193 protein-coding genes, 3 tRNA genes, 1 pseudogene, 2 CRISPR repeat arrays, 1 riboswitch and 2 other annotated features (2 of these 202 only partly in view) are annotated in these 230,686 nt (G+C 42.4%); of the genes and pseudogenes, 45 read left to right on the plus strand and 152 right to left on the minus strand.

The genetic code is table 11. From position 1 onward, the window contains the following. A protein-coding gene (locus CDO33_RS18185; RefSeq protein WP_103083335.1) for a transposase crosses the window boundary here: on the plus strand, nt 1–59 show its 3' end. The gene continues 1,180 nt to the left of window position 1, outside the view; the window shows 59 of its 1,239 coding nt (coding positions 1,181–1,239); its start codon lies beyond the left edge, outside the window; the stop codon is at nt 57–59. Between the two features lie 455 nt (nt 60–514). On the opposite strand, the gene CDO33_RS18190 is transcribed toward CDO33_RS18185, so the two are convergent. Genes CDO33_RS18190 through CDO33_RS18205 form a run of 4 tightly spaced genes read right to left on the minus strand, consistent with a single transcriptional unit; the run spans nt 515 to nt 1,851 of the window. After that, complete coding sequence (locus tag CDO33_RS18190; protein WP_103081463.1) at nt 515–718, minus strand: hypothetical protein; 204 nt, start codon at nt 716–718, stop codon at nt 515–517. Nucleotides 719–744: 26 nt separating this feature from the next. Then, nucleotides 745–987 carry a hypothetical protein gene (locus CDO33_RS18195; protein WP_103081464.1) on the minus strand — a complete coding sequence of 81 codons (243 nt, stop codon included), beginning with the start codon at nt 985–987 and terminating at the stop codon, nt 745–747. Between the two features lie 16 nt (nt 988–1,003). Continuing rightward, nucleotides 1,004–1,339 (minus strand): anti-sigma factor family protein, encoded by a 336-nt coding sequence (locus CDO33_RS18200; protein WP_103081465.1) that lies wholly within the window; start codon nt 1,337–1,339, stop codon nt 1,004–1,006. Nucleotides 1,340–1,341: 2 nt separating this feature from the next. Beyond that, complete coding sequence (locus CDO33_RS18205) at nt 1,342–1,851, minus strand: RNA polymerase sigma factor (protein ID WP_103081466.1); 510 nt, start codon at nt 1,849–1,851, stop codon at nt 1,342–1,344. Nucleotides 1,852–2,556: 705 nt separating this feature from the next. Between CDO33_RS18205 and CDO33_RS21070 the strand changes: the two genes are divergently transcribed. Beyond that, nucleotides 2,557–2,703: a hypothetical protein gene (locus tag CDO33_RS21070; protein WP_170045790.1), complete on the plus strand. Its 147-nt coding sequence runs from the start codon at nt 2,557–2,559 to the stop codon at nt 2,701–2,703. Between the two features lie 283 nt (nt 2,704–2,986). Here the strand turns inward: CDO33_RS21070 and CDO33_RS18210 are convergent, their stop codons facing one another. The 9 genes from CDO33_RS18210 to CDO33_RS18250 form a co-directional block, all read right to left on the minus strand. Continuing rightward, entirely contained in the window at nt 2,987–4,048 is a 1,062-nt protein-coding gene (locus tag CDO33_RS18210; protein WP_103081467.1) for an aldose epimerase family protein, read from the minus strand. Nucleotides 4,049–4,266: 218 nt separating this feature from the next. Then, complete coding sequence (locus tag CDO33_RS18215; protein ID WP_242974823.1) at nt 4,267–5,481, minus strand: M24 family metallopeptidase; 1,215 nt, start codon at nt 5,479–5,481, stop codon at nt 4,267–4,269. A 304-nt stretch (nt 5,482–5,785) separates the two neighbouring features. Continuing rightward, a complete protein-coding gene (locus CDO33_RS18220) occupies nt 5,786–6,547 on the minus strand; it encodes an HAD family hydrolase (protein WP_161496506.1) in 762 nt (253 codons plus the stop codon). Between the two features lie 310 nt (nt 6,548–6,857). Next, nucleotides 6,858–7,337, minus strand: a complete 480-nt coding sequence (locus tag CDO33_RS18225; protein ID WP_103081469.1) for an LURP-one-related/scramblase family protein — start codon at nt 7,335–7,337, stop codon at nt 6,858–6,860. Nucleotides 7,338–7,586: 249 nt separating this feature from the next. Next, nucleotides 7,587–8,447, minus strand: coding sequence for a TPM domain-containing protein (locus tag CDO33_RS18230; RefSeq protein WP_103081470.1), 861 nt, complete (start codon nt 8,445–8,447; stop codon nt 7,587–7,589). A 106-nt stretch (nt 8,448–8,553) separates the two neighbouring features. Further along, the gene (locus tag CDO33_RS18235) at nt 8,554–9,132 is read right to left on the minus strand and encodes a LemA family protein (RefSeq protein WP_161496507.1); all 579 of its coding nucleotides are present in this window, start codon (nt 9,130–9,132) and stop codon (nt 8,554–8,556) included. 449 nt (nt 9,133–9,581) lie between these two features. Beyond that, nucleotides 9,582–10,529 (minus strand): transketolase family protein, encoded by a 948-nt coding sequence (locus tag CDO33_RS18240; RefSeq protein ID WP_103081472.1) that lies wholly within the window; start codon nt 10,527–10,529, stop codon nt 9,582–9,584. A 1-nt stretch (nt 10,530) separates the two neighbouring features. Next, nucleotides 10,531–11,376 carry a transketolase gene (locus CDO33_RS18245; RefSeq protein WP_103081517.1) on the minus strand — a complete coding sequence of 282 codons (846 nt, stop codon included), beginning with the start codon at nt 11,374–11,376 and terminating at the stop codon, nt 10,531–10,533. A 229-nt stretch (nt 11,377–11,605) separates the two neighbouring features. Beyond that, nucleotides 11,606–12,508, minus strand: a complete 903-nt coding sequence (locus CDO33_RS18250; protein ID WP_103081473.1) for a YitT family protein — start codon at nt 12,506–12,508, stop codon at nt 11,606–11,608. A 202-nt stretch (nt 12,509–12,710) separates the two neighbouring features. On the opposite strand from CDO33_RS18250, the gene csaB reads away from it, so the two are divergent. Both csaB and CDO33_RS18260 read left to right on the plus strand, forming a co-directional pair. Continuing rightward, the gene (gene csaB / locus CDO33_RS18255) at nt 12,711–14,936 is read left to right on the plus strand and encodes a polysaccharide pyruvyl transferase CsaB (protein WP_103081474.1); all 2,226 of its coding nucleotides are present in this window, start codon (nt 12,711–12,713) and stop codon (nt 14,934–14,936) included. A 143-nt stretch (nt 14,937–15,079) separates the two neighbouring features. Continuing rightward, nucleotides 15,080–15,817, plus strand: a complete 738-nt coding sequence (locus CDO33_RS18260; protein ID WP_103081475.1) for a WecB/TagA/CpsF family glycosyltransferase — start codon at nt 15,080–15,082, stop codon at nt 15,815–15,817. A 168-nt stretch (nt 15,818–15,985) separates the two neighbouring features. Here the strand turns inward: CDO33_RS18260 and CDO33_RS18265 are convergent, their stop codons facing one another. From CDO33_RS18265 to CDO33_RS18315, 11 genes are all read right to left on the minus strand, one after another. Beyond that, nucleotides 15,986–16,543 (minus strand): DUF4200 domain-containing protein, encoded by a 558-nt coding sequence (locus CDO33_RS18265; protein WP_103081476.1) that lies wholly within the window; start codon nt 16,541–16,543, stop codon nt 15,986–15,988. Between the two features lie 41 nt (nt 16,544–16,584). Next, nucleotides 16,585–16,935: a type II toxin-antitoxin system PemK/MazF family toxin gene (locus tag CDO33_RS18270; protein ID WP_103081477.1), complete on the minus strand. Its 351-nt coding sequence runs from the start codon at nt 16,933–16,935 to the stop codon at nt 16,585–16,587. Continuing rightward, nucleotides 16,935–17,213, minus strand: a complete 279-nt coding sequence (locus CDO33_RS18275) for a CopG family ribbon-helix-helix protein (protein WP_103081478.1) — start codon at nt 17,211–17,213, stop codon at nt 16,935–16,937. The genes CDO33_RS18270 and CDO33_RS18275 overlap by 1 nt, the downstream gene beginning before the upstream one ends. 478 nt (nt 17,214–17,691) lie before the next feature. Beyond that, the gene (gene alr, locus CDO33_RS18280) at nt 17,692–18,861 is read right to left on the minus strand and encodes an alanine racemase (protein WP_103081479.1); all 1,170 of its coding nucleotides are present in this window, start codon (nt 18,859–18,861) and stop codon (nt 17,692–17,694) included. Nucleotides 18,862–19,346: 485 nt separating this feature from the next. After that, nucleotides 19,347–20,909 carry an extracellular solute-binding protein gene (locus CDO33_RS18285; protein ID WP_103081480.1) on the minus strand — a complete coding sequence of 521 codons (1,563 nt, stop codon included), beginning with the start codon at nt 20,907–20,909 and terminating at the stop codon, nt 19,347–19,349. Between the two features lie 53 nt (nt 20,910–20,962). Beyond that, entirely contained in the window at nt 20,963–21,826 is an 864-nt protein-coding gene (locus CDO33_RS18290) for a carbohydrate ABC transporter permease (RefSeq protein ID WP_103081481.1), read from the minus strand. A 17-nt stretch (nt 21,827–21,843) separates the two neighbouring features. Next, on the minus strand, nt 21,844–22,794 hold the full coding sequence (locus tag CDO33_RS18295; RefSeq protein WP_103081482.1) for an ABC transporter permease: 951 nt from the start codon (nt 22,792–22,794) through the stop codon (nt 21,844–21,846). 382 nt (nt 22,795–23,176) lie between these two features. After that, nucleotides 23,177–25,540 (minus strand): AraC family transcriptional regulator, encoded by a 2,364-nt coding sequence (locus tag CDO33_RS18300; RefSeq protein ID WP_103081483.1) that lies wholly within the window; start codon nt 25,538–25,540, stop codon nt 23,177–23,179. Between the two features lie 173 nt (nt 25,541–25,713). After that, a complete protein-coding gene (locus CDO33_RS18305; protein ID WP_103081484.1) occupies nt 25,714–26,229 on the minus strand; it encodes a DUF4964 domain-containing protein in 516 nt (171 codons plus the stop codon). A 287-nt stretch (nt 26,230–26,516) separates the two neighbouring features. Further along, on the minus strand, nt 26,517–28,091 hold the full coding sequence (locus tag CDO33_RS18310; RefSeq protein WP_103081485.1) for an NAD(P)H-hydrate dehydratase: 1,575 nt from the start codon (nt 28,089–28,091) through the stop codon (nt 26,517–26,519). A 115-nt stretch (nt 28,092–28,206) separates the two neighbouring features. Next, nucleotides 28,207–28,869 (minus strand): hypothetical protein, encoded by a 663-nt coding sequence (locus CDO33_RS18315; RefSeq protein ID WP_103081486.1) that lies wholly within the window; start codon nt 28,867–28,869, stop codon nt 28,207–28,209. Between the two features lie 275 nt (nt 28,870–29,144). Between CDO33_RS18315 and CDO33_RS18320 the strand changes: the two genes are divergently transcribed. From CDO33_RS18320 to CDO33_RS18330, 3 genes are all read left to right on the plus strand, one after another. Then, on the plus strand, nt 29,145–30,635 hold the full coding sequence (locus CDO33_RS18320; RefSeq protein WP_103081487.1) for an oligosaccharide flippase family protein: 1,491 nt from the start codon (nt 29,145–29,147) through the stop codon (nt 30,633–30,635). A 255-nt stretch (nt 30,636–30,890) separates the two neighbouring features. Continuing rightward, the gene (locus CDO33_RS18325; protein ID WP_103081488.1) at nt 30,891–32,177 is read left to right on the plus strand and encodes a nucleotide sugar dehydrogenase; all 1,287 of its coding nucleotides are present in this window, start codon (nt 30,891–30,893) and stop codon (nt 32,175–32,177) included. Nucleotides 32,178–32,179: 2 nt separating this feature from the next. Then, on the plus strand, nt 32,180–33,454 hold the full coding sequence (locus CDO33_RS18330; RefSeq protein WP_103081489.1) for a glycosyltransferase: 1,275 nt from the start codon (nt 32,180–32,182) through the stop codon (nt 33,452–33,454). A gap of 112 nt (nt 33,455–33,566) precedes the next feature. Here CDO33_RS18330 and CDO33_RS18335 read toward each other — a convergent pair whose 3' ends face one another. From CDO33_RS18335 to CDO33_RS18360, 6 genes are all read right to left on the minus strand, one after another. Further along, nucleotides 33,567–35,087, minus strand: a complete 1,521-nt coding sequence (locus CDO33_RS18335) for an O-antigen ligase family protein (RefSeq protein WP_103081490.1) — start codon at nt 35,085–35,087, stop codon at nt 33,567–33,569. A gap of 9 nt (nt 35,088–35,096) precedes the next feature. Next, nucleotides 35,097–35,591 carry a DUF4330 domain-containing protein gene (locus CDO33_RS18340; RefSeq protein WP_103081491.1) on the minus strand — a complete coding sequence of 165 codons (495 nt, stop codon included), beginning with the start codon at nt 35,589–35,591 and terminating at the stop codon, nt 35,097–35,099. A gap of 14 nt (nt 35,592–35,605) precedes the next feature. Further along, nucleotides 35,606–36,712 (minus strand): glycosyltransferase family 4 protein, encoded by a 1,107-nt coding sequence (locus tag CDO33_RS18345; RefSeq protein ID WP_103081492.1) that lies wholly within the window; start codon nt 36,710–36,712, stop codon nt 35,606–35,608. Nucleotides 36,713–36,732: 20 nt separating this feature from the next. Next, nucleotides 36,733–37,266 (minus strand): acyltransferase, encoded by a 534-nt coding sequence (locus tag CDO33_RS18350; RefSeq protein WP_103081493.1) that lies wholly within the window; start codon nt 37,264–37,266, stop codon nt 36,733–36,735. Between the two features lie 439 nt (nt 37,267–37,705). Then, nucleotides 37,706–38,065, minus strand: a complete 360-nt coding sequence (locus tag CDO33_RS18355; RefSeq protein ID WP_103081494.1) for a DUF2304 domain-containing protein — start codon at nt 38,063–38,065, stop codon at nt 37,706–37,708. Nucleotides 38,066–38,068: 3 nt separating this feature from the next. Beyond that, nucleotides 38,069–38,770: a glycosyltransferase family 2 protein gene (locus tag CDO33_RS18360; RefSeq protein ID WP_103081495.1), complete on the minus strand. Its 702-nt coding sequence runs from the start codon at nt 38,768–38,770 to the stop codon at nt 38,069–38,071. 222 nt (nt 38,771–38,992) lie between these two features. On the opposite strand from CDO33_RS18360, the gene pdxR reads away from it, so the two are divergent. Continuing rightward, entirely contained in the window at nt 38,993–40,495 is a 1,503-nt protein-coding gene (gene pdxR, locus CDO33_RS18365; protein ID WP_103081496.1) for a MocR-like pyridoxine biosynthesis transcription factor PdxR, read from the plus strand. Nucleotides 40,496–40,639: 144 nt separating this feature from the next. On the opposite strand, the gene CDO33_RS18370 is transcribed toward pdxR, so the two are convergent. From CDO33_RS18370 to CDO33_RS18390, 5 genes are all read right to left on the minus strand, one after another. Continuing rightward, nucleotides 40,640–40,852 (minus strand): hypothetical protein, encoded by a 213-nt coding sequence (locus CDO33_RS18370; RefSeq protein WP_103081497.1) that lies wholly within the window; start codon nt 40,850–40,852, stop codon nt 40,640–40,642. 271 nt (nt 40,853–41,123) lie between these two features. Further along, nucleotides 41,124–42,092 (minus strand): protein NO VEIN domain-containing protein, encoded by a 969-nt coding sequence (locus CDO33_RS18375; protein ID WP_103081498.1) that lies wholly within the window; start codon nt 42,090–42,092, stop codon nt 41,124–41,126. A gap of 35 nt (nt 42,093–42,127) precedes the next feature. After that, complete coding sequence (locus tag CDO33_RS18380; RefSeq protein ID WP_103081499.1) at nt 42,128–45,088, minus strand: type III restriction-modification system endonuclease; 2,961 nt, start codon at nt 45,086–45,088, stop codon at nt 42,128–42,130. Nucleotides 45,089–45,102: 14 nt separating this feature from the next. Further along, nucleotides 45,103–47,052 (minus strand): site-specific DNA-methyltransferase, encoded by a 1,950-nt coding sequence (locus tag CDO33_RS18385; RefSeq protein WP_103081500.1) that lies wholly within the window; start codon nt 47,050–47,052, stop codon nt 45,103–45,105. After that, nucleotides 47,045–47,284 carry a helix-turn-helix domain-containing protein gene (locus CDO33_RS18390; RefSeq protein ID WP_012103576.1) on the minus strand — a complete coding sequence of 80 codons (240 nt, stop codon included), beginning with the start codon at nt 47,282–47,284 and terminating at the stop codon, nt 47,045–47,047. Before CDO33_RS18390 ends, CDO33_RS18385 begins: the two co-directional genes overlap by 8 nt. Before the next feature lie 641 nt (nt 47,285–47,925). On the opposite strand from CDO33_RS18390, the gene CDO33_RS18395 reads away from it, so the two are divergent. The 4 genes from CDO33_RS18395 to CDO33_RS18410 all read left to right on the plus strand — a co-directional run bounded on the left by CDO33_RS18395 (nt 47,926) and on the right by CDO33_RS18410 (nt 53,381). After that, the gene (locus CDO33_RS18395; RefSeq protein ID WP_192875009.1) at nt 47,926–50,220 is read left to right on the plus strand and encodes a phage/plasmid primase, P4 family; all 2,295 of its coding nucleotides are present in this window, start codon (nt 47,926–47,928) and stop codon (nt 50,218–50,220) included. A gap of 273 nt (nt 50,221–50,493) precedes the next feature. Further along, nucleotides 50,494–51,393 carry a phage major capsid protein gene (locus CDO33_RS18400; RefSeq protein ID WP_103081502.1) on the plus strand — a complete coding sequence of 300 codons (900 nt, stop codon included), beginning with the start codon at nt 50,494–50,496 and terminating at the stop codon, nt 51,391–51,393. A gap of 74 nt (nt 51,394–51,467) precedes the next feature. Then, nucleotides 51,468–51,671, plus strand: coding sequence for a transposon-encoded TnpW family protein (locus CDO33_RS18405; RefSeq protein ID WP_078025075.1), 204 nt, complete (start codon nt 51,468–51,470; stop codon nt 51,669–51,671). A gap of 57 nt (nt 51,672–51,728) precedes the next feature. Beyond that, nucleotides 51,729–53,381, plus strand: a complete 1,653-nt coding sequence (locus tag CDO33_RS18410) for a recombinase family protein (protein ID WP_103081503.1) — start codon at nt 51,729–51,731, stop codon at nt 53,379–53,381. Between the two features lie 93 nt (nt 53,382–53,474). On the opposite strand, the gene CDO33_RS18415 is transcribed toward CDO33_RS18410, so the two are convergent. The 4 genes from CDO33_RS18415 to CDO33_RS18430 form a co-directional block, all read right to left on the minus strand. Then, a complete protein-coding gene (locus CDO33_RS18415) occupies nt 53,475–53,915 on the minus strand; it encodes an Hsp20/alpha crystallin family protein (RefSeq protein ID WP_103081504.1) in 441 nt (146 codons plus the stop codon). Between the two features lie 329 nt (nt 53,916–54,244). After that, complete coding sequence (gene spoVB, locus CDO33_RS18420; protein WP_103081505.1) at nt 54,245–55,813, minus strand: stage V sporulation protein B; 1,569 nt, start codon at nt 55,811–55,813, stop codon at nt 54,245–54,247. Between the two features lie 199 nt (nt 55,814–56,012). Then, a complete protein-coding gene (locus CDO33_RS18425) occupies nt 56,013–56,534 on the minus strand; it encodes an acyl-CoA thioesterase (protein WP_103081506.1) in 522 nt (173 codons plus the stop codon). After that, nucleotides 56,527–57,759: a ribonuclease H-like domain-containing protein gene (locus tag CDO33_RS18430; RefSeq protein WP_103081507.1), complete on the minus strand. Its 1,233-nt coding sequence runs from the start codon at nt 57,757–57,759 to the stop codon at nt 56,527–56,529. The genes CDO33_RS18425 and CDO33_RS18430 overlap by 8 nt, the downstream gene beginning before the upstream one ends. A gap of 286 nt (nt 57,760–58,045) precedes the next feature. On the opposite strand from CDO33_RS18430, the gene CDO33_RS18435 reads away from it, so the two are divergent. Genes CDO33_RS18435 through CDO33_RS18450 form a run of 4 tightly spaced genes read left to right on the plus strand, consistent with a single transcriptional unit; the run spans nt 58,046 to nt 60,702 of the window. Further along, nucleotides 58,046–58,423, plus strand: coding sequence for a GntR family transcriptional regulator (locus CDO33_RS18435; protein ID WP_103081508.1), 378 nt, complete (start codon nt 58,046–58,048; stop codon nt 58,421–58,423). Continuing rightward, on the plus strand, nt 58,420–59,310 hold the full coding sequence (locus CDO33_RS18440) for an ATP-binding cassette domain-containing protein (RefSeq protein ID WP_103081509.1): 891 nt from the start codon (nt 58,420–58,422) through the stop codon (nt 59,308–59,310). The genes CDO33_RS18435 and CDO33_RS18440 overlap by 4 nt, the downstream gene beginning before the upstream one ends. Then, nucleotides 59,300–60,040, plus strand: a complete 741-nt coding sequence (locus tag CDO33_RS18445) for a hypothetical protein (RefSeq protein ID WP_103081510.1) — start codon at nt 59,300–59,302, stop codon at nt 60,038–60,040. Before CDO33_RS18440 ends, CDO33_RS18445 begins: the two co-directional genes overlap by 11 nt. Next, entirely contained in the window at nt 60,037–60,702 is a 666-nt protein-coding gene (locus CDO33_RS18450; protein ID WP_103081511.1) for a hypothetical protein, read from the plus strand. The genes CDO33_RS18445 and CDO33_RS18450 overlap by 4 nt, the downstream gene beginning before the upstream one ends. A gap of 83 nt (nt 60,703–60,785) precedes the next feature. On the opposite strand, the gene CDO33_RS18455 is transcribed toward CDO33_RS18450, so the two are convergent. Together CDO33_RS18455 and dusB are read right to left on the minus strand one after the other, a co-directional pair. Further along, a complete protein-coding gene (locus CDO33_RS18455) occupies nt 60,786–63,077 on the minus strand; it encodes a DEAD/DEAH box helicase (RefSeq protein ID WP_103081512.1) in 2,292 nt (763 codons plus the stop codon). A gap of 284 nt (nt 63,078–63,361) precedes the next feature. Then, nucleotides 63,362–64,327 (minus strand): tRNA dihydrouridine synthase DusB, encoded by a 966-nt coding sequence (dusB, locus tag CDO33_RS18460; RefSeq protein WP_103081518.1) that lies wholly within the window; start codon nt 64,325–64,327, stop codon nt 63,362–63,364. Between the two features lie 278 nt (nt 64,328–64,605). Here dusB and CDO33_RS18465 point away from each other — a divergent pair, with 278 nt between their 5' ends. Both CDO33_RS18465 and CDO33_RS18470 read left to right on the plus strand, forming a co-directional pair. After that, the gene (locus tag CDO33_RS18465) at nt 64,606–64,911 is read left to right on the plus strand and encodes an RNA polymerase sigma factor (protein WP_103081513.1); all 306 of its coding nucleotides are present in this window, start codon (nt 64,606–64,608) and stop codon (nt 64,909–64,911) included. A 244-nt stretch (nt 64,912–65,155) separates the two neighbouring features. Continuing rightward, nucleotides 65,156–65,812, plus strand: coding sequence for a Dph6-related ATP pyrophosphatase (locus CDO33_RS18470; RefSeq protein ID WP_202849501.1), 657 nt, complete (start codon nt 65,156–65,158; stop codon nt 65,810–65,812). Nucleotides 65,813–65,931: 119 nt separating this feature from the next. Here the strand turns inward: CDO33_RS18470 and CDO33_RS18475 are convergent, their stop codons facing one another. The 9 genes from CDO33_RS18475 to sigI form a co-directional block, all read right to left on the minus strand. Beyond that, a complete protein-coding gene (locus tag CDO33_RS18475) occupies nt 65,932–66,456 on the minus strand; it encodes a GNAT family N-acetyltransferase (protein WP_103081515.1) in 525 nt (174 codons plus the stop codon). 230 nt (nt 66,457–66,686) lie between these two features. Continuing rightward, nucleotides 66,687–67,142, minus strand: coding sequence for an IS200/IS605 family transposase (gene tnpA, locus CDO33_RS18485; protein WP_103102815.1), 456 nt, complete (start codon nt 67,140–67,142; stop codon nt 66,687–66,689). Between the two features lie 222 nt (nt 67,143–67,364). Next, nucleotides 67,365–67,439, minus strand: a tRNA-Arg gene (locus CDO33_RS18490). 109 nt (nt 67,440–67,548) lie between these two features. Beyond that, nucleotides 67,549–68,172 (minus strand): hypothetical protein, encoded by a 624-nt coding sequence (locus tag CDO33_RS18495; RefSeq protein WP_103081905.1) that lies wholly within the window; start codon nt 68,170–68,172, stop codon nt 67,549–67,551. 193 nt (nt 68,173–68,365) lie between these two features. After that, nucleotides 68,366–68,716 carry a hypothetical protein gene (locus tag CDO33_RS18500; RefSeq protein WP_103081906.1) on the minus strand — a complete coding sequence of 117 codons (351 nt, stop codon included), beginning with the start codon at nt 68,714–68,716 and terminating at the stop codon, nt 68,366–68,368. A 185-nt stretch (nt 68,717–68,901) separates the two neighbouring features. Beyond that, on the minus strand, nt 68,902–71,304 hold the full coding sequence (gene spoIIE, locus CDO33_RS18510) for a stage II sporulation protein E (RefSeq protein ID WP_103081908.1): 2,403 nt from the start codon (nt 71,302–71,304) through the stop codon (nt 68,902–68,904). A gap of 576 nt (nt 71,305–71,880) precedes the next feature. Further along, nucleotides 71,881–74,325 carry a discoidin domain-containing protein gene (locus CDO33_RS18515; protein WP_161496541.1) on the minus strand — a complete coding sequence of 815 codons (2,445 nt, stop codon included), beginning with the start codon at nt 74,323–74,325 and terminating at the stop codon, nt 71,881–71,883. A gap of 434 nt (nt 74,326–74,759) precedes the next feature. Then, nucleotides 74,760–75,986 (minus strand): anti-sigma factor domain-containing protein, encoded by a 1,227-nt coding sequence (locus CDO33_RS20550; RefSeq protein ID WP_117433635.1) that lies wholly within the window; start codon nt 75,984–75,986, stop codon nt 74,760–74,762. Nucleotides 75,987–75,990: 4 nt separating this feature from the next. Continuing rightward, on the minus strand, nt 75,991–76,695 hold the full coding sequence (gene sigI, locus CDO33_RS18530; protein WP_103081910.1) for an RNA polymerase sigma factor SigI: 705 nt from the start codon (nt 76,693–76,695) through the stop codon (nt 75,991–75,993). Between the two features lie 397 nt (nt 76,696–77,092). Here sigI and CDO33_RS18535 point away from each other — a divergent pair, with 397 nt between their 5' ends. After that, nucleotides 77,093–78,835, plus strand: a complete 1,743-nt coding sequence (locus CDO33_RS18535; RefSeq protein ID WP_103081911.1) for a glycoside hydrolase family 35 protein — start codon at nt 77,093–77,095, stop codon at nt 78,833–78,835. Between the two features lie 73 nt (nt 78,836–78,908). Here the strand turns inward: CDO33_RS18535 and CDO33_RS18540 are convergent, their stop codons facing one another. From CDO33_RS18540 to CDO33_RS18635, 20 genes are all read right to left on the minus strand, one after another. Continuing rightward, complete coding sequence (locus CDO33_RS18540) at nt 78,909–79,670, minus strand: AAC(3) family N-acetyltransferase (protein WP_103081912.1); 762 nt, start codon at nt 79,668–79,670, stop codon at nt 78,909–78,911. 79 nt (nt 79,671–79,749) lie between these two features. Continuing rightward, nucleotides 79,750–80,709: an MBL fold metallo-hydrolase gene (locus tag CDO33_RS18545; protein WP_103081913.1), complete on the minus strand. Its 960-nt coding sequence runs from the start codon at nt 80,707–80,709 to the stop codon at nt 79,750–79,752. Between the two features lie 40 nt (nt 80,710–80,749). After that, nucleotides 80,750–81,547: a hypothetical protein gene (locus tag CDO33_RS18550; RefSeq protein ID WP_103081914.1), complete on the minus strand. Its 798-nt coding sequence runs from the start codon at nt 81,545–81,547 to the stop codon at nt 80,750–80,752. Between the two features lie 122 nt (nt 81,548–81,669). After that, nucleotides 81,670–82,302: an HAD family hydrolase gene (locus tag CDO33_RS18555; RefSeq protein ID WP_161496542.1), complete on the minus strand. Its 633-nt coding sequence runs from the start codon at nt 82,300–82,302 to the stop codon at nt 81,670–81,672. A 186-nt stretch (nt 82,303–82,488) separates the two neighbouring features. Further along, on the minus strand, nt 82,489–83,592 hold the full coding sequence (gene kamA / locus CDO33_RS18560; protein WP_103081916.1) for a lysine 2,3-aminomutase: 1,104 nt from the start codon (nt 83,590–83,592) through the stop codon (nt 82,489–82,491). Between the two features lie 26 nt (nt 83,593–83,618). Further along, nucleotides 83,619–84,644, minus strand: coding sequence for a D-alanine--D-alanine ligase family protein (locus CDO33_RS18565; protein ID WP_103081917.1), 1,026 nt, complete (start codon nt 84,642–84,644; stop codon nt 83,619–83,621). 974 nt (nt 84,645–85,618) lie between these two features. After that, on the minus strand, nt 85,619–86,452 hold the full coding sequence (locus tag CDO33_RS18570; RefSeq protein WP_242973469.1) for a sugar phosphate isomerase/epimerase family protein: 834 nt from the start codon (nt 86,450–86,452) through the stop codon (nt 85,619–85,621). 307 nt (nt 86,453–86,759) lie between these two features. Next, nucleotides 86,760–88,805 (minus strand): glucoamylase family protein, encoded by a 2,046-nt coding sequence (locus CDO33_RS18575; RefSeq protein ID WP_202849508.1) that lies wholly within the window; start codon nt 88,803–88,805, stop codon nt 86,760–86,762. 180 nt (nt 88,806–88,985) lie between these two features. Beyond that, nucleotides 88,986–91,436, minus strand: a complete 2,451-nt coding sequence (locus tag CDO33_RS18580; protein ID WP_202849509.1) for a beta-galactosidase — start codon at nt 91,434–91,436, stop codon at nt 88,986–88,988. Nucleotides 91,437–91,559: 123 nt separating this feature from the next. Beyond that, the gene (locus CDO33_RS18585) at nt 91,560–92,816 is read right to left on the minus strand and encodes a glucoamylase family protein (protein ID WP_103081918.1); all 1,257 of its coding nucleotides are present in this window, start codon (nt 92,814–92,816) and stop codon (nt 91,560–91,562) included. A 262-nt stretch (nt 92,817–93,078) separates the two neighbouring features. Next, nucleotides 93,079–94,032, minus strand: a complete 954-nt coding sequence (locus CDO33_RS18590; protein WP_151898666.1) for a carbohydrate ABC transporter permease — start codon at nt 94,030–94,032, stop codon at nt 93,079–93,081. 119 nt (nt 94,033–94,151) lie between these two features. After that, nucleotides 94,152–95,069, minus strand: a complete 918-nt coding sequence (locus tag CDO33_RS18595; protein ID WP_103081920.1) for a carbohydrate ABC transporter permease — start codon at nt 95,067–95,069, stop codon at nt 94,152–94,154. 3 nt (nt 95,070–95,072) lie between these two features. After that, complete coding sequence (locus CDO33_RS18600) at nt 95,073–97,322, minus strand: DUF5696 domain-containing protein (protein ID WP_103081921.1); 2,250 nt, start codon at nt 97,320–97,322, stop codon at nt 95,073–95,075. Continuing rightward, on the minus strand, nt 97,306–99,339 hold the full coding sequence (locus CDO33_RS18605; RefSeq protein WP_103081922.1) for a YIP1 family protein: 2,034 nt from the start codon (nt 99,337–99,339) through the stop codon (nt 97,306–97,308). The genes CDO33_RS18600 and CDO33_RS18605 overlap by 17 nt, the downstream gene beginning before the upstream one ends. A gap of 12 nt (nt 99,340–99,351) precedes the next feature. Beyond that, nucleotides 99,352–100,224, minus strand: coding sequence for a carbohydrate ABC transporter permease (locus CDO33_RS18610; protein ID WP_103081923.1), 873 nt, complete (start codon nt 100,222–100,224; stop codon nt 99,352–99,354). Nucleotides 100,225–100,237: 13 nt separating this feature from the next. Next, on the minus strand, nt 100,238–101,128 hold the full coding sequence (locus CDO33_RS18615) for a carbohydrate ABC transporter permease (protein ID WP_103081924.1): 891 nt from the start codon (nt 101,126–101,128) through the stop codon (nt 100,238–100,240). A 5-nt stretch (nt 101,129–101,133) separates the two neighbouring features. Next, nucleotides 101,134–104,073, minus strand: coding sequence for an extracellular solute-binding protein (locus CDO33_RS18620; RefSeq protein WP_103081925.1), 2,940 nt, complete (start codon nt 104,071–104,073; stop codon nt 101,134–101,136). 81 nt (nt 104,074–104,154) lie between these two features. Beyond that, nucleotides 104,155–105,690: an ABC transporter substrate-binding protein gene (locus CDO33_RS18625; RefSeq protein WP_103081926.1), complete on the minus strand. Its 1,536-nt coding sequence runs from the start codon at nt 105,688–105,690 to the stop codon at nt 104,155–104,157. Between the two features lie 301 nt (nt 105,691–105,991). Next, on the minus strand, nt 105,992–108,370 hold the full coding sequence (locus CDO33_RS18630) for a glycoside hydrolase family 94 protein (protein WP_103081927.1): 2,379 nt from the start codon (nt 108,368–108,370) through the stop codon (nt 105,992–105,994). Between the two features lie 342 nt (nt 108,371–108,712). After that, the gene (locus CDO33_RS18635; protein ID WP_103081928.1) at nt 108,713–109,702 is read right to left on the minus strand and encodes a LacI family DNA-binding transcriptional regulator; all 990 of its coding nucleotides are present in this window, start codon (nt 109,700–109,702) and stop codon (nt 108,713–108,715) included. A gap of 454 nt (nt 109,703–110,156) precedes the next feature. Between CDO33_RS18635 and CDO33_RS18640 the strand changes: the two genes are divergently transcribed. Next, complete coding sequence (locus tag CDO33_RS18640; protein ID WP_103081929.1) at nt 110,157–111,230, plus strand: uroporphyrinogen decarboxylase/cobalamine-independent methonine synthase family protein; 1,074 nt, start codon at nt 110,157–110,159, stop codon at nt 111,228–111,230. Between the two features lie 535 nt (nt 111,231–111,765). On the opposite strand, the gene ade is transcribed toward CDO33_RS18640, so the two are convergent. The 11 genes from ade to CDO33_RS18690 form a co-directional block, all read right to left on the minus strand. Continuing rightward, complete coding sequence (gene ade, locus CDO33_RS18645; protein ID WP_103081930.1) at nt 111,766–113,505, minus strand: adenine deaminase; 1,740 nt, start codon at nt 113,503–113,505, stop codon at nt 111,766–111,768. Between the two features lie 247 nt (nt 113,506–113,752). Then, nucleotides 113,753–114,889, minus strand: a complete 1,137-nt coding sequence (locus CDO33_RS18650; protein ID WP_161496543.1) for a BMP family lipoprotein — start codon at nt 114,887–114,889, stop codon at nt 113,753–113,755. Nucleotides 114,890–115,019: 130 nt separating this feature from the next. Beyond that, nucleotides 115,020–115,949: an ABC transporter permease gene (locus CDO33_RS18655; protein ID WP_103081932.1), complete on the minus strand. Its 930-nt coding sequence runs from the start codon at nt 115,947–115,949 to the stop codon at nt 115,020–115,022. Continuing rightward, nucleotides 115,946–117,046: an ABC transporter permease gene (locus CDO33_RS18660; RefSeq protein WP_103081933.1), complete on the minus strand. Its 1,101-nt coding sequence runs from the start codon at nt 117,044–117,046 to the stop codon at nt 115,946–115,948. Before CDO33_RS18660 ends, CDO33_RS18655 begins: the two co-directional genes overlap by 4 nt. A 12-nt stretch (nt 117,047–117,058) precedes the next feature. Then, nucleotides 117,059–118,573: an ABC transporter ATP-binding protein gene (locus CDO33_RS18665; protein ID WP_103081934.1), complete on the minus strand. Its 1,515-nt coding sequence runs from the start codon at nt 118,571–118,573 to the stop codon at nt 117,059–117,061. 252 nt (nt 118,574–118,825) lie between these two features. Next, a riboswitch (purine riboswitch) is annotated at nt 118,826–118,928 on the minus strand. Nucleotides 118,929–119,048: 120 nt separating this feature from the next. After that, entirely contained in the window at nt 119,049–120,425 is a 1,377-nt protein-coding gene (locus CDO33_RS18670; RefSeq protein WP_161496544.1) for a monomethylamine:corrinoid methyltransferase, read from the minus strand. Between the two features lie 238 nt (nt 120,426–120,663). Further along, nucleotides 120,664–122,127: an ATP-binding protein gene (locus CDO33_RS18675; RefSeq protein ID WP_103081936.1), complete on the minus strand. Its 1,464-nt coding sequence runs from the start codon at nt 122,125–122,127 to the stop codon at nt 120,664–120,666. Nucleotides 122,128–122,375: 248 nt separating this feature from the next. Continuing rightward, nucleotides 122,376–122,534, minus strand: a complete 159-nt coding sequence (locus CDO33_RS18680) for a hypothetical protein (RefSeq protein WP_242974824.1) — start codon at nt 122,532–122,534, stop codon at nt 122,376–122,378. 89 nt (nt 122,535–122,623) lie between these two features. Further along, the gene (locus CDO33_RS21000; protein ID WP_133158780.1) at nt 122,624–122,809 is read right to left on the minus strand and encodes a hypothetical protein; all 186 of its coding nucleotides are present in this window, start codon (nt 122,807–122,809) and stop codon (nt 122,624–122,626) included. A 269-nt stretch (nt 122,810–123,078) separates the two neighbouring features. Then, nucleotides 123,079–124,359: an IS110 family RNA-guided transposase gene (locus CDO33_RS18685; protein ID WP_103083326.1), complete on the minus strand. Its 1,281-nt coding sequence runs from the start codon at nt 124,357–124,359 to the stop codon at nt 123,079–123,081. Between the two features lie 292 nt (nt 124,360–124,651). After that, complete coding sequence (locus CDO33_RS18690) at nt 124,652–124,813, minus strand: DUF4368 domain-containing protein (protein ID WP_133158807.1); 162 nt, start codon at nt 124,811–124,813, stop codon at nt 124,652–124,654. A 704-nt stretch (nt 124,814–125,517) separates the two neighbouring features. Between CDO33_RS18690 and CDO33_RS18695 the strand changes: the two genes are divergently transcribed. The 3 genes from CDO33_RS18695 (at nt 125,518) to thrS (ending at nt 129,480) form a co-directional block, all read left to right on the plus strand. Next, nucleotides 125,518–125,784 (plus strand): CD3324 family protein, encoded by a 267-nt coding sequence (locus CDO33_RS18695; RefSeq protein ID WP_103082948.1) that lies wholly within the window; start codon nt 125,518–125,520, stop codon nt 125,782–125,784. Between the two features lie 252 nt (nt 125,785–126,036). Beyond that, nucleotides 126,037–126,906, plus strand: a complete 870-nt coding sequence (locus tag CDO33_RS18700) for a TrmH family RNA methyltransferase (protein WP_103082947.1) — start codon at nt 126,037–126,039, stop codon at nt 126,904–126,906. A 399-nt stretch (nt 126,907–127,305) separates the two neighbouring features. Continuing rightward, nucleotides 127,306–127,534, plus strand: a binding site (T-box leader). A 179-nt stretch (nt 127,535–127,713) separates the two neighbouring features. Continuing rightward, nucleotides 127,714–129,480 carry a threonine--tRNA ligase gene (gene thrS, locus CDO33_RS18705; RefSeq protein WP_103082946.1) on the plus strand — a complete coding sequence of 589 codons (1,767 nt, stop codon included), beginning with the start codon at nt 127,714–127,716 and terminating at the stop codon, nt 129,478–129,480. Nucleotides 129,481–129,623: 143 nt separating this feature from the next. Here thrS and CDO33_RS18710 read toward each other — a convergent pair whose 3' ends face one another. The 17 genes from CDO33_RS18710 to CDO33_RS21075 all read right to left on the minus strand — a co-directional run bounded on the left by CDO33_RS18710 (nt 129,624) and on the right by CDO33_RS21075 (nt 145,481). Continuing rightward, nucleotides 129,624–130,328 carry a L,D-transpeptidase family protein gene (locus tag CDO33_RS18710; protein WP_103082945.1) on the minus strand — a complete coding sequence of 235 codons (705 nt, stop codon included), beginning with the start codon at nt 130,326–130,328 and terminating at the stop codon, nt 129,624–129,626. Between the two features lie 57 nt (nt 130,329–130,385). Continuing rightward, complete coding sequence (locus tag CDO33_RS18715) at nt 130,386–130,643, minus strand: hypothetical protein (protein WP_103082944.1); 258 nt, start codon at nt 130,641–130,643, stop codon at nt 130,386–130,388. A gap of 83 nt (nt 130,644–130,726) precedes the next feature. Then, nucleotides 130,727–132,295 carry a citramalate synthase gene (gene cimA, locus CDO33_RS18720; RefSeq protein ID WP_103082943.1) on the minus strand — a complete coding sequence of 523 codons (1,569 nt, stop codon included), beginning with the start codon at nt 132,293–132,295 and terminating at the stop codon, nt 130,727–130,729. Between the two features lie 538 nt (nt 132,296–132,833). Continuing rightward, nucleotides 132,834–134,378, minus strand: a complete 1,545-nt coding sequence (locus CDO33_RS18725; RefSeq protein WP_103082942.1) for a 2-isopropylmalate synthase — start codon at nt 134,376–134,378, stop codon at nt 132,834–132,836. A 293-nt stretch (nt 134,379–134,671) separates the two neighbouring features. Further along, entirely contained in the window at nt 134,672–135,667 is a 996-nt protein-coding gene (gene ilvC, locus CDO33_RS18730) for a ketol-acid reductoisomerase (RefSeq protein ID WP_103082952.1), read from the minus strand. A gap of 7 nt (nt 135,668–135,674) precedes the next feature. Beyond that, entirely contained in the window at nt 135,675–136,187 is a 513-nt protein-coding gene (gene ilvN, locus CDO33_RS18735) for an acetolactate synthase small subunit (RefSeq protein ID WP_103082941.1), read from the minus strand. 32 nt (nt 136,188–136,219) lie between these two features. Next, nucleotides 136,220–137,848 carry a biosynthetic-type acetolactate synthase large subunit gene (gene ilvB / locus CDO33_RS18740; RefSeq protein WP_103082940.1) on the minus strand — a complete coding sequence of 543 codons (1,629 nt, stop codon included), beginning with the start codon at nt 137,846–137,848 and terminating at the stop codon, nt 136,220–136,222. Nucleotides 137,849–137,928: 80 nt separating this feature from the next. Beyond that, nucleotides 137,929–138,221, minus strand: a binding site (T-box leader). Between the two features lie 115 nt (nt 138,222–138,336). Continuing rightward, complete coding sequence (locus CDO33_RS18745) at nt 138,337–138,627, minus strand: hypothetical protein (protein WP_103082939.1); 291 nt, start codon at nt 138,625–138,627, stop codon at nt 138,337–138,339. A 221-nt stretch (nt 138,628–138,848) separates the two neighbouring features. Then, a complete protein-coding gene (locus tag CDO33_RS18750; protein WP_103082938.1) occupies nt 138,849–140,006 on the minus strand; it encodes a S1C family serine protease in 1,158 nt (385 codons plus the stop codon). A 304-nt stretch (nt 140,007–140,310) separates the two neighbouring features. Continuing rightward, nucleotides 140,311–140,514, minus strand: coding sequence for a DUF951 domain-containing protein (locus tag CDO33_RS18755; RefSeq protein ID WP_422678837.1), 204 nt, complete (start codon nt 140,512–140,514; stop codon nt 140,311–140,313). A gap of 45 nt (nt 140,515–140,559) precedes the next feature. Then, complete coding sequence (locus CDO33_RS18760) at nt 140,560–141,378, minus strand: mechanosensitive ion channel family protein (RefSeq protein WP_242973981.1); 819 nt, start codon at nt 141,376–141,378, stop codon at nt 140,560–140,562. Nucleotides 141,379–141,553: 175 nt separating this feature from the next. Continuing rightward, complete coding sequence (locus tag CDO33_RS18765; RefSeq protein ID WP_103082936.1) at nt 141,554–142,273, minus strand: gamma-glutamyl-gamma-aminobutyrate hydrolase family protein; 720 nt, start codon at nt 142,271–142,273, stop codon at nt 141,554–141,556. A gap of 91 nt (nt 142,274–142,364) precedes the next feature. After that, nucleotides 142,365–142,523, minus strand: a complete 159-nt coding sequence (gene rd, locus CDO33_RS18770) for a rubredoxin (protein ID WP_103082950.1) — start codon at nt 142,521–142,523, stop codon at nt 142,365–142,367. 224 nt (nt 142,524–142,747) lie between these two features. Then, nucleotides 142,748–143,986 carry a transposase gene (locus tag CDO33_RS18775; protein ID WP_103083335.1) on the minus strand — a complete coding sequence of 413 codons (1,239 nt, stop codon included), beginning with the start codon at nt 143,984–143,986 and terminating at the stop codon, nt 142,748–142,750. Nucleotides 143,987–144,163: 177 nt separating this feature from the next. Further along, nucleotides 144,164–144,700 carry a hypothetical protein gene (locus CDO33_RS18780; RefSeq protein WP_103082315.1) on the minus strand — a complete coding sequence of 179 codons (537 nt, stop codon included), beginning with the start codon at nt 144,698–144,700 and terminating at the stop codon, nt 144,164–144,166. An 81-nt stretch (nt 144,701–144,781) separates the two neighbouring features. After that, the gene (yyaC, locus tag CDO33_RS18785) at nt 144,782–145,300 is read right to left on the minus strand and encodes a spore protease YyaC (protein WP_338053235.1); all 519 of its coding nucleotides are present in this window, start codon (nt 145,298–145,300) and stop codon (nt 144,782–144,784) included. 40 nt (nt 145,301–145,340) lie between these two features. Continuing rightward, the gene (locus tag CDO33_RS21075; protein WP_170045759.1) at nt 145,341–145,481 is read right to left on the minus strand and encodes a hypothetical protein; all 141 of its coding nucleotides are present in this window, start codon (nt 145,479–145,481) and stop codon (nt 145,341–145,343) included. 234 nt (nt 145,482–145,715) lie between these two features. Between CDO33_RS21075 and CDO33_RS18790 the strand changes: the two genes are divergently transcribed. Continuing rightward, on the plus strand, nt 145,716–146,846 hold the full coding sequence (locus tag CDO33_RS18790; protein ID WP_103082317.1) for a SpoIIE family protein phosphatase: 1,131 nt from the start codon (nt 145,716–145,718) through the stop codon (nt 146,844–146,846). Between the two features lie 77 nt (nt 146,847–146,923). Here the strand turns inward: CDO33_RS18790 and CDO33_RS18795 are convergent, their stop codons facing one another. The 3 genes from CDO33_RS18795 to CDO33_RS18805 are packed head-to-tail and all read right to left on the minus strand — an operon-like array spanning nt 146,924 to nt 149,324. Next, nucleotides 146,924–147,559 (minus strand): TetR/AcrR family transcriptional regulator, encoded by a 636-nt coding sequence (locus tag CDO33_RS18795; RefSeq protein WP_161496560.1) that lies wholly within the window; start codon nt 147,557–147,559, stop codon nt 146,924–146,926. A 36-nt stretch (nt 147,560–147,595) separates the two neighbouring features. Then, nucleotides 147,596–148,393, minus strand: a complete 798-nt coding sequence (locus tag CDO33_RS18800) for an ABC transporter permease subunit (RefSeq protein ID WP_103082319.1) — start codon at nt 148,391–148,393, stop codon at nt 147,596–147,598. Between the two features lie 49 nt (nt 148,394–148,442). Continuing rightward, complete coding sequence (locus CDO33_RS18805; RefSeq protein ID WP_103082320.1) at nt 148,443–149,324, minus strand: ABC transporter ATP-binding protein; 882 nt, start codon at nt 149,322–149,324, stop codon at nt 148,443–148,445. Nucleotides 149,325–149,745: 421 nt separating this feature from the next. Between CDO33_RS18805 and CDO33_RS18810 the strand changes: the two genes are divergently transcribed. From CDO33_RS18810 to CDO33_RS18830, 5 genes are all read left to right on the plus strand, one after another. Further along, nucleotides 149,746–150,339, plus strand: a complete 594-nt coding sequence (locus CDO33_RS18810) for a hypothetical protein (RefSeq protein ID WP_103082321.1) — start codon at nt 149,746–149,748, stop codon at nt 150,337–150,339. Between the two features lie 61 nt (nt 150,340–150,400). Continuing rightward, nucleotides 150,401–151,075, plus strand: a complete 675-nt coding sequence (locus tag CDO33_RS18815; protein WP_103082322.1) for a response regulator transcription factor — start codon at nt 150,401–150,403, stop codon at nt 151,073–151,075. Continuing rightward, complete coding sequence (locus CDO33_RS18820) at nt 151,060–152,004, plus strand: sensor histidine kinase (RefSeq protein WP_103082323.1); 945 nt, start codon at nt 151,060–151,062, stop codon at nt 152,002–152,004. Before CDO33_RS18815 ends, CDO33_RS18820 begins: the two co-directional genes overlap by 16 nt. Before the next feature lie 70 nt (nt 152,005–152,074). Then, nucleotides 152,075–152,758, plus strand: a complete 684-nt coding sequence (locus CDO33_RS18825; protein ID WP_103082324.1) for an ABC transporter ATP-binding protein — start codon at nt 152,075–152,077, stop codon at nt 152,756–152,758. Continuing rightward, the gene (locus tag CDO33_RS18830) at nt 152,755–155,274 is read left to right on the plus strand and encodes an ABC transporter permease (RefSeq protein ID WP_103082325.1); all 2,520 of its coding nucleotides are present in this window, start codon (nt 152,755–152,757) and stop codon (nt 155,272–155,274) included. Before CDO33_RS18825 ends, CDO33_RS18830 begins: the two co-directional genes overlap by 4 nt. 310 nt (nt 155,275–155,584) lie before the next feature. On the opposite strand, the gene CDO33_RS18835 is transcribed toward CDO33_RS18830, so the two are convergent. The 22 genes from CDO33_RS18835 to CDO33_RS18940 form a co-directional block, all read right to left on the minus strand. Next, a complete protein-coding gene (locus CDO33_RS18835; RefSeq protein ID WP_103082326.1) occupies nt 155,585–156,754 on the minus strand; it encodes a class I SAM-dependent methyltransferase in 1,170 nt (389 codons plus the stop codon). Nucleotides 156,755–157,421: 667 nt separating this feature from the next. After that, nucleotides 157,422–158,243: an RnfABCDGE type electron transport complex subunit B gene (locus CDO33_RS18840; RefSeq protein WP_103082327.1), complete on the minus strand. Its 822-nt coding sequence runs from the start codon at nt 158,241–158,243 to the stop codon at nt 157,422–157,424. Between the two features lie 28 nt (nt 158,244–158,271). Next, entirely contained in the window at nt 158,272–158,850 is a 579-nt protein-coding gene (gene rsxA, locus CDO33_RS18845; protein WP_103082328.1) for an electron transport complex subunit RsxA, read from the minus strand. Then, nucleotides 158,850–159,515: an electron transport complex subunit RsxE gene (gene rsxE / locus CDO33_RS18850; RefSeq protein ID WP_103082329.1), complete on the minus strand. Its 666-nt coding sequence runs from the start codon at nt 159,513–159,515 to the stop codon at nt 158,850–158,852. The genes rsxA and rsxE overlap by 1 nt, the downstream gene beginning before the upstream one ends. After that, on the minus strand, nt 159,512–160,120 hold the full coding sequence (locus tag CDO33_RS18855) for an RnfABCDGE type electron transport complex subunit G (protein ID WP_242974825.1): 609 nt from the start codon (nt 160,118–160,120) through the stop codon (nt 159,512–159,514). Before CDO33_RS18855 ends, rsxE begins: the two co-directional genes overlap by 4 nt. Next, a complete protein-coding gene (locus CDO33_RS18860; protein WP_103082331.1) occupies nt 160,101–161,051 on the minus strand; it encodes an RnfABCDGE type electron transport complex subunit D in 951 nt (316 codons plus the stop codon). The genes CDO33_RS18855 and CDO33_RS18860 overlap by 20 nt, the downstream gene beginning before the upstream one ends. A 1-nt stretch (nt 161,052) precedes the next feature. Continuing rightward, complete coding sequence (gene rsxC / locus CDO33_RS18865; RefSeq protein WP_103082332.1) at nt 161,053–162,372, minus strand: electron transport complex subunit RsxC; 1,320 nt, start codon at nt 162,370–162,372, stop codon at nt 161,053–161,055. Between the two features lie 667 nt (nt 162,373–163,039). Continuing rightward, the gene (hypB, locus tag CDO33_RS18870) at nt 163,040–163,693 is read right to left on the minus strand and encodes a hydrogenase nickel incorporation protein HypB (protein ID WP_103082333.1); all 654 of its coding nucleotides are present in this window, start codon (nt 163,691–163,693) and stop codon (nt 163,040–163,042) included. Further along, nucleotides 163,659–164,333, minus strand: a complete 675-nt coding sequence (locus CDO33_RS18875) for a trimeric intracellular cation channel family protein (RefSeq protein ID WP_103082334.1) — start codon at nt 164,331–164,333, stop codon at nt 163,659–163,661. The genes hypB and CDO33_RS18875 overlap by 35 nt, the downstream gene beginning before the upstream one ends. 118 nt (nt 164,334–164,451) lie before the next feature. After that, nucleotides 164,452–164,793: a hydrogenase maturation nickel metallochaperone HypA gene (gene hypA / locus CDO33_RS18880; protein ID WP_103082335.1), complete on the minus strand. Its 342-nt coding sequence runs from the start codon at nt 164,791–164,793 to the stop codon at nt 164,452–164,454. Between the two features lie 385 nt (nt 164,794–165,178). Further along, the gene (locus CDO33_RS18885) at nt 165,179–165,550 is read right to left on the minus strand and encodes a 4Fe-4S binding protein (protein ID WP_103082336.1); all 372 of its coding nucleotides are present in this window, start codon (nt 165,548–165,550) and stop codon (nt 165,179–165,181) included. Nucleotides 165,551–165,580: 30 nt separating this feature from the next. Next, the gene (locus tag CDO33_RS18890) at nt 165,581–166,657 is read right to left on the minus strand and encodes a hydrogenase large subunit (protein WP_103082337.1); all 1,077 of its coding nucleotides are present in this window, start codon (nt 166,655–166,657) and stop codon (nt 165,581–165,583) included. After that, complete coding sequence (locus CDO33_RS18895; RefSeq protein ID WP_242973934.1) at nt 166,650–167,075, minus strand: NADH-quinone oxidoreductase subunit C; 426 nt, start codon at nt 167,073–167,075, stop codon at nt 166,650–166,652. Before CDO33_RS18895 ends, CDO33_RS18890 begins: the two co-directional genes overlap by 8 nt. Before the next feature lie 4 nt (nt 167,076–167,079). Further along, the gene (locus CDO33_RS18900; RefSeq protein WP_103082338.1) at nt 167,080–167,526 is read right to left on the minus strand and encodes an NADH-quinone oxidoreductase subunit B family protein; all 447 of its coding nucleotides are present in this window, start codon (nt 167,524–167,526) and stop codon (nt 167,080–167,082) included. A gap of 16 nt (nt 167,527–167,542) precedes the next feature. Beyond that, complete coding sequence (locus CDO33_RS18905; RefSeq protein ID WP_103082339.1) at nt 167,543–168,403, minus strand: respiratory chain complex I subunit 1 family protein; 861 nt, start codon at nt 168,401–168,403, stop codon at nt 167,543–167,545. 1 nt (nt 168,404) lies between these two features. Continuing rightward, entirely contained in the window at nt 168,405–170,249 is a 1,845-nt protein-coding gene (locus tag CDO33_RS18910) for an NADH-quinone oxidoreductase subunit 5 family protein (RefSeq protein ID WP_242974826.1), read from the minus strand. Nucleotides 170,250–170,915: 666 nt separating this feature from the next. Then, nucleotides 170,916–171,785, minus strand: coding sequence for a peptide chain release factor N(5)-glutamine methyltransferase (prmC, locus tag CDO33_RS18915; RefSeq protein ID WP_103082341.1), 870 nt, complete (start codon nt 171,783–171,785; stop codon nt 170,916–170,918). A 67-nt stretch (nt 171,786–171,852) separates the two neighbouring features. Beyond that, nucleotides 171,853–172,764, minus strand: coding sequence for a DUF1385 domain-containing protein (locus CDO33_RS18920; protein ID WP_103082342.1), 912 nt, complete (start codon nt 172,762–172,764; stop codon nt 171,853–171,855). Between the two features lie 318 nt (nt 172,765–173,082). After that, nucleotides 173,083–173,292 (minus strand): 50S ribosomal protein L31, encoded by a 210-nt coding sequence (gene rpmE, locus CDO33_RS18925; protein WP_103082343.1) that lies wholly within the window; start codon nt 173,290–173,292, stop codon nt 173,083–173,085. Nucleotides 173,293–173,406: 114 nt separating this feature from the next. Next, nucleotides 173,407–175,401: a transcription termination factor Rho gene (gene rho, locus CDO33_RS18930; RefSeq protein WP_103082344.1), complete on the minus strand. Its 1,995-nt coding sequence runs from the start codon at nt 175,399–175,401 to the stop codon at nt 173,407–173,409. Nucleotides 175,402–175,709: 308 nt separating this feature from the next. After that, complete coding sequence (locus tag CDO33_RS18935; protein ID WP_103082345.1) at nt 175,710–176,333, minus strand: hypothetical protein; 624 nt, start codon at nt 176,331–176,333, stop codon at nt 175,710–175,712. A 443-nt stretch (nt 176,334–176,776) separates the two neighbouring features. After that, entirely contained in the window at nt 176,777–178,963 is a 2,187-nt protein-coding gene (locus CDO33_RS18940) for a YcdB/YcdC domain-containing protein (RefSeq protein WP_103082346.1), read from the minus strand. A gap of 250 nt (nt 178,964–179,213) precedes the next feature. On the opposite strand from CDO33_RS18940, the gene CDO33_RS18945 reads away from it, so the two are divergent. Together CDO33_RS18945 and CDO33_RS18950 are read left to right on the plus strand one after the other, a co-directional pair. Further along, on the plus strand, nt 179,214–180,245 hold the full coding sequence (locus CDO33_RS18945) for a M42 family metallopeptidase (RefSeq protein ID WP_103082347.1): 1,032 nt from the start codon (nt 179,214–179,216) through the stop codon (nt 180,243–180,245). Between the two features lie 78 nt (nt 180,246–180,323). Then, entirely contained in the window at nt 180,324–181,115 is a 792-nt protein-coding gene (locus CDO33_RS18950) for a CPBP family intramembrane glutamic endopeptidase (RefSeq protein ID WP_161496730.1), read from the plus strand. A gap of 158 nt (nt 181,116–181,273) precedes the next feature. Here CDO33_RS18950 and CDO33_RS18955 read toward each other — a convergent pair whose 3' ends face one another. From CDO33_RS18955 to CDO33_RS18965, 3 genes are all read right to left on the minus strand, one after another. Then, a complete protein-coding gene (locus CDO33_RS18955) occupies nt 181,274–182,272 on the minus strand; it encodes an ABC transporter substrate-binding protein (protein ID WP_103082349.1) in 999 nt (332 codons plus the stop codon). 162 nt (nt 182,273–182,434) lie between these two features. Continuing rightward, the gene (locus tag CDO33_RS18960; RefSeq protein ID WP_103082350.1) at nt 182,435–183,253 is read right to left on the minus strand and encodes an ABC transporter permease; all 819 of its coding nucleotides are present in this window, start codon (nt 183,251–183,253) and stop codon (nt 182,435–182,437) included. Beyond that, a complete protein-coding gene (locus tag CDO33_RS18965; RefSeq protein ID WP_422678835.1) occupies nt 183,246–184,046 on the minus strand; it encodes an ABC transporter ATP-binding protein in 801 nt (266 codons plus the stop codon). Before CDO33_RS18965 ends, CDO33_RS18960 begins: the two co-directional genes overlap by 8 nt. Before the next feature lie 178 nt (nt 184,047–184,224). Between CDO33_RS18965 and CDO33_RS18970 the strand changes: the two genes are divergently transcribed. From CDO33_RS18970 to istB, 3 genes are all read left to right on the plus strand, one after another. After that, nucleotides 184,225–184,518 carry a hypothetical protein gene (locus CDO33_RS18970; RefSeq protein WP_103082351.1) on the plus strand — a complete coding sequence of 98 codons (294 nt, stop codon included), beginning with the start codon at nt 184,225–184,227 and terminating at the stop codon, nt 184,516–184,518. A gap of 489 nt (nt 184,519–185,007) precedes the next feature. Further along, nucleotides 185,008–186,513: an IS21 family transposase gene (istA, locus tag CDO33_RS18975; protein ID WP_103083304.1), complete on the plus strand. Its 1,506-nt coding sequence runs from the start codon at nt 185,008–185,010 to the stop codon at nt 186,511–186,513. Beyond that, nucleotides 186,506–187,231, plus strand: coding sequence for an IS21-like element helper ATPase IstB (istB, locus tag CDO33_RS18980; RefSeq protein WP_103083303.1), 726 nt, complete (start codon nt 186,506–186,508; stop codon nt 187,229–187,231). Before istA ends, istB begins: the two co-directional genes overlap by 8 nt. A 227-nt stretch (nt 187,232–187,458) precedes the next feature. Next, a CRISPR array of direct repeats spans nt 187,459–187,950; the repeat unit is 30 nt; unit sequence CTTTCAATTCCAACTTGGTACGATTAAAAC. Between the two features lie 443 nt (nt 187,951–188,393). Here istB and CDO33_RS18985 read toward each other — a convergent pair. The 16 genes and pseudogenes from CDO33_RS18985 to CDO33_RS19060 form a co-directional block, all read right to left on the minus strand. Further along, entirely contained in the window at nt 188,394–189,080 is a 687-nt protein-coding gene (locus CDO33_RS18985) for a hypothetical protein (protein WP_103080508.1), read from the minus strand. A gap of 2 nt (nt 189,081–189,082) precedes the next feature. Next, nucleotides 189,083–190,102: a DevR family CRISPR-associated autoregulator gene (locus CDO33_RS18990; RefSeq protein ID WP_242973467.1), complete on the minus strand. Its 1,020-nt coding sequence runs from the start codon at nt 190,100–190,102 to the stop codon at nt 189,083–189,085. Beyond that, nucleotides 190,092–191,918 (minus strand): hypothetical protein, encoded by a 1,827-nt coding sequence (locus CDO33_RS18995; protein ID WP_103080507.1) that lies wholly within the window; start codon nt 191,916–191,918, stop codon nt 190,092–190,094. Before CDO33_RS18995 ends, CDO33_RS18990 begins: the two co-directional genes overlap by 11 nt. Before the next feature lie 12 nt (nt 191,919–191,930). Further along, nucleotides 191,931–194,267 (minus strand): CRISPR-associated helicase Cas3', encoded by a 2,337-nt coding sequence (gene cas3 / locus CDO33_RS19000; protein ID WP_103080506.1) that lies wholly within the window; start codon nt 194,265–194,267, stop codon nt 191,931–191,933. Next, on the minus strand, nt 194,257–195,015 hold the full coding sequence (gene cas6, locus CDO33_RS19005; protein WP_103080505.1) for a CRISPR-associated endoribonuclease Cas6: 759 nt from the start codon (nt 195,013–195,015) through the stop codon (nt 194,257–194,259). The genes cas3 and cas6 overlap by 11 nt, the downstream gene beginning before the upstream one ends. An 83-nt stretch (nt 195,016–195,098) precedes the next feature. Further along, nucleotides 195,099–196,128 (minus strand): annotated as a pseudogene (locus CDO33_RS19010) (transposase); the annotation flags it as partial. Between the two features lie 465 nt (nt 196,129–196,593). Beyond that, nucleotides 196,594–196,889: a CRISPR direct-repeat array (repeat unit 30 nt; unit sequence GTTTCAATTCCAACTTGGTACGATTAAAAC). A 144-nt stretch (nt 196,890–197,033) separates the two neighbouring features. Beyond that, entirely contained in the window at nt 197,034–197,297 is a 264-nt protein-coding gene (gene cas2 / locus CDO33_RS19015; RefSeq protein WP_103080504.1) for a CRISPR-associated endonuclease Cas2, read from the minus strand. A gap of 3 nt (nt 197,298–197,300) precedes the next feature. Next, complete coding sequence (gene cas1b, locus CDO33_RS19020; protein ID WP_103080503.1) at nt 197,301–198,290, minus strand: type I-B CRISPR-associated endonuclease Cas1b; 990 nt, start codon at nt 198,288–198,290, stop codon at nt 197,301–197,303. Nucleotides 198,291–198,301: 11 nt separating this feature from the next. Next, nucleotides 198,302–198,811 carry a CRISPR-associated protein Cas4 gene (gene cas4, locus CDO33_RS19025; RefSeq protein WP_103080502.1) on the minus strand — a complete coding sequence of 170 codons (510 nt, stop codon included), beginning with the start codon at nt 198,809–198,811 and terminating at the stop codon, nt 198,302–198,304. 686 nt (nt 198,812–199,497) lie between these two features. Continuing rightward, on the minus strand, nt 199,498–200,298 hold the full coding sequence (locus CDO33_RS19030; protein WP_103080501.1) for a dihydropteroate synthase: 801 nt from the start codon (nt 200,296–200,298) through the stop codon (nt 199,498–199,500). A 54-nt stretch (nt 200,299–200,352) separates the two neighbouring features. Beyond that, nucleotides 200,353–201,216: a bifunctional 5,10-methylenetetrahydrofolate dehydrogenase/5,10-methenyltetrahydrofolate cyclohydrolase gene (locus tag CDO33_RS19035; protein WP_103080500.1), complete on the minus strand. Its 864-nt coding sequence runs from the start codon at nt 201,214–201,216 to the stop codon at nt 200,353–200,355. A 335-nt stretch (nt 201,217–201,551) separates the two neighbouring features. Further along, entirely contained in the window at nt 201,552–202,184 is a 633-nt protein-coding gene (locus tag CDO33_RS19040; protein ID WP_103080499.1) for a cyclodeaminase/cyclohydrolase family protein, read from the minus strand. Between the two features lie 333 nt (nt 202,185–202,517). Next, complete coding sequence (locus CDO33_RS19045) at nt 202,518–204,197, minus strand: formate--tetrahydrofolate ligase (RefSeq protein ID WP_103080498.1); 1,680 nt, start codon at nt 204,195–204,197, stop codon at nt 202,518–202,520. Nucleotides 204,198–204,421: 224 nt separating this feature from the next. After that, entirely contained in the window at nt 204,422–205,267 is an 846-nt protein-coding gene (locus tag CDO33_RS19050) for a formate/nitrite transporter family protein (RefSeq protein ID WP_103080497.1), read from the minus strand. 337 nt (nt 205,268–205,604) lie between these two features. After that, the gene (gene xylB, locus CDO33_RS19055; protein WP_103080496.1) at nt 205,605–207,131 is read right to left on the minus strand and encodes a xylulokinase; all 1,527 of its coding nucleotides are present in this window, start codon (nt 207,129–207,131) and stop codon (nt 205,605–205,607) included. Between the two features lie 175 nt (nt 207,132–207,306). Next, nucleotides 207,307–208,341, minus strand: coding sequence for a LacI family DNA-binding transcriptional regulator (locus CDO33_RS19060; RefSeq protein WP_103080495.1), 1,035 nt, complete (start codon nt 208,339–208,341; stop codon nt 207,307–207,309). Between the two features lie 350 nt (nt 208,342–208,691). Here CDO33_RS19060 and CDO33_RS19065 point away from each other — a divergent pair, with 350 nt between their 5' ends. Continuing rightward, a complete protein-coding gene (locus CDO33_RS19065) occupies nt 208,692–210,176 on the plus strand; it encodes an L-fucose/L-arabinose isomerase family protein (RefSeq protein ID WP_202849480.1) in 1,485 nt (494 codons plus the stop codon). 842 nt (nt 210,177–211,018) lie between these two features. Here the strand turns inward: CDO33_RS19065 and CDO33_RS19070 are convergent. Further along, a tRNA-Thr gene (locus CDO33_RS19070) sits at nt 211,019–211,094 on the minus strand. Nucleotides 211,095–211,532: 438 nt separating this feature from the next. Here CDO33_RS19070 and CDO33_RS19080 point away from each other — a divergent pair. Continuing rightward, nucleotides 211,533–212,090 carry a DUF6144 family protein gene (locus CDO33_RS19080; RefSeq protein ID WP_103080492.1) on the plus strand — a complete coding sequence of 186 codons (558 nt, stop codon included), beginning with the start codon at nt 211,533–211,535 and terminating at the stop codon, nt 212,088–212,090. A gap of 136 nt (nt 212,091–212,226) precedes the next feature. Here the strand turns inward: CDO33_RS19080 and CDO33_RS19085 are convergent. Together CDO33_RS19085 and CDO33_RS19090 are read right to left on the minus strand one after the other, a co-directional pair. Next, nucleotides 212,227–212,302 (minus strand) — tRNA-Val (locus CDO33_RS19085). A 174-nt stretch (nt 212,303–212,476) separates the two neighbouring features. Next, nucleotides 212,477–213,502, minus strand: a complete 1,026-nt coding sequence (locus CDO33_RS19090; RefSeq protein ID WP_161496444.1) for an LCP family protein — start codon at nt 213,500–213,502, stop codon at nt 212,477–212,479. A gap of 343 nt (nt 213,503–213,845) precedes the next feature. Between CDO33_RS19090 and CDO33_RS19095 the strand changes: the two genes are divergently transcribed. Beyond that, nucleotides 213,846–214,031: a hypothetical protein gene (locus tag CDO33_RS19095; RefSeq protein WP_103080490.1), complete on the plus strand. Its 186-nt coding sequence runs from the start codon at nt 213,846–213,848 to the stop codon at nt 214,029–214,031. A gap of 189 nt (nt 214,032–214,220) precedes the next feature. Here the strand turns inward: CDO33_RS19095 and CDO33_RS19100 are convergent, their stop codons facing one another. From CDO33_RS19100 to pflB, 3 genes are all read right to left on the minus strand, one after another. Further along, nucleotides 214,221–215,555 carry a hypothetical protein gene (locus tag CDO33_RS19100; protein ID WP_103080489.1) on the minus strand — a complete coding sequence of 445 codons (1,335 nt, stop codon included), beginning with the start codon at nt 215,553–215,555 and terminating at the stop codon, nt 214,221–214,223. A gap of 84 nt (nt 215,556–215,639) precedes the next feature. Further along, nucleotides 215,640–216,443 (minus strand): prohibitin family protein, encoded by an 804-nt coding sequence (locus CDO33_RS19105; RefSeq protein ID WP_103080488.1) that lies wholly within the window; start codon nt 216,441–216,443, stop codon nt 215,640–215,642. 482 nt (nt 216,444–216,925) lie between these two features. After that, nucleotides 216,926–219,145 carry a formate C-acetyltransferase gene (gene pflB, locus CDO33_RS19115; protein WP_103080486.1) on the minus strand — a complete coding sequence of 740 codons (2,220 nt, stop codon included), beginning with the start codon at nt 219,143–219,145 and terminating at the stop codon, nt 216,926–216,928. Between the two features lie 341 nt (nt 219,146–219,486). On the opposite strand from pflB, the gene CDO33_RS19120 reads away from it, so the two are divergent. From CDO33_RS19120 to CDO33_RS19140, 5 genes are all read left to right on the plus strand, one after another. Beyond that, the gene (locus tag CDO33_RS19120) at nt 219,487–220,734 is read left to right on the plus strand and encodes a hypothetical protein (protein WP_103080485.1); all 1,248 of its coding nucleotides are present in this window, start codon (nt 219,487–219,489) and stop codon (nt 220,732–220,734) included. A 200-nt stretch (nt 220,735–220,934) separates the two neighbouring features. After that, on the plus strand, nt 220,935–221,660 hold the full coding sequence (locus CDO33_RS19125; protein WP_103080484.1) for an ABC transporter ATP-binding protein: 726 nt from the start codon (nt 220,935–220,937) through the stop codon (nt 221,658–221,660). After that, a complete protein-coding gene (locus tag CDO33_RS19130) occupies nt 221,647–222,399 on the plus strand; it encodes an ABC transporter permease (protein WP_103080483.1) in 753 nt (250 codons plus the stop codon). Before CDO33_RS19125 ends, CDO33_RS19130 begins: the two co-directional genes overlap by 14 nt. 9 nt (nt 222,400–222,408) lie before the next feature. After that, nucleotides 222,409–223,845: a sensor histidine kinase gene (locus tag CDO33_RS19135; protein WP_103080482.1), complete on the plus strand. Its 1,437-nt coding sequence runs from the start codon at nt 222,409–222,411 to the stop codon at nt 223,843–223,845. Nucleotides 223,846–223,970: 125 nt separating this feature from the next. Beyond that, nucleotides 223,971–224,666 (plus strand): response regulator transcription factor, encoded by a 696-nt coding sequence (locus CDO33_RS19140; RefSeq protein ID WP_103080481.1) that lies wholly within the window; start codon nt 223,971–223,973, stop codon nt 224,664–224,666. A 120-nt stretch (nt 224,667–224,786) separates the two neighbouring features. Here CDO33_RS19140 and CDO33_RS19145 read toward each other — a convergent pair whose 3' ends face one another. From CDO33_RS19145 to CDO33_RS21005, 4 genes are all read right to left on the minus strand, one after another. Next, nucleotides 224,787–226,484, minus strand: coding sequence for an extracellular solute-binding protein (locus CDO33_RS19145; protein WP_103080480.1), 1,698 nt, complete (start codon nt 226,482–226,484; stop codon nt 224,787–224,789). Between the two features lie 70 nt (nt 226,485–226,554). Then, entirely contained in the window at nt 226,555–227,463 is a 909-nt protein-coding gene (locus tag CDO33_RS19150; RefSeq protein ID WP_103080479.1) for a carbohydrate ABC transporter permease, read from the minus strand. 26 nt (nt 227,464–227,489) lie between these two features. Beyond that, nucleotides 227,490–228,455 (minus strand): ABC transporter permease, encoded by a 966-nt coding sequence (locus CDO33_RS19155; protein WP_103080478.1) that lies wholly within the window; start codon nt 228,453–228,455, stop codon nt 227,490–227,492. A 286-nt stretch (nt 228,456–228,741) separates the two neighbouring features. After that, nucleotides 228,742–228,894, minus strand: a complete 153-nt coding sequence (locus tag CDO33_RS21005) for a hypothetical protein (RefSeq protein ID WP_161496443.1) — start codon at nt 228,892–228,894, stop codon at nt 228,742–228,744. A gap of 164 nt (nt 228,895–229,058) precedes the next feature. On the opposite strand from CDO33_RS21005, the gene CDO33_RS19160 reads away from it, so the two are divergent. From CDO33_RS19160 to CDO33_RS19170, 3 genes are all read left to right on the plus strand, one after another. Continuing rightward, complete coding sequence (locus CDO33_RS19160; protein WP_202849479.1) at nt 229,059–229,403, plus strand: helix-turn-helix domain-containing protein; 345 nt, start codon at nt 229,059–229,061, stop codon at nt 229,401–229,403. A gap of 187 nt (nt 229,404–229,590) precedes the next feature. Then, a complete protein-coding gene (locus CDO33_RS19165) occupies nt 229,591–230,199 on the plus strand; it encodes an HAD family hydrolase (RefSeq protein WP_103080477.1) in 609 nt (202 codons plus the stop codon). A 187-nt stretch (nt 230,200–230,386) separates the two neighbouring features. Then, on the plus strand, nt 230,387–230,686 hold the start of the coding sequence (locus tag CDO33_RS19170) for a TAXI family TRAP transporter solute-binding subunit (protein ID WP_103080476.1). It continues 648 nt past the right edge of the window; the window shows 300 of its 948 coding nt (coding positions 1–300); its start codon is at nt 230,387–230,389; the stop codon falls past the right edge of the window.

Raw genomic sequence — 230,686 nt, forward strand, 5'->3', positions numbered from 1 at the left:
AGGTAAATACTGTCTCAAATCCTCTCGCAACAACCATTTGGGACAAATTAAGTGCGTGAAATCTTTATTTTTCAAGGATCATTTTGTTTTGCGTAAGTACTGTATGTAAGTAAAATTAATTATACATTATTTAAAATATATCTTCCACTGAAATGTAACTTTTTGAAGAAATAGATCGACATTGCCTTCCAAAAATATATTTGGAGTGAATTCAACATGGAAATACCTTCTGCTCCTCTATTACCAACAAACAAATAGCAGAATTATTATTTCGTCCCATACCTTGTGCAAATCCGTTTACAAGGCTCTTCTATCGGACTTTTTTTGTATTGCACCTCAGTTAAAGCACAAGTAATTTTCCGAAAATATAAAAACCAGCCCACGAAAGAAAAGGAGTTTTTTCCCAACTCCTTTTCCCCCACAGGCTGGAAATGGCATGACCTTAGCATTATGCCTGTCGTTTCACCATTGAAAAACACAATCTTGGAAAGCCCACAGCATTCAGGCCATAGCCTTACTTAAACATTTTGCAAAGTCCGGTTTCCCGAGCCAGTTCTTTTGCCGAATCGGCGGGAACGCCTGCTTCTATCAGGCTCTGGGTCAGGGCTGCTTTATAGCTTAAATACCTGACCAAAAACCAGATGAGGATAAAAGGTGACATAATGATAAGCATTAACAGCTTTACCGTGAATTTAATAATATAAATTACTGTTACCATTTAACACTCCTCATCACCCATTCTTGCTATTTTGAGATGTTTCCGGTTATGTCTTTTAACGATAGCATATAATCTTTCGCCATTTGCAATGCTTCCTCCTGGGGTATGCCCGAATCCACCAGTTCCTTATACAGGCTTCCCACCGCCTGACCCATTTTTTTGCCTGCCTCTGCCGAATACAAAGTATCCATAAGCTTGGTGATTAATATGGGCGCCTTTTCAGAAATGGCATCCAGCACTTCTCCTAATTCTTTTACATGGTCTGACATAAATCTCCTACCTCCTTTATATTGCCTGCTGTGCAAGCTGTATTGTCTGATTAACCGCGGTTAACGAATAACGAATTAAATTAAAAACCACATGATATGGACGGAAATCAATGATGTCATCAAGGAACTTATCATCTTTGGGAATTCGCAGGAAAGCCGTATCCACGATTTCCTGCGGCACATCTGCCATTCTCTCCTGTTCAAGCTTTTTAAACCTAATCAGATCTGCCGCTTCCTTCCTGCAGCTGTGACAAACTGCCAGGTGGCTCACAATCTCACCATTTTGCTCCTGCGTAAGCCTGCGGTTTATATAATCGATCAATGAATCGGATATTCTTTCACAGTCAGTCATACCTATCCACCACCGTTCAGTTGTTTTCTAATCTTTGCCTTGATGTTGGACATCTTGCTTTTAATTGTCCCCACCGGAATATGCATTATTTCAGAAATCTCCGAATAGCTAAGCTGTGCATTGAAAACCAGGAATACTATCTCTTTTTCAATTTTCCCCAGGGCTGTCATAGATTTTTCTATCGCTACGCTGTCAACTATGCTGTCAAATTCGTTTTCTGCAGCCCAAAAATCCTCAATCTCGGAAAGAGAAACACTGGTATTTTTGTATAATGTCCTGTAGTAGTCGGCAATTTTTCTCCTTGTAATCCCTATTACCCATGTCCTGAAAGAAGCCTTCCCATCATATTTTTTTATGCTCTTCCAAGCAGCCAGCATTGTCTCTTGCACTATATCCTTGATGTCTTCAGTGGTGCTTATATGGGAAGAAATATAGTTGTAAATGATCTTCAAATGGTCGCTCATCAGCCTTTCAAAGGCCTCATGGTTTCCATTTTTAGATTTCTCGATCAAGACATGCTCTGCACAGCCTTCAAGTGAAAAACCATCAGCACCACCTCTCCCATACAGTTGAAATTTTCATTAAAACAACGTAAGAAATTGCGTAGCAATTTCAACACACCGTTTCAACGAGACGGGAGATTTTAACTCACCGTCTAATATGAAATCAGGTACCCGCCACCTATAAGAGGTAGAGGGCATCTTTAGCCTCGTTATAACCATCGACCCGGGTTACTTTGATCCATCGGCATCATGGTTAACATAATGTTATTGCATCTTTCCAAAGGATAACCCTATCCACCGGCTTCACATATTTTTACAGCTTTCAATTATTTAGTCGCAGTCTATGGTAAAACGGTTCAATTGATTTTATCAAAATAAATATATTTTTTAATTCTCCACAGACTGATGAAAATAAATTTTTTAAATCTTCACTGAGTTGATAAAAAGTCTCAAATTGCCTGTGAAAATCGCAATTCGGTTTTATTTACCAATGGGAAGTAAAAAAAACTTTGGAAGAAATAAAACATCGCAATGCTCTATTTTCACAACTAAAGCCAAAAAGAGCCTAATCTCAAAAGCAATATATGCCCTATATAGCATTATAAAGAGTCATTACGCCATCGTTTTCCAATGCAGCAATGTAGTATTAATTTGAATTATGTTAAAAATATATAGTGAAACTCAAAAACAAGCATAGAAAAGGAGACTTCCGCAATGAAAAAGAAGATGAAGGATAAAGATATAGTTAAGGAAGCAGTGGGCGATCCGGCTTTTTATAACGACAAAATCGGAGAAAACAAAGTACCGGGAAAAACAATATCGGAAAAGAAACACGGCGGAAAATGCAGGAGTGGACTTTAATAACAAGCTATGCGTTCAAAACTCACACCATGATTCAAAAAATTCCAATTTTCACTCCTATGTTTTTGATGCTGGTAAAATTTATGAAGGACTGGTGACAGCTTCCGTGTCACCAGTCCTCGCCATTTCATCTTCTATTTTCTCCATTGCCTTGCTGCTTAGACTTTAGATGTGCACCCCTCTAAACGATCAAAACATGCATTATTAGCTGAAATCATCTAAAATTATATAATACAAGCGGCATTAGCCTGACAGATAAGCTCTACCCCTTGAAACCAGCAATTTACCTGGCGGAGAACTTATAAATTGTAGTGTGTTTATACTCCTGTCCGGCTTTCAATATCGGTGAAGGAAAATGCTTATGCTTCATAGCATTGGGGAAGTACTGGGTTTCTAAGCACAAAGCGCTTCTTTTGTTATATACTGCGCCACCCTTGCCAACCCCGGAACCTTTCAGGAAATTTCCCGAATAAAACTGTATCCCCGGCTTGGTTGTAAATACCTCCATTACCCTTCCGCTTGCCGGGTCATAGAGTTCAGCAGCCTTTTCCGGTTCTTTTCCGCTGACCTTAAGCACCCAGTTATGATCGTATCCTTTACCGTTGATGATCTGTTCATCATCACTATCAAACCCTGGTCCGATAGGTGAGAGCTTTGTAAAATCCATAGGAGTGCCTTTGACATCCCTGATCTCACCCGTAGGTATGCCTTCGTTATTTATCGGTGTAAATTGGTCGGCGTTTATCATCAGCTCATGCCCTGATATGCTTCCCGCTGCATGGCCGGAAAGATTAAAGTAAGCATGGTTGGTGAGGTTTACCACCGTATCCTTGTCCGATACCGCATAATAGTGTATCTCCAGGCCATTATCCTCTGACAGCACATATACCACTTTGACTTTCAGGTTGCCGGGGAAATTCTCCTCGCCATCCTTGCTGAAATATGTAAGCTGAAGGCCTTCCTTCCCCTCCCAATCTATAATTTCAGCATCCCAGACTTGCTTGTCAAATCCCTTGATTCCACCATGCAGATTATTTTCTCCGTCATTTTTGGCCAATTTATACACAACGCCGTTGAGCTCAAATTCTGCTTTTTCAATCCTGTTCGCATGCCTTCCGATCAATGCTCCGAAATATGTACCATCATCCTCCAGATATCCTTTGAGATTGTCATATCCCAATGTGACATCTGCAAGCTTGCCGTCCTTATCCGGTACATAGAGTGAAACAATGGTACCTCCGTAATTAATGATCTCCGCCTTCATACCCTTTGAGTTTTCCAGGGTAAAAAGCGTTACTTCCTTTCCATCCGGTGTATTTGCATAAAATCTGGCGGTTATGCTCATTAAATTCCCTCCATCCTTCAAAACTATAATTTCCCATTTAGCACGGGAATGAATCCAGCCAATAGCTGATACATAGGTTTCTAAATCCTGCCGCTTTAAATCCTATGAAACGGAATTTGTCCGCTTCCATAAGCTTGATGTCAAACCAACTTTGTATAGCAGCATTATCCTATTATGATGATATAGCATTAAACACTTCTTTGCAATATTGAAGGCCATCAATAAACACAAATGAGCCCGGGATTGGCTCCGGTGATGCACCGCCCTCCGTCCGGGGTAACCAGGAATGTGTTCTCAACACCGACCATTCCAATATTTTCTATACCCTTTTTTGGCTCAAGGGCTATAGCCATGCCCTCCTCCAGCGGTTCGTCAAAGCCTTCCGCTATGACAGGGAACTCGTCTATCTGCAGACCGATTCCATGCCCCAGAAATTTCACGCTTCTGTTTCCATAACCCATAAAGTTCCTTAAAAATCCTGCATCGAGCTTATTCATCACAGTTCTGTATATTTGTGATGGGATTTCACCGGGCTTTAGCATGGCTGCCATCTCATTCTGTATTTCAATGCATCTTTGATGTGCGTCGATGGCTTCCTGAGAAAGAGGCTTGCCAAACATGTAGATCATGGTTTTATCGGTATGATAGCCTTCCACCCCACATCCTACATCGACAAATACAAGATCACCCTTCTTAAGCTTGCGTTCCCGGCTGCCCAGGAGGGGCACCGCAGGGCTCATGCCGTAATTGCCTCCAGGCCCGTTAAAATAGGAGGGATAAATGGAGCTTTCACCAAAGCCGATTTGACCCAGCAGCATTTCTGTGTCAAACATTCTGAACCGGGAAACCCCGTGATGCCCCTCCTCTATCAAGGCAGAAAAGAGTTCTCCGGCCAGTTCGGCTTCGCTCATTCCTTCTTTAAGCATTTGGGGCACGCGCATCTCCAGCGCCTGTTGATGAATTTTGCCGGACTGCTCCATTAGAGAGATCTCATAGGAACTTTTCACCGCTCTAACCGCCGCTATCTGCATATCGGCAGACTTTACAAAGTCAAAGGGAAAATGCTTGCGAAACCTCTGATACAGTGCCAAAGGCACCACCTCTGTTTCCATATACACCGTATCAGGCAATTTCCCGACTGACGCCGCAGCATCCCGAAAGCTCTCCATAGGTTTTATATTGGAGAACGCCGATTCATCCAGCGCCCGTTCATAGCTTCGGCGCACCCACAGGGTTGCCTCCTTGTCCCTGGGTATCAGAAGCATTCCGTCCTGCATAGTTCCCGTAAAGTAATACATATTTATTTTGCTGAAAATGACAGCGATTCTCCATTCCGGATTTGATTTATCCATTTTATCTCTGAAGCGCTTCATTCTGGCTTCTAATTCGAAAAAAGGCACCTTTTTAACACTCATACTCATATTCTTACCCATCTCAATACATTGAATTTAAGCGGATTCTATCCTCAAAAATAATATAACCAATTGATTTTATAAGTAGCTTAACCTACGCAAAATCTTGCAACCGGACAGAACCCTGCACATTCTATTTAATATGGATTATATCATATATAAAAAAGGGAGTTTCGACTCCTGCAAATAAAATCAAATACAGTAAAAATTTTTATGCTATTGTAATAGTTTCGGACACCGCAAAAAAGAGGATATTTAAGCTCTCCTTCTGCCCTATTGCGTATTGGCGCAGGCCAATCCTCCTTGCCGTCAAACCTCGCATTTATTAGCTCAATCCTTTATCTTCCCATATAAATATGCCTTTTTCGTTTATTATATCCTGGACACTCTGGCACACAATATCTGCATTTTCTCTGATTTTATCCGGATGGCCGGCACCCCCAAGAATTCCGATGGCTAACCCTGCATTACCCTGCCGGGCAAACTTCATATCGGTCATGGTATCGCCGACAACAGCCACCTCCCGGGGATTTAAGCCGTATAACCTGCAAAACTCCTGAAGGATATGGGGATGGGGCTTGCTTTCGTATGTACCGTTGTCACATCCTATGAAATCAAAAAATTCTTTGACTCCCAGCTTCTCCAGGCATACCTTGGTCGAGGCTTCGGTATCCGCGGTGGCAATGCCGATATACAGCCCTCTGTTTTTAATGGCTGCAAAAATATCAGCCAGCTGCCCGGCCGGGACCGGCGTAACCATGTCTTTATCCATTATATCGCTCAGGATATCCACAACCTTGGCTCTAAACTCCTCTCTGTTTCCACAGTCCATCCCCCGGCTGTTAAAAACCTTATAAAACTCTTCGGCCACATCCCCCGTTGTGCCCGACGCATAAACACAATCAGGCATAATTCTTCCGTCAACTATGCCTATAGAGTTCATGAGAGCTTTCTCCAGGTCATCATCCTGTGCATGGGAATATTCCTCCAGAAGTTTCCGAATGATCAGCTTTGCCGCGGGAATCCATGTTGAATTGAAATCCAGAATAGTGCCGTCCTTATCAAATAAAATACCTTTTATGCTCAAATTTGCTGCCTCCGTTTCCGTAAGGCATGGGGACATATTTCTGCCATGCAGGTCAGAATCTTTTGCAGCATGCTCCCATGCCTTTTTATCGCAAGTATAGCTTAGTTAATTCTGCTTTGCAACTGTGACCTCTGAGTATAAAGTAATCGCTGGCAGGCTTGCTTCACCGAAGTTCGTCAAATTGGCTCACAAATCGGCCGACCACATTTTTGCGGCCCCAACCGTTTGAATTGCACGTCGCCGCAGAATGCCGAAGGAGCCTTAAAGCCACTGTTTCCCAATGCAACAATGCAGTATCAAGCACGATACATCAGTCATCATGGTCATGGCATACCATGTCTATAACTATAGCAAGGGCCAGAGTGGATATCTGATCCTGTCCATCGTCAATATCCACACCATAGGTGTCAGAAAAGGCAAAGAACTTCTTGGAAATGCGGGCTATCAGTTTACCATGCCTGTATATTCCGAATTCATGGGCAAAAAAATCGCCATCCACGTAGTACTGGTCGCCGGGAGTCGTAATCTCAAAATCATTCCTGAATAACGCAAACTTTTTCCTGACATTGGCTACAAGCTCACCGGCAATATATATATCATACTCCGGCATGAAGCGGAAGAGCTTTTGCTCAATATAGCACAATTCTTTACCGGAGAGGTCGAAAATCCTCAGCTTTTTACCAAAGGAAAAAATCTGGCTCCTGACAATAAATACATCGTTGCCGAACTCATCCTTTATAGTAAAGCTGTCTCCTAAGGAAAATATCTTTTGCCTGATTATATATCTCATTTACCTGCCCCTTTCTTCCATCAAAATTTTTCTGATTTGATTCAATCTGAAGCCTTTAAAATACAGGAACTTACCCAAATGGTCGGATAGCATTCAGCAAAGCTCTTATTTTCCCAAACGAACCACCGGTTAAGAAATAAAACAACATACCCTTTCCATCAACTGCAACCAGTCGAATTGCCACCGGTTTTTCATAAAGCGTAAATCACCGGTACAGCAGGGCAGTTCCTATGAAAAATCACTGGAAATCTAATAACTGCCGCTGCTTCCGCCGCCTCCGGAAGATCCTCCTCCACCGGAGGAACCGCCACCGAAACCTCCACCGCCGAAGCTTCCGCCTCCAAAGCCTCCGCGGCCTCCACGACCTCCGCGGCCTCTATGTCTGCCATGGCCACCATAGCCTCCCCCAAAAAAGCTACTCCACAAGAAAATCCTCATAAGTGTGGAGGTGATCCTGAAGCGGAAGAATATGCCGTCAAAAATCAGAAACATCACCAACAATATTGGTCCAAAATCCATGCCGCTCTTCCTGGCGCTTCCGGAAGGCTTTGATCTCTCAGGAGTCCATTGAGAATTCCGGGGCAGTTCATTACCATAGTCTATGTCAACGCCATATTCCTTTGCCACATCCTGAACCAACATGGCATATCCATTGTAAAGTCCGCCATTATAGTCACCTTTGCTTAAATAGGGATTCATGTAATCCTTGCGTATCTGGGCAGTCCTTATGTCCGGCACGGCACCTTCCAGGCCGTAACCGACTTCTATCCTCAGCATGCGGTCCTGAACCGCATTTAAAATCAGTATCCCGTTATCTTCATCCTTTTGCCCTATCCCCCATTTTCTGAACAACTCGGTGGCGTAGTCGTCAATATCTTTCTCTCCCAGAGATTCTATTGTCACCAGCACTATCTGGGCACCGGTTTTATCCTCCAGCTGCTTTCCCAGGGATATTATCCTGTTTTCAGTGCTCAAATCCAGCACATCGGCAAAGTCATTGACAAAGAATTCTCTGGTAGGTGACGGGTATTTAGTTTCCGCAAAGGCAACCGTCGAAAAAGCAAACATGAGCAGCAGTAAAATAACTATACTCTTCCGAATCCCGCTCACGGTTCACCTCCCCCTTTCAATAAAGATTAAATGTCGCTGCGATAAACGCTTTCCTGCGTGAGAAAATATTCTTATTCCCTTCGATATTTTTATGTCAAATCTACGGTTAAAATTTCACCTTGGGCGTCTCCTTGGCATCGGGGGATGCTTCAAAGTAATCCATCTCTTTAAAGCCCATCAACCGGGCAAATATGCTTCCCGGAAACCTGGTGACTTTGGTGTTGTATGCCTCAACGGCCTCATTGTAGTCCATTCTGGCTCTATATACTCTATTTTCGGCACCTTCGATGAGCACCTGAAGGTTTTCAAAAGATTCATGAGCCTTAATTTCAGGATTATCCTCCATCAGTACTACTATGCTTCTCATCTGGCTGTCTGCGCTTATTTTATCCGCTTTGCTGGCATTCTTATCCATAACCACTGATCTTGCGGCAGTTATCTTATCAATGATATCCTTTTCCAGCTGCACTTCCCCTTTTACTGTTTCCACCATGTTGATTATGGCATCCGATCTTCTCTGCATTGCGTTTTCAACCTGGCTCCATGTGCTTTTAACCCTCTGGTTTGCCTGCACAAGGCTGTTATATGTGCCTCCGAACAGGGATGCAACTATAATTATTACAAGTGCAATTACTCCCCATTTTATCCACCTACCCCACGGATATGCAATATAAGTGCTGTTCATACCGATCATCCTCCTTTAATTCTTAGTCCGGCGGTGCCCAGGTGCATCTCACGACTGCTTGACACTAACGCCCAATTAATTTCTTTGTAATAAGCATACATTATATTATATTGATAACCCATTTTAAAATCACAAAAACAATAAACTATCGATGCTGCATTTATAAAAGCATAAGTTTGTTAAATGTCATAGCTGTTATTTTAATATCAACTGCAACCGTCTTTTTAATCCTTTGTGAAAACTTCTTTTCACCGTTTTCCGGCATACAGCCTCAACCGCCTATGCCCCATCGCCTATCGCCTCCTTTCATAATGTAGAGTACTGCTCTACTATCTATGATATATTAATCAACTATATTTGTCAATAGGATAATATAAAAAAGACAGAGTTTATTTAGAAAACCCTGCCTTTTTTTATTCCAGATTTAATGCAATTTTTATCGCCTTATCTCATTTGCCCATCTTCATTTTAATGGCGGCTTTTGCTTTTTCCGCAATATTCCGAGCAGTAAGGCCGTACATTTCCAGCAGCTTGTCGGGCTTGCCGGATTTGCCGAACTTATCTTCAACTCCCACCATCTTCAAGGGTACAGGATAGTTCTCCACGAGAACTTCGGCCACGGCACCTCCCAAGCCACCGATTATGCTATGCTCTTCTGCCGTCACGATAGCACCCGTCTCTTTTGCGGCCTTTATAATCAAATCCTTGTCTATGGGCTTGATGGTATGAATATCTATCACTCTGGCGCTGATGCCCTCCTGCTTCAAGAGGTACGCGGCTTCCATAGCGTATTGCAGCATCAGTCCTGTGGCGATTATGGTAACATCGGAGCCTTCCGATACAGTAATGCCTTTCCCCAGTTCAAAGCTGTAGCTGCTTTCGTCATACAACACAGGAACGGCCAAACGTCCAAGCCTGAGATATACGGGACCGTCATGTTCTATTGCAGCCTTGACCGCATGCCTTGTTTCCACCGCATCTGCAGGACAGATAACGGTCATGTTGGGCAATGCCCTCATTATGGCTATATCCTCCACACACTGGTGGGAAGCTCCGTCTTCTCCAACGGTAAGTCCCGCATGGGATGCACCTATTTTAACATTCAGCTTCGGATAGCAGATCGAATTTCTTATCTGCTCGCAGCTTCTTTCGGAGGCAAATATTGCAAAAGTGCTGGCAAAAACAATCTTTCCGCAGGTTGAAATTCCGGCAGCCGTAGCCATCATGTTTCCTTCGGCTATGCCCATATTAAAAAACCTTTCAGGGTATTTCTTTCTAAATGTATCGGTTTTTGTGGACTTCGACAGGTCTGCATCCAGCACTACAATGCGGCTGTCCCCGCCAAACTCCGCCAAAGCATTGCCATAGGCTTCTCTGGTAGCGATTTTTTGCGCCATATTATTCCACCTCCAATCCGGATATATATGCATCCAGTTCAGCTATTGCCTGATCTCTCTGTTCCTTATTGGGAGCAGAACCATGCCATCCCGCCTGGTTCTCCATAAAGGAAACGCCTTTTCCCTTGACTGTGTCCGCAATAATCATGGTCGGTTTCCCCTTAACCTCTTTTGCTTTTTTCAAGGCATCAATTATCTGAGGTATGTCATGACCGTTTATATGTATGACATTCCAGCCAAAGGCCTTGAATTTCTCCGTTACTGGTTCCGGAGACATTACATCGGCTATATTTCCGTCAATCTGCAAACCGTTGTGGTCGAGAAATGCCGTGAGATTATCCAGCTTGTAATGGGCCGCAGCCATGCACGCTTCCCATACCTGCCCTTCCTGTATTTCACCGTCTCCCAGTACGGCATATACCCTGTAATCCTTACCGTCCAGCTTTCCTGCCAAGGCCATGCCCGTTGCCGCAGATATTCCCTGTCCAAGAGAACCGGTGGACATATCCACCCCCGGCACATACCTCATGCTGGGGTGCCCTTCCAGATAGCTGTCGGCACTCCGGAATTTCACCAGATCTTCCACGGGGAAAAATCCCCTTTCTGCGAGGGTTGCATACAAAGCCGGCGCGCAATGTCCTTTTGACAAAACAAATCTGTCCCTATCCTCCCAGCTGGGTCTTTGGGGATCAATATTCATTTCCTCAAAATACAATACGGTAAGAATGTCAGCACATGAAAGCGACCCTCCCGGGTGCCCCGAAGCGGCATTATACACTTCGTCGATTATATGTTTTCTGATGACTGCAGCTCGCTTCTTAAGATCTTTTAAGCTATGCAATATCATGGTATCATCCCTTTCACCCATATTTTGCCTAAAAAACAGCTCTTTCATTTATTTTAAGATATCGTATTGCTATGCCATATTATCATACTATGCTATCAGCTGCAACAACTTGTCCACCGGTCTTAACAATCGGAACAACTGCCAGTGGAGCTATTACAAAGTAATACAAAAATTATTGGCTTGCATTCAGCTGATTGGATTGGATGATTGTTGTTACGAAAGGATGAAATCAATCGTAGGTTTTAAAACCTTCTCCGAGAACCTCCCTGATATCCGTAAGTATCACAAATGCCCTCTCATCCATATCCTTTACAATCTCCTTCAGCATAGGCACCTGCCCTCGTTCGAGAATGCACAGAAGAACCTGCTTATCCATGCCCGTATACATACCCGTCCCTTTCAAGGCAGTCACACCACGGTCCAGATCTTTTAATATCCTTTCGGCTATGGCCTGGGACTTGTCGGAAATAATGAAAACCGCCTTGGCGTAATTGACGCCTTCAAGGATTGCATCTATCATCTTGGAAGATATGAACAATGTAGTTATGGCATAAAGTCCCAAGGTTATGCTTCCGAAGGTAGCAGCGGCAAAAATTATCACACTGGTATCGATAAAAAGCAAAATCTGCCCCATGGTAAAGTTGGGTATAAAATGATGAACTATCCTTGCCGCCAGATCCGTACCGCCGGTAGTGGCTCCCGATCTGAAGACCAGTCCAAGCCCTATCCCCATGAGGAATCCCCCGAATAAGGAGTAAAGCAGCAAGTCGGGGTTTGTTTCCAGCTTGTTTTCCGACAGGTAATTGTGCACAATATAGCTTGTCAGGGGTTCTGTGCCGTCTATGATAGCGGAAAGGAGAATTGTACCAAACAGCGTCCTCACGATAAACCTTTTTCCTATAAACCTGAAACCAGCGATAAATAGGGGCACATTTAACGCCAGCATGATAACGCCGACTGTAAACCTTCCTCCGGTAAGATAGTAAATAACCGTAGCGATACCGCTTACACCGCCGGGCGCAATCTTATAAGGCACCATGAAGATATTGATTGAGGCAGCTGTTATTATCGATCCCACCAGTATCCATAAGTATTCCCTGGCATGCCTTAAAATTTCCTTCTTTTTACCCATATCCACCAGCCTTCATATACAGTTAGTCTGCCGTGCTATTACGATACCAAAGCCTTATGCTGAAAGAAACCATAGTAACAATTATATTCTCCAATCAGCAAAAAATCATCCTTTTTACATAATAAGCTGGTATGCTATAATATACACAGACTTTCCAGAGCCATTTTATACAAATTGGCACGGAATCGCAAGGGAGATTTTTATGAGAGTTTTACACCTGATTGGTGGAGGCGATGTGGGCGGAGCAAAAACCCACGTTCTTTCACTGGTAAATAAACTTGGAGACCATATTGACGTAAAAATGATAAGCCTACGTCCCGGAGTATTTAGCGAAGATGCCCAAGCCATGGGCATTGATGTGGAAGTGGTGAAGTCGGGAAATATATTCGCGGATATACGGAGAGTCCTTAAAATAGCGAAGGATGGCAAATATGACATTTTGCACTCCCATGGAGCCAAAGCGAATATGTTTGCAGTGATAATCAAGTTCCTCACAGGCATACCCACAGTCACCACAGTACATAGTGATTACAGACTGGATTACCTTAACAATGTATATAAAAAATATTCTTTCGGAGTTATAAACACCATAGCCCTCAGATTTATCGATTACCATATAGGGGTATCCAAAAGGTTTAAGGAAATGCTTGTAAAGCGCAATTTTAATCCGGAGAATATTTTTACCGTATATAATGGCATTGATTATAATGTGCCGGTGAAAAGCTATTCCCGGGAAGAGTTTGCCATAAAATACCACTTGGATATAGGGGAAAATGACGTTCTGGTAGGCATCCTCGCACGCCTTGACCCTGTCAAGGATGTAAGCACCTTTCTGAAAGCTGCTGCAGAAGTTGTAAAAGTGAATCCTTCGGTGAAATTTATCATAGGCGGAGACGGCGATGAAAGAAAAGCTCTTGAACAACAGGCCGAAGCCCTTGGAATCACCAATAATGCCTTATTTCCCGGATGGATAAATGATTCCGATGAATTTATGAGCTGTATTGATATAAATGTTTTGACATCCCTCAGCGAGAGCTTTCCTTATACAATACTGGAAGGTGTCCGCTTGAAAAGGGCTACCGTTACTTCAGATGTGGGCGGCCTCTCCGACCTCATTGACAACGGCGAGAACGGCTACCTGTTTAACCCCGGAGACTATAAAACCCTGGCCGAATATATATTGGAGCTGGCCAAAAACAAAGACAAAAGGTTGGAAATGGGTGAAAAGATTTATAAAAAAGCATATTCCCAGTTTTCATTAGACAGCATGTGCAGGACTCAGCTGGAAATATACGAATCCATCCTGAAAAAAAGCCGGGACAGATACTTGTATGACATAGTCCTCTCCGGATATTATGGCTTCAGAAACAGCGGAGATGATGCCATACTTTCTGCTATAATTGATAATATCAGACGCTGCCGGAAAGATGTCAGGATTGTGGCGCTGTCTAAAAACCCACCGGAGACCCGGCAGATATTCAATGTAGATTCCATAAACCGCATAAATCTGTTCAAAATACTCCGGGTATTAAGAAAGTCCAAGCTGTTTATAAACGGTGGAGGCAACCTTATGCAGGACGGCACCAGCACCCGTTCTATCGTGTATTATCTCGGCACCACATGGCTGGCAAAAAAGATGGGCCTTAAAGTGATGGTATATGCCAACGGGATCGGTCCCATCAATAAGAAAATAAACAGAAAATTCACCCGAAAGGTTTTGAACCAGGTGGATGTTATCACCCTGAGAGAAAGGCTCTCTATCAGCGAGCTTAACAACCTGGATATATACAAGCCAAGGATCGTTGTGACTGCAGACCCTGCGCTGACGGTAGAACCTGTGGGAGATGGCGTGGTGGACAGGATATTCTCTCAAGAGGGCATATCATGCGAACAACCTCTGGTAGGCATTTCGGTGAGAAGATGCGAAAACCACATCAAGTTTAATGAAGATACCATAGCGGAGGCTGCCGACTACCTTATCGAAAAGTACGGCGCAAGGCCGGTTTTTATACCCATGCAGCATCCTAAGGATATGGATATAATAAAAAGCATAATGTCCAAAATGTCCGGTAAGGCTTATGTATTAAAGGGGGAATATGATGCCCCCAATATATTGGGAGTCATCGGCAGAATGGAAATGCTTATAGGGATGAGGCTGCATTCCCTGATATATGCAGCCAGTCTCGGAATACCCGTTGTGGGGCTTGTATACGATCCGAAGGTTGAAGGCTTCCTCCAGTATTTCCACCAGTCCTCTGCAGGGCATGTCAGCGATTTAAGCTTTGAGCGGCTCAAGCAGGTTATAGACGAGGTGTGGAATAACAGAGAGAAAATAAGGCAGCAGCTCATAGACGTAACTGCCGATTTGAAGAAAAAAGCTTTCGAAAATGCTGAAATCGCCATAAGCTTGATAGAAAATGCCCTATGAACCCTATGGGCTTGAGACATCTGATGGATTGATATAAGATGGGTTATTCTAGGAATGGCGTGAAGTTTTGCAGAGCATTTTCTCCTTTTATCCTTAACTCACTACAAGCTTTTGGCACGTACGAATAACGGAGGATGATAAACATGCGAAATACAGTCAACATTGCCGGTGTGGAGGTTGACAGCATAACGATGTCCCAGGCTGTGGACAAGCTGAAGCTTTTTATAAAGGAAGATAAGGCTCACGCAATATATACCCCCAATGCGGAAATAGTCATGGAAGCATATAAGGATGAAGGCCTCAGAAGCATACTGAACCAGGCCGATATGCTCATAGCCGACGGAGCGGGCGTTGTCCTCGCTTCCCGCATTTTGGGTCTTAATCTTCCGGAAAAGGTTTCGGGCATCGATCTGGTCAGAAACTCCTTTTCCATGGACATAGGCAGAAAGACAAGATATTTCTTTTTCGGAGGCAAGCCCGGCGTTGCTGAAGCTGCGGCGGAAAACATACTGGCTTCCCATCCCAACATTGAGATTGTGGGATGCCGCAACGGTTACTTTTCTAAAGAAGAGGTCCCCGGTATTATTGAGGAAATAAACAGGGCGAAGCCGGATATTCTGCTGGTGGCTTTGGGAGCGCCGAAGCAGGAAAAATGGATACATGAAAACAAGGATAAGCTGAAGGCGAAGGTATGTATTGGTGTCGGCGGAAGCCTGGACGTATTTGCCGGAAAAGTGAAGCTCGCCCCTGAGCGCATGCGCAAGGCCGGCTTTGAGTGGTTGTACAGGCTTTACCAGGAGCCCTGGAGGTATAAGCGCATGCTGAGGCTCCCCAAATTCATGCTGCTTACCGTGGGGATAAAGCTAAAATTAGTGAAATAGGTTGCTGCACATTAAAATTATATAAAATCGGTTTGAGTTCAGCTAATTGAGATGGATGATTGCTGTTCCGAAAGGATTCAAAGCACATAACAATCAATACAACAATTATTAGCTTTATTCATTCATAAATCATATAAATATGAAGAAAGGAAGGGTTTTGCCCCTTCCTTATTTTATTTCATATGTACCTTTAAAAAGTATGAAAACCTGATTGCTAACTGCCTTAATGCCTCTACCGTCGTTCCTGGAAACCAGCAAAAGGTGATTCAGAGGAATTTCATCCCCAGTGTAAAGAGATTTGCCATTATCGTCGGTTATGTCAGAAAGTCCGTCACCGTTCACTCCGGATACCGCCGTTGCTTTTCCCGCACGCACGATTATTTCCGCACTTTCTCCTGCCACCAGCTGCTGTCCGGCTTTTAGTTCTATGACTTGGAAAGTTGCGTATTTCTTTTGATCTTCAAGCTGCGCCGTAAGGCTTTTTACCTTAGATTCAAGAGCTTCTATTTCCGAATTCAGATCCTCAATCACCAAGCTCAGCTGATTGATCTTTTTCACAGCATCATCGAATTTCTGATCCACATAACTCTGCGACACGATCGGATCCATATCGGTTCCGGGCTCTGCCGATGCCGCCGTAACAGCTTGTACAATATGTAATACACCAAAACTCAGCAGTAAAGTCAAAACTGCTATAAAATATGTCTTTTTCGTTTTTCCAAGCATTTTTCTTTTGTACCCCCTGTATTTAATTACTTAGCTCCTTCCTATATATCGGACAATCCGAAACTCACCCCTATGGCTTCATTCACCTTTTCCATAAGCTCATCGTCCAGATGTCCGATTTTTTCTCTCAGCCTCTGCTTGTCAATAGTCCTGATCTGTTCCAGGAGGATGACTGAATCCCTGGCCAGTCCATACTCCTGAGCAGATATTTCTATATGTGTCGGCAGCTTTGCCTTATTTATTTGTGATGTTATCGCTGCGGCTATTACCGTAGGGCTATACTTGTTGCCCACATCGTTTTGAATAATCAGTACCGGTCTTACACCACCCTGTTCAGACCCCACCACAGGGCTCAGGTCCGCATAAAATATATCTCCTCTTTTTATTACCACTATCTCTCCAACTCCCTAAGCTGTTGCTCATATTTCTCCTGTTGTTCATTATCAATTTCCACACACATTTCCGCCAGTTTTATATTAATTTCAGCCATCTCTTGATACCCGTTCTTCATATTCTCCCTCATTTCAATCTTCCGTATCTCCCGAATATAAAGCTTCATTGCTTCCCGAACAAATTCACTTCTGTTTATCTTTTCTGTAGATACAATATAATCAACTTCCTTCAATAAGTTGTCAGGAAGACTAATCATTATTTTTTTCAGTTCCGCCAAAATGATACCCCCATTTCTTATTCGGGCAGCTTTATTAATTGTGAAGAAATTGGTTATAAATTTCTCTATTATTATACTTCTCCTGTTGAAGGGCAAAAATGTATGCAAAGAAATAATTATGAAATAAAATCAGTCCATGCTTTACTGAAAAAAGCCGCAAACATTTTACCCCATATTAATATATATTAATTATATTACCTTACATATGCATGGGTCAAATTAAAATTCTATTAAAAATGCTCTTTTAGTCATGTAATTATTGCCATACCGGCAAAAAGGCAAAAAATGCCATCAGCGTTTTGCTTTTCACTGCCAAATAGCACAATTTGATACTAATTCAACTCATTGTGCCAGCATTTACGGTAGCACAATCACGCATGCTCGCAAATCGAGAACAATAATGGAAATAGCCTTCTTAATTTTCGTATTAACAGACTAAATCCAAAATATCCAAAGGGTTATCGAACCACATATTAAACTATATGAGATAATTCAGCACATCGGAGATCTTTCCGCCTTCGATATAAAACCTTGGAACCCTCTTGCCAATCAGGCAAACCATCTCATAATTGATGGTGCCTACAGCTGAAGCTATATCTTCGGCGGTTATTTCATTTTCTCCCTGCCTGCCTAAAAGCACGACTTCATCTCCTACCCGAACATCCGACTTTAGATCGGTCACATCCACCATGCACTGATCCATGCATATCTTTCCCACCACCGGCGCAAACTCCCCATTGATCAAAACTTTTGCTCTGCCCGTCAGCAATCTTGTATATCCGTCAGCATAACCGATAGGAATTGTGGCTATCCTGCTGGTGCGCTTTGTGGTAAAAATCCTTCCATAGCTGATGCTTGTATCCGGTTCAACCTCTTTTACCAGTATTACATTGGCCTTTAGGGTCATAGCCGGCTTCAGGTTTATCTTATTCTTGTTTACTTCCTCCGAAGGATACATTCCATACAAAATTATGCCCGGCCTCACCATATCCAGGTGCATTTCGGGGAATTCCATTATAGTGGCGCTGTTGGCAACATGTTTTATCGGTATATGGACCCCGATGCGGCTTAACTCGGTACATATGCTCATGAAACGCTCAAACTGCATATAAGTGTAGCTTTTGTCCTTCTCGTCGGCCGATGCGAAATGGGTGAACAAGCCTTCGACTATAATTCCCGGAAGCTTGCTGATTTCCACCACATTTTTTACCGCGCTGTAACCCGGCATGAACCCGACTCTGCTCATTCCCGTATCGATTTTGATATGAATCTTCACCCTTTTTTTCAGCCTCACAGCAGCGTCTGACAGCGCTTTTGCAAGGTCATGGCTGAAAACGGTCTGGGTCACGTTGTTTTTTACTATTTCTTCGGCTCTTATGGGATCAGTATAGCTTAAAATCAAAATAGGCACGTCAATCCCGTAATTTCTGAGCTGAATCGCTTCATCCAGCATCGATACGGCCAGTCGGGTGACCCCGTTGTTTATGAGAGTTTTGGCAACACCCATCACACCATGGCCATAAGCGTCGGCTTTCACAACTCCCATAATCTCGGCTTTTTTATCGGTAATCCTTCTTATTTCACGAACATTGTGTGCTATATTGTCAAGATTAACCTCTGCCCATGCCCTGTTAAACTTGTAATCCATAATACCCCCGAAGTCATTTGGCCAATAAACCAAAAAGCCAAAAATTCAGACGGAGACCGGATAACTAATCGGTTGTATCAGCATCTCAAAGCCCAAGTTTCTGGCTCAAGGAGGCCTTCACAGCACTGTCTCCCATTACTAGCACAACCGCTCATGCTTGAAAACACAATCAATAATGGAGATTATCTTCTCATTCTTGTGTTAGCAAGTTGGATTTCCAATCCCCTGCTGTAAATCTAATTAATTGTCATATTTTTATAATGCATTACTAACTACTAATTGTAGTTTTCCGATTATCACTTGTCAATTGCTTGAGCCCCCACAGATCTATGAATTATATTGACAATATGCTTCACAAGAGCTTCGAAGGCCTGTCCGGAAATATATTCTTGATGCTGACCAGCCGGTTTTTGCTGTCCTCCCTATTCAACAAATGGGGTGGCTTATCCTGAAAGCCACCCCATTTATGGTTTAATCCGGGTTAATTACTGTATGTTGTTTTTTGCTACAAACTCATCGATCTGCCTCTGAGTATCATCTATTATCTTCTGAATTCCTGCTTCCTCTAGCAATTGAAGTACTCTGTTGTAGTCCTCTTCAGTCTGTTTGATGCCGAAGAAGAGAGGTATTACTTCATCAACCATGACCTTCTCTACAGCAGCTTTTTCTGCCTTTACATTTTCACTGGAATAGGAGAAGGTTGAAAGTGGTGCAGTTTCAGGCTTCAAGCTGTTCCAGAAGTTCAGAGCTTCGATGTATGCCGGTGGATCGGTTGTCCAGGTTCTTAAGTACGGGAAGTGCATGGTGAACCAGGGTGTAGGATTATATCTGTCTTTTGGATCCACTCCTTCAGGAACCTCTGCTTGTTCTCCCTTCAGGTTGTAAGTTTTTCCTTCAATACCGAGCATGTACATGTCATAATTTTTCTGATCCTTTCTCAGCCAGTTCATGAACATTACAGCTCTTTCCGGATTTCTGCTGGTTGTTGAAATCATCGCAAAGTTGTTAACCGGTCCTATATTAATCCATCTGCCCTCTTTGTTGATTATTGCCAGTTCGATTTCGCCTTCGGGCACGTTTTTCTTAAGCTGGTTCTGTCTGTCGGTTATATTGTACAGGTCGCCAGGCATTGAAGCAGCTTTACCTGCTATGAACTTTCCGTCACGGTCCTTATCGGACAGGAAGTCCTTTTCAAACCAACCGTTGTTGTATGCTTTGATGTTCTCTTTCCATACAGTCTTGAATATATCTGTCTTAATGTAGTTTTCAACTTTCAGAGGTCTCTTGTCCTGGTCAACATACAGGTAGCTCATGGTGTCTCCACCAAAGGTAAATATGGAGTGTCCAATATAGTCAGGGTCACATATAACCGGGGTTGAGAGGTCTCCTCCAAGGTATGGTATAATACCCGGTTCATTTTTTGCAATAGTATCAAGGAATGTTTCAAAGCTTTCCAGATCAGTTATTTCCGGCAGATTGTATTTCTCTCTCAAATCCTTACGAACAAGAAAGCCTCTGCCCATCTCTGTCATTGCATATACCGCAGGAATTCCATATATCTTGCCGTCTACAGTCAATGAATCCCATAAATACTGGGGTATCTGAGCTTTCAGGTCGGCACCGTACTTGTCGAGATAATCATTCAAGGGCAAGCACTGCTTTCTTGCTATGTTTCCCGACAGCTCTCCGAAGAAGCTGAGGAATATGTCAAACTCTTCTCCTGCGGATGCCTTGAGCTTAACCTGGCTGACATAGTCTCCCCATGGTATGTAGTTAACCCTCAGGTCAATATTAAGTTCATCCTTTGTTGCTTCGTTTATTGCCGCCAGCACTTCGTCCTGCTGCTTAGGCCTGTCACCGGCCACATAAATGGTTATTGGTACTTTTTCCAGCGTAGTTGAAGACTTGTCTGAAGTTGAAGCCTGATCCGACGATGATGAATCGGGCTCAGTCTGGTCTTTACCAGAAGTGCCTCCACAGCCTGCCGGCACGGTTACCAATATGGCCAGTGCCATAATCAAACATAGAAGCTTAGTAATATTTTTCATTTTTACAACACTCCTTTAGTTTTTTTACTCTAACCGGATTAACCGGGTATAGACTAGCCTTTTATTGCCCCAATGGTTATACCCCTGATAAAATATTTCTGGACAAAGGGGTATACAAGCAGTATGGGACCAATGGTTACAATTACAGTAGCCATCTTTGTAGATTCTGCAGGTATTTCGGATACATTGGCTGTCATTGCAGCCTGCCCCACATATGTAACCCTCTGCAGAACCATCCTCAGAAGGTATTGAAGCGGATAAAGTTTTGGTTCGTTAATCAGCAATAGTGCCAGGTTCCACTCATTCCAATAGTTCAGAGCATAAAACAATGTAATTGTCGCAATACCCGGCAGTGCCAAATATATCGCAATGCTGCGGTATATTTTGAATTCTCCCGCTCCGTCTATTTTTGCCGATTCAATCACCGCATCAGGAACCCCTCTGAAGGAATTCAGCATCAGGAACATAAAAAACGGATTGAAAAGAATTGGCAATATGAGCCCCAGGATATTGTCTTTCAGGTGAAGCTTCAACAGAACCATATAAAAAGGTACAAGTCCTCCTGAAAAAACCATGGGTATATAAACAATCATGTTTATCACATTGCGGTATTTTAAATTCTTTCTTGATAACGAATATGCCATCATCGAAGTGATCAGCACCGACAGGACCGTTCCTGTGACCGTAACAATAGTTGTTATTTTATATGCATCAAAAATTACAGTTCCGTCAAAGAGGAGTCTATACGCATTCAAAGACCATTTTTCCGGTATAAGTCGGAAGCCGTTCTTAGCGATGCTTCTTTCATCAGTAAAGGAAACTGCCAAAACTATCAGGAAAGGAAACATGGTCAGCAATGCCACAAACCCCAGAAATATCGTATTTACTATATTAAAAAGACTATACCGTTTTCTCATGCCCTTTCATTTCCTTTCTAAAATAACCCCATGCTATCATCATATTTTTTAGCCAGCTTGTTGAAAATCATCACTGTAATAAAGCCACATACCGACTGAAATAATCCTATAGCTGTTCCTGTACTGAAATCCCCGTCGCTTCTCATTGCCCGGTATATGTAAGTATCAATTACATCTGTGGTTTTATTCAGAACCCCGTTGTCACCTATAATGGCATATATCATTCCGAAATTTCCGTAAAAGATTCTACCCAGAGCAAGAAGCAGCATTAATACGATGGTTGGGGTTATCTGCGGAAGAGTTATTCTAAAAATCTCATCAAATTTGGATGCCCCGTCTATTTTGGCAGATTCATAGAGTTCATTATTTATGGATACAATTGCTGCCAAATAAATTACAACATTATAGCCGAAAGACTGCCATGTATTTATTACGGTGAGAATACCTCTCCACAAACCGGGTTCGTTATACCATGTGACCGGCTGGAGCCCAATACTTTTCAAAACCATGTTCAGAGCCCCGAACTTATCATTCAGGAAACTGTAAACCAAAGCAGATATGATTACCCAGGACAAAAAATATGGAAAGAACATGGCCGACTGATATATTCTTCTTAATTTACTGTTGGTTATCTCATTGAGCAGTATAGCGATACTGACAGCGACAACATGTCCCGTAATAATAAACAGCAGATTCAGGTATAACGTGGTAAAAAGCAAATCGTCCGCATACGGAGACTTGAAGAAAATTTTAAAGTACTTGAATCCCACAAAAGGGCTATGCCATATTCCATCTTGAAAATTGTAGTCCCTGAATGCAATCTGTATTCCCAGCATCGGATAATAGCTGAAAACAAGAAGAAACAATATTCCCGGTGCCGCCATAAGATATAATGCTTTATTTGTTATCAATTCGGATAAAAAACCACGCCTGCGTCTATTGAGCTGCAACACCCTATCTCCTTTCAAAGAAATATTCCCTCCTGACTACGGTGTGAAATACCGGTTTAAATTACTGATTTCATAAAGATATGCACGCCATTTGCATTTTACATTCTAAACCGGCCGGATGAATTTGTATATAAAAACAATTTCGAGTTTTGTTTATAATTTTGAGTTTGGCATATCGACTATTGATAAAAATATTGTTTCTTGATGATTTTAATTTTTTTATAAAATTTCAGATATTTTATAAAAGGCTGAAAAGTGCGCAAATACCGCTTTATAGGCAGGCGAAATACATACCGGTTCACATAAAGAAACAGGACCTCATGCTGAGATATCCTGTTTCTGATAAATCGAAAAGGCCTTTATTGTTGCATTTGTTGTTATTCTATTATTGCATTTGTTCTTATTTTTCCACCCCAAGTTTTTTGCAGCTGTTCCTGTAATGATTTGGAGTAATCCCATTCCATTTCTTAAAGGTGGCAGTAAAGTATGATTGATTTGAAAATCCCACCTGCATCGCAATATCACTTACAGAGAGATCGTTTCTCTCCAAAAGCTCTTTAGCTTTCTTCATACGCAGCTCAATTATATATTCATTTACCGATTTTCCCGTATAATCGCTGAAAAGCTTTCCGAAGTATCCGGGTGTCAGATTTACCATATCCGACAGCATTTCTGCCGAAATGTCCGGTCGTAGGTAATTTACCTGGATGTAAGCTAAAACCTTGTCAATCATTTCCTTTTGACGGTTGTCCCTCTTTTGTTCAATTCTCTGGATTATACCGCTGCAAAAGGTAATAAGCCATTCCTTGGCTGAATCCAATGTATCATTGCTGTTCAGATTTGCATATATATTGCTGAAATCCATCTCCTCACTGTCAGAATTCAGAATTGATTGGACTGCCATCATTATATCCAATACAAGCTGGTTGATCATAAGCCTGATATAGTCGTACTGCCCGTCTTTGATAAGCAGTATGATTTCATCCATATCCGATTTCATTTGTTTTTCATCGCAGATTTTTATTGCCTGTATGATTTTCTTTCTGTATTTATTTATTGCAACGCAGTTATCCTTGCTGTTGTTTTTCATCATGTTATTGTCGATTAGTGATCCGTATCCGTATACAAACCTGTATTTCATCAGATTCCGCGCGTTAGCATACGAAACATGTATATCCTCCAGAATGCCCACCAAAGCGCCTTTTGCAATGCTCACTGATATCTCAAGGTTCTCATTTATTTTCATTTGCACACTTTTTAAACTTTGAGCTATCCTTTCTTCATATTCCTCCAAAGTATTAACATTTAAAATCAAAGCGATGGAGTCTTCCTCCATGTCAACAATTTCCACTCCGTTATATTGCAAAAACGCATCCCTTATTATTTTTTCAGCTTTAGTCTTTTCCCTGGCTATTTCTATTCTGTTTTCTATCCCCGTCAGTGACATGTAACCATCTATGCTGAAAAGTATGACACAGGATTTCTCCTGTACAATGCTTAAACCAAGCTCTTTAATTTTCTTTGAAACCTCGCTGGAGGACACTTGCCCCAAAAGCAGCTCCTTTAAAAACATTTTTCTTAACATGGGAACATTTTCCCGAATTGAGTTGGCAAGCTCATTAGATTTTTTAATTATATTCGTGAATGCCTCTGAAAGATATTCAATTTCATTGTAGGTCCTCTGAGTCTCAAGGCTGTCGGCTTCCGCTTTCAATTGCCACTGCACGTTCCTTACAAGCTTGCCGTAGGGCAGGTATACATTATAGGCGGCCAGTATGGCTACAGTAATGCAAACAACACCTATAAGCCCACAGACAAAGATAATTGATGCCTTCAGGGAGTATATCTCCTGTAAAAGCAGATTATAGTCCGCTTTGCTTACAAATAAAAACGGAAACTTATCCGATGAACTGTACGTTATCAGATACTGCCTGCCCTCATCCTCCCGGATCATATATCCCGAATTTTTATTGGATTCGAGGATGTCTCTTATATACTTCTTGTCCGATATATTCTGGTCAAAGTATTTGAAATCCGAATCGCATATTACTTCTCCGGTCTTATCCAAAAGGAAAATACTGTTGCTGGTGGATGTATAACTCTGTGTAAATGCTTTTTGTATGTATTCAGCATTCAGATTTATTATCAGCGCACTCTCCAAAAGGTCGTTTCCGGTATTTTCACTTTTGATATATTCCTGGGATGAATCAACAAATATAAAGGTTATAATGTATTCCGTCTTTGTGCTTCCACTAGGTGACCTGTTTGTATATTTCAAAGGTATAAATTTTAGTTTGTTACCCTCCCTGTAATCCTCCGTAAGCTTTCTCATTTCATCATCCAAAGAACTTAAGCCGGATGAACCCAAGCTGCTGACAAACTGCTTTGTTATGCTATTATAGGCGTATATTGAATGAATCATGGAATTGCTGTTTTTTACCTGATTCAGTTTTCTTGTTGCCTTATACCTCACCATTTCATCTATTTCATTCCAGTACAAGGAATCCACGATATCGCTGTCGTTTATAAGCTGCAATCCTATTGAATAAGCTTGTCCCCGTATTAATTCCAGTTGATTCATGTTCTGTATAAGGCTTTCCTCAATATTATTCTGTATCCCTTCAATAGTTGCCTTTGAAAATCGCTGATACAAGACTATTGATATCAAAGATATTGATAAAATGATGATTATAAAATATGAAATGAGCATCTTTGTTAACGTTTTGCTTATTACCAGCTTGCTATTCTTACCAAAACCAACCATTATAGCGCCTCCAGTATGAATTCATGCTCAAAGCCCAGCACCTTAATTAAAAGCTACTGGGCTCTAGCTGAAATATTTTAAACCTCCATGCTCCTTTTACTAATGCTCATTAGCTGTCTACCCTTGAATACCATGGAAATTCCTCCCGACACCGAGCGATGCTGAAAATCCACCTATTGCGCAGTAATTGTGTCATACCGGTATCTAAACGGTACACGGCTTAATGTTTCATTTGCAAATAACCAGAGAGGTGCGGTCCTACTTTCAAATTCTTCCCTGGAGTCCGCCATTGAGGCAGTCCATATCAACCCATCCGCCTTTGCATAGGTTTTTCCGCCAGCCGGAAAATCATTGTAACCACCTGACAAGAGAGGCGTAGTAAGTTTGATCTGAAGCTCCACACCGCCATCATTATACATATATGTTGTTGTAAGTGAGGCTGTATTTACAGATTTCCGTTTTGCTCTAAGAGGTTCTTGAAAATGCTTTTCGGTATCAGGCTGGGCTTTGCATGCAAAAACAAGTCTTATTCCATCTGTCTCAATAATTCCGGCCAAGAAATTCTTCCTTCCGGTCCAATGCCTGGTAAAATGGTCATAGAGATTGTCAGTAAAAGACCAAACGCTAAAATATGGATCCTCTGTTACAAGGGGAGCCTCAGGCGGTCTTAATTTGCTTTTATACATCATTAGCCTCCCATATCGTCCTCAAGTACCAGAACATCGATTAAGTTTCATATATTTACTGTAATGTAATTTTATTGCATTTAATGAGGACAAAATTATAGTGCATATAACTTTGCAAATGGCATATGCATACTATAAAATCATCAGGATAATAAATACATTTTATAATCTAACATTTTTTGTATTAAAATTCAATGTAAAAATCTGCAATCTTGCTCTTCCCTCTCTCCGACACGCTTTACCAGGCCCTCCTGCTTATAGACACACCCATGCTTTATGCTTTATTAGCTTTATTTCCCTGCAGTTTCCTTATACGGCATCAACACTTCTTTAATGGCATAAGGCAGTTCCTTTGCAATGTCGCTGGCAATCAATCCGTGTTCTCCCCGGACTGACGCTGCATTGTCTCCTGCAAGACCATGCAGATAGGCGCCTGCCACAGCAGCCTGCCATGGAGCCATGCCCTGACCTATCAGGCTCGATATGATCCCTGTCAGCACATCGCCGGATCCGGCTGTCGCCATTCCCGGGTTGCCCGTAGGATTGATGTATACAGTTCCGTCGGGCAGCGCTGTCACCGTCCGGGAGCCTTTGAGAACTGTTATGACCTTCCATTTTTCTGCAAACTCCCGGGCCACACCGATCCTGTTGGCCTGCACCTCCCGGATGCTTAGACCGCAAAGTCTTGCCATTTCGCCCGGATGAGGAGTAATGACCATTTGCGTCTTTAAGTTTTTCAAGGCAGACACATCCCGGGAAAGGGAATTTAACGCATCGGCATCCACCACCAGAGGCATATCTGCAGTTTCTATTATTCCGGAAACAATATCATATATATCATCACCGGTACCAAGCCCCGGCCCTACAGCCAGCACATCCATCTGCTTCATTCTTTCCTCTATACGGGGCAGGCATTTTCTTGACAGGCTTCCGGTATTCTTATCTTCCAACGGTATGGTTACGCATTCCATTATTTGCGTCTCATAAATGGATGAAAGTCCCGATGGTACTCCCAGATATACAAGTCCTGCTCCGGTGCGCAGTGCGGCGGTAGCCGCCAGGCATCCCGAACCGGTCATACCCGGGGAGCCTGTTATTATAAAAACTCTGCCATAGTCACCTTTATTGCTGTTTTCAAGCCTCCTGGGCATCATTCCTGCTATAGAAGCCCTATCGGTGATATTAATCTTTATATCCATGCCTTCTATAACCTTTGATGGTATTCCTATATCAGCAACAATAAGTTCTCCGGTATATTCGCAGCCTGGATGTACCAGCGTACCCAGCTTTGGGAGGGCAAAGGTTACCGTCTTAACCGCTTTAATGCAGCACCCCAGAACCTGTCCGGTCTCGCCGGATATCCCTGAGGGTATGTCAATGGATATGACAGGCTTTTGAGCAGCATTAACAATATTTATAACCGCCTTTACATCATCCCTCACCTCGCCCTTTAATCCGGTGCCAAGAATACCGTCTATAATAAGGTCTGCCGCCGGCAGGACATTTTTCAGCTCCTCCATCCGGGAGTTCTCCGTAAGCTCCACTGGCTCTAAGCCTATTTTACGGAGAATTCCAAGGTTTATGCCGGCATCACCGGAAATATCCTCTTTGCGAGCCGTAACATACACCTTTACATTGCAGCCCATAGCGCCAAGCTGCCTGGCGACAGCAAAGGCGTCTCCACCATTGTTGCCCTTGCCCGCTATAACTATAACCTTTTTTCCTGCGGCTGAGCCAAGCATTTTGACTGCTTCCTCCGAAACCCTTCCGGCAGCATTTTCCATCAAAACGACGCCTGGTATGCCGATTTCGTTTATGGTCCTCCTGTCTATCTCATTCATCTGTGATGGTGTAGCTACTTTCATGACCAATCCTCCTTACCACAAAATGCATAAGAGGCATGACGCTCCCTTTCAGGCTGTCCCCCTGACAGTGCGAAATGCCCCTAAATTTCCCTTTGCTGTTGATTTTCCATAACAATTAAATATTTTTTCCACCTTTAATCTTTTTATCATCCTTAAAAAATTCCCTGTCCAGCTTCTCCAGCTCTTCGCCGCCCAGAAGATCGTGGAAATAGGAGTAAATTCCGGTATAGTCCTCCGATAGTGTACCCTTTTCCTCGATATACTCCTTGAGCTTGTTTTTCGTCTCCTCTATAAGAGCCTCAAGGACTTTGACCCTTTCCTGCTCAGCTCTCATTTTAAAGTATACCACATTGACAGTGTGTTCAAGAAGTTCAAGATTTGCTTCCTTTATCCTATCAGGCATATCCTCCACTGCCTCGTCTATTTCTTCCAGCCTTTTATTGATCCTCTTTATTTCTTTCTCGCAGTCCTGCATTTGCCTCCTCGCTTCTTCATTGTTATTCTCAAAGGCTTCCGTCGTAAGCTGGAGTATCCTGTCCATACATAATTTTTTCTGCCAGGCGATCTCCTTCGCCTCGGTATTGAGGGCTGCCTGCTCTTTCAGCAGGTCTCTCAATTTTTCCTCACACTTTAGGATTTCAGCAGTCTTTTCAGTGGTGGTAAAAAGGCTGTTCCATCTTTCATCCAATATGAGCAGAGAAATATCGTTTTTTCTCAGCGTGCTCCTGTCGAAATACCTCTTCCTGGGAGTTCTTTTAAACCAGCGAAACCAAAACATATATCCCAACCTCGTTATCTTTAGTATAGTAAGTTTATCGGCAAAATGAGGATTAAAATGAACGGTCGGGGAATATTCCCTCCGGAGCAGGAATTCTTGCTCCTTGCAGTATTCATCCCCTTATTTCCAAAGTTGCAATCTCGCCCTCGTATAATATAATATTATTATCGTAAGTGATATTATCGTAAATGAAAATTTAACTTGTGCCGGAATTCATGGCGCCGAGTTGACGTGCAGCCACTTTCCGGCGCATTTTAAAGCTTTTGGGAGGAACAATGGAGACAAGCAATTTCAAAGCCCGAATGGCGAAAGATACGTTATTGTATGCAGCTGCAAAGATACTGGAAGGAATCATAGGATTAGTAACCCTTTCAACGTTTACAATCCTTTTTAAATCAGAAAAATATGGCGACTATAATACCATTATAACCACGGTTAACATAGCATGCATTTTTCTTCTTGAATGGCTCGTGCAGTCAGTTTTCAGGTATATAAACAGCTACTCCGGCAAGATGAAGCTGACAGTATTTTATTCCACTGTATTTACCATATGGGGAGCGATAAATTCCATCGTCATGATTGTCAGCCTCTCTTTGGTTTTTGCCTTAAGAAATGTGTTGGGCGAATCCTTGTTTTCGCTGATACTGGCCAGCGTTTTTATGCTTCTGGGCTACAGCGCCACCAGGATACTGTTTTCACTGCTGGGGGCGGCAAGGATAATAAAGCTTAATCTAATCCTTTCGGTGCTTTCTGCCGGACTGAAGCTGGTGGCCACCATCGTACTTGTAAAAGCATTTAATATGGGAATTTTCGGAGCAGTGCTCGGCAATATATTGGTAGACGCACTTTCTGTATTCATAATTATCTGGCGCTTAAAACTGCATAATTACATACGTTTGGGATTTTTTTCAAAACGCATTCTGAATAAGTTCATAAAATATGGTTTTCCCCTTGTGGGCCTAAGCCTCACCATGAGCATGCTGAACATGTCGGACAGGTACATAGTCCGTTTCTTTAAGGGCGCTTCACAGCAGGGAATCTATGCGGGAAATTATGCCGTAGCCTCAGCAGTTTTTACAATGATACTCTTTGCCGTTATGAGGGGTGTATATCCAACTATCCTTAAATCCTGGAAGGCCAATGACAAAGCCCGCACTGAAGAAATGCTTTCCCATGCCGTCAGGTACTTCCTTCTCATAGCAGTGCCTTCCGCTGTGGGCCTAAGTGTGCTGTCACCTTATATAGCCCGGGTTATGATGGAGCCTGAATTTCATGAAGGCAGCAGCGTGATAATATGGGTATCCACAGGTATGTTTCTCTTAGGGCTTACCGAATACTGCAATAAAGCCTGGGAGCTTACCTCCAGCACCGGCAGGATATTCAAAAACAGCCTGATCAGCTGCGGGGTCAATATAGCTGCCAATCTGATCCTCGTGCCAATTTACGGCTATAAAGCGGCAGCGGTGAATACCGCCCTCGCATATCTGGTATATTTTCTTCTCGCCTATACAATGGGGCGTAAAATCCTTAAATGGACTATACCGGCGCTGGTTTTAGCGAGGATTTTCGGCTCCGCCGGAATTATGGCCCTCGTCATCTGCGCCATTACAGCTGCAGTTGATGTAAATCTGCCTATCCTGATTTTACTGGTATTGATAGGGGCTGCCACATATTTTTCCGTTTTGTTCCTCACGGGGGAAATAAAAGGCGAGGTGCGCCAGATCATAGCTTATGTAGGCAAACGCCTTTCGGGAAACCGGGCATGATTTATGCGGATGCACCTTAAAGAACAGGAATGAGCGCTAAAGATTAATGTCTCAAATTAACCGGCTGTTTAGGATAAGCTGCCAATAGGGCTTTTAACATTGTTAATTTCCATGTTTGACACGCTTTGCATTAAGTGCTACACTATACATAGCCTGCATCAAAGTACCTTTTTTTGGTGCTTTATCGGACAGGCTTTTATTGATTTCTTATGGCAATAACCATGTGAAAATAGAGGGAAACCGTCACAAAAGGATGTGATTACTATAGAAAAGAAGAAAATTTGTATTGTAGGTCTTGGGTATATCGGCCTTCCGACAGCCGCAATGTTCGCTACCCATGGCCACCAGATAGTCGGAGTGGACGTCAATGAAAACGTCGTAGAAGCTCTCAACCAGGGTAAGATAATAATTGAGGAGCCTTATCTCGATTTGATGGTGCAGGCTGCCGTTACTTCCGGCAACCTGAGAGCTCAGTCCATACCGGAGGAAGCCGACTTTTTCATAATATCGGTTCCTACCCCGATAAACAGCGATAAAACTGCGGACCTTTCCTATGTAAGATCGGCAGCAGAATCCATCGTACCTTTCCTCAGGGAAGGCAATGCCGTTGTACTTGAATCCACTTCCCCGCCGGGCACAGTAACCGATGTTTTGGTGCCCATCCTCGAAAAAAGCGGTTTGAAGATAGGTGAACAGCTGTTGGTAGCTCATTCCCCCGAAAGGGTGCTCCCCGGAAGGATATTGATTGAGCTGGTGGACAACCCTAGAATAATCGGCGGCATAAACGCCAAATCCGCCGAAGTTGTAAGGGATCTCTATCGGACCTTTGTAAAAGGGGACATATACCTTACGGATACTACCACCGCTGAAATGTGCAAGCTTATGGAAAACACCTACAGGGATGTGAACATAGCTCTGGCAAACGAGCTGGCCAAGCTGTGTGAAAAATTCGGCATCAACGCATGGGATGTTATAAAATTCTCCAACAAACATCCAAGGGTAAATCTGCATCAGCCGGGGCCGGGTGTCGGAGGCCACTGCCTTGCGGTAGACCCATGGTTCATAGTGGAAAGGCAGCCTGAGCTGGCCAATATTATCAAACTGAGCAGGATCACAAATGACAGCATGCCGCATCATGTCTATGAAAGGGCTAAAAGCATCCTGTCCGGTGTAAAGGGAGTTAAAAAAGTCACCATCTTCGGCATTACTTACAAGCCCAACATAGATGACATGAGGGAAAGCCCCATAATCGAACTAATAGATCTGTTTGAAAAGGACGGCGAATATAAAGTAACCGCATATGATCCCCATGTATCGAATTTCAAGCTATTGGAGAAGGATATTAAAAAAGCCGTTGAAGGAAGCCATCTGCTGATACTGGGCGTAAACCATGATGAGTTTGCAAAATTGGATCTTAAAGCGATTTGCAAGCAAATGGCCGCTCCAAACCTGTTTGATACCAGGAATTTCTTTGACAGGGAATCTGTCTGTGAGGCAGGCTTTAACTTCTATCTTTTAGGAGACGGAAGCAGAGGAAAATAACTATGAAAAAGGTTCTTATGATAGCATATTCGTTTCCTCCCGCCGGTGGCCCCGGCGTTCAGAGGACATCGAAGTTTGTAAAATACCTGAGGGATTTCGGCTGGGAGCCGGTAGTCTTCACCAGGGACACTGAGAACATGCCCCTCAGGGATGACTCCCTATTAAAGGACATCCCTGAAGGTATCGCCACCATAAGGGTTAAATCCTGGGATATATCGGCCCATAAAGGTATAAGGGGCCTGATGGGAAAAGTGATCAGCCGTAAAATCCTCATTCCGGACAGCGAAAGGCTGTGGCAGATATTTGAACAGAAGAAGGCCGCCGAAGCAGTGATAAATGAAAAAATAGATATGATATATACCACATCGCTTCCCTATAGCTCCCACTTGATGGGGCTGTACTTAAAGAAGCGCTTTCCTTCCATTCCATGGGTGGCTGATTTCCGGGACGAATGGACCAATAACCCATATATCCTGGACAATCCTTACAACCCCTTGCGGATGCGCATTGAAAGGAAAATGGAGAGAAATGTGCTTAAAGCTGCCGACTGCCTTATCACCAACACTCCGGTGATGCTCAGGAATTTTATTGAGAAAAACCCGGATCTGGAGCTCAAAGACAAGTTTTTTGCCATCTCCAATGGTTATGATTCCGATGATTTTAAGCATATCGCTTCGGAAAAGCAGAAAAATGATAAATTTACCATAACATATACCGGCTCCTTCTATGGAAGAAGAAAGCCCGATATTTTCTTTGAGGCGCTGCACCAGCTGCTCAGTGAAGGCAAAATCGACAGGAAAAAACTACTGGTGAAGCTTATAGGGAATTTTAAACAGGATCATATAAAACAGCTCCTTGACAGATACATGCTTCAGGAGGTGGTGGCGGTCTCTCCTTACATGAAGCATGATGAGTGCATAAGCAATATGATAGCTTCCGACTGCCTGCTGCTCATAGAAGGCGGCGGTCCCGGAGCAGAAGCCTTCTACACCGGCAAGGTGTTTGAATATATGACTACCGGCAGGCCGATAATCGCCATAATTCCGGCTAAAGGCGCTGCAGCCCAAGTCATAAGGGAAACAAAAACAGGATATATATCCGATGTCAACGATGTGCAGGGAGCTAAAGACAACATTATAAAACTATATACGGCATGGCTGGAAAATGAAAATATATTTTCCCCGGATTTTAATGCCATCAGAAGATTTGACCGGAGAGCCCTTACCGAAGAGCTTTCCAAGGTTTTTGAAAAAGCAGAGAGCAGGGTTAAAAGATAACCCTGCTCTTTAACTTTGTATATCATATATCCCATCTTATATGTACTTTTACATTACATATGCAATACCGCTAAAAGCATTGCGACAGACCGGTCATTTAATTGAAGTCCGTTCAGTCATAGGACTCCCTTTTGGCCAGCCTTATGGCAGCTATCAGCATGCCTGCCACTACCCAGAACAATACCATAACCCTGTGATAAAACCATATATACTCAGCGAGGCTTATCACCATAACGCCAATTATCGCCGATATTCCTGCGATAACAATATTCACAGCCTTCGGATCACGTTTTGACTTTATAGCTTTTATGCTGCTCTTAAAAAGCCTTATCAGATACCCGATAAATGAAAGCACACCTATCAGCCCTATCTCCAGCCATATTTGCAGGAGCAGGTTATGGCTGTGGGGCGGCACTGCTCCGGTATACAGATGGTATTTTCTCACCACATTCATAAACGCATCGGACCCCAACCCCACGCCGCTATACCAGTATTCTTTCAGCATGGGCCATACCGTCCTGTATATACGCACACGGTAATTTGCAGAGGAATCATTGGGGTTGAATATGGTCAGAATCCTTCTGTATATGGACAGTGGAAGGAAAGGAATGCAAAACACTCCTGCAATGACAATGACCGGCAGAAGCTTCTTGTTCCACAAAAAAGTAAACACCAACAGCGCTACTGCAAATCCAATCCATGAGGACCTGGACAGGGTCAGCATCAGAGATGCCAAAGGCGGAATCGCCATAGCGATGAACAGCAATTTTTTCAGGAATGTTTTTGAATTTAGAACCATAGCCGCATAAAACGGAAGAAACAGCACCAGCACTTCTGCATAGTTGTTGGGATTGCCCATGGTGGAGTATATTCTTCCGCCCATTCCCTCATTCAGTGAAATATCGATTTGGGACAGGTTTACCGGAACTCCTACTATTTTCTGCCAGATGCCATACAGTCCTGTTAGTGTTATGCCAGCAAGAAGCATCGTAACCACCTGGCTCAGTTCCTCCTGGGTTTTGATAGCGCTCACCAGCAAAAGCAGCAAGAGGAAGCAATTGATATAAAACACCAGGAACCTCAGGCTCTCTATCGGAAACAGAGAAAATATCTCTGCCAGAAAAACCGATATGATAAACAATATGAGATAAATGTCAAAGTTCTTTATTTTGAATCCATAGCCTTCATAGGTTACAGTTTTTATAAAAAACAACACCAGCAGTCCCAAAGCAAGAATTGTGGCAAAGATGTTATACCACCGGTTGTCTGGAAAAACTATTACTATTAATATGCAGAAGGCCAAAAGCAAATGGTACCTTTTCAGCAACACATCCACAGCCTTGAAAAAAAGGCTGTGTTCGAAAATTTGCTTTCTTTCGCTATATATACGCCTTAAGGCCTGGGATGGTAAATTTAACACCTTGTTTGTCAGCATGTAGAACTTGCTGCTTCTCCACATCCTGGGGAATATTCCTTCCCTGCTTACGAGGTCCACAATACTGCTTGACTTCAGCAACATATCAAGCTTTTTGCCCAAGCTGTCCACAATACGGGCAAAAGCGCTGTGCCTGTACCAGGCCTGTAAAATGCTTAACAGGCAATATACATACTTGACTATCAAACTATCCGCCATCAAAGCATTCTACTCCTCTACCTTTTTAATATCATAGACCTTCGAAAATATAGCAGTGTTGCCAAACCTTACCTCAAGAGTCTTTCCAATGTAATATTTTTCAGTGCCGAACATAACTCCGCTTTCCGAGTAAGTTCCTTTTCCTTCGACCGTTATCAATATTGAGCTGTAACCAGGCTTCGAAGTCTCCACATACTGGCCTGCATCATTAACGGTGATGGATTTGGCTTTATCTATCTTTATTTCCTTGACCTTGCCAAACTCTGTATTCTTTTGAGGATCTATTACGATAGTACCTTCCTTAACTGATTTTGCAGCGTAGTCCATAAGCTCTTCATTGTAAAAACTGATATATATTGTATCAGTGCCGCTGTTAAGTCTCAATATTCCCGAAGTGCTAAATTTATAAGCAAGACCTCCAATACCTGCAAGCACCACTATAATTATGAGAATATCGACGATGCTGATCTTTCCGAATAGCTTTCCCTTACTATCAATAATCATTGTTCAACTTCCTTTCATATTTTTTGATTGCAGCTTTTCAGATATAAATTATAAGTTCTGTCAACCATTATATCAAGATTAAACCTTTCCCGTACAGTTTTTAACGCATTTTTCTTCAAACTTTCCTGAAGCTCTCTGTCATTCATCATCTTAAGTATAGCTTCCGCCATGGAATCAGGATCATTGTACTTTACCAGCAGGCCGCAATTGGTTTCTGAATTGATGATATCTCCATTTCCGGCCATGTCTGCGGCAATAACAGGAAGTCCTGCCGCCAGAGCCTCTATGATGGCGAAGCTTAGAGCTTCATGCTCGGAAGAATTTATGTAAACATCACTGCCGAAGAAAAGGTTTTTTACATCCCTTCTAAAACCGGTAAATATGATTTTATCCTCCAGGTTCATATCCTTGACCTGCTTTTTTACCTGTTCCAACAAGGGACCGTCGTTGGCAAGGACAAGCATAAACTTCCTGTCGGTCATCTCTTTCAGCCTTGCTATCGAATTCACAAGGAAGCCATGTCCCTTGTCATGGGCAAATCTCGACACACACAGCATGACAAAAGTATCATCATCAATGCCGAATTCCTCCCGCAGGGTGGACTTGATGGGTTCTCCCCACAAATCCGGGTCGACTCCGTTAAAAATGACATGTATCTTTTTGCCATTGACCCCATTGGATATCATCATGTCCTTACCCTTGTTGCACACAGCAATAATATTGGCCTCCAGAGGCGTTATCAGCCGGTTGGTGATCCTCAAAGGGAGGTTATTTCTCATAATGAAGTGATTGGTATACATCACCTTCACCTTCGGGTTCAACAGGCGGGAAAGCATGGATATGTAATTCTCCCTGAGATACTGGGTATGGATCAAGTCGATACCCAGCTTTCTGCACAGGGAATTGACTTCCCTTACGGCTTTTAAATCGTAAGGGTTTCTCATTTCTATCCGGTAGATTTCCACCCCCAGCTCCCTGAGCCGGTCTACCAGTGGACCTTCCTCATTGTATGCAAAATATGCCTTGATTTTTTTATTATGAAGCCTCTCAATAAGCGAGTAAACGTATCTTTCCGTACCGGCTTTACCAGCATGGTTCAAAAGATACAGAACTTTTAACATTGCTTTCATCTCCATCCGTCTTATTTAGTGCTGTTCCTGTACTTTATAACCCGGGCGGGATTTCCGCCTACTATCGCATACTCCGGCACATCTTTCGTCACGATGGCCCCGGCACCTACAATAGCGCCTTTATGGATCGTAACTCCGGGTAGTATGATAGCCCTTGCTGCAATCCAGACGTCATCCTCGATCACAACAGGTTCTTTGGGAGCGGTCTGCAGATTCATCGGTATATCCAGCCTGCTGTATTCATGGTTTTGGGTGAATATCATCACATCCGGCCCCATCATCACATTGTCCCCAATCTTTAGGGGACCGTTTACCCGGCAGTTAAGCCCCAGTCCCGAATTGTCACCTATTTCTATATCCCTCCCGGAGCCAAAATAAGCTCCATGCTCTATAGTAACATTTCTTCCGGTCTTTTTGAAAATACCCCGGCAAAGGATCTCTCTTATCTTTTTTGAGCCGAGATTGTACGGCATGTCCGTTGCCGGAAGATGTCTCGCAAACAAATAATACAGTGCCATGCATAAATAATACCTCAACTTGCCCATACACAACCTCTTTTTAATTTCTTTTTAATTTCTTTTTAATTTCTTTTTAATTTTTTCTTAATCTCTTTTTAATCCTTTGATTCCTAACCCCTCAGTTTCTTATTTTAGCCATCATCCATCCTGCCACCAGGCTGTCAATACCTCCTGGCAGGAGCAGGACAGCCTTTTCGTTCTCTTGGTATTCATCCTTTGATTGCATTTTCTGAATTTCATCTTTTTTAATCTCTTAATTTTTAGTCTCTTAATTTTTCATTTCTTGACTTTCATCTCTTGTTTCATTCCTTGTTCATTGATTGCTTCACCCTTTGGTTTTCATATCTTGCTCTTACATCTTGCTTTATATCTTGTTTCATGCCTTGTTTCATTTCCTGATTTTTATCCCTTGTTTTCATTCCATATTTTCATCTCATTTCATATCCCATTTTTCATCTTCTGGTCATCATCTCTTAATGGTATTTTCCAGTTCTTCCACCTTAAGCTTTAACAGCGCTATTTCCTGGGTGAGGGTTTTTATCTTCCACACACTCGAGGAAAAAGAAATTGTAAGGGTGAATATGATGAGTATCAGAAAAAATATTCCAAATAAAAACAATGTATTTACCGGCTCTTTTATATACAGCATCTTGGAAACAATCCTGATTATATCCGGGAAAACGGAAAGCAATATAAAACTGACGCTGGCAAAGATCCATGTAAGGGCATACCTCAGTTCAAACTTCCTCGCTCTGATCATGCTTATAATAAAAACGAAAAAAGCAAGGGAAAAGGTAAAGAGTATAATTTGCAAACCTTTGTTCATATGTCAGCTTCCTCCATTTCCTGACGACATCGACGCAATGACAACAGCCAGGCCGACTTTTATCATATAATAAACAGACCTCAGCCAGTTTATTGATGATATCCCCCCTACCCGCTCATTCATTCTAACGGGCACCTCCATCACCTTAAGGCGGCTTCTCAGTGCGTAAACCACGGTTTCAGGCTCCGGATAATCCATGGGATAATTCCGGGCAAACAACTGTATTGCCGCGCGGTCACATGCTCTGAATCCCGAAGTAGGATCTGTAACAGTCTTGCCGGTTACAAACCGTATCAAACCGGAAAAATACCTTATTCCCAACCTCCGCAAATATGTGGACTGAAAACCCTTCTTTTCAATAAACCTGGATCCTATGCACAAATTTGCACCTTTTTTTATTCCGTCAACCAGCGCATCGATATACGCCGGTTCATGCTGACCGTCCCCGTCAACCTGTATGGCTATATCATAGCCGTTATCGCGGGCATACTTGTAACCGGATTGAACGGCCCCCCCAATACCCAGGTTCACCGGCAGATCTATAGTTTTAACGCCATTAGTCCTGCATACCTCCAATGTCCGGTCGGTAGAGCAATCATTAACAACCACAATGTCATAATCCTTGCCTTCTGCTTTAAGCTTCGACAGCAGTCCGGGCAGATTTTTTTCTTCGTTGTAAGCAGGAATAATCACAAGGATCTTCATTTCCATCTCCCATATACTCAAAATCAAGCTTGTCCGGTATGTGTAATATTATACCACACACCTTACAAAAAAAGAACAAATGAGAATCTTTTTGCCACCAAGTGGCAAAATTATACCAATGCTGTTATACTAGATAATGACAGAGATAGGATATCCCATACCCTATAGTATAATACCGGATGATTTTTCGCAAAATTACGCATAGAAGAACAGGGTGATAGCATGCTTGAATTGTTTAGCTCCATAACTATTGACAAAGACTCGGAAACTCCACTGTACATACAGCTATATGAAAATATAAAGAAAATGATCGAAGGTAATATACTAGCTCCCGATATGAAGCTCCCATCGGTCAGGCAGCTCGCTTCCAGCCTTCACGTAAACCAGATCACCGTGGTATCTGCTCTCAAGCTTCTGCAAAAGGACGGTTTCATATATACCCGTCCGGGAAGCGGCACCTATGTCGAAGACTTGATGTCTCTGCCGGAAGATAAAAACAGAGACGGGAGCAGCATAGTAGCAGACGAGCTGTACCTGCAGGATGATTTACCGATGATTGCCGATGGACAGATAAATGTCAGCAGCAAAACGATAAACTTCGCAAGCGCCACCCCTACACCGGACCTATTCCCGGTGGAAGATTTCAAAGCAGCGCTTAATGAGGTGTTGGACAGGGATAAAGGAACTGCTTTTGCTTATCAGGACAGCCACGGTTATTACCCGCTGAGGGAATGCGTGGCAGGCATGATGCAAAAAGCCGGCATAAATTGCACCCCCGGCAATGTTCAGATCATATCCGGAGCCCAGCAGGGAATCGATATCATATCAAAAGCTTTCCTCCGGCAAGGGGACAGTGTAGTAACTGAGAGCCCTACTTATACGGGAGCCATTGCTGTATTTAGAACAAGAGGAGCTCAGATAGTCGATGTAGAACTGGATGAAGACGGACCAAACATGGAACTCCTGGAATACAGCTTGAAAAAATTCAAACCAAAGCTTATATATGCGATCCCATCCTTTCACAATCCTACAGGATACACCTACTCCGAAAGCAAGAGGAAAGAGATGCTGAATCTGGCCGAAAAGTACGACTGTTATATCATTGAAGATGATTATGTAAGCGATTTGGATTTTGAAGGAAAGAACTTGCTGCCTTTAAAAGCCCGGGATAAAAACAACAGGGTTATATTCATAAAGAGTTTTTCCAAGATTTTCATGCCTGGACTCCGCCTGGGTTTTATGATAGTCCCTCAGGACATGCGCAGCAACATCCTGGAAGCAAAGCATACGACTGACATTTCAACATCAGGGCTCATTCAGCGCGCCTTTGATACTTATATAAGAAAAGGCTACTGGGACAAGCATTTTAAATTCATGTTCGATATATATGAGGAGAGGTATTTTAAGACAATAAAAGTGCTCGACGAATGCCTTCCTGACGGAGTGCATTACACCAAGCCCGGCGGTGGGCTTAATATATGGCTCAATATGCCATATGGCTTCTCTGTAAACAGCCTTTTCAAGCAGTCTGCCGCCAACGATATAGCTTTTGCGCCGGGTAGCATATTTTACAGCAGCAATTCTTCAAAAAGAATGAACAGTCTGAGATTGAGCTTCGCATCGGTATATACGGACCAGATTGAACCTGGAATCAACAGCCTTTGCAGAATGATCCGGACGCAGCAGGAAAAAAATATATCTCTCAGGAATATGCCGATACTATAAGCAGGTTGTCAGCTAATAGCCGCCGGCCTTTGGCTGTTTAGCACCGTACATCAGACATCGATATTAGATTACCACTATAGGGCTTCTGGCAGCCTTTTGCCATGCCCGGTTTGGACATGCAATGCGATATGCAGCGTTATGCGCCTAGCATACCAGTTTGCTGCCGCGTTTATCCGAAATCGACTTGTAGTACAGGTACAGCAAATAGTCCAGCTCTTTCTTAGCCTTTGTGACTTCATCCCTGTTTACTTTATTCTCTTTGCTGATGGAGTTTATTAATGCATTTTTTTCGTTTATAGCATTTTTAAGGTCCTTGATGTCCTTAAAGATTCCTATATTTTTCAGCCCGGCAACCATTTGTAGCCCTCCTTTCCTCTTTACACTTAATATATACCCAATTTTATGCGCATGCCATTAACATGTTCTTAAAAAATTGTTAAATTTTTGTTACAGTTTGGTAATAAAAAAAACGAGCTGTTAAAGAAGCGTTCACTTAGGGATTGAAGAAAAACTTAAATGAACAGCTTCAAGCGGGGCAAAAAAGACCAGTCACAATCAGGCATGAATGCTTGAAGCGGCTGGTCTTTTTGTATTTATTGGTAATACAAAATATGGACATTTTATGGAATTAAGTATAGCACCTTGCGGATATAATCTGGTCAATTGAAAGTATATGACCATCTTCGCTTATCCATTCATTCCTTTCAGAGGAATATGAAAAAACATAAAGTACAGGATTTTCTAGGCACTTTGTAACAACACATAATCTGTAAGAGTCCTTATTGTTGTTCATTTTTGAAAATTCATTTGGAGTTAACTCAACAGAAACCTCTTGACCTGCTAGTCCCTTTACTTCAATTTTTAATTTAATTTTCTTATAAACTGCTTCCAAATCCCATCCTAAGTTTTCGCTTTCTACAGAAGTCACGGTAAAACCCCTTTCTGAGTACTCTCTGGTAACTTCTCTAATAGCGATATTCTCTATTTTCTTTCTTAGTTCTGCATCGGTTTGGCGGAAGATAGGAAGGCGACGCCTAATACTTTTCTTTTTTTCATATCTTTCTATATGTCTTAGAACTTCTTTCTTAAAATCCACCATTTCAGGGCTATCAGCATACCAAACATTTGATTGACCCATTCCGCCTTTTACTCTTCTTGGTATTATCGGGAATGAGAACCTTTCATCTATACTCAGTAAAGTAGCATTGTCAGCATTAGCAACAGCATAATATCCGATATATTCATTTCTAAATTTTCTTTCTGAAAGATTAGTGTTTTGATAATCTTTAAAAAACCTGGCATTCTTATACCATCCAACTATATACGTTCCGCCATTCTTGTGGGTTGCAGTGAAAATGACTAAAACATCATCTATGAATTCATCATCTTCACTCGCTCCTAATCTTTGAAGGTTGTTATACCCGCTTGGCTGAGCATAACCATATACCTTACCGCTAATTTTTTTGAAATTGAATATTTCGTGTCCATAACCATATTCTTCAACATAGGAGCCACCGCCATGTATTTCTTTATCATTTCCCAATAAACCTTCATATCTTTCCATCCAAGCAGTGTTTAAGAATATCATAGCTTTCATCGATTTACCTCCTTTCAGCTAGAAATTCACACAAATCACTCTGCCAATACTTCTTTAATAATCTGAGCCATCTGCTTGTTGTTTAACTGATCACGGAAATAAACAGTGTATCCATCTTTCGAGAGCATATCAAAGAAAACACGAGCACAATCAATTTTTGCTTTTTCTGTACCACGTAAGTCGGATTTATTTTCTACGTCTTTTGTTTCGACTACAATGTTAAGCTCTTTCTCACCAGAAGCCCTCCTTACAACATACATGAAGTCTGGACTGTACATTCCACCGGTAATAGTTGGTATGGCAATGCTGCTACGTGGAATTTTTCCATATACAATGACTTCTTCGATGTCCGACATAATATTTTTTTGTTCCAACGGTGAGTCATAAGCGAAAGCATCATATAAATACTTCTCACTTGGAGTTCCCGGAACTATCTTTGTGCCAATACGTCCCTGCGCAATATCTTCACGTGGAGAACCGTCTGAATAGGTGAGTGCTGTTGCACCAACAGGCGTATTGCTTTTTGCATAATGGAATCGACCTTGCAAATTATTGCTTCTCCAGTCATGAAATTGTTGGATAAACATGCTGACAGAATTTTCATTAATACGTTCTGGATTTATAGTTCCATTCCTCTTAACATACTCACACAATGCCTCATGCAATACTTTAATTGGAATGTTTGTAGCATTTGTGATCCTCTTAAGAAATTCATTGTAGGGAATAGGTTTGGATACTATATATTGGGCGCCTGTATCTGAAACAATCATCATCTGTGAGCCATCGCTCTTAACCATATCTCTGGAGCTAGTCATGACAACGTCTGTAAAAACACCGGGTTTTTCCAGCAAAGATAAAACAACTTTAGCCATATCAGCATCCAGATCATCATCATAGAAAAGTAGGTATCGTTGATTGATTGCTTCCCATAATTCGCGTATTTCACTGTAAACAGCTTTGCGGATTTTTACAGGTCTTGGTTTTGCTACATTTCGGTCTTTTACCTTACCTGAAGACAATCCTGTAGCAAAGTCCGGGTATTCTGCAAAGAAAGCGTCCCTTGTATCGGGTTTTATATTTAATCGCCTGTCTATGTAATGTTTATCATATAGTGCATCAAAAAGCTCATCAGAAGTCATGCCAAGCTTCTTGGCCACTTGTTCCAATCTTTCTTCGCTAATAGAAGAAGCTTGTGGAATTTCTCCGTTTATTTGGTCTATTAATCGATTAGCAAAGTCTGCCTCTGTGAAGTCAACAATATAATTCAGCTGGAATTCTTCATTGGAGATTCTATTACCATTCTCATCTACAGGTAGACGTAAACCTCGTCCAACCTCTTGCAGTTTACTATTTTCACTTCCGCTAGAACGAAGTTTAGCTATCGTAAATACATTAGGGTTATCCCAGCCCTCTTTAAGTGTCCATTTTGAAAATAGAAAACGTAAAGTGTTATAGCTACCGTCTTTATTCTTGAAAGAGAGAAGATGTTTTTTTCCATGAAGGATGGTTTCTACTTCTTTTGCTATATCTTCATCCGAATCGCTATTGTCCTGTGAAAAATAGCCTGCATGGCAAGAAGAAATATCTGCAAGACTTGCTTCCAGATATGCCCGATATTCTGTATCATGCTCACTGAGGGTAGATAGCACCGATTCTATCCGTTCCTTAAGCAATCTCTCAAAAGCTTGTAATAGATAAGGGGTTTTACCTTCCTCGTTTGGTCGATATGATGATATATCATCGATAAAAAATAATGCCAATGTCTTGATCTTGAAATTGCGACCACAGAAGTTTGTTTTTTCTGTTTCAAAATGACGCTCAAGGGCAAGACGCATCATCTGCTCTTGATAAGAGGTCATATAGATATCCACATCCAATTCCTCTCCAGTTGACTTTTGAATACCATTAGAAAACTCAACTGTTGATTTGCCAATAGCATGAACCGTAATTCCCTCAAAAGCTTCATTAATGATAGATAGTGAATCTCCAGTTTTAAGAGTAAATGTTTTAGTCGATTCATCACGCTTTTTATACTGAAAGGTAACAGAATCCTTGCTTGTGATGGAAGTGATTTTCACCTTTTCTTCACGCTTGGATACCGGTTCAAAATGCTCCTTCGTTACTCCCTTTATCAAATTTTGATTAAAAGATTCACAGGCATTTAAATCATAGAGCAGGTTTTGGTAGTCTTTTACGGTTATTTTGTTTTTTCCACGTCCACTTGTAGTTTCAGGGAAGGTAGCACCAAAGCGTATAATACACTGTGGTTTTATTTCATCAACGATAACATTAAATGCCTTCTGGTCACGAGAAAATCTGTGTGGCTCATCAATAATAACAACAGGGTTTGTTGCACGAATAGCATCAAGTGGTCTATAAAAACCTTCTACTCCATAATCATAGTCGTCACGGCTAAGCATACCATTTGATCGGACAACAAGTAGTTGCATATTAACTAATAATACATAAATCTTCTTCGTGTTCTGGCAAGAACCTTTTACAAAGTCGCTCACAACACTCGGGAAATAGGAGCGTCCCTTTTTCTTGTTTTTTGGCGCTTCTAGTACTCCAACTTCAATCTCTGTACCATAGCCACAAACATCGGAAAAATGTCGCTTTACATATTCATCACGCAAAAACTGCGCAGTTCCTGCTTTAATCGCAAGTGAAGGTACAGCGATGACAAACTTATTAAGTCCGTAACGTTTATGAAGCTCATATATAGTATGAGTATAAACGTAAGTCTTTCCTGTACCAGTTTCCATTTTAATATCAATATTCAAGCAATCACCAATAGGCATACTGCTTCGATATTCTGCAGGTATATTTTTTTGAATTTCTCTAATATTTGCAGCTAGTTTAGGGTCAGAAAGAGAAATACTTGGATTTTCATAAAATTGTACAGGAGAAGCTATCTGTACCCCATTCAAAGCAGCACTTATTGCATCTACAGCTTTTTGTTGGTGTGGTAATCCTCGTTGTAGGATAAGTTCCATAACATACCCTCCAATCAATAACGGATATCGAAGTTGATACGCAAGTTTTTCTCTGTATCCTTCAACCGTTTCAAATTAATTTTTAAAGCTTCCATTTCCGTCCATGTAAAACTATAACCAAATAACACCACGTTCTCAGGATTAAAGCTACCGTCAGTTTCATATTTTACTACAATGGCTTCAATCGCCTTATTAGACAATTCCGGGTCAATTAGGTAAAGATGTTTTCCTATATAATAGCCATTGTATCCAGCAAAATTTAACTCCTCAGCATCTGCTGTAAGTCCATATCCATCTCTAACAAGCCACGTTGCAAGGACGGTAGGTTTTCCAAAATCACTAAGAATGTCTTTGTCAGCAAATAATTTATTTTCAGTAGGGTCAAACTTTTCAAGCTTGTCTAGAGTATCGCTAGCTGGCTCAACCAATGTATAGTGCTTAAAGCCGAGGTCTGATGTTGTGTCTGGGAACTCTTCCTTTATAGCTTTTGCTGCCCTGATAATGCGTTCCATGCCAATGTAATCAAGTGTAGTAGGAAGATCATTTTCGATAAGAAAATTAAAGGCTTTTATTTGTGATGAATTTTCACTATCTAATTTATCAGGAATCTGAATACAAATAAAACGAATATTTCGATTGTATTCTACGTTTAATCGAATAGCTGCATGAGCAGTTGAGGCTGATCCTGAAAAAAAGTCAAGAATAATTCCCCTTTCCCCTTCACCAAATACTAACAATGATAAATGCAACAACAAGTCAGTTGGTTTAGGATTATCGAATACATCTTTTGTTCCAAATAATTCGGTTAGTTCTTTCGCACCAGAAGTATTCTCTACTAGATCATAAAAAATAGATCTTTCTTTCAAAATAGAAATATCATCCTCAGTAGGTTCATATTCTTTTTCATATGCAACCCATTCGCCATTAATCTTTTCAAATATTATTTTATTCTCTGCAATTAATCTTTCAATAGAAGCTTTCCCATATCTCCATCTGCCAGGGCGACCATCTGGTGCAATAGGATAGTTATCGTTTCCGTCTGGATCTATTATCGGAAAGTACATTGTTGGTCTGTCTTCTTTATGTGCTGCAGAACCCCATTTAGCTAACTTAATTTGCTTAAATTTTTTCTTTGTATCTGGATCGACTTTATTGTATGAATTTGAACTTTTAGTAATAGTTTTTTCATTCAATGAAAAATAAACCTTATCTCTTGCTATACAGACGATATAGTCATGTTCAGTAACAAAGTAATCATCTTGCTGTCCTCCACCCGATTTTTTTCTCCAAATAATTTGCTCAACAAAATTTTGTTCACCAAATACTTCATCACACAGCAGTTTCAGATTACTCTGTTCATTATCATCTATTGATATAAATATAACTCCATCTGTTGTAAGTAAATCTCTGGCAAGCAAAAGACGCGAATACATAAACATCAACCATGCTGAATGAGATGCTGAACCACGTTTTGTTAAATCTAGTATTCGCTGTGCCTGTTCCTCACTAATACTAAGTTTTTCAGAAAGCTCTTCTACAGTAAATTTGAAATTGTCATTGTAGACAAATCCATCTGTTCCCGTATTATATGGTGGATCAATATATATCATTTTGACTTTGCGTGAATAGGACTTCAAAAGATGCTTCAATGCATCAAGGTTATCTCCACTTATGTAGATATTTTCACTGTTCATATTTTCTGGTTTTGAGTTATGTTCCTCGTCTGGTACAACAACTGTTGTAGTATCAATTGAAGCCAGCAATCGGGCATAATTTTTTCCTAAAAACTTGAGTTCATAACCCTCTCCTGTGACAGCAATCTTATCACTTAAAAATTCCTTAAACCGTTCAATATCAAAGGACCCATCTGCCTTAAAACATGAGGGGAAATTTTCTTTTAATACAGCCATTTCTCGACTGTTCGGTGTTGCACTATCATTGGCATTCATAATATCCTTAATCATTGTTATCATTCACCTTGCCTTTCTCAATTTTATCAGGTACAAACTCTAAAATATCACAAATGTCACATTCTAAAGCTGTGCATATTTTTTGAAGTATTTCTGTATTTACATTTTCGTTTCTGCCAAGCTTTGTGATAGTTGCCGAGCTAACACCGGAAAGGCGTTGCAAATCTTTCTTTTTCATATTCTTATCAATTAGTAACTTCCATAGCTTGTTATAATGTATTGCCATTATTTGCACCTCCCACAAATATTAATAATTATATCACAAAAACACGCTATAAGCAGTATAAATTTTTAATCTCACATTATTTTTCATCTGTTTCAATCATAATTTTCTATTTGCGAATTTAATCAAAGGAGTTCAAATCAAGGCTTTTAGACAAAAAAGTCGGAAAGTCTAATTGAAAAATCCAAAACTACAGCATTCAGCCTTCTTAAACTAAATACCGCTTCCGCTCAAATTTGAGCAAAAGCATAAGCATTACAGCCGTCTTTTTTGGAAAATAGACAGGCTGTTTTTTATTTTAAGGGTTCGAATCGATAGAATTCTTCGCTTATGGATGAGGAAGAAAAATATTTTTAAGAAAATCCTCAACTAATGTGTTCTACCAAGGCTATAAGGTGAGAGGAAAAATAATCCCCCAATGAAAGCATAGTTTTTCTCTCACTGCTCCTTGACAACTGAATACCCCGAAATGCAAGAGATACTTCAAGCAGAATATGCCATGACGATAATTCCGAGCGTAATTCTTGAAAGATAACGAGGTTGTGTCATACAAGGCAAACCCTCTGGAACCGTAGCGTTTCGGGTCATTAATAAAAGGCAAGGAGGTGAAGTAACTGAAAACAAAATATGATAACTTGCCGCAAATGCTTAAAGATATGCCACAGTTTTGCTGTTGGAAATATGAAGAGCGAAGTGGCAGAAAAACCAAAGTTCCCTATAACCCAGTAACAGGAAAAAGGGCAAAAGCAGATAAGCGGAGTACCTTTAAAGATTTTAGTTCGGCGATAGCTACTATAAGTGATTATGATGGTATCGGATTTTTGGTAGGTAATGACATTTGTGTTATCGACTTAGATGATTGCTTTGATAGCAGCGGTAACCTTAAGCCTGTTGACCAAAATGTTGTAGAGGCTTTTAGTGGTTGCTATATGGAACACAGTCCATCTGAAAAAGGGCTTCATATTTTCTTTAAGTCCACAGGCTTTAACTTTGACAAAACAAAATACTATATCAACAACAGAAAGCTGGGAGTTGAGGTCTATGTGGCTGGAGCAACAAACCGCTTTGTTACCGTAACGGGCAATGTGTATGCGAATGGTGATATTGCGGAGAAATCGAATGAACTACAGATGATACTAGACAAGTATATGCTGCGTCCTACCCCTGTGAAGCAACTACTGGATACAGAAAGTCAATCCTATCTGTCTGACAAGTCTGTTATTGAGAAGGCTTTAAAATCGGCAAACGGAGAAAGGTTCAAAGCATTATGGCAGGGAGATACATCTGGTTATGCTTCTGCCAGTGAAGCTGATTTGGCACTTTGCGGTATGCTGGCATTTTGGTGTGGCAGGGATATTGGACAGATGGACAGACTTTTCCGGCAGAGCGGCCTAATGCGAGATAAATGGAATAGACCGCAGTCCGGTAGTACTTATGGAATGATAACCATAGAAAAAGCTATCGCAAATGCTACTGAAATATACAAACCAGGTGGTAAGCGTTCATCAGCTACAGAAGATTTTGGTGAATGTTCTCTTGCTGACTTTAAGCCTGAGAGTAACGGTCGCTACCCTTGGACGGATATTGGGGCAAGCAGGCTGTTTGCTGATTATTATAAATCTTTTGCCCGCTTTGTTCCCGAAAGGAAAATGTGGTTTTGCTATGAGAATGGTATTTGGATTCCTGATGTCGGTAATCTCAAAGTGATGGAAATGTGTAAATCATTGGCCAACCAACTGCTAACCTATGCTTTGACTATTCAGGATGAACATCAAAGAAAGGCATACATTGACTATTGCCGAAAGTGGCAGTCAAGAAGATACAGGGAAACGGTACTTAAGGATGCGCAGAGCGTATATCCCATATCAATGGCTGAATTTGACCAAGACCCGCAAGTGCTCAACTGTTCCAATGGCACATTGTTTTTAACATCCATGGATTTTCAACCCCACAACAGCGAGGACAGACTCACAAAGATATCTGGTGTTAAGTTTGATCCAGAAGCCAAAAGAGAGCGATGGGATAGATTTATTCATGAGATTATGAGCGGAGATGAGGAAAAGGCAAAATTCCTCCAAAAAGCCTTTGGCTACAGCATCAGCGGAGACACTCGGTATGAATGCCTGTTTGTTCTCTATGGTGCTACAACTCGAAACGGTAAAGGTACGCTATGTGAGAGCATTCTTAAGGTATTAGGCAGTTATGGCTGTACCGCAAGGCCAGAGACTATCAGTCTGAAAAAGAACAATAACAGTTCAAGTCCAAGTGAAGATATTGCCCGGCTTGCAGGAGTACGCTTTGTGAATATCTCCGAACCTAGCAGAGGACTTGTCCTAAATGCTGCACAGGTAAAAAGCATGACGGGTGGTGACACCATCAACGCAAGGTTTCTACACGAAAACTCTTTTGACTTTTCACCTAAGTTTAAGCTTTATATCAACACCAATTATCTGCCCGTTATAACGGATATGACACTGTTTTCCAGTGGCAGAGTGGTGATTATCCCTTTTGAACGACACTTTGATGAAAGCGAGCAGGATAAAAACTTAAAACGTGAATTCGCCAAAGCGAAGAATCAGAGTGCTATCCTCAACTGGCTAATTGAAGGCTACCAGTTGTTAAAGAAGGAGGGCTTGACTTTACCTGATTCCGTTAAGACAGCAACAGAGGCTTATAAGCGTGACAGCGATAAAATAGCATTATTTTTCGAGGATGCCTTGGAGGAAAGCCCTAACAGTGAGGTGCGGACATCCGAAGTGTATGCCCGGTATCAGCGTTGGTGCAGTGCCAATGGCTGTTATTCGGAGAATGCAAGAAACTTCAAACAAGCCTTAACAGCTATCGCCCGTGTAGAACGGAAACGACCACGTTCTGGTGGTGGAATGACCACAATGCTTATCGGATATAAGCTGACAGAAGAAGAGTTTTTTCTTATTTAAACACAGTGTAGCAGCTTGTAGCAAGAAAAACAGGTTATATAAAAAATCGCTCTCGTATAGAGAGTTTAGTTTTTACCTGCTACATCTTGCTACAAAGCTTAAAACCACTAAACCACTGGATACAACTCCATGTGTTAATACCTACCCCCTAGGGGAGTTCAAATCTCCACACCTTTTCATCTGGACAACGGGCGTGGGGCAACGCGTAAAAAAACGCGGTTTCAAACGGGGTATATACCCCACAATCCATTTTAATTTAGGAGGTAAACGATTATGGCAACATCAACAACTTATAATAGAGCGTTTTGGAATGTTATGAAAGGAAAAGAAGAAAATAATCGAAATCTAAGCGAGGGCTTTGATAATGCAGGAGCCTATGTCGCACCAGACGAGTTCCGAGAAGGCTTTAACACTGCATTGGCAAAGGAGAATATATTCCGCAGATTTGCTACTGTTATCAATCTATCTTCTGCAGAAGGTAAAATTCAAGCGGTATCCTCAACGGGTACAGCAGATTGGGTTGAAGACGGAGATCCAATCCCCGAAAGTGTCGATACATTTACACAGTTTCTGGTGAAATCATACAAGCTGGCATCTCTTGTCAAGCTAAACCGCTCATTCGTCACCGATATGAACTTTAATCTTGAAAAATATCTGATGGGTGATTTTGCGAAGCGTTTTGGCAAGGCTGAGGAAAATGCATTGCTTAATGGAAATGGCACAGCTCAGCCAACAGGTATCCTTACAGCAGATGCAGATGTAACTACAGCAGACAATAGTACCATCTCTTTTGATGAGATCATCTCTCTGTATTTTTCATTAAAAGATGAATACCGAAATAACGCTGTGTTTATCATGCACGATAATACAGCCATGCTTCTTAGAACCCTTAAAGATACAAGCGGTAGTTATCTGTGGAATTCTTCAGATAACACCATCTTCGGAAAGCCTGTAGTTACCTCTCCATATATGCCTACAGTATCAGCAGGAGCAAAAAGCATAGTATTCGGAGATTTATCTTATTACTGGCTGATTGAGCGTCAGCCAATAACAATAAAAAAATTAAGTGAGTTATATGCATTGCAAGGACAAATTGGCTTTTCTGCTTACGAGAGATTGGATGGGAAGCTAATTCAACCGGATGCTCTGAAAATATTACAAATAAAAGCTTAAATAATGGATTAGGCACTGAGTCATCAATTCAGCTCAGTGCCAGTCCTTCAAAACATCGGACAGGAGGTCACGATATGGAAAACCCAATTAACAGCCGAACAACCAAATCCGATATCGGAGGTACGGTCTATGTGGTGGAATCACGAATAAGTGATTCAGCAAAGGAAAGTGCATATTCCAAGCTGAAACGACTGATTACAGTCAACGCAAAAAGCCTTTCAAAGTTATCAGATAGTTCATATAAACCCACGGAAATCAACTCGACTTCTTCAAGGTAGTACGGTAATATACATAGTGCTAAACCGCTTGAAGACTGTCGGAAATGGAGGAGAAAAATGAATAGACAGTCAACATTTGGCACTATACGTAAATCAAAATTAGCATTTGAAGAAGCGAAAATTACTGCTCTTTACTGCAGGCTTTCACGTGATGATGAGCTTGCAGGAGACAGTAACAGCATAGTAAACCAGAAGGCAATTCTAAAAAAGTATGCTGAGGACAACGGTTTTCGCAACATCGAATTTTATGTGGATGATGGGGTCAGCGGTACAACTTTTGATAGACCAGACTTTAACCGCATGATTGCTGATGTAGAGTCCGGTAGAATCGGAACGATTATCATCAAGGATATGTCCCGTTTCGGCAGGGATTACCTTAAAGTAGGATATTATACCGAGATTATGTTTCCTGAAGCAGATGTACGATTCATTGCTATTAACAACGGTATTGATAGTGCAAACCAAGCAGACAGTGACTTTACACCGTTTCTTAACATTATTAATGAATGGTACGCTAAGGATACTAGCAAGAAAATCCGTGCTGTGTTCAAATCCAAGGGACAATCTGGTAAGCCACTCTGTACCAATCCACCTTACGGTTATATTAAAGACCCTGAAGATAAGTTGCACTGGATAATAGATGAGAAAGCCGCCGAAGTGGTCAGAGATATTTTCCGACTGTGCATGGCTGGCTTTGGACCCACGCAGATAGCAAAGCAACTTGAAAAACGATGCATTGATACACCTACGGTTCATCTTCGCAAAATGGGTATTAACACTCCAGCAAGACCACCTGAAAACCCATATGCTTGGTCAGCTCGTACCGTAGCAGATATTCTGGCTAAAATGGAATATCTAGGCCACACAGTGAATTTCAAGACTTCTAAAAAGTCATATAAGAGCAAAGTCAAGATAATGAACAATCCAGAGGAATGGCTGGTTTTCAAAAATACCCATGAAGCAATTATTGATGAGGGCACTTGGGAAACAGTGCAGAAAATCAGAGATGGCAAGCGAAGACCATCGCGATTAGGTGAAATGGGAATGCTTTCTGGCATGATGTTTTGTGCCGACTGTGGGGCAAAGCTGTATCAGGTTAGAGGCAAGGGATGGACACACGATAAGGAATACTTCGTTTGTGCGACTTACCGCAAGAAAAAGGGTATGTGCAGTTCACATCAGATACGCAATGTTGTAGTGGAACAGCTTTTGATAGAAGACTTAAGGCGTGTAACCTCCTTTGCCAAAGACCATGAACAGGAATTCATCCGTATAGTTATGAATAGCTCAGAAAAGGAACTTGCCAAAGAACTCCGCCAAAGTCAAAAGGAGTACGAACAAGCACAGTCTCGTATTGCTGACATAGACAAAATCATTCGAAAGCTATATGAAGACAATGTGATGGGTAAAATTCCCGAAGAGCGTTTTTACAAGATGTCGGCTGAATATGAAGCCGAGCAGAAGGCACTGGAAGAAAGGATAACCAAATTAAAACATACCATTGATACAGCAAATGAACAGTCCCTCAATACCGACCGCTTTTTAGCACTGGTTAAAAAGTACACAGAAATTACAGAATTGGATGCAGAGATTATTCGAGAGTTCATTGACAAAATTATAGTATTCAAGGCTGAAAAGGTAGATGGCCGCAGAACCCAGCGGATTCAAATTTTCTATAACTGCATTGGTGCTATCGACTTACCAAAATAAACGAAAAAACGGCATAGCCGCAAATCAACGACTATGCCGAATTTTTTAGGAATTATAAATCCCTATCTGACAGCTCCTAAAGCTCGTTTTTTTTTATTGAATTTCGATTCTTCTCCTGTTGTCCTTTCCGCCTTCCTGCTTAGGCAGCGTTATTGTAAGAACTCCGTTGGCATACTTAGCTTTTACGTCTTCATTCTTTACGTTTTCCACATAGAAGCTCCTGCTGTAACTGCCATACCTTCTTTCACGCCGTATATAGTTTTCCCTCTCCTCGTTGATCTGTTCGTTGCGTTCTACCGATATGGTCAGGACGTCATCCCTCAGTTCCAGTTTGATATCCTCCTTGTTGACTCCAGGGATTTCCGCGTCGACAATGTATTCCTTGTCGGTTTCACGTATATCGGCTCTAATGCCGGTACTCTCCAGAAAAAAGGGTTCACTAAAAAAGCTGTCCATGAAATCCCTGATACCCCAGGGATCATTCCTCCTTACCATACCGTTCCTTCTTGAATTAAAGGGTGTTAAACCAAACATAAAATGCACCTCCTGTTAAATATTACTCAATTTTGACTTACCCGTTTCTTGTTGTCCGGAAGGGGAAGCTCGCCTCCCCTCCGAACATTCCGTTAAGTTTATGTCAGCTAGCTATCATCTGCAGAAGTAAAAGATTTTCTGTCCTATCTAAGTTGTTACCATATTAAGTTGTTGCTTGTTTTACTTTGACTTTCTTTGACCTTTCATCTTTATTATAACAATTTGGATGCAATTAGCAAAACTAGTTTTTGACCTTCTCTGACCTTTAATGTTTAATATTTGCAAGTAGACAGATATAATCATGAAAAAGCTTAATTTTTCGCCCATTATCATCTTGTTTTTAAAGTTCTCCTTTTGGACCTCCTACCCAGAAGCCTTACTAATTCGTCCTTATCCAGTGCACCAAAGGCGAACATCAATGCCAGCGCTGCGAGCACATAGCCAAATACGGTGGAAATCACGGTCAGGGGATAACCCAGATGGAACATCTCAAAAAAGTGGTATATGTATTTTCCGGACAGGAACATTAATAATCCTACAAAACCAGGTTTTATAATCCAGTTGCGGAAGTCCATCATCATGCCTGTGGTCTTTATTATAATTATCATGTTCAGGATGCATACCACCAGCGCGCTTGCTGCGGCGCCAATGATATACCCCTGTATGCCGTAGGAAGGCACCACAAAATACACAAAGCCTATCCTTATGACCGACCCTATGATGGAGTTCCTCAGGGACAAGCCCTGCTTTCCGAGACCGTTCAATATGCCCAGCATGGTCTGCTGGAGGTAAATAAAAATGCATACAAAGGCAAGGTCCCGGAGCATCGGCCCGACATTCTCCCTTCTGTACAGAAGATTGCCTATATGGTCCGGAAAGGTAAAGAAAAGCGCTGTAAAAATGAAACCTAACATAAAGGTGAGTTGTATGGACTTTGATATCCTGTAATTGACCGACCTGTAATCTTTAAGGGATATGGCTTCTGAAATGGCCGGAACCAGGGTGGTAGCGAGGGAAGTAGTGACCAGTGAGGGAAAAAGGATAAGGGGCATGGCCATTCCCGACAGCTTTCCGAATTCTTCAATGCTGCTCTGGTAATCAAGCCCTCCTGCCAAAAGCCTTCTGGGTATTAAAATCTGTTCGGTGGCGGCCATTACGGATGTCACAAACCTATTGAAAGACACAGGAACTGCTATTGCCAGCATGCTCCTTATTATCACCCGCTTCCTCATGGTTCCCGCCCCGGAAGCATACTTATCGATCTTTTTCTTTCTGAAATGGTATACCAGCCATAATACAAGCAGATTTGCTATTTCACCGGCAGCCATGCCTGCAGTAGCTAACGCACATGCATACTCCAGCCCTGCATCGACGAAATATGCTGCCAGGCCCATTACAAGAGCGATTTTTGCTGCCTGCTCCACCACCTGCGAAACCGCCGTCGGAGTTACCTCCTGCACTCCATAGAAATATCCTTTCACAGCCGAAGCTGCCGCTATAAAGGGTATGGACGGCACCAGCACCAGAAGCGAGGAATAAGTTCTGCCATCCTTCAATATTCCATTAGCGATGAAATCTGCAAAGAAATATATAAACAGTGATACCGCAATACCTGCAGCCATTACCATTATGGTGGCAGCCCATGTAATCTTCCTCAGGTTGACAGGGCGATTCTTTGCCGCCTCCTCAGCTACCATTTTTGATACCGCAACAGATATTCCGGATGTCAAAGTAAGCACAATAAGAGAATAAACCGGGAAAATCAGCTCATATACTCCCATTCCCTCGGCACCTACAAGGTTTGAAAGATATATCCGGTATATGAAGCCGATAATCCGCACTACAAATCCTGCCACCATGAGGATTAAAGCGCCGCTTATGAAGGATTTTTTAGCCATAGTCTCTCTCCTGAAATATTTGTCTCTATTATTAATATTTCAGGGGATGGACACTTATGACCGCTTATTCTGTTGCACCGGCATGGCCGATTTACCTCTGCTTCAATGAGCAGCCAGTAAGCAGCCTTATGCAGCCTAAGCTGCTATTAAAGGCGTGGACGCACCACCACCGGAAGGGAGGAATAAGCTCCACCATCCTTTAATAGCCTCTGGCTTTCCTCGCCAGCCTTTCATTCCTTCTTTTCTCCGCTTTTAAATAATCCTCCTTTTCTTCATCGGTTTCCGGAATAAGCGGAGGCACCGGAGTGGGCTTGCCCTCATCATCAAGGGCCACAAAGGTCATATAAGCCTTGTTGGTCTTTATAATGGCTCCGGTTTTCACATTTTCTGCATATACATTTACCGTAACCTCCATGGAAGTCCTGCCCACCCATGTCAGTTTTGCCTTCAGGGTAACCAGCTCTCCCATCCTCGCAGGATGCCTGAAATCCAGGCTATCCACCGCAACTGTGGCCACCACTCTGTTGGAATGGCGCGATGCGGCCATAGCTCCTGCAATATCTATCCAGTGCATCAGCTTTCCTCCCAGAAGATTGCCAAGAAGATTGGTATCATTGGGTAATACCAGTTCCGTCATCTCCACCTGGGACTCCCTGGGTGTTTTGCCCTTGAGCATGTTTTCTTTTACCAGATTTATATTATCTCCTGTAATCTCATGCATTTTTAGTCCTCCTTGCTTTGCTTTTCAGTCTTTCATATCTCTTCTTCACTTCATCATACTGATAACTGTTTATCAAACCCATGCGGGATATCTTCTCCATAGCTCTCTCCGTCATTTCCAGAGCTTTATTTATATCCTTGCTTTTATGCTCATAATACTTGGCCAGCTCGATAACCGGGTACAGGCTCAAGGTCTCCGATTCTGAAATCATACGGTTCCAATGCTCCACCGCCTTGTCATATTCCTTGTTTCTTTTGTAAATGTCCGCCAGTTTTCGCAAAGCCGACTCCTTTATATACGTATTTTCCGATTTCATGCAGTTTTCATAACAATCCATGACCTGATCATATTTCCCGGCGCTTTCGAAAATGGTACCTACTCCAAATAATTCCCTTTCACAGTCGGTTTCTAACAAAGGCTTTTCCAGCATGCCTGCTATTTTTGTGAGCAATGCAACAAGAGATAGTATGTCCAGCGCATTATGCTTAATAACCTTTTTTATGTCGGATGCATCCCTGTCCTCAAGGTATTTGAAATATACCTGCGGTATCATTGCTCCCGGGATATCGTCCTTCCTGCTCTCGCCCAGGACATTTGCCTCCAGGGTGCCCAGCTTGCAGTTTTCCAGCTTCAGCTTCCATATCCTTCTGGAAGGAAAAAGAAGATCCATATGTATGGGGTTTTTGATGGAACACCTAATCCGGTTAAACACAAACCTCGACTGCAGCAGGTTCCAGTCGAAAGCCTTGCCGTTGAAGGTCACAAAGCCTTTGTAGCCCGACATGAGGCTGTTCAAATCTCCAAGCAGGGTGCACTCCTCATCATAGTCCCTCATAAAGTACTGACGAAGTATAAAGCAATCCTCTTTAAAGAAACCAACCCCTATGAGAAAAGCAACTGTGCCCGCACCTCCCGACAGGCCTGTGGTTTCCGTATCCATAAAAAGCAAATCCTGAATCGTTAAGCTTTCATCCACATCCCCGCATATGCCGTTCAACGGCAGCAGATTCAGCTTTGCCGCATCTTCCAGCTTGTAGCTTCCATAAATATAGGACAGAGGATATTCCTCCTCGATCATGAAGTAAGAACCCAGTTCATTGGTGCAAACAGAGCCTTCCATGATATTCTGAATATCCATTTCAGAATTTTTGCTTTTTAAGTTTTCCTTTTTTTCAGCCTTGCCCATCTTGTACATTTCGAGCCTGCTTTTTAAATCCCCGTACATACTTCCTCCGGTTGATATTCACATTTAACCAGCAAAAACAATCACCCAAGCAGTTGGCATACGCCGTCTCTAAAGTAGCTGGAGATTTGTCTGCTGCATGAAAATCGAAAGGGTGCCTCCTGCAGAATGATTTTATCTGGCTGCAATTATATTCTATCAACCCTTAATAAAAGCGTCTATGCTATTTTGTCCCAATTAAAAAATAATTAATATACCCTATTGACAACAAAACACACATATTATATACTTCATTACACAAGTAATGAAGTATTGAGGTGGTGATGCGGTGAAGATTCAGCCTGATAGTTTAAAACCGATATATGTGCAAATAGCTGAAGGAATTGAAGATGATATTCTAAATGGCATCCTTAAAGAAGACGAACAGGCCTATTCCCAAAACCAGATTGCCCGGGAATTTGGTATAAACCCGGCTACAGCGGCAAAAGGCTTGAATATGCTTGTGGAAGAAGGAATTTTATATAAGAAGAGAGGGTTGGGCATGCATGTTTCTCCCGGCGCAAAAAACGCCATACAGCAAAAGCGGAAGAAAGTCATTTTTACAGAACTTTTAAATGAACTGCTGCGGGAAGCAAAAAAGTTGAATATAAGCAAGGAAGAAATAAAGCTCATGATCGATAACATGGAGGGAGGGCTTGAAGAATGAAGGCTGTAGAATGCAGCGCTCTTACAAAAAAATTCGCCAAAACAACTGCCCTGGACAGTCTTACCTTTTCCCTGGATGAAAATAAAATCATCGGTTTGATAGGCAGAAACGGAGCAGGAAAAACTACCTTTTTAAAAACCTGTGCGGGCTATATCAAACCTACATCAGGAGAAATAAAGGTTTTTGGCGAAAAAGTATTCGATAATATGAATGCAATATCCAAGCTCATATATATCTACGATGACATAAAATACAATGATTCTCTGAGGCTGGGCGACATTCTGAAGCTAGGCCCCTTGTACTACAAGGATTGGAACAGTGATTTTGCGGTAAAGCTTCTGAAGCGTTTCGGGCTGAAGGATCACATGAAATACTGCAAACTCTCCAGAGGAATGAAAACCCAGTTTAATATAATTGTCGGCTTATGCAGCCGTGCACCTTTATCCCTGCTGGATGAACCCACGCTCGGACTGGATGCGGCCGTAAGAAAAGATTTTTATAACATCCTGCTGAATGATTATATGGAGCATCCGAGGACCATAATAATATCAAGCCATCTGCTGAGCGAACTGGAAAATCTTCTGGAGGAAATCGTTCTGATAGATAATGGCAAGCTGGTGCTCCACAAGTCTGTTGAGGAATTGCAGGAATATGGAGTATATCTGAACGGAAGAAGCGACATCATCGGTCCCTTCATCAAGGATAAGCAAGTCTTGAGCCTCCGAAAGCTTGGAAACAGCATTATCGCAGGCATTAAAAATGACCTTTCCGATGCCGACCGGTCTTACCTGTCTGCCAATAATGTTGACATAAGTAAAATCAATGTGGAAGACGTCTGCATCTATTTGACCAGAAAGAGAGAGGATGGTGAACCCTATGCTTTTTAATGAGAATTATAAAAGATCCCTTACTGCCTTTACCACCGACATACTCCGAGGCTTTAGAAAAGTTTTCATGGTAGTCTTTGCGATATTGGCCGCACTGCCGGTAGTAAATGCGATAGCTATAGCATCATTGAAAAAATGGCAGCCTCAAGCCATTATATTATCATCCAACGGCATGCTGGGAATTGGTTTCTTCACAATGTTAATTACCCTATCAATATCTTTTTTCGTGAGCACATCCAATTCGGAAATTTTAACCCAGTTTGTATGGCCTATTAACAGAAAGGTTTATGCAGTAGGAAACTTTCTGGTGATGTCGGCCTGCGCATTGATATCGGTTTCGGGAGTATCAGCCCTGTTGCCGGTGGAAGTATTGTCAGCCCGGATACTTAAGGCTGCTTTTGATGATTTGATTTTGGTTAACAATATAACCTTCGAAAACTTCCTGGTCGGGTTCTGGATATCCTTCTGCTATATAATGCTGTTTTCGTCCTTTTCCTACTGCCTGGGCATGTATTTCTTCCGGCATAAAATAATTACCACGGTATTACTCATACTTCTTGCAAACCTGTCGGCTGTCCCGGCGATAGGAAGCTTTTATAATGCAATTTACGCTTTCATCTTTGAAGAAGGGACATCAATAATGCTGTTCAGCGTAAAGGTATGGTTTGCAATACTTCTGCTTCATATACTGCCCTATATACAGCTTAGAAGAATGGAGGTCAGGTTATGATTAAAAAGCTCGCCATATTTTTTGTACTGGGCATTTCAATAGGCCTTCTTGCAATCCTTGCCACAGGTCCGCAGGGTTCATTCAACTCCGAGCCCGATAAAGTCGCTGTCAGCAAGGATAGCAATATCGTTCTGGATTTTGCCGATGCCGGCGTAAAAATCGAAGGGTGGGACAAGGATTTTGTTCAAATAAGTGCCCTGGCCCCCACGGTTGACAACGGAAAGCAAAATTATCAAGGCCTTAAATACAAAATTGCCACAGATAAAAACAACATCAGCCTTACAGAATATTCTATGGCATACTCCACCATTTACAGCTTCCAATCATGGATGCCTCTTTCACAATTTGAGAAATATAAAGACCAGAGCCGGGATGTACACGGGCTTAGCATAAGTATGTCTAATGCTCCTGGTGACTACAGCTTTCTGATAAATGTTCCGAAAGACATTCCCCTGGAGATAACAGCCGGGTTTATCAAAGCCTCCGGCTGCACCCTCTTCTACACAAAAGCGGAACGCACAGTTTTAAAAGACAGCAATATAATAAAAGGCTTTATAAGTGAGGGTGACATCATTGAGGTCAAGGATTGCACCATTAACAGTGATAGTTCCTTTAATAACAAGTCCCTGGAAATGAAAGGCAATAAACTTACAAACGAATGACCTGCCTACGGTTTCGACCGGCCAGGCCAGCGGCAGATGGCATTTAAAGCTATCTGCCGCACTTACTTTTTGGCCTGTCTCGATTAAGTGGCTTTGCCTTCCGGCTTATCCCCCAGTATCAAATCTATCAGCATAAGGGTTAGTTCTTTCGGATTCTCTTCCCCCGAAAACTCATTAAGAGGCCCTACACAGGATGGGCAACCGGATTCACAGGGGCACCGGCTTATCATGTCCCTGGCGGTGGAATATAACTCATTATGCAGCTCGAACAATTTTTCACTAAATCCCACGCCTCCGGGATAATTATCGTAGATATACACGGTAGGCCTTTTGGTAAAGGTCGACCTCACCTGATAAACCACCTTGATGTCCCCCGGATCGCACATCAGATAGACCGGAGCTGCATTGGAAAGAACATTTGACAATCCCAAAAGGCCGTTCTGCAGCTGTGTCTGGGACACCACCCCCGGCACGTTCTCCGGAAGGCTCGTCCAGTAGGAGGTGGTATGCATCTCAAGATCAGGCAGGTTCACCGGCCCTGAGCCGATATTTTCGTGGGTATAGAGCTTTATTTTCTTAAACATGGTTACAAGAGCATTAACCATGACCTCTCCACAGCTTTTTAATACCTTTTCCCCTTCCTTCTCCCTAAACACATCAATCACTTTCAGATCCACCGCCAGGCTCGCATCGGTGTAATAATCCACATCAACCTTTCTAACATAGGCCTTCTTATCGTCAAAATCCAGCTTTTCCACCTGATACTGCTGGCCATCATGGATATAAATGGCTTCCTCATGAAGGAGCATCGGAGCGCTGAATCTGTCCGTTTCTCCTATAACCCTGTGGTGTGGGTCAGAAATGTCTATGATTATGAAGTTCTCATTAGATGTGCTTCTCAGGCTTATTTCATCTGCAGGGAACACCTCCGAAGACCAGTGCCAACGTTTACCCACATGGCGGACCAGCCCAGCCTCCTCCATAAAGCTCAGCAGCTCCTGGGTTGTCTGCACCCCAAATATTTCATCGTCCTCAAAAGGCAGCTCAAAGGCGGCACATTTCATGTGGCTGTATAATATAACAAGGTTGTCGGGATTTATAAGGCCATTTTCAGGGCTGCTGCCGAAAAAGTAATCGGGATTATTTACTATGTACTGGTCCAGCGGGCTGCTGTTGGCCACCATAATGGTGACAGACTCACCCTTTCTTCTTCCTGCTCTTCCCGCTTGCTGCCACGTGCTGGCTATCGTGCCGGGGTAACCGCAAATAATGCATGCTTCAAGGCTTCCTATGTCTATGCCCAGCTCCAGGGCATTGGTGCTGACAACCGCGGATATTTCGCCCTTTCGCAAGCCCTTCTCTATTTCGCGCCTTAAGTTGGGCAAATACCCTCCCCGGTAGCCTCTTACCTTTTCATCGCCTTCCAGCTTGCCATGAAAAATGTCCTTGAGATAAGTGACAAGAACCTCGACGCTGAGCCTGCTCTTGGTGAATACTATGGTTTTGATGTCATTCCGGATGAGCATCTCAGCCAGCTGCTTTGCTTCCAGCAGGCTGCTTTTGCGGATGCCCAACTCCTTGTTCACCAGCGGAGGGTTGTAAAATATGATATTTTTCTTTCCGGAAGGGGCACCGTTATTGTCTATGAGGGTCATTTCACAACCCGTTATCCTCTGCGCCAGTTCAGCAGGGTTGGCAATGGTGGCTGAACAGCATATGAACTGAGGATTTGAACCATAAAAATTGCATATGCGTTTAAGCCGCCTTATAACATTGGCCAGATGGCTTCCGAACACTCCCCTGTAATGATGCACTTCGTCAATAACGACGAACTTCAGATTTTCAAACAGCTTCGTCCATTTTGTATGGTGGGGAAGTATGCCGCTATGCAGCATGTCCGGATTTGTAACCACAATATGTCCGGCCTGCCTTATAGCCTTCCTCGCCGACTGAGGGGTATCGCCGTCATAGGTATAGGTTTTGACATCCACACCGGCATCGGTGATAAGCTCATGCAGCTCCGCCACCTGATCCTGGGAAAGGGCCTTGGTAGGAAACAGGAATATTGCCCTGGACTCCTCATCCTTTATAATGGCATCCAGCACTGGTATGTTGTAGCACATGGTCTTTCCCGAAGCGGTAGGGGTGACCACCACCACGTTTTTGCCGGCATTGACCTCACTTATGGCCGAGGCCTGATGGGAATACAGTCTATGGATTCCCCTGCGCTTCAAAGCCTCCTTTATCCTCTCGTCCAGGAAATCCGGAAATTCGGAATAAACAGCTTCCTTGGCAGGCACCTCAACCCAGTTGGTAATATTGCCCATTATCCTGTCGGAAGCTTTAAAATAATCCAGCATTTGCTCTAGATTCATACGTATCTCTCCATAATCTTGTATCCGAAAATCTAAGTTAATATAGATCTTTTGATACTGCCCTTTCTTCATTGAAAATCGAGTTATCAAAACTTAAGTCATCATAACCGGCATATCGAACATATATTCTGAGATATATTCTATAACAATGGAAGCAATTGCGCAAGCACTGCAGCGCACCACTTCAACATGGGGAATATGCTGTCTGCAATATGCCGCCGAGCTTCCTTCAGTATTGCAACTCCGCTCCGGTTTCTGCATATTTTAGTCCGCTCTGCAATACGCTATTGAGCTTCCTTCATGTATTCCTCCAAAAGCTGCATGATTTCTCCGGCATCCTTCATCCTGAAAACCTTTTCCTTCACCTGGGTAGCATTGCGCATGCCCTTGATATACCAGGCAATATGCTTTCTCATTTCACAAACCCCGATATGTTCGCCTTTAAGATCGATCAGCATCTTCATATGGCGCAGAATGGTGTTTATTTTTTCATCGGCGGAAGGCTCGGGAAGCATTTCTCCCTTTTCCAGGTAGTACAGCGTCCTTTTAAAGATCCATGGATTTCCCTGGGCTCCACGGCCTATCATGACCGCATCGCATCCGGTCTGCTCCAGCATTCGTTTTGCATCTTCCGGCTTCACGATATCCCCATTTCCTATGACCGGGATGGAAACTGCTTTCTTTACTTTCCCAATTATTTCCCAATCGGCCTGTCCGCTGTAAAACTGTTCCCGGGTGCGGCCATGGACGGCAACAGCGCTGGCACCGCAATCCTCTACGATTTTCGCTATTTCCACCGCATTGACGCTGTCATCATTCCAGCCTTTCCGGATTTTAACCGTTACAGGCTTTGCCGATGCCTTAACCACCGCCTTGACTATAGCAGCCACCAATTCCGGTTTTTGCATAAGAGCGCTGCCTTCGCCATTTTTCGTTATCTTAGGCGTAGGGCACCCCATGTTGATGTCAATTACGCTGGCATCGGAGTCATTCAACCGTTCTGCAATTTCCGCCATGATGGAAGGGTCCGAACCGAAAATCTGCACGGCGGCAGGCTTCTCTATATCGCTTATTTCGGTAAGCTTGAAGCTCTTATCATCATTATAATGGATGCCCTTGGCGCTCACCATTTCCGTATATACAAATCCGCACCCCTGCTCCTTGCACAGAATTCTGAACGGCATGTCCGTAACCCCTGCCATAGGTGCTAAAAATACGTTATTTTTTATATCTACATTACCAATTCTTATCGTCATCCGTAACTTCCTTTACTCCGTTAATATATAAAAATTGCACCTTACCGGCGCCGCTGATTTGCTCAGCTATCGATATAATACCACAGAGGGAACGAATTAATCCATATGTCGGATAATATTACATCGGACACAATGGGAACAGCATGTTGGTTATGAAAATTTTAGAAATTTTTAATATTTTGTTAATAGAAATGAAAGAATAATGCCCGAGGAATTTGATATGCTGTTATTGTATTAACAATGTTTTATTATAGGAGGATTGTTGTCAGGTAATGGAATACAATGTCAGAAGCCTGTTTTTGATGGCAAAGGGTGGTGATATAGAGGCATATGAGCGTCTCATAGAAACTTATCAGAAAAAGATATATACTCTGGCATTAAAGGTATCCGGCGACAGGTCGGATGCCAGCGAGATGGCTCAGGAGGTCTTTATAAGGGCATATAAATCCATCCATTCCCTAAAAGATGAAAAGCAGCTTCCGATACTTATATATAGAGCGGCAGCAGGTGTATGCCTTAATTCAGAAAAGCAGTACAAGGAAAAGATATCATACAGCCGCAAAAGCACACCCGGCTGATATCACCAAAGCATTAATGGAAAAATTTCAGAAGAATTCAGCCTTCCCGGTATTATCGAGGTCCATCCCGGAAGCAGACAGCTTTTCCTGGGATGGAAACAACTGCAGCATATCATAATTGATAGACTCTTCCATGGCTTTCACATATAGGTGCAAGCTTTCACAAAAAATTGCTATAGATAGGGCGGCTTTTTTGATATAATCTATTTATTCTTTATTCTATACAAGTGAGAGGTAAAGCATTATGCAAAAGATACTATTTTCATGGAGTTGCGGAAAAGACAGCGCTCTCGCTCTTCATGAGCTGAAGCTGAGCGGTGTAAGAGATATTATTCTCCTTACTACTGTCACGAAAGACTACGGAAGGACAAGCATGCACGGCGTCCGGGAGGCTCTCCTTGAACTTCAGGCCGAGTCCCTGGGATATCCATTGGAAAAAGCTTATATAGCCGCAAAATCATCAAATGAATCCTATGAAAAAACCATGAGGGACATCAACTTGAAATATAAAAATCAAGGGGTTTCTACAGTAGCTTTTGGCGATATATTCCTTGAGGATATAAGAAAGTACAGGGAAGATAAGCTTGCTTTAATGGACATGAAAGCCCTATTTCCGTTGTGGGGTCGCAGTTCTGAGGAATTGGCCCATACTTTTATAGAGAGGGGCTTTAAGGCAATAATAACCTGTGTGGATTCACAGGCACTGGACAAAGAATTTGCAGGAAGAATATATGACGAGCAACTGTTGAAGGACCTTCCGGCAGGAGTCGATCCCTGTGGGGAAAACGGGGAATTTCATACTTTTGTCTTCGATGGTCCCATATTCAGCAAGAGAATTCCGTTTGAAAAAGGTGAAATTGTGCTTCGGGAAAACCGCTTTTACTTTTGTGACCTGATTTAGGAACAGGAGCGATGCCTCCAGCAGCTGTCAAAACCGGTCATCATTACAGTGGATACACCCTGTATGCTCATCATTTTAACCGGCTGATGATAAAGAGGATGCTTTATTATCAGCCGGATTCATTCCAGAGAATTCTGAGGCCGGAATTCATCCGCCAGTTCACTCAGTTTGGATCCTGTGAGGCGGTATATAGTCCACTCGTCCATAGGCACTGCTCCCATGCGCTTATAAAAGCCGATAGAAGGTGTATTCCAATCAAGGCATACCCATTCAAACCTCGCACATTTCCTCTCCACCGCCAGCTTCGCCAGAAAGGCCAGCATGATTTTTCCCAGGCCCTTTCCCCTCATTTCAGGCCTTACATACAAATCCTCCAGATAAATCCCCGGCCGTCCTGTAAATGTGGAAAAATTATGAAAGAAAATTATGTATCCTACCGGCTTGTCTTCATATTCGGCAATAACAGCCTCCGCCACTTTCCTATGAAACAGCGAATCCTTCAGTATTTCCTCCGTAGCAGTAACTTCATCCAGCAGCTTTTCATAGACTGCCAGTTCCTTTATCATTTCCAGTAATATGCCTACATCCTTTTCCTCTGCAAACCTTAGTTTAAAACCATCTATCCTTGTATCCTCATACTTCATCCTAAGCCGTACCTCCATTTCGCTTTTTCTATTGTACTATACGAACAGGCTTCTCACAACGGGGTAAATCGGGAGCAAGTTGAATCATAACCACCCGTCCAACGGGTGGTTTGCTCTACCCCTATAAGGGGATGTTACCGGCCAGCGCCTAAAGACGCTGACTTTCACTTTGTTCAAGCCACTATGCCCTTGACTCGTCGCCGCCCCTTAAGGGACGTTTGTGCTACCAGCTACCCCTTGAAGGGGTCCTCATATTCTTTTACACTTAATTTATCTAACATAATGTCGTGTTTCTCTTGCCCTTGTATATATTTTTTAATTGTTGCTTCATTTAATCCTACTGTACTAACATAATATCCTTCTGCCCAAAAGTGACGATTTCCGAATTTATATTTAAGATTTGCGTGCTTGTCAAATATCATGAGTGCACTTTTCCCTTTCAAATATCCCATAAAACTTGATACACTTATTTTGGGAGGTATACTTACATGCATATGTATATGATCTGGCATGAGATGTCCCTCTATTATTTCTACTCCCTTATAGCTGCATAGCTGTTTTATGATATCTCTTATACTTTCCCTGTATTGATTATAAATTATTTTTCGTCTATACTTAGGTGTAAAGACGATGTGATATTTGCACATCCATTTTGTGTGTGACATATCGTTGCTTTTGTTAGCCATGAAATCACTTTTCCTCTCGTTATGATAGTAGCCTGAACAACTCTATTATAACGGAAAGGTGATTTTTTGTATAACAATCGTTTCCGCACCCGCATAGCGGGTGGTTTTTTGTTTCGCATGGCTCATTTCTCTGCAGAGAAATTCGCTTCATGCTCAACAGGCTAAAGCCCATAATAAAAAATAGCGGTTTTCAAGAAATATATTCTTGAAAGCCGCTATCTTTGGCGTCCCGGGCAGGAATCGAACCCGCATCAATGGAACCGGAATCCATTACCTTATCCATTAGGCCACCGGGACATATAAACCACTAATACATTATAGCTCAAACATGCCGCTTTTACAACTGCAAATTTCAGGTGCCTTAGCGATTTAATGCCTTGATTTGATCTCTTGAGCAGTTTTTCTTCTATTTAAAAAGCGGCATTGCCCATTTGTCTATCATGAAATTAAAAACCTGAGCCAGAATATAGCTCCATGTAAATATCGTCATAAAGACCGCATTCTTCAGCCTGGGGTCAAATTTGTATATGACATTGGCTCCTCTGGCCGCAGCACCGCTAAACCATATTGATGTCAGCAAATCGATCAACAGTATGACAAACAGTATGCTATAGTTGTTATCCAGACTTATGCCCAATTTATCCATATTGCTGTATACTGTGTATATAATCAGGTTTATCGGCAGAACCAAAAAGTTGACTAAAATATATGTCTTCATGAATCTTATCAGAGTTCTGCTGCTGGCATCGACATTTTCCCTTTTAAACATTTTGAACAAGTCAAACAAGGGCACGGAAAAAAACAAAACATCAATAAACCCGATAAAAACAGCGAGCAGAATTGCCAGAGTTATGTTGTAGAAAAGCGTGGAAGCCGGCCTGCCGTAAAATAATCGGGTAAAATCATCTATGATAAAGGTGGAAAGATCAATTATTCCCACCAGAATGAAACCTATGTACAAGGTGGATTTCCTGTCGGTTACCTTCTGATACAATTTCTTAGGCAGCAATAGCATATCAAATATATTCATCCCTGGTGCTCCTCCGTGCAAAACCTGCATTTTATATAATAATACAACTTAATCTCGACAAAATCAATAAAACTTAATACCACAAAAGGGAGCCAAATAAAAAAGCGCATTATTCTGCGCTTACAGCAACGGAAAATTTGCGGAATTTCCTCTCCAGCCCACTCCAAAACAAGGCTTATTCATTCTTTGCCCGTCAAAAAAATCTGGTTATCAGGAATACAAGCAATGCAACACTTCCCATAAAACCCAAGTTTATGAGAGCATTCAAGAGCATATTATTCTTGAAAGCCCCCGACGGTTTTTCAAGCTCTCTCTTCTTGCCCTTTACGCTTAAATTGTTTTCTTTTATATAGTTATTGATTATCATCTCTGCTTCCTTGAAAATGAAATCTTTGTCATATTTCTTAACCTGTCCGCCAGTATTCCCGGTATTTTTTTCACTCCAGGACTTGGGCTCGCATTTTAAAATAAGAATAGCTTCTTCAATCATATTTGAAGGTATATCTTTTATCACAACTATTCTTTTTGTACTCCCAATTACCATAAAATCCTCCGAACACACCTTTTATGGGTAGTTTATGATAAAATAGTACAATTTATACATTCCTACAGGATTTTTGATATGTAACATAGGCTTATCCTGCAGAACGGCATCATACATTCTTATATTGCTCATAGGGCATGATTTATAAATTTTGCTCTTTCCTTGGCCGCTCTCGGGCAGTATATTCAGCTTACGCGCTTCCATATCTTTGCCGCCAGCACCATCATGTCATCGGCAGGCTTGCCCTCATAATTCCGATACGCCTCATCAAGAATGCTGTCTGCTATCTCCTGCGGGTTTGTACTTTTTATTCCGGCAATAAAAGATTTAAGAGAGTTTTCTCCGTCACTGCCGACATTAAAGGAATCCAGGACTCCGTCAGTCATCATTATTATAAAATCCCCGTCTTGTACCCTTTTATGCGCCAGTTCCACCTCAATATCACTTAATATGCCGGCGGGCAAGGACGCTGACCTTACACACTCCACCGCCTCCTCGCTTTTTATATATGTAGGTACCGCTCCGATTTTTACAAATTCCGCCTCGCCGCTGTAAAGGTCGATAATGCTCATATCTATGGTTGAAAAGGAATCCTCGTTGGACTTCAGCACCAGCACCGAATTGATTAGCTTTACGGTGGTATCCTTATCAAAGCCCGACTGTATAAGCTGTTCCAAGAGGCTCACAGTCGCTCTGCTCTGGACAGCCGCTTTTCGTCCGGAGCCCATTCCGTCGCTTAAAGCTACTATATATTTGCCTTCTCCCGTATTCAGAAAAGTATAGTTGTCCCCTGAAACCATGCCGTCATACTTACAGACCCTCGCCACTCCTGTGGTGACCCTGAAGGTTTCCTCTTCCACAAGCTTTAACACGCAAAGACCGGTTATGTCCTTTTGATTGCACCCGGAATCCTCCTTTATCATCTTCCGGCCAACAACATTGGATACAAGCTTTTCCACCGAACTGAGGCATTTCCTCTTTCCTCCGCAGCTCTTATGATAGATGCACACCTCATATTTGCCCCATTTATTTTCAAACACTGTGACATCCTTCGCTTTAAAACCTTCCTTACTCAATTCGTGCAATATGATATCCTCAAGATCCTCTTTAAAGCTGATATCCGCATTTATCTCAGCCGACAGGCCGGATATGGCCTTGGAAAGGCCTTCCAGCTGCTGCGATACCAGTCCTCTGCTCTCCCCTATCCTACTTTTCCATACCATGTCCACCTTGAAGATTTCATAGGCATTATTTACAGCTTTCACAAAATCGTTTATGCGTTCGCATTTATCGAGGAAATAATCCGGAATATCCGCTTCCTCTATTCTTCCCTTTTCATCAAGCCTTTCGATGATTTTAAACATCACCTGGTATGTATTGTAGAAGTTCCTGTCCCAGCAGTACAGGCAAAGGCTGCAATCCTTGCAGACATTTTCGGCTACCCGGTCAAACATTGACGTTATATCCTGCTTATCCGCCACTGCTTTAGTTTCAGATATTTCACTGAAGGTCTTCGACATCTCCCTGAAAGCATTGGAGAATTTATTCAGCCTTTCCACCGTTATATCTTTAATTCTCTGGCTGTAGCTCCTTTTATCCACATTTACTCTGCCCTCCACTGCCAGCACATTGGCAACTGCATTCATCAGCTTTTCCGGGATCAGCATAAAGACAGCAATGGCCAGGATTATCTCCTTAAGGTAAATTATGACATCTGTGGAACCATTAAGATACAATGTAAGGACAGTGTTTCCCATGACAAATCCAAGGCTTGAGCCTATCTTGCCCAGAGTCCTGAATATGCCCCCCAGCAGCCCGCAAAAGGCATAGGAACCGATGACAAGCGGTGTGACCGTGCCTGACATGCTGGCAACCAGGCCAGCCATGACACCTACCGCCGCCCCTACGCCGGGGCCTGATTTGTAGCTGGAAACCAGTATTATGAAAATACAGATTATGTTTTTGGGATTGCATCCGAAAAGCTGCATATCAGCAATAGATGATAAAGCCAAAGCGGCAGTTATTGCTATGCTTATGATTTCCTCATTTGTAAACAGCCTTTTTTTCCGGGTATCATCTATCAATGCAAAAGCATTTCTGAATATGAATACCAGCGTAAACACTATGAATGCATGTAAAATCCCTTTTAACAAATCATAAAGCAAAAAGCCTTGAAAATATGTAAATACCATTTCCGGTATCAAAACACTTATAAAAGCTATCACTGCATATCTAAAGCTTATACGTGTTTCATCCGCCTTGAAAGGCATGTTAAGCACATTAAAAATCAGCATTGCTGCAATAGCCACATATATCTGGCTTCCGGCTCCACCTGCAATCATACCGAAAATTATTGGCAAAACCAGCAATAAACGATTTATGTCATATCCCAGGGATGCCGCATAAAATGCTGTGCCAAAGGGCATAATTCCTCCCATCAGAACAGCTTTGCCCAAGAGGAATGATACCGGAAATACGATGGCAGTATTTTTTGTGAGCAGGGAGCTTAAAACAGTTCTGCCTTTTGACTTCACATATTTGCCTGATGCCTTTGCAAAAGTTTTGTAAGGTACTGTTTCAGTTTTCATCCTTTGTAACCTCCTGTTTTATCCATGAGTATTTTTCTTTTGATAATGCCAATTAGCTTTTTCATAAGCTTTCTAACACTATCCTCATCATATGTGGGAAAAACAGCATAATTTACAGCCTTTTGGGATAATAGTTTCCTATGGGGTGCCGCTAAATATTAAATCTGCATGAGCCGTATTTGCTAATCCTCCGGCATAAAAATACATACCCATTTGCTGCCGGAATATCCTTGGCTGCTTTTCCTTTTGCATAACTGATTATAATGAACCCGTCTGGAAATGTTTGTCAATTTTAAGAGGCCATGTTCAAGATTCGTTTTACATTTATTGCCACAATTTAACGCCAGTTTATCTTGGAGCGATTAAGCAAAGCTGCAGAAACAGCTGAGTATAACTTTGATGTTATGGATATTTATGACAATTTTGTTGTTTTTAGTCATACGGTTTTTTAAAAAAAACGGAGCACAAAGGCTTAACTTCTGTAAGCTTTTGTGCTCCGCCAACAACTTTTATACTAAAATATGGTTCCGGAATGTATTATCATCAAATACCAGTATATATAGAGAAAATCAATTTTTATTCAGCTTTTGGCACTCCGATGGCCTTAAATTCTGTGATTCCTGCCCAGCATCCCTGCTCAAGGCCTGTCACAGTAACTTTTACATAACGCACCGAATCTGCAGTAAACGTATCCTTTTGAACCCGTGCTGAGCTAGTATTTCCGGTTTTGTTAACCACTACCATCCAGTTGGAATTATCGGAGGATACCTCAATAATATATTTATATACCTTGTCCTTCAACGGCCAGGTTATTTCGCTTCCTTTCAGATTATAAAAATCTCCGAGGTCAACCTTCCACCAGTGGAGCAGGTTTCCGTCCTCTGCATACCAGGTTGTGGACAAGTCTCCGTCGTTAGCTTTGGATGCTTCATACCCTGTGAGGGTGCTATCAGCAAAAGCTGTTTTTTTCAGCGCAATATCTGATGCCGTACGTTCCGGCGTCGTAACCATCACTGTGGCAAAGAGGGAAGTATTGCCCGCGGCATCAAAAGCTGCCACCGAATATACATATGCGGTTTCGGCGCTGAGCCCTGTATCTGTAAAAGAGGCATCATTGGACACAGTAGCCAGCTGAGTTCCGTTCCTGTAGATCTTATATCCTGCCACCCCAACATTATCTGTGGAAGGTGTCCAGCTAAGCTTGACCTTGTCGTGGGCGATTGCCGTGGCTTTCAGGTTTGTGGGCGCTGCCGGAGGCTCAGTGTCATTCACAACGGGCGATCCAAAAACTTTGAATTCAGCTATGCCAGCCCAGGTGTTCATGGAAAGCCCGGTAACAGTAATTCGTACAAACCTTGCGGAATCAGCGGTAAAGGCATCCTTCTGCGTTTTGGAGGTGCTGGTATTCCCGGTTTTATCCACTTTAAGCACCCAGTTGGAGCCATCTGCCGATACCTCTACCTTATACTTATAAACCTTGTTCTCCTGCGGCCATGTAACTTCAGTTCCGCTAAGGCTGTGATTTCCTCCCAGGTCTATCATGAGCCAGTGGTTTAGTCCCCCGTCTGCTGCAGACCAGCGGGTTGAAGATTTTCCATCGACGGCATTGGATGCGTCATAGCCTGTTAATATGCTATCTGCGCTGGCAAACTTGTTCAGGGCAACATTGGTGGTGGAAGAACCTAAAGTGGTGCAGACCACCGATGCACTGTGGGCCGATGTGTTGCCTGCTTTATCATACGCAACTACAGTGTATGAATACGGTGTCGCCGCCTTAAGGCCTGTATCGGTATACGTTGTTCCATTTGTAACTGTCGCAATCTGTTTTCCGTTTCTGAATACCTTATAACCGGCAATGCCGATATTGTCGGATGAAGCTGACCAGTCAAGCTTGATACGGCTTTCCGAAACTGCTACCGCCTTTAATCCCTGTGGGACCGTAGGTGCCTGGGTATCTTTGGTTGGTGTGGTTACTCCCAGCACTTCAACTTTGTCTGCTATAACATAGTAATTGGTGGATTTTTTATTTTTCTTTCCTGTAACCCTTACTTTCAAAGTATGCTGTCCATTGGGCAGAGTGGTACTGCTATATAACAGGACATTGTCCTTTCTGGAAGAAGCGTAGAGATCTACCTTCTTCTCCGGGCCTCCATCAATGGATATGGCAGCTATGCCGCCGAAGGGGACCTTTGATCCATACAGTTTAATTTGAGTTCCGCTAAATCTAACTTGAAAATAAGCGTCGGTAGTGGCAGACCAATGATTATCCCCGTTATAGGCACCGGATTCCTTTGCATAAGTCCAGTTTCCCACATACTCAAACTGGTTCTGGCCTGTACCTGTAACATTATCGTTTATGCTTATCACATCGCCGTCATCGATTATTATCGCATCATCGTCCATATCCACCTTATACCCTAATATTTCAGCTATGAGCTTTATCAGTACAACAGCATTATTCTTTTGCTTATTCAACTCTGTCTCAATCTTTTTTCCGTTGACAGCTACTGTTTTCTTTTCAAAATCGATCACTATCTTGGTATTGCCTTTTGTTATCGTTGCCACATGGGTTTTCCCATTCCATTCGAGATTGGCTCCCAATCCTTTTGTTATAACCTTGACCGGCAGGATTATCTTATTGTATTTTATAACCGACGATTTCCATAATCCAATCTCTTCCCCTTTGACAAAGACAAAAAGGAAATCGTCACCAAATACATCGTCCCAGTCATAGTAATAATCACCATCGCGCTCATCCCTGTCGTCATTCTGATCATTCCAATAATCTTTCCAGTACTTTTGCCAGTTCTTGCCGTAGCTTTTATAGTGCGAAATTATCAGGTTTATCAGTTCATTCCTTTTCCCTTTGTCCTTATAGTATTTCTTCAGCTCATTCCTTAACTCCTTGATGTCGTAATTTTTCCACTTGTTGTTCCCGTTTTTCTTGACCGGGCTTGCAAAAGCAAGGCTCGATGTCATCAGAATACATAGAGCAACAAGTATGCTTATAATTTTTTTCATGGCCATAACCTCCCATAATATTATTACAGTATATATATTCGTGGGAATTACGGCGGTTTTGTGGTTTTTCCAAACTGTAACAATTGTGTAATCAAAGTAAAATTAATGTAATTTTAATGAAATAATAAAAGAACTCCGGATTTATCCAGAGTTCTTTTGAGTATGCTCACTGGTAAGCAGTATTCTGCGAATGCATTTAGTTTCCATTCCTGTCTGAAGCCTTTTGTTTTATCTAAGTTGGAATCATTACCATCTTTATTTCCGTTGCCGAACTTTATTTTGTATTACAGGCTTCATCTACCTGTCGAACTCGCGCTTTTGACTGATGAAAACATCTTATTACTATTATTTTTACCACCATTACCTTTAAAAAAAAAACATAACTGCTGTTTCTACTGCTATTTATGCTGTCATTATTTCTTCTGCTAGAACTGCTATTTCCATTTATAACTGGCATTTCCATTGCTGCTTTTACTGTTATTGCTTTTTATATTTTTGTTGCTGTTTCCACTGCTGCTTTTACTGCTATTGCTTTTTGTATTTTTACCGCTGTTTTTACTTCTACTATTTCCACTGCTGTTTCTGCCATCATCACTGCTGGTATTGCTATTATTACTACTATTTTTGCTGCTGATATTACTTCTGTTGCTTCTGCTGTCATTGTTTTTACTGTTATTATTGCTGATATTATCTTTTCCTTTTACACTGCCCTTCTTATCGCCGCCATCTTTATTTTTATACTTCCATATACCTGTTTCTTTATCTTTCGATCTTTTAAGTTTCAATCCTTCCACAGCATCCTCATCCGCTTTTGACTTATTTTTGCGGAGAATACTGGTTTCTTTGCTCTTATCATCCCTGTCTTTGCTGTTTAGACTATTACTATTCCTGCCGAAACCTTTACCCGGCTTTTCGGATGCTTCCGCCTTTTCATCTTCCGATCTTTTACTTCCCGACATACCTTTTGCTATTGCGCTTGCCGCAGCACCCTTATGACCCTCTGCTTTCATATCCGCATTTGACTCCTTAGGCTTCCCAGGTAGCGTTTCCTTTCCGGAGGATGTTTTTGAATTTTCCGCCTCGGAATGCTTTTCGACAGGTATCTTCTCAACTATAACCTCCGTTTCCACATTGGAAGTGACAAGCTGTTCCTTTGTTGCAATCTCTATCTTTTCTTCTATAACATCCACCTTGTGTTCATTTTTCCCTGCAATTGTAAACTTGACTGCTTTCCCTGAATCCTCCCCAAGATAACCGCTGTTTATAGCACTTTGCAGTATGCTCCCAACGGCTTCTTCCACCGCCTTATTCTTAACGCTGACCGTGGACAGAACTTTCTTTCCTTCGTCATTCAAGCCTTTTGCACTGATTATCCTATCATAGATGTTGGTCGTAATCTCTATGCTTGGATTTATATCAATACTAATATAACTGTATGGCATGGCATAGCTGTAAACTCCGCAGCCAATTCCCATGACAAGCAGGATGGATGCTGCAGCAGCAGTTATCTTCACAAACATGCCCTTATACGAAAAGACGGATGCAATATCGATTTCATGTCCAATCCTGTAGCTTTCCTTATCTTTCAGTTTTATGAATTCCCCTTTTTTAGTCAGAGCAATTGCATGCTTGCCTTCCTTGTCTACTATAACCGCTTTCATCCTGTCACCTCCAGTCCACAAAATCCCTTATGTATTGATAGTCGCCCGTAATTATAATGAGTACAGCTATAATATACTTTCGTGCCCGCTCTATCTTTTTTCGGGGTAGCCCTAAGGCTCTTTCTATTTCAGCTACCGGAAGATATTTCTTGCTCATTATCTGTTTTACGAGGTCCGGCTGGGACTGCAGATACCTGATTATTTCCGCATAGATTTTGCGCGTCCTTCCATGCTTCGGCGAAGCATCCGCCAGCTGAGAAAATGTTATATCCCAACGCAAAAGCTCCTTCTTAAGCTCTTCCAGTTCCAGCCTTCGGTATTCATTTATTTCATTGATAGTGTAATTCTCCAGGGCTTCTCCTATGCCCAGATCTCTTTCCCCATCTTCACCTTCATCATAATATCCGTTCAGAGACAGCATATTGCTGTGCTTTTTCTCTTTTCTGTAATAGTCTATAAGACGCCTTCTGATGACATTTTGTGCAAAGGATAAAAAATTGCCCTTTTTGCTGTCATGAGACTTTATTGCTTCTACAAAAGCCATTAATCCTATACTCAGCTCATCATCCTCACCATATCTCATATAACGGCCTGTGGCCTTTTCAACACACGACGCGATGAAAGGCTTGTATTCCTCGACAAGTCTGTTTATCTCTTCTTCATTGTCTTTTATCCTTTCAACTCTGTCATTTATGGATACAGAATTCATCGTGTCCTCCTGAGTTTAGTCTATACTCCGATTTTAACATCATAAAAGACAGAAAACAAATTCCTACCTATATTTTATATTCTTCGTACAAGCTTAGGGGAAAAATAGGGTTATTTTACTTTGGTAATATATTCCTGAGTATACTGGGATCCAGTGTGATGGGTTCAGCCTCCAATCCAGGCTTGCTTTCGTGCCGCTTTAAATGTCAAACTGGCTATATGATTATTAATAAATCGCCTTGGTTCCTCCATGTTGTGATATTGTACCTTAGATCAACATGTCAATATAGTCATAATGATGTTAATATTCTGCAATTGATAATGCCCAGGCTTTATAATAAAATCATAAATATGCAATAATATGTCATATCCGATGAAGCGCGGGAAAGGAGATAACTATGTCCAAATTCGAGATTTCAGGTACGGACTTTCTGTACGACGGAAAACCTGTAAAAATTTTGTCCGGGGCAATTCACTACTTCAGGATAGTGCCCGAATACTGGAAGGACAGGCTATTGAAATTGAAAGCCTGTGGCTTTAACACCGTAGAGACGTACATAGCATGGAATATGCATGAACCCAGGGAAGGCGAATTTTGTTTTGAAGGTATTTGCGATATTGAAAGGTTTGTACGCACCGCAGGAGAATTGGGTCTTTTTGTTATTGTGAGGCCAAGTCCATATATATGCGCCGAGTGGGAATTCGGAGGGCTTCCGGCGTGGCTCCTTTCTTATCCGGACATGAAGCTTCGCTGCAATTACAAGCCTTACCTGGATAAGGTGGACGCTTATTACGATGTTCTCATACCTAAGCTTCTTCCATACCTGTGCACCAACGGCGGACCGATCATAGCCATGCAGATCGAGAATGAGTATGGAAGCTACGGAGCAGACAAAGAATATCTGCAGCATATAAAAGAAGCGCTGAAAAAGAGAGGCGTGGACGTCCTTCTTTTTACGTCGGACGGTCCTACCGATATGATGCTGCAGGGCGGGACGCTTCCTGATGTATTCAAGACGGTTAATTTCGGTTCAAGACATGAAGAAGCCTTTGCTAAGCTTAAGGAGTACCAAAACGACAAACCGCTGATGTGTACCGAGTTCTGGAACGGCTGGTTTGACCATTGGGGGGAGGAGCATCATACCAGGGGCCATGAGGACACTGTCCGGGAATTTGACGGCATGCTCAAATACGGAGCATCGGTTAACTTCTACATGTTCCATGGAGGCACCAATTTCGGTTTTATGAATGGCGCCAACCACAGCGACTCATATGAACCTACGGTCACCAGCTATGACTATGACGCTCCTTTAAATGAGTCAGGAGATCCCACTCCCAAGTATTATGCCGTTCGGGACGTGCTTTCGAAGTACGTTGAGATAGACCACAGCATAAAAGTGGAGCCTTCCCTCAAAAAATCCTACGGCGAAGCCCGTATGACCCAGCAGGCAGACCTCTTTGACTCTCTGGATAAGCTGTCGGAGCCGATGGAAAGAGTATGCCCCGAGCCTATGGAAAAGCTGGGACAGAATTATGGTTTCATTCTTTACAGAACGCAGCTCAAAGGATACAAGGGCCATCTCCCCCTTGAGATTAAGGATGTTCATGACAGAGCCCTTATCTTCCTGAATGGCAAGTATGTAGATGTGATCTACAGGAATGACAAGGACAAAAGAGTATTTCTCGATCTTTCCGGAGGAAGCTCGACCCTCGATATACTGGTGGAAAACATGGGAAGGGTTAATTACGGACCATTCCTGAAAGACCATAAGGGCATAACGGAGCATGTGCGCCTTGATTATCATTTCCTGTTCGGATGGACCATTTATCCCCTGCCTATGGATGATTTATCAAAGCTATGCTTTGATGACGCAAAAGTTCCGAGGACAACTTCATTTTACAGGGGAACTTTCAACGTGGATGAGATGGCAGACACCTTTCTCTCCCTCGATGGTTGGGTAAAGGGAGCAGTATGGATAAACGGGTTTAATATAGGAAGGTACTGGAATGTAGGCCCTCAAAAGACATTATATGTGCCTGCTCCGCTCCTTAAAAAAAGTGAAAATGAAATAATCATATTTGAGGTACATGAACCTCAAAATCTCACTGTCAAATTCACTGACAAACCGGATTTGGGTTAAGTTAGAGGGACGCCTGCAAGCGTCCCTTTATATGTACAATTAATATTATGTTTAGTGTTTTCGGATGAACCCTTCAGCCTTTTTCTATCAACAGGTAATATGGATTTTTTGTAAGCATATCCACAGCTAATTCCACCATTGCTTTCGCATCGATAAGACGAATAGTCGAATTCCCTATTTTGCCGGTCTTCATTATCCCGTGCTTCTCAAACACCCCATCAAACTTGTTAAAATCTGTAGGTGGCTTATTCCAGTCATGAAGTCGGTTTCTTACAAGTATCTCCTCACCATTGTAACCCTTAATAGAAGTTTCCGTAACTTCTTTCTGCAAATGATACGGAACTCCTGCAACCTCTTCACAGCAGTGAATGGTGGTATTGCTCTCCTGATCCACACCAATTAACATAACGTATCCGCCGGATAATGCATTTTTATAATATGGACTGAATCGGTCACAGGGGGATGCTCCGTTTTCATGACCTTTGAGCAGCTCATCCCTTCCGGCTCCGATGGCAGATACAGAGTGGGTAGGATGTAGGGATCTCCTGGCCTCTGGTCTTTGACGAAAAGTCTCCGGTATTTTTCCTGTCCAGCAAGGAGTAGTCCTTACATCAAATTCCGGGGGATTTTCCTTTCCATCAGTGGATTTCCCTGTAAGGGTCGGTACCATCACTGTTCCGGACTCACCCACCGCTTCAAGAAGGGAATCTATTACAGTCTCCGCTCCCCCATCGACATACCCAAAACTCCTCAAAGAGCTATGCACCAGGACTATGTCTCCTTCTCTGAGACCCAGGTTTTTAAAACCTTGCACAATATCTTTCCTATAAAGCATTGTGTTGCATCCCTTCCCTCATTTCCGTTAATATTTGTAATAGGCAATGACAGTCCTGTCCTCGCCGGTATCTTCATCTTTATACCTCTATCTCAATACCATCATAGGACATTATGATTCCTTGCCCGGCAAACTCTTCACAGTGCCTGTCATAGACGACCTTGCCGTTATGGGAAAAATGGGTTGATACTATCTTGGATGAAGCATTAAGGCTTCCTGCTTCTGTCAGCTTTTTCACTACATTTACATTCTCTTTGAAGCTCATGTGATTACTTGTGCCACCTTCCGCAAAGCCGTTGGTGCAATCCAGAACCATGCAATCGAGATGAATGGTTTTCAGGTATTCCCATGTCTCGTCATAATACCATCCCGAATCCAAACCGTAAAAAATTCTCTTTCCGTTCCGTTCAATCACATAAACCAGTGCTTTTTCCTCCGGAAAGTCCGTTATATGCGTGGCTGGCAGGGCTGTAACCGTATAATCCTCCACCTTGGTCTGAGTAAAAGGTTCAAGCACATGGAGCTTCATATACGGGCTTATATCACCGAATTTTTCCAAATATGAACTCAGCATCTCTATGCTGACCTTGTTGCCATATACGTTGAGCACAGGATTGCCTTCGTTTGTATACCACTTCAGCTTTGCCTCAAGATCATAGTAATTGAAGTGGTCGCTGTGGGAATGGCCGATGAACAGGTGCTCAAGAACTGAAAAGTCGAGATTATAGTTGTGGATATGAGCCAGGGTATCATTGGTGAAATCCAGACCTATCTTATTATCCACTAAGGCCGAAGATCTCATCCTTATATTTTTACCGCCCAGTTTCCTGCTTTCCTGACAGATATCACATCTGCAAAAAAGTGCCGGTATACCTTCAAACGCTGCCGTACCAAGTAGCTTGATTTTCATTTTAACACCCCCGTTTATGTATACGACAATTATATCATAAAACATAAAACAGAAATCACAAAAATAAGGGGCTGAAATCCAGTACCTTGTTCCCGCTTCCTCTTCTCCGGCAAATTTACCTTTTTTCACATCCCCCTTGAGGTTTTAGTGGAAGGCCTAATATCCTTTGCTATGGGCATAATAAATCATTGATTATGTACGGTGGCACAAATCCTTTTTCTTTCAGCCTATCCGTTACAACTTCCGTTACGCTGTGTATGCAGTTTCTTAGCTCCTCACTGGAGCATGGGAATCCGTTTTCGAAATAAGTTCTTATGGATTCGAACATTTTTGCATCCACTCTTTCCAATCCATTCCAAATCCACTTTGCCGTTGGATATGGAAATCCAGCGCTTAAATACACAGTTTGGAGGAGCCCTTTGAGAGCATCGCCGAAATACATGCTTCCAGTAATGATATTTTTGCGTTTTAAACTGCTATAAAAAGCTTCCAATGTATCGATAAGCTTTTCACAATGCTCAAGGCATTTTTCTTGCCAATACTCACTGCCAAGATCACTGACGAACGCTTTACCTTTGCTTATGATACCTTTAGGGTCATGAATCGGAATAAAATGCTGGATATCGTAAAGCAGTTCAAAATCACAATCTTTAAGCTTATCAAATTGTTCATGAAATAAGTATGAAAAGGAAGAGTACTGAGGGCTTTGAAGCATCAAAGGAATAAACTGCACACGATATCCATCTATCATCTGATGCATGAACAAAAACTGACGAAGCTTATCAAACCAAACATTCCTGGGTATATCCCAAATGATATAGGCATCCACATCCGAAAGCTCGTCTGCAAAACCGTAGGATACAGAACCACCAATAACAACGATCAGCTCATCCAGGGATGTAAATTCTTGAATTTTGGGTGCCATCACTTGTTGAAAATAATTCTTAACACTATCTATAGCGCTCATTTTTATACCCCCTATTATAGTTTGGCAGCGTCATAAGCTTTTAAAGCCCTCCACAATCCCAGCTTCCATTTGCTGACATGGCAGGTTTACTTGAAGTTAACCCCAACCGACCAACTGTTTAATCAAACAACCATTCTAACCAGCTCTTGGGGATCATGTAGGATATAATCCGGTCTCAGATCCTCAAACATCCTCATTGGAAATATGGTCCATCCCACCAATGCAGTTTTAATACCGGCATTTCGTCCACATTTTATATCCAGGGGACTATCTCCCACCAGAAGAGTTTCCGATGCATCAGCTTTTAACGCAGCAATGGCTTTCAGCGCCGGCTCCGGGTGAGGCTTATTGTTGGTTACATCATTTGCGCAAACTATAGCATCAACGTACTCACTTAACTCAAACTTATAAATGCCATGCTCGATGCCTTCCTTTTCCTTGGCAGAAATGATAGCAATTCTGCAGCCTTTCTTCTTCAAAGCATCCAGCATCTCTCTGATACCGTCAAATTCCTTAACCATCTCATCCTGTCTTGCCCGGTAAAAATCATTGTAATATGCTGTCATCTCTTTATAATGAATTTCCGAAATGGCTTTCATCTGATCCTCAACATAATAACCGAGAACAGACTCCAATTTTTCCTTGGACAGAGGTGAGCCTGTGAATTTTCTGGCTGCTTCATTGAGAGCCAGTATAACCAGATCGTTAGTATCCACCAGTGTTCCGTCAAAATCAAACAGTATGTTTTTAAACATTCTAATAGCCTCCATAGATGCATTTACATTCATACCAGTATACTACCGTAAACCGGGAAAAAGTCAAGCAGAACTAGTATACAGCAAATGGATTCAGATTGTATTGGAAACACTGATGGATACGCCGGTCCCCTGGAAACCTTCAGCCTTTACAGCAGCGGTCAATTAAGCTTTCGGGCAGGTACATCAGGGATATACATATATATCTCCTTTATAATTTCTCATAACCACCTTTTCATCATCCATGTTAATTACATACTCAGGATTGATTGGCACTTTTCCTCCTCCGCCCGGTGCGTCTATTACAAATGTCGGTACGGCATATCCTGAAATATATCCCCTTAAATGTTTTATAATATCCACACCGGTTTTCACAGGTGTCCTGAAATGGCCTATCCCCTGGGAAGGATCACACTGATATAGGTAGTATGGCCTAACCCTCGCTTTCACCAATTTCAAAAGCAGCTCTTTTTGCACATCAACATTGTCGTTGATGCCTTTTAACAAAACGCTCTGATTGCCCAGCGGTATGCCCGCATCAACGATTTTTTGGCAGGCCTGAAGGGAATAGGGTGTTATCTCATCAGGATGGTTAAAGTGGGTATTTATCCATATAGGGTGGTACTTTCTAAGCATGCCCAGCAGGCCGTCGGTGATGCGCATGGGCAAAACCACCGGAGTCCTGGTGCCGATCCTTATCACCTCCACATGAGGTATGGCTCGAAGCCTGGAAATTATCCCTTCCAGGTAGCTGTCCGGCATAACGAAAGGGTCACCTCCTGACAGTAGCACATCCCTGATGCTTTTGTTTGACCTGATATACTCCAGCGCCCTATCCAGCCCTGCTTTGTCAACGGAGAAATCCTCCTCTCCCACCATGCGCCTTCTGGTGCAGTGCCTGCAATACATCGAGCACTTGTATGTTATCAGGAAAAGCACCCGGTCAGGATATCTGTGCACAATGCCGGGCACCGGTGAAAAAAGATCCTCATTGAGCGGATCTGCCTTTTCATCCGGTTTTTGGATCAGCTCATTTATCGAAGGGACACACTGAGCTTTGATGGGACAATGGGGATTGGCAGAATCGATAAGGGTAGCGTAATATGGCGTTATCGCCATCCTGAACCTTTTCAGGCACAAACCTACATCCTTTTGCTCACTTTCGGACAGGTCCAATACATGCTTTAACTGTTCTACTGCAGTTATCCTGTTTCTTAACTGCCATTTCCAGTCGTTCCAGTCTCTTGGACTGACATTCTTCCACAAATTTATTTCTGTATATTTTCTCACGGTAAACGCCTCTATTGCTCATAATTTTATATTATTGGCTTCATGCTGTATCTTTTCAGTGCGCTGTTTAGAATCATCTTTATTGTGTCATTGTAGCTCAATCCGCAGAATTCCGTTATCATCGGATAATCGCTGTAGCCTGGTGCCAGGCCGGGAAGCGGATTGATCTCTATGAAATATATGTCCTCCTCTTCCGACAAGCGGAAATCAATTCTTGCAAAATCGCGGCATTGAAGTGCATTATATATTTTCAGCGCAGTGCTTTTCATCCTGTCCTCAATTTCTTTGCTTATATCTGCAGGACAACTGTACTGTATATATTTCTGATAATCCTTTTTGACATTATAACTGTAGATGTTGAACTTCTGGCCTGTATCCTTATAATGTATCTCCATGGGTGAAAATACCGTAGCTTCATTTTTATTGCCTGCCACAGCCACAGTGAATTCTCTTCCCTTTATATACTCCTCAACCATGATGGGCTGTTTGTAAAGGTTGAGATTTCTGCTTATGAGCTTTTTAAGCTCGTGTGAATCTTCTGCTACGGCAAAATCCCAAATTCCCTTGCTTGATCCTTCGGCATTAGGCTTTACTATCAAAGGATATTTCAGCCTGCTGTCCAGACGGGCAGACTCTTCTTCAATAACTTGATATCTTGGAGTTCTTATTTTATATGTAGATAGGATTCTTTTTGTCAATGCCTTATCGAGGGATATACATAGAGTTGTTTCGTCAGAACCTGTAAAAGGTATTCCGAAGATATTGGCAATGGCAGGTACCTGTGCTTCTCTTCCTCTTCCTTTCGTGCCTTCGGCTATGTTGAACAGAATGTCGACTTTTGTTCTCTTCAACTTTTCGAAAATATCGGTGTTGGCTTCAAACAGCTCAACCCTGCAGTTCATCTGCTCCAAGGCGTTTTTGATTGCATTTACCGTTTCTATGTTGTCATACTCCGCTTCTTCATCCTCTGCATCGGATTTAACGCCTTTTTTCAAATTGTACGTTATCCCCGCAGTATATTTAGGGACATCGTCATTATCCAAGTTTTCCATATAATCACCCGCTTATTTTCATATATCACAGGCCATCTTGAGCCTTACCGGCTGTATTCCACGGCCAGCTGTGTTCAAAAAGCCTTATGTTTGGTTCTAATTATATCAGAATCATATACAAAGAAAATGCTTAAAATCACCGTTTTATAGCCATATATAAACGATTTTTAATAGCCGGGCGATTTGTCGCCGTATATTATTGTTTATTGTGAAATATTTTGCATTATATGCAATACCCTGGCAATGCTTTGAATCACAGGTTTGTTTTCTATTAGTGCATGATTTCCCTTATAGGCTTTATAGCTCCTCTCCTGCTTCGCATATTCCCGGCGGTACCATGCTTTCCGGCATGGTTCCCGGATCTGGTTCAAGTCTTGCCAGCTGCAATACTAAAAAAGTGTATCAAATCTATTGCTTATATTTATCGGGCTAAATTCTGCCGATCAATATAACTAATTATATTATTTTTTCATTGGTGACAGATATATTATGACTTTATCGCAGCATTTACCAGCGCTCACCGGTATTGAACGAAAGTGAATATATCCCTTTCATCTAAAGCTTTCCTCTATAAAGCCAATGACACCTTGCTTTCTGCAATTTCTTCCCTCTACTAATAAAAAGCAGAGCACAATATCACCAATTCAGCCGTTGAAAACTGCATTATGAACTGCATTATGAATTGCTTTACAAGCTCTTTAAGAGCTGCTTTAGCTTTAGAAGCTGTTTTAGATTTGGGAGCCTCAAAATCAAGAGGGCACAGCCTCACAGCCGTGCCCTCTTGCCTGGGACATCCCATGATATGATCGATCTTTAACCAAAGCCGGTTAAAGCAAACAACTCCGGAAATATTACTCGATTTCCTATCTGATGGGAGAGGCTTAATAATACCGTCAGCCATCCCATGACAGTGAAATGGAGTAAAGTAAGTATTATTATGTAAAAAACAGTTTTATGGAGCAAGCAAAATTAAACTAAAATTTCAGTGTCTTTAAATAATTGATGCTCATCTCCACCGACTCCATTGGAGTTTTACCGGGTCCAGGATTATCCTGTTCCACGACAAGCCATTTTGCTCCTGCTTCATCGGCTGCCTGAATAATGGCAGGTATATCCTGCACCCCATAGCCTACCGGACGGAAGCCAAATTTCTCTTCATCGCTCTTTTCCTTTTCGTCGGACTTGATGCCTATGAGCTCATACAATTGGGCCGGTTTTTCTTTGCCTTTCATCACAAAATCTTTGAGATGAACCACAGGAGCTCTTCCGGCATATTTTTTCACATACTCCGCGGGATTTTCCCCTGCGACATTTACCCAGCAGGTATCAATCTCCGTCTGCAAGAGATCAGCCGGCACACTGTTGTACAGCACATCCAGGCCATATTCTCCGTTCACTTTTACAAATTCAAAATCATGGTTGTGATACAGCAAGGTCATTCCTTTTTCCTTAGCTATCTTTCCCAGCATCTTTATCGATTCTACCACTTTTGGGAAACCCTCTGCGCCAGGACGATATTCTTCCGTCATATAAGGTATCGCCACATACTTGCATCCGATTTCAGCGTACGTTCCCAGCACCTTTTCAGGGTCTGACATCATTTCATCATAGGGCACATGGGCGGAAACCGGGATCAGATCGAGTTCTTTCAGAAGATTTTTGACATCTGCGGCGCTGCGATTAAACAATCCGGCAAATTCTACGCCTTCATATCCCATCATTTTTACCTTTCTCAGCGTGCCTTCAAAGTCGGCAGCCATGTCGTCCCTTACGGAATACAGCTGCAAAGCGATTGACATTTTACCCATAGTTCTTTCCTCCTTAAATAGAATATAATGTCAAAAGTTTTCGGCCTTTTGACTTCCGGTCAATAAAATCAAATTTCTGTTCTTAAAATCCAAGCTTAAAATCTTTAGCTTCAAAGTACCTGACCTTTTGGTACGACGCTGTCACCCAGCCGGACCCATAAGAATACAAGTTACCTCGAACAACATTATATCAGTTTTTAACATACAATCAAACCTTATGCAAAATTATTTTCAATATTTTCCAAACCTTTTGTCCGCCGGCCTTCCTTCTAATCGATATCGCAAGGCCGGCAGGCATTCGCCGGTTTCATATGCCGGTCACATCGCTTTGAGCTGGGTCAAGCCTTATGAGTTTGATACCCTCCGGTATGACACCGTACAGTTCGCATTTAATATATTTTCCGACATCTTCATTTTTTATGGTGTATGTGAGCCGGTCGGCTCCTTCGATCTGTTTCCAGTCTCCCAGCGGCGTATCACTTATATACCACCGTATTTCATCAATGTATACCTTTCTGCCTTTCTTATCCCATGTATTCCACACCGGCTTCAGCACGGAACCGGCTTTCCTGCTTCCATCCAGTATGACATTATATATCCTTGGGTCGTCATTTATGAATTCCACATCATCTATATAAAATATTCCGTCATTTTTAAACTCAAGCTCAACAAAGGATATATTTCCTATATCCGATTTCAGTTCCTTGGCTGCAGGCACCTGCACCACTCTCCATTCCTCGCTCCCTGAAGGCGAACTGACAGCTTTGATTTCCTTTCCGCTGCCATCAAGATATCTCACCGTTGCCTTAACCTTTCCTTTCACAGCATATTGCAGCATTGAATTATTTTCGTCGTTAAGGAGGCGGGAATCTATTTTAAAACGCAGTTTTCCGCCTTTTTTTGTATTAACCTCCAGTGCATTGACCCCGGTATGGGTTTCTTCCGTCTGTATACGGAAGGTGCAATCTTGGCCGGTTATTCCGCCCAACTCCGGGTTGTTTTCAAAGCTTTCCACCCCGTAGGTATTGGCCGGATGTATGCCGCAACGCTTCATGCCCGACTGCACATATTTGTTTTTCGACATATACTCCCACACCATTCCGGTCAGATAATTCTCAATCATGAGCATGGTTATACCCTTGTCTATTCCAATGACATCCTTTGCAATCCACATGGGTTCCATAGTTTTGTTGTAGGCGTCTTTAAACCCCCATTCTCCCCAGAGCTCAGGGTACTGCTCATACATATTGACTATCGATCGGGCGGAATTTTCAGGAGTGAACACAATGGAACCTGCTGCGCCGTAAGGCGGTATCGTTCCGTCATTCCTATTGCCGAAAGCCGGCTGCGAACCATACTCTCCACTGTATCCTTCGGGGCCGTCGCATGCGGAAAATCCCCAGTCAAGCTCGCCCGTATTGTATAGTTCTTCATTATCTATGGCGTATTGACGGCTGGATAGGGAAGCGATGATCGAATTCCTGAACCAGTCGGTGCCATAGGCATCCCTGGTGTTCCTGAAATCATACCATGCGTGGCTGTATTGATAGACAAATATAGACCCCGCAGGGCTGTGTATCATTTTCGGAAGCCCTCCATAGCTTTCTTCCGGGCGGCTGAATATGTAGAACATCCCGGGATCTACCGGCTTTTCAGGAGAAGCAGTTCCCAGAAAATACATCATGAGCTGCTCTGCCGTCATGTTCCATGAGCCGAAAAAGCCTGTTTCAGGCTTGTAACCCATGTAGTACCTTCCGTTCCCCCACCTGTCGGTATACCAGGGCCAGTCAACCCTGGCATATATCTTTTCGGCAAGTTCCGCTATTTCACCGCCGAAGTATTCACCGGCCATAATAACTCCATTCAGGCACAGCGCCGTATCAATTATGGATACTTCGCAGTCCCACACCCTTTGTCCCGTCTTGATATCCAGGAAGTGGTAGAAAAAACCGTGATCCTGCTGCACATTGTTGTAAAGGGTTTCGAGGGTGCCTTTTACTCTTTCAGCCCCCTGCTCGCGGGTTATCCACCCTCTTTCCACACCAATGCATATGCCGGTCAGTCCGAAGCCAACAGAAGCGATGCTGCTTACATCCGGACCTGTAGGCATACGGTCCGGAATAAGCCCATAACCCGGGCTGTCCTTATCCGTGTTGGCAGTGTTCCAGAAGAAGTCAAAGCAGGCTCGCTCTTCTTTTAGAAGAATCTCAAGGGTTTTTTCGTCGGGTGTATATTCCTGCAGTGCCATATCCGGTTTATAGGCGATACCTGTATCGCATGCAGATAAAATTACCACCAGGCATAATACAACCACCAGATACCTGGAAATTTCAAGGCATTTTCTTTTACTCACTTTAATATCCTCCCTGTAACAGCATTTTTGCTTTGAATATTATCATTATCCCTTTGCAATACATTTTGATGACGCATATATATTTAACTGCTGCAATTGTAGTTTTGAGCATTGTCAGCATTCCTCTGCGGCACTTATGCTTTCCTATGCTACAAAATGGCATTGGTTTATCTCCCGATGCTATACTTTATCAAAAGCCACCACCAGATGATCATCGATTTTTGAATGCTTGCGGGATAATAAAATCATGTCATCTCCCTCTTCATGGATGGTATAATCATCGCTGGGCTTAATTTTGCTGCCCTTTTCAAATACTATGATATCCTCAGGCTGAGTCAGGCGAAATTCGATGGAGCTTTCTGCCACGCCCAAAACCTCGGCGGTAGAGTAGCGTACTTTGATGCCTCCAAATTCCACGTTCAGAGGAAGCATCAGACCATCCCTCGGCTGGAGGTGCAGCTTGCGCCCGCCAAACAGCTTGCATCCCTTTTCAAATATATGAAACTCCTTTTCAAAACCATCCAGGTTGAGGATATGGATAAAACGCTCCTTTTCTCCGTTGGAGGCTGATGTCATAAATATTCCGTGATAACTGCAGTCATGGGTAAGGGATGCCTTCGCTCCAAGCTTTTCAAGAGCCGCTTTAAACAGTTTGATATCACATATATAGGAACAAGCGATAACAATAGCCCTGCCTCTGCCGACAGCCACATCAAAGCCGCAAATTTCATCAGTTCCGCGTACCCTCAGAATGGCATCCACCTTGTCCGATTTGAAGACCTGGGCATAATGGGAACGGATTTCCGGGCGAGGATTTGCCCAACCGTCAGCATAGATGCTGAGATAAAAGCCTTGCCCATCATATCTTTCGCCTGAAATTTCTACCCCTAAAGCTTCAGCCAGCAGCCTGCAGGGTTTCCCTTCCATATCGTACTGCGGCAGTTCCCCGTAAATGAGCAAGCCACCTCCTGAGCTCATATAATCCACAAGCTTTTTCTGAATGCTTGAATCCATATAACGGGCTGATGGCAGCGCAATAACAGATGTTGTTTTTGAATCCGGCCATTTATTTTGAATGTCTATGCTTCCAAATCTGTATCCCGCCAGCAGCATGGCACGCCCCATTATTTCCCATGCACCTCCGGCGCGCCTTGCCTCAAGATTTTCCACAATTCCCTTCATTCTCCCGCTCTTTTTATAGCAGTATTCCGTCATGTAGTAATCGGGTATGAAAGCAAAAGCCACATCATCATGCTCTTCCTGCATTGAAGCCACTTTTTCCCCGGCGGCGAGGATCGTTTTTATGGTTCTGGACATTCTTGGATAAGTATAGTTAAGCTCCCCCTCCGGACTAACCGGTGCTGCAAACCCATGCCTTTCACCCGTTATCGCTATCCTGTCGTTTCCGTCATGAGGCTTGTGGTTTAATACATAATTTCGCCCGCCGGCAAAAAGGTAATAGTTGAGCATCCTGTTTCCCTGGGCTATGCACATCCTCGTCTTGAAATCCGCTGCCGAAACATCATAGCGCGGGCTTAAAGTGCAGCCATAATTGCCGTCACCGCACTCAAACTCTATAGATGTCAGGGGTTGGTCCTCATTGGCGACGGCATCCATAAAGCCATTGATGATATATAAATCCTGGAAGTTATTCATAGTCAGATCCCCCAGATATATATCCGAACCGGAAATATATCCTTTATCCTGGGTATAAGCTTCATAAAGCTGGCTTATGCCTATGGGATACATCAGGGCGCGTCCCCCGCCCGTTCCATGGATATTAATAACAAAGGGTACTTCCTTTACGCCGAATTCCTCGGCATAAGCCCGCAGTGTTGCCACATATCGGGCAAAGCGGTTTCTCATGAAATATCCCAGGTCATGCAAAAGCTCCGCCGCATATGTATCTTCCGGAGTCCTCACTTTTTCAGCCAGGAGAGAAGTATCTCCGATATCGAAAGGATACCTTTCCCTGAGGGAGGAAGGGGCATATTTCCCTCGAAGCCAGGCCGCAAAATCCTTTATAACATTATCATTCAGCACCGGCTTGTTTTGAACCCACGACAGCATGCCTATCTCATTATCCAGCTGCACTCCGATGATATTCCCGCCTTTGCCGTAAAGCCTTGGTGCGATAACAGACATGACTGCCGAATACCACTTGCGGGATTCCTCCAGAAATTCCGGTGAAAGGTAATCAACGGTTTTTGCCGTAGCTTTGCTGCCATCCCAGCTTATCGGAACTATATGAGGATGCTTCTCAAACACCCAATAAGGTATTCCTTCATTCTTCATCTCCGCCATTATGAAAGGCCCGGGGCGCACAAAGAAATACAGTCCGCTGTCCCTGCACATGTCTATGAAGGCTCCAAGATTCAGCTCTTTTCTGGAATGTCCGTCGAGATCTATGTCCCCTTCCCTCTCCTCGTGGCATATCCACGGCACATAAGAAGCCACGGCATTGCAGCCTGCAGCTTTCAGCTTTTCTATCCTGTCCTTCCACTCATCAAATTTCAGGCGGTAATAATGGATTTCTCCACACATTATGATGGTCGGTTTGCCATCGATTAAAATTTGCTTGTTCTCTATAGTTACCATGCTCATCCTTCCTTCATAAAGATTTATTTTCATTTCAGTATCTTCTCCATACCAACATCTTCTAATCACAGGCTCCGAGCTTTAAAAGTGAGTACCTTGCAAAGACAAAACAATTTCATTGCTTTAAGGTACTCCGATTTTTATGAAAATGCCATCCTAAACCATGAGCAAGCCTGATTTCTCAGTAACCTGGCACAATTCCATACCTTTTCTCACAAAGGAATTTTTCATGAATACATTCCAAATAAAGCCGCTGCGGTAATTTTCAATCATAAGCATGCTGATTCCCTTGTCAATTCCCACATAATCCCGGGCATACCATACAGGGCTTACGCTGGTATTTAAGGCATCCTTGAAGCCATATTTGCCCCAGAGCCGGGGATGATTCTCATACATGTATATCAATACCTCTTGGGCATGCTCCGGATCAAACACCATTGATCCCGCCGGACCACAAGGAGGCACTGTGCCATCATTTCCGTAATGTATGTTTCCGAAAAGCTTTTCCGTCTTGCGCGGAGGCGCTCCATAGATTCCGCTGTAACCTCCGGGACCATCACAGGCAGTAAGTCCCCACGCATTTTCACCATATGTCCTGAAAATGTCGCTGTTATCTATACAGTACTGGCGGTTTGCCAGGGTTGCATTGACAGAGTTCTGCCACCAATCGACGCCGAGGCTGTCCTGCTTGTTTCTCAAGTCAAAAAAAGCATGGGAAAACTGATACACAAAGAGTGATCCTGAAGTAGAATGTATGACTGGTCCGATTTCCCCGTAGTACCCCTCGGTGCGAGGATAGGCATAGAACATGCCGGGATCCGTCGGGTGCGTTGGCGATGCTGACCCGAGAAAGTACAGCATAAGCTGTTCCGCGTACTCATCCCAGTGTCCCCAGAAGCCTCCTTCCGGTTTATAACCCATATAAAACTGGTTGCATGAAGCATCAACATACCACTTCCAGTCAACCCTTCGGTATATAGCTTCAGCCTTTTCCTTTATCTTTCCGCCGAAATATTCGCCGGCCGAAATGGCACCGCATATTGCGATAGCCGTATCGATTATGGATACCTCACAATTCCATGCGCGCTTTCCCGTCTTCATATCGAGGAAGTGGTAGAAAAAGCCATTGCAATTCTCTGCACTGTTCAGCAAGGTATCCAGCGTCCCCGATACTCTGTTTTCAATCTCTCTATAAGCCCTGTATCCCCTTTCAGCCCCAATGCACAACGCTGCAAGCCCGAAACCTACCGCAGCGATGCTGGCAATACCCCGATGGGTCGGACATCGATCATGGATCAGGCCGTATCCTGCTCCCCTGTGGCTGTTATCCGCCTCATTCCAGAAATATTCAAAACAGCCTTTTACTTCTTTCTCCAATAATTGTCCGATTGATATCCTTCTTTTTAAAAACATGTTGTAAACATGACCTCATCTCTCCGGATTGTTTAATCCAATCTATATAAAAATTAGTTTGAATTCAGGCAATTGAAATGGATGATTGTGTTCCGAAAGGATTCAAAGCAATGACAATCAATACATCCATTATTAGCTGAATTCATTCATGAATCACATAAATTAACCAGTCATTCCGGCACATCCCAAGCATAAATTCCGAGCCTTAAAAGTGAGCCGGCTTGCTGAAATGCCAATTATACCATAATATATGGCAGGGTTCTTACTCCCCTGTAATGCCCGAACGATCTATGCTTTCCACCAGCTTTCCCTCAACCAAGGCATACAGCAGTAAAAGCGGAGCAATGCAAAGGAGCGTTCCGGCCATCCTCACACCTTCATTCAGCCTCATGAGGGGGTTTGTGGCATCAGTTACGGGAAACATCTTTGCGTAGTATTCCGTGAATTTCTCCAGAGCCAAAGGGAAGGTCCTTATGGACGTTTCAAAGTACAAGTCCGCCAAATATGTTTCGTTCCAGTGCCATACAAAGGAAAATATGAAAACCACTATAATGGCAGGAACAGCTGAAGGCAGGTTTATCCTGGAGAAAACTCTGAAAACCCCTGCTCCATCGATTTGAGCGGCCTCATCCAATGCCTTCGGTGACATTCTAAAGAACTGGAAAAATATCAGTATGAAAATAGCGCTCTTTATGCCCTGGCCCAATAAAGCAGGCACAAAAAACGGCATTATCGTCCTTAGCATGCCATAGGCCTTGAAAGTAAGGTACCTTGGCATGAATGTCACCTGATCCGGTATGATGAAGGTTGCAATCATAAGCAGGAATACTACGTTTTTAAACCGGAAATTAAATTTGGCAAAGCCATAGCCTATCAAAGCCGAAGATAATGTCTGGGCAGCTGCCACCATGAGCATATACCCTGACGATATGAGCAGCGTTTTAAATCCTCCCAAAACTGTCCAGGCTTTGATAAAATTGCTGACATATATTTTTGTAGGAATCCATTGCACCAGAGGGTTGATCAGGTCATAGGTGTCCTTTGTGCTCTCAGCTAACATCAAAAGGATAGGATATACAAATACAAAACCTATTCCAATGAGCAAAAGATGTTGAACAATTCTCCCCGGTATATCTCCATATTTCTTGATACTGTGCAATTTCCCCCTGGGGAGGATAATATCCCTCTTAACTTCAGGCATCATGAACTTTCCCACCTTCGATATAAATTACAAGTGTTATGTTTTTCGCATCATGGTATGTTCCGGACAAGCCGAAAACTGATATCCTTTTAGCAATAGCTCTTGCTTGGCAATAAACAAAGTAGAATTTATTTTCAATAGCGGCTTCTCCGCACATATTTTCTCTGTAAGGCGGTTCCGGTCTTTTTTCCTGCCACGGTTCTTTCTTCCCTACCAAATAACAAGTATACTACAATCACCGCCATCACGATAATCAGAAAATATATCCAGGAAGCTGCCGCCGAAAAGCCAAAGCCCTTCCTTATGTTGAACAAACCCTCTTTGATCACGGTTATTACGGGATTTAGGGAGGACATGGAAACATCCACGACAGTATAAACTCCATTGAGAAATATAAAAGGCTTCAGCATGGGCATCGTTATCTTCCATAATTGCTGCCAGCCGGATGCGCCATCCACCCTTGCAGCTTCATATATATTTTTATCTACCTTTTGCAGGCCGGATAAGAATATCAATATCTGAACTCCGCAAAACCACAGGATCAGTACGGCATTATCAAATATATATAAAACAGGTGCTGCCGCTACTCCGGGAAAATATTCGGAAATAAACCTGTAGATGAAGAAGCTCCTCAATCCCTTAAGAGTAGTGGCTCCCATTTGTCTCAGGTTGCCCACAACTGGTCCGCTCATTATCACCACCGGCAGGAAGAACAAAGACCTGAACAGCCTTCTCATCCTTATCGGACTGTTGAGCAGCAAGGCCAACAGTATGGAGAAGACCAGTACCATGGGTACAAAGAAAAGAAGCTCTGTCAGGTATCCCGGAAGGGCCAGCTTGAAATCCGGGTCTTTGAGCAATACATTCGTATAATTGGTAAAGCCGACATTATCCATCTCGATGCCGTCGAGCAGGAACCTGACCGTGCTTAGGCTGTAACGCATGGTTTCAAACAGAGGGTATGCGGTGAACACCATAAATCCCAATATCCATGGAGAGATAAATAGCCATCCGAACAATTGCCTCCTGTTTCTTCTAAAGCTTTTTCTCACCTGCTATCCCTCCTTCACTATTGCCGCGGATAGTCCGCCGAACGTCTGATTATTATATGTGTAGCTTTTATCCGTATAGTTGATTAATATGGTAGTTCCCCCTTCATATTCCACCAGAACAATGCCATCCTCCGGTACAAACCTTCTATTTATCGCCTTTCCCCTCACCTTGGATAAAATGTCATTTATGGCTTTATAATTTTCAATAATATACGGCTTCCAATCCTCATACCTGGAGGTATAAATATCGTTCAGGTTTGTCGAGGCCAGCTTGTTGGAGTATTGCTCCGTAAGCACATAGGATGGATATGCTCCGTAATCTATAAGCTTTAGCACATCCTCCACCGTGTTGGTGCCGAAATTAAGATTGGGAGCATAATAATCGATGCTTCCGCTTAAAACAATTTGCATGAAGGGCACCGTATCGGTTTCAAACACAAATTGGGAGGTCTGCATGGGTATATCATATACCGCGTCGGCATACCCGAACGCATAAGCATTGGGCTCATAGAGTGCCAACTTCCCTGTGTTTTCCTGGGCTGCCTCCAGTACGGATCTTATCTCCTCCACCATCTCATTTCTGTGTATTTCCCTGCCGCGTTTATAATCGGAAAAAAGATTTGTAGACACACCGCTCAGGGCAATGTTCCTCATGTATTGAGGTTTTTTGCCATAACCTTCCACAGCTTTCCTCACAGCATGTATATTAAGGTAATAAACATGGTTAAACAAAGGCTTCGTAACCTCAAATTTCTCCAGAATTCCTCCATCTATATGATAGGCCAGCCTGCTCTTGTCTATCTGATCCTCATATCCGCTTTGCACCTCTTGTCGGAGCATCAGTTCGCTGTTACCGGACACAAGCTTGTTGTACAGCTCTTCCATCTCTTTTTTACTGCCGATGGCGGGGTCTAATCTGAAGCTGTTCAACTTATGCCCGTTTACCCCTCCTTTTTCAAAACCCCACAGCACCACCGACAGGTCTTCAACACCATTGGCCCCCAATTCGTCTATCCACCGGCGCACATCCGCAATCCTTGTCATGATCTCATTCCTGTTGGTGATCAGCCCCTTGGTCGGTTCCGACATGATAGCCTCAATCTTCAATCTGACTGGAGTGCCCTCCTCAGCTTTCGAGCCCAGCATGCCTTTTTCCTTTAGCATTTCCCGGTAAGCTTTTGCCATGCCTACATAATCGGCATCCTCCCCTGACAGGAATATGTACTCTATGGCTGCATTTACAGTATTGCTTGTGGGCTGCAATGCTGTGAACGCTCCGCCGCTCTTGCTTGTAGGCTGGGTATACAGATCCCTGTAGATAAATTTTGCCCCAACCCAGGTAAAATCCGTTATCACCCCGGCAGGACTGGCTTCTATTTCCATAAACGCATCTCCGCTGGTTGCCACGGCCAGAAAGGCATTTTGCCTGCCCCCGTGAGCCGCTCCGAACACAGGCATATGAATCATCTTTTTGTCTGCCTGAAGGATTAACATTCCACCAGTTGCCGGACGTTTCATCGCATAGTCCGGACCATAGACCCTTTCGGAAAAGGATGAAATATATGTCCTTGGCTTCGAATACCTTATCAGCGCACCACAGCCATCCGGGATAAATACATATCCCGGTATTTCATCCGCCAGGGATGCCCCAAAGAACGGCATGATATATAATTTGTGCAGGATATTTTCCTTCTTCTGAACGATGCTTTCATCCGGCACACTTACCTTTATGCCCTTTTCCGTAAGCTCCACTTCCACAACGAGCTCTATTCCGGCTTCATAAAATTCCACCTTAGCCTTGAATCCCGATTCAGTTTTTGTTATTTCCGGCGCTTTGGCATTGCTGTGTTTAAGAGGCGACCGGCTTACCGATCCTGCCGGGTTTAGATATTCCGCCGTCAGGAGGGATGAAGCAATCCTTTGCCATTCAAAGTTCAATGACTGCATCTTGTTCTTAGGCACTGCGCTGGACCATACATAATTGTTGGATTTGTCCCGCACCTTCACTATCAGTGCCTGCTCATCCAAATACAGCTCAAATCTGGCATTTCGAGCGACAATATGGTCGGCTTCGGTTAATTCTGCACCCTTTGCGGCACCGACAGGGTCGGCCGAAACCCTCTTGATATTGGTAAACCTGGCTGAAGGTACAGGAGGTTCAATAATTTCGCTATCTTCTCCCGAGGTGGCAAAAGGAATGCCCACGATTAGCAGGATAAATACGAGCAGAAAACAGCTAACCCGCTTTAACACGCAACAACACCTCCACTACAATTTCCCTGATAAAAACCCAAAGCTGGTTTAACAGGAGATAGCCCATGGAAGCAGCGAGAACGGCAACACCCATGGAGAATAAAGTCATCAGTATGTTAAATACAGTAAACTTGAAGCTATATTCGTGTATTTCAATTATCATTAGCACTATGTTTATGATGCACCAGGCTATGACTGCTGTCGTGGCCGTGTTTATCAAAAACTGCTCGTTCAAGGTGGCAAAATTTGAAAAGAGTATGACTGGCGGCATTATGACAACCGCCGGGGAAAGGCAATAGGCAGTTCCAACATATATGTCCCGTACACTCCCGTTGCCGTCATTTATTGAACTGATAAAATAATTGCCCCCAATGAACAGTCCTACCACCACGATATATGTTACCAGAGTATTAAATAACGAATAATCTGCTATGTCCACCGAAAATATGAATCCGCCTGCCACCTGATATAATACCAGGATCACAAAAAACAAGATATATATCAAGCTTGCCGACAGATAAGTGCCTGTATGTCCATGCTTGACATTATAGGCATTGTCTATCGGATGCAGCATCGCATATTTAATACTGAGCATATCGTACACCAGCCTGTTGCTCATCACTTTGTGTCCGACATTCCTGAAAAACCGGAAAATTCTTTTTTCTCTGTCGATTAATTTTAACAGAGAAAATATAATGTACATCAAAAGCAGCAATACCAGAACATAGCCTAAATTCTTCTGCAGCCAGGCATTTCTTATCTCCCAGTATGCCGTGGAATAATAGCTTTTAACTTTCGCTATCCGGAAATGCTCCAGAGCTTCCTCATAGTTCTCCTCCTGCATGTAGGTCCTTCCCATGTACAGGTGGGCCAGAAAGGAAGTGTTGTTAAACTTCAGTACCTCCTTCCATATTCTCTTGCTTTCTTCATACCTTCCGTTGTTATAATCATCCAATGCCTTGTGTATGCCGGATTGTACGGGAGTTGGAGAAAATACCTGCACGAAAGCCTTCTGTTCATCCAGGACATACACATTGCTTTCCGAATCCACTCCAATTCCCCTTGGAACTTCAAACAGTCCTATCCTGTCCGTCTTGTCCGAATTTCCTCCGAATCTCGCTATAAGGTATCCGTCATAGGTTATTTCAGATATTGATCCGCTCGCTTCCAGAACATATATCCTGCCATCCTCCGTCACGCACATATCGGCAGGATCATTCAGCATTATCCTGGAGTCGGAGTTTTCAAACAAGTCCAACCCGCTTATGCTGTGCTTTTTCACATAAACCCCTTTTCCCATGTTTGTAGTATAAATCAACCCGTCGCTCCCCCTGAAAATATTGCCGAAGGATGGAGGCGTCCTGTTCAGAAAAGCTTTTTTCTGCTCAGCAGTAAGGAAAAGGTCCTGCAGCCTTTGAAAAAAGCTGACATTAACCTCATTGGAGGCGAAATATCCCAGGAAATCTCCGGAGGAGTTCATATGCACTATTCCGGCAGTCGAACCTTCGCTCACCAGATAGACTCCCCCGTCATCCGCCGCCGCGACTTTCTTGGGCCTGAAGCTTGAGTTTTTTCCAAAGTTGGGAGTCTCAGGCTTAGTGAATGTAAATTCCAGATTTCCATTCCCGTCAAATCTATATGCCTCGGCTTTGCCGAAATCAGCTACATATATCCTGCCTTCATTATCTGCAGCAACTCCGGTAGGCTCCTCAAGGATTCCTTCCCCTACCACCGTTACCGTGTTCGTATGAAGGTCCACCACTAATATGCGTTTATTTCCCTTATCGGCAATATACATCTTGTCGTCGGCTATATACAAATCCTGGGGCTCCTTAAGGCCCAGGTCAAGAAAGGCTCCCGACGGCAAGTAGGCGTCCTGGCCTATTTCAAACTTCTGATTGATGGTATATGTCACCGTATAACCGGTGGACTGGGTGGTGGATGCAAATACCGGCGTTTCATGCAGGCAAAAAAGCGTCAGCAGTGCATATATGATGATGTTTCTTATCCTGCGCATACATCCCACCTCCTACTTGATGCCCGAATGAGCCATAGTATTGATGACATTGCTCTGCATCAGTATAAATATTACAAGGTTGGGGATGAACAGGATAAGGGATGCCGCTGCCGCAATGCCCTGTCCTGCTACTGTATTGCCGGTCTGGGTAGTTATGGCCGACATATAGAAGGCAAAAGTTTTAAGGGCATCATCATTGACATAAAAGGTTGATGGCTCCGCTGTATTCCAGGACGACTGGAAAGCCAGGATTGCAACGGTGACCAAGGCCGGCTTGATTACCGGCATCACAACCCTGCGCAGTATTGCATAATCGCTCGCTCCGTCTATTGTTGCTGCTTCTATCAAGGAGTCCGGCACCTGGTCAATATACTGCTTGACCAGGAACAAACCCACCGGCATGGCCAAAAGCGGAAGTACCAGTATAAAAAAGCTATCCAGCAAGCCGGCCTTTTCTATGACCAGGTAACGGGGAATTTTCACCGCAGCAGGCACAAACATGAGGGCAACCGTGTTAATGGTGAAAAGCAGTTTTCGGCCCTTGAATTTCTTTTTGGAAAGCACATATCCGGCAGAAGCCGACATCATTACGGAAAACACCACCACGATTACCGAAGTGACAACACTGTTCAAAATATACCTGGAAAGAGGAATACCGGAAGAAGTAACAACATAGGCGATATCCCTGAAATTTTCCAGGGACGGCCTTCGGGCAAAAAACCTTGGCGGGTAGGCAAAAAGCTCATCCAATGGTTTGAAAGCCGTAGTCACTATATACAATATGGGCAGTGCCATAAAGGCTGCCAATGGGACAAGCACCAGAAAGAACTTGATCTGGCTTTTGTCGAACCTGGAAGGATTAATTTTGGTTCCCTGATAACTCATACGCCGCTACCTCCTAATCCTTATCTGCAAATAATCTGTTGGCCAGCTTGGAAAAACAGTAAATCATAAGCAGCAATACTACCGATAGCGCCGTCGCATAACCCATATCATACCTCAAAAAGCCATGGTCCTCTATGTGGTTGACCATAAGCTGACCGGAGTATTGCGGGGTTGGGTTTGCCCCGGTCAGATCCACACCGATGGTTCCGGAACTAAAGGTATTGACTATGGCCATAACGGCTCCGAACAGCATTTGAGGACGCATGGAAGGGATTGTGACATAAATGATTTCCTGAAAACGGTTTTTAACCCCGTCTATATATGCAGCCTCATAGATCTGCGGATCTATATTCATGATGCCGCCGAGCATCGCCAGAAAGCCTATGCCCATGCTTCCCCATAATGTAACCCCGATCATTATCTTCATCAAAAACTCAGGAGACTGCAGCCATTGTATAGGTTTCTCAATAATGCCGAGATAAAGAAGCAAGCTATTCAGATAACCGAATTGATCGCCGGCAAAGATCACTTTCCAAATTACCGCCATTGCCACCCCCGATGTGATGGAAGGGGAGTAAAAGGCCAGCGCCAGTATCGTCCTTGGCCACTTGGGAATCTGGGCGAGGGCCCATGCCAGCAGAAACTGGAGCATATATCCGCATGGTCCTACGATCAATGAAAATTTGATCGTATTGGGAAGGACGTATTTCATAAATGTTTCATCCTGGGTGAGTATAGCTATATAATTCTGCATGCCGACAAATTTCGGAAACTCTATGGTATTGAAGTAGCTGAAAGAGAGTATGATGGCAAGAAAGACAGGTACGGCGATAAAAAATATGAAAAGTGTGGCATAGGGCGCCAGCATTATTGGGATGGACATATTTGCTCCGATTTTTCTCATACTCCTCACTCCTTCCAACTTTCAATTTTCTCAGCGGTGGCCATTTCGAACGGTTTGATTAAATTTCCCTGGGAATCCATATAACCAAACTCTTTAAGTTTTTTGGCAATCTCCCGGTTTGAAGTTATTATAGCCTGGTCAATTGCAGTTCTGGGGGACATGCCGCTGAATACCACCTTGTTCCACGCATTGGATAATTCCCTCTCCACTGCAAAATACGCCGGGTTTCTTGGAATCTCCTTGATGTGGGCGTACTGCTCCAGGATAACCTTCTTATCTTTTTCATCAAAAGCCGTCGATTGGGAAAAAGCTTTGAAGTTAGCCGTATTCCATATATATTCCGGTCCAAACCGCAGCTGCATGTCATTGGCATAGCTGACCTGGGTATCGGTGCTCATCCACCACTTAATGTACTCCCAGCCTTTCTCCGGCATTTTTGATGATTTCAGGATTATGGATGCCGTACTTATAACAGGCTGGTATCTTAATATTTTCCCTTCTGAGTTTTTTACACCGATCCCCGGTGCAATGCCCCATTGCTCTGTTATTTCCGGAGCCGCATTTTTCAAAAGGATATATGTATTGAAATCCGACATGCCTATAGGAGTGACCCCATATCTGAAATTGCTGTAAAAGTTTGCAATGCTCTCCGGCAAGCTGTAGCGGGTATAAAGGTCCGTCATCAGCTTAAAAGCTTCTATGGTTCTCGGATCATCCAACTCCACTCTGGAACCGTCATCGGAATATATTTTGCCTTCAAACTGCTGGATAAACGGCACTGTTGCTCCAAAGTGCTTCATTGCACCGACATTGGCAATAAGAGTATTAAAATTCATTCCATAGCGGGATAATACCGGAAGTATCTTAAGCGTATCCTCCCACGTTTCCGGTACTTCCAGCTTGAGCTTTTCCAGTATGTCTTTCCTGTAATACAAAACATAAAAGTTTGCCGTTTCAGGTATGCCATAACAACCATCATCCACCACAAAAGGAACGAATGCCTCTGAAGGGAAATCCTTTATAAACTGTCCGAAATCTTCAAACTGTCTGAGGTCATATAAGGCCCCGCGCAGGGCAAAATCAAACGGCCGGTAGGAGGATGCCCCCAGAACTACATCCGGAGCGCTTCCGGCTGAAACTGCAAGCAAAAGCTTTTGCTCATCCTTCATGGCGGATATGTTTACTTGGATGCCCGTCATCTTCGTAAATTCACTATCAGTTTTTTCCCTCAGCACCTCAATGTGAGGAATGGATCCGTTAACCCAGACATTAAGCTTATCCTTTTCTATTTTCTGAACATTTTCATCCTTGGTAAGAAACGACAATATCAGCTTCCGGATTTCCTCAACAAAAGCTGATAAAAAGTTGACCGTTGGTGGTGGCGGTTCATTATCCACTCCCGTTATGTAAAAGCAGTCAATTGCCATAGGCTGAATCAGGAGCTCCGGCAGTATATATGCAACCTGCTGCGATATGGAAGAACTCCCCTGGGAAAATTGATCCAGGTTGTTCACCAAATCGTCGGGATCTTCGGCGTATTTTTGCAGCCGTTTTACGGCTACCTTCAGGCTTGAAAGTATGGAGCTGTTCTCTTTTCCTACTATCCCGGAAAGCTTTTTATATTCGCTGCTGAGCACATAAGCACTTTCCAGCAGATCCTGCCTGATGTCCGGTATATACTCCTCTATGTTCCAGTCCCTGTTCTTGTCCACCTTGTTGCCGGTAATCTTTTTGATCTCCAGAGAAATATCCGAAATCATGCTGATGACCCGGATAAGGTTTTCGTAGGTTTCAAAATATGGTGATGCTGTAGACTCCAAGGTCAGGGTATGGCTTCCCCTGGTAAGGTAAAGAAAAACCTTTTCTCCGTTTACCTTCAAAGTTTCATTTCTAAAACTGTTTCTTGTGAAGGGAAATGAATATTCGTTGAATTCCTCAAAGGGTATTTTACCGTCAATATATATGCGTTTGAACACAGGAAAATCCTTTTTGTCCTTTTGCTCATATTTAAAGTGAATACTATATAAACCATCTTCTTTTACATCAAAGGTATAAGTTACCGACTCGCCCGGCTCCTGCCACACATTGGCATCCAGATGGTTTATTTTCTTTTTTCCCGGGTCATAAGGATACAAATTGTAATTATTGCTTTTTCCTCCCCTGATATAGGATTCGGATTTTTCGGTGTAAGCCTCGCCCTGAATCGTCTGCATGGCATCCTTTATGACGGCTTTGTCCTTGTGCATTTCTTTATATTCTAAATAGGTTGGCACTTTAAGAGCAGGCAATATGCTGATATTGCCGATCATCACTTCAACCTGATTGTTTTCAATTGTTATTGTGTTTTTACCGGCCTTAAGATTAAATACAAGCGGCGTAGACAAGCTGTATATGCTGTTGTTCAAAACAGCCTGCTGCCACTTAAATACCCTTTCCGGCCTTGGATAGATGTCATTTCCGTACCTGTCCTGATCATATTCCTGGGTCTTATCCTTCCAGACCGCAGGAAGTTTTATGTTTCTGCTTTCATAGAACTGAAACTCTCCGTTAACGGTTAAAGCTATGCTGAGATTCCGCATGGAAGCCTCAGGTATGAAATAATCCAGCATTATGTGATACCCTCCGGCCTGCTCAACATTAACATCGAAAGTAAGGATGGATTCCGGAGGCATCAGTATGACCTCATCCCCATAATTCATGCTTTCCTGCTCGGGTAGCAGCTTTAAGTTGCTATTCGATAAAATGATTTCCGAAGGTTTTACGGTTGTTCCTCCCGATTTTACCATATCAACGGTAACTTCCGATAAAACCTTGTAATAGTTGGGTTCGAGAATTTCAGCATGAGCCTTACGGCATAAAAAGGCCGAAGATAAAAGCAATGCCAATGATAATAAAAGGCACAACGCTTTTTTTACCGCGTTTTTCACTGTTTTCATTCCCTTCATAAAAATGCTGCGGTGATTTTATGTCAGGGTGCACAAAAGAATTTGTGCACCCCGCTTGACCTGATGGATTCCGCCTTCCTGCTATTTCTTCATATTCGCAATAGCCGTCTGGGTTATTTCCGTAGCTTTCTGCTCCAGTTCTGCGGCAAGATCGGCAGCAGTTTTCTTGCCTGTAAAAATCTCTTCTTTAATCGCCTTTTCTATGGTCTTGTGATATGCGGTATCAAAATCCGGTACAAACTTAAAGCCGTCAATATAGCCTGTTCCCATATTGTTGACCATTTCTCTGAGGCCGGGCTTTACATTATTAAGGTCACACCACTTATCTCTTACAGCTTGGTCATTGATGGCAGGCACATGGCTAAAGGTAAGGAATTCAGGGAATCTATCCTCGGTTATTTCAGGATATTTCTTCATTGCTTCTTCCTTATTATAATTGTTCATTATTTCCACCCTGTCGTCAAAAGAACTGGGGTCAAAGGAAATATATTTGATGAATCTGAAAGCAGCTTCAGGATCTTTTGCCTTGGCGGATATAGCAAGGGAGTCGCATACCAGGCCGGGTCTTGACTTATCTCCCTTATCCTTGACGGGGAAAGGATAGAAATCCCAGTCGAAGCCTCCGAATTTCTCATTCTTGTCGAAAGACAGTCCCCAGGAGAACTCCAGCCATGTGGCTACATTTCCTTTGAGGAATACACTATAGGCATCCTCTTCTCCAAATCTCTCCTTGTACATATTTTTTATCTTGTCCTGAACTGACTCCCCATCGGCTCCTTCAGACTGTTCCGGAAGATTCGAGAACTGCTCTTCCAACTGCCATATTGCCACTTTCTTGTCGTAGAGTTCTTTTGCAGTATCTACGGCATACTTCCATTCATCTCCAAGGGCATATTTTGAACCATCCCAACAGCCCCATCCCAGGTTATCATTGATTTGAGCCGGGATATGCTTGACAATGTCGATAATGCCATTTATGCCCATGGTCTGACCTTTTGTCGTCTTTATAAGTATGTTCTTGAACTCGTCAATCGTCCAGCCATAATCCGGCACAGGGATGTTGTTGGCTTCAAGCAGCGATTTATTTACCAGAATACCATGAATATATATGTATGAAGGCAGCATGAACACCATACCCTCAAAGGTACCGGTATCGACAAAGTTCTGGTAGAACTTCTTGTCGGTTTCCTTGTCCAGAAAAGGCTTCAAGTCAAGCAGCCATTTGTTCTGAAGCGGTATGACGGGATTTTCAATATTGAATACATCGGGGAGTTCACCGGACGCAGCCCTTTTTGCCAGCTGCTCGTTACCAAACCAACCTCCGAAATCGTCAATAACTACCTTGATATCAGGATTCTTTTCATTGAACTTTGCAGCCATTTCTTCTGCCATAATCCTGTTCTCCCAGGTAGCCCACTTGACTACAACCGGTTCTTTTGCGGGAGTATCGGCCTTTTTTGTGTCCGTTGCACCATCTGAAGTGCTGCCTGATGAGCCTGTCTCACTGACTGTTGTCCCTGATGACGTGTCCTGGGACGTTTTAGTACCGCCACATGCAGCAAGGAACATTGTCACCCCCATGATGATTGCCATTAGCAGAGCAATTTTTCTTTTCATTATCCTCTCCTCCTTAATATATTTGAAATAATTTAACTCATTGTGCTAGCATTTTCGATAGCAGAGTTCCGAGTTAAAGAGCTAGTAAGCTTGTTACGGGGCAAATCAATTCACTTCGTTCAGGTGATTTGCCTCATCCTTCACTTCGCTAACTATCTCTAATAACTCTCCACAATGCTATCTCAAATTTGCTAGCACAACAAATCAATTTAATTAAGTGGCAAATGCTACGATAGAGCAAACCTGAAAACGTGAACCCTGCTAAATAGGAATATAGCCAGTGGTGTGAAGCATATTTCCGTCACATGATGACTTCAACTTCATGTACGGAATTGTCGCCAAAGTCAGGGATTATATTGCCGTTTATCCTTTTTCCGTCTACTGAAATGCTTGTTACACCTGTCGATTTGCTGTTTGGATTTTTAACTGTTATGCTATAAGTAGCTCCCCTGAATTTACGCCATATGCTGTATTCCTTCCATTCAGGAGGGATGCAGGGTGAGACTTCCAAGCCTTCAAAAGTGGCTCTTACTCCTAGAATCCAATTTACAGCAACGTTGTGCAGCCACTGTGCTGATCCGGTATACCATGTCCATCCGCCGCGGCCATAGTACGGAGAAACTGGCCCATCGGAATTCCCGGGTGTAACATAGGGTTCGGCCATATATGACTTCAGGTTGCCGGAACGGTTTGGGGGACATATCCGCCGGTAAGCTTCATATGCTCGTTTTGCGTCTCCCATCAGCGCATAGGCCCACACCGCCCATGTAGCTGCATGGGTATAAACCCCTCCATTTTCCCGAAGCCCAGGCGCATAACGGGTGATATATCCTATATCCCTTCTGACGCGGGTATAGGCCGGATATAGAAGCAGTGCCCCATAATCCTTTAATAGGTACTTGGTAACGCTATCCATGCATTTCCTTGCTCTCTCTTCATCAGCAATGCCAGATATCACCGCCCATACCTGCGGATTTAAGAATATCCTTCCTTCCTCATTCCGGGATGAGCCAACTTCCTCCCCTTCGTCGGTGGTAGCCTGCAAATACCACTCACCATCCCAACCATGGCGGTTTACCGCATCTTTCATGGAATCCATGACTATTCTGCATTTCGCAGCAAAAGCATCATCTCCCCGCATGTCGGCAAGGGGAGCAAAGTTCTTCAGCACTACATAAAAGAACTCAGCCAGCCAGAAGCTTTCCCCTTTCCATTCGTTGCCTACGGCACTCAACCCGTCATTCCAGTCGTGATCGCCTATGAGCGGAATCCCTCTGGGTGAAAAACGCAAAAACGTCTTTTCAATAGCTCTTTTACAGTGCCCATATAAGTCGTCTTCCCCCGTGTCCAGATAGGGCACTCTTTCATCCAGTATTTTAAAATCCTTGGTTTCTTTTAGATATGCATCCAGTATGAACGGAAGCCATAGCAAGTCATCGGAACATTTAGTTCTCGGCCCGCCGCCCCGTATCGTAAACCACCAGTGAAGCACATCCCCCTCATTGAACTGCTGGGCAGCGTGCATAAGTATCTGCTTTCTCGCATAATCCGGCTCACTGGACAGGAAAATCTGGCAGTCCTGCAACTGATCCCGGAAGCCATAACCGGCGCTCACCTGATAATAGGCTGATTTTCCCCATAAACGGCATGAAATTGCCTGATACTTAAGCCAGATATTGGTCATGATATCCATGGCAGGGTCCGGAGTTTTCACTCTTTCGGAATCTATGAACTTAGCCCAGAAATGGCCCAGCTCTTCGAAGGCTTTTTCCGCTGCTTCTTTTGATGTATACTTAGTCGCAAGCTCAATTGCATCTTCCTTACCTTTTTGAGCAGCTCCTATAGTAAAAATGACTGTTCTGGAATCAGATGCCCCCAATGTTATTTCAGTCTGCAACGCAGCAGCGCCATCGCCGAAACGTCCGGTATTCCTAGCCAACTCAGCCAGCTCCATTGCCACCGGAGATCTTTCATCCCTGTACATTCCTATGAAAGATTCCTTATCGGCATCATAGGATTTCACGTTCTCAGATACAGCGTGAAAAGCGGTATAATCCCAGCTTACATTATTGTGCCTGCCTTTTTCATCGGGAAATCCCCAGAGGTGCTTGTCGGCCAGAAGCGCATTGGCTTCCGGACAGAAACGGGTGTCAATGAATAATTTATGAAATTCCCTGTGGTCATCCGGGGCAAAACCCAGTATCCACTCAAAATATGATGTTACATCCAGCCTTCGGCTTTTTTCACTTTCATTGCAAAGCTCCAGCTTCATTATCTCCACCGGCGCATAGGGTGCTACAAATAGCGTCAGGCGGCTGGCAATGCCATCAACCTTTTGTTCAAAGCATGTATAGCCTATGCCATGGCGCACCCTGTAATATTCATATTCCGCTTCAACAGGCTTCCATGTGGCCGACCAGTACTTGCCGCTGTCCAGGTCCCTTATGTATATGTATTTGCCCCAGTTATCCTTGATCAAATCCTGAAAAGCCCGGGTAATCCTGTTTTGTCCGGCATTTCCCCTCCAGGAGTAGCCTCCCCCGGTTTGGGAAACCATAAGCCCATAATCCCCATTGCTTATCACATTGCACCATGGTTTAGGAGTATTGTGAGTAGTTATAACATACTCCCTGCCATCTTCAGTAAAATATCCATAATCACTTTGGAATAACCTCTTCATGGCTTCGCTCCTTGATTTCATACTCATATGCAATTGTAGTTAATTAAAATTTACGAAATGCAAAGAAGGAATTAAATCTACTCCGTTGCTGTGATATTACTAGGAAAACACTTGCTGAAAAGCTTGCTTCTCCTGGAATGTGGCAAATCGGCTTAGATTATGTCTACTATATTGCTGTGGACTCAATAAGTTGATTTAAGTGGTGTGAAGGAGTTGAAGCAGTCTTTAGACCAGTATTTTCCAGAGCAACGATGCAGTATTAATTTGCTATGTGTTCGTGCCGCAGCAAAAAACCGGCAATAGTTATCAGTAAAATGAGATCATAATATGTACATATCCGCCTTATGTAATTCCGACGCTTATCTTTCCGACCGTTTCTCTGCGGATCAGTTCCACCGGTATCTTTACAATCCGGCCTGAGCCTTTGCGGTCGATCAGTTCCAGCAGGTTCACTGCAGCAAGATAACCCCAAAGCCGTCGGTCTACACGTATCGTAGTCAGGGCAGGTGTAGTGTAAGATGCGAGAGGTATGTCATCAAAACCAATAACCGCAATATCCTGTGGAATGAGCCTTCCACTTTCCTTTATGGCATTCATTGCACCAATGGCCATTTCATCATTTAAACAGAAAACTGCGTCAATATCGGGATATTGGTTAAGCAGGCTCTTCATACTGCTTTTCCCCGTCTCTTCCTTGAAATCTCCAATTGCGACAGGAACTGCTCCAAAATCAATTCCTGCCTCATAAAGCGCTTTCTTTATTCCCTCAACTCGTGCGGCATTTTCATAGCTTTCTTTCCCACCAATGATGAAAGCGAGCTTCTTATATCCAAAATCCAGCAGATGCCTGACAGCCATGTAACCCCCTGCAACATTGTCTGCAACTACACACGATACATTAGGCAATTCAATCGTCCTGTCCATGACAACCACCGGGAAGTTTGGGCTTTGAACCCTCTCCAAAGTCTTGTCGGGAATAAAAGAATTCAGGATAATTGCTCCATCCATGTGCCTTTCCATCAAAAGGCGGTCTGAGACGCTGGTGGAACAAACCATCATCTCATAGTTTGCGCTTGATACGCCATCATGAATGGCTTGTAAAACATCACCATATGTAGGTCCGGAATAACCATGGAGAAACACCCCTATATTCCAGGTCTTGCTGGCCTTTAAGCCACGAGCTATTCCTGACGGGAGATAATTAAGCCGTTTAGCCGCTTCCTTCACCCTCAACGTGGTTTCATGACTGATTTTTTTGCTGCCTTTCAGGGCATAGGAAGCTGTTGTTATAGAGACACCTGCTTCTCTGGCCACATCTTTCAAGGTCGACATCTTAACCACCCGTTTTTTGTATCTTTCTTTATCTCTTTTATATTACTTTTTTTGGTTTTACGTTTCACCTATTTTTAATATACAACATAAATTACAAAAATGCAATATCATTAGCAAAAATTATAAAATATTATTATAATATTGTATGCTTTGGTACAAATTGTCCGGGAACTTGACTCAATGTTATCTATGTAAAACATGAAACAAGCTACTATTTAATGTGCTTGGCATTGTCCCGGAATATTCGGAAGCATCCTTAAAATTTGCAGCATACCGGATTCTATATCCAATAATCATTATTGCAAATTTGATCATCCTGTGATATTCTATATTCATTAGTTTAACGTTGCACCACATCTGAGATATTATTTCATTACAGCTTTATTTATTAAATATACGCAATCACATACTAATCACAAAAATAAAATGAAGGATGTAATCATGGAGGCTGGTTATGAAGTATACAAACAACTGGTCAAAATCAAAGGAACGCCTGCGTGCCCTTTGGGACAGGGAAGTACTGGACAGATGCTGCATCTGGGTAACCGCACCTAAAGACAACGCCTCATATAAATGTTATGAGCTGCCTGAAAAGCAGGAGGATAAAATCAAATACTGGACCGATGGTGAATTGGTACTGGAACGGTATAAAAACAGCTTTGAGAACACATATTACGCCGGCGAAGCCTTTCCCATATTAATAAACGATTTGGGAGCCGCCGGGCATGCAGGCTATTTTAAGAATGCCCGGTTCAGATTTGAAAACACCGTCTGGTTTTTCCCCATCATCCATGACTGGGATGAGGATGAACTCATTTTTGATGAAAACAGCTTTCTCTACCGGAAAACCATCGACCTCACCAAATACTATGTAAGCGAAGCTAAAGGGGATTTTATCGTTTCAATGCCGTACAATTGCGGCAATGCTGATGCTTTGGCACATTTGAGAGGCAGTGAAAACCTCCTCATGGATATGCTGCTGGAACCGGAAAAGGTTAAGGCGGCACTGGAAAAGATACAGGCAGCATGGCTCAGAACCAATGAGGAAGTTTACAGGATAGTGTGTGGCAACAACGACGGAGGTTGTTCGGTAGGCTGGCTCGGGACGTGGGCTCCCGGGAGGCATGGGCAATTGCAGTGCGATATGTCGGTCATGCTGTCTCCGGAAATGTTTGACGAATACATTATGGATGAGCTCCAAAACCAATCCTCATGGATGGATCACTGCCTCTATCACCTGGACGGCATCGAGCAGACAAGGCACCTGGATAAGCTGCTGTCCGTCGATGGAATACATATTATCCAGTGGACCAATGTGGCAGGCCAGCCCCGTGCCACAGAATGTCTGGATATTCTCAGGAAAATACAAGCTGCCGGCAAAGGCCTCATCATCCACGTGGAGCCCCATGAAGTCAGGGTAATGCTGGAGAATCTCTCTTCCAAGGGATTATACCTATTAACCTGGGCAGAGACGCAAAGCGATGCCGATGACCTGGTGCGCATGGCGGAAAAAATGACCCATGAATAGAGAGGAAAGGCATGATGCCCTATGAAAGAAGAAAGGTCGGCATATAATTACACTAATCCTAATTTGACTCGTTAATATGAGAATGAAAATGTTATTTTCATTATTGGTTTCCCTATACAAGCACGAGTGATTGTGCTGGTATTTCAGACAGCACATCAAAAATTGATTTAAATTGCGACATAATAACATAAAAAGCAGGAGATGTCTGGGACAACCGGTATTAAAAATAGGACAAAACGCGAATCTCTATTGTGTGTGAGGTTCGCGTTTTACAAATAATCGTACCTTAATATAAAGCCAGTGCCTTGCCTAATTCTGCTTTGCCTTTATGATACTGCGTAGAAAAACGCAGCGCTGTATAAAACCGGTTTGAGTTCAACTAATTGAAATGGATGATTGTTGCTCCGAAAGGATTCAAAGCTCATAGCAATCGGTACATCCATTATTAGTTGAATTCCTTCCTAAACTATATAGATGAATTCGTATTCAAACCATATGATCAAAGCTATCGGGAATAGATCTCCTTTTTCCCAAATCAAATATCTGCCTCAATGGGAATAAACGCTTGCCGGGTAACATCAAAAAGCCCCTTATCGGTCACCTTGATTTCCGGTATCACCGGCAGGGACATAAAGCACAGCGTCATAATGGGTTCTACCGCTTTGCTTATCCCAAGCTGTTCATATGCATCCTTATGAATTTGGGACAGCTTTTCACTTACCCATTCTCCGGACCTGTCACTCATAATACCGCCTACCACCATCGGCATACAGTTTATAATCTCTCCGTTTTTTACCAGAACAATGCCTCCACCTTGCTTCACAAGGCTTTCCACCGCCAAGGCCATATCCTCATCCTTGGTTCCCACAGTTATGATGTTGTGAGAATCGTGGGCAATCGATAATGCCACGGCTCCCGACCGGATTCCATAGCCCCTGATCAAAGCCAGACCAACATTTCCGGTGCCACGGTGGCGTTCCACAACCGCCGCTTTCACTATATCCTGTTCCGGCTGCCATATGAATTCTCCTTTTTCGTCCAGAGCAACTTCTGCCATTCCTTTTGCAGTGACAACGCCCCCGGGAAGAATATCGATAACGTTTACATGCCTGGAATTGAGCTTCAGCCTTAGCTTTTCCACAGAAAAGTCTTTGACATGAAAGCTTCCCTGCACGGCCGAGATATCGCAGCGGCGTATCTCCGGCAGATATTTCCCTTCTCTTGCCACTTCCTCTCCCTGTATGAACACCCTCTGAACATTGAAATCCTTTAAATTATCTAACAGCACGATATCTGCGCGCAGTCCGGGAGCTATGGCTCCCCTGTCATGCAGCCCATAGCACTCAGCTGCATTCAGGCTCGCCATCTGAATGGCAGTAACCGGGGAAATCCCCTCTTCCACACATATCCGGAGGTGATTGTCCAGATGCCCTAACTTAAGAATGGTCTCCGGCTGTCTGTCATCGGAGCACAGCAGGCAGCGGCGGCTGTTGGCAGGGGTGACAGCCTTAAGCAGCGTGCGCAGGTTATGGCAGGCCGAACCTTCCCTCAAGAGGATATAAAGCCCTCGGGAAAGGCGGTCAAGCATCTCTTCTTCCGTGGAGCATTCGTGATCCGTATGTATACCGCAAGCTACATACGCATTCAGTTCTTTTCCTGTAAGACCCGGGCTATGTCCATCGATCAGCTTTCCTCCATTGATGGCAATCAAAAGTTTGTTCATCACCTCATCGTCCGCTTCCACAACTCCGGGATAATTCATGAATTCGCCAAGCCCAAGGATTCTGGAATCCCTAAGCGGTTCTTTCATCTTTGCAGCATCGATGACAGCTCCGGCATTTTCAAAGGGTGTCGCCGGCACACAGGAGGGAAGCATGTACCGGATATCAAGTTTTGTCCCCTTCGAAGCTTCAAGCATGTAATTCATGCCCTCCATGCCGCATACATTGACTATTTCATGGGGATCGGCGATAATGGTAGTCGTGCCATGGGGAACCAGGAGCCTGCCGATTTCCTCCGGGGTGACATAAGAAGATTCAATATGGATATGGCTGTCGATAAACCCAGGAGCTGCATATTGACCCTGGGCATCGATTTCATGCACACCCTGGTAATCACCGATTCCCACGATGCAGCCATCCGAAATGGCGATGCTTTTTCCCTCAATAATGGTAGAATTATATACATCAACTATCCTGCAGTTTTTTATCACCAGGTCTGCAGGCCTTCTTCCTGCTGCCGTATCAATTCTCTTTTTCAATGAATGCTTTTCCATATATACCACCTTTGTTTTTACGTATCATCATCATTATTTTTCCGGTTTTTCGGTTCAAATCATGTGTAAGCCAAAAATATCCCAAGGTCTGTATCTTTTGTATCTTTAGAAACAGCCCCGGGAGAAAGTATCATATCCTCCCGGGGCCGGCCATTTGTTCGGAGTGCCTATTCCTTACCTGTTCCTTAACCTTGTCATATAAGTCAATTCTGCTGATCAAGATAATACCTCTGCAGCAAATCTTTCTTTATCTCCAGTCACCAATTACGTTTTCTACCAGGAATTCCTGTGTATTTATCATTTCATCGCTCATGGTTTCACCTGCGGCGACCAATACATTCCCTTTGTTGTCTTTCAGTTCTCCGCCATAAACTTTGATTTTGCCGTTTGCAATATCTTCTTTCACCTTTAGCACCTTTTCCTGCACATCCTTCGGTACAAGATCATCATTAAACTCTGTTATGGATGCACATTCCCCACCCTCATAGTAGTAATCGCTGCTTGTGGCAGTTCCTTCGGCTACAGATGTAATGATCTTTTCAAAGATCGGCTTGAAATTCCATACATAGGAGAACAGAACTGCTTTCGGCGCCAAAGCCTTCATATCCACATTGTAGCCTATGCAGTAAGCGCCTTTGGCTTCACAGGTCTGGGGAATCGCAGGAGATGAAGCTTCCATACCCATGTATTTGATTCCCTGGTTGATCAGGGTTTGGGCACTTTGGGTTTCAAGGTCCACGTCATACCAGCTGTTTGCCCAGACTACCTGCACCTTTGCGTTGGGGTTTGCATATTTTGCTCCCAAAGCATAGCCATTGATGGCGGCACGAACGGAAGCTTCCGACATGCTGGCTGCAAAGCCCAGGAGGTCATTGTCGGACATCAAAGCACATGCATAACCGGCCAGAAACATGCCTTCGTAATTTCGTATCTGATAGCCGATCAGATTCTCCGTCCTATCTCCATGTTGAGCTACAATGACATCAGGATTCTGGGCTGCCAGATCAGACAGGAACGTCGCATATCCGGAGCTTGCCCCGATGATCAGATTGGCACCTTCGCTGACTAACGCTTCGTAAGCATTGGCAACGGCCACTTGTTCCTCTGCCACGTTTTCAATCACGAGCAGATTCTCTTCCGGGATTCCCAACTCCTTCATAGCTGCCAGGATGCTCTGATGAGTCGCCTGGCACCAACCTCCGTCATTTACCACCAGGGAAGTGATCTCACCGATTTTTATTTTCGAATAATCAATAGTTTTACCTCCCTGACCCGATGCGGCTTTGTCCGGCTCCGCAGATTTGCCGGAACAAGCGGAAAGAAACACAACTGCAAATACTGCTGCCAGCAATAGACTGATTAACTTTAATTTTTCCTTCTTCATTATGTACTCCTCCTTCAAAATTGATACTATTGGTACTTGTATTATTAACATTGATTTATCAATGCTTGTTCTGTTTAATGCTTAGCTTCCTTAACTCATGTTTACATAAAATTTCATATCTATCATCCTATTACCGGGCTTCCCGGTCATATTTCTGACATAAGGCTGCCGGCTCTTCCGTATGCTTCCTACGAAAGCTTCCGGTTGATATAATAAGTGCCACCACCGTTGCTATATATGGAAGCATGCTATAAAACTGGGAAGGGATTCCCGGCAGATAAATCTGCATATTTATGCCGATGATGCTGATTGCGCCAAAAAGCAGTGCTCCCAGGGCAGCGCCGGCCGGATTCCATCCGGAAAAGGCCACCAGAGAAAAAGCAATCCAGCCTTTTCCCCCTGTCATTCCCTCATTCCAAAAGTTTGTGTAGGACAGGGAAATGCATGCTCCGCTGATGGCGGTCATCGCACACCCGAAAATCACATAGGCATATCTTAGGGCAAATACATTGATGCCTGCCGCATCCAGAGCGGCCGGGTTTTCTCCCAAAGCCCGGAGGATCATACCCGGTCTTGTCCTGTAAATATAGAAAATGCTGAGGGGAACTATCAGATACATGAGGTAAACCAACAAATCCTGCTTAAAGAAGATATCCCCCACCACCGGAATGTCTGAAAGAAACGGTATGTTTATTTTCTCAAATTTCACGGCAGAAGCTATGCCTGTAACATTTTTCCCTATAAATCCGCTCAAGCCGCTGCCAAAAATCAAAAACGCCATGCCGCACACCGTTTGATCCGCCCCCAGGGTAACGGTAAGAAAGGCAAATACAAGTCCCAGCACTGCACCCACAAGGATTACCGCAAGAAAAGCCAGCACCAGATTATTAGTATTGTAAACCGTCAGGAAACCGGATACCGCTCCCATAAGCATTATGCCTTCAATGCCAAGATTCATGATTCCCGCACGCTGTGAAAAAATCTCACCGATTGCAGCATATAAAATTGATACGGCATAAACAATAGCTGCTGCGCAAATGGATGTTATGAATGCAGTCATTGTGCAACCCCTTCCGTCTTGTTTTGACTGATCATAGTATTTCTATTGAACGATACTTTATAATGATTAAAAAACTCTCCTGCAATCACAGATATCATAATGCTTCCCTGCAGCATGGTCGCAATCTGCGAAGGAACTCCCATGAGCTGCACTGCAGCACAGCTGTTCTCCAATCCGCCCAAAAGGATGGAAACGATAATCACAGCGATGGGGTTGAAGCGGCTCAAATATGCTATGACAATCCCGGTATATCCACTGCCGCCCGGGAGCTGTGCCTGCACCCGGTGCACTATGCCGGTGATCTGGACAAAACCTGCCAGGCCGGCAATGGCGCCGCTTATTGTCAAAACTATAAGAATGTATTTTTTTACGTTTATGCCTGCATATTCCGCTGACCTTCTGCTGTTTCTGATCACTTCGATCTGGTATCCGGCCGTCGTGTATTTTAAAAATATGTATAGAAGTATTGCGATCCCAAGCGCCACCAGTATGCCCGTACTGATTCCGCTATTCCCGATGTTGGGGAGATACATCTCCTTCGGTATGGCTTCGGAGATGGCCGTTGTCTGTTTTTTTGCCATCCAGGGTCCATAACACAAGTAATCCAGGAACAATAAGGCTATGTAATTCTGCATTAAGGTGACAATGGTCTCATTCACATTCCAAAATGCCTTTAACGCTGCTGCAATCACAGCCCACAGTCCACCGCCTACCGCACACAGCAGAAACATCACCATTATCCGGAGCGGCATGGGCAGTTCCGGCCCGAAAAGGGCAAATGCACCTCCCAAGATGGCTCCCATAGCATATTGTCCTTCCGCACCGATATTGTTCAGATTCATTTTAAAGGCAATGGAAACACTGAGTCCGCAAAGCATCAGCGGAAGTCCCGCCTTAATGCTTCCATTGATTCCCCTTAAATTTAAGAAAGAATAAGATAGCATTTTAGAATACACGGCAATGGGATTGAAACCAACCGCTATGATTAAAACCGAACTGAAAACCAGGCCGATTAAAACAAAAACAATAGGGTTGAGTATCTTGTTCTTAAGAGGCACCGTATGTTTTTTCTCTATCTGAATCGTACCAATGCTCATATATATCTCTCCTTAGGCAGGCTCTCCGGACATCAACCGTCCGATTTCCTCATAATCCGTTTCAGATGTATTGCGTATCCCCATCAGCTTTCCATCACATAGAACAGCTACCCTGTCCGACATTTCAAAAATTTCATCCAATTCTTCCGATATGAGCAGCACGCATGCTCCTCTGTTACGCTGTTCCATCAGTATATTGTTGATTGCTTCCGCCGCTCCTATGTCCAGTCCCCGTACCGGATAAGCTGCAATAACAAGGGCAGGCTCGCAGTGGATCTCCCGGGCTACCAGAAGCTTCTGCTGGTTTCCACCGGACATCATGCTCACCGGCAAATCCATGCCGCCATTTTTTATATCATGAGTTTCGATAAACCTTTCCGTAACAGCCTTTATAGGCTTGCTTCTTAAAAAACCAAACCTGCTGAACTCCGGTTCTCTGAATTTTTTTAATATGGCATTCTGTTTCATGTTCATTCCCGGAATCAGTCCCATTTTTAATCTATCCTCAGGGATAAAGGAAATCCCCATCGATATCCTCTGCTTTGCATTCATTTTAGTAATATCCCTGCGGTTCATCATGATTTTGCCGGATGCAACCTTACGAAGTCCCGCCAGGGCTTCCGCCAGCTCCCTTTGGCCGTTTCCTGCCACACCGGCAATGGCAAATATCTCGCCTGAACGGAGGCTGAAGGAGACATCCTTCAAAGCATCAAGGCCTTTGTCATTTCTGACATGCAGATGTTCCACTTCCAGCAGCACATGGGCATTTTCCTTCGTTGTCTTCCTCACTGTTTTACTCAAAGTCCTTGAGCCCACCACTGCTTTCGTAAGGCGTTCGACGGTCGCATCCCCTGCCGGCATTTCATCTTCCACTCTCCCGCCTTTTAAAACCGTAATCCGGTCTGAATGTTCCATAACTTCATTCATCTTATGGGAAATGAAGATCACCGTTTTACCGTCATCTGCCATTTTCCTCAAGGTTTTAAACATCTCTCTGGATTCCTGCGGCGTCAGCACGGCGGAGGGTTCATCCAAAATCATGATCTCACAGTCCCGGCATAAGAGCTTCATTATTTCCACCCGCTGCTGCTCCCCCACTGAAAGCTGCCATACCTTTGCTCCGGGGTCAACAGCCAGACCGAATTTATCGGAAAATCTGCGGATGGTCTCTTCCATTTTTGCCCTGTTTAGTATGAAGTCGCCCCTTCCCATGCTCAGGAAAATGTTTTCCGCGACACTCAGGGTAGGGATTAGCTCAAAATGCTGATGTACCATCCCGATACCCAGCTCGGCAGCATCCTTCGGACTTTTTATTGATACCTTCTTCCCTTTATAGAAGATTTCTCCCGAATTGGGCTTGTAAATGCCCAGCAATATGTTCATAAGGGTGCTTTTACCGGCTCCGTTTTCTCCTAAAAGCGCATGGATTTCCCCTTTATACAGTCGCAGATTAACATTATCATTGGCCAGAGTTTTTCCAAACCTCTTGGTGATGCCTTTCATTTCCAATAAAATGGTTTTCTCCATGGTTGAACCTCCAATTTTGCCGGGGATACGCAAATATCCCAGAACAAACGGTGACTTTTGGTGAATAAGTATAGCTCCTGTCATCGAAGCTTTTGTACAAAAGTATGGTGGGATGATGCCATGTCTCCAAAATAAAATGGATGGGAACTAGTGTTCTCCATCCATTTGCAAATATGATCATTGTTTGAAAATGGCAAACCCAGCTTGTCCTATGACAAAGGCCAGGTTTCCTTACCAATACAAACACAAAATTGCAATAGAAAGGGACACTATAGCGTAGGTAATTTACGGTTACCACGTAGAGACATCCACACCATATTAGTGGATTTATATAGCCCGTTACTATTTGCTAATATTTAATTTTAAAATAGTTTATCATGACTGTCGCATAATGTCAATCAATGAAACTTCGCTTCCTTCAGCCTTGCAGCGCTGGAATTTCCAGCCTTTCCATGCTGCATAAATATCTGGCCTATCAGAGTTTCAAGCCCATATCCTTTAACTCGTCCTTCACCTCGAGGTACATCCTCTCCCATTCGGGTAAAGGCGTGACAGTGGCCATATCATATGCCTGATCAAACCTCTTGCCCACATATTTTTCAGGCTCCGAGAAGACATGCTCATACTTTTCCAAAAGCTTTAAAACAATCTTATTTGCTTCTTCCCTCGTCATGCCCTGATTTGTAACTGCTTTACCCACTTCGCCCATAAGTCTGACCTCAAGGCCGGTACCGTTGGGCACTTTGCCGTCTGCCGAACCAACACCCTCAAGATGCCCTCCGCTGACGGCAACCACTATGGCATTGGCCGCCACTTCATATAACAACTCCTTCGTCATAGCTCCGCTCTTAGGCCAAATATCACATACGATAATAGCAGGCGCATTTTTAGCAAAGGCTTGGCATAAAACCGATTGCAACCACAAGCAGCCCCTTGCCGTGGTGGCGACATCCCGTATATGTATCGGATGGCACAGGTGGTAGTCTGCCAGGCACACGAGGTTTGCCGCCATAATGGATGCGATCATCACCAGGGTTGCCCCGGGAGCGTCACCTCCCAAACCTCCCACCATGGCACATGCCAGGGAGGCATTTCTCATTCCGTATTCAAGAGAATAAGCTGCTCTGGCCATATTGCCATTGTCTATTATAAGCTCATTGAACAAGGCCACCAGATGTGCGTCACAAGGACGAAGCCCATTGCGATTTGCAGCTGCGATGTCTCCCAACTCAGTAACCGCGCTTTCGGCCGCCAGCAATCCCATACCCGGCCTTCCCACTTCCCTGAGGGCTTTGTGGATATACTTAAGCTCGCGGCAGGTAGCCAGCACCTCTGTGGGATGGTTCCCTTTTACCTTGAATCCATCCACATCAATCAGAGAGCCACAGGTCAAAAGATCGACTATGGGCTCCTTCGCAGAGCTGAGGACATTTTCATAGAATATCTCTTCCGGTGTAGGGCAGCCCGGGTTGCCAGCCCAGATGAGCGGAGCTCTTTTGTCCTCAATGTTTCGGGCATAAAGAGTAACCGCGTCCTTTCCCTCTCCCATTACCAGCTCTTTCTTCATCTGCCTTAAGCCTTCCTCAATTTCATCTTCGGTAAGGTTTATGACGCGGCCGGTGCTTATGTTATATACTCCTGTTTTGCATATAAGTCTTTTGCTTGCTTCAAAAATTAGATCCAGCAACTTGTCATCATTAGGGATCAGAACGTTTTTGTCCCAGGAAAAATCATATTCCTCCACCAGCTCTCTGACCCCGTCTATGATATAATCCAAATCCCAGTCCTCTTTGCTAACCTTAGGACCTGTTTCGCTTCTTTCGCATATCTCCAGGTATTTTTTCGTATCCATTCTCTTCCTCCCATCAAATGCAAAATAAAAAGGGATCCAAACTGCGCTTATAGATACAAGCGAAGCTTCCATTTTCCGTATTCAGCAATCAAATCGAACATTTTGATAGTTTGCTTACGAGAATGTTCGTATTTGCAGATATTGAATGTATTATACCACATTTATAAAGCATTTCAAGAGAAACATAAGTAATTTATATGCTTATAAAACAAGGCCATCAAAACCCAGAAGCTTTTGGTTATTCCCTATACCACTTCTCTTCGGCATGCCCCAGGAGATACAAAAAAGCATAAGCAGGAATTTTGTAAATAGGCACCTTTGTTTTATATGGCAATAAGCCGTAAGAGTCTGATGTCTTTGTCACAACAATTGCAGCCAGAATCTTATCCTTTTCACTGTTTGCCAATTCCACAATGGCATCGTCCTGTTTTATTACCGGATTCTCCCGGTACTTGACCTCTGCAAGAATCCTTCCGTTCGGATAATCCACTACAACATCAACTTCTTTGGGTATCTGCCCGGACTTACGATAATATCCAACACGTGCATGGTAAGGATAGTAGAACGAAGCCAGATGCTTATATACAGCTGTTTCAGCCACAAGCCCCATCTCATCAGGGTTGGATACCAAATCATTAATATCCAGCATTAGGACAGCGTTTCTAATGGCAGCATCGGCTATATAAATCTTTGGAGCAGCTTTCAGTATCATCTTACCGGCCAATCCAACCGGCATACTCCTGTAAATAAAGTTAGCCCTCTCAAGAAATTCAATATAACTGTCGATGGTCGCTCTTGGAGTGCCATCAAGCTCCTTGCTTATCGTAGAAGTATTGATAATGTTGGAAGAATTAAAGCATAAATATAGAAACACCTTTTCTAATATCGCAGAATTCCTTATGTTGAAAAGGCTTGGAATATCCCTTTTGAGTACCTTATCAACCACATCTTCACGCAGTATTCTCTGCGCGTCAAAGTCATCGTTGGAAAGCACAAGCTCCGGGAAACCACCCACCGCAAGGTATCTTGTAAAATGCTTCTGCAAAGGCTCCAGCAGGTGCATGATTTCTTTCTGTGTACTTTCGCTCATTGAAGCAAGGGATGTAGGCTTAACATCAGTGTTCAGCTTGGGAACATCCTTAATGCCGGCTAATTTGCAGTATTCATAGAAAGATAATGTAGGTATCCGGATAATGTTCCATCGCCCAACTCCACTATCTCCGGCACCTTTTTCAATAACCGGACTGGCAGACCCGGTAGCTGTAATGTATATGTCCGGCTTACTATCATAGAACACTTTTAGATATAGCTCCCAATCATCTGCATACTGGATCTCGTCAAAAAACATCCAGCATTTGCTTTCCGGATAAATGTTGGTAGTATAAATTTCTACAAGCTCATCAATGGAGTAAAACTTCAGTATCGGGTGGTCAAAGGAAACATACAAAATAGCCTTTGGCTGCACACCCTTATCAAGCAAACTTTGTATCATCTGATACATGATGGTTGTCTTTCCTACACGTCTGGCCCCGGAAAGCAGTATAAACCTTCTCACTGAAGTATGCTCCAGCCAGCGCATGGACTCATAGTATGCAAAACGCTTAATAGGCTTCGCCATATCCTGAGGCATTGTTCCAACACGCCACCAGGGATTATATGAATATAGCAGCTTAATGACATTTTCTACAGATGTAATTGCCATTCCTTCACCTCATTTTTCTAAATATTATATTTCTACTTATCATTTTTTTCAATATTTATGCTAAATATACTTTGCATATTTTAAATATAAAATGCATATTAAAATTAAAATCAAGTAAGTTTTACTTGATTTTAATTTTCAGCATATATAGAAGAGATCTTATAATGGATTGATGATATTATCGATAGTCTTTGAAGCACCATTGATGGTTATTTGTATGGAAAGTCATCAATAGCCCGTCTTCAAGCCTAATTTGCATAGTCAATGGCTCCTTTATAACCAGGCTTTTTTACAATTTCCATAACGATAATATCATTGCCCGTATGGTAAGCAAACTGTTTGCCTTTAACTTTTACAAGTTCCCTTATAGCTTCCTTGGGATATTCAATCGTTCGGATTAAAGCCACTTCATCAACAAACTTTTTATTACCGTCAATATGGGACTTGATTTCCTCCCTAATATTTCTTCGTTTTTCTTACGCATACTCACTCAATCTCAGATTTTCACCTTTTTAAAAACAAGCCATATGGACAGATATTGTATTACTGCACAATTATGGATGATGATGTGTATCCCAATGAAACTACGTCCTTTTTCCAGTATCACGGCCATTGGTATCCACATTAGCTCCGGCAACAAACCTCCCAAATCTAACTGGGTCAATGCCCTTAATTCCTTCATTCTGTCTGTCCGTGAGGTGGATGTCAGTCAAGCTCCAACACGGGGTCTTAAGCCCTTATGGTGAAAATTCATCCCGACTATCCGGCTCATTTTGTCAAGGTTCAAATCTATCATTAAAGTGAAAGCGTTAGTTTTAGTTTAACTGCTTGCCCCGCTTGATTACACATTCCATCGCGTGAGTAAGACTGTCAAGGGTCGGCACAAGCCGAACGCAGTCTTGCCCTTGACTGGCTTACGAGAGCGATGTATTCTTTCATATGCGGTGCAAATTATGCTGCTTTTACTTCCGGTCTTTTTATATCGCTTATCATCTTTTGTGGGTCGTAAGCTATGTCTTTCGTCAGTATCGCATAAAATATCCGTATTAACTTATTACTCAAAGCAACCAGGGATTGCATTTTCTTCAAGGGCCTTTCCTTCCTAGTCGTATAGTATTGGTGTAAGGCTCGGAATTCCTCATTCTTGGACAGCAAGGGCATAATACCAAATGTCAAATAGTATCGCAGCCGCTTCCTTCCACGTTTGCATATGGTTGTCTGACCCTTATGCTTACCGGAACTGTTCTCTTTGAGACTTAGCCCAGACAGCTTTTGGATCTGCTTTGGATGACTAAATCTAAAGATATCGCCTACCTCCGCTAGAAAGCCTGCAGCTACCACGAGTCCAACACCTTTGATTTCAAGCATCTTCTCAAACCCGGGAATTTGCATTGCCAGCTCCTCAATTAAAGCCATTGTTCTTTCATGCTGTCGCATTTTGCTCTCATAGTCCTCAAGCAACATTGAGAGTTCATTTTCTGCAGATATAAGCCCTTCGGATGTTCCAATAGAAGTCTTAGCGGATTCAAGAAGCCTCACAGCTCTTTTTATTCCTACAGCCCTTATCTTGTGTTTCTTCCAGATGGCTATGATACCTTCAATGCCTTTTTCAACAACCTTTTTGGGTGTCGGGCATTCGTTCAGTATCAACAATGCAGCCTTCCCCTCCCAATCCTCAAATACCTTGGTGAATTCAGGGTAATGGATACATATCCACCGGCTGATACGGTTCCTGACAGCTGAAAGTTCCTTTACTAGCCGCCACCGGCTGTCCATGGCCGACCGTAGCTCCTTGTAAATACCTTCCGGAATATACGGTTCAATATATCTCCCATCCTTAACCAGCATTGCTATGGTTTTTGGGTCTTTACGGTCGTTCTTGGTGGGATTGTTGTCATCCAATTCCTTGCTTTTCTTCACATGATGCGGGTTTACTAGTACAATGCGCATCCCGCTTTTCATAGTATTCTCAGCAAGGTTGAACCAATAGTGTCCTGTCGGCTCCATCCCAAGGATCACCTCGGTAAAGCCTTTGGCTTCCGCTATCTTCCCTGCCCATTCTTTGAGCTTCGCAAACCCTTCAGTATTGTTGCTGAAAATCAACAGCTTCCCATACTCTACGCCTCTGAAATTGAAAGCTCTGGCGTAGTGTGATTCACTACCAACGTCAATTCCGACAATCAGCGTCGTTTCTTTGATTTGCAAAATCTTTTCATTCTGAGTATACTTCATATTGGATGCCTCCTGTGTTTTTGATTTGTGGTTACTTGCGGCAACTCACATTTCAAATTTTACAGTCAGGCATCTATTTTTTCAAAGGCCATTTTGTTTCCTTATAGGAATGCTCCAATAATACATAAGTATTGGGGCATAATTTTCTTACCTCTTCCCATTTCATTCATATCAACACCTTACCGAAATCATTTTTGTACGATAGTATTATTCACTTTCATATATGTTCTTAAATAATAACCGCATATCCCTGTGAGGTATAAATCAAGAGAATGGGAACCCTGTTGAATAATCAGGCTTCTTTGGTGCTCCTAAAATTGTAATGGATGTGTATTGTTCGGTCTTCATATATGTAAATCTTGATTATTGGTCTGACAAGTGCCGTTCTATCAAGGGTTTCAAACTTGGTAAATTTCTTTACATAGTTAATAAAAAACTCCCTTTCTCTACTCATCCTGTCAGACTGTTCTTTTTTGCTGTTTAGTCCCGCAAGTCTCAATGTAAGCCTTTCCCGCTCCGCATTGTATTCCTTAGAAAGCTCAAGGAAACCCGGCTCACTTATTATACCTTTGCATTTGAAGCAAAAAATATGTAAGGTAATATTTGTTGACTGGTATTGGAAAAATTGCTATCATGTAAATATATTGAAATAAGGAGCGTATTGTGAAATGATTATTGCCCTTAACTAATCAAAATACCACAACAAAACGCAACAGTGAAACCTATCTTCGCAAGTAGGTCTATTTGCTTTTATCTTTTTTGTGGTAACGATTTGGGTTAAGGGATATCTTTCACAGTATGTTGCCTGTTTATGGATGAACGCTGCATCATCTTGATGTGGGGTTTATTATACTGCGGAACAGTAAGCTGTATTGGTATTTCTTACCGATACAGCTTTTTTGTTTTGGAGGTGGTTATCGCGTTTAATCATGTTTTCTACAGCACAGGTACTATTAGGAGGGGAGGGATACTATGACTCGGTTTGTTGGCTTCTTGAACAAAATGCTCCATGCAAAGTCTACAATATGAACAATGGCGATTAATTTGCATGGAGCCTATAAGCAATCGCCGGCTTTCATTCCAGCATTTTAATGAAATTGTTCATAATGCAGGCTTTGCTTCCTTAAGATTTAAAATATTTTAAGGAGTGGAGTCGGAATGAAATATGTAAAGGCTGATGATGTTTTTCCAGAAGATTTGCTTAAGGAGATACAGAAATATATTCATGGAGAATTGGTCTACATCCCAAAGCCAAAAGGAGCACGCAAGAGATGGGGTGAATGCTCCGGGATCAGGAAATACTTAAACCAACGTAACAATGATATTCGGGAAAGTTTCCGCAAAGGATATACCATTGACCAGCTCTGTGATAAATACTGTCTTTCCTTTGATAGTGTTAAAAAGATTGTTTATTCCAATAAATAAATTTTAAAAGCTCGCAGGGGGTAATTCCTTGCGGGCTTTTTGTGTAAAAAACAATTAATAGATATTCTCGATATATTGTCAGCAAGCTGCTTCACCTATAATCATTAATAGACACGATAATAACATATGATTTAGGAATGAATTCAGTGAATATGGGTGCATTGATTGTCATGTGCTTTGAATTCTTTCAGAGCAGCAATCCTCCATTTCAATCAGCTTAATTCAAACCGATTTTATATAGGGTTGATTATTATGAGCAGCTTATGCATAAATACATTGATACAGAAGTATAAGCATAAAATTAAAAATGTTGGAATTCTTAGTGATGATATTAGCCAGATTAAGTTAATCCTTCGGGACAGCTATCCGGATGAAGAAAGATTGTTCGCCGTCGAAGGGATTTGGGCACACCAGAAGCTATTGGATGCAAAAATTGAAATTAAAGCTTTCCTCTTCTGCCCTGAATATGTTTATAGCGATGAAGCTGTCGCTTTAGTAGGTTCATTCCTGGATAAAGCTGAAAAAGTTTATATGGTGTCGCAAAGGGTTTTTCAAAATCTTAGTGAAAGGGATAAGCCTGATGGCTTTTTGACTATCGGTAAACTTCCCACATATGACATCGACCAGTGGAATTTTAGAGATGATGCTGTAATTGCAGTATTGGACGGATTGGAGACTCCTGGTAATATAGGCACAATTCTGCGTACATGCGATGGTTCGGGAGTGGATGCGGTTTTTATATGCAACAAAAGATCTCGCATAACCAACTCCAAGCTAATTAAAAGCAGCATGGGTGCGGCATTTGTCATTCCCATTGTTGAATTCAAACATGTAGACGACTGTATAAATTGGCTTGCCGCACACAGCTTTAACATATATTTAGCGGATTCTAACGGAGATAAATCATATAAAGGCTATGAGTATAAAGGAAGGTCGGCTTTAGTTTTAGGGAGTGAACGTTACGGACTATCTGAGCAGTGGTACGGTATTAATCCCAATGTTCTGTCTATTCCGATGTTTGGGATATGTGATTCTCTGAATGTTGGCACAGCAGCTTCCATTATTCTGTATGAAATGTGTTTGAGAAAACGTATGGGAGGGTGCGATAAGGTGACTTCATAAAGAAGTTCTTTTAACCGAACTAGATAAATATTGTGGACATTTATATTTTACAGGTGAGAACAGCAAAGAAAAGATTGAAGTCTTTGTGAAAATAATGCTCTTTACTGCCGTCCCTCCTGGTTCAAGTATAATAAAACGGATCCCCTGGAAAATGACGAGTTTGAACTATCAGCATTTCCATTAAGGTTTTCTTATATTTTTGAATACGATAAGAAATTTATAAAAGTATACGGCAATTACGATTGGAATATCGTCGGAAAGACTCTTAAAGAATGCAAAGCATAAGCAAACTGCAATGATAATATATTGCTGGCAATAGTCAAACTAAAATGTATTCTTTATGGAAAAAATTGCTTTACATGTGCAAGGTGTATTTGGTATAATACTAAGAAAAAAACGATAAATGTGATGATAAGGACGAGTAGATTTTACCCAGCTTATAAGAGATGAAGTGTCAGCGGCTGAGAGCACTTCTAAGCATGGAAAATTGAAAACCACCTTTGAACAGTGCACTGAATTTAAAGTAAGTGTAACCGGTGATTCCGTTATAATCACAATGAGTGACAGCTAAAATTGCTTTATAGCTGTAATTTGGGTGGAACCGTGTGAGTTAACTCTCATCCCATTAGAGGATGAGAGTTTTATTTTTACTCGAAAGGCGGTGAATATGGCTATGAGAAAAATGTTATATATCTCCATATGTCTTACGTATAATGATAACATCATATGCTTCTCAGATTGCTCCGGAAGCATAACCCGTCACTACTCTATCATAAAACAAAAATTATGATAAGGTAGGGATGATATATGAATAAAATTGAGCATGAAAAATTATACAATATAAGGCATACTATGGCCCATGTGATGGCCTATGCCGTCAAGCAAATATTTGGTGAAGTCAAGTTTGGTATTGGACCTGTAATAGAAGATGGTTTTTATTATGATTTTGAACTGCCAAGATCCCTTGTTCCGGAAGACCTGGGTATCATAGAAGAAAAAATGAGGGATATTATTAATAATGGGTATCAAGTCTTAAATGAATCTATCAGTTTTGACGAAGCTCGTCAAATGTTCAATGATCAACCATATAAACTCGAATTAATAAATGAATTGGCGCAAAATCCTGAGAACTCCGGTGTAAGCATATACAGAATCGGAGAGTTCGTTGATTTGTGCAAGGGACCACATGTCGCTTCTCTTAAAGAACTGAATTTGAAAACATTCAAGTTGATGCGGGTTTCAGGGGCATATTGGAAAGGTGATGCAGAGAATCCGATGCTCCAGAGGATATATGGAACAGCCTGGGAAAGACCAGAGGAACTAAAAGCCTACATCGACAAAATTGAAGAAGCCAGCAAACGAGATCACAGAACCCTCGGTACGCAGCTTGACCTTTTCAGTTCTTCTCAAGATATTGGACAAGGGCTTGTTCTATGGCATCCAAAAGGTGCAATGATCCGTTACCTTCTGGAAAAGTTCAGTCAGACAGCACATATTCTTAATGGATATGATTGGGTATATACGCCCCATATAGGCCGAGCAGAGCTTTGGAAAACATCGGGACACCTTCAGTTTTATAAGGAATCCATGTACAATGCCATAGAGATAGATAATGAAGAGTATTACCTAAAGCCAATGAGCTGCCCTTTTCACATAATGATATACAATAGCTCGTTGAGGTCATATAAGGATTTGCCCATCCGGTATGCAGAATACGCAACAGTATACAGATATGAGCTTTCGGGGACACTACAGGGGCTTACCAGAGTACGCGGCTTTACTCAGGATGATGCCCATATAATATGTACACCAGAGCAAGTTCACAGTGAAGTTGTCAAAGCATTAAAGTTTTCTCTATATATTTTAAAATCTTTTGGCCTTAATAACTTTAAAGCCTATGTTGCAACAAAGCCGAAAAAGAAGTCAATTGGAGATGATAAGGATTGGAATGCCGCAATTGAGTCCTTGAAAAATGCAGTTGTTGCAGCAGGCTTGGAATATGAAATTGACGAAGGTGGCGGAGCCTTCTACGGGCCAAAGATTGACCTGAAGCTGCGGGATGCCCTGGGAAGGGAATGGCAATGCAGCACAATACAATTTGATTTCAATCTCCCTGAAAGATTCAACATGAAATATATTGGAGCAGATGGAGCAAAGCATACTCCAATGATGGTTCACAGGGCATTATTCGGTAGTTTGGAAAGATTCTTTGCAATGCTCATAGAACACTACAATGGTGATTTTCCGTTATGGTATGCTCCGGTGCAGATTGGAATTGTTCCTATCAGCAGCAACCATTACGAGTACTGTAAGGAACTATCAAAGAAACTAAAAACAATTGGGTTAAGAGTTAACCTTGATCTGAGCGATGATAAGATGAGGGCAAAAGTTCGCAGGATGGAACTGGAAAAAATCCCAATAGTTCTTATCATAGGAGATCAGGAGGTTGAAAAGGAAGGTTTATCGGTCCGTTCCAGAAAAGAAGGTAACTTAGGATTTATGACGCTAAATGACTTTTTGGAGAAAATCAAACCCGAATTAGATATGGGAGTTCCAAAATATATAATGGATTAGATGTAATGACAGGCAGGAAGCAATTATGTTTCCTGCCTGAGTCAATTTACTGTGCTATATAGCCTAGAAATGAATTCAGCTAATAACGGATGTATTGATTGTTATGTGATGATTAATTTTCAACCCATGGACTTCTTTCCGAATCATTCAAACTCCCTGAACCCCATCTTGAGCCAATCATCCCGGGTTATAGCATTTTTCACCTTAAGCCCGTTTTTCTTTTGAAAATTATGCACGGCAAACTTAAGATCATCCTCATATATTCCCGAAACCCATCCTTTAAAGTAGCCCAACTCCTTCAACCGCATCTGGATTGCCATCACATCGGCCCCCCTGTCCCCCGGATTGATTTCGGTAAATTTTCTACCGAAGGGACCAAAGGACCCATTGACTATCACCACCGGTGTGCCATGGGGTACTATGCTGTAAAGCTCAGCCACATGCTTGTTATGCATCCTGATGCAACCGTGGGTTGCTGCATGACCTATGGAACTGGGCCTGGTAGTGCCGTGAATGCCATATGTACCCCAGGGTACATTCAGCCCCATCCATCTTCCGCCGAAACCTTCGCCCCAGTCGCCCTTGTTGATGATCTTCCAGTACCCCAGCGGGGATGGGGTATCGGCTGTCCCGGAAGCTATAGGGTATTCCTTTATCGGCTTTCCATCCTGCAGGAGATAGAGCTTTTTGTCTTCTATCTCAATAAATATACAGTAGTCTTGCTTTGCCGCTGTTTCTTTCGCACTTTTATTTAAATCCCTCTGGTCGGCATAATCCAGGTAAGCCTGCCAGCCGACCAGAAGTGCCAAAATCGCGCTGAATATAAGGATCAAAAGGTTACGATTCAAAAATAATCACCTCCATAAATATCTATATGTGGAGGTGATTATTCATAGAATTTCTGTTTATTCAGCTTTTATTTCAAACCTGTCGAAATTCACACTGTCCATAAATTGCTCGTTGGTAAAAATAGTTTTTCTGAAGTTCACAAACTCCCTGGTATTCTTATCCAGCCACAAAGGCACCTGTATGTCCAGCTTGGAACACAGATTTACAAGGCAATCCTCCAGCAAATCGGTGTATGACATTTTATGGTCAACCTTTTCCACTGTCGCATGCTTTATGATCTTGGTCTCTTTTATGATCTTTCCTACAAGCTTCAAAAGGCACTTCCCCTTTATACTTGATTTTACTTCATGTTATATTCTAAACCTGCGCCAAGCCTTTATCAATATATAAATATATGTCAGCAGTGGGTATCCTTTATGAGCTTGTATTCAATTGAATCCACAAGGGCTTTCCAGCTCGCATCAACTATGTCTGTGGAAACGCCTATGGTGGTCCATACTTCCCTGCCATCGGTGGATTCTATCAGTACTCTTACCTTGGCAGCAGTAGCAGAGCTTGAATCCAAAACCCTAACCTTGTAATCCGTGAGCTTCATTTCCTTTATCTGAGGATAAAATCTTTCCAATGCCTTTCTTACGGCTTTATCCAAGGCATTTACAGGACCGTCCCCATCGGCGGCCGTAATTTCCTCCTGTCCGTCAACTTCGATTTTTATCATTGCCGATGAGTTGATACCCTCCAGAGAAGGCTCATTTATTATAACCTTGAATTCCCTCAGCTTAAAGAAGTGGTGGTACTTGCCCAGGATCTTTCGCACTTCCAGTTCAAAGGAGCTCTCCGCGCCTTCATACTGGTACCCTTCATGCTCCAGCTCTTTCAGTCTTTCCAGTATAAGAGCAGTTTGCGGGGAGTCTTTTGTAATGCTGCTGTCAACTGCTCTGATCATATGCAGAACAGCACTTCGCCCCGCCACCTCGGACATGAGAAAAGTCCTCTTATTTCCTACCAGTTTAGGATCAATATGTTCATAAGCTACAGTGTTCTTAAGCACCGCATCGGCATGCATGCCGGCTTTGTGGGCAAAGGTGCTCTTTCCGACATAGGGTGATCTTTCATCATGGATGACATTGGCTATTTCACTTATATATCTCGCCGTAGGCGTGAGTTTAGCCATGTTCTCTTCCGGTATGCAGCTGTAATCCATCTTTAACTGCAGATTGGGAATAATGGTGCACAGGTTGGCATTTCCGCATCTTTCCCCAAAACCGTTGATTGTTCCCTGGACCTGAACCGCACCTGCCTCTACTGCTATTATGGAGTTTGCTACAGCCATTCCGTTATCATTATGGGTATGTATACCCACTGCTATGCCAAACTTATTTACAACCTCGGAAGTTATCCTTTGAATATCCGACGGAAAAGTTCCTCCATTGGTATCACAAAGGCACAAGCAATCTGCCCCTGCATCATAGGCTGCCTGAAGGGATTTAATAGCAAACTCCCTGTTGGATTTATATCCGTCAAAAAAATGCTCCGCATCAAATATTACCTCTTTGTTATGCTTCTTGAAAAAAGCTATGGTATCATATATCATTCTTAGATTTTCATCCAGCGTGGTTTTAAGAATATCAAGCACCTGGAAGTCCCAGCTTTTCCCGAATATGGTCACAGCCGGGGTGTCCGCCACCAAAAGGGATTTTACATTGGCGTCTTCCTCAACGCTGACATTTACCCTCCTTGTGCTTCCAAAGGCAGCTATCTTTGCATGCTTGAGCTTTATCTTCTTCACATTCTCAAAAAACTCCAGATCCTTAGGATTTGATCCCGGATTTCCTGCCTCTATATAACTTATTCCGAAATCATCCAAGGCTTCTACAATCTTAAGCTTATCCATAACCGTAAAGGATATGCCCTGGGCTTGTGCTCCGTCCCTTAGCGTTGAATCGTATATATATACCTGTTTCATATAAACACCCCCAATAGAACAATCATGCCTCTAAAGCCGTATTTCATCGGAAATCTCAGGCTGCCCCGGCCTTCTCCGGCCGGTTTAAATCCATCAGTCTCCGTTAAGTCTTTTCAATAAAGCGTCAGGAGGGCTCTCTTTTCTGCACCAGGTAACACAAGCGGCATAGCTATTTTAACCTTTAACCGCTTTATAAGAGGAGCCAAACTGACACTAATAAAACAGCAACCCTATCCGACGGGGATCACAAAGTTTTCATCCAATCCCCGAAGGAAGCAGGTTAGCAACCCAATGCCATAACCATATCGTGCCAAATAATCAATAGGGCTTTTTCACATCTTTTATATACAATATAAAATACACCTTACGCCTGAATTTAACAAGACTCCCGGAGCATATAACAGGCCGTGCAAAGCGTGTAAAGCGCGTCCGGGAGACTTATAAAGTCTGTGTGATTCATCTTTTTAATAGCATATATCTAGTTTTATATCAACGTGCTCATCAGGAGCCGAAATCCAGGACAACAATATGCCGGTCATCAAAGGGCCGCTTTTACTTTTATAATTTCCTCTCCCAATTCGCTTAGTGCCCTGTTGATGACATTCAGGTATGCCTTAATGCTGGCTTCCATGATGTCGGTGCTTACCCCTCTTCCGATAAGCATCTTTCCATCTTTTGACGCTCTTACCGTAACCTCTCCTAAAGCGTCCTTTCCTTCGGTCACCGCTTTAATGCTGTAATCCTGCAGATCAAGGTTAAACCCGACAGCCCGCTCCATGGCGTTGAAGGCTGCGTCGATGGGTCCGTCTCCGGTGGCTGCCTCAGTTATGACATCGCCATTCCTCCTGAGGCTCACCATGGCAGTTGAAATAACCTTGTTTCCGCTGCTTATCTGGAAGCTGTCCAGTTCAAAGAATTCCTGGATGCCCGGAGCCTTTTCCCTCACCAAAGCTTCAATATCCTGATCCAGGATGGTCTTCTTCTTGTCGGCCAGAATCTTGAAGTCATTGAAAGCCCTATTAAGCTCCTCCGGAGAGAGGTTGTATCCCAGCTCCTTGAGCCTTTCCTCAAAAGCATGCCTGCCGGACAGCTTGCCCAGCACCATTGTGTTCTGCTTGAGTCCTATGGACTCCGGTGTCATAATCTCGTAAGTGCTCTTTTCTGATAATACGCCATGCTGGTGAATACCTGATTCATGGGCAAAGGCATTGGCTCCAACAATGGCCTTGTTGGGCTGCACATTAACTCCGGTCATGCTGCTTACCAACCTGCTGATGCTGTAAATCCGGGTAGTATCTATTCCATGGGTTATGTTGTTATAATAATCCTTTCTTGTGCTTATGCCCATTATCAGTTCTTCCATGGCCGCATTTCCGGCTCTTTCACCCAGACCGTTAATGGTGCATTCCGCCTGGGTAGCGCCATTCATGATGGCCGCCAGCGTATTGGCAACCGCAAGGCCCAGGTCATTGTGGCAGTGCACGCTTATATCAACTTTATCGATATCCGGAACATTATTCTTAATGTTCTTGATGAGGTTTCCAAATTCCTCCGGTGTGGCATATCCCACCGTATCCGGTATATTTACCACTGTAGCACCGGCTTTAATCGCCTTATCTATAACGCGGTAGAGAAATTCCACCCTGGTCCTGCTGGCATCCTCAGCGGAAAATTCCACATCACTGCAATAGCGTTTTGCGTAAGCCACCATGGTTTCAACCCTCTGCAGCACCTCTTCTTCCGTCATTCTAAGCTTATATTTCATGTGTATATCCGATGTGGCTAAAAAAGTGTGGATGCGGGGACTTTCAGCATTCTTCACCGCTTCCCATGCCCTGTCGATGTCCTTTTCCAAAGCTCTGCTAAGGCTTGCCACTTTTACCCCTTTAACATTCTCTGCGATGGCCTTTACCGCCTCGAAATCCCCGGGGGATGCGATAGCAAAACCGGCTTCAATAACATCGACCCCCATTTTTGCAAGTCTTTTCGCAATCTCCAGCTTTTCCTGGATATTGAGATTCACTCCCGGGGTTTGCTCCCCGTCCCTCAATGTGGTATCGAAAATCTTAATCCTAACAGGCATACATTCGACCTCCCATACTTCTTACTTCCGTCTTTCTTTTATCATCAATCCCATTACCGGCTCCGATGCAACGGTCAAGTTGCGAAAAAGCGCTTGCTAATCGGAACCGTGTTCTAACTTTAATCTCTGTTTATCAATCTCATATTCATAAATATCTATATATGGGGGACATACCGCCGCTTTAAAGGCAAGAGTTTTACGGAATGTCCCCTGTTTCTTCGGCAAATTATGCAATACGGTGATTACCACTCGCCAATTGCCGGTTTATGTAATAAGCTCACCTCTTCAGGTGATTATTTTTTCAACCAGCTCATCATCTTCCTGAGCTCTGCTCCCACTTTTTCCAATTGATGCTCAGCTTCATTCCTTCTCATAGCATTGAAATGGCAGCGGCCCGCAGCCCTGTTCTCAGTAATCCACTTGCTAGCGAACTCACCGTTTTGGATTTCTTCCAAGACTTTCTTCATTTCCTTCCTTGTCTCTTCGGTTATTATCCTCTTACCGGTCATATAATCGCCATATTCTGCAGTATCACTGATGGAATACCTCATCAGTGAAAAACCACCCTGATTTATCAGGTCCACTATGAGCTTCATCTCATGTATGCACTCAAAATAAGCTATTTCCGGCTGATACCCGGCATTCACCAAGGTTTCAAAGCCTGCCTTCATCAATTCGGTTACACCACCGCAAAGCACTGCCTGTTCACCGAACAGATCGGTTTCCGTTTCCTCTCTGAAGGTGGTTTCAAGAATTCCGGCTCTGCCTGCTCCTATTCCTGCCGCATAGGCTAAAGCATAATCCTTTGCCATCCCGGATGCATCCTGATAAACTGCTATCAACGCCGGAACGCCTTTACCCTCAGTATACTGGCTTCTTACCGTATGCCCGGGGCCTTTTGGCGCCACCATTATGACATCCACATAATCCGGCGGCACTATTAGTTTAAAGTTTATGTTAAAACCATGGGCAAACATAAGCACATTGCCCTTCTCCAGGTTTGGTTTGATGCTGTTTTCATAAATATCGGGCTGAGCTTCGTCCGGCGTGAGTATCATGATGATATCGGCAGCCTTTGCTGCTTCGGCGGTCTCCATCACTTTCAGCCCGTCATCCATTACTTTCTGCCATCTCTTGGATGACTTTTTCAGGCCTACAACTACGTTTACTCCGCTTTCATGCAGGTTCAGCGCATGGGCATGCCCCTGGCTACCATATCCTATAACAGCCACAGTCTTTCCACTCAGCAATCCTAAATTACAATCCCCTTCATAATACATCTTTGCCACTTTTATATCACTCCTCATTATTATTGTTAACTTTTATATACTTATTGCCTCTTTCGATAGCAATTGCACCCGTTCTTACAATTTCCTTTATTCCAAAAGGCTTTAGCATATCCTCCATGGCGGACACCTTTTCATTGTCACCGGAAATTTCAATTGTCAAAGTGCTTTTAGATACATCGACAATCTTTGCTCTGAATATTTCCACCAGCTGGACTATTTCCGACCTGGTGGAAGCATTGGCCCCAACCTTAATCAGAGCCAGTTCCCTGCTGACAGACTCGTGTTCATCCAGCCTTTTTATCTTGATTACATCTATCAGCTTGTTAAGCTGCTTGCATACCTGCTCCACGATGTATTCATCACCGTTGACAACTATCGTGATTCTTGATACTTCCGGGTCCTCAGTTACGCCTACTGCAAGACTGTCTATATTAAAGCCTCTCCTGCTGAATAATCCTGCCACTCTGTTTAATACGCCGGCATGATTTTCTACTAAAACCGATAAAGTATGTTTTGGCATTTCTAAACCTCCAATCCTATAAAAATGCTTTGCTAAAGTGTGGGCTCATCGGGGTCCACAACACATTCCAGCAGGTACGCCCTGTCATCTTCGAACATCCTTTTAAGAGCCATCGTCACTTCTTTATTGCAGGTTATGCGCTCTGCCTTAATTCCATAGGCATCCACGAGCTTCACAAAGTCCGGATTTTCATCCAGAAACACCTGGGAATAACGGCCGCAGTATTTATTCTTCTGCAGTTCCCGAACCATGCCAAGGCGGGAGTTGTTAAAAATGATTATTTTTACGCCCAGCTTATTCTGTTTTATGGTTCCCAGCTCCTGCAAGGACATCTGAAAGCTGCCGTCACCGCCGATCACAACAACCTTTGATTCGGGCTTTCCGATTTTGGCTCCCACCGCAGCAGGCAACCCATATCCCATGGTTCCCATACCTCCTGAAGATATGAAAGTCCTCGGCTTTTTTACCTTCAGGCAGTTAGCCGCCCATATCTGGTTCTGGCCTACTTCGGTGGTTACGATATCATCACAGCCCATCATATCCGACAGGAGGGAGATCACATACTGAGGCTTTACAAAGCTTTGTCCCATGCTTTCATCATAGCGGGAAAAATGCTTTTCCTTTATCTGCGTTATAGTTTCCACCCATTGGTCCACTTCGCCTCTTTCAATAATCCCCAGCAGTTGCCTGAGAATAGTTTTGACATCTCCCACCACGGGGATGGAAACCCCTACATTTTTTCCTATTTCTGCAGGATCAATATCTATGTGGACAATCTTTGCCTTCTCGGCTATTTTATTCACCTTAGCCATTGCCCGGTCGCCGACCCTCGCCCCCATGATGATCACAAGATCCGCATGATGAACGGCATAATTGGCAGCATAAACTCCGTGGGACCCAAGCATTCCGACATTAAGCCGGTGATCCGAAGGGATTGAGCCTATCCCCATAAGCGTCGTAGCAACTGGAATATCGCACTTTTCCACCAATTCCACCAGTTCCTCCGACGCATTGCTGCTGATTATCCCTCCACCGGCGCAGATAACCGGACATTTTGCTGTTCTTACAGCTTCCGCAATCCTTTTTATCTGCATCATGTGTCCTTCATATGTAGGCTTGTAGCCTCTAATATTTACGGATTCGGGATATTCAAAATCCAGTTCCGCGTTCTGCACATCCACGGGTATATCAATAAGCACAGGCCCGGGCCTGCCGGTAGAAGCTATATGAAAAGCCTCCTTGATCACTTTGGGTAGCTCGCAGGCATCCTTTACAAGGTAGCTGTGCTTGCAAAACGGTGCCGTAGCCCCGGTTATGTCGGCCTCCTGAAAAACATCCCTGCCTATGGCGTCTGTCGACACCTGACCGGTGATAGCTACAATCGGTATGGAATCCATATATGCCGTGGCAATGCCGGTTATAAGATTAGTGGCTCCAGGGCCTGATGTAGCTACGCACACGCCGGTTTTGCCGGTCACCCGCGCGTATCCGCTGGCAGCATGGGCTGCACCTTGCTCATGCCTCGTAAGTACATGACGAATTTTTGAGTCCAGGAGTGCATCATAAAAAGGACATATAGCTGCTCCCGGGTATCCGAATATGACATCCACCTTTTCCATTTCCAATGCTTTTATAATCGCCTGAGCACCTGTCAGCTTCATTTCCACCATCCCTTACACCATTGACTGTCAATCTTGCCCGTCTGTATGAAAAACCCCTTCGCTTCCTGCTAAAGCTAATCAGCAGGGACGAAGGGGAATAATATCCTACGTGGTACCACCCTAATTTCAGCGCACCATCGCCGGTACGCCCTCAAAAAGTACAGCCAAGACATACCATATTATGCCTGTAGTCTTGAACAATACTTAAACCTTAACGCAGTTAACGTCGCTGCCTACTTAACCTAAAAGGGGGAGTAATGTTCAGCAGCGAAGCTCCGGAACGAGTTATACATACAGCCAGCGTGCCGGTTCGCACCACCCACCGGCTCTCTTGAACACCTAAGCCGCATCTTTATTCCTTCATGGCCTTTACAGATATTTTTGTTTAAATATAATTGTTATTAATTCTATCAATCGCATATTGGTATGTCAACACGTTTTTTTACTGTTATAATATTGAATTTTTACGTTTTATTTTTTTCTTGAAGTCACAAAAAGACCTTGCTGTCTGTCTTTCCTTCTATCTTCCCTATTCCATAACCATAACAAAAAGACTGGTACATGCTGTTTATGATGAGTTTCCTAAGAAGAGTCCTCTCCTCCTTATCAAGCCCTTTATCCGTCACCATTATGAAATCCTTGGTTCTCTCATCAGCTATCAGCTTTATGGCTTCCCGGGTACCGGACAGGTCGTTCTCCAGCTTCTCTCTAGCTTGTCTCAGATATTCCTTTATAGTTTTTTCAAATTGGTTAGTGCTGTACTCATTTATGCTACCCATTTCTAATACCTCCGGAATATTATATGTATAAAAGTATCGACTAACATTCAGATAAATTGTCTCCATTTTATACATATATTATTATTGCCCGGAGGCAAAGAGTTACACTTCTGTGACATTTATCCGGCATGCGCCATGCATGCGCACATTCTAAATGCCAGGTGCCGGCCATAAGCCCCCTTATCACCGAAACGGTGCAAAGATGTTTTAGAATATAGATTTCAGCGTGTTACCAGTCCATCCTTTATCTTGGCAGCCAGGCGTATCTGCACGGTTTCTGTCTTGCCCTTTGATAAGTGGGTCACATTTATTATGTCGCCAGGCTTCTTGGAGTAAATGTAGCATCTCAAATCCATCATAGTATCCATCTTTCTGCCATCGACACTGGTAATTATGCATCCTTCCTTTATTCCACTTTTATAGGCAGGCCCGGCTTTATCCACCTGAACCACATAAATGCCGCTGTCCAGTTTATAGTTGTTATCCATATAGGTTATCGCCTCCCGGTCATAGGCAAATATCCCCATATATGGCTCATTAAACTCTCCATTCTCAATCAACTGCGCCAATATCGGCTTGGCTACGTTTATCGGCACTGCAAACCCGATAGCTTCGGCAGACGTAACCTTAACGGTATTTATGCCTATAACCTCCCCCTTGGAATTCAGCAGGGGCCCTCCGCTGTTACCGGGATTTATGCTGGCATCCGTCTGAATAAGGTCTTCCATATAGTTGTTATCGATTTCTATCGTCCTGTTCAAAGCGCTGATGATGCCTGAAGTGACAGTCCTTTGAAATTGAAGCCCCAGGGGGTTTCCTATAGCTATCGCAGTTTCCCCTACCTGCACATTGTCCGAATCCCCAAGCTTTATGGTCGGCAGGTCCTTTTGGTCTATCTTGACTATGGCCAGATCCAGCACAGGGTCGGACCATACGGTGGTACCATCAATATTTCTGCCGTCTATAAGGGAAATAACAATCCTCTTGTTTTTTCCACCGGCCACATGATGGTTTGTAAGAATATAACCATCCGATGTCACAATAACTCCCGAGCCGATGTTCCAATTTTCTGCGGTATTCCGTTCATAGATGGAATTGCTGTCCACTTTCAGCACAGAGACCCCTACCACCCCAGGAGTAGCCGTTTTTGCTACGGCAGCCACCACAGACTCTGAAGCAGCGGGCACTTCCACCGCAATTTGCTGTGGGGCGGGCAAATTATTTATATCCTGCTCAATCTGTGGACTTCCCGGAGTAGTTAAATACCTCTGTGCCAGGAGCATTCCTGCATAGAGCATCACGATTCCCACTCCCAGGGAAGTTATCAGCGCCGTTATGAATATTTTGAAAAAGCCGCCTCTTTTTCTTTCTTCAAACATTTAATCACCCTTATCCACAAGTTTTGACTTTATTGTGTTAGTATTATCTGTAGAACAAAAAAAAGAATACACGGCCCAGCCTAAGCGCTGGAAATCAAACCGCATATCCTTTTTCACATCATCGACTTGACTTAACAAAACAAAAATTTTGATATTTTAAAGTAAGAATCTACCGCAAAACAGTAAAGTGCAATTATATTGCACAACAAGAGTATTTGCCCCGCCAAAGGCAAGGCATTGATTGCGAAGGCTGAAACGGCAGCCGTTTTTTTATCTTCCGGATTCAACTCATTTCTGACAGCCTTTATTGCTCCAATCCGGACTTTAATATCTTTTTAACGCTTTTTTCAAACTTGGTTCTGGGCAGCATTACCTGGTGCTGACATCCCAGGCACTTTATTCTGAAATCGGCTCCTGTCCTTGTGACTTCCCATTGCTTGCTCCCACAAGGATGGAGCTTTTTGAGCTCGACGATATCACCGATGCAAAATTTATCTGCCACCTGCATCACCCCCGTCATCATTTTTCCCGTCAATAGCGACTCTGGATTTATCTAGAATTGCAAACCCTGCTTTTCAAATTCTTCCTTTACAAGCTTCCTTATCCTTCTTTCCACTTCCCACTGCTCATTGGGCAAGGTTTTGGCAATTACCCTCATAACCATCCCGGATTTGTCCATGTTGGTAATCCCCAGCAGTTTGGGCTCCTCCGTAAAGATATCAAACTGGCTTTTCACCATGCGGCACACATTGTTTACCGCATCAAAGGCTTTGTTTATATCGCTGCTGTAAGCAACGGGAATATCCACAATAACAGCCTTGTTTCCCCTGGTATGGTTAATCACCTTTTTTATTTGACTGTTAGGTATGATATAAAGGTCTCCGTTGGTATTGCGCAGCCTGGTGACTCTTAATTCCATCTGTTCAACAGTGCCGGTCAGGCTGTCAACGGTTATCGTGTCTCCTACACCGTACTGATCTTCCATTACAATGAAAAATCCGGATATCACATCCGATATAAGGCTCTGGGCGCCCAAGCCTATCGCAACACCGCCTATACCGGCAGTTGCCAGCACCGACTTCATACCGAGCCTGTCGGATAGTATGATAACTCCTGCCAATATGTATACCGCATATTTGAAAATACTTATAACCAGAGTGGTAATTGTATCTATCTTTTTTTCTCCGGCGTTATATTTAAAAGCCTTTTGCTTCTCAAAAAATTTCCTGATCAGAAATCCACCTATTCTTACTATAACAATGGAAGCCAGTATTATCAGTATTATGCTCAGGAAATTCGCCAGAGCATTAAATATTCTGGTCCCCAATATATCCGTTAATTTGCCGGTAATCTCTTCCAAGCTGGAATTCATTGGCTCCTCCATCTACAAATTATTAAAATTTCAGCCTTAGTATAGAAAAACGACTCCTGCCCCTGTCTCCCGGGAGAAAATCCCCCTGATAAACATCAGCTGCACATCCCTGCAGCCTTTATTTCACTTGGCAGATTGGTGCCGTTTGCATATATTTTAACATAATATGCGGAAATTATCCAGTTTCCGATGCCTGCCGGACAAACTCACGGAACAGCTCCAGATGTAAATCGTTCTTTTCCCACATCACCTCCGGATGCCATTGCACACCTACTGCGAAGGGATGTCCTTCATATTCTATGGACTCCACCATCCCGTCGGAGGTTCTTGAGGTGACTCTAAATCCCGATGCCACATCTTTTACCGCCTGATGGTGAAAGGAGTTGACATCGGCCTTTTCTTTCATGAATGCCCTCCACACCTTTGTTCCTTCCTCAATAAATATTTCGTGGGTGGGATACCACTTGGGAGCATCCTGGGAATGCTTCAACACACGCCTATCCCTGTTCTGTGAAGATATGTCCTGGTACAGGGTTCCCCCCAAGGCCACATTCATAACCTGAATTCCTCTGCATATGCCAAAAACAGGTTTACCAAGCTCTATGGCCCTTTTTGCTATATATATCTCCATAGAATCTCTGAGAGGAGATATCTCTCCATTGCAAGGCAGATTTTCTTCTCCAAAACGCCGGGCATCCATATCCGGACCACCGCACAGAAGAAAACCGCCGCAAATGCCGAAAAATTCCTCCAGCACCGCTTCTTCATCAGTTAACGGCAATATTGACGGTAACCCGCCGGCTTTAATTATGCCGTTATAATATCCATCTTTAACAAAAATCTTTTCGCCTTTTTCATCATATCCGGGCGTTATTCCTATTATAGGCCTCGCCATACACCTTCACCCCCTATATAGTAAAAAGAAGCTCTTTAATCATGAGCCTCTTTTTATCCCTGATAAAAAACTACTGTTTTAATAAAACCATTTATTGCTTTTCAAACATGTCCTTACCCACACCACATAACGGGCAAACCCAATCCTCCGGAAGATCTTCAAAAGCTGTTCCTGGTGCTATACCTGCGTCAGGATCTCCTACCTCCGGGTCATATATGTACCCACATGCTGTACATACATACTTATCCATTACTATCAGCTCCTTTTCATTCATTTGCTCTGCTGCTCTGTTCGCCGAAACAGGCAGAAAAGTAATTTTTATTTACTAATGTGTATATTACCCAATTTATTATATCGTATAACATGAATCTGATGAACCTTGTTCATTAATATTTATTTTATATCTTTTGATATGCTCTTATTTTCCCTAACAGTACTTACGCAAAACAAAATGATCCTTGAAAAATAAAGATTTCACGCACTTAATTTGTCCCAAATGGTTGTTGCGAGAGGATTTGAGACAGTATTTACCTCTTTACCTGTCCGGTCTTTGGATGTTACATTAATAATGTACACAATACCGTTGACTTTAACCTGGACAATGTCCTGCAGGAAGCTGATGGTTTCACCCATGGTATTCAAATTATTCTGTATCTGCAAAATCTGCACGAATACAGAAGTTATGAACACCAAGGAGAAGTGACCCTCAAGTTTTCTAATAGACCGGACTTGAACTTTTTCAAAGTTCAGAAACTGCTTGATGTCTCTGAAGAATACTTCAATGTCCCAACGGCAAAGGTATTTCTTGAGGATGTCTTGAGCAGCTACACCGGGCAAGTCAGTAATGATAAATCTGGTGTTTTGGATAGATGCGTTATAGCCGTTTTTGACTATTGCCATCATGGTGTTACCCACACCAGGTAAGATTACCGATAAAGCCTTGATGTAGAAGCCTGTACCGGGGTAGTACCTGTACTGTTTCTTGCTAAACAGCAGGCTTATGGTCTTAACGTTAAAGTTAACCCTGTTGTTGTACAGCACTTTGCGGTTATTCTTTATCATGCAGACATAGTGGTAACCGCACTCTGAGAGCTTTTGCAGGAGCTCTTTACAGGAATACCAGGTGTCGAATGTGACGTATTCGGCAGCCAAACCAAATTTGTGGGCGAAGGATATCATACGTATGGCTAGTTCAACCTTGGTATGATATTCTTCACACTTTTCTTCCGGTTTCCATATCCGAAACGCCACGGGGATTTTAATCCAACCATTAGACCATAGAAGGACTACAATGTGCATTCCCCAGACATACCGATTATTTGTGTGATCGTATACATAAGATGTCGGGAAAATGCTCTTGCCGAAAGGCTTCCTGATAATCACATCATCGATGATCAAATATCCAAGACCAGCCGTTTGTGACTGTATTGCCTGGATGAACAGGATCATGATATTTGTGTTATTAATAGAAAGCAACGGCAGCAGCCTTGTTATGGCATCATGGGATACCCAGTACAGCTTCTGCGCAATATATGTTGCTGTAGGATTATTAAACAGGATTATACCCATACATGCTGCAACGAAGACCAGTGTATACTTCTCAGGGAACAAAAACTTATCCAAATTGAACTTTCTCACCAGTTCAGTAATAATATCGTGAATGCCGTGCTTGGCAACGGTTATGTCGGAAATGCAATTTTTGGTAGACCTCATGGAACCCCTGCCAAAAGAATAGCATAATTCGAAAACTGGTGAATAGCTGTAATATATGGAAACCTCAATGCAACAACCTTTTAAGCTATATTCTGTTTTCAAAGTGCTGATATGACTTGTTTATGTTACTTTTGCGTAAGTACTATTCCCTAATTAAATATGCAAAAATTCATTTATTTATCTGAAGCCGTCATGGGATGACCTATTCCCCAGTAATATGGCAAGCCCTAAAACTATAAGGGCAAGGGGTATTATGATACGCCAGATGCTTGTGCCAAACAGCAATCTTCCGGAAAACACATCAAAGAAGAACAGGGACGTTATGGTAAGTATTGCCACAGGGATCAGCAAGCCCTTGTCCCTTCTCCCGAAAAGATATAGTTCAAACAGCCCTACGGCCACAGAAAGTATTAATCCAGGCAGTAAAATACCCCATATTCTAAACGACAGGCATAATTGCAAAACTACGCCTATAGTGATTAAAATGCCAGCAGGTACCAGAATACCTGCGCTCGACCTTTTACCGGAGAAAAACACCGAATGCAGAGACAGGCCGGGCAGAACGAAAAACACAGCAGGCCAGAATTTTCGCAAGATAAAACCTATTCTAAAATAAGGAAAGGGTATTCCAATTAAATTCATATTATTCAATAAAAACAGAATTCCAAGTATTACAAATATAACTCCTATAGTCTTATTATTTCTATATTTCATACTAAGACATCCTCCCACGATTGTACTCTATTATATTATAAGCCAGGGAGGCAAAAATGTCTGAAAAAAACGTGCCGAATATCATTCACAATCGTAAAATAAGGACATGACTTCGGAACTAGTGCTCATTTTCCTCAGGACATACCTTATTCCCATGGATATTATATCTGCAATTTTCATTACAAGGCTGAGCCTTGTATTCTGAAGCACGAGAAAATCCATAAACCCGCCAAAATTAACTATTCCCGTTATATGCATATCCCCTACCGGATTCAAATTTTTATTGACACCCGATCCGGGTTTGATAGGGCCTTCCCCAATGTTGATGTAGCCTACATGCTCCATTCTCCCAAGACAGGCATCTATCGCAACCACAAAAGGTTTATTGTATTTTTCATATATCATTTTCATTGTCTCGTCTATATTTTTTGCGTGTACCGGATTATCCAGGTCTCCGTGGACATGGATGTTCTTCATTTTAAGCTTGCCGATTTTGTATCCCACCAGAGGCCCAAGGCTGTCCCCCGTAGACCTGTCTGTTCCAATGCATACAAAAACTATGGATTTATATCCATTTATAATTCCTTTTTTTATAATCATGTACAATATATCGCTAAAAGCTTTTAAGGCCGACTCACATTCAGTATTTATGCATTCGTGCAGTACTTGTGGTCTTAGCAGCATAATAATCTCCAATCATTGCATTCTTTGTATAAGAATACCTTTTTAGTCCTACTAATAATATTATTACCTTAGCAGGCATTATTATTACTTTTTCCACATTGCCCATATTTATACAGCATAATATCTGCATTTTACTTCGAAAAATACTCCTAGGCAGCAATTATTTTTGGTTCTTGCCATCGGCTTCCTTTATGCAAAATTTATGGCTTGATTGCCATATTCCCCATCTTGTCAAAATCCCGGTAAAACAGTTAACAACGCAATTGCTAAAAGTAATTTATTTTGATATTATTAGTTAAACAAAACGAGGTAGGAAAGAGGTCGCTGACAGATGGCTTTAGAAAATGTCAAGGATAGTATTGAAAACATAAAAATAGACAGCACATTCATTAATGATATCATAAACGGAATATATGACTGGGTAAGGGTAATAGATAGGGATAACAATATTATATATATGAACAAAGCTATGCGGGAAGCTTTTAAAAATTACCGGCCGGGCGACAAATGCTACAAAGTCGTATGCAAAGACTACCCTTGTGAGAACTGTATTTCGCGCAAGGCGGTCTTTGAAGGCGAAACCCAGAAGAAGGAGGAAATAATAGGCGGGAGAATTTATTCCGTCATGAGCTCTCCTGTTAAAAATTCCAAGGGTGAGATAATAGCTGTGGTGGAAGTTTTGCATGATATCACGGAAATCAAAAATATGCAAAACAAGATAATCCAGCAGAATAAAAAGCTGATGGACGACTTGAAAATAGCCAAGAAAATGCAATGCAACTTCCTTCCAAAGCACCTTCCGGAGGATAAAATAGATTTCTCCTTTATATACAAACCCTGCGAAACCCTGGGAGGGGACTTCCTCGACATTTTTAATATAGACGACGATCATGTCGGCCTCTATATCGCCGATGTTTCCGGCCATGGTGTATCGGCTTCAATGCTCACCATGTTTTTGCGGTCGACTATAAATAAAAGCATGCCATCCCCCGCCCATACGCTTAAGAACCTTTATACCGATTTTAACAGAAGCGGTTTCGACAGCGACATGTATATAACCGTATTTTATGCCATCATAGATTTGAAGAATAGAAGAATGATCTTTTCCAATGCAGGGCACAATGTACCGCCAGTTGTGTTCAATAAGAACCGGTTCGAATTGCTGAGAGTCCCCGGCATACCCATAAGCAACTGGATGGATGAGCCGACGTACGAGGATAGAGTCATTGACCTGCAAAAAGGTGACCGATTGTTCTTCTCCACCGATGGCATTGTGGAAATAAGGAATAAAGACGGAGAACAGTTTGGAGAAGAACGGCTTCTGAACATTTTATTAAACGATGATTCTGAGCCTAGCAGTATCCTGGCAAGGATAGTCGACAGCGCCGGGGAATTTTCCAGCGCTAAAAGCTTTGATGATATTTGCGATGACATAACCATGGCTCTTATTAAAATAAAATAAATGCCAAATAAATGCCAAATAAATGCCGGAGTGAAGCAGCCTGTCGTTTTCGCATTCAGGGCAGACGATTGGCTGCTTCATTCATTTTCATACATCCCTTTTTTGAGTATTTCAAAATACTGCCGGTATTCATCGGTAAGCTTATCCACCCGCCTCAATACTTCATCGGCATCCATGCCTTTGAACTCCGCCATATACTTTTTTTGGAGCCCATCGAGGAATAAGCTTATAATCTCCACTGCCTTCCTAACATCAACGTCCTTCCTGAATTTAGACATGTCCAGTCCTTCATACAAGGTGGGCAGAACCTCGGCATATATATTTTTGAACCGGTTCTGAATCTCTTCCTTAAGCTCATCTGGCGTATTGATAAATATATCGAACAACAGCTTATACATCAGCGGCTCATCATATGCCATTTTAAGCTTGATGATTCCGGTTTGCATAAGCCTGTCAAATATATCGTCCGACGGATTTATATTGTACTGGCGGTATTTGTCCATGAAGCTCTTTATCACATAGTCCATTATATACAAATAAAGGCTTTTCTTGTTTTTGAAATAGTGAAATAGTATGCCTTTGGAAATGTTGGCCTTCTTCACTATTGCATTTGTCGATGCGTTGGTATAGCCTTTTTCTGCAAACTCCTCTATACAGATATCGATTATTTTTTTCTTCTTTTCCTCCGGCAGATTTTCAAAGCTTTCGTACAAAAAACCACATCCCTGTTTATTTAATATCTCCTTCCTTTATACAGCAATGTTCTTCCTGTTGTAAAGTACATAGGTAAGGACAACGGATATTATAATGACCAGCACCATTATGACCATGTAAACCGTCTCTATTTTTCCACTGGCCACAAGGTCCGACGGATTTACATATTTAAAGGGAGTAAGGTATTTCAGGTTTTCCAGCTTGTCGGAAACTGCGGATACGATGTTTAGGAAAAATGCTCCCAGCACCACTCCAAAAGTAACAGGGTAAACCGATTTTGCCTTGACTATGAATACCGATATCAACAATCCTACAGAAGCAAAGGTAAGCTGCAGCATGAAAAATCCGAAGTGCAACAGCAAAAATTTGTTCATGTCGAATGCGTCCCTTTTTATTGCTTCAAACACAATATAGTCGGCAGCAATAAACAAACCGTTGAAAAGAATCAGATAAAACAGCACGCAAAGGCTTTTTGCAGTAACTATCGCATTTCTTGTGACCGGCTTGGCCAGCAGGAATTCTATGGTCTTGTCACTTTCTTCCTTCGATATGATGCTGGAACTCAGCATCATTGCATATACTCCGCCAAAAAGGATTATATACAGAAATATATAGGCAAAGAAGTCCAGAATCTGACTAAAATTCAGTCTATCCATGCCAAGGCCCTCCAGCATTTCCTTGGGAAACTTCTTCATCAGTTCGTTGTACGCTCCGGCTTGTTCCGCCACCACCGGATACATGGCCATCATACCCAAATTTGATGCTATGAGAATGACTGTCCATATTATAAATGATTTTCTGTTCCTTGCGAGCTCTCTAAAAAAAATTGCCATAATCCCAACAACCTCCTTAATTTTTCATCCCGTGCCGGCAGGGTGCATCTTAATCTTTCCTGCCGGTTTCATAATAGTGCATGAAGATCTCTTCCAATGACGGCTCTTCTATCCACAAATTTTCCACCTGCAGCTCCGATAGACTCTTGATCAATTCATCCATTTTCCCGCCAAAGAGAAACTCCATGGATTTGCCCTTAGTCTCCACGTTGACCATGCCCGGAAGATTTATCCTTCCGCCATTGGCAAAATCAATTTTAACTTTTTTAAACTTGTCGCCGGCCAGCCTGTCTATCGTCTCCACCTTCAAAATTCGGCCTTCCTTTATGATGGCAACCCTATCGCACATCCTCTGCACTTCGCTTAAGATATGGGAGGAGAAGAATATGGTGGTGCCTTTTCGGTTTTCCTCCCTCAATATTTCAAAGAACCTGTTTTGCATGAGGGGATCAAGGCCTCCCGTAGGTTCATCCAGAATAAGAAGCTTCGGTTCATGCAGCAGAGCCTGCACTATCACCGTCTTTTTCCTGTTCCCATAGGAAAGGGAGTCTATTCTTTTATTGAGATCCAGTTCCAGAATGCTGCTCAGCTCATAAATCCTCTTGCTGCAGTCTTTCTTGTAAAATTTGGCTGAATAAAAAAGCAAGTCCTTAACCTTCATGTCATCGTAATAATTTACCTCCGACGGAAGATAGCCTATGTTCATTTTTATCTTAGCGGAATCCTTGATGCAGTCCATTCCAAAAATCTTAGCACTTCCGCCGTTCGGGAATATAAACGCAAGGAGCGTACGGATGGTAGTTGATTTACCCGCCCCGTTGGGGCCGATAAAACCGAAAATCTCACCTTCCGCAATATCCAGGCTTATGTCCTCAATACCCCTTACCTTCCCATAATATTTGCTTAAATTTCTTATTTCAATGGCATTCATTTTTTCGACCTCCTTATATCGACCACCTGGTCAACCACAGCTTTATTATATACCACATTGACCACGTAGTCAATATGAAAATAATTATTTATACTTAGAGAATGAGGATTCCCTATAATCGCCTTGCTGATTCAAAGCATCGGTGTCAGCTTTGCTGCTAAAATATAATGCGATATTTAAAAGCCAGCTTAAACAAAACCTTCAGAACATTGCAAATTAATGTAAAACATGCAAAAATATATCTGTAGAGATGTAATCCCAATATGAATGTACATTGCATTTATGCAAAATGAAGCTATCATCTATATAAAAATAAAAGGGTACTGTTTTAAAGCACTTGTATAGAACAGCGGGGTTAGTAAGGCGGATATCCAAGCGACTGTATTATGTTCTTAAATAAAATTAAAAGAGGTAGATGTATATGATAAAATTATCAAAAAGGATAGGAATGGCAATCTTGACCTTTGCATTATTTATTGCATTTTCAGGATGTGCATCAGAAAAACCTGCTAGAAGCAATAATGATATGCGTGACACTGATCGAGCTGGAACTGATTCCAGCAAGGATGAAGAAATAAGTGTAAAAGACGATAATGCAAATACAACAAAAGACTCTGAAAAGGATTTGGGGGATTCTATAAAAACCTACACGGACAAGAGATATAAATTTAGTGTGGACTATCCTGAAAATCTCAAAACGGAAATCACAGAAACCAGTATAGATTCAGGAATCATAATTTATTTTGATGATAATAAAGATGAGAGTATATATGTTTATGGCCAGTCAGGGCATATAAGTCTGCCCTATGCAGATGGGGTAAAGAAAGAGGAATTTATTACCGACAGCGGCTTGAGGGGTACGTTGTATATCCTGGAGCATAACGGCACAAAGGAGATGGATCTTATTCTTGGAGAAGGCTTTCTAGGCGCGAACGTGAGTTTTAGAATAGACATTTTTAAGCAATATGAGGAACAGATATTTAAAATTTTAAAAAGCATAAGGAGCACGGATTAAATAAAGATGCCCAAAACCGAGCAAATGCCTAAAACACTTTCATCTGCAAAAGAGGAGATATATGAAAACTATTTTATTGATTGAAGACGACGAAAATTTAAGCCGTGGCATAGCATTCGCCTTCGAGAAAAACGGCTACCAGGTTATATCAGCAAACAGCATCAAGGAAGGGAAACGGCTATTGGAACAGCATGAAGCCCATCTTATCATACTGGATTTAGGGCTTCCGGATGGCAATGGGATAGATTTGTGTAAAGAAATCAGAGCTTATTCCAAAATTCCCATTATCATGCTCACAGCCTGTGATTTGGAAACAGACGAAGTACAGGGTTTGATGTCCGGCGCTGATGATTATATAACAAAGCCGTTTTCGCTTTCGGTCTTGCGTGCACGCGTTGAAACCGTTCTTCGTCGACTGGAGTCTAATAAAAACAGCGTCATTCAATCCGGCATATTTAAGCTAGATGTTAACCTCTGCAAACTTTATCGTGGTGATGAGGAAATCCCGTTAAGCGCGACGGAGTTTCGACTTATCAATTATTTTATGAGCAATGCAGGACAAGTTCTAACCAAAGAGCAGATACTTTCGCTATGGGATAAACAGGGAAATTTTGTTGATGAAAACACTTTATCTGTGAACATTAACCGTTTGCGGGCAAAAATAGAAAATGATCCTAAAAACCCAAAGATAATAAAGACAATATATGGGATCGGCTATGTATGGGTAAAGGAGTGATAGAGTTGACTTATTTGCCCTATATATTAACCGGAACTGCTATTGCCGCTCTCACCATCACCATCCTATGCTGCCGGAAGTATGCTGTTGACACCTTAAATGCTGTAGAAAAGATTTTAGATCACATCCTGGCGAAAGATGACAGCTTGTCTATAGGAATTGCAGAAGATGATCGTGTATCGAAGCTTGCACATAAAGCAAGACGGATTATGGATATATACATTTCCGAAATATCACAGGCCAGAAAGGAAAAAGAAACAATACAAGGGCTCATTTCCGATATGTCTCATCAGATGAAAACACCTTTAGCCAATATCTCAATGTATTCAGATTTGTTGATCGAAGGCAGTTTATCCTCAGAGGAGCAACAAGAATTTTTAACACGTGTAAAGTCGGAAACGGAAAAACTGCAATGGATGACCGATGGCCTGATTAAAATGTCAAGGCTTGAGATAGGAGCTATCCAGCTTGCTCCTGTAAAAACCGGCATCCGGCAAACTATATATGAAAGCATAAGCAGTGTGGTTGCTATCGCCGCAAAGAAAAACATAGACATAGTAGTATCTCCCTTTGACGATATAGAGCTTTACCATGATCGAAAATGGACCAGAGAAGCTCTCAACAACATTCTCGAAAACGCAATAAAATATTCGCCTGTTAACGGTTCTATCGAAATATCCGTTGAGCCATTATCCCTCTATACAAAAATTACAATAACCGACCACGGCATAGGCATCGACAAAAGTGAGTTTAACCTGATATTCAAGCGCTTTTATAGAGGACAAAACACAAAAAACTATGAAGGTACAGGGCTCGGCCTGTACCTTGCGGCGATAATCATGGAAAAGCAGGGTGGATATATCCTGGTGGATTCAAAGCCTTTCGAATATACTTCATTTTCCCTGTTCTTACAAAACTGTAAGAAGTAATTCAAGTTTTGTAAGAAGTATGTAAGAACTGTATTTTATAATTCATTTCAAACGAAAGGGGGATGAACAGTTGTCTATTTTATCAGCCAAAAGACTAAAAAAATATTACGGGAAAGAACCCAACATTGTCCGTGCCCTGGACGGCGTGAACATATCTGTTGATGCAGGCGAGTTTGTTGCGGTTGTCGGCATGTCCGGTTCCGGCAAAAGCACCCTCTTGCATATGCTTGGCGGTCTTGATAAGCCGACTGAAGGAGAAGTGGTGGTTGACGGGCACGAGCTTAGCAAAATGTCGGACGAACAGCTTGCCGTATTTCGCAGGCGCAATGTAGGCTTTGTGTTCCAAAACTATAATCTCGTTCCGATCTTAAGTGTTTATGAGAATATTGTGCTGCCTATTGAATTAGACGGCAATAAGGTAGATAAAACATATATAGATGAAATCATTGACACGTTGGGACTTTCCGGAAAGCGCAATAGCTTGCCCAATATGCTTTCCGGTGGTCAACAACAGCGCGTGGCCATTGCCCGGGCGCTTGCCACGAAACCGTCCATTTTACTTGCAGACGAGCCTACAGGTAATTTGGACAGCAAAACCAGCCAGGATGTTTTAGGCGTTCTGAAAATGACCTCTACGAAATTTCATCAAACCATGATTATGATTACCCATAACGAACATATTGCTCAACTCGCAGATCGGATCATCCATATATCCGATGGAAAAATCATCCGGGAGGGACGTGGCAAAAAATGAAAAACAACAACGGAGCTGTAATAAGGAGGCTCACAAATAGAAGCCTTAAGGCCAATAAAAAAAGAAACCTCTTTATCATCATGGCGATTACGCTCACAACCTTTCTCCTGGGTTCAGTTTTCAGCATTGGCATGAGCCTTTTGGAGTCCAAGAAGATGGAGGAAATACGATTCCTTGGCACCGTGGCACATGCCGCAGTCGGCCACCCCACCGCTTCACAATTGGAACAGCTTAAAAGACTGGATTATGTTAAAGTTGTCGGCACAGGCAACAATGTTGGTTATGTAAAAAATACAGAAGGAATGGGGAGAATAAGTTTAACCTTACACTACTTTGATAAAACAGAGTGGGAAAAATTACGTTCTCCCGCTTATACCGATATTGTGGGCAGCTACCCTCAAAAAGAAAATGAAATCATGGTATCAGTTGGGGTTCTGGAGAAAATTGGCATAACCAATCCGTCCATTGGCATGGAGATACCTATTGCCTACTATACGGACAGCAAGGACAGTGATGCGCTGATCAGCGAGAATTTTCGCCTGTCCGGATGGTTTACAAGTTATGCTCTTATACAGTCAATGAATAGGGCAGACATCATCCTGGTTTCGGAAGAACTGTCAAAAAAACATGGAAAAACGATAGAAACAGACGGAACAGCTACTCTGATGTTTGATGATGCCTCTCGGGTTTTGGAATACTGTGAAAAACTTAAAGTTGATTTGAATTTGACTGAGAATCAACCGGTCGTTCCGGCGCAAGCATATCAAACCGGTAAAGAGGCAACAATAGCCAGTCTGATTGCATTATCGGCGGTGATTGCTTTTTTGATTTTTACAGGCTATCTTTTGATATACAATGTCATGTATATTTCTGTTTCTCAGGATGTGCGTTTCTATGGACTTCTTAAAACACTGGGAACAACACCAAAACAAATTAAGCGTATTGTTGTTGGGCAGATCCTGCGTCTTTGCATGATTGGCATACCCATTGGAGCTTTGCTTGCTCTACTGATTTCTTTGGTTGCCGTTCCAGTAGCAATATCAATGTTGGGAGCTACCTCCACGGGTGTGGTTGTATCCTTTTCTCCTCTTATCTACCTTGGCGCAGCATTTTTTGCCTTGCTTACAGCCCTTTTAGGCGCATTCAAGCCGGCAAGGAAAGCAGCAGTTATTTCACCTATAGAGGCACAGAAATTTACGGGTATAGACTATGTCAGTAACCATGTATATAAGCCAACCCGTGGAAAGCTTTATAAAATGGCTTTACGTAACATTTTCCGGGAAAAAAAGCGTGCGGTAGTTGTATTGCTCAGCCTATCTCTGGGTATGACAACTTTTATAGCCATAACAACGTTGGTTTCCGGCATGAATATAAACCATTATATTGAAGCCATGTACGAAAGCGACTTTGCACTGAAAAATTTTGCATTACCCGACGCAAAAGGCCTAAAGCAAAAATTTGATGATGCTTTTATGAAAAGTCTGGAATCCCTGCCCGGGTTTGAAAAGTTAAACATAACGACGCTGGAATGGGTACGCCTTGAATATACACCAGACATGTTCGGTGAATATATAGCAGCCTATGCAAGTATTCAAAACGGTATTGGAAATTTGAATGAAGAACAGATTCGGGAAAACTTTCGAGGGTTCATTGCCGGTATTGATGGTGAAGTGCTCACAAAGCTGAATGAGACGCTGGACAAACCTATTGACATTGATGCTTTTGACCGGGGAGAGCTTGCATTGATTGCGACTGACAATCCGGAGCTGTTCTCAAATGTTCGTGAGTTGACCATTTCACCCCTTAAAAAGAGTGAATCAGGATTAGAAAAAACCTCCGGCGGAGAAAGTATAAAAATTCCTCTGGGTGGTTTCGTTCCCTATTCTTTTAAAAACATCGGTTCAGGTTTTGCTCCCACCGTGTTTATCTCAAATACCTTAATGGCCAAAATATACCAGGAACCGGTTATATCGGAAATAAATCTTGATGTTTCAAAAGAATATGAGCAACCAGCTCTTAATTTGTTAAAGCAATTTACCAATGACGATAACGAAATATACCTGACATCAAAGCTGGAAGCCATGAGGGAATTGAGCAGCGCCAAAATGGTACTGTTTGTCCTCGGTGTAAGTTTAGCTCTCATCATTGCTTTGATAGGTGTACTCAACTTTGTAAATGTAATGTCCGTTGGAATTATGGTTCGAAGACATGAATTAGCTATACTTGAATCCATAGGCATGAGCCGCCGTCAGGTTAGGAAGCTGTTAGTGCGCGAAGGGCTTGGGTATGCTGTAATAACGCTGCTTCTGGTCTTTACAATTGGAAATGCTGTTACTCTCGGTATTTTCACTTTATTCCGGCAGCAGGCCACCTATGCGGCATATAGCTATCCTTTTTTCCCGGTGATATTAGTAAGCATTATAATTATAGCAATCTGTGTGATAACACCTGAGGTTGCTTATCATTCCATTTATAAGAAATCTACCATTATAGAGCGGCTAAGGGAAACAGAATGAAGGATCCAATGGGTAATAAAACAGAAAATCTATCGGGCAGGAGGCTACCCATTAATTGGGTAGCCTACCTCCCACAGCACGGTATGTACTGTTCGGCATACGGCACTTCCAAAGTTCAAACTTTATTTGCAGAATAATATTGGTACAGGAACATGCAAGGAGTTACCGAAAGTCCCAAGGTTCACACTTATTTTGCAACACTTACTTTGTATAACAACTCTCGTCAAAACTGAAATATCCAGCACACTTGAAGCCCCCATCGATGTAGCCGCTGCATAATAAGCATATATAGTTCCTATATGCTCTAAGGCTATTCACCATCTCTTAAATACTTTTCTCCAAAAAGCTTTAAAATCGTAGGTCTAATGCTGAATTCTTCTACTATTTTTTTCAGATGCATATTATTTTCTAGTGATACTTGTTTACCTTTATATTTCGCACGGATCATAGCATTCTTTGGCGTATTTTCAAAATCAACAAACTCAACAACATCCACCTCATACCCATGATCCTGAAGAACTTCACAACGGATAGCATCGGTAAGAATAGCGGAGAATCGTTCTTTATATAAACCATGCCGCAGTATTATTGAAAATTCGTTCTTGTTCGATATTTGCTGGTTTACTTCATGCTGGCAGCATGGGACTGAAAATATATGCTTTATTCTATTTTTTATAGCAAAAAACAAAGCATAATCCGTGGCAGTATCGCATGCATGTAGAGTAATAATCATATCTACATGTTCCTGGCATGTTTCAATTTTTGAAATGTCTCCGGTTATAAAACGAATATTTTTATAATTATATTTTTCTGCGATAGCATTGCAGTGTTTAACAACATCATCCTTCAAATCGAACCCCATGATTTTAACATTGATTTTCTTTACAAATGCAAAATAGTAATAGATGATAAAGGTCAAATAGGACTTCCCGCATCCAAAATCAATAATCGTTAACTCGTCCTTGTCATAACTCTTAAATTCATCGGCGATTATCTCGACAAACCGGTTAATCTGCTTGTATTTATCGTATTTCGATTTTTTAACATTAAAATTGCTGTCAAATACCCCTAAATCAACTAAAGGTAGAATCGGCATGCCCTCTTCCAAAATATATTTTTTGGGAACATCATGGGAGAGGATAGTGTTGTTTTTCACTGCCGTTTTATGCTCATTTCTGAACAATTTCTTTTTCTTAGACACACGATAAGAGATTGTTTTTCCCTTTAATATGATGTTAATATCGCAAAACTCATATTTTTCCAACAACGATAAAACATCGCTCTCCAAGTCATGATATTCAATGTTGGAGTGGAAGGCCTGATTATTAATAATTTTCTCAATTTGCCATTTTCTGTTGTTTTTCAATAGCATAGGTCTAACCGTTGCTTTTTGAATTTCCTGCTTTGATTTACTTAATACTATTTTATTAATGTCATCTTTATTAAGACTGGATAACTCCTGTATTATCTCGCTATACATAATACTATCCTTTCGTATTTTTATAGATAAAAAAGATGCACAATGTTATATCGTCCAATTTTTCATTTCTGCAAATAGACTTAGCAATTCTTTGTTCTTAAAAGCTTTCGTTTCTCTTTATTATTAGTGTTAACACGGAAATAAAAATGCTATTTTCACTATTGGTTGCGCCCTGCAAGCGTGAGTAATTGCGCAGTTAAATGCAAATGTTTATGCAGCCATTCTAATTTGGCAATAACAGCAACGACAGTTACCCCACTTACTGTACAAGTATACGCAAACTTAGCAATAGAAATCAAGTATTGCTTGCAGAAATATCCTATGGTATCTACCGCATTCTGAAGTTTTTAAGATTTCTTGTTTGAGACTCCGAAAAGCTCCGGACTTGGCATCATGATATTTTAGTCCCGAGATTTATGCAAACCTGTATCCGTGGGCAATGGGAGGTTATTGCTATCCATAACCCAATGGAGTATACTGGCACAAAAAAGGAAAAGACCTCCTGTTAGGGAGACCTCATATTTTATCCAAAAATTGCATGCTTTGGATTATCGAGCACTAAATCTGAAATAAAAAAGGCAGCTGCCGCAAAATATTTATTTTATTTTGAGACAGCCCCATATCCGAAATCGAAACTTATGATAAAAACAACCACAAGGATTAACCCTTAAGCGCTGGCATCCGATTCAATAACACATACATACCGGTTGATGCTTCCGCTGGGGCATACCTTGATGCATTCACCGCAGTTATCACACAACTCCGGATTGATTTTGGCCAATGCTCCATCCATCGCTATTGCATTTCGCGGGCATGCCTTAACGCATTTTGTGCATCCTATGCAGCCCACATCACAGTTCTTTCTTGTTACGGCACCCTTGTCATAACTTCTGCACCTCACGGTATACTGGGAGTGCAGAGGCACAATCTCGATTATATGCTTGGGACACGCCGCAACGCATTTTGTGCAGGCTGTGCACTTGGATTCATCCACTATCGCTACACCGTTCTCTATGCTTATGGCCCCAAAAGCGCAAGCTTTGACACAGGTACCCATCCCCACACAACCGTAGGAGCACGAAGAAGGACCACCAAACAAGCTGGCAGCGGCAGCGCAGTCGTCAATTCCCGAATAGGAGAACTTAGTCCTGCATTTGTCATAAGTTCCGGCACACATCACTCTTGCCACCCTGGGTTCCACTTTATCAGCCTTCACTCCCAGTATTTCACCTATTTTCTTTGCCACTTCGTCGCCCCCTACAGGACAGCCGTTAACCTTGCACCTGCCTTCAACAACCCCTTCCGCAAAACCGTCGCACCCGGTTTGACCGCATGCCCCGCAGTTTGCGCCGGGAAGAACCTCTCTTACCTGTGCAATCCTGTCGTCCACCTTTACTTCAAATTTCTTAGAGGCATATGCCAGTCCCAGTCCAAACACCAGACCCATTCCACTGACGATGGAAGCAGGTATTATTATATCCAATAGCATTTAAATAACCTCCTAATATCAATTGACATCATGAAAACAGGCCTTGGAAGCCGAAAAAGGCCACTGAAACCAGCGCAGCCGCTATGAGGGTAATCGGCAAGCCTTTCAGCGATTCCGGTATGTCATTATACTCTATCCTCTCCCTTACACCTGAAAATATCACAAGGGCAAGGGTGAAGCCCAGGCCGGCTCCAAAGCTGTATACAACTGAGTTCAAAAGGCTGTACTCTCTCTCCATGTTCAGCAGGGCAACCCCAAGCACAGCGCAGTTAGTCGTGATCAGAGGCAAATATATGCCCAAAGCCTTATAAAGCGGAGGCATGAGCTTTTTCATTACTGTCTCAACCAACTGTACCAGTGCGGCAATCACCAGAATGAAGGCAATAGTCTGCAGGTACTCCAGTTTATAGGGTGCCAGCAGATACTCGTTAACAAGCCAGGTGGCTGCCGACGCTATGGTCATTACAAAAATTACGGCAACGCTCATTCCGATGGCCGTGGAAAGCTTCTTTGAAACCCCGAGGAACGGACAAATTCCTAAGAATTTTACCAGTACGAAGTTTTCAACCAGTATTGCACTGATTATAAGGATGATCATTTCCTTCATTATGCCCCTACCTCCTTACTGCCTGCACAGGCACCGCTCTTGCGGAGCTCACAGGACTGACATCCGGTCTTTGTCGTTTTCTTGCCGGATAATTTATTCAAAAGTCCCATGGTGATACCAAAGGCGAGAAAACCACCGGGAGGAAGTATCATGATGATGGCGGGATCAAACAATTTGGCGGTAACTGTAATGCCAAATATCGTACCGTTTCCAAGCAATTCCCTGATAGACCCGATAGCCATAAGAGCCAGCGTAAAACCAAAGCCCATGCCCATACCGTCAAGAACCGAAAGCCCCACGTTGTTTTTGCTGGCAAACATCTCGGCCCTGGCCAGGATGATGCAGTTTACGACAATAAGCGGGATGTATATCCCCAGGGCCTGGTCCAAATCCGGGAGATACGCCTTGAGCAGGAACTGGACGATGGTAACAAAGCCTGCAATTATGGTTATGAATGCCGGAATCCTAACTTTGTCCGGTATGACCTTTCTTGTAAGGGAAATAACTGCATTAGAGCCTATCAGAACAGCTGTAGTGGCCAGCCCCATGCCTATGCCGTTAATAGCGGAAGTAGTTACGGCCAGAGTAGGGCAGGTACCCAGAACGAGCCTGAAAGTAGGATTTTCCTTTAATAGTCCATTGGTAAAGGTTTTAAAAGCACTCATTTTTCTACCCCCTCCTTTTCCATCAATTCCGCTGCCACGTCTATTGCTGCCTGAACTGCTTCGGTCACGGCTTTCGTAGTGATGGTTGCGCCGCTGATGGCCTGTATTTCTTCAGGCTTTGATTTTTTGCCTTTAACTATGGACAGCTTTTCACCGGACGTCAAACCTAAGAACTGTGAGATGAAAGGTTCTTCCTTGGCTTTTGCTCCCAGACCCGGAGTCTCTCTATTATCTCCGATTTTAACCCCGGATACCTTTCCTTCCTTATCTACGCCTATGGTCAGAGTCATTTCACCGCCATAGCCTTTGGTAACCAAAGTAAAAACATAACCTACAAAATCTTCGTTTTTAAGTCCGCGGTAAGCTTCCTTCACCTTGTCTTTCGCCGCTTCTCCCCCTATAAGGGACTCCAAATCTTCTATCTTCTCAAAAGCTGTTGCTTCGGAAAGCACTGCTCTTCTGGCATTCTCCCTATCCAGCTTTGCTCTCTCCTCGATCACATCCTTTGTGACCGCATAGGTAAAAGCAAGAGCTGTAGAGACTGCAAGGCATATAATAAATAATACAACCGATGGTTTTAATATGTCACGCAACTTTCTTTTCACCTCCAAAGCTCACCGGGACAGTATACCTGTCAATCAAAGGTGTAAGTATATTCATAAGAAGTATGGCAAAAGATACTCCTTCAGGATAGTTCGTATATAGACGTATAATTCCGGTTAGCAGGCCGCAGCCGATCCCCATTATGACCCTGCCTTTGAAAGTGATGGGGGATGTAGTGTAATCCGTTGCCATAAAGAACGCCGACAGCATCAAACCACCGGAAAGCATGTGGTACAAATAATCTCCGGTAAATAACGCATTGCCGCCGAATATCCAGGTAAATAAAGCCAGGGTGCCAATAAAGGTAAGTGGTATTTCCAGAGTGATAACTCTGCGGTACACAAGATATGCAGCGCCCAGCAATATAGCCAGCACCGACGTTTCACCAATACTGCCTCCCACCTTGCCCAGGAAAAGATCCAGATAACTCGGCAAAGATCCTGCCACAGCTTCCTTCCCCCTGATCATGGCGAGGGGTGTTGCCGACGATACTGCATCGGGTATGATCCAGTTTGTCATCTGTACCGGCCAGGAAACCAGCAGTATTACCCTTGCGGTCAGAGCAGGATTCATGAAATTTTGGCCTAATCCACCGAACAGCTGCTTTACCAGCACGATTGCCAATACAGAACCTACAGCAGCTATCCACAAAGGTATTGTCGGGGGAAGGTTCAGCGCCAGCAGCATACCTGTAACCACCGCACTGAAATCACCGATGGTAAGGTCTTTTCCCAAAGTCTTGCATGCTATGGCTTCTGAAGCCACAGCGGCCAATACTGCAACCAATATGACCGGAATTGTCCTTGCCCCAAAAAACCATACCCCGGATACTGCAGCCGGAAGGAGAGCAATTACAACATCCAGCATGATCCTTGATGTGGTATCCTTGCATCTAATATGTGGTGAGGATGTCACCAGTAAACTGTTTTCCAAATCATTTTCCTCCTTTCGCAGCTGCCTGTCTGAGCTGAGCCTTGCCAAGCCTTATCGACTGTACAAGATGCCTCTTGGAAGGGCATACATAAGAGCAGCTTCCACACTCGATACAATCATTGATGTGCAAATTATGCAACTCATCCATGTTTCCCTTAAGCACATTAAAGTTAAGGGAAAGAGGCAGAAGGTTCATCGGACATGCGCTTACACACTTGCCGCACCTTATGCACGGACTCTCGGGAGGAACCTTGGCATCAGCTTCATCAAAAGCCAGCAGGGCATTGGTATGCTTCAATACCGGAGCCTGCAGCGAAAACTGCGCTATCCCCATCATCGGTCCGCCCATCAATACCTTGCGCGGTTCAGATTTAAATCCTCCCGTGAAATTAAAAACATCTTCCAACGGAGTGCCTATAAGAACTTCAACATTGGACGGATTTTTAACTGCGGAACCGTCAACCGTAACAATTTTCTTTATTAGAGGCATACCCGTCTTCATATGCTGGGAGATAAAGGATACGCTATTGACATTCATGACGATAACCCCTACATCCGCAGGAAGCTTTCCAGGGGGAACCTTTCTCCCTGTTATAGAGTAAATGAGCATCTTTTCCGCACCTTGCGGGTAGCGGGACTTCAGCTTTACAACATCAATCGTGCTATCCTCATCAGTTATGCCTGACAGCAGTTTTATCGCTTCGGGCTTGTTGTCTTCTATTCCTATCCAGACATGCTTCACCTCCAGCACGTCAATCAGCATTTTAATGCCGTCGATGATGCTGTCCGAATTTTCAATAATATGCCTGTAATCGGAAGTGATGAACGGCTCACACTCCGCCCCGTTTATTATAAGGGTGTCAACAGGTTTATCCGGTGGTGGAGAAAGCTTGACATGAGCAGGGAAGCCTGCACCTCCAAGGCCAACCAGGCCTGATTGCCTTATAATCTCCAGGAATTCTTTTTTGCTGGAATACTTGGGAGGAGTGACACTTTCATGGATTTCCTGTTTCCCGTCGGTTTTTATTTCCACAGTCATCACGCTGACCCCTCCGGGATAAAGCCTGGGTGAAATATCGGAGACCACTCCCGACACACTGGAATGAATAGGAGAAGACACATATTTGTCCGATGATCCTATGACCTGTCCGACCTTGACATTATCACCCTTTTTTACGACAGGTTCGCAAGGCGCGCCTATATGCTGCACCATGGGAATTACAACCTTTTCAGGAACACCCATTTTGACGGTACTGCAACCGGCGGTGTTCTTGTAGTGTGGTACCGCCACACCACCTTTAAACATATTCCTCATAGACATAATCATGACCCCATTTGTAATTATAATGACAGAACTATTGCTTTATATTGGTTTTTAAAACATCCAATCCCCAACCAAAACCTTTAAAATAGATGTTTCAATATAAATTATATAGTTCCAGGCAGAAGAAGATTAATATATTGTCTAATATATAATAACATACCGAAATGATTTTTTAAAGAGAAATCATTGTTAAAAAATAAACTAAGCCCAGTAAAAAAGCGGCTTCCGCCGCATCACTCAAGTACTTTGTATGCAAAAAACATAATTTCATTAAAATTTTTTAATACTTTTTGGTCACATTTCAAACATTCCTATTTTAAGAATGCATATGTTAGCATCAAAATTACCTATGTTCTTGCTTCCAAAACGTATATATAAAGTTCAAGATGGCTCCGGCTGATACTATAGCCTAAAAGTAAAGTTCCGGCAGAATGCTTCAGCGGGTATTTATTCAAAAATTATAAAAATGATATGTGCTTCTATTAAACTCGAATATTATACTTGGTATTACAAGACTGCAGATACAACTGATATATATCTAGAAAATTTAGACGCATACCAGACTTGGTATAAGGAATGTGAATAGTTAATTTGTTCTGGCGAAGCACATTTATGTCCAGATGTTAAACTTAAAACAGCTTAGGCATTTCCTCTCCGGGAATGCCTAAGCTGTTGCCTTCCTTTGTGTTCTTATCCAATCTATAAAATCACCAATTCCTTCACCGGTCCTGCACGAAACTGTAAAAATCGGAGCCTTGTCATTCAACGCCCGAACCCCTTTGCAAAAGCTGTCCAGGTCAAAATCTATGTATGGAATCAGGTCGCTCTTATTTAGTATCACCACATCGGCAGCTTCAAACATGGAAATATATTTGTATGGCTTGTCATGTCCTTCCGGAACGCTGGCTATGACCATCTTTATTCCCTCTCCCAGGTCAAAAGCCGAAGGGCATACCAGATTGCCGACATTTTCTATAAATAAAAGGGAATGATCTTTGATCTCCAGCTCCTCCGTCACAGCCTTAATCATATTTGCATCCAGGTGGCATCCTCCGCCGGTATTGATTTGCACCACCGGTATACCATATTTCTCAATTTTCTCCGCATCAATGCTGGAGGCGATATCCCCCTCCACCACGCTTATATCCGCTTCATCCTTTAAAGCTTCAATGACCTTGAGAATGATGCTTGTCTTTCCAGCGCCCGGGGATGCCATGACATTGAATACGGTAACTTTTTTGCTTTCAAAAAACCTCCGGTTTTCTTCTGCCAGCTTCTGATTCTCATCCATTATATTCTTCATAACCTTTATTTTCATAACCAGTTCCTCCCATAGCCCCATCCTTTATGCTTATGATGGGCAGATTTAGCTTAAAGTGCATGGACACCATCCTTATGGCAAACACTACAAAAATGCACAGGTATACATTCACAGTAACATCCAGGACGCCATACAGGAAATAAAAGGCCAAAGAACCAATGATTGAGGCCAGAGCGTAAATTTCGCTCCTGAACACAAGGGGAACGTCATTGGCCATGATATCCCTCATCACCCCTCCTCCGACACCGGTCAAAACAGCAGTAAAAACAATGCCAATTATCGGTACGCCGGCAAGGATGCTTCCATAGGTGGCAAGGACGGTGAAAACACCCAGCCCTATGGCATCAAATATTTGTATCAGCGTCTGTATTTTGTTCAGAAAATTGTATGCGAAGTGAACTATGACACAGGCGATAACGGTTGAAATGACTATTGTTATCAGATATTTCGGTTCCGTAAAAAATACCGGCAGTCCTTTTTTGATGATCACATCCCTTATCAGTCCGCCTCCGGAGGCAGTTATGGTTGCGAGAACAAAAATCCCAAAAAGATCAAGCTTGTTCCTTATTCCCACCAGTACGCCTGAAACCGCAAAAGCTGCAGTTCCTATAAGATCCATGATTTCCACCAGAAACATATTTCCCTCCACCAAAATATACTTATGACATTATATAGATTATTCATAAAACCATAAATTGTACTTAATTATAGTACACCATTTTGGCAAGTTTTCAAATATCTCCTTGAAGCATTGATTACTCAACTTCCATGCTTTCAATGTAAAACTCCTTGCCGACGCCGGTGGGAGTTCCCATGCCACCGCATTTGGGGCAGTCAAAGCCTTTCTTTGGCTTTATATATTTTTCGCCGCATTCCCTGCATTGAAACTCTGACGGGATTCTTTTAAAAACAAGCCGGGCCTTATGAGCTATCGTGCCCTCACTCAGTATATCAAAATACATCTGCACTGAATCATCCATGATGGTGGAGAGGTCACCTATTACCAGTGTTATCTCATTGATTTTCCCCGCCCCTGCCTTTTTCGCTTCCTCAACCGCTGTCCTTATCAATCCTTTTGTAACGGAATATTCATGCATACATCAAATTATCTCCTTCATAAAAAGGGGACATACCGAAAAAACAGAAGCCAGAATATAGAAATCAGGAACAGCAAGCTTTATGGTTTATCACCTGTTGGGCTAGCATATTTGAGATAGCGTTGTGGAGAGTTATTAGAGATAGTTAGCGAAGTGGAGGATAAGGCAAATCATCTGAACGAAGTGAATTGATTTGCCCCGCAACAAGCCTACTATCTCTTTAACTCGGAACTCCGCTATCGAAAAAGCTAGCACAAGGAATCGCTATCCAATCCCCATTTTCTGTTCTCTGCCCTCTGTAGTTTTGGAATGTCCCCTATTCTTCATGCAAATCCATCTCCCAGGATTCCTTCTCTCCGGATGTTGTATCGGAGTTAGGCTTCACTTATGCTATGACTCTGTCGTCGGATACGGCAGGTTTAGGCGTCTGAACAAGGATTGACTTTTCTTTCCGGTACGCCGCCGGGGTATATTGCTCATCCATATAAATGGACTTTTTAGGGCAAACGGAAGCACATTCTCCGCATATTACACACTTAAACGGATCGATCTCCCAGGTTTTTTCCGTTTTGTTAACCTTTATGGCCTGTGAAGGGCATTTTCTGCTGCATATGCCGCAAAAAATGCACTTTTCCATATCATTACCCCCAACCCTTCCCCGGGTATCCTTAAACGATGGCCTTTTATACAGAGGGTAATTCCGGGTTGCCGGCTTTGAAACCATATTCTTTAATACATTTCTTATCATGTCAAACATGCTATTTCCTCCTTTAATGTGGCGCCCCAATCATCTTTCCGTGCAGCTTATGCATGGATCTATGGTCAGCAAGAGTATCGGAACGTCTGCCAGTTGGCTTCCCGGCAACATTTTAAGCAGCGCAGGAATGTTTGCAAAGGTCGGAGTCCTTAACCTCAACCTGTCCAGGAATTTTGTACCGTTAGCCCTCATATAGTAAAGGACTTCTCCCCGCGGCTGCTCCACCCTTGAGATGACTTCGCCGTTGGGATTTCCTTTTACCGGGACATTTATCTCCCCTTCCGGGATTTTTCCAATGGCCTGCTTTATGAGATCTATGGATTGATACACTTCCTTAAGCCTTACCACCGTCCTGGCGTAACAATCGCCGCCCTTTTCCACCACAGGCTCAAAATCCAGCTCTCCATAGGCTGCATATCCGGTCATGCGGTGATCCATCCTTATGCCGCTCGCTCTGGCCATAGGACCCAAGGTTCCCAGGGCATGGGCGTCTTCCGCACTCAGAACGCCTACACCTACCAGCCTGTGTTTTACCGTATAATCATTTAAGAAAACCGACTCAACCTGTTTTAAGTCCTTGTATATCTCATCCAGCACAGCAGGAATTTTAGCCAGCATTTCTTCGCTCAAGTCCCTTTTGGTGCCGCCGATGATGTTGACAGAAATGATAACCCTGCTGCCCGCAGTCTCTTCCATTATGTCCATAACCTTCTCGCGGTTTCTCCAAAGCTGCATGAAAAGGCTCTCAAAGCCAAAGGCATCAGCCAGGAGTCCCAGCCACATCAAATGGCTGTGCATTCTGTGCAGCTCCGACCATATGACCCTTAAATATCTGGCTCTGTCCGGAACTTCCACGCCCATCAGCTTCTCCATGCCTTGGCAGTATGCCAGAGCATGCATGGCACTGCAAATGCCGCATACCCGCTCAACTACGAATACGTTTTGGGTGAACTCCTTTTTCTCTGTGAGTTTTTCAAGACCCCTGTGGACGTACCCTATGGCCGGTATGGCCTCCACAATTTTTTCATCTTCCATTACGAGCTTCAAATGCAAAGGCTCCGGAAGCACCGGGTGCTGGGGACCAAAGGGGATAACCGTCTTAGGCATTCTGCTTCTCCCCTTTCTTCTCAATTACTATTTGCCGCTTTGCCATGGGTGCATCAAGCTCATCGTCGGAAAGCAGCAGATGACCGCCATAATCAATCACAATATCAGTAATTTTGAGGCCGAAAAGCTCCTTCATCTCATTTTCCACCAGGAAGGCCCCAAAATATATTTTAGATATGCTAGGTATCTCTTCATCCTTGCCGACAGTCAGTCTGTAATTAATTAGTTCATATTCTTTATCAAAGTGATAAATCACATCCAAGGTTTCATTGCCGTTATCCACACATGTGGCGGTTACAAACCTGTAACCCTCGCTCATCATTTTCTGTACCGTACCGATGAGTTGTTCCTTCGGCATCTCAACAATATTTTCCATCATACCTTCCTCCTGCTCCGCCGCCCGTCCAATGCGGCGCATTACTTTATGCTCCCGCTTTTTTAAGCTTTTTCTTTTCCTCCAGCTTATCTGCGGCAAGCAGTATTCCGTCTATTATAGCCTCAGGCCTCGGACAGCATCCCGGAACAAATACGTCCACCGGGAGAACATTTTCCACTCCGCCCAGTACGTTGTAGCACTCCTTGAAAATCCCTCCTGTGCATGCACATGCTCCGACTGCTACCACAGCTTTTGGCTCAGGCATTTGACTGTATATATTTTTAAGGACCCTCTGATTCCTCTTGTTTACCGATCCGGTTACCACAAGTATGTCCGCATGCTTGGGATTTCCTATATTCACTATGCCGAAGCGTTCTGCATCATATATGGGAGTAAAGCATGCCAGAGTTTCTATATCGCATCCGTTGCAGCTGGTGCAGTCATAGTGCAGCACCCAAGGCGACTTTCTTCTGGATCTTTTTATTATGCTCATAAACCTCACCCTTCTTTTATCTTAAATAAAGCCATATTATATTCGTCATTGCTGCGCCTATGCCCAACAGCCATACCGCTTTCAGCATCCATTTCCATGTCATCCTGGCGCTTATGTTGTCAATCACGATTTCCATGAAGAAGCTTGCAGCCGCTATCAATATTCCTACCCAAAAAGGTTTTGCGAAAAACAAGGATATCAGACCGAACAGCAAAACAAGCTCATACCAGTGGGTCAATTCTATTATTGCCAGCTGCGGTCCTGAAAATTCAGTGGTCAAACCTTTGATTAGCTCCTGGTGGGCATGATGAGAAGCGGAAAAATCAAAGGGTGATTTCCTCATTTTTATCGTCATGACAAACAGCAGGGACAGGAATACCATGGGAAGATTATATAGCAAAGGTGTATCATGTTTTATTATGCTTTCTATCATGAAGCTCTTTGTTGTGAGATAGACTCCTACAACCATAAGCAGCATGACAGGCTCATAAGCCATGATCTGTATGATTTCCCTCTGAGCCCCTATTTTGCTATAAGGCGATCTCACGCTCATGGCCCCCATGATCAGGGAAACGCTCGAAAAAGCCATTATAAATATCAGCATCAGCATATCCTGTCTTAGCACAAGCATGATAAGGCTTGCAGCCATAAACAGAAAATGACCTATAACATATGCCATCTGGGTCTGGTTTACGGTGATGCCTTCCTTGCCCAGCAGCTTGAAAAAATCATAGAAAGGCTGAAATACAGGCGGTCCCATTCTATTCTGCATTCTTGCGGTTATCTTTCTGTCCAGGCCGCTCAGCAGTCCTCCCAGCAGAGGGGCAATAATCACTGCTACAGCTGAAATTCCAATATTATTGATTATAGCTCCCATACTATATTATCACCCCAAACATAATCAAGATTATTGCCACTGCGGCAAAATTAGCCCACAGGGTCATTTTCTCCTCTCCGAAAACGCCTGACATATAGTAGTTATGCACTACTACATTGTCTATTTTGTCTCCGGGGCTGGTAAATTCAATTCCGCGCCTGTCCTCCGTATTTTCGCCGCACAAATATGGCGGTTTCACATCCTCAGGCCTTGTCCTGTGCAAAAGGTAAGGTATTATCGTCATTATGGCAAATATCACCAAAAATAGCACTATTGAATCAAATCCGCCCACAATCAGGTTATCCGAATTATGCACCCATAATCCGCCCTGGTTTCCTGTCAGGGCGGTGCTGCTATCAACATTAAATAGCGCCAACTGCGGTTTTACAAACCTGTTGTATATGGGCATTATGCCCATGCTTGCCGCCAAAACCCCCGATACCAGCACAATAAGTGAACTTCTCACGGAGAAGGAAAGATCCTCCTTGTATAGCTTGGGTTTGTAGGACATGGTTAGTATGATGCCTATCCATTTTGCCCAAAAGGCTACTGTAAATGCGCTTCCCAGAATTATCATTACCAGAACCATGGGCTGTCCCACGGCAGCCTCGATAGCGAGCCACTTTGTCATCAGCACACCAAAAGGCGGAAGCATCATCGATACCATGCCTATAACCGTAATGACCGTCGTAAAGGGCATTTTTTTCATAAGCCCCTGCATGTCCTCAATGTCGCGGCTGCCTATACCCTGTTCAATGGTGCCTATGCAAAGGAACAGAAGGGCTTTGGAAACCGCATGGAATATCATGAGCAGCATGGCAGCGCCCAGTGCCGCATTGGTTCCCAGGCCTGTACAGCAAATAATAAGGCCCAGATTAGAAATGGTGGAGTATGCCAAAACTCTTTTCCCGTTTCTCTGGCTTATGGCTATTGCGGAAGCTACCGCAAAGGTAAATCCGCCTGCCACAGCCACAACATTTCCAAGCATGGTGCCGTTGTAAGCAGGAGCCATTCTTATTATCAGGTACACTCCGGCTTTTACCATCGTGCTGGAGTGCAGCAAAGCCGATACAGGAGTAGGTGCTACCATGGCACCCAGCAGCCAGCTCTGGAATGGGAACATGGCCGATTTTGTAAACCCGGCAAAGCACAGCAATGCAAGACCCAGAGGCAGCAACCCGCTCATGCCTGCTGCGTGCGGTGCAGAGGAAATTTCAGAAATCGAAAGGGTTCCGATATTTTGATAAATCACTATAATGGCGCTTAGAAAAGCTATACCACCCAGAAGGTTTATCCATAATGCCCTTACTGCATTTTTGACAGCCTGGGCATTTCCATCATGGGATATCAGGAGGAAGGAGCACAGGGTGGTTACCTCCCAGAACAAATACATCCATGACAGGTTATCCGTCATTACCATGGCATTCATGGCTCCAAGGAAAACATAGAGTATCAGGAAGAATCTGGGCTGTCTTGATGCCTTAAGCCCTAAATGATGCTCATGTTCCTTCATGTATCCTGTGGCAAAGATAGTAATGATTGGTCCGATCACTGAAATCAGGAGAATCATTATGAGGGACAGATAATCTATCACGAAGGCATTTTCCGGCTCCACCGGAACCATGATAATTTCGAAGATTGTGAAAGGTATGAATTGAAGCAGTGTCAATAAAACTATCAAAGGCTTTTTCAACGTAACGCCTATATAAGCTATATATGCCATCAATGCAATATCGAAGAGCTTAATCAACCAGCCGATATCAAAAGGCATACCCTCCATACTTATAACCAGCTTGCCTCCCGACTTAAGCAAAAGGACGGTAAATTCACCGGCTACACAAAACATAGTTATTGCAGTGATGCCTGTGATTATCTTCCTCCCAGCAGGCTTTTTTATATAATAGCAAAGCAACCCACTGAGCAGGGGAAGTAAAATAGCTATACACAATAATACATATTTACCCACATTATCTGCTCCTCTCCAAATATATGCAAGTCCTCATACAAGGATGTCCAAAACAGGGTATCTTAGGTAGTTCAAGCATATTCGTCAAAATGAATTTTACATACTGTATACAAAAACACATGTGATTAATTATAAGTACCGTCCCGATATAAGTCAATTTAGCCAAAAGCCTAATTTCAGTACAATTTCAGCCTAATTTCCTGTTTAAGTTGAACTATCTTGATTTTTTGACACTACTCGGCTAATCTTCTCTTTACTGATATCATGTGTCCGGTAACACGCTTTATCAGCGGATTTCATGAATGTACTAATGAACTTTGTATACAGTTATTATAAAGATGGGATTAAAAGCAGATATTGTATAAACTTGATTTTGAAGGCAAATTATTTAGATACGGTAGGTAAAATGCCTGGAGCTTTAAAAGCAGCTTTATGTATTAAAGGTTTTATAGTCTATATTCTTTATTGATTTTATTGGCCAGGTTTATGGCCTCTAGCCTTTATTGTATTGCCCGAAGACATTCAGGCTTCTAAAATGCTTCATAATTACCCATTTATAGAACCCTTACACCTTCCATATACCACCCTGTCTATGCCGCCAAGATCCTTTACAGTCCCTACACCATAGAAGCAATCCCTAAGCATTTCTGAAACCGCACCGGCCTGATTATAGCCCACCTCAAAGGCGATAAGGCCATCAGGCTTCAAGAAGTCCGGCGCCTCGGCGATAATCGCCCGGTAGAAATTCAATCCGTCCTCTCCCCCATCAAGAGCTGTGAGAGGTTCAAAATCCTTCACTTCCTTCTGGAGACCACCTATGTCGCCGGCAGGAATATACGGCGGGTTGGATACGATTATGTCAAAGCGCTCCCCTTTCAGGCTTTCGAACAGGTTGCTCCTTTTAAAATCAATTTTGTGCTTCACACCGTTTATTTCAGAATTTTCATATGCTGTTTTTATAGCTTCCTCCGATATATCAACGGCAGTAACATGACAATTTTCAATATAGTATGCAAGGCTCACCGCTATGCATCCTGATCCTGTGCCGATATCCAGGATTTGCAGTGCATGGCCGGATGGCCTGCAATTTTCTGCAAAAGCCATGACCGTCTCCACCAGCACCTCAGTATCATGCCTGGGTATCAACACATGGGAGTTCACATTAAACTCCAGCGACATGAATTCCTGGCGTCCTGTTATATACTGCACGGGCATGCCGGATGACCTGGAGGAAATAGCATCAAAAAAACGCTTCATGACACCGTCATCAAGATCATCGTCGCTGTGGGTATACAAAAACACCCTGTCACATTTCAGAACAGAACAAAGTATGACCCCGGCATCCACTTCCGGGGTCTCTATTTTTGCATTCCTCAATATTTCAATACCTTTGCTTAAAACATCCTTTAAAACCATAATACCACCTTACGTCGCTTATCAGCCGTTGGCTGCCGGTCGTTGGCAATTTATCCCCAACATTCCTTTACCAATTGTCCGCGTCCTTGTCCGGTACCAGAACATTGTTGAACGCGGCTATAGCCACCTCTATCTGCTTGGCATCCGGCTCCCGGGTAGTAAATATCTGAAAAAGCATACCTGGAGCATTTATTATCTTCATTATCTTCCACTCGCTGCGGCCGGCAAATTTGAGCACTTCATAGGACAAACCCGCCACCAGAGGAACTAAAGCAAGCCTTGTCAGGACATTAAACCAAATGTTTCCAAGGGGAACCACCGAAAACACAAGTATGCTCACAATCATCACAAGGAACATGAAGGATGTTCCGCATCTCGGATGCTTTGTGGAATACTTGCTGACATTCTCCACCGTAAGCTCCTCCCCATGCTCATAGCAGTGTATTGTTTTATGCTCGGCTCCATGGTACTCCCATACCCTCTGTATGTCCTTCATCATGGAAGCCAGCTTAAGGTACAGGAAAAATATAACTATCCTGACTACTCCCTCAAAAAGGTTGTATGCCACTGGATTTTTAAAACCTATCAGAGTGGCCAGAAAATTCGGCAGCAGCACAAAGAGACCTACGCTGAAAGCGATTGCAACCACTACCGCCGCATAAATGGCAGCGTCCTTGAATTTATTCCCCAGCAATTTTTCAATAAATTTTTCGAATTTGGAAGGCTTGACCTGCTCTTCCTCCACGTCATAAAACTCCGCAGAATACATCAATGCTTTCATTCCGAAAACAATCTGCTTTACAAAATTAACTACACCCCTGACGACAGGTACTTTGGACAACCAGTTTTTCTTAGGAAGGGGCTTTTTATCTATAACTATCTCGCCATCCGGCTTCCTTACGGCTATAGCAGCATTTTCCGGCCCTAACATCAATATGCCCTCAATTAAAGCCTGACCGCCTATACTCGTCTTCTTCATAATTTATTCTCCTCACTAACAAGACCAAAACCAAAACAACTAAAAACAAAAGGCTGAAATTACTTTCAGCCTCTAGTTTATCATACTCTTATGCATTTGTGAACCTCTTGCGGCTAAAACCACAAGCTCCCAACCTTACGATTGGAAATCCCTTTGTCGTCATCCTGTCAGTCTTTCAACTTCACAGGTGCAATTTCGGACAGCTCGCATCCTATAGCGTCCTTGCCCACATCTAAAGGAACAAGAACATACCACCGGTCATTCTCAATCAATTATCAGGGTTGTTTGTTAAAGCACGGCCTTTGCATCCAGTGCCAATTATTCTTTATCTTCAATACCGAATTTCTTCTTGAACTTTTCAACCCTACCGCTTGTATCTACAAACTTCTGTTTTCCTGTAAAGAAAGGATGACATTTTGAGCATATTTCAACATGCAGATTCTTTTTAGTAGAACCTGTTACAAAAGTTTCTCCGCATGCACACTTTACTACTGCTTCTCCGTATTGTGGATGAATACCTTCCTTCATTCTTTTCACCTTCTTTCAACTAGCCTTTATATTTAAATATATTTATATCTACTTATGTATTTCCTACAGAAAGACAAAAAGTATTTTAACATAAAAGCTCTGTCCATGCAAGTGTTATTTTTCTTTTTCCAAGAATGCAAGGTTGATGCCGTTTATAAACTCTTCATTGGTCTTGGTCTGCATCAGGCGGTTGATCAACATTTCCGTCACTTCCGCCGTACCCATATTGCTCATGGCCTTCCTTATAGCCCAGATGCTCTCTAATTCCTTCTGGCTTAAAAGCAGCTCTTCTCTTCTGGTTCCGGACCTGTTAATATCTATCGCCGGGAAAATACGCTTTTCCGACAATCTTCTGTCCAGATGCAGCTCCATGTTACCGGTCCCTTTGAATTCTTCAAAAATGACATCATCCATTCTGCTGCCGGTTTCAATAAGAGCTGTAGCCATAATGGTAAGACTTCCACCGTTTTCAATGTTCCTGGCTGCTCCGAAGAATTTCTTGGGCTTATGCAGAGCTCCCGGATCAAGACCACCGGAAAGAGTCCTTCCTGTTGGCGGTATAGTCAGGTTATAAGCCCTGGCAAGCCTTGTGATGCTATCCAGAAGGATTACTACATCCTTTTTCTGCTCTACAAGCCTCTGTGCCCTTTCCAAAACCATTTCAGCAACCTTTATGTGATGCTCGGGAACTTCGTCGAAGGTGGAATACAACACATCACCTTTAATGTTCCTCTGCATATCGGTTACTTCTTCCGGCCTTTCGTCTATAAGCAAAACTATCAGTTCTATTTCAGGATAATTAGCTGTTATTGCGTTGGCTATCTTTTTCAGAAGAATGGTTTTACCTGCTTTAGGAGGGGAAACAATCATTCCGCGCTGTCCCTTCCCTATAGGCGCTATCAGGTCAATCAATCTTGTGGACAACTCCCTTGGCGTCGTCTCAAGGGTTATTCTTTGATCGGGGTATATTGGCGTAAGATGCTCAAAAGGCACTCTCTTGGAAGCGACTTCCGGCGGATCTCCGTTAACGCTCTGAACGTATAAAAGCGCCTGGAACTTTTCTCCTTCTTTTGGTATCCTGCCTTTTCCCTTTACCTTGTCACCGGTTTTTAATCCAAAACGCCTGATTTGCGAAGGAGAAACATAAACATCTCTTGACCCTGAAAGGTAATTATCACTTCTCAAAAAGCCATATCCGTCGGGCAGAACCTCCAGTACCCCTTCCACAGGATCATCGCTCTCGATCTTTTCGTAGATGGGGGTTGGATAAGCCACCAATCCTTCCCGTCTTTGCTCTTGCTGCCTTTCAACAATCTTTTCACTTTTCTCAGCTTCTTTTTCCGGCTCAGCCGCCAGCTTGTTTTCTGTCTTTGTTTCAGCAGTTTGCGCCGTTTTTTCTCTTCTAACCCTTTCTCTGGTCTGAGGCTCCGCTTTAGCCTGTTCACCTTCACGCTGTTCAGTCTCGGCTTTCACATCCTCAGTCTGTCCGGCTTCCGGCATCTGAATTTCTATTTGCTCGGCAACGGGTGCCTCTGCAGCAGTTTGCTCCGAAGCCCGCTCTTCAACAGGCTCTTTAATCTCCAAATCTGCTTTGGAAGTATCTTTCGGAGATTCCTCCTCAGCCTTTTCCGGCTCAGTTTTTTCCTCTTTGGCAGCCTTTTTCGACGGTCTGCCGCGCCTTGTCTTTTTTACCGTACCGGCTTCTTCCAAAGCCTCTGACGGTTTTTGCTTATCTTCATCCTTGACTTCTTCTTTAATTTCTTCTTTTACTTCGGCAGCTTCAACTTTATCAGCCTCCCGGCCGCTTTCAATACTTCCGGGGTCTTGTTTTGCCGCTTCCTGCTGCTCTTCCACCGGTATATCGGCCTTTTCAGCTTTGGAAGCCGCAGTTCTTCTTCTGCGTTTTACAACAACCTCCGGAACCGCCTCTTGTGGCTGTTCCTGTTCTATATTTGATTTATTGTCAACATTCTCAGTTTTTCTGCCTTCTTCCAGAATTTTTTCTATCAATTCATCTTTTTTCAGCCTCGAAATATTCTTTATATTCATCATTTTTGCAATATAACGCAAATCTTCCAAAGTTTTTCCCTTAAGATTAATATCTTCCATACTCCACCGCCTTAATAAACTTTTTCTATATATATTAAATATAACGGGATTTCATATATAATAGATATAACAAGTGAACCCTTACGAAATTAGAAATAATACCTATGGGGAGACTTGTGAATACCACTGATAAAATTATAACATCAAATATATTTTTTGTCAAAACAACTTTTTGTCCAGCTTACCGTCCACCTTGCCATACAAGCAACCTCAGCAATAATAACCTGAATATATAATTACCCATCATGTAATATTATAAAACCAATTACTGCAAACTATGTATGCATTTTTGCCCATTCTCCTTCCCTTCATGCCTTACTTTCCTCACAGCCAAGCAATATTTGATTTGAAGAAAGCAATTTCTTCAAATCCTCGTTGGAACCGGTTCCAATTTCAATACTTCTTCCGCATATACTGCATTTTAACAGTATTTTCTCTGTAAACAGAAAAAGTTCAATGTCCCTGTTGCCACATGTGCAATACAAATTGCCCTTCTCTGCGATATCATGGATTTTATTCAACGAATCAAAAGCCACTTGGGTATTTTTAAAGTAGCTTTCATATCCCAGCATATCCACCAATTCGTCCAGTTCCTCTTCAACTCCGTCAACTTTCTTCCTCACCTCATGGTCGTTGCCGACAAAGCATTGCTGTATGCCAGTAATAGGGCAGTTAAAAACCTCAATGCTTTTTGAAACCATCTCCCTTCTGCTCACATTATATGTATGCTCCCTTCCGCATGCGATACATCCTACCCTGAGCGCATATTTTTTCGGGCTGTCCTTTAATATGACCGCACTGCATTTCCCGCACCGGCATTTTAATTTAAGCTCTCTTTTGTCCGGCAGTTCAAAGACCGATATGTTAAAGAACTCATAGGTTCCGCAGAAATAACATTTATAAGCTATGGTTATGTTGGTATCAATAAGCACGCTAACACCTCACATAGGCGAAAATCATTCAACACATTCCTTTTTCATAAATCTATGACCGTGGATATCCAATAGTTCAAATCAAAACTGCAAAAATGAAAACATTAGCAACTGAAAGATCAAAGCTTTCTTAAGAACTTCACAAGGAGTGTTTCTGATATTGCACAGTTTATCTTAAATCCTACAGTGTATATTCGCCGGATATTCCAAAATTCCTCCTTGGAATGATACATATTATATGATTGCCAAATATTTCTCAATTAATACAGGATGGTGCTCACTTTATATAATTTCTTTGGAATTGCGGCAAACTGGCGAAAATATTTTTTGAGGCATCCTTAAGACACAAAAAACCGGCAGGCTGCCTGCATTGTAGCAGGTGCCTGCCGGTTTTATATTAGGCTGTTATACGGCCCAACCATTATTCGATTCAATATTTTGCCTTATACCTGAAGGTATTTGTATATGATAATTGCAGCCTGGGCACGGGTGAGTTCGCCCTTGGGATTGAAATATCCGTCATATCCGCTGATAATATTCAAGCCTTGAGCGATGGATATATATCCTATGAGATCAGGATTGATTTCATCCTCGTCCTTGAATATGCTCTTGTAAATGCCTTTAATGTCTGCAACCTTATCATATTTCAATGCCCTGATGATGAATTTAACACTGTCTTCTCTGGTTAAAACCGCATTCGGAGCCTTCTCTCCTTCTCTTACTATGCCTTGTCTCATCATATAAGAGTACAGGGCATCCGTTTCCTTATCGCCGCCCCTTTCAGATACGGGTACATAGTAATCCTGCAGGGTTTTGGATAAAAGGGTAAGGAAATCTTTCTGGGTTATGCTGTCATTAGGCCTGAATTCATTTCCATCGAGGGAAATTCCATAGGCTGCGAGAATTTTTATCTCATCTTCGGCATAATGCCCGTCTATATCGCTGTATTCTGCGACCTTCACCTCTTCATACGGTTTACCGTCGTGATTCAATATTGCTCCGGTTTCAGGATCGAATATCCAAGGTTTCCTCGTATTCAAGGCATAGACCAGCTTCACTTCCACATTGTTATAATCCGGAGCATAGATTACTTTTTCATACAGGCTATTGTTATTATTATAGACGAACTTATATTGGAGCTCCAAGCCCAGATTCTTAAATAATGTTTCATAAGCTTTATCAGGAGTAACATTATCTTTTACGGCAGGGAATTTCTCATCAAACCATGTCATATCAAAGCTGTATATCCGGCCGTTCACAGCGTCATATCCAACCCTGAGTGAATTGTCCGGGAAGGGTATGCCGTTCACCATTCTCGTATATACCAGGCTATACTGAAGGGGTTTTTCTTCTTTTCCGTCTTCAGCCAATGGTATGACTATGCCTCTGCCGTTTGATCCTTCATATTTTGTCTGCTCAAACAGATCCGGCTTAAACTCCTTAAGGAATTTCTCCGCAGCAGCTTTTGCATCATCCTCATCATACTTGGCCTGCGCTTTTGCATCATAAGGCATGCTTGTATAGAAGTTCATTATTTCTTTTGTTTCCGCATTTATGCTTACATTGACATATCTGTAATCTCTGCCATCCTTGTCTTCTTTTGCAAAGCTGAGACTCCACAGGAAATCTTTCCTGTTCGGCCAAGCCCTTGAAAGCCATGCATTTGTGAGCTTATATTCATCGGTAAGGCCCAGTACGGATAATCCTCTTGCAACCTTTTCAGCATCATCCTTGCTTATCAGCTTGGAGGCTTCTTCCGCTGCTTCCAGCTCCTCAGGGCTGAGAACTACTTGTTCTACTTCAGCAACAGACTTTAATGCCATGTCGGCAGTTGCGCCCATTCCTCCGGCAAATACGTAGTAATAACCTGTCTGGATCATTTCGCCGGTCAAGGCATCTATGGCATACATGCTGTCATATACCGGAACATAGGCAGGGAATATATTGATTTTTTCATTTTCGTAGTCATAAGAATATTTGTATACCAGCTTCAGGCCCATTTTTTCCTTAAAGGCTTTTTGTGCAGCCTCCGGAGCTATTGCTTTGCTGCTGTCCGGGAATACCAGGCCGTCATTCCAATTATAATAGTAATATCTTACTTCACCACTATCGCGGTCTACTGTAATACCGATATTGTTTTCATATAACGGAAATCCCTTTTCTGTCCTGTAAAAAGTGAAATAATAATCAGAACTCATGTATAAAAGCTGGTTTTCATCTTCCAACTTAACATTGGCAGCCGCTTCGGGATTGACCTTTTTTACAAAAGCTTTTGCAGCCTTTAAGGCATCATCTTTGCTGATTTTGGGAAGCTTTTTTCTATCGGAATAATTGTAAGGTTTATAATGCTCATAGGAATATATCGTGCCCTTCTCATCAGCCGATACCATTATGCTTCCTCCGAGATCATCCTTGCTTTCCCATCTCAGGTACCATATCTTTTTACCATCCTGCTGTGTGTAAACGTCATAATTCTTGCTGAAGATAAAATCCTCGGGGATGTCAATCTTTGACTTTACACCTTTTATGGCCGCCTCCAAGCCTTTGTCAGACTCTGCGAAAGCCTGCATCGGCATAAGTGAGACGAAAAGCATAGCCAAAGTTAAAAACATTGCAACATACCTTTTCATCCAGTAACACCTCTTTAAAATAGTTTTACTTATTAGACTTGGTTAATCATGAAAAGTTCCATAAAATATGCCAAAGATTCAGGATATTTTATACATAATTTACTCATTGCGCTGGCATTTTCTAATGCACAAGCTCCGAGTCAAGGAAATAGAAGCGATAAGAAGCAAAATGGCACAACAAATTAATTTTCATAAGCATTGCATAAGTGATATAATTGGTATATATCACATATAAGAAAGGCGGTTTCCTATGAACGGATATATTGATTATGCAGTCCAACAAGTGATAAATCTTTGCAATATACCCAGCCCCACCGGTTTTACAAAGCGGGTGCAGAATTATCTTGTGGAAGAGTTTGTTAACCTTGGATATAAGCCTGTTTTGACCAATAAAGGCTCCGTACTTGTTGATCTCGGAGGAAACGGTGATGTCCTGGTGCTGGCTGCCCATGTGGACACTCTAGGTGCCATGGTACGGGCCATCAAGGATAATGGCCGGATCAGAATCTCAAAAATAGGCGGGTATCCAGGAAACTATATTGAAACTGAAAATTGCATAGTCCATACAAGGACTGGTAAGGAATACTCCGGAACGATACAGCTTGTAAATCCCGCAGTTCACGTAAATAAGGATGTCTCGGATACGAAAAGGGATGATTCCAACATGGAAGTGGTACTGGACGAAAAGGTGAAGTCAAAGGAAGATGTTTTGAAGCTGGAGATAAACACAGGGGATTTCATCTCCTTTGATCCAAGAACGGTGTATACCGCGAGCGGATTTATAAAAAGCAGGCATTTGGATGACAAGGCCAGTGCAGGAGTATTGATCGCCCTTGCCAAATATATAAAGGATACCGCCCCGCAATTGCACAGAAAGGTTTATCTGCTTTTCACCACCTATGAAGAGGTAGGTCATGGAGGCTGCTCCGGACTTCCGGACAATGTGAAAGAAATGATATCGGTGGATATGGGTGCTGTCGGCGACGACCTTCAAGCTGATGAATTTAAGGTCTCCATTTGCGCCAAAGACTCCCAGGGACCTTATGATTACGATATCACCACCAGACTGATTGAACTGGCAAAAAAGAACAACCTGAATTATGCGGTGGATATATATCCTTACTATGGCTCGGACGTGGATGCCGCGCTTTCTGCAGGATATGACCTGAAACATGGTTTGATAGGTCCCGGAGTGTCAGCATCCCATGGATACGAGAGAACCCACAGGGAGGGCATAGGAAATACGCTGTCTCTCTTGAAAGAATATGTGGAATCTCCCTGATGCAATATTAAGCAATATCATATTGAAAGGAATTGATCCATGAAATATTTAAAAATGTCTGCATTTATACTTCTTTATATGGCAGTATATTTTATAATCTCCAACTATATAGGATTTGTATTTGGAATATTCTACATGATAAAAGAGATTATAGTGAACCCAGATGTCTTTTTATATGGAAGTCCGGATGCGTTTATGGACACCTTTGTTAAAAACTCTGTGTGGTTTATGGCCATTGCAGCTTTGGTTTCCTTCCCGATATACGCATTCATACTGTGGCTTCGCAAGCAAAACATTTTTAGGGTTTGCGGCTTCTCCGGAATATCCGTCAAAGACATGGCAATTACAGCCTTAATGGGAATATCCCTGAACTTTGTAATAGAATATCTGGTAGCCATATCATCATTAAATGATCTTTCCCCTTCCGTACAACAGATGTTCAGCCAGATTTTTGACGGCAACAGCTTTGTTGTAATTCTCATCGCCATCGGCATCGTCGGTCCGTTTATAGAAGAAGTGATTTTCAGAGGCCTGATATTAAATGAATTAAGACGCAATATTCCCTTAACTGCCGCAGTAATAATTCAGGCAGTCCTGTTTGGAGCATACCATATGAATCTCACCCAGGGCATTTATGCAACCCTCCTCGGCATTATCCTTGCTCAGGCTTGCATCAAAATGAAGTCCATATGGGCTCCCATCCTCATTCATATGCTTTTCAACAGCACCAGCGTAGTTCTTGCAAAGCTCATCGACCCGTATATTCTGATGACCTATCAGTATTTTATACTGGCGGGCAGTGTCATTCTGCTGGTGTTTACATCCATACTCGCCTGGAGGGGCAAAAAAAGCATAGTAAACATCTATTGACATTTGATTAATATACAGAACCGGCGAAATGCTTTGTCCGCCGGTTTTGCATATTCTATTCCATGTCCGGTTATACCTGGCTTTATTTGGCTTATCCAATACTTTCTATTTCCTCCGTACCCTTAGGTACACAATTTATTGTTCCGCTTTTCCATAAATCATTTGATGTCTTTAATAGCCTTTTCTGCAAAGCTCGTATCCGACAGTTTTTCATAAGGAACTGTCTCATCCAGCTCTCCTGCCGTCTGCATAACCTCCTGCAGCAAGTCAAAGGAAGCTTTCTTGAGGATCGGGTCCGTGTTCCATGCCTCTATTTCCTTGTATCTTTTTGTAACCATCTTCAGCAGATCAAGATCGGTATCCGGGAAAAAGGACTGGATCGCTTCCGCCACTTCCTCCGGAGTATGCTCCTTCACCCATAACTGGCCTTTGTAGATGGCGTTTGTAAACTTCTGTATAGTATCCTTGTTCTTGTCTATGTAGCTCTTTTTCGCATAGTAGGCCGTGTAGGATATTTCACCACTGTCCTTGCCTATGGAAGTGAGCACATAGCCTTTGCCCTCTTTTTCCACCAGTGATGCCGTAGGCTCAAACAGGGCAACATATTCAGCATCAGTTCCGGTGAAAGCTCCTGCCATGACCGAGAACTGTATGCTTGTATCAACGTTTACATCCGTCCCCGGCATTATTCCATGTTTCTTCAGGACATATTCCAGGGTCATGTTGGGTACTCCGCCTTTTCTTCCGCCGATTATGGTTTTGCCTTTTACATGGGACCAGTCGAAATCGGGGTCCGGATCTTTACCTACCAGGAAAGACCCATCCCGGTTGGTAAGCTGTGCGAACACTATCGGATAGTCTTCCTTGCCTTCATTGTATACGTAGATTGCAGCCTCCGGACCGGAGAACCCTATATCCACCTGATTGGACAATACAGCCGTCATGACCTTGTCAGCTCCCTGCCCGGTGGAAAGCTCAATCTCCAATCCCTCTTCTTTGAAGAAACCTTTGCTCAGCGCAACATATTGAGGCGCATAGAACACAGAACGTGTAACCTCACTAAGCCTTACCTTTTTGGGTCCCTCTTCCTTGCACCCTGCCAGTACAAAGGAGAAACCAACGGCAATAACAAGCAACAGTGCAATAATTTTTTTCATTTTCAACCCTCCTATTTTATTTATAACTTTGTACCATTTATGGCTTCAAAAGCTTATGCTTTCTTAAAGCATTTTCATTGGAATTAAATCTTTTTGATTTCACAGATGTCTGCCCTAAAAGGCGCACCTGTCTTTTAAAATCCTGGAAAACTCCCGGTTCAATCAATGCCCATTGTTTTTTACCAGAAGCTTTTCAAGATAAGCCACTCCCTGATACATCAAGGTAGCTGCAATGGCCAGAATTATCACGCTCGTCATTACCAGATCCAGTTGGAACACCTGGCCGCCGTAGATGATAAGGTATCCCAGGCCGGCTTTTGACACCAGGAATTCTCCCATGATAACACCTACCCAGGACAACCCTACGTTGATCTTAAGAGAATTTATTATTGTTCCGAAATTGGCCGGGATCACTACCTTGGTGAGGATCTGAAGCCGGTTTGCCCCAAAGGTCTGCACCAGCTTTATCTTATCCTGATCCACCGTAAGAAAGCCGTTTAAAACCTCCATGATGGTTACGATAAGGGATATGGCCAAAGCCATAACTATGATGGAGCCAGGCCCCGCGCCCATCCATACAATGATGATGGGGCCCAGGGCAACCTTCGGCAGGCTGTTCAGAACCACCAGATATGGTTCCAGGACTCGGGAAAGGAACTCCGACCACCATAAAATTATGGCAATCACAGTGCCGGTAATGGTTCCCAGCAGGAAACCCACGATGGTTTCCAGGCATGTTATACCTACATGCTGGAACAGTTCTCCTCCCTTATATAGGTTTTGGAATGTCTTCACCATCCTGGACGGCTGGCTCGTTATAAAAGGATCTATGAGCTTTAAGTTTGCAGCGATTTCCCAGGAAATAAAGAACAATACCAAAAGCGCTATTTGTGTAGTCAAAATCGCCGTTTTCCTTAATTTCAGCTTGCGTAGGTATTCTTTCCTTTCTTTCGAAATTTCATTTCTTATGCTATCAGACATGTATATCCAGCTCCTTCCATATAGCATTGAAGTAGTACCTGAACTCAGGAGCTTCCCTGCAGGACAGTGGACTCCTATTTTCACAGTCGAACTTTATCTCGTGTATATTTTTAACTCTGGCGGGCCTACTGGTAAGGACGATCACCCTATCAGCCATGCTTATGCTCTCTGAAATATCATGGGTTACAAGAATAGCTGTCTTGTTCTCCTTTTTTATAATCTTGTATATATCGTCGGTAACCGCAAGCCTGGTCTGGTAATCCAGTGCGGAGAATGCCTCATCCAGTAGCAGTATTTCGGGTTTTGTAGCCAGGGTTCTTATCAGCGCAGCCCTTTGCCGCATCCCTCCCGACAGCTGATAAGGATATTTGTCCTTAAATTCATAAAGCCCGTATGTTTTTAACAGGTTCAGGGCATATTGCTTGTTTTCATCCGTCATTATCTTTCTGATCTCAAGCCCCAGAAGGACATTCTGAAGTATGGTCCTCCAGTCAAAAAGATGGTCCTTCTGCGGCATGTATCCCACATCGCTGGAAGGGCCCCTCAGACTCTTGCCGTTTATCAGTACATGTCCGGATGTGGGCGTAAGAAGCCCGCATATTATTGACAAGAGCGTAGATTTGCCGCACCCGCTGGGGCCGACAATGCTGATAAACTCACCCTTTTTTACGGATAGGTCGATATTTTCAATTGCATTGATTTCGCCGTTCAAAGACTGGTACTTCATTCCAAGGCCGTTGATTTCAACTATGTATTCCAGCGCAAACACCTCCTGCAAACAATTGACGAACATGAGCCGAATTTCACTATACAGCAACCAGCTCAGCCTCAAGAGTTTATCCTTCACCACCAATATATTACATAGGGTATTAAAGGGTGCGAAATATTTCAGATGTTAACCATGATTTGCAAAGGTGTAAAATGGCTGATATCAAGGATAATAGGACTTTAAAACAGGAAATGAGTATTAAATGCTTTATTACAATGTGGTAAGAGTAAAGCCTTCTGAATTAATTGACGTTTCAACAGATACTATGATGTTTCAATTCCAATATGGCACGATTAAAGCCCACTGTATCGATGCAGATATTTACAAAAATGATGAGTTTCAATTCCAACATGGTACGATTAAAGCGGTTAAGCTATGTGTCCTTCCCGAAAGTGTTTACGCGTTTCAATTCCAACATGGTACGATTAAAGCATTGCCATTTATATCACATCCTCAGAAATATCTTCATGTTTCAATTCCAACATGGTACGATTAAAGCACCGACGGAAATGCGCATATTTCAAGGCATTCCGGTGTCGAAAACACTTATTTTTGCAATGAACCTCCAGTCGTGCAAAAAACACTGTACCTTCATGATTTCATTCCCTCTATAATAGCAATTGTACCATATTCTTCATAAGTTTTGAATAAAGTTATCAGTTGGGATTTTTTCTCTGCCTATAACGCCTTTTGAAAGCCATCTTTTTTCCGAGACATAAAAATTCTAACTGAGTCCGATTGGGTTATTTTTGTGTATTGTAAAATAAAAGTACAGCAAGTTGCCACGTAAAAGTGCAGCAGCTTGCCAAACAAATTTGAGAATATTTTACAGTAAATATTAATACAACTTTCACTGCGGTTGATTTCTATCGTCAACGGCAGGCATATTTAGCTATTCATGATTTTGATAGAAGAAAAAAACATTGCCAGCACCCAATTAAAAATAGTACCCTTTAGTTGTCAATGCTAAGGGGGTACGGAAAGGATGCTAACAATGGCTGATATTAAGTATATCAAAGATTTATCGGATAAGAAAGGCTTATCCTTACGAGAAATTTCAAGAATAACCGGTTTTAACTTCAGAACTGTCCAGAAATATGTGGATAAGGATGATTGGTCAAAACCATTAACCAGAAAAAAGAACAGCAAAAGTGTACTTGACTCATTTGCAAAAACTATTGATGAATGGCTGGAAGCCGATTTAAAGGCACCAAGGAAACAGAGACATACAGCCAAAAGAATATATAATCGGCTTAGTAAGTTATACAAAGATGAATTTACTGTATCATATCGAACTGTTGCCAGATATGTAGCAGAAAAGAAACGAAAACTATATGGAAGCAATGAAAGCTATATCCCGCTTTATCATCCTGCCGGGGAGGCGCAGTTAGACTTTGGAATGGCAGAATTTGTGGAAAACGGGATTCGATATGAAGGCTGCTATGTGGCCATGTCTTTCCCATACAGCAATGGCGGTTACATACAGGCCTATAAGGGAACCAACATTGAATGCCTGCTCCAGGGTATGCAAAATATATTCAATCACATGGGACGAGTTCCCACCTGTATATGGTTTGATAACGATAAGGCTGTTGTAAAGAAGATATTGACTAACGGTGAGAGGGAAGTTACAGACGCATTCAACAGATTTCGACTGCATTATGGTTTTGAGAGTAATTTCTGCAATCCCGACAGTGGGCATGAAAAAGGGCATGTGGAAAACAAGGTAGGCTATTCAAGAAGAAATATGCTGGTTCCGGTGCCGGAATTCAAAGACCTTCAAGAATTTAATAAGAACCTGCTGATCGAATGTGATGAAGATATGCATCGTAAGCACTACTTAAAAGATATCCTCATTAAAACTCTGTTTGAACAGGATAAGAAAGCAATGAAACCTTTGCCAAAAGCTGAGTATGAGATCTACCGTCTTGAGAAAGTGAAGTCCGATAAATACGGGAAAGTGAACTTTGAAAACAGAAAATACTCTGCCAGTCCTGAGCATGCTCAAAGGGAGCTTTTTGTGAAAGCCAATGCTTTCAATGTCTGGATTCTTGATGATCAGTATCAGGTTGTTCAATGGCATAACCGATTATATGGAAAACAAAAAGAATCTATGAAATGGGAACCCTATCTGGTACTGATGAGTAACAGACCAAATGCCATAAAATATACCGGCTTTTTTCAGCAGTTGCCCCAAACATTGCAGGAGTACCTTTCTGGCTGTGATTACGAGCAAAAGAAAGCTACCCTAAGAATGCTGAAGAAGATGGTTGCTAACAGTGAGCTTGAAACAGCAGTGGATGCTTTTAACTACTGTGTTCAAAAAGGTATACAAGACTTGGATAGTATATGGGCCCGTTATTACAGTATGGTCTTCGCAAATGCTCCCATACCTGATATTGTTGTGAAAGATGAAATCCCTTGTCTGTCATATGAGGTGAATAACTCAATCTACGACGACCTGCTTGAGAGGGGGCTTCCTCATGCATGAACTAATTGCTGCCTACTGTAACACTCTAAAACTTGGCTCAAGAATTGCCAAGAATTATTCGCAGATTGAGGCCGAGACCCATGAGGAATTTCTTGCTAAGCTTTTGGCTATGGAAATAGAGGCCAGAGAACTCAATCGTAAAAATGCCCTGCTGAAGCAAGCGCAATTTGATGTCTTGAAAACCTTTGGAGACTTTCGGTTTGAAAAGATGAGTATACCCAATACTATCGATGTAGAAGCTATTAAAACAGCTTCTTTCGTTGACAAAAAGGAAAACCTGATTCTCTATGGATCTGTTGGGCTTGGGAAAACTCACCTGGCTACGGCAATGGGTGTGGAAGCCTGTAACCGTGGGAAAAGGGTAAGGTTTTTCCGCACATCTTCACTTGTTAATCAACTATTGGATGCCAAAGCTGAAGGAAGCCTTAAACGTTTTATGAAGCAATTGAATAAGGCAGATTTGATTATTTGCGATGAATGGGGTTTCATTCCATTTGAAAAAGAGGGAGCGCAACTTTTATTTCAGGTTATATCAGACTGTTACGAACGCAAAAGTCTAATTATTACTACTAATTTAGAATTCAGTAAATGGAACAGTATTTTCTACGATGAAAAGCTAACAAGCGCAATCATTGATAGAATTATTCATCACAGCCACTTAATTGTATTTGAAGGTTCAAGTAATCGTTTAGAGAACTCCTTGATGAAAGTACGATAAAAATTCATACCTTATATTAACAAAATTGGATTGCTTGGGTGCTGCATTTTTCTTGTCATTTTGATGCATTTCTAGTTGACAAAACACAGTTATTTTGCATTGCTACCATATCAGTAATGCAACTATATACGAGCGAATAAAGACCTACCGAACTCTCAGTAAATCTATTTCAAAAACAGCCATTGCTGTAGGATATCCTATCTCCATAAACTGGTTGGACCATATCGAACGCAATTCCAACTTGGTACGATTAAAACGATGGAGAAAGGATACCCATTGAGTTATCAAAAGTTACTTTCAATTCCAACTTGGTACGATTAAAACCTTGAACACACGAGAGAGGAACGCACGACGACAAGCTTTCAATTCCAACTTGGTACGATTAAAACTATATCCAACAATTGCTTTTCTTCTTGATATACAGCTTTCAATTCCAACTTGGTACGATTAAAACGATTCCGGCACACAGTCCAAGCATAAGATTAACAACTTTCAATTCCAACTTGGTACGATTAAAACGGTTGGGCAGGGTAATTACTGATGATGTGGCTTCTTGCTTTCAATTCCAACTTGGTACGATTAAAACAATAGTAACCCTGTGTTAACTTTCAGGGTGGTTAGGCTTTCAATTCCAACTTGGTACGATTAAAACTATCGGATATAAGAAATAATAGAAAAGAAAAATCAAACTTTCAATTCCAACTTGGTACGATTAAAACACCGGCGGGAATCCACATATATCAAGGCATTTCGGCGTCGAAAACACTTATTTTTGCAGTGAACCTCCAGTCGTGTAAAAAACACTGTACCTTCATGATTTTATTTCCTCTATAATAGTAATTGTACCATATTCTTCATGAGGTTTAAATAAAATGTCAGTTGTGTTTTTCTATCCCCTTAATACATTTCAAAGCAATTCCTTTTACGGAACACGAAAATAATCACTGAGTCTTTATCAGGATGTTGTAGATAATTATATATAATTCATACAATGAATACCTGTACTTTCCATGTGTTTTCCATTGGTATATATCTTGTTATAAAGAAATTTTCAGTAAAATTCTATATGGCTCATGATTCAACACAATATAATAAAAATATAGCTGAGAGTACTTTATAGTCAAAAGTCTCCCAGCAACAGGACCAGACCAAGGATGCATACTTAGCATGATCTTTCGTATAAAGTATAGTTTTTATTAGCTTTCACCATTTTATAGTTTAAATAATATAACTTCTCTAGCCTCATAGCCTTTTGTGTAGAATATGTGTTGACATTATCAAATTTTGCCTTGTTATGAAAATCATCCATACGAATAATCATTCTGTCATTTCTAGCAATTAAAGAAGTCTCATCAAAGTATCCACTGTATTGTTCATCTAACTCTTCTATCCTCTCAGCTTTTATAAATTGAAAGAAGCATCCTCTCTTACCAAAATAATTTATCCTTTTAAATTTATCAACATAATAATCAACTAGTTTTTCATCCACAGCTACAGCAATAGCAATATCGCCATTATAATAAATAAACTCTCTAAAGCCTACTGTTGAATCAAAGGCAATATCAGGATTCTTTTTCTTTTTATCGCTATGAGGCTCTTTTTGAATTTTTATAAAACAGTTATTGGCACATATGTATTTAGGAAGCTTAAACTGAATGTTAAAACTCTTTATTGTATTAAACCGTTCAATCGCTTCTTCTACAGAGCCGAAAGTAATAATAGAGTTCAAAAGGGCCATTTTTATGCTATATGGTGATGGACAAAGAAGACTCTTGGCTGCAGGATTGGTAGCATCACTTCTTCTTAATGAGAAAAGCGATACTGGTCTGTAAGTAATTTCAAGCCACATAATCAGCCCTCCTGTCTGCTCTCCTTCACCTTATAAGGCTCTCCTTCATTAATTAGGTCTTTCATAGCATCTGCAAATTCCGACAAGCTATTGAATCTCCTTAACACTATATTTTTTTCATTATTTTCAGGCTCTTCTTTAATATCTAACGAATTCAAAGCATCTGCTATTCTTTCTATTTCTTCTTTATAGTCCGGATTAATAGCACTGATTAACGGTGCAGGGGTTGCGTTTTTTGAGATGGCTAATACACCCTCAAAATTTACCACATGAGGATTTTGAGTGTTTCTCATAGCTCCTTTTGTTTTCAAAAAAGTATATAGTGTTGACTCCAGAAGAGCTTTATATCTTTCTAATCTATCATTGTCATCTATACTATAGGTTCTCGTGATCTCATTATACCCTATTCTGTAAATATCCAAATTGCACACAAGTGCATATTCCCCTGAGTTTGCTGGCCTATGAAATATGTTCTGTCCCTGATTCGAACTCTCGTCTTCTCCCTCTGACTTGGAGCCAGCATTAGGTACTAATTTTACGTGAAAATAGTTTTCTGTAGTTGTCTTGTCTGGAAGTCCTATTAACCATCCATATTCGCTGCACGATTTTCTGGGAAGATTGCTGTTATTATTAGTAACCAGTATACCCTGCATATCATCAATTACACATTTTTCTAACAGCAAATCCATAACTGTTTGCTGATCTTTACCTTTAGATTCCTCGCTAAAGACCCTGTCCCCACTTATCCTGTTTGAATTGAATGTAGTGCAGGCATTACATAATGGTAGCCCTTTTTCCACGGCAATATTATATAGATGTTCTGTTTGTACGTGTTTCAACATATCTCCGCTTATGGCATTGACTGTGTGGATTTTACCCTTATCGTCCACTATGGTAACCTGCCTTGTAAGTATTTGGTTTCCTTCTCCGCCTTCATTATTCAAGGAATGCATGTCCAGTGTGATTTTTCCACTTATCGAAATTGAGCTTATTTTCATCTTTTTGCTATCTTTATTCATCATCTACATCATCCTCCTCGCTCACTTTGCTCATTTGATCATCCAATTCTTTTCTTTCTAATGAATATCCATAAGCGCAAAGTAATTTTGCAATTGTAGTACAATCATCATACTTATCAATCAATTCTATAATATCTTCCAGATCCTGCGTCTTTATGGTTGCTCTAAGCTTATGGGTACCTTTAAGTTCCGGATGTTTTTCTGCCACCCTTGCGGCTTCAGCATTGTAGGATGCAATAAAATCTGATAGATATTGAATAAATTGATCCTTATATGGCGCTTTTCTCTTCAGGTCAAGGGCCATACCATACCTTATTTCATATTTTATTCCGTCATCTTTGTCTTTTGCGTACTGTGCTGAGATTGTACTATTTCTGATTGCTTTCGCAATATTGCAAAAGCCTTGGTTTTTTAGAATTTCACCATAGTTCATCTCTTTTAAAAACACCTCCATACAACTTAATGAGAATGGTCTAACATAATATTCTTCCTTTGATATCTTACTCATTAAAAATTCGCTATACTCTACTATAAAGTCGAAGAAATATTCAATATTGCTTCCTGATATGAACTGCCTATAGTTTTGGAGCATCTTTAATATACTGTTTGTCTCATCGGACTTTGATGCTGAGATTCTTATATTTTTAATTACATCTAGATGGTCATCAATAATATTTATCCACTTACCCGCCTCTTCTTTGTTATTAAATGCTATAAAATCAGGTGTTTCCAAATATGAAATATTGGTAGGAGAGTAAGCTTTACCCATGTTTTTTAGATACACAGTGTATAGCCCTGATACATAGCTGTCTGCATGCTTTCTTTTAGACAGTTCCTCATCGATATAGTTTTCACTATGCTCTATTAAGGTTTTACATAGCAACAGAAGCATTGTAATGTCAAGTCTTACCGCAGTCATGCCTGTTACGATAGGCTTAAGGTTTTTATAAACGGAAGTATGCATAGAATAATTCATATTCTTTAGATCCAAAACATAAATCTTGGCATCCCACTTTTTAGGTCCAATCTTTATATCTTTTACAATCATCCCCGAAAACATACCTGCCAGTTTCACGTACTCCCTAAGCCAAAAGGCTTTTATTGGTCCTGGTGATATAGAATTTGCCTTAGTACTTGCAGCTCCTTTAACCTTATCAGGATTGACTGCCTGAACAGCATTAACTTCAACTATATCTCTTAATTCCCCACTTCTTATAAGCTTTTTTAGGCTTTTCTCCACCTCATCCTGGTTTTGAAAAGGGGATGCATACAACATTAGTACGTGTTTCACTATTTCTTTATAGTTTGATTTGTTATTGTATACATTTTGAAATACAGTTTTATAAGTATCCAAAGCTTTCAATTTTGACGGGTTTAATGCTTGCAGTATGTCCCAATCATCCCTAGGCTTATTCTCACTGTTATCCAATTGCTGTTTTAGCTTCAAAGAATAAGCTTTATAAGCTTTCTTGTCAAGTTTCGAACGTGCTTCTTTTAATTTTAATGACTGTTCTTTCCTTTCTTCATTAAAAAGCTTTGCTCTGTTTGCTTCAAACTCATAATCTATAGAATCTGGTATATCTGCATCATCACCCTTGGTCTTTATATAACGGAAAAGGTCTATATATCTACAATTTCCAACCATTTCTTCGGTTATTGGCCTTTTCAAAGATATCTCATAGTACACGCCTCTATCTATAATATCTACACTTCTCTCCTGACGTAACAATCTGCTTAAAAGCAATGCAAGCCCGTAAGCTTCCAGCATATTAGAGTATGTTCCGCTATCTTTTAAGACATAGTATTTATCCTGATACACATTTTCACCTCCTTACTGTTCGCAGGCTTTTTGATCACATAATCTCAGTATTCTGGAAAATATAAAATACAATATTGTATCCATGCTTTCATTTACATCAGAAAATGTGACCATATAGGACTCCAAAGATTGATTGTATGTGTTTTTAAATAAATATTTATTCCTTTTATCTATATCGTTATATAAACTCGGGCAATAGGTTTTTATAAGTTCAAATATTTCTTCTACACTACTTTCTGGAACAAAATAGCTTTCACAACTATCATTCATCGGAGAATGGTGTCTTGCTATTGAAGAAACCATAGCTATAACAATCTCATCACAGATAGTCTCTGGAGCTATGGCATAGCACACCAAGGCCCCTATCCCTGCATGATTTGGAAGTCTTGTCTTTTCATCGCCCTCATCCCAGTCGGTATGAGCAAGTATCATGTCTTTCGGCGCCGGTGCTTTTTTTGCTTGCCACTCATGAGCTTTCTTTTGCCATGCCAAATTTAACTTCCCATAATCATGTAAAATAATCATGAAGTTTATTATCTCATCTATACTTACATCAACCTTATTCCTTTCCCATATTGAATTAAGAGTATTTATCACCTGAGGCCTTAAAAGTTTCTGATAAACTTGAATCATTTTTTGGACATGCTCTCTATAAGATTCCAACCTCATGGAGTATACTTTGTCATCACAGACTTTCTCAAGCTCAACCAGTTGAGTTTCACCTGTCTTTTCAAAGTTCAGTCCAATATCCTCGTCATAAAAAACATATTTCGGATTTACTATAATCCTGTCATATGAAAATAGTATATCTTCATCCACTCCTACCGTGGTATAAGAGAAGTCGTTTTCATCATCAAGGCCAAAGCTGTCTTCCTCTATCTTCTTGATAATCCAGTCTTCTTCATCTTCTTTATCTATCTTCTTCAACTTGCTTATAAGTGAATGTTTATTTATTGATACACTGTCCACAAAGTAAGGATTTCGAATTTCATATGGATTTGAAGAAATTACTACATTGAAGTTCTCAATTTTTCTTATCAGATCAGTGGCCCATTTTCGTTCAGGTTTAATCCAGCAATCTTTGATACGCAAATCTCTGTCACCTGATCTGATAGTTTCATATATTTCAAGTTCTCTTTGTGTCAGTACCTTGTTAATAATCTCCTGTCCCAGATAAAAGTCCATGTTTTTTCCCTGAACTTCATTGAGTTCATTTAACGTTTTCTGTGATATATCTTTATTATAGGGTAGGTACGTGCCTTTCTCCTTATCTATGTCATATACATATATATCAGCTTCTTCTCCTCCATATCTTGCAGCTCTGCCAATCCTTTGGAGGAACGAATTTATTTCTGATATTTCCGTATGCATTGTATCGCACGTAATATCTATACCTACCTCCACAACCTGGGTAGATATGAGTATGGCATCACTATCTGATTCTTTGCTAAAAAGCCTTTTTATATCATCTTCTTTTTGCATTCTGTCTTTCTGATAAAATCTTGAATGCAAGCAAATCAGACTGGTGTTGGAAAACCTTTCATTCCCTTTGATTTTCTCTTTGAGTTCTAAAAACAAACTCTGTGCTCTTTCTACAGTATTACAGAGCACGATAGTTCTCTTTTTATGCTTTGATATTACATCGTCAGCCTTTAATTCTCTGTTATATGTGTGAACTATTCTGTATTTATTTACATTGCACTGAAGCTTTGCATATTCATCAGGGCTGACTGATACTCTTCCAGCGTTTAGGAATGTACAAATTCTATCAACCATCTCATTCGAGAGTGTTGCGGTCATTAGACAAAATCTTGCTGTATTTTTAAACATTCTGAGTAGGTTTATGGTCGTACTTAAAGACCTTTCCCAGTCCAGAAGATGAAATTCATCAAACACATGATAACTGGAAACAAATGCTCCTGCATTTATATTACACTGTCTATTAGGGAGTGCAAATGGTATAAGTAATGCCGAACTCAATGACTGGTCAACCGTAGTAAAAATTATATCCCCTTCAAAATAAGGATCCTCCGGTGTTTCTCCGGTCTGTATGGTAACTTTTATTGAGGGATCATACTTAATAAGTTTTTCTTTCACATCTTTATAAAGTGAATTTGCAAGCACCCTAAGTGGCAGGGAATATATCAATTTTGCAGGAAAAGGTATATTTTCTTTTTTGGCTATTATAAACGGTACAACTGAAGCCCATGTTTTTCCACACCCAGTTGGTGCCTGCATAACAACATCTTCTCCGTTAAGAACCTTTCTGCACATATCTACTTGAAAATTATATGGTTCAAATTCTGTAATATTATAAAAATAGTCTCTTATTTTTCTTTCATCCAACATCACGCACCACCTCAATCATGCCCATTCCCAGGCTATTTCTATCTCCTACTCCGCATTCGTATGCTGTTGCAATAAGCTCAGGGTTTCCGCATACCTCAAACGGTGCAAGATAGCCTTTTATTTTTATTCCCTTGTAATCTATAAGCTTGCCTTTTTTATATTTATCAACATCTGTAAACTTTACTTCAAACTCCGTATCTTCTGGCTTTTTCCCATGAAGTATCTCATATTTTGAAATGATGTTTGCCCTCAAATTTTCTGTAAATCTCTTATCCTCTATATAAAGATCCTGTCTTTTTAATCTTGCATTTTCTTTTAAAAAGGCTGTGGAGATGGTTATAGGTGATAAGCACATAAATTTCATGCATCTTGAAAACTTAGGCTCTGCCATAACCTCTATATTTATAACTCTGAACATCACCTTGTCTATTCTAATTTCCGGGTATCCCGTAACAGTTTTAACAAGAGATAAAATAAATTCTTTCATAGGTGATGTAATATACAGTACAACTTTTCCCTGAATACTCATACAAGAACCGTTTATCTCATATTTTTCAGGCTTAAGCTGGGAAAAGGTGAAAAGCTTATAATGCTTATTATTGATTTCATATCCTTTTTCATGAAGAAAAGTTGAGTATTTGCTGTCTGATTCCCGTATAAGGTTATATATCATTGAAGAAAGTGCATAGTTGTAATTTAAATCTATAGTCTGCTTGCCAATGCTGTCGAGGGTCAACTTTATTCTCATCTTTACCTCCTGCCTTACCCTGATAAATAGATACAAAGAAAATCAAGTTTTCTGTTTTCTTTACGCTTATTCATTTGTAAGTAAGCAATCTCAAGCGACTTTTCAAAATCTGCTGGAGATTTGTATCCAAGTTTGAGTGAAGCCATGTACGGTTATAAAAACTCTATATAATCAAATATTGGCACACGAGCTTCTGACTTTGTTTTGAACCTTGTCAATATAAATAAGTTCAATATTTAGTGTGACAAGATAGATTCCATGCAAGCGTTGTCATAACAATTTCCTTTGCGGCTCATGTTTGATATGTAATCATATTTCTTCAAAAGCCTTTGATATTTATAGTTTGTATACTGAGTTCCACGATCAAAATGACGGATTATACCTATTTGGTTATAGTTTTCAATAGCCTGTTTTAGAGCTCTTACTGCAAGTTCTTTAGTTATTGTGCTTTCCAAAGTCTAGCTAACAACCTTACGATTAATAAATCCAGCAATTGTAGCAAGGTAAGGCAGCCTTCATCTATATGGTATGTATAGCCTTGAGCTTTCCCTTTGTCTTTATATTATTCTCTTTCATTATAAGCACTACTCGGTTTTTCTACATTAGATACCTTAATTCTTAGGACGTGTGTAATCCTTGGCCTTCCATATGTTTGACGAGTATTGATGAATATTTACTTAATTTTCTCAACCAGCCTCTCGTTTAATTTGTTACGGTTGCTCTTAGGATGTTTAATCTACGTGTAATAGCCGCTCCTTGCAACTTCAAGTACCTGACACATCTTCCCCACCCGAAACATAGAGTGGTATTTACATATAAAGAAATAGGCTACTTCTGGCATCTTGCGAAGATTGCAGTGGCTTTTTTTAGAATGACATTTTCCTTCTCAAGGTCAGCAATGCGCTTTTTAAGTTGTCTCAGTTCCTCATCTTGAGGTTTTAAGTTACTACTGTCATGGAACGTATCATCACTATGCACTTTGCATTCTCTTACCCATCTGCGAACTGTATTCTCATGGATATCAAGTTCTTTTGCTACACTTGAAGCACTGCATCCCTGTTCTAAAATTAGGCGCACAGCTTCAATCTTAAAATTTTTATCAAAGCGTTTCATTGATGGACACCTCCATATGTTCTGGTTTTATTATACCAGCCATGTTCTGTGTCCATCAAACCGCAGTAACTTCATCCAACCGCTTTTATAAGTCATTATGGTTTATTATTTCTATATTTCCTCATTTTCCCTTCTTTATTCTTTATTTTATGAGTTAATAATTATAATACGGTATAAAAATAAATTTCCTATAGTATTCCCTCAAAACATATATTTCGACTCCATCTTGGTATGATTAGAACGAAAGAAAATAACTTTAAAAGATATGATAAAATAAGGTTTTAATTCCAATATGGTTCGATTAAAACAATACATAGTTAATAATTAAAATAATTTCAGTTCCAATTTGGTACGATTAAAATTTATTTTATCATATTTTATGTTGTGTGCATAGGTATGTTTCAATTTCAGCATGGTACTGTAAAACTTTGTAAAAATAGCCCGGATTATCCGGGCTTATTTTTTGTTGCAATTCCAATATGGTAAGATTAAAGCAAGCATATTTTAATGACGTAATTAAGCTTGTCGTTGAGTTTCAATTCCAACTTGGTACGATTAAAACTATGTCTTTTAACCTCACCATCTTTATTTATCTTCATGTTTCAATTCCAACTTGGTACGATTAAAACGAGATTATAAGATAAAACTTTTACTTTAACTTAAAGGTTTCAATTCCAACTTGGTACGATTAAAACCAATTCTACTAATTCACCCTCAGCAACTATTTCCATGTTTCAATTCCAACTTGGTACGATTAAAACACCGACGGGAATACACATATATCAAGGCGTTCCGGCGTCAAAAACACTTATTTTTGCAATGAACTTCCAGTCGTGCAAAAAACACCGTACCCTCATGATTTTATTTCCTCTTGGATAACAATTGTACCATATTCTTCATGGTATTTAAATAAAATTGTCAGTCGAGTTCTTTTCTCTCCCCATAATGCTTTTCGAAAGCCACCTTTTTTCCCTAGATGTGAAAATTATCACCGAATCCTCATCTTCATCGATAATCTCCCTAAGGTGGTTTTTTATCTTCAGCATTTGAGCTTCTGTTACTTCCCCTTCAAATACCGAATTCTGTATCCAATTGAGGTAGGAACGTAAGAATTTCAATACTTTCGCAACTCTTTTCTCTTTAACATCATAGACAATCAATGCATACATATCTTACCACCACATTTTAAATCCTTCATAACTCTGATCCCCGGTCAGATGTTTTATAAGCTTATAAAGTTCCAGTCTGATAAGCGTCCTATAGCTTACATTCTTCTCCAGATTTCTGTGTTCGATTACAGAATTCATCTTCTCGTCAAATTCCTTTAAAAATATCTGCTTGCCTTTATCATTGAGATAACAGTAATTAAGCTCTTTTAAAAAATGATCTTCTGTTATCATGTTATTGTTTATAAGCTTAAAAATAATTCTATCTACAATTATGGGTTTAAATATCTCACTTATATCAAGACTTAAGGAGAACCTTCTCTCTCCAGGTTCATGAAGATAACTTATAGTTGGATTTAGCTGTGTGTTGTAAATCTCCCCAAGAACTGCAGTATACATGAGTGAATTGCCAAAGGACATTAGTGAATTCATAGGGTTGTCCGGCGGCCTTTTTACTCTTTCTTCAAACTCAAACCTGTTATCCGTTATAACCGGAAACGCATCATAGTAAATATTTCTGATGCTTCCCTCAAGTCCCATGATTGTACCTATATCAAAGGCAGTCACAAACTGGTCTCTAATAGCTTCAATTTTCTCTATATGTTCCTGAAGAACAGGCTTTTTGCTAACATAGTGCTTTAAATTTTTGACTATGTTATAGCTTGCAGAGTATATCATCTCTCTGGCTATATAAACCCTCTGATCATATTTAAGATAATTTTCAACCTGCTTTACAATCATGTATCCGGAATTCAGTTGCTCCCTGGGATAGAATGTACCGGCGTAATATCCATAGTAATTAAACAGATGCATGGGAATGTTGTTTTGAGATAAAAAGTTAACGGCTTTACTATTAAAGTCTACCTCACCATAAACATATATGTTTTCAATATCATTTACCGGTATAACCTTTTTTCCCTCGTCATTCTCAAAATATATGGTATTATCTTTTCTTTTTAGCCTACCGCTTTTCAATATATAATAATTTCTTTTCATTTTCTTCACCCCTAGCAAAAACAAAGTTCAAGGTAACTACAGCTTTTACATTTTCTTTCCTTTATCATCTTTGGTGGTCTCTCTAGCTTCTTGATGCGGACAATCTCTTCTATTGCTTTTTCAAGTTCTTCCTTGTCGCTTTGTGTTATCTCTATTATTTCTGTTTTTCTGGTTTTGGGATAATGGATTACTCCTTTTTTACAGTCGATTCCTTTTTTATTCAGATAATACAGATAGTAAAGAAGCTGATACTTGGACGCCATATCCATTGCTTTTGTCAGTTTGATTTCATGAACCGCAAGTTCTTTGTCCACATAATCAAGCCTTATTGTGTTATCTATTAGTATTTCTGTCCTTTTTCTGTTCAGACTATTATCATGGGTTTCCTTACCGATTTCCACTCTCACAGAGTTCTGTTCCATGGATATACCGTGGGTAAAAAACCATAGCTTTCTTGGACAAACATATAAATAATTAATTTCCACTCCGGTTATTTTTACGCTATTACCAAAAAGATCCATAAAATCCCTCCTGGAAGATTATGGACAAACCTGGCATAGTTTATGCAACAAAATTGCATTGATTTTACTATATTATTCAGTAATGAAAACAATAAAGAGATGCTATGCTTTCAGCGCATCTCTTTCCATGATAACTACTGTTGTAGATATATTAATTTGGATTGAATTAAGCTCAATTCCAATATGGTACGATTAAAACTGTAAAACCTGCCCTATTAAAAGATACCTCCATTAGTTTCAATTCCAATATGGTACGATTAAAACTCCGGTAACAACGTATCAACAAGGGCAACCAAAATAAGTTTCAATTCCAATATGGTACGATTAAAACACCGACAGAAATGCCCATATTTCAAGGCATTCCGGCGTCGAAAACATTCATTTTTGCAGTAAACCTCCGGTCGTGCAAAAAACACTGTACCTTCATGATTTTATTTCCTCTACAATTACAATTGTACCACATTTTGCATGAGGCTCAAATAAAATATTAATTGCCTTATCAGATGCTCATATAAATTCAAAGAACCAAGGATGCGAAAAAAGGCCGCCTTTCGGCAGCCTTCTATGCTTAAAATATTACACTCAAATCAGCCTATCCTTTGATATTGATTAAGCTCGATGAAAAACATCGAAATCAAAGAATAACTCCATGACAAAACCTAAGAAACTGGTCTTCCCACCAGCGCCTAGACCTCGAGGGCTCCTTCTCTGAACTTGGTGAGATAATTCATGCAAAATTCGTCTATACCCAGCAGAGCCTCTCCTGCATATACAAAGGACATGAGCTTTTTGTCCAGGGGATCAAGGATTGCTCCATCCATTCCCGCAGCCATTGCAGCTATGAGAAATGCCTGGTTCATCAGTTTCCTGGCCGGGATTCCAAAAGATATATTGCTGAGCCCGCAGGCTATATGAACTCCGGGGAATTCCTTTTTAACCTGGCGTATGGTTTCAATGGCGACAGTTCCATAATGGGACCCGGTTCCTACCGGCCTTACCATCGGGTCGATATAGATATCGCTTAAATCCATTCCCTCTTTAGTAAGCTTTTCAATAAGCCTTTCGGCTATCACTACCCTGTCCTTTGTTGTCTCAGGCATCCCGTTATCATCCATGCACAAAGCTATTATGCCGGTTTTATATTCTATCGCGAGAGGCATTATGGAATTAAACCTCTCTTTTTCATCGGTTATCGAGTTGATGATGGGTTTGGAATTTTTGTTCGCCTTAAGAGCCCGCTCTATAGCTACAGGGTTTGGGGAATCGATGGAAAAAGGTGCATCCAGCACTTCCTGTACGGTATTGATCAGCCATTCAAGCCTCTCCGGTTCCTCTTCATGAAACATACCCGCATTTACATCTATATACATTGCACCGGCTTCATACTGTTTTTTAGCCAGCTCCTGTATAGCCGCAGCATCATAACTTTCCATGGCGGGTCTGATGGATTTCAGAGTGCTGTTTAGTTTTTCACCAATTATTATCATTGTTACGCCTCCTTTTATATTTGGATTTCATCGTATGCTTTTCATCTTAATGCTTTAACTGCCCATTACTCCGGATAAACGCCAGGCAGCCGCCAGGACATGTTTTGCAAGTATAGATGTGGTCACCGTTCCTACCCCTCCGGGTACCGGAGTGATCATGGCAACAGTCTTCTCCACATTATCGTAATCCACATCTCCGCACAGATTGCCATCCTTATCCATGTTGATGCCTACATCAATGACTATCTGCCCGGGAGAAACAAACTCCTTCGTAATCATCCTGGCCTTTCCGGCCGCCGCAATAAGTATGTCCGCCGTACGGGCAGTGCCTCCAAGATCCCTGGTCTTGGTATGGCAAATAGTAACTGTGGCATTCTTTCTAAGAAGCAGCATTGACAGGGGCTTGCCCACCACCAGGCTCCTTCCTATAACTACAACCCGTTTTCCGGAGACATCAACTCCATAGTGCTCCAGCATTTCCATTACTGCTTCCGGAGTGCAGGGAGCAAATCCGTTATCGTCGCCTTCAAAGACCTTGGCTACATTTACAGGACTGAAACAGTCCACATCCTTGTCCGGGCTTATAACATATTTAATGGCATTCTCGTCTATATGCTTGGGCAAAGGCCTGAAAACAAGTATGCCATGTATGCCGGTATCTTCGTTCAGCTTCCTTATTTCATCTTCCAGCTCTTTCTGGGAGATGCTTTCATCATATTCCATAACGACGCATTTTATGCCCAGGCCTTCACACCTTTTGACCGCACCCTTTTCATATGCAAGGTCGTCGGCTTTTGCCCCAAGCCTTACTATGGCAAGGCAGGGGGTAACTCCGTGAGACTGCAATTCTTCTACCTGCTTTAACATTCTTTCTTTCATTGAGGCAATTACATCCTTGCCCTTCAATATCTCGGCCATAATGACCTCCTTTCACAACTTGATTACCGGAATCGTTCATCCATCGATATTAGCCATGCCAATACATTTCCACATAAGAGTATCCGGTTTGACATTGGAATATATGACAGCTTTCTTGCCGTCAAGGTTAATTTAGGCTATCATGCCAGCTAATTTAAAATAGTGTGCTTCCATTGATGCTGCTGCAAACTTCTTCGCTTAGAGGGTTCGGTGAATGCCTATAATCGTCCACCCAACAGGATGGCCTTCATAATAGGCGTTCCTTCATCCCCCACTGCAAAAGCTATAAATATTCACTCTTAGCCAAATTTATTTTATGTATACCTAATGCATGCCTATTTCCTCAGGCCGCTCTCCACTTCCATGTAAACCGCATCGGCTCTCTTTATTCCTGACTTTAGCATTTCGTCGACCCGGGAGTTGATTTCATCGGCATATTGCCTGTCCTTCATCAATTTTGTGTTTATGAAAACATTCAAGGACGCACCCATCAAGGCAGATTTGCATAGCAGCACACCTACCCCCACATCGCTTATGGCTATCCTGCTCCCCTTTGTAGCCAGCTCTTCGTGAAGGGCTATGGCCTCCATAGCCTTTTCCATTATCTCAACGGGAACACTGCAAGCCATCCTCAGGGCGTTTTCCATTATTTCGTCCCTTTTCCGCTTCTCCTCCTCAGTATTTTTAGGAAGCCCATAGGCTTTAGAAAGCGGCTCAAACACTTCCGCATCCTTGTCTACCAGGGAAAGAAGCTGCTCCTTAAGCAGTTGTGCCTTTTCAAGTATTGCTTTTATATCGTCCTGAACGCTTTCGTATTTCTTTTTTCCCAGTGTCAGATTCCCTACCATGCTGCCAAGAGCGGTGCCCAGTGCTCCAACCAACGCGGAAGCGCCTCCGCCTCCCGGAACCGGAGCTCCTGACGCAAGGGCATCGGTAAATTCCTTGCAACTGTATTCTATATACACCAAAGCTCACCTCTCCAATACTACACGGGTACATACGGCCTGCTGCCCTAACAGGTTAACAGCATCCTGCCGCCTTTCGGTTGTCTTAAGGCTGAATAATAAAGCAGCCTGCCGAATGCTCCCTGACTTTCAGCTTATTAAAAATTCCGTCCTTTTCCTAAGCCATCCATCAAAAATGTCCATTATCCTCTATTCTCTTCTTCTATTTTTTACTTTTATTTTCTTTATCTATTCTCACTTATCAATACCTTTTCTCTATGACCTTTTCCTGTCCTGGCAATTACTCTGCCCATTGCCACCCACCGGTCTTGCTTTTAAATATCCATGTGCCTTTCTCTAAAACAGCCCGGATATTCTGCCGGTGGAATCCACATCTATTGACTCTGCGGCAGGGACTTTGGGGAGTCCCGGCATGGTCATGATATCTCCGGTCAGCACCACCACAAAACCTGCTCCTGCCGAAACTTTCACATTTCTGACTGTAACCCTGAAATTCTTAGGCCAGCCAAGCTTTTTCGGATCATCGGAAAGGGAATACTGAGTTTTTGCCATGCATACAGGCAGGTGTCCAAAGCCCATCTCTTCGAGCTTGGAAATTTCTTTCGCAGCAGCCGGCAGGAAATCAACGCCGTCTCCTCCGTAAACCTCCCGTACAACAGCCTCGATTTTTTCCTTAATCGGCATCTCATCGCCGTATATGAATTTGAAATTGCTTTTTCCTTCGTCAGCAAGCCTTACAACTTCTTTTGCCAGCTCTATTCCGCCTTCCCCGCCTTTGGCCCAAACTTCGGAGAGGGCGACATTGGCGCCATACTGCTTGCATTTTTCTTCTATCAGTTTCAGCTCCGCTTCGGTATCCGTCGGGAACCGGTTTATGGCCACCACTGCCGGAAGTCCGAATTTAACGGTAATATTCTCTATATGCTTGAGGAGGTTTGGTATGCCCTTTTCCAGCGCCTCCAGATTTTCAACAGAAAGCTGTGACTTTTCTGCTCCTCCGTGATGTTTCAAAGCCCTCACTGTAGCCACTATGACAACTGCCGACGGCTTTAGACCGGCAATACGGCATTTGATATCCAGGAATTTCTCAGCACCCAGATCAGCTCCAAAGCCTGCCTCCGTTACCACATAGTCCCCGAATTTTAGAGCCATTTTTGTAGCCATTATGCTGTTGCATCCATGGGCGATGTTGGCAAAAGGTCCACCGTGCACAAAAGCAGGAGTGTGCTCCAGGGTCTGAACGAGATTGGGTTTCAGTGCATCTTTCAGAAGAGCTGCCATCGCGCCTTCCGCCTTCAATTGTCCGGCAGTCACCGGCTTGTCATCCCTGGTATAACCTATGACGATGCTCCTTAGCTTTTCCTTAAGGTCATCGATATTCTTGGACAAGCACAAAATCGCCATAACCTCCGATGCCACCGTTATGTCAAAGCCGTCTTCCCGCGGCATGCCATTGGCTTTTCCGTTTAAACCGTCCACAATAAACCTTAGCTGCCGGTCGTTCATATCGACGCACCTTTTCCAGGTTATCCTTCTCGGGTCTATCCCCAGTTGGTTGCCCTGATATATATGGTTGTCTATCATTGCAGCAAGAAGGTTATTCGCAGCACCGATAGCATGCATGTCTCCGGTGAAGTGCAGGTTTATATCCTCCATGGGTACCACCTGGGCATACCCACCTCCCGCGGCTCCGCCCTTAACTCCGAATACCGGGCCTAATGACGGTTCCCTTAAAGCTATGACCACCTTCTTGCCTATTTTCTTCAACGCATCCCCCAGGCCAACGGTGGTGGTGGTTTTTCCCTCCCCTGCCGGTGTGGGTGTGATGGCTGTGACAAGAATAAGCTTGCCATCCTTTCTGTCGGAAAGCTTTTCCAATATATTGTAGTTCACCTTTGCCTTATAGTTTCCGTACAGCTCAAGGTTTTCCCTGTCAATTCCTATAGAAGCGGCAATCTCTTCTATAGGCTTCATCTCCGTGCTCTGCGCAATTTCTATATCGCCTTTAAATCCCATACATTTACCTCCTTATCTCTTCGGTTCTGTTCACTGATTATATAAAATCGCTTTTCCGCGTTTCCTTATGCTGCTTCTATTCACATTTTGAAGGTAGATAAAACTAAAGCGCTTTATTACATACTGCTTTGCACTATAGGGCCTTAAATCTATATAGAATAAGTTTATATAAAAGAATCAAATATGTCTATGTCCTATTGCAAAATTTGAAAATTTCTTCCGGTTCATGCCTTTTTCTTGGCTTTATAAAGGTACGAAAGCCAATATGTCACACCGACGAATATTGATCCTCCTACTATGTTTCCCAGAGTAACCGGGATCAAGTTTTTCAATACAAAGGAACTCCAGTTTAGTGCTTCCAGATCCTTTGCGGCCACGCCCATTGAAATGGCTGCGTCAAGCCAGGTCTGATTGGATTTTGCCAGAATTCCCGCCGGTATGTAATACATGTTTGCGATGCTGTGCTCAAATCCCGAAGTTACAAACAGCCATATCGGGAAGAATATCGACAAAAGCTTTCCTGTGACATCCTTTGCCGCCGATGCCATCCATACCGCCATGCACACCAGCCAATTGCCAAGCAGTCCCATGAAAAAGGCCCCGGCAAAGGGAAGACTCACCTTGTAAACCGCAGTCTTAATGGTATAGCCCCCCAGCATTCCAGATGAAAAATTAAATTGTCCCGATAATAGGATAAAGACCACAACAATTACAGCACCTATAAAGTTTCCGGTATAAACAAAAAACCAATTTTTCAGAAGCCCCCCCCACCTGGCTCTGCCCTCAAGGCACGAAACAATAATAAGGGTATTGCCGGTAAACAATTCGGCTCCTGTTATTACAACCATCATCAATCCGGTGCTAAAAAGGGCACCGGCCAAAGTCTTGGCCAAACCCGCGGAGGTAATGGTATGGATAGCCATGTTGGAGCCTTCGGACGCAAAGGCTATGAAAGCTCCGGCAAGAATCCCCAGCAAAAGCAGCTTAAGCGGGGGTAGATTGGATTTCATGCATCCCGTATCCACATACCTCTCAGTAATCTCAGACGGGCTGAGGTAGAAATTATTCACAAAAAATGACTCCTTTCTGCTTGCTTCAAACTGCAATATTAATATTTTTCCGGTATAAGATTGGATTTGATCATATCCGGCATGAATTAAACAATGGGGTTGTTTTGTAATTGCTGCAAGAGACTGCCGGCTGCTTTTACAGCATCAGCCGGCACAGCAATCCGATTCACTCTTTTGACACCCATGACTATATATTATATCAGATTAAAGTGCTGATATATAAAATTTATTGTGCTTTTTGTATTTTTTTATTGAAACATATAAGGCAAAACGCAAAAAGCACAAGGGTTTCAGCCCCCTGTGCTTTTATGGCATTTCACATTATTAATGTTAGGTTTTATGAAAGCTTCGCCAGCTTTGCGAATTCAGCCTTCAAATCACCGTACAAACTGTTGTATATTTCATAAAACTTCTCATATTTCCTGGAGTTTTCATCAATTGGCCCGCATACCTTGTCGACCTTGATGACCCTGTCGCATGCCTGTTCGACACTGTCAAAAAGCCCGGCTCCAACGCCTGCCAGAATCGCAGCTCCCAGCGCCGGTCCTTCCTTGGAGGAAACCATTTTCACTTCACAGCCGTACAAGTCGGCAAGCATCTGCCTCCACAGCTTGCTCGTACCTCCTCCGCCGCAGGCCATCATTTCACCCACTGCAATTCCCATCTCCTTCAAAATATCGCTGCAGTTTTTCAGGGAATAAGAGACTCCTTCCATCACAGCGCGGATCATATCCTTTTTAGTATGGATTGCTGACAAACCAAAGAACACGCCCCGGCAATCCGGGTCCAGGTGAGGCGTCCTCTCGCCCATCAGATAAGGAAGGAATACCAGCTTATTGCTGCCTATCGGAACAGATTCCGCATCCTTATCCATCAGATAATAGGGATCGACACCCTGCCTTTTAGCCTCATCTATGTAATCCTGGCAGAAGTTGTCTCTGAACCATTTCAGCGACAGCCCAGCTCCCTGGGTAACACCCATCACATGCCAGCAGCCTGGCACGGCACAGCAAAAAGTATGCACCCTGCCCTTCGGGTCAATGGTAATCCTGCTGCTGTGAGCATAAACCACACCGCTGGTACCTATGGTGGTAAATGCCCTGCCGTCCCGTACAATTCCCGTACCTACCGCAGCAGCCGCGTTATCCCCTGCTCCGCCTACCACTATTGTCTTAACGGACAGTCCTGTTTCTTCCGCCACCTTTTGAGTTATATGACCGGTCACCTCAGGGGATTCATATACCTTACCCAGCATGGACTTGTCAATCTCCAGCTTTTCCAGCACCTCGTCCGACCAGCAGCGGTTTGGTATGTCCAGAAGCTGCATACCGCTCGCATCCGATACCTCCGTCGCAAACTCACCGGTCAGCATGAAACGGATATAATCCTTGGGAAGCAGGATATGCCTGCATCTTGCATAGTTTTCCGGTTCATTGTTGCGCACCCAGAGGATTTTGGAGGCAGTAAAGCCTGTCAGCGCAGGGTTTGCCGTAATCTCAATCAATCTTTTTGCGCCAACCCTTTCCGTTATCTCTTCGCATTCCTTCGCTGTGCGCTGGTCGCACCAGATAATCGCAGGGCGTATCACTTCATTGTTTTCATCCAGCATGACCAGTCCATGCATTTGTCCCGACAATCCGATTCCGAGGATTGATTCGCCAGGTACTCCCGACTCCTTTATCACTCTTTTGAGGGTGTCCATGACAGCATTATACCAATCCTCCGGCTTCTGCTCGGCCCATCCGTTTTGAGGCTGATACAGCGGATACTCCTGAGATGCCGATGATACCACATTGTAGTTTTCATCAAACAAAACTGTTTTGGTGGATGATGTGCCGATATCAATTCCTATTAAATAATTCATCCCGATCCCTCCATTATATTTATTTAAAACACCTTGATGTAAGGCAGGAAACTTTGGCAGCAAGCCTTGCCCCATGTTTCATGACGATTGCAATATTCGGGCATCGCGCCCCTTATTATGAAATCCATATTTTCATTTTTATTGATATTCTGCATAATATGCCGAATGCGTCCGGTTATGGTGTCTGGTAAAGATTCTCCAGTATTTTTATCTTGTTTTCCACTATGAACTGGTCATTGTGCGGCCTTGCTCCGCTTACCAAATAATCGTAGGCAATATGCACCGATTTATTTCCCTGAAGGAAAGGCTGCTGGCAGATGGTGGCCTTGATCAGCCCTTTTTCCATCATTTCAACGGTAGAAGGCACGTCGTCGAAGCATACAATGGTAATTTTATTCTCCAGCCCCAGGGATATCACCGCCCTGCACACTCCATAGGCACCGGCGGCGGCAATAAAAAGAGCGTCAATTTCCTTGTGCTCGAGCAACATCTTTTTTGTAGCTTCAAAGGCTATGATGTCGTCATCATTGGATTCTGCAAAGTCGACCACTTCTATTCCGGGATATCTCCTCTTTATCACATTGCGAAAACCTTGGACCCTTTGATTGTGCCCCAGTATTTTGACTGAACCGGTGATGACTCCGACCTTGGCCCTTCCTCCGGTCAGAAGCCCCAGCATGCCGCATGCCGTCTCTCCTCCCTTGACATAATCGCAGCCCACATAGCAAAGCCTTTTGCTGTTTTCTATATCCGTGTTCAGGGTGATTACCGGAATGCCTTTATCCGTCAATTCATCAATTTTTGCAGCGATTTCGGCATCGCTTATGGAGTTGAGGATAAGAGCATGAATCCCGCCTTCGAGTTCTTCAATCAGTTTTAACTGTCTTTGTATATCGTAGCCCTTCATCGTTTTGATTATTATTTTGACTCCGTAATCATGAAGCTCATTTTCCGCCTGATGAATTCCCTTCAAGACGTCATCAAAAAAGGGATTGCCTTCCGAAGCCACAATTACGCCTATTACAAAAGACTTTTTGCGCGCCGCCAGAGCTTTTCCTGCAATATTGGGCTTGTAGTCCAACTGTTCTGCAACACGCCTTATCAGCGCTTCGGTCTCCGGCTTTACTTTGCCGCGGTTATTCAGCACCCGGTCCACCGTACCTCTGGAAACACCGCACAACTCGGCAATCTTTTTTATTGTAACAGCCACTAGCGAGTCACATCCTATCTTTATTTCTGTTTCTGATTATCTTTGCCTTTATCATATCTTTACATCTTCTGAGCTTCAGCGCCAAATCACCCCACTGTGCTCATGCACATTGTATATATTTATCATACATGCCCGGATGTCATACGTCAATGCATTAATATGATTTTATTTGCCAGCATGCTGCTGAAAAACTTCAGGCAGAATTGACTTCCGTTCCGCATATACCTCTGTGCGGCAGCATAAAATTATGTTTGACAAGGCTTTGAATTGATGTTATTCTGAGTGTATCTGATGGTCTATTTTGTGCTCAGGCACATTCTGAAAAGTATGATATGAAAAGGGGGATTAGGTTGAATAACATTCCTGAAGTAAAACTGGGTATAATCGCCGTAAGCCGCGACTGTTTCGTCATCGAGCTCTCCGAAAGAAGAAGGGCTGCCATTGTAAAAAGCTATACCGATATGGGAGGCAGCATTTTTGAAGCAAAAACTACCGTGGAAAACGAAAATGACATGCTCAAGGCGGTGGAAGAGGTCAAAAAAGCCGGCTGCAATGCTCTGGTGGTTTTCCTTGGTAATTTTGGCCCTGAAACACCGGAAACTCTGATCGCCAAGAATTTTGATGGCCCTGTTATGTATGTAGCGGCTGCCGAAGAATCCGGCGATGATTTGATTAACGGCAGAGGCGATGCCTACTGCGGTATGCTGAACTGCTCATATAACCTCGGACTTAGGAAAATTCCTGCCGTCATACCATCATATCCCGTTGGTACTGCTGAAGATATAGCGAAAATGATTGACGAATTCGTTCCCGTTGCCCGTGCGCTCATCGGACTTTCTAAATTAAAAGTTATAAGCTTTGGACCGAGGCCTCAGGATTTCTTTGCATGCAATGCGCCCATCAAACCTCTCTACGACATAGGAGTGGAAATCCAGGAAAATTCCGAGCTCGATCTGCTGGTAGCTTACAGAGCTCACAAGGATGACCCAAGAATCCCAAGTGTTGTAGAAGATATGGCTGCAGAGTTGGGCTTGGGCAATCAATACCCTGAACTGCTGCCTCGTATGGCTCAATATGAGCTCACCTTGCTGGATTGGGCGGAGCAGAACAAAGGTTCCAGAGAATATGTGGTATTTGCCAACAAATGTTGGCCGGCATTCCCCAAAGAATTCGGCTTTGAACCATGCTATGTAAACAGCCGTCTTGCCTCAAAGGGTTGTCCGGTTTCCTGCGAAGTAGATATTTACGGTGCTGTCAGTGAATATATCGGAGCTTGCGTAACCAACGACGCTGTAACATTGCTGGACATCAACAACAGTGTTCCGAAGGATATCTATGAAGCAGATATCAAAGGTAAATATAACTACACCCTGAAAGATGTTTTCATGGGATTCCACTGTGGAAATACGCCTCTGTGCAAGCTTTCCAAGGGTGCCATAAAGTATCAGCTCATTCAGAACAGGCTTTTGGAAAACGGAGGGGAGCCTGACTTTACAAGGGGTACCCTGGAAGGCGATATCGCTCCGGGTAAAATCACATTCTTCCGCCTGCAAAGCACCCCCGATACAAAATTGCAAGCATATATTGCCCAGGGAGAAGTGCTTCCGGTAGCAACCCGCTCCTTCGGAGGAATAGGTGTTTTTGCCATCCCTGAAATGGGCCGCTTCTATCGTTATGTGCTTATAGCAAAGCGTTATCCCCATCATGGGGCAGTTGCCTTCAGCCATTGCGGAAAAGCGCTTCATACCATTTTCTCATATCTTGGTGTGGACGATATTTCCTTCAATCAGCCGAAAGGCATGCTGTATAAGAATGAAAACCCTTTTGATGCATAATGAACTGGTTTGAAAACACAAGCTTGGTTATATAAATTTTTGCGATTGGCATGCGATTGGCAGTGACGAAGGGCTGACCGAAAACCCAAAGAGCCGGTTAATAAGCTCTTATGCCGGAGGGTATAAATTACAGATGCCGGCATAGCTTATTGTGTTATAAATATTACTGAAATATAGCTGGCGGAGCTGCCTGTATAAGAGTTAACCTGTATAAACGTTGATATGATCCCCTTGAAGCAGACAGTGAAAAAGCACTTTACAAAAAGGGGATCATATTTATATGCCAAAAAGATTTAATGCCAAAAAGATTTAATGCCACAAAATCAAGCAATCCATCTGGAAGAAAAACAGACCTGTCGAACCTATCTCAGAGGTGAAGATGGAGCCTCGAAGATAGTTTATTAATTCGACATTACAGAATCAGCCTCGATTTAGACAGTTTGAAAGCCATTATCCGATGGCCTGAAAGCCGATAATTAATTTCTACATTCACTTTTACAGCAACAGAAGATTCCAAGGGAAGCTGCCCAGGCTATCGCCAAAGGAATATAGCTCCCATATCCAAGCAGCGGTTTAGATTCAGGCAGCTTTTTTATGGGTTCGATTCCGTCCCTGAATGCAAAACAAAAACCACGGTACTAACCGTGGTTTTCTTGGAGCTGGTGGACGGAATCACCGTCCGGCTTCGCTGTACTGCCCGCTCAGATTCCGCTTCGCTCCATCTTGCGCACACTCGCCTAAAAACGTGCATTTAGCACGTTTTCTTCACGGCTCGTGCCCTCTCGGGTTCGATTCCGTCCCTGTATGCAAAACAAAAACCACGGCACTAACCGTGGTTTATTTGGAGCTGGTGGACGGAATCGAACCCCCGACCTGCTGATTACAAGTCAGCTGCTCTACCTGCTGAGCTACACCAGCATAAAATAATGCTATTTTTTTGTCATCTAAACAGATGATATCTCAACTGCGTGTATATAATAACATGCACCCCTGCTCAAAGTCAACCCCTTTTTGCAGGAAATTTGTGTCACATTATGGGCTGTGTTTCCAATCACATATTTAATAATGAACTGAAATCTTTTATCGAAAGCACAATAATACCTTTCCTTAGGGAAAGCGTTCTGCTGTTTTTGAACATTGTTGATCAAGTTGCCTTTTTGCATCAACAGCTTTCCAAAAGCCTTCAAAAAGAGATTATGCCATCACCAATCCCCACAACTCCGTAGGCAACTTTTGCTCATATCAAATTCAATGGGTCTACTGAGTCATATCCATAAAAATCTAAGGAAAACTCAAACTTGACATACTGGTGTCACATTTTGTATGGCAGAATAGTGGAAAAGGGGGATGATTTTGATGGCAAATAAAGTTGACAGAATACTCGAAAGTATTAAAACGATCACCGGAACGGACAGTTACAATAGCATTATAGCAGATTGCGGAGTTCTAGATTCGAAGGCAACTCCCAACAAGCAGGCAAAATATGTTAAGAAAATAATTGACAAGATTAATGAGACCCAAGGTGAAGAAGCTGTTGAAAAAATAATGAAACCTTGCGGGTATCAATGTATCTCTGATTCAATAATTGATAAGGCAAAGAAACTATATGAAAAATCCAGCAGCATTGATGACTTTTTGCAGCTCCTCAATGGGCAACACATCGGTGGTGGGCAACTACATACGAAGGATGGGAAAATAATCGGTATATACAATACCTGCTACTGTGGCCTTGCAAAGAATGCAAAAGGTATGTCACCCGTATACTGCTACTGCTCAACAGGTTGGTTTGAAAGGTTATTTTCATCTATTTTTGGAGACTCGGTAAAAGTGAAAAAATACAAACAATTTTGGATGGCTCGGATAAGTGCATATTTGAAATTAGTTATTAGTGCAAATATTTGCGTGTCCAAATGAAACCCACTTTTTACACCGGCCGGATTGCCCCTTTTGAAAGCATAAAAAATCTGACATCCAGTCTTATGATGTCAGTCGTTGTTTTACTGGGGATTTTAATCCAATCCCCAGTTACAAGTATGGAAAATAAAAATTATGGTGGGCACTATAGGGCTCGAACCTATGACCCCCTGCTTGTAAGGCAGGTGCTCTCCCAGCTGAGCTAAGCGCCCAAATTATAAGCAAGTCCATATGTCTTGCGTCGCATGAATTATTATAACACCCCCAGCTTCAAAAAGTCAAACAATTTCTTTACTTCTGCAGATTATTATAAATTGCAATATTAAATGCCATACAAATTTTGGTAATTCCATTGTTTGCTAGACAAATTTCTTTGCTGCTGCAGATTATTTATATATTTCCATTATCAAATCCTTTGTGACCTGCTCATCGTGTATGTAATAGCTTGCCCCGTTTAAATATCTGGCTTCACCGGGAAGGACGTAAGTTTTAACATTATCCATATCCATCTGTGAAAGCTCCATTGCGTATGCGAGCATATCATCGGCAGTCATACTGGTTTTTATGTACTCCTTGGCAATGTCTATCAACTTAAAAAGCTGCAGCCCCAAAGCCTTGTTCATAGCCGTTTTTATCAGGTCCTGCTGCCTCTTTATTCTGCCTATATCTCCATCAGAATGGGTATTATCATTATTTTGCCTGAATCGAAGGAATTTTACCGCTTCTTCCCCATTGAGGGTTCTTTTTCCCTTCTTAAAATGGATATGCAGATCATCCAAAGGGTCGTCATAGTCCATATCAAAAGGTATGTTTACCTCAACCCCTCCTAATGCGTCGATAATTTCCTCCACGCCTTTATATTCTATTTTTACAAAATGGTGAACCGGAATCCGCAGCAAATCCCTTACGCTGTTCATCGAAGATTGGGCTCTTTCCGCCAGGGTTTTGCCATAAAAGCTGGCATTGATCTTTTTTTCCGGCGCAGTCTCAAATCCCGGCCTGTAGAAATAGGTATCCCTGGGAATCGATATCAAATCCAGCGAATTGCTTTCAGGGTCCAGACTTGCAACTATCATGACATCAGCCAGGGAATATTGGGCTATCCCAAGGCATAAAATATTTATCCGCTTGCTTTCCTTAATCATTTTAAGATAAGGGTCGGCATATTCCGGTTTTTCTTCACCGGAACTGCCATGCTTTGAGACATCCTTGCCTTCATTATCTCCATCGCTTATACCGTCTACATCGCTGTAGTCCTGCGGTATGTCATTTCCATAACCTCCGTCAATATCAGCGGCTTCTATACCTTCTTCATGAAAATAATTCAGCGTCGCTCTCACAAAAGCATACATCCCTACTGTTAGAACAATAACTATCCCTACCACTGCCAATATGACAACAGGTTTTTTCAAAACCATTCCCTCCCAGGACTTTGTATAAAATATTAGACTATTTTTTACCTTCATGGTTCCATATATTTTAATGAGGGCTTAGCCCTAACGCTGTAAGATTAGTTCAATCATATCCAATTGAACTAATTAGCCGGCATCCATGCGAGGAGGAGGCATTCTCCCCCTCCTGACCTTATCACTGGCTCCGCCCATCTTTTTAATTATATCCAACCTTTGATGGGACAGGAAATCAAAATTTCAAAAAATTTTTTAAAAAAGTCTGTTATTTTTTTATCAAAGTATGTTATAATATAAACAGAGAATGTTAAATAATAAACAATATATATGAAGGTGGTGTTTACCTATGACAGTATTGTTTTTAGCTATAATGGTTGCATTAAGCTATTCCTTGCTCAAGAGCATAATCAAACACGAAACAAGGCTTGCAGCAAAATTCGCCGATGTAAAAGCATTCGAACCGGACTATAATGATATGAGCGAAGACTCTTTGTGTTCGATTTATTATACATGCTATAAATATCCCGCCTGACGCATTTTTGTTCATGCCCATGGCGTTGTGCAGCAGTAATTGTTATGCCCTGGGCATTATGTAGCAGCCATGTGTTTTATATACCCCATGGTGGCAATATGACAGCAGTGCCCTATCAAATTATATTCATACCGTAATATTCGGGCTATGCAAATCCATAGCACATTTCATCGCACCGCATCCCGAGCTTTATTGATAAACAGGGGTAACTGCCTGGGCCAGGATGGAATCTACGGAAATACCACGAAACCTTTTCTCCAGCTTCGCATACTTCTTCTTAAGGTTGTTTTCAAGGTTTTGCAGATATGCAAAACTGTAGGGCGAATAGGTTTCTATATGTTTTAGATAACTCTGGCTGAAAAACTTTTTATTCCTGGCTATGGCCTCCATTATGAGCAGTATGCAGTTGCTTTCTATTAAGCGTATCATTTCATGCTGACTGATATTCACATAATACATCCAGCTTTTCATATGGTGGTGAAGAAAATTAAGCAAGCGGTTGGTAATGGAATCCAGCTTCCACCTTTTAGCTGTCTGGGAGAAAATGGTCATATGCCCGTTATTCATGTCCCTCTCAGCATCCTGCAGGTCATCAATCATCTGAAGAATGGCGCCGAAACCGAATATAAAATCCGCGTCTCCCTTACTTAGAATACCCTTCACCAGGAACGCATCCGCCAGCACAGATGTGCCGCCCTTTTCAAAACTTATGTCAAGAATATTGCTTTCATAGGGTGATAAATCCTTTCCCTGCTGTTCCAGACTCCTCTCCTGCGCTTTGTGAATGCAAAGAAGGCTGTCATAGACATAGGGGAACTCCCTGCGGGGATATTGCTTTTCAATTCTATCTACAAGCCTGAAGATTTGCTCTTCATGCTCATTTTCAGGTTTTTTACCTTCTCCGGAGAGCTTCCTTCTAAAATTCCTGCTGATCCTCCACTTGCTTTGAGGAGATATCCCCGCATCATCCATATAATTGTCAGTAACAGGATACAGCATGCTGTAGGCAAAAATGGAAGGTGTGTATTCTACTTCTATGCCCATCAGCACCTGCATACAGTTCATAATCCATACGTTTCTCATGGCCTGCATTATATCCACCGGTCTGATGCCGGGATTAAAGGAGGACGCTTCCTCTATAAAAGCGCCGGTTACCCGGGCAAAATCTCCGAATATGATGTCAGAAAGCTTAGGGCTTTTTATACCCAAAATTTCAGCTCCCGCCGACCTTGCGATTCTTATGGCTTCTTCCTGCCAAGCTGCCCGTTTTTCCACCTGGCTGGGGAACTTCTCCAGCTTGCCGTACAGTGCGTTAATCCACATATCGGCATCCTTTTCCTTCTGCCTTTTCATAGATTTATCCATGGGTTCTCCCAGCTCCGGCATAGATACCGGAGTGTTCCACCAGGTTTTTTGGTACCTGTCCTTGAAGGATTCCACCCATTCGTCCACGCAGAGAGCTTCCTTCCTCCCCGTTTTGCTACCCTCACGCACCTTCAGTTTAACTTCCTCATACACCTTCATTTTTTTACCTCCATACCATTATAGACAACACGGCAGGCGATGTTGCACCTCCCGCCGTGTTGTCCGGTATTATCCGATTGCTCCTTATTTCACCGGAATGTTGAAGATTGTGCCATTATCCCCCGATACATACTGGGGCATTTTGCCGTCCCATTTTTCAATAGCCTTCAACTGAGCTTCTATCTCTCTTAATTTCAGCAGTTCCGGAGTGATCTCCTGCTTCTGGACTTTAAGCGCCTCTGCTTCAGCCTTTGCCTGGGTAACCTTCTGCTCGGCTTCAATTTTAACCCTGTCCAAGTCCTGCTTTGCCTTAAGCGCCAGCTGCTGCGCTGTCTGCTTGGCTTCTATGGCCGCATTGAACTCTTCGCTGAATTCAAAGTTTACAATATTAAAGTCAGCAATTACTATACCATAGGGTCTCATCTTTTCATTCATGAGATCTTTAATGTTGCTGCTGACGGACTGCCTCTGGGTGATGAGTTCTTCCGCCGTAAATTTCGCAGTAACCGCTTTTATGCTCTCCTGAGTGGCCGGAGCAATTACCACATCGGCGTAATTTTTCCCGATGGTCTTGTAAATTTTCGCGCTGTACTGAGGCTCCACCTTGTAGTTTACCACTATTTTGTTCTTTATCTCCTGCAAATCCTTTGAAGCAGCAGTGGAATCAATCTCAAGCTTTTGTATCCTGGTGTCTATCAATTCCACACTCTGTACAAAAGGAATCTTAAAGTGAATACCCTCACTCAGCACATTATCGCTGGCTGCTCCAAAGTTCAGCACCACACCGGTGTAACCCGAGCCAACCACCGTAAAGGAGTTAACCACCACTACCAGCAAAAACACCAGCACAAAACCTATCACCATAAGCTTAACAACTTTCTTTGACATAGCAATCTTTGACCTCCCATTAAATAATATTTTAATTGGCGTAGCATTAAAATTATGCCATAGTTTTTTTGTATGTACTATGTTGTGTATCGCTCTACAATCTATATTATATCATAACGTTATATTTGTAAAGTACTTTTTAAATTTTTTTAATTCACCTTTGATATTTTTGATATCATTGTCCGATGACCACAAGGCTGGAGGGAGAATTTCATTTAAATCCGTTATTTTTATTGCAGCAAAAATACTCCATTATATGTTAATTTACCTGGATATGTTAATTTACCTGGCGCCCGGAGGCTTTTGCTTTATTTTCACCTATGTATCCTTTTCCCAGCCTATATATCCTCATCCCAAAAGAAAAACCCCGGGGTCGGTTAAACCCCAGGGTTCTGAAATTCAATATAAGGTTGCTTTTACCTGTATAAAGTATCTATCTATTAAAGTTTACCTTGCATAAAGCAAAGCTTAATGATTCTATATTAAACTCTCTGATGGAAAGTCCTGTTTATTACATCCAACTGCTGTTCCCTCGTAAGCTTGATAAAGTTTACCGCATATCCCGATACCCTAATAGTGAGCTGCGGATATTTTTCCGGATGATCCATGGCATCCAGAAGCATTTCCCTTTCCAGCACGTTTACGTTTATGTGATGGCCTCCATCACCGAAATATCCGTCCAGAAGAGCCGACAGGTTTTTGTATCTGTCTTCCGCCGTCCTGCCCAGAGCTCCCGGCACTATGGAGAAAGTATATGATATGCCGTCTTCACTATCATCATAAGGCAGCTTGGCCACTGAGCTCATTGAAGCAAGGCATCCGTTGGTGTCTCTCTTGTGCATGGGATTTGCTCCCGGTGCAAAAGGCTCGCCGTGCCTTCTTCCATCCGGAGTATTTCCTGTCTTCTTGCCATACACAACGTTTGACGTAATGGTGAGGATGGACTGGGTGGGCTTGCTGTTCCTGTATGTCTTGTGTTTTTTAAGCTTGGACATGAAACTCTTCACCACATTAACAGCTATCTCATCCACCTCAGCATCATTGTTTCCGAACTTCGGATAATCGCCTTCAATTTCAAAGTCAACAGCCAATCCCTGATCATTTCTTATAGCCTTTACCTTTGCATGCTTGATGGCTGACAGTGAATCGGCCACAACGGACAGACCGGCTATTCCGCAGGCCATGGTTCTCACTATTTCCTCATCATGCAGAGCCATCTCTAATTTTTCATAGCAATATTTATCATGCATATAATGGATGACGTTAAGCGTGTTGATGTATAGCTTGGAAAGCCATTCCATAATCAAATCAAACCGCTCGGTCACTTCGTTATAATCCAGATATTCGGAGGTAATGGGTGCAAAGGAAGGTGCTACCTGAGTTCCGTAGATTTCGTCCTTGCCGCCGTTAATTGCATACAGCAGGGCTTTGGCAAGGTTTGCTCTGGCTCCGAAAAACTGCATCTGTTTTCCGATCCTCATAGCCGAAACACAGCATGCTATACCATAATCATCTCCGAATTTATCCCTCATAAGGTCATCATTTTCGTATTGGATCGATGAAGTTTCCACAGACATTTTCGCACAGAATTTTTTGAAGTTGTCAGGCAGCCTTTTGGACCAAAGCACGGTCAGATTCGGTTCAGGAGCAGGTCCCAGGTTTGTAAGGGTATGCAGGAATCTGTAGGACATCTTTGTTACCATGTGCCTTCCATCATTGCCCACGCCTCCTATGGACTCTGTTACCCATGTAGGATCTCCGGAGAACAGTTCATCATATTCCGGTGTTCTTAAGAATCTTACCATTCTGAGCTTCATGACGAAATGATCTACCATTTCCTGAATCTCAGCTTCGCTGTAGCGCCCTTCCTCAAGGTCCTTGCTTGCATAAATGTCCAGGAAAGTGGATACCCTTCCCAGGCTCATTGCCGCACCATTCTGTTCCTTGACTGCCGCCAGGTAGCCAAAATACAGCCACTGGATGGCTTCCTTCGTATCCTGGGCAGGCCTGCTTATATCGAATCCATACCCGGCAGCCATTTCCTTAAGCTCCTCCAGGGCCTTTATCTGCTCGCTGAGTTCCTCCCTGTCCCTTATCGTATCAGAATCCATGGCATCAAAAACATGGTTTTCCTTGGCCTCTTTCTTCTTTGCAATCAAGTAGTCCACTCCATAAAGGGCAACTCTCCTGTAGTCACCAATTATTCTTCCACGGCCATAGGCATCCGGCAGACCTGTTATTATACCAGTGTGTCTTGCCTTTTTCATTTCATCGGTGTATGCATCAAATACACCGTCATTGTGAGTTTTCCTGTATTTGAACACCCTTTCAACATCAGGGTCCATTGTACGGTTATATGCCTTAAGAGATGAGCGCACCATGCGGATTCCACCGAAAGGCATTATCGCTCTCTTTAAAGGTTCATCCGTCTGCAGTCCTACTATTGTTTCCAAATCCTTATCTATATAACCGGGCTTATGGGAAGTAATTGTGGATATGGTTTTTTCGTCTATGTCCAGAACTCCACCCTTTTCTCTTTCAGCCTTCATGAGAGCCTTTACCTTATCCCAGAGCTTGCGGGTTCTTTCAGTTGGCCCTTCAAGAAAGCTTTCATCCCCATCATAAGGAGTGTAATTCCTGATTATGAAATCCCTCACATCTATTTCCTTGTTCCATTTTCCCTCATTAAATTTTGTATTCATAGAAACCTCCATCCTCTATCTGGTAAATTAGTGCATTGTGTTTTTCATTCTCTTGTTTCATGTACAGGATATTGTATTCTGTATACATTAATCATTATATAATAATTGAGCAAATTGTTCAATATAGTATTTATTATTATTTGAAATATACCCATAAATTTTATATTATAAAATTGTTTATAATTTGTTTATCTTTGATTTATGGGAATTCAATATGTAGAGGGTAAAATATATAATAGGAAGTATGGATTGACATATCAGCCGGCGCCGGATTGTAATCGGTCCCATGCATCTATACTTTCCACTGGTATATGCTATTTACAAGAAGGGGAGATATTATAATGAAAACAAACAAAAAAATAGTTATGGCTGCCAGCTTCCTTCTAGGCGCTACTATGTTTGTCACGACAGCCTTTGCCGACATAGCCTCCAAAACCGGCTATGATCTGCTCAAAGATTCTGTCAAATTCACAGCTAAGAGCATGAGCGACAAGATGCAGAGCTATACCATCGAGAGTGTTTTTACAGTGAAGGACAATGATAAAGTGCTGATGTCGGAGAGTTCACTAGAGAAGGTGGATAACACGAAAAAGGCTGTTGAATCCCATTCATCCGTTGAGGAATACAACGGAAAGAACAACAGGTCCTATTTCTCCTACCGGGACAGCAGCAGCTCCATATGGTACGATCAAGGTACCGATACTTATTATGTAACTGAATACTCAAAGGATTATGATTTCAAACCTTCGTCCAATCCTTTTGAGGATAGCCATGCAAAAGACTTGGAAAAGATTTTTGATGCCCTGGTGGGTGATCTTAAAAACTATGTGGTAGTTGAAGAAAAATCCAATGGGAGCAAGGAGTTGTCCGGCAATCTGAATGAAGGCCAGATCCCTGCCCTGGTGAACGCTGTTACCTCCTTTTTGCTGAAGCAAAACACTTCCAATGTACTTATATCACCGGACGGCAAAACCTCATCGGCAACCCTTGAGGACGTATATGTTAAAAGCGTGTCCGGCAAGGCTTTTGTCAATGAGGACGGCATATTGGAAAGCGTCCTGGCTACAGGCGTACTGTCAGGCAAGGATTCTAACGGCGTCACCCATGATATCACTGCCGAAGCTTTGGTAAAGGTGTATGATATTGATTCAACCAAAGTGTCCAAGCCTAACCTGGAGGGCAAAAATGTGCAGAAATCAACGGCTAGAGATTTGGGAGGACCTGAAATCACTGCCAGGTATGTAGGAAAATACAGCAATAATATCGTAATAGTAGAGAACGACACATTTGTCAAAATTGGTGAGAGGATACTCGAAATAGCCCATATCGACGATAAGAATGTGTCCGGGCATTATTATGAAGTTTACGATGAGAATTATGCCGATTATGCAGCAAAAGCGCTGGATTTCCGCTTCGATGCAGAAATCACGGACCCCTATTCGGCACAATTCACCTATACCGATCCCTCCGGCAATGAACAGTCGGGAAACATACATTTTGATCCTACACCAGGAAAGTTGTATTTCTACTTCACTAATGGTAGGTCAAGCTTGGACTATGACGGCAATTTCTCCAGGGTATTTGACTAGTAAAAAAGTTATGCCAGGCGCTGCATGAGCAGCGCCTGATGCATGGCTGCATGATATCGAGCCGAATTTGTATTATTTTATTAATAAGCTATCATTCTAAAATAATAAGCATCCGAGGTTCAACCAATCATTCAATCATTGAAGGCTCGGTATTATAATGAACCGGAACGGATACTCGGGATAAATTTGGGGGAATGTTTATGGAAAAAGTTCTCGAAATAAAGAATCTGACTAAGACATATAAAAACGGAAGAGGCATATGGGATATCAACCTTGATATTAACAGGGGTGATATTTTTGGCTTTCTGGGGCCCAATGGCGCCGGAAAGACCACTGCGATGAAAATAATGACCGGGCTTATGAAAGCTGACTCAGGTGATGTAATCATTTTTGGCCACAGCATCAGCAACGATTTTGAAAAAGCCATGGATAAGGTCGGATGCATAATAGAAACCGCCGAGTCTTATCCATACCTTACTGCCTATGAAAATCTAAGGCAGTTTTCCAGATATTACAGAGATGTGGACGGCCGCAGGATTGACGAAGTGCTTGAACTCACAGGCATATATAAATTCAAAAACGAAAAGGTAAAGAATTTCTCCCTCGGCATGAAGCAGCGTCTTGGTATTGCAGCCGCAATACTTTCAAGGCCTGAACTGATAATCCTGGATGAACCTTTGAACGGCCTGGATGTCGAAGGAATGGTGGAAGTGAGAAAACTCATTAAGAGGATGGCGGAAGAGGAAAAAACAACATTCTTCATATCAAGCCACCTCATTCATGATATAGAGCTTACCTGCAACCGGGTGGGCATCATATTCGGAGGAAGAATTCTGAATGTTGACTACACGGAGAATATCCTGAACAACTACGCTTCCCTGGAAAACTATTTTATTAGTGAGGTAGACAGAAATGGAAAGGTTTAAGGCTGCATTCATAAATGAAATAGAAAAAATGTACAAAAGGAAAAAAGCTGTAGTGATAATTGTAATTTCGCTGATAACAATCATTTTCGGCCAGCTGGTGGTTATAGGCATAAGAAGCGGCCTTGGCGTACGGGGAGCAAGCAGCACCGAGTTTCCTCTTTTGGTGCTGTCGGTGTTCGCCAATACAATACTTCCGCTCTTTACCGCCCTGGTGACCATAGATACATTCTCAGGCGAATTTTCCCACAATACGATGAAAATCGCGTTGACAAAGCCGGTAAGCAGGATTAAATTGTATTCGGCCAAAGTTACCGCCATAGCCTTTTTTGCGCTGTCAAATCTCCTGGTGGTGATGGTCCTGTCCGTATTGACAGGTTTTCTGTTTAATACGGCATCGTTTACCGGAGTTGGCCTCCTTAGAATTGTAGTTTCATATCTGGTTACGCTGGTTCCGATATTGGTTCTGGCTATAATCATAACCTTTTTCTCAAATATTTTGAAAAGCAGCGGAGCAGTTTTTTTCCTCACGATTTTGCTGTTCATATCCTTAAAAGCCCTGGGATTTATTTTCCCCAGGTATTCCAGCTTGTTCATCACCTCGATGATCGACTGGTACAACCTCTGGATTGCGAGCAGCATACCGCTTATGAAACTTTTGAGGCAGTTATTTATAATGCTGGGATATGGTATAATGTTTTTTACAGCAGGCTTCTACCTGTTTGATAAAAAGGATCTTTAAGGTGGAGATATGAATTTAAAGAAGCGTTTGGCAATATCCAATGCCGCATTAGTTATTATTCCTTTTATAATAACCATTGTTGCATCTCTTGCCTATATATATGTTTCTGCCGGGCTATTTAGGAAGGATATAAGCTATGAGAGCCTGGAGAACTTTACAAAAAAGCAATATGAGATTTTTCAGGCAAGCAGCATCCTTATGAAGGACAATCCTGAAAGGATCATGGAAAAGGATTTTCAGCAAAATATCGCTGATAGGTTGTCCGCAGTGGATGTGGATGTCATATTCCTAAAAGATCATGATGTGATATTCTCCACCAGAAAGCTGAGCAAAATAGATTTGGAAAAGTGCATACACAGTTCTGATGAAATATATACCGGTAAATCCATTTATTTGAGTGGAATACCCTTTATTGTAAGAACTATAACGCTGAATTTCAAGGATGGAAGCAGCGGATGGGCTATATTCCTTGCCCCTGTGGAAAGTAGCGAAAAGGCGACCCAGAACTTTGCCGTATTTTCCTTGCTCGTGTTCATAATTTCTTATCTGGCAACCAGTTTGCTGATGTCCTACGTATTGTCAAAAAGCATACTGCAGCCCCTTGCAAGGTTAAAGGTTTCCGCCGGAGAAATCAGCCACGGCAATCTCGACTATGAGGTAATCGTGGAAGGGGACGATGAGATAAAGGAACTGTGCGGATCTTTTGAGCAAATGAGGTTGAAATTAAAGGAGTCCGTACACACCCAGATGAAATACGATGAAAACAGGAAGATGCTTGTGTCAAGCATATCCCATGATCTTAAAACCCCCATCACCTCCATAAAAGGATATGTGGAAGGTATAATGGACGGAGTCGCCAATACACCAGAAAAGCTGCAGAAGTATTTGAAAACCATATATTCCAAAGCGCTTCAGGTGGACGGGATGATTGACGACCTCCTTTTGTACTCCAAGCTTGACCTCAAGCAGATACCTTTCAATTTTGAAAAGACCGATATAGTAAAGTACTTTGAAGACAGCATAACAGATAATGAGACGGAGCTGGAAAAATACAACATAAAAATAGAGCTTCACAATGAGCTTAAAGAATGCAGACATGTCCTGATAGACAGGGACAGAATGAGGCGAGTCGTGGTAAATATAATTGATAATGCGCGAAAGTATATGAACAAAGCCGAAGGCAAAATAGATATTATCCTTCGGGAAACCAATTCAAGCATTGTTGTTGAAATACGGGACAACGGTGCTGGTATACCAAAAACCGCAATTTCCCAGGTATTTGACAGGTTTTACCGCGCCGATGCTTCCAGGAGCAAGATAAGCGGAAGCGGACTCGGTCTGGCCATTGCAAAGCAAATAGTAGAAGGTCATGGCGGCAAAATATGGGCAAGAAGCCATGAAAACCAGGGTACCAGCATAATGATTTCCCTGGGAAAGGTAATGTAAATCAAAGCACCGCAGGCTCTTTGATCCGGCTTTGGCCGTGTGGGCATCAACACGTCCAAAATCGGTTTTGCTTATTACACAGTAATATAATATGAATATAACAAGAATTTTCTGGAGGTTTTGTTGTGAAGAAAATACTGATTGTTGAAGATGACCAGAGCATAGCTGAGCTTCAGAGGGATTATCTTGAAATAGGTGGTTTTTCCGTAGATATATGCAGTGACGGCATTTCCGGCCTCAAGGCTATCGAATCCGGACACTACGACCTAATACTGCTGGATATCATGCTTCCCGGAATAGACGGATTTGAAATCCTGCGGCATGTTCGTGACACCATGGATGTCCCTGTCCTCCTGGTTTCTGCTAAAAAAGAAGAAATTGATAAAATAAGGGGCCTGGGGTTAGGAGCCGACGACTATATAACAAAGCCCTTCAGCCCCGGTGAACTGGTAGCGCGGGTTAATGCCCACATATCAAAATATGAAAGGCTGAAAAACAAGTATGCCAATGTAAAGAATGATACGGTGATAGCAATTCGCGGCTTGGAAATAAATAAAGATGCAAGGAGAGTTTTTGTAAACGGAAAGGAAGTCAATATGGCCCAGAAGGAGTTTGACTTGCTTTTATTCCTGGCCCAGAACCCCAACCGGGTTTTCTCAAGGGAAGAACTCTTCGAGAGGATTTGGGGGCTTGATTCCCTTGGGGATGCCGCCACTGTCACCGTGCATGTGGCAAGAATAAGGGAGAAAATCGAAACCGACCCGTCAAACCCTCAGTATATAGAAACAGTATGGGGCGCAGGATACCGGTTCAGGGTGTAAACATCCACCGTAAGCCCTTTTTGAAAATAAAAAGCCGGCCTTCTAAATGTGCTGACATCTAAAAGGCCGGCTGAAGATCGGATGTGTTGCTCTCAGCTATATGAAAGCTTCGTTATAGTATTATTTCTTCAGGCCTGTTCCGACAAGCGCTACATTTTCCTTGTATTTCTTGTCGTAAGCTTCCTCAATTGCAGGCATTCCATTCTTATCACAAAAATCAATTATGGACTCGTAAATCTTTTCAGCTTCCTCAGCAGTTTCCGCCATAATCATCTTTGGATAGTTGGCTTTTATGAAATCTTCACATAGTGTCCTGTTAATGCCTTCTTCACTCTTTGGATCAATCACGTCGCCTATTCCCACAAATTCATCGGTCAGCCACATGATGGGCGTCAATACATTAGCCTGATTGTTTATTACCCAGTTTTGTTTTTCTTTGGGCAGCTTTGCATTTACCGCAAACTTTATTCTGTCCACGTTATCGCTTTGTCCCGGTATCATCCAGAACCAGAGGCCCAAACGGTTGATTTCATCCGTTGTCAATTCGGATTCGGGTTTCTTAAGTATAGGCAGTCCGTCGCTGTCCAGGCTGTCCCAATACTGGCCTTGAGGTCCATACATCTGCAGTATTGCTGCTTCCTCTGTCAGGAAATATGTCCAGAGGTCAAAAATCCTCTGAGGATTTTCAGCCTTCGTAGTGATGCAGGTAACATTCCAACCCACCGTAGACTGATGGTCCGCATAAATCTTAGAAGTTGGCAGTCCCTTGGCCGGTGGATACGGGAAAGGTGATACCATCTCATAGCTGTCATCCGGATATGTTTCCCTCAGTATCCTGCGGAATTTGTTTGTCTCGTCTAGAGACTGGTCATAGAACAGCAGTGCGGTGCGCCCTGCTACAATTTTTTCCAGGATTTGCTCTGGGGTATCCGTGAACTGAGTTTCGGATATAAGACCCGATCTCCACCATCTGTTGATCTCCAGAGAAGCTTCCTTGAATACAGGATCTCTGAAAGCAAGCTGGTATTTACCATTGTAAACAGTGTACCAGCCTTCCAGCACACCTCCATAAGAACGGTAGAATGCCCTGGCAAATCTCCATCCGTCAGTTGACTGGTCCATTATCACAGGAATGGTAGACAATCCTTCCTTGGTTGTTGGTATTTCGTTTTTCACCTTCATAGCAAAATTGTACAAATCCTCAAAGGTCTCAAGCTTGGGGCTTCCTGCTTCTTGATACAATCTCAGGTTGTAAATCCAGGCATCATTACCGCCTGAAGCTGCTTTTCTTGCCCAGTTGGGTATGCCGTACAGCTTACCATTAATCTTGAGCATCTCTATCGTAGACGGTAATATGTTATTCTCATAGTTCTTGTTTTTCTCCATGAAAGGCTCCAGGGGCTGCAGTAAGCCTAATTCAGCCAGCTTGATATTGTCCACGCCTCTGTCCATCATGATGGAATCCGGCAAATCTCCTGCCGAAATCATGACATTAAGCTTAGCCTGCGGATCTGAGTCGGGTTTGGAAAATTCCACATGTACATTGAACTTTTCCTTCAATGCTTTTGAGACTTCGTCTTCTCCCCAGGGTTTTAAGCCCCACCAGTCATAGTTGAAATAGTGGGTGAAAGTATAGGGCTCAAGTTCCTCACTGTCCGCAGTTTCACCAGTTGTGGCATCCTTTGTGGTGGTATCCTTTTTTTCTTCTTCCTTTGTTTCTGCGGGTTTGTCGGATTCAGAGGTCTTGCCGCAGCCTACTGCAATACCGACAAGCATGAATGCTGCCAGAATAAGGCAAAGAATTCTCTTTTTGTCCATTTTGCACCTCCTAATTTTTTTGACTGAAATGGATTGCTTATATGATAAAACGGCATCGGATTTGACCGTTTCATCCTTTGAGTGAGCCTATCATGATACCCTTAACAAAATATCGCTGCAAAAACGGATATACCATAATGATGGGCAATATAGTTACTATCATGGTCGCCATGGTTATAGAACGTACATTGACCTGTACTCCCTTACCGATGTTGCTTGCATCTGCAGCAGCGCCGGCTGTGGTTTGTGCCAGCTGCTGGGCAAATTTAGCTTCTGAAATGATGGAGAGAAGCACAGTCTGCATGGGCTTCAGTTCCTGTTTTGTAATGAACATGGATGCATCGAACCAGGCATTCCACTGCCCCACACCGATAAAAAGCGCTATAGTGGCGACAATCGGCATGGACACAGGGAATATGATCCGGAAAAATACCGTAAAGTAATTTGCTCCGTCGATACGCGCCGATTCCTCCAGGGATGAAGGGATACCCATAAAATATGTCCTCATAAGTATCATATTCCAGATGCCTACCAGTGACGGTATTATATAGACCCAGAAGCTGTTCATCATACCCAGTCCTTTAATAAGGAAATAATAGGGTATGAGGCCTCCGCCGAAATACATCGGGATAATGCACAAAATAGTGTAAAACCTTCTTCCTTTTAAATTTCTGTGGGCCATTCCGAAGGCAAGCATGGAAGTAAACAGCAGTGCACTGATCGTCCCGATTACCGTCCTGGCTATCGTGATGAGATAGGCATTATAGACTTTGGGATTGGTAAAGATCAGTTCATAATTGCGCAGGGTAAATACACGCGGATAAAAGGTTATCCCGCCCTTCGTCGTATCGTTCGCATCATTTAAGGATATTGCCGCTGAATTTATAAATGGATAGAGCGTTGCCAGCACTATGATAACCATAATTAAAATATTTATGGTATCGAACAGCCTATCGCCAAAGGTTTTTCTTCTTTTCATACATATGCCTCCATAGGATAATGTTATTAAATTACTTCATTTCCGGTTTTGCTCGCCAGTTTGTTGGCTCCCAGCAGGAGAAGAATATTTACCACCGATTTGAATAAACCTGCAGCTGCCGCATAAGAGTACCTGGCTTCACGTAGACCAACCCTGTACACATATGTGTCGATTACGTCGGCGAAATCCCGCAGTCTGGCATTGCCCATCTGGTTTGTCAGCATCATAATCTGATCGAAGTTTGTATTCAGCAGGTTGCCTATTGTAAAGATGAGAAGCAGAATGATGGTTGGCATGATGGATGCAATTGTTATATACCACATCTTTGCGAACCTCCCTGCCCCATCAATTTCTGCCGCTTCATATAACTCATAATCTATAGATGTGATGGAAGCTATGAATATAATTGAATTCCATCCCAGTTCCTTCCATAAGTCAGTACCTACAGCCATCCACCAAAAATATTCGCCTTTACCAAAGAAATGTATAGGCCTCTCAATCAAGCCAAGAGCCTGTAAAGCAGAATTTACCGCGCCATTGTCAACTGAGAAAAAGTCGAACAACAATGTGGCGCCTACTACCCATGAAATGAAGTGGGGAAGATAGCTTATCGTCTGAATTCCTCTCTTTAAGTTCTTGTGGGTTATTTCATTCAGCATGACGGCAAAAATTATCGGAACGGGGAAATTAATAAGCATTTTAAGAAGACTTATTACTACAGTATTGCGAAGCACAGTAGTAAAGTTTGGATCTGAAAACAGGCGGTTAAAATGTAAAAATCCAACCCATCGGCTCATTCCCGGGAAATCCCCCAGTTGAAATTCCTGAAAAGCCATGATTATTCCATACATCGGAATATAAGAAAAAATTATGATATGAATGATAGAAGGTATTACTAAAAGCTGCAGATCAATTTGCTTAATGAAGCCTTTGATAAATCCATCCTTTTTCCGGAGAGAGCCTGACTTTTGTAAAGCAATCTGTTTACTCATGCATGTACATCCTCCAGTTCATTAATCTTGCAAAAATCAAAAACACCGCAATAAATAAACCCTTTCACTTACAGCAATATGCACAATCGGGCAATTTAGTTCTTACAAGTTTTATATATCATTACCATACACGGTTGTTGATATATGCAGCTATAGATTTTTTACTTTTTCATAATGTTTGAAATTATATAGAAAATGCTACGTTTTTTACACGTATAGAGTTCTTATGAATCTGTGTCGGAGGAAATTTAGTTAAAATGTAACCTGTCTGATTTGCTGCTTCCTTTCAATTCTTCTGCTTCCCAGCTTTATCAGTTGAAATCTTTTTACTTATAATGTCCTGCATATACTTTAGTGTTTGTAGGATACCTAAGGCATAACTTTGATTTTCGGGGTTTAGCTTTTCGTATGTTTTAGACAGGATTTCGGTTTTACTCATACACAAAAACCTCCTTAGAGTGTGTTTATAAACACAGCATATCACATAATCTTGTGTCAGTCAACATTTAATTTTGGAAATTTTTTATATTTTTTGTTGTGTTGACAAACACACTTTTTTTGTATATTATTTTTTGTATATTATGATGATACGAGGTGATTTTAATGCTGCACAAAAGAATAAGAGAAGTACGAACCCTTTTAAAAATGTCACAAAAAGATTTTGGTGACAAATTGGGAGTCAGCAGGGATGTTATAGCCAATATAGAATATAATCGGGCAAAGCCGCAGAAAATATTTATTCAGCATCTATGTTCCACCTTTAATGTAAATCAGGATTGGCTGGAAACCGGAGAGGGGAGTGTTTTTATCAATGACAAAAGAAGTAAAAATCTGTCGGAGGCCATCCGCATATTTGAGTCCCTCAATCCCGATCTGCAGGACTACGCTTTAAAACAGATCAAAGCTTTTCTGGAGCTGCAGGAAAAGAAATCTCCACCATCTCCGTAACCCGTTTTAATAGCAGTAATTTGCCGGTCCATTAACCCTACATCCACAAAAACATCATTTTTTCAGGTAAAGCAAATCATCTAATCTGTTTCATCCCCCATTTACAGGGCAGGCCCTTGATAATATAATAATATAAATTGCCGTATATTCTTATATAATCACAATTTATTACGGAGGTACTGCCCATATGGTCTGCAAAAATATCATATTTGACATAGGCAATGTGTTGTTGTCTTTCAAACCGTTGGAACATTTAAAGACAAAGATCATAGATCCCGATAAAGCTTCGGAAATATACAAACAGGTATTCTTAAGCGAAGAATGGCTGATGCTTGACAGAGGAACGATTACAGAGGAAGAGGCCATAAATGCCCTGGCCGGCAGAAATCCTCAGAATGGGCATTGGATAAGGCTCGCTTTTGAAAACTGGTATGATATCCTTACACCCATTGAGGATAACATTAATATTGCAAGGGACTTGAAAGCTGCAGGCTATAATATCTATTACTTATCCAACTTCCAGTCGCTGGCCTTTGACAATATAACCCGGCGCTATGACTTTTTTAAACTATTTGACGGAGGAATAGTATCCTTTAAGGAAAAGCTGATTAAGCCTGAAGAGGGCATATATAAAAGATTGCTGGAAGAGTACCGGCTCTTGCCTGAGGAATCAGTATTTATAGATGATACGCAGGTAAACATTGAGGCTGCGGCAAAGCTGAATTTCAAAACCATACTGTTTACCGGTGCTGAGGATCTGAGAAAAAAGCTGAAAGCCTACGGTATTTGTTTTTAATACCTATTTGGGAACCCTTCCCGATAAAAAAACGTCAAACGTTATTAAAATGTCGATATGCCATAGCTTTAATGAATTAAAGTGTTGAAAAAAGAGCAATATTATTATAAACTTATAAGTAATATGGTTAGTCTTTATATAAAAATGCCATAATTTACAAAAATTATCATTTCATATGGGGGTAAACATGAAAAGGAAGATACTAGTAATCGGTCTAGTTATGTTATTGGTTTTTGCGTTGCTTCTGTCAGGTTGCAGCAGCAAAAATACATTGAAAATGGCTACCGGAGGCACGACCGGTACATACTATGCTTTCAGCGGAGCTGTTTCCCAGGTTTTATCCAGCAAGATCAATAATCTTGATTTTTCTGTTCAATCCACGGGAGCTTCAAAAGCAAATATCCTGCTTGTTGCTGATAAGGAAGCAGATATTGGAATCGTTCAAAATGACGTTATGTATTACGCCTACAATGGCATAGACCTCTTC

The sequence above is a fragment of the Clostridium thermosuccinogenes genome (assembly GCF_002896855.1).
Lineage (GTDB): Bacteria > Bacillota > Clostridia > Acetivibrionales > DSM-5807 > Pseudoclostridium > Pseudoclostridium thermosuccinogenes.

Coding starts and splice junctions, on each gene's coding strand:
- CDO33_RS18675 (WP_103081936.1), bottom strand. CDS start 122,127: ATGGCAATTACATCTGTAGAAAATGTCATTAAGCTGCTATATTCATAT.
- ade (WP_103081930.1), bottom strand. CDS start 113,505: ATGGAAAAGCATTCATTGAAAAAGAGAATTGATACGGCAGCAGGAAGA.
- CDO33_RS18700 (WP_103082947.1), top strand. CDS start 126,037: ATGAGCAGCTTATGCATAAATACATTGATACAGAAGTATAAGCATAAA.
- CDO33_RS19030 (WP_103080501.1), bottom strand. CDS start 200,298: ATGATAATAATTGGTGAAAAACTAAACAGCACTCTGAAATCCATCAGA.
- CDO33_RS21000 (WP_133158780.1), bottom strand. CDS start 122,809: ATGAAGGAATTAAGGGCATTGACCCAGTTAGATTTGGGAGGTTTGTTG.
- CDO33_RS18745 (WP_103082939.1), bottom strand. CDS start 138,627: ATGGGTAGCATAAATGAGTACAGCACTAACCAATTTGAAAAAACTATA.
- CDO33_RS18640 (WP_103081929.1), top strand. CDS start 110,157: ATGAAGTATACAAACAACTGGTCAAAATCAAAGGAACGCCTGCGTGCC.
- CDO33_RS18405 (WP_078025075.1), top strand. CDS start 51,468: ATGGAAAACCCAATTAACAGCCGAACAACCAAATCCGATATCGGAGGT.
- CDO33_RS18780 (WP_103082315.1), bottom strand. CDS start 144,700: ATGAAATATAGAAATAATAAGACTATAGGAGTTATATTTGTAATACTT.
- CDO33_RS18285 (WP_103081480.1), bottom strand. CDS start 20,909: ATGAAAAATATTACTAAGCTTCTATGTTTGATTATGGCACTGGCCATA.
- CDO33_RS18840 (WP_103082327.1), bottom strand. CDS start 158,243: ATGCTATTGGATATAATAATACCTGCTTCCATCGTCAGTGGAATGGGT.
- CDO33_RS18940 (WP_103082346.1), bottom strand. CDS start 178,963: ATGAAAAGGTATGTTGCAATGTTTTTAACTTTGGCTATGCTTTTCGTC.
- CDO33_RS18345 (WP_103081492.1), bottom strand. CDS start 36,712: ATGTTAAAAGTTCTGTATCTTTTGAACCATGCTGGTAAAGCCGGTACG.
- CDO33_RS18465 (WP_103081513.1), top strand. CDS start 64,606: ATGGAATACAATGTCAGAAGCCTGTTTTTGATGGCAAAGGGTGGTGAT.
- CDO33_RS18260 (WP_103081475.1), top strand. CDS start 15,080: ATGCGAAATACAGTCAACATTGCCGGTGTGGAGGTTGACAGCATAACG.
- cas3 (WP_103080506.1), bottom strand. CDS start 194,267: ATGTTGGATGAAAGAAAAATAAGAGACTATTTTTATAATATTACAGAA.
- CDO33_RS18380 (WP_103081499.1), bottom strand. CDS start 45,088: ATGGAACTTATCCTACAACGAGGATTACCACACCAACAAAAAGCTGTA.
- CDO33_RS20550 (WP_117433635.1), bottom strand. CDS start 75,986: ATGAAAGCGGTTATAGTAGACAAGGAAGGCAAGCATGCAATTGCTCTG.
- CDO33_RS18290 (WP_103081481.1), bottom strand. CDS start 21,826: ATGAGAAAACGGTATAGTCTTTTTAATATAGTAAATACGATATTTCTG.
- CDO33_RS18200 (WP_103081465.1), bottom strand. CDS start 1,339: ATGACTGACTGTGAAAGAATATCCGATTCATTGATCGATTATATAAAC.
- CDO33_RS18685 (WP_103083326.1), bottom strand. CDS start 124,359: ATGAAGTATACTCAGAATGAAAAGATTTTGCAAATCAAAGAAACGACG.
- CDO33_RS18965 (WP_422678835.1), bottom strand. CDS start 184,046: ATGTTCGTCAATTGTTTGCAGGAGGTGTTTGCGCTGGAATACATAGTT.
- CDO33_RS19155 (WP_103080478.1), bottom strand. CDS start 228,455: ATGAGTAAACAGATTGCTTTACAAAAGTCAGGCTCTCTCCGGAAAAAG.
- CDO33_RS18550 (WP_103081914.1), bottom strand. CDS start 81,547: ATGAGCGCTATAGATAGTGTTAAGAATTATTTTCAACAAGTGATGGCA.
- CDO33_RS19125 (WP_103080484.1), top strand. CDS start 220,935: ATGGAAAAAGTTCTCGAAATAAAGAATCTGACTAAGACATATAAAAAC.
- hypB (WP_103082333.1), bottom strand. CDS start 163,693: ATGAAAATAAAGGTTATGAAGAATATAATGGATGAGAATCAGAAGCTG.
- CDO33_RS19035 (WP_103080500.1), bottom strand. CDS start 201,216: ATGGCCGAGATATTGAAGGGCAAGGATGTAATTGCCTCAATGAAAGAA.
- rsxE (WP_103082329.1), bottom strand. CDS start 159,515: ATGAGTGCTTTTAAAACCTTTACCAATGGACTATTAAAGGAAAATCCT.
- CDO33_RS18760 (WP_242973981.1), bottom strand. CDS start 141,378: ATGAATTCCAGCTTGGAAGAGATTACCGGCAAATTAACGGATATATTG.
- CDO33_RS18810 (WP_103082321.1), top strand. CDS start 149,746: ATGATAAAATTATCAAAAAGGATAGGAATGGCAATCTTGACCTTTGCA.
- CDO33_RS18240 (WP_103081472.1), bottom strand. CDS start 10,529: ATGGCGCAAAAAATCGCTACCAGAGAAGCCTATGGCAATGCTTTGGCG.
- CDO33_RS18790 (WP_103082317.1), top strand. CDS start 145,716: ATGGCTTTAGAAAATGTCAAGGATAGTATTGAAAACATAAAAATAGAC.
- CDO33_RS18985 (WP_103080508.1), bottom strand. CDS start 189,080: ATGTGGCTTGAAATTACTTACAGACCAGTATCGCTTTTCTCATTAAGA.
- CDO33_RS18195 (WP_103081464.1), bottom strand. CDS start 987: ATGTCAGACCATGTAAAAGAATTAGGAGAAGTGCTGGATGCCATTTCT.
- CDO33_RS19145 (WP_103080480.1), bottom strand. CDS start 226,484: ATGGACAAAAAGAGAATTCTTTGCCTTATTCTGGCAGCATTCATGCTT.
- CDO33_RS19080 (WP_103080492.1), top strand. CDS start 211,533: ATGGCAAATAAAGTTGACAGAATACTCGAAAGTATTAAAACGATCACC.
- CDO33_RS18475 (WP_103081515.1), bottom strand. CDS start 66,456: ATGAAGTATGAGGATACAAGGATAGATGGTTTTAAACTAAGGTTTGCA.
- CDO33_RS18430 (WP_103081507.1), bottom strand. CDS start 57,759: ATGTACGGGGATTTAAAAAGCAGGCTCGAAATGTACAAGATGGGCAAG.
- rpmE (WP_103082343.1), bottom strand. CDS start 173,292: ATGAAGGAAGGTATTCATCCACAATACGGAGAAGCAGTAGTAAAGTGT.
- CDO33_RS18765 (WP_103082936.1), bottom strand. CDS start 142,273: ATGGCGAGGCCTATAATAGGAATAACGCCCGGATATGATGAAAAAGGC.
- CDO33_RS18630 (WP_103081927.1), bottom strand. CDS start 108,370: ATGAAGAGGTTATTCCAAAGTGATTATGGATATTTTACTGAAGATGGC.
- CDO33_RS18470 (WP_202849501.1), top strand. CDS start 65,156: ATGCAAAAGATACTATTTTCATGGAGTTGCGGAAAAGACAGCGCTCTC.
- CDO33_RS18960 (WP_103082350.1), bottom strand. CDS start 183,253: ATGTCTGATAGCATAAGAAATGAAATTTCGAAAGAAAGGAAAGAATAC.
- CDO33_RS18815 (WP_103082322.1), top strand. CDS start 150,401: ATGAAAACTATTTTATTGATTGAAGACGACGAAAATTTAAGCCGTGGC.
- CDO33_RS18515 (WP_161496541.1), bottom strand. CDS start 74,325: ATGAAAAAAATTATAAGCATACTTGTTGCTCTATGTATTCTGATGACA.
- CDO33_RS18355 (WP_103081494.1), bottom strand. CDS start 38,065: ATGAACAAAGGTTTGCAAATTATACTCTTTACCTTTTCCCTTGCTTTT.
- CDO33_RS18585 (WP_103081918.1), bottom strand. CDS start 92,816: ATGTTTTTAAAAAGAAGGATATCAATCGGACAATTATTGGAGAAAGAA.
- CDO33_RS18320 (WP_103081487.1), top strand. CDS start 29,145: ATGGAGACAAGCAATTTCAAAGCCCGAATGGCGAAAGATACGTTATTG.
- CDO33_RS18905 (WP_103082339.1), bottom strand. CDS start 168,403: ATGGGAGCTATAATCAATAATATTGGAATTTCAGCTGTAGCAGTGATT.
- istA (WP_103083304.1), top strand. CDS start 185,008: ATGCTAACAATGGCTGATATTAAGTATATCAAAGATTTATCGGATAAG.
- CDO33_RS18830 (WP_103082325.1), top strand. CDS start 152,755: ATGAAAAACAACAACGGAGCTGTAATAAGGAGGCTCACAAATAGAAGC.
- CDO33_RS18225 (WP_103081469.1), bottom strand. CDS start 7,337: ATGAGATATATAATCAGGCAAAAGATATTTTCCTTAGGAGACAGCTTT.
- CDO33_RS18900 (WP_103082338.1), bottom strand. CDS start 167,526: ATGAGCATAATAAAAAGATCCAGAAGAAAGTCGCCTTGGGTGCTGCAC.
- CDO33_RS18875 (WP_103082334.1), bottom strand. CDS start 164,333: ATGTTTCTGGTGGAAATCATGGATCTTATAGGAACTGCAGCTTTTGCG.
- CDO33_RS18610 (WP_103081923.1), bottom strand. CDS start 100,224: ATGAGTTATCAGGGAACCAAAATTAATCCTTCCAGGTTCGACAAAAGC.
- CDO33_RS18340 (WP_103081491.1), bottom strand. CDS start 35,591: ATGATTATTGATAGTAAGGGAAAGCTATTCGGAAAGATCAGCATCGTC.
- CDO33_RS21070 (WP_170045790.1), top strand. CDS start 2,557: ATGAAAAAGAAGATGAAGGATAAAGATATAGTTAAGGAAGCAGTGGGC.
- CDO33_RS18910 (WP_242974826.1), bottom strand. CDS start 170,249: ATGTTTTGTGTAGCCGGTGAATTTACCGTCCTTTTGCTTAAGTCGGGA.
- CDO33_RS18455 (WP_103081512.1), bottom strand. CDS start 63,077: ATGAATCTAGAGCAAATGCTGGATTATTTTAAAGCTTCCGACAGGATA.
- alr (WP_103081479.1), bottom strand. CDS start 18,861: ATGGATTACAAGTTTAACAGGGCATGGGCAGAGGTTAATCTTGACAAT.
- CDO33_RS18775 (WP_103083335.1), bottom strand. CDS start 143,986: ATGAGGTCTACCAAAAATTGCATTTCCGACATAACCGTTGCCAAGCAC.
- rsxA (WP_103082328.1), bottom strand. CDS start 158,850: ATGAAGGAAATGATCATCCTTATAATCAGTGCAATACTGGTTGAAAAC.
- CDO33_RS19100 (WP_103080489.1), bottom strand. CDS start 215,555: ATGAAGGTGTATGAGGAAGTTAAACTGAAGGTGCGTGAGGGTAGCAAA.
- CDO33_RS21005 (WP_161496443.1), bottom strand. CDS start 228,894: ATGAGTAAAACCGAAATCCTGTCTAAAACATACGAAAAGCTAAACCCC.
- cas2 (WP_103080504.1), bottom strand. CDS start 197,297: ATGTATGCATTGATTGTCTATGATGTTAAAGAGAAAAGAGTTGCGAAA.
- CDO33_RS18265 (WP_103081476.1), bottom strand. CDS start 16,543: ATGCTTGGAAAAACGAAAAAGACATATTTTATAGCAGTTTTGACTTTA.
- thrS (WP_103082946.1), top strand. CDS start 127,714: ATGAATAAAATTGAGCATGAAAAATTATACAATATAAGGCATACTATG.
- CDO33_RS19105 (WP_103080488.1), bottom strand. CDS start 216,443: ATGTCAAAGAAAGTTGTTAAGCTTATGGTGATAGGTTTTGTGCTGGTG.
- CDO33_RS18360 (WP_103081495.1), bottom strand. CDS start 38,770: ATGAAGATCCTTGTGATTATTCCTGCTTACAACGAAGAAAAAAATCTG.
- CDO33_RS18690 (WP_133158807.1), bottom strand. CDS start 124,813: ATGAGTAGAGAAAGGGAGTTTTTTATTAACTATGTAAAGAAATTTACC.
- CDO33_RS18210 (WP_103081467.1), bottom strand. CDS start 4,048: ATGAGCATAACCGCCAGATTTTATGCAAATACACCGGATGGAAAGGAA.
- CDO33_RS18885 (WP_103082336.1), bottom strand. CDS start 165,550: ATGTTTGACATGATAAGAAATGTATTAAAGAATATGGTTTCAAAGCCG.
- CDO33_RS18635 (WP_103081928.1), bottom strand. CDS start 109,702: ATGTCGACCTTGAAAGATGTGGCCAGAGAAGCAGGTGTCTCTATAACA.
- cas1b (WP_103080503.1), bottom strand. CDS start 198,290: ATGAAAAGAAATTATTATATATTGAAAAGCGGTAGGCTAAAAAGAAAA.
- CDO33_RS18620 (WP_103081925.1), bottom strand. CDS start 104,073: ATGAAGGGAATGAAAACAGTGAAAAACGCGGTAAAAAAAGCGTTGTGC.
- CDO33_RS18410 (WP_103081503.1), top strand. CDS start 51,729: ATGAATAGACAGTCAACATTTGGCACTATACGTAAATCAAAATTAGCA.
- CDO33_RS18725 (WP_103082942.1), bottom strand. CDS start 134,378: ATGCCTGTTAGGATTAAGATTTTCGATACCACATTGAGGGACGGGGAG.
- CDO33_RS18695 (WP_103082948.1), top strand. CDS start 125,518: ATGAAATATGTAAAGGCTGATGATGTTTTTCCAGAAGATTTGCTTAAG.
- CDO33_RS18890 (WP_103082337.1), bottom strand. CDS start 166,657: ATGCCTAAGACGGTTATCCCCTTTGGTCCCCAGCACCCGGTGCTTCCG.
- pdxR (WP_103081496.1), top strand. CDS start 38,993: ATGCTTGAATTGTTTAGCTCCATAACTATTGACAAAGACTCGGAAACT.
- CDO33_RS18540 (WP_103081912.1), bottom strand. CDS start 79,670: ATGCTTTATAGGAAAGATATTGTGCAAGGTTTTAAAAACCTGGGTCTC.
- CDO33_RS19150 (WP_103080479.1), bottom strand. CDS start 227,463: ATGAAAAGAAGAAAAACCTTTGGCGATAGGCTGTTCGATACCATAAAT.
- CDO33_RS18895 (WP_242973934.1), bottom strand. CDS start 167,075: ATGCGCCGCATTGGACGGGCGGCGGAGCAGGAGGAAGGTATGATGGAA.
- CDO33_RS18350 (WP_103081493.1), bottom strand. CDS start 37,266: ATGGGCAAGTTGAGGTATTATTTATGCATGGCACTGTATTATTTGTTT.
- hypA (WP_103082335.1), bottom strand. CDS start 164,793: ATGCATGAATATTCCGTTACAAAAGGATTGATAAGGACAGCGGTTGAG.
- CDO33_RS18305 (WP_103081484.1), bottom strand. CDS start 26,229: ATGATGTATAAAAGCAAATTAAGACCGCCTGAGGCTCCCCTTGTAACA.
- CDO33_RS18570 (WP_242973469.1), bottom strand. CDS start 86,452: ATGGGTAAAATGTCAATCGCTTTGCAGCTGTATTCCGTAAGGGACGAC.
- CDO33_RS18415 (WP_103081504.1), bottom strand. CDS start 53,915: ATGTTTGGTTTAACACCCTTTAATTCAAGAAGGAACGGTATGGTAAGG.
- CDO33_RS18245 (WP_103081517.1), bottom strand. CDS start 11,376: ATGATATTGCATAGCTTAAAAGATCTTAAGAAGCGAGCTGCAGTCATC.
- rsxC (WP_103082332.1), bottom strand. CDS start 162,372: ATGTCTATGAGGAATATGTTTAAAGGTGGTGTGGCGGTACCACACTAC.
- spoIIE (WP_103081908.1), bottom strand. CDS start 71,304: ATGAAAACTGAAACAGTACCTTACAAAACTTTTGCAAAGGCATCAGGC.
- CDO33_RS19045 (WP_103080498.1), bottom strand. CDS start 204,197: ATGGGATTTAAAGGCGATATAGAAATTGCGCAGAGCACGGAGATGAAG.
- prmC (WP_103082341.1), bottom strand. CDS start 171,785: ATGGTTTTAAAGGATGTTTTAAGCAAAGGTATTGAAATATTGAGGAAT.
- istB (WP_103083303.1), top strand. CDS start 186,506: ATGCATGAACTAATTGCTGCCTACTGTAACACTCTAAAACTTGGCTCA.
- CDO33_RS18215 (WP_242974823.1), bottom strand. CDS start 5,481: ATGGGTAAGAATATGAGTATGAGTGTTAAAAAGGTGCCTTTTTTCGAA.
- CDO33_RS18945 (WP_103082347.1), top strand. CDS start 179,214: ATGAACGGATATATTGATTATGCAGTCCAACAAGTGATAAATCTTTGC.
- CDO33_RS18665 (WP_103081934.1), bottom strand. CDS start 118,573: ATGGAGAAAACCATTTTATTGGAAATGAAAGGCATCACCAAGAGGTTT.
- CDO33_RS18970 (WP_103082351.1), top strand. CDS start 184,225: ATGCTTTATTACAATGTGGTAAGAGTAAAGCCTTCTGAATTAATTGAC.
- CDO33_RS18390 (WP_012103576.1), bottom strand. CDS start 47,284: ATGGCAATACATTATAACAAGCTATGGAAGTTACTAATTGATAAGAAT.
- CDO33_RS18670 (WP_161496544.1), bottom strand. CDS start 120,425: ATGGATACGAAAAAATACCTGGAGATATGCGAAAGAAGCGAAACAGGT.
- tnpA (WP_103102815.1), bottom strand. CDS start 67,142: ATGGCTAACAAAAGCAACGATATGTCACACACAAAATGGATGTGCAAA.
- CDO33_RS19135 (WP_103080482.1), top strand. CDS start 222,409: ATGAATTTAAAGAAGCGTTTGGCAATATCCAATGCCGCATTAGTTATT.
- CDO33_RS18580 (WP_202849509.1), bottom strand. CDS start 91,436: ATGAAAATAAATCTTTATGAAGGAAGGATGAGCATGGTAACTATAGAG.
- CDO33_RS19130 (WP_103080483.1), top strand. CDS start 221,647: ATGGAAAGGTTTAAGGCTGCATTCATAAATGAAATAGAAAAAATGTAC.
- CDO33_RS18555 (WP_161496542.1), bottom strand. CDS start 82,302: ATGTTTAAAAACATACTGTTTGATTTTGACGGAACACTGGTGGATACT.
- CDO33_RS18495 (WP_103081905.1), bottom strand. CDS start 68,172: ATGAATATATTTGATATGCTATTGCTGCCTAAGAAATTGTATCAGAAG.
- cas4 (WP_103080502.1), bottom strand. CDS start 198,811: ATGGATCTTTTTGGTAATAGCGTAAAAATAACCGGAGTGGAAATTAAT.
- CDO33_RS18335 (WP_103081490.1), bottom strand. CDS start 35,087: ATGGCGGATAGTTTGATAGTCAAGTATGTATATTGCCTGTTAAGCATT.
- CDO33_RS18660 (WP_103081933.1), bottom strand. CDS start 117,046: ATGAGCATTGGTACGATTCAGATAGAGAAAAAACATACGGTGCCTCTT.
- CDO33_RS18805 (WP_103082320.1), bottom strand. CDS start 149,324: ATGAATGCCATTGAAATAAGAAATTTAAGCAAATATTATGGGAAGGTA.
- csaB (WP_103081474.1), top strand. CDS start 12,711: ATGAGAGTTTTACACCTGATTGGTGGAGGCGATGTGGGCGGAGCAAAA.
- sigI (WP_103081910.1), bottom strand. CDS start 76,695: ATGAATTCTGTATCCATAAATGACAGAGTTGAAAGGATAAAAGACAAT.
- CDO33_RS18300 (WP_103081483.1), bottom strand. CDS start 25,540: ATGGTTGGTTTTGGTAAGAATAGCAAGCTGGTAATAAGCAAAACGTTA.
- cas6 (WP_103080505.1), bottom strand. CDS start 195,015: ATGAGAATAAAGTTGACCCTCGACAGCATTGGCAAGCAGACTATAGAT.
- CDO33_RS18235 (WP_161496507.1), bottom strand. CDS start 9,132: ATGAACAGCACTTATATTGCATATCCGTGGGGTAGGTGGATAAAATGG.
- CDO33_RS18955 (WP_103082349.1), bottom strand. CDS start 182,272: ATGAAAAAAATTATTGCACTGTTGCTTGTTATTGCCGTTGGTTTCTCC.
- cimA (WP_103082943.1), bottom strand. CDS start 132,295: ATGAAACAGGTATATATATACGATTCAACGCTAAGGGACGGAGCACAA.
- CDO33_RS18370 (WP_103081497.1), bottom strand. CDS start 40,852: ATGGTTGCCGGGCTGAAAAATATAGGAATCTTTAAGGACATCAAGGAC.
- CDO33_RS18445 (WP_103081510.1), top strand. CDS start 59,300: ATGCTTTTTAATGAGAATTATAAAAGATCCCTTACTGCCTTTACCACC.
- CDO33_RS18535 (WP_103081911.1), top strand. CDS start 77,093: ATGTCCAAATTCGAGATTTCAGGTACGGACTTTCTGTACGACGGAAAA.
- CDO33_RS18310 (WP_103081485.1), bottom strand. CDS start 28,091: ATGAAAGTAGCTACACCATCACAGATGAATGAGATAGACAGGAGGACC.
- CDO33_RS18450 (WP_103081511.1), top strand. CDS start 60,037: ATGATTAAAAAGCTCGCCATATTTTTTGTACTGGGCATTTCAATAGGC.
- CDO33_RS18950 (WP_161496730.1), top strand. CDS start 180,324: ATGGCAGTATATTTTATAATCTCCAACTATATAGGATTTGTATTTGGA.
- CDO33_RS18820 (WP_103082323.1), top strand. CDS start 151,060: ATGGGTAAAGGAGTGATAGAGTTGACTTATTTGCCCTATATATTAACC.
- CDO33_RS18920 (WP_103082342.1), bottom strand. CDS start 172,764: ATGAAGAAGACGAGTATAGGCGGTCAGGCTTTAATTGAGGGCATATTG.
- CDO33_RS19165 (WP_103080477.1), top strand. CDS start 229,591: ATGGTCTGCAAAAATATCATATTTGACATAGGCAATGTGTTGTTGTCT.
- CDO33_RS18190 (WP_103081463.1), bottom strand. CDS start 718: ATGGTAACAGTAATTTATATTATTAAATTCACGGTAAAGCTGTTAATG.
- CDO33_RS19095 (WP_103080490.1), top strand. CDS start 213,846: ATGACAGTATTGTTTTTAGCTATAATGGTTGCATTAAGCTATTCCTTG.
- rho (WP_103082344.1), bottom strand. CDS start 175,401: ATGGAAGATATTAATCTTAAGGGAAAAACTTTGGAAGATTTGCGTTAT.
- CDO33_RS18615 (WP_103081924.1), bottom strand. CDS start 101,128: ATGAGAAAAATCGGAGCAAATATGTCCATCCCAATAATGCTGGCGCCC.
- CDO33_RS18375 (WP_103081498.1), bottom strand. CDS start 42,092: ATGAAAGCTATGATATTCTTAAACACTGCTTGGATGGAAAGATATGAA.
- CDO33_RS18605 (WP_103081922.1), bottom strand. CDS start 99,339: ATGCGCAGGATAAGAAACATCATCATATATGCACTGCTGACGCTTTTT.
- CDO33_RS18650 (WP_161496543.1), bottom strand. CDS start 114,889: ATGAAGAAGGAAAAATTAAAGTTAATCAGTCTATTGCTGGCAGCAGTA.
- CDO33_RS18750 (WP_103082938.1), bottom strand. CDS start 140,006: ATGTTTGAAGAAAGAAAAAGAGGCGGCTTTTTCAAAATATTCATAACG.
- ilvB (WP_103082940.1), bottom strand. CDS start 137,848: ATGAAGCTGACAGGTGCTCAGGCGATTATAAAAGCATTGGAAATGGAA.
- CDO33_RS18400 (WP_103081502.1), top strand. CDS start 50,494: ATGGCAACATCAACAACTTATAATAGAGCGTTTTGGAATGTTATGAAA.
- CDO33_RS18565 (WP_103081917.1), bottom strand. CDS start 84,644: ATGGAAAACTTGGATAATGACGATGTCCCTAAATATACTGCGGGGATA.
- CDO33_RS18330 (WP_103081489.1), top strand. CDS start 32,180: ATGAAAAAGGTTCTTATGATAGCATATTCGTTTCCTCCCGCCGGTGGC.
- CDO33_RS19120 (WP_103080485.1), top strand. CDS start 219,487: ATGAAAACAAACAAAAAAATAGTTATGGCTGCCAGCTTCCTTCTAGGC.
- yyaC (WP_338053235.1), bottom strand. CDS start 145,300: ATGATTATAAAAAAAGGAATTATAAATGGATATAAATCCATAGTTTTT.
- CDO33_RS18625 (WP_103081926.1), bottom strand. CDS start 105,690: ATGAAAAGAAAAATTGCTCTGCTAATGGCAATCATCATGGGGGTGACA.
- CDO33_RS19160 (WP_202849479.1), top strand. CDS start 229,059: ATGCTGCACAAAAGAATAAGAGAAGTACGAACCCTTTTAAAAATGTCA.
- CDO33_RS18835 (WP_103082326.1), bottom strand. CDS start 156,754: ATGTATAGCGAGATAATACAGGAGTTATCCAGTCTTAATAAAGATGAC.
- CDO33_RS18500 (WP_103081906.1), bottom strand. CDS start 68,716: ATGGTAATTGGGAGTACAAAAAGAATAGTTGTGATAAAAGATATACCT.
- CDO33_RS18755 (WP_422678837.1), bottom strand. CDS start 140,514: ATGCAGGTGGCAGATAAATTTTGCATCGGTGATATCGTCGAGCTCAAA.
- CDO33_RS18250 (WP_103081473.1), bottom strand. CDS start 12,508: ATGGGTAAAAAGAAGGAAATTTTAAGGCATGCCAGGGAATACTTATGG.
- spoVB (WP_103081505.1), bottom strand. CDS start 55,813: ATGGCTAAAAAATCCTTCATAAGCGGCGCTTTAATCCTCATGGTGGCA.
- rd (WP_103082950.1), bottom strand. CDS start 142,523: ATGGATAAGTATGTATGTACAGCATGTGGGTACATATATGACCCGGAG.
- CDO33_RS18800 (WP_103082319.1), bottom strand. CDS start 148,393: ATGGCAATTTTTTTTAGAGAGCTCGCAAGGAACAGAAAATCATTTATA.
- CDO33_RS18990 (WP_242973467.1), bottom strand. CDS start 190,102: ATGATGAATAAAGATAGCAAAAAGATGAAAATAAGCTCAATTTCGATA.
- ilvN (WP_103082941.1), bottom strand. CDS start 136,187: ATGCCAAAACATACTTTATCGGTTTTAGTAGAAAATCATGCCGGCGTA.
- CDO33_RS18655 (WP_103081932.1), bottom strand. CDS start 115,949: ATGACTGCATTCATAACATCCATTTGCGCAGCAGCTATTGTTTATGCC.
- CDO33_RS18315 (WP_103081486.1), bottom strand. CDS start 28,869: ATGTTTTGGTTTCGCTGGTTTAAAAGAACTCCCAGGAAGAGGTATTTC.
- CDO33_RS18440 (WP_103081509.1), top strand. CDS start 58,420: ATGAAGGCTGTAGAATGCAGCGCTCTTACAAAAAAATTCGCCAAAACA.
- CDO33_RS18425 (WP_103081506.1), bottom strand. CDS start 56,534: ATGCATGAGATTACAGGAGATAATATAAATCTGGTAAAAGAAAACATG.
- pflB (WP_103080486.1), bottom strand. CDS start 219,145: ATGAATACAAAATTTAATGAGGGAAAATGGAACAAGGAAATAGATGTG.
- CDO33_RS18385 (WP_103081500.1), bottom strand. CDS start 47,052: ATGATTAAGGATATTATGAATGCCAATGATAGTGCAACACCGAACAGT.
- CDO33_RS18395 (WP_192875009.1), top strand. CDS start 47,926: ATGCTTAAAGATATGCCACAGTTTTGCTGTTGGAAATATGAAGAGCGA.
- xylB (WP_103080496.1), bottom strand. CDS start 207,131: ATGAATTATTTAATAGGAATTGATATCGGCACATCATCCACCAAAACA.